Source organism: Actinomadura rubteroloni (assembly GCF_002911665.1).
In the GTDB taxonomy this organism is placed as follows: domain Bacteria; phylum Actinomycetota; class Actinomycetes; order Streptosporangiales; family Streptosporangiaceae; genus Spirillospora; species Spirillospora rubteroloni.
Map to the genome: position 1 here is coordinate 168,239 of NZ_MTBP01000003.1, position 230,686 is coordinate 398,924.

A 230,686-nucleotide genomic window follows, 5' to 3' on the forward strand; every position below is an offset into this window, starting at 1 on the left:
CCAGCGGTTCGACCGGACGTCCCGCCGGGGGCGAGGCTGAGCGCATGACGAACGACACCTGGACCCTCGGCGACCGGACGATCCGGCGCCTCGGCTTCGGCGCGATGCGGCTCCCGCTCGCGCCGGACCGCGACGCGGCGGCCGGCGTGCTGCGCCGCGCCGTCGAACTCGGCGCCGACCACATCGACACCGCCGCGTTCTACTTCATGAACGGCCTGGCCGCCAACGACCTCATCCGCGACGCCGCGCTCGGACCGGAGATCACGGTCGCCACGAAGGTCGGCCCGGCCCGGGCGCCGGACGATCCGTTCCCGTCCGGACAGGTCCCGACGGGTGCGCTGCGCGGCGAGGTGGAGCGCAACCTGCGCGAACTCGGCCGGGACCGGCTCGATCTCGTCTACCTGCGTCCGGGCGGCATCGACGCGCCGACCGAGGACTCCATCGCCGAGCGGTTCGAGGTCCTCGCGGCGCTGCGCGAGGAAGGGCTGATCCGGCACCTCGGCGTCAGCCACGTGACGTTGCCGCAGCTCGACGAGGCGCGCCGGATCGCGCCGGTCGTCGCCGTCCAGAACCGGTTCGACGTGTCCCAGCCCGCCGACACCGCGATGCTGGCCGTCTGCGAGCGCGACGGCATCGCCTACGTGCCGTACTTCCCGCTCGGCGGGTTCGGGCTGCCCGACGACCCGCGCGTCGCGAAGGTCGCCGAACGGCTCGGCGCGACGGTCCCGCAGGTGCTGCTGGCCGGGCTGCTCGCCCTGTCCCCGGCGGCGCTCGCGATTCCCGGGACGTCGTCGCGGGCGCATCTGGAGGAGAACATGGGCGCGGCGGGCCTGCGGCTCACCGGCGCGGACGTCGCCGAACTCACCGGCTGAGTCACACCAGCACCACCATGGCCCGGCGCAGCGGTTCGGGCAGCGGATGGCCGGGCGGCAGGCGGCGCACCGTCGCCTCGGCGAACTCCTCGGGCGACAGGTCGGCGGACGCGCCGTCCAGCGACACCCGGTAGCCGCCCGGCTTGTCCTCGACGTCCACCGGGACGTCCGCTTCGTCCAGCGTGAACAACCCGAACCGTGCCCGCCACGCGGCGCGCCCCGCCTGCTCCTCCGGCCGGACGGGCGCGTCGATGTCGTCGGCGTGCGTGGCGTACTCGACGGCGAAGTGGAACGTCTGCAACCCGACCGGGTACGGGCCGACCACCGTGGGGAGCATCGCGTCCGGGCCGAGCGCCCGCATCCGCCGCCGCGTCTCGCCGTTCTTCTGCCGCCATTCGGCCACGACCTCATCGACCGGCAGGCCGCGTCGCGTCGCCACGGACCACTCGGTGAAGGCCTCCACGTCGTCGATGCGCTCGCGTCGCATGATGCCGTTGAAGTTGTCGAGATCGTCGTTGAGGCAGGCGTGGTTGTAGAGTTCCGAGCCCGCCAAGTGGGCGACGACGTCCCGCCGCGACCAGCCCTCGTCCCGGGTCGGACGGTCCCAGTCGGCGCCGTTCAGCAGGGTGAAGTAGGCGTCGAGCCGGGCGGCCTCGGTGTCGAGGATGTCGAACGGATTCAGGCCGTCGAGAATGCTCGTGTCCATGGCTGACGCCCTGCCCGTCCGGCCCCGGATGAATCACCCCAGGTCAGACGTCCACGAACGACTGCGGGACGAACACCTTCAGCGCGTTCCCGTGCAGGACGATCCGGACGGGCGTCCGCCCCCGGATCTCGCCGTCCACGTCCACCGGCAGCGGCGGCTCGGTGCTGACGCTGACCTCGCCCGCCGTGTGGAACGCCTCCTCGCCGAGCGACCGCCACTGCCCGGTCAGGACGTGCCGGACGGTCGCCGCCGCCAGCCGCAGCCGCCGCCCGTCCCCGAGCCGGTAGACGGCGAGCAGCCGGTCGTCGGGCCCGGCGTCGCGCGCGATCCGCTGCCCGCTGTGGTGCGCGCCGTTGGCGATGTTGAGCTGGTGCGTCGTCAGATCGAAGCTCTCGTCCCCGATCCGGACGGTCGCGCGGAACGGCCGGTGCCCCGGCAGCAGCCGCGCCGCCGTCAGCGCGTACGCCGGACGCCCGAGGACGCGCTTCAACCCGTGCGGCACGTGCTCGGCGACCCGCACCGACAGGCCCAGGCTGACCATGTTGGCGAAGATGTGGCCGCGCCCGTCCGGGTCGTCGGGGTCGTCGGTCCCGGCGAACCAGCCGACGTCCACGTCCGCGACCTTGCCGTCGAGCAGCACCCGCACGGCGCGGGCGGTGTCCATCGGGAGTTCGAGCGTGCGCGCGAAGTTGTTCGTCGTGCCGAGCGGGAGGACGCCGAGCGCCACGTCCCGGTGGGCGAGATGGCTGACGGCCGCGGCGATCGTCCCGTCCCCGCCGCCGACGACGACGAGGTCCGGCTTCAGCGCGAGGACCTCGGCGAACAGCGCGTCCAACTTCGCCGGATCGGTCACCGGGACGACGCGGGCGAAGTCCAGCCCGGCCTCGGCGAGCAGCCGGCGCACGACCGGCAGCCGGCGGCGTCCCCGGCGGGACCGGGTGTTCACCATCAGCACCGCGCGGCGGCGGTGCGGGTCGCGGACGGCTGCCTCCAGTTCGGACTTGCTGCGCATCTCGGCGGACGCTCCCTCCGTCCCGGTCACCCTATCCGGCGCGGAGGCGTCCCTCAGTGGTCGCAGCGGGCCGGTCCCGCGTGCTCGTGCCGGTCCCCGTCCGGCTCGGCGACGTGCCGGGGGCCGTGCGGGTCCTCGCAGTGGAACTCGTCGTCCACATGGTCGACTTCGAGGGTCGTGTGGGTGATGCCGTAGTCGTCGCGCAGCAGGGTCTGGAGGTCGCGGCGGACGCCGTGGCAGTCGCCCGCCGCGTCCACCAGCACGTGCGCCGACAGCGCCGGGTAGCCGGAGCTGACCTCCCAGACGTGCAGGTCGTGGACCTCCCGGACGCACGGCCGCGCCGCCAGCCGCTCGCCCAGCTCCGCCGGGTCCAGCCCGGACGGCGCCGCCTCCATCAGGACGCGTCCCGCGTCGCGCAGCAGCCCGTACCCCGCCTTGACCATCAGCGCCGCGACGACCAGGGACGCGACGGCGTCCGCCCGCGCGAAGCCCGTCCGCCATACGACGAGCCCGGCGACGGCCGTCGCGATGAACGCGTACAGGTCGTTGAGGATGTGCTGGAACGCTCCCTCGACGTTCAGGCTCGTCCGGTTCGCGCGGCTGATCAGCCAGGACGCGCCGACGTTCACGACGATCCCGACGAGCGAGGTGATCAGCACCGGCAGGCCGTCCACGCCCGGCGGATGGACGAGCCGCCACACGCCCTCATAGACGAAGTACACCGCGAGCAGGATCAGCGTCAGGCCGTTGAGCTGCGCGGACAGGATCTCGGCGCGGCGCAGGCCGTAGGTGTAGCCGCCGCGCGGGGGACGCGCCGCGATCCGCATCGCGACCAGCGCGAGGACGATCGCGAACGCGTCGGTGAGCATGTGCGCGGCGTCCGACAGCAGCGCCAGCGACCCGGCGGCCAGCCCGACGCCGACCTCCCCGGCCATGAACGCGAGGATCAGCGCCAGCGCCCCGGCCAGCGGACGGCGGTCCCCGCCCGCGGTGACCCCGTGGCCGTGGCCGTGCCCCGCGCTCATGCGTCCTCCCTCTCGTGGCCGACGTGGGCGAGCGCGAGTTCCAGCAGCAGCCGGACGTGCGTGTCGTCGAGCCGGTAGTAGCCGTGGCGTCCGTCCCGCCGCACCCGCACCACGCGGCTCGCGCGCAGCAGGCGGAGCGCGTGCGACACCGCCGACTCCGACTGGCCGGACGCGACCGCGAGGTCACGGACGCACATCTCGCCCCCTTCGAGCAGCGCCGTGAGGAGCCGCAGCCGGCCGGGGTCGGCGAGGAGGCCGAACACGTCCGCCAGCTCGGCGACCGTGTCCGCGCCGGGGAGCGCCGCGATCACCCGGGCGACCTTCGCCGGCTCGACCGGACGTGCCATGGCCCCCGGCAGGGCAACGTCTGAACCACTGCTCATATGAGCGAATGTAGTACATGGAGCGGTCCTCCGGCCAGTGGGGCGCCGTGCCTACCCGGCGGCCGGACGTGAAAACGGCGCCCGTCGGCATGGGCCGAGATCTGCCGGGATGCGGTTATTTCACACTGCCCGGACGGGCCGAGTGTAATGCCGCGCGGGTGGCGCGTCGATTGCCTTTCTTATGCGGGCTTCGTGTCGTCTCATCAGGGATTTCGTTGTGTATATCGGTAATTGTTGCAGAAAGGTCGGGCGCATTCGGTGGCCGTCGCGTCCGGACTTCTCGCCGCGGACGTCCTTTCCGTTATTCTTCGAGGCGCGGGGGCGGGCGCCCCCGGCGTACCTGTTTCCTTTCACCGGCCGCGGCCGGTCACCGCGGGGGATGGCGCATGGTCGAACCGGCCCCTCTCGGCCCCGGCGATCCCGTGCGGCTGGGCGATTTCCGGATCCTCGGCCGGCTCGGGGCGGGCGGTCAGGGCACCGTGTACCTCGGCCGGGCCGAGGGCGGCGGACCGCCCGTCGCCGTCAAGCTGCTGCACGCCGAACTGCTCGGCGACGCGACCGCCCGTGCCCGGTTCGTCCGGGAACTGGCGTTGCTGCAGCGCGTCGCGGGATTCTGCACGGCGCAGGTCCTCGACGCCGACCTCGCGGGGGACCGGCCCTACATCGTCAGCGAATACGTGCCGGGCCCGTCGCTGCGGGACCTCGTCCGGTCGGCCGGACCCCGGACCGGCGGGGACCTCGACCGGCTCGCCGTCGGCACCGCGACCGCGCTCGCCGCCATCCACCGCGCCGGGGTCGTCCACCGCGACCTGAAACCGCGCAACGTCCTGCTCGGCCCGGACGGTCCGCGCGTGATCGACTTCGGCGTCGCCCGCTTCCTGGACGCCGGATCGACCGTCACCGGCCCGCTCGTCGGCACCCTCGCCTACATGGCCCCCGAACAACTCGACGGCGGCACCGCCGGACCCGCCGCCGACATGTTCGCCTGGGCCGCGACGCTCCTGTTCGCCGCGTCCGGCCGGGACGCCTTCGCGGGCGGCCCACTGCCCGCCGTCATGTACCGGATCAAGCACGAGACACCGGACCTCGGCCCGCTGCCCGGCCCGGTCGCCGACTTCGCCGCCGCCTGCCTCGCCAAGGACCCGCGCGAGCGCCCCGACGCCGAAACCGTCCTGCTCGGCCTGCTCGGCGACCTGGGCCCGTCCCGCACAACCCCCGCAGCCCACGCCGCGCCGGGCACCGTCCCACCCGCCTTCGGCCGCTCCAACCCCGCCCGAACCCCCACCACCCCACCACCGCCCGCCGCCCAAAACCTCGGCCCCGCACCAACCGCACCACCCGCATCACACAGCGCGCCCGCACCCAACCAGCCCGCCGCACCCAACGCGCTGCCAGCACCGAATCCGGCCGCCGCACCCAACACGCCCGCCGCGCCGAGCGCGCCCGCCGCGCCCAACGCGCTTCCTGCTCCGAACGCGGCCCCGGCACCCAACGCCGCGCCCGCACCCAACGTTGTTCCCGCTCGGGACACGGAGGCTGCGCCCAACGCGGCTCCCGCTCCGAACGCGGCTCCCGCGCGCGACGCGGCTTCCGCTGCGAACGCCGTTTCCGCGCGGGACGCGGAGGTTGCCCCCAACGCGGCCTCCGCGCCGGACGCGCCGCCCGCGATGCCTGCACCGGCCGCGGTGGTTACGCCGGAGGCGGAGCTGCCTACGCGGGACGCGTCCTTCGAGTCCAACGCGGCGCCCGCGCCAGCCGTGCCGCCCGCGCGGGACGCGGTGCCCGCGCGGGACGGGGTGCCTGCACCGGGCGCGGCGCCTGTACCGGAGGCGCTGCCTACGGGCGACGCGTCCTCCGCGTCCAACGCGGTGCCTGCGCCCGACGCGGTGCCTGCGCGGGACGCGGTGCCTGCGCGGGACGCGGTGCCTGCGCGGGACGCGGTGCCTGCGCGGGACGCGGTGCCTGCGCCGTGCGGCGGGCCTGCGTGGGAGGGCGGTGCTGCGCCCGGCGCTGCGTCCGCGCGGGACGTAGAGCTTGCGCCGGACGGTGAGGCCGTGCCGGGCGCTTTTTCTGCGCCGAGCGATGCGCGTGCGCGTCGTGGCAATGTCGCGCGGAGCGGTGAGGGTGCGCCGCGCGCGGCATCTGCGCCGGATCACGGATACGGCCCGAACGGCGTGCCCGCGCCGCGCAGCGAGGCGGCGCCGGGCGGTGAGGCGGCGCCGGACGCGGGGTCCGCGCTCGATCCCGGGGCTGCGCGGGACGCCGTCCCGGCGCTCGAAACTGCGTCCGCGCCGGGTGCCGCGCCTGCTGCGCACGCCGCGTCGGCGCGCAGCGGGGCGCCTGCGCCGGGCGGTGGGGGTGTGCCCGCGCGCGAGGCGGCGTCCGCTGGTCCTGTGCCTGACTCTGTCCTTGAGCCCGCGTCGCCGTCAAGCGCCGCGGCCGCGCCGGGTGCGGCGCCTGCCGCGCACGCGCCTGCCGCGCACGCGGCGGACGGGCGCGGTGGGGCGCCCGCGTCGGGTGGCGAGGGCGCGCCGGGTTTTGCGCCGCAGGCGGCTGCTGGTTGTGCGCCTGACTCTGGTCCTGCGGGCGCGTCGCCGTCGGCCGAGCGGGGCGGCGCGTCGGCGCCCGTCTCCGCGTACGCGTCCGGCGCGCCGCCGCATGCCGCATCCGGCGGGGCTCCGGGCGCTGCGCCGACGCCGCACGACGCGGACGTGCCGGAGGGCGGGACTGTGCCGTACGCGACGGGTGCGCCGGACGGTCAGTCGGCGCCTCCGCATGAGGGCGGGGGCGCGTGGGACGGGATCTATCGCGGGCCGGAACGGCGGCGGGCTCGCGGCGGGCGGCTCGGCGCCCGGCCGCCGCTGCGGAGCGCGTCCGCGCCTCCGCCCGCGCCCGCGCCGACGCGTGGGCCTTCGTCCGCGCCTGCGCCTGCGCGTGGACCTGCGTTTGCGCCTGGGCGCGTGCCCGTGATCGCTCGGCCGCGGCATCGGCGGCCGGCGCGTGGGTTGCCGCGGTCGCGGGCGGCTGCCGCCGGGCTGGCGCTCGCCGCCGGGCTGGCCGTCGCGGATCTCGGCGCGGGGCTGATCGGCGGGCTCGTCGACGGGCCGGTGGCGCGTACGGCCGCCGATGTGACCGCGACCGGGCTCGGCACCACCGTGGTGATGATGCTCGCGTTCGTCACGCTGGTCGCGGTGCCGGTGGCGTGGCAGGGAATCCGCGCCGCCGCGTGGGCGGCTGCCGCCGCGCGTCTCGCGCGGCTCGTCCTGTGGGCGCTGTTCGGCGCAGCCGAGACGACCGCGACGACCGTCTACACCGCGCTGACCACCGTCGCCGTCATGCTGCTCGCACGTGCGCTCAACCGTCGCGCCCGGCGAACGCCGTGAGGCCGTGGGTTCAGGTGTTGTGGCTGGCGAACGGTGTGAGGTCGCGGCGTTCTACTGCCGCCGCCATCAGGTCGGGGAAGCGGTCCGGGGTGCAGGCGAAGGCGGGGACTCCCAGGGCCGCCAGGGCTGCCGCGTTTTCGGCGTCGTAGGCGGGGGCGCCGTCGTCGGAGAGGGCCAGGAGGGCGATCACCGTGACGCCGGACGCGGTCAGGCGGGCCACGCGTCGCAGCAGTTCGTCGCGGACGCCGCCCTCGTACAGGTCGCTGACCAGGACGAGAATCGTGTCGTCGGGGCGGTCGACCAGGGACGAGCAGTACGCGACGGCGCGGTTGATGTCGGTGCCCCCGCCCAGCCGCGCGCCGAACAGGACTTCTACCGGGTCGTGCAGGTCCGGGGTGAGGTCCACGACGGACGTGTCGAACACGACCAGCGACGTCCGCAGGGAACGCAGCGACGCCAGCACCGCGCCGAACACGGAGGCGTATACCAGGGACGCCGCCATCGAGCCGCTCTGGTCCACGGCGAGGATGACGTCCCGTTTGATCGCCTGCTGGCGCCGTCCGTAGGCGATCAGCCGTTCGGGGATCACGGTGTTGTGTTCGGGCAGGTAGTTGCGCAGGTTCGCGCGGATCGTCGCGCCCCAGTCGATCTCGGCGGGACGGCGCGGGCGGGGCGTGCGGGCCGTCCGGTCCAGCGCGCCGCCGAGCGCGGAGCGGGTGCGCTGCGCGAGCCGTCGTTCGAGGTCGGCGACGACCCGCGCCACCACGGCCCGCGCCGACTCGCGCGCCCGGTCGGGCAGGAGGCGGTGCAGGGACAGCAGCGTGCCGACGAGATGGACGTCGGGTTCGACGGCGTCCAGCATCTCCGGTTCGAGCAGCAGGCGGGTGAGGTCGAGGCGTTCGATCGCGTCCCGCTGCATCACCCGGACGACCGGCGTCGGGAAATAGGTCCGGACGTCCCCGAGCCATCGCGCGACCGACGGCGCCGAGTCGCCGAGGCCCGCGCCGCGCCGGCCGCCGCGCCCGCCGGGACGGGACCCGTAGAGCTTGTGCAGCGCGGCGTCCATCCGGGCGTCGTCGCCGGTCAGCGTCGCGCCGGTGCCGTCGTCGTCACCCCCGAGGACGAGCCGCCAGCGGCGCAGCCGTTCGGTGTCGGGAACGTCGGTCATGCGGGGGCCTCCCAGCCGAGGATGCGCAGGACGGTCGCGGCGGCGGGGTCGGCGCGCGACGGATCGGGGACGTCCCCGGAGCCCGGCCCCGCGGTCCGGCCCGGACGCCGCACCCGCTCGCCGATCGCCCGCCGCTCCGCCGACCCGTAGCCGCCGAACGTGCGGCGCAGCAGCGGCAGGACGGTCCCGAACGTCTCGGCGGGCAGCCCGGCGAGCCACTCGTCCAGCAGCCCGAGCAGCGCGTCGTCGTGGACGAGCACCACCCCGCCGTCTGCGAGGAACCCCTCGATCCACGCGGCGGCGCGGTCGGCGGGCGCGCCGGACGACACCGCGCGGGCCATGCGCCCCGATGCGTCCGGCAGCCGGCCCGTGTCGAGCAGCAGCCGCGTGACGCGCCCGTCGATCAGCCCGTGCAGGCCCGGCCGCCCGAGCAGGTCGGTGAGCGCGCCGAGCCAGGCGTCGCGGTGCCCGGCCGCGTCGTCGCCGAGCAGGGACAGCGCCTCGTGGACGGCCCCGATCCCGGCGAGCAGCGCGCGGGCCGCGTCGTCGTCCAGGCCGGTCGCGGCGCGCGGCAGGCCGACGCGGATCCGCACGGCGAGGCCGTCCACGACCGTGCGCAGCGGCGCGGGGTCGGTGCCGCGCACGTCGCCGTACCGCAGCGCCCGCACCAGCGCGGGCAGCGCCGCCATCAGGTGCGCGGTGCCCGGCTCGACGGCGGCGCGGTCGGCGAGGACGCGCATCACGTCCGGCAGCGCGGCGCCGAGGTCGGCGAGCAGGCACCGTTCGGCGAGCGCCGTCAGGTCGGCGAGGGAGTCGGCGTGGACGGCGAGGTCGCGGGCGCGGGCCGCCGCCGCGTCCGCCACGGTCGTGCCCCACACCCCGGCCTCGATCAGCCGGACGTCGAACTCGGGCCGCCAGCGGACCGTCCACGCCTCCCGGAACGTGCCGCGCGACCGGCTCGCGCCGGTGTCGGGGACGCCCCACTCCACGTCCAGCAGCCGCAGCCGGTGCAGCAGGCGGCTGCGCTCCAGGTCGTTCGGGACGCGCAGGTCCAGGTCGAGGTCCTTGTCCTCCGCCGACGGCTTCAGCCGCAGCCGCCGCTGCGCCGCCACCAGGTCGCGCTGGAGCGGGACCATCGGCGTCGCGTCCGGCACCGCGCCGAGCCGCTCCCCGACGACCAGCCGCTGCGCGACCAGGGCGACCGGCTCGTCCGCGCCCCCGCACAGCACCGCCCGGACGGCCTCGGTCACCTCGTCCAGCCCGGCCAGCGGACGGCCGCGCAGCGCCGCGAGGGCCTCTGCCAGCCGCACCGCCTCGATGACGTCCGCCGACGAGACGTGCAGGTCCTCCGCGCGCAGCACCCGCGCCGCCGCCGTCAGCCACCGCTCGACCGGACGGTCCGGCGCGGTGAACAGGTGGTGGTACCAGCCGGGGGAGCGGACGCCCGCGCCGTAGCCGGACCAGCCCGCGAGCCGCCCGTGCGTCCACGGCACCCAGGTCAGCGCGACCTTCGCGCGGGGCAGGCCGCGCAGCGTCCGGTCGTCGTGGGCGGCGGGGATCCCCGCCAGCAGCGCCGGGACGTGCCACGCCCCGCACACCACCGCGATCCGGCGGAACCCGTCGCGGCGGGCGCGGCGCAGCGTCCGCCGCATGAACGCCTCGCGGCACGCCTCCCGGCCGGACACGGCGCCCGGCGTGACGGGGCCGCGCAGCTCGGCCATCGCCTCGGCGATCGCCGGGAAGGGGGACGGGCCGTCCACGCGGTGCTCCACCACGTCGTCCCACCAGCGCTCGGCGTCGTCGTAGCCGGCGGCCTCGGCGAGCGTCGCCAGCGGGTCGACGCGCGGATCCGACGCGTCGCCTGGTTCTTCCTCGTGCGCGAGCCGGTGCGCGGCGGGCAGGTCGCAGAACCGGACCGGCACGCCCGCGCCGGCCGCGTACCGCAGGGCCTGCCATTCCGGGCTGAACTCGGCGAACGGCCAGAACAGCGCGCGGCGGCCCGGCTCGGCGCCCTCGGCGTAGGCCAGCAGCGCGACCGGCGGCGCCATGTCCGGATCGGCGGCGAGCGCGACGAGCGCGTCGGCCTCCGGCGGCCCCTCGATCAGCACCGCGTCCGGCGCGAACGCCGCCAGCGCCCGGCGCACCGCGCGCGCCGACCCCGGCCCGTGGTGCCGGACCCCGTACACCTCCACGACGGCCTGCGCGGCGTCCGGTTCGAGGACCGCCGGGCTGGTCACGCCAGTTCCCGGCAGGCCCGGTAGAAGTCGCTCCACTCCGGGCGCGTCCGCACGACCGTCTCCAGGTACTCCTGCCACGCGACCGCGTCGGCGGACGGGTCCTGCACGACCGCGCCGACGATCCCGGCCGCGACGTCGGACGGGCGCAGCGTCCCGTCCCCGAAGTGCGCCGCGAGCGCGAGCCCGCCCGTCACCACCGAGATCGCCTCGGCGGTGCTCAGCGTGCCGCTCGGGACCTTCAGCGTCGTCCGGCCGTCCGCCGAGTGGCCCGACCGCAGCTCGCGGAACACCGTGACGACGCGCCGGATCTCGGCCAGCCCGGCGGGCGCGGCGGGCAGCTCCAGCGCCGTCCCGAGCTGCTCGACGCGCCGCGCGACGATCGCGACCTCGTCCTCGACGGTCTCCGGCAGCGGCAGCACGACCGTGTTGAACCGGCGGCGCAGCGCGCTCGACAGCTCGTTCACGCCCCGGTCCCGGTCGTTGGCGGTCGCGATGACCGTGAAGCCCGGCCGCGCCTGCACCTCGGTGTTCAGTTCCGGGACGGGCAGCGTCTTCTCCGACAGCATGGTGATCAGCGCGTCCTGGACGTCGCCCGGCATCCGGGTCAGCTCCTCGACGCGCGCGACCGCGCCGCGCCGCATCGCGCGCAGCAGCGGGCTCTCCACCAGCGCCGCCGCCGACGGGCCCTCGGCGAGCAGCCGCGCGTAGTTCCACCCGTACCGGACGGCCTCCTCCGACGTCCCGGCCGTCCCCTGGACCAGCAGCGTCGAGTCGCCGCTGATCGCGGCGGCCAGATGCTCCGACACCCACGTCTTCGCGGTGCCCGGCACGCCGAGCAGCAGCAGCGCGCGGTCGGTCGCGAGCGTCGCGACGGCGACCTCCACCAGCCGGCGCGGCCCCACGTACTTCGGGCTGACCACCGCGCCGCCCGGCAGTTCGCCGCCGAGCAGGTAGGCGGTGACGGCCCACGGCGACAATTTCCAGCCGGGCGGGCGCGGCCGGTCGTCGTGCTCGGCGAGCAGGGCGAGTTCGGCGGCGAACTCCTGTTCGGCGTGCGGCCGCAGGACGTCGGTCACGGATGAAGCTCCTTCACCATGGCGTGGCGGTAGCGCAGGGTCGCGACGAGCGCGTCCCGGACGGTCACGGTCTCGGGGGTGCCGAGCCCGGCGAAACGGTCGGCGTAGCGGTCGGCCAGGGCCGGGTCCAGGCGGTGCCCGGCGTCGCGGGCGAGGGCGCGCAGGGCGGTGTTCGCCGTCCCGGCCGGACGGTCCAGCAGGGTCGCGATCGTGCCCGCCACCGTCGCGGCGAGGTCGCCCGTCCAGGGGGACGGCAGCCGCGCGAGGACCTGCTCGGCCAGCACCTTCGGGTCGGCGATCCAGCGGACGAGCCCGGCCGCGGCCCCGGCCCGTTCGGCGGGCGGCAGCACCCCGGCCAGGTCGGCGAGGACGGCGGGGGCGTCCAGCAGCACGCCGCCGTCCAGCAGGGCCCGCGCCCACACCGCGTCGCGCTGCCACAGCGCCGCGCGGGCCAGCCCGAGATGGACGTCGCGGGCGCCCCGGCCGGGCTCGGCGCCGCTGGTGACGGGCAGCGCGAGGATCTCGGCGGGCGGCAGGGCGAACACGTCCGGCCAGGTCGCGAGCGGGGTGCGGGCCAGGATCTCGCGCAGCCACGCCTGCTGGGGCGCCGGCGTGCGGCCCGGCGCGAACGACCCCTCGGGGTGGAACGGGACGCCGTCGCGGGCCATGCCCTCGTCGTGCTCGGCGGGCGGCGTGACCGCGATCCACGTCTGGGCGCGTCCGCGCAGGGTGCGGCGTTCGGGCCGGACGCATCCGCGCGCCCGCACCGCCATCCGCGCGCCGAGCGCCGAGCCGGGCAACTGCGCCAGCAGCGCCGCCGCCGTCGCGCGGACCTCGCCCGCCCGGTCGTCCAGCGCGGCCTCCAGGAACTCCTCGTCGGCCGCCGACAGCCCGGTCGCGAGCGCGGCGGCGAACTCGGCGCGGTCGGGGGCGCGCTCGCCGCGCCACACCGCCGCGAGTTCCGCGCGCGCCCGGTCCGGATCGGCGCGGCGCGACCGGGCGAGGTGGGCGACGCGCTGCTCGCGCGTGCCGGTGGACCAGACGCCCGGGTCGTCGGTGCCGGGATCGGCGGCGAGCGCGATGACGTACGCCCAGCGCGGGTTCTGGAGCGCCAGCCACACGCCGCGCCGCCCGACGACGGCCGCGAGGTCGCCGCGCAGGTCCCGGTGGGCGCGCTCGCGGCCGAGGTCGAGCAGGTGCGGGACGGCCCGCGCGGGCGCCCGCAGCCCCCGCGCCGCCGCCAGCCGCAGCCACTCCGGCAGCAACGCGGTGCGGCGCCCCGCGAGCAGGTCGTCCAGCCGGTCCGCCGCGTCCGCCGGCACGACCGGCAACTCCTCGGCCGGCGCGGGCGCGACCGGATCGACGCCGCCGCGCCCCGGCCGGACCCCGGCCCGCCGCCGCACCGCGAGCACGGCCGCCTGGTCGAGCAGCCGCCCCGCCGGATCCCCGCCCGCGGGCGCCCCCGCCAGGACGGGCGGAACACGCCGCGCCGTCCCGAGCAGCGCCGCCCCGACATGCTCGTCCCACACGCGTGTTTCCCGCTCGCCTGCGGCGCGCTCTGAGCCGCGCGCTTCCCTCGTCACGTGCTCGCTCGTTCCTCGCTGCGCGCGTTCCTCAGTCCAGCGCGCGGCGCGCGCCTCCGGCTCGCTCACTGTGCTTCCCGCGAGCCTGCGGCGCGCTCGGTGCCGCGCGCTTCCCTCGTCGCGTGCTCGCTCGTTCCTCGCTGCGCGCGCTCCTCAGTCCAGCGCGCGGCGCGCGCCTGCGGCTCGCTCACTGTGTCTCCCGCTCGCCTGCGGCGCGCTTTGAGCCGCGCGCTTCCGGCGTGCTCACAGGATCACCGGGCCTTCGGTCGGGTGCCAGGCCGCGAGGGGGTGCAGGCCGCGCGGGGTCCATTCGCCGGCGAGGGTGACGGGTTCGCCGCCCGAGACCGCGAGGAGCGGCCAGGGGTCGGGTGTGCGCAGGGGGAGCACGTCGCCTGCGGCGTCCATCGCCGCCAGCCCGTCGTCGGCGGGGCGGGCCAGGCGGACGTCGGCGAGGACGGCGGGCCAGCGGTCGGTCCACGGGTCGGCGGCCAGGGCGGCGGCGTGCTCGGTGAGGAAGCCCGCGATCGTCGTGCCGTCCGGGACGGCCGGGACGGGCTCGCCGTGCCGTTCGGCGACCAGGGCGCGGAGGGGGGCGGCGCCGGGGAAGAACGCGAGTTCGGCGTCCAGTTCGGTGCCCGCCGTCAGGGAGTCGTCCAGCGGACGGCCCGGCGGGGCGAAGGAGAGCACCAGCGCCGACCGTCCGCCGCGTCCCCGCAGCCAGGCGCGGCGGGTGGTGAGCTGTTCCTGCGCGCTGTCGCGGACGCCCACGACGCACCACCGGTCGCGGACGCGTTCGCCGTCCGACAGCACGTCCTCGCGCGGCACCGTGAAACCGATCCGGGAGCGGACGGTCGCGCGCAGCGGCGCGGGCAGGTCCGGCCGCCGGTGGGCGTGGACGAGCAGCCGCAGCAGCGCGTACTCGGCGAGCAGCGCGCCCGGCCGTTCCGGGCCGTGCGGGACGGAGGAGAGCCCGCGCACCTGCCCGGCCAGCGCGCCCGCCTGCGCGTCCACCAGCCGCCGCGCGGGCTCGTCGAACTGCCCGGCGTCCTCGGCCGCGAGGCCCCGGGCCACGCGGTCGCGCAGCCAGCGGTCCAGATCGTCCAGCCCGGCGGCCACGCGCCGCTCGCGGCGCTCCCGTCGCTCGTCCACGGTCCGACGCTAGCGCCGGGGTCCGACAATCAGCCGAACGGCAGGTCGGCGGGGACGAGCAGCAGCGCGCCGACCCCGAGCGACCCGAGCGCGACGACGAAGAACAGCGACACCCACGTGAGCCCCGGGACGCCGGTGAGGTGGGCGAGCTGGTCGGCGTCCGACGACGGCGCCATGCGCCGCGCGCGCATCCGCTGGAGTTCGACGACCGGACGCGTCCCGGCGAGCAGCAGGAACCACGCGGCGAGGTAGGCGAACGCGGCCTGCACCTGCGGCCCGGTCTGCCACGACACCAGGAAGATCACCGCGCCCGTGACCAGCACGGACACCGCGCCGTAGACGTTGCGGATCATCACGAGCATCCCGCCGAGCAGCGCCAGCGAGAACCACAGCATGAGCGTGACGCGCCCGCCCGCGAGCAGGGCGGCGAACAGCAGGCCGAGCAGCGGCGGCGTCAGGTACCCGGCCATCGCGGTGAACACCATGCCGGGGCCGTGCGGCTTCCCGCGCGACACGGTGACGCCCGACGTGTCGGAGTGCAGTTTGATGCCGTCCAGCTTCCGGCCCGTGACCAGGGCGATCAGCGCGTGGCCGCCCTCGTGCGCGATCGTCACGACGTTGCGGGCGACGCGCCAGGACCGGCCGTGCAGGACGGCGGCGAGCGCCACCAGGCCGACCAGCGCGACGAGCCACCACGACGGCGCGTCCTGGGTCCCGGTCAACCGGTCCCACAGGCCTCCGTCGTTCCCGTCGCCCAAGCTGAGATGCGCGCCCACGTCCACCCCGGTTTCCTTCGCTGCGATGACACAGAGTAGGACGTCCGGGATAAGGCGTGCGTTCGTTTCCTCTCAGGAGAAGCCGTCCGGACCGTGAACCCGAAATTTCCCTCTAGAGTGGGCGCGCTGTGGAGAAAACGCCCCCTGTGCCCCGGTTGGCGTGGCTGGACGTCCTGCGGGGGGTCGCCGCGCTCACCGTTGCCTTCCATCACGGGTCGTACCACTTCGTGCCCGCGTTCCGGGCGCACCTGATCGGTTACGTGAACCCCGGCGCATGGGGCGTGCTGGTGTTCTTCCTGGTCAGCGGCTACATCATCCCGGCGTCGTTGGAGCGGACGGGTTCGGTGCGCCGGTTCTGGATCGGCCGCGCCTTCCGGATCCACCCGATGCTGCTGGTCGCGATCGGCGCGATGGTCGTGCTGTCCCTGACGGGCCTGAAACCCCTGGGAGACCATCCCGAACCGGTCACGGAAGTCCTCGCGCATCTCACGATGCTGCAAGACCTGCTGGCCGTGCCGAGCCTCATCAACGTCTTCTGGACGCTGTCGTACGAGATGGTGTTCTACCTGCTCACGGTCGCGCTGTTCGCGGTCGGCCTGCACCGGCGGTCGGCGGGCGTCGCGCTGGCGCTGGCCGGGTCGGCGGCGGCGCTGGCGGCGGTGCTGCCCGTCGCGGCGCTGTCGGGACGGGCCGGGACCGCGCCCGTCACGGCGGCCGTCGCCGCGCTGGTCGCGACCGCGATCGTCCTCGCGTGCTCGCGCCGCGCCGCGCTCGCCCGCGCGGGGGCGCTGCTGGGCGGCGCGACGGGCCTGGTCCTCGTGCTCGCCAACAGCCGGATCGCCGCGTGGCAGGGCCTGGTGCTGCTCGCGATGATGTTCCTCGGCACGGCCGTCCACCGCTCCGAGCAGGGCCGCCTCGCCTGGCGCTGGACGGTCCTCGCGGGCGCCGGGGTCGTCGGGACGGCCCTGCTCCTGCCGCACTGGCACGTCCCGGACATGGTGGACGGCGGCGTCGTCCGCGCGTGGGACACCTCGCTCCCGCTCGCGGTGGCCGCGTTCGCGGCGGCGATGGCGCTGCGCGGCCGGCGGATGCCGCGCGCCCTCGCGGGCCTCGGCGTCGTCAGCTACTCGGTGTACGTGCTGCACCCGGTGGTGCTCGCCGCCGCCGACGGGACGGTCGGCCGTCCGGGCGAGGACCGTCCGCTGTGGCTCGCGGCCTACCTCGTGCTGGTGGTGGCGGTGTCGGCCGCGACGTACCGGCTGGTGGAGGTCCCGGCGCGGCGCGCGGGCCGGCGGGTCGCACGGCGCCTGGACCCGCGGCCCGCTCCGGACCGTCCGTCCGCGCCGGTGACTGTGAGGTGACTCACAGGAGCGAACGCCGGATCTGGTCAGTCTCACCGATAGCCGGAACAGCGGTGTAACCGGTCCGTTAGGGTTTTCCCGCTTTTCGTGACGGTAACGGGTGCGCCGCGGGTGGACGGCGGCCGATGCGAGCGGGTCCCTGACGGAGGGGTGAACGGACTGTGGGTTCAGGGGGCGGGGTGCTGCGCGGGCTGCTGCGCAGGGACCGGCTGTCCGGGCAGGTCGCCGTGGGCGCCGTCGGGCTGCTGCTGGTCGCGGCGCTCGTCTACGGCGTCGGACGGGCCGGCGCGACCTACCGGGTGTCCGACGTCGGCGCCTGGCTCGGCGCGACCGCCAAGGGCCTCGTGGTCCACGCCAACGGCCTCGCCGGGCGGATCGACGGCAAGGCCGCCCTGCCCGCCGCGCGCGGCCACGCGATCACCGTCGTGCAGGACGGCCGGACGGTCCTGCTGGTGGACGAGACCACCGGTGTCGTCAGCCGCGTCGACCCGTCCCAGCTCAAGGTGGAACAGGGACGCGACCTCGGCGCGGCCGGGATCCAGGTCGTCATCGGCGGCGGGCGCGCGTACACCGTCGACGCCGTCCACGGCACCGTGCAGCGGATCGACCCGGTGACGCTGGCCGCGTCCGGGCCGGTCACGAACCTGACGCCGCCGCTCGGCCGCGCGGGCGTGGACGCCACCGGACGCCTGTGGGTGCCGGTGCCGCAGTCCGGCCATCTCGTCCCGTTCACCGACGGGAAGCCGGGGACGCCGGTCACGGCCGGACGGCCCGGCGGCGGCCTCGGGCTGACGATCGCGGCGGGCACCCCGGTCGCGGTCGACTCGGAGAACGCCACCGCGACGATCGTCCGTCCCGAGGGGCCGCGCACGATCAAGCTGCCGTCGGCGGTGCGGGCGGCGGGCGCGGGCGGCGTGCGGCTGCCCGCGACGGCCGAGAGCCTGACCGTCCCGCTGCTGGCGGCGCGGGGCGAGCTGACGCTGCTGGACACCGGCACCGGCACGGTCGCCTCGGTCGGCCTCGCCGTGCCCCGGCACCGGCTCGGTGAGCCGCAGGTGCTCGGTCCGCGCGTCTACATTCCGGACGAGTCCGCTGGGGCGCTGCTCGTCTACGACTACGCGGCGCGGCACGCGGAGAAGCCGATCCCGGTGTCGGGACGGTCCGGCCCGCTGGAGGTCTTCGTCAAGGACGGGATGCTCTGGGCCAACGACCCGGACGGCTCCACCGCCGTCTCCCTCGACCAGGACGGCTCCATCAAGCACATCAGCAAATATGACGACAAGGTCGCGGGCGGCGCCCGCAAGCCGCTGCCCGCGCCCGGCGGCGGAGGCGGCAACGGCGACCCGCGCCCCGGCGACCGGCCGGTGCGCCCGCTGCGGCCCGGCGACCCGCCGTCCGCGCCGCGCGCCGTCGACCCGCAGGGCGACGCCGGGACGATCACCGTGACGTTCCAGTCGTCGGACTTCGGCCGCGTCCGCCCGGACGGCTACGTGCTGCGCGGCCCGGCGGGCGGCCCGGTGCCCGGCGCGTCGCCCGCGCAGGTCCCGCAGGGCGGCGACTACCGGTTCACGGTCGGCGGCCTCCAGTGCGGACGTCCGTACAGCTTCCAGATCACCGTCCGGTACACCGACCCGCGCACGCACCGGCAGCGCAACGGCGCGTCCGCGCGGTTCACCTCGGGGGCGTGCAAGGAGCCCGCCGCGCCGCAGAACGTCCAGGCCGACCCGGGGAACGGGACGGTCGCCGTCGCGTTCGACCCGGGCGCGGACGCGGCGGCCGTCACCGGCTACGTCCTCACCGACGACGCGGGCACGCCGTTCCCCGGTGTGAAGCCGCTCGGAACGAACGCGGCGCACCGGTTCCAGGTGACGGGCCTGTCGTGCTCGCGGGACTACACGTTCCGCGTCGCGGCCAAGTACACGAGCGGCGGACGTTCCGCGCAGGCACTGTCGGAGACGTCCGCGACCGCACGGCCGTGCACCGCGCCGGGCCAGGTCACCGGGTTCCGGGCGACGGGCGTCAACCACGGCGCGTCGTTGAGCTGGAACCCGGCGCCGGGCTACGACGTCGGCTACCGGATCACCGCGAACGGTGCGACGTACACCACCACGGGGACGAGCTACAGCCTCACCGGGCTCACCAACGACCGGCAGTACGACGTCACGATCGTCGCGCTGAACGGCGCGGGCGAGGCCACGCCCGCCCATGCCACGGCGGACCTCGCCGTCGCGCCGCACGCCCGGACGTACAACGGCCACAACAACGAGTACACGAGCACGATCCTGCACACCGGCCCGAGCACGGGCGACCCGCGCGCCGGGACGTTCCCGAAGAACTTCACCGGCCCGGTGACCGTCCTGTGCCAGGCGAGCGGGACGTCGGTGACCGACGACAACGACCCGAACCTGAAGAGCAGCGTGTGGGACAAGATCGACTACAACGGCGTCAAGTGGGTCAGTGACCTCTACGTCAACACGCCGGGATCCAACGCCGGCCAGTTCTCCTCGACCCTGTGGAGCTGTTCCTGAGATGACCGAGCCCCCCGCCGCTCCCGAGGCCGACGCCGTCGCCGCCCGGTTCGCGCAGATGTTCGCCGCGCTCGCGCAGAACATCGAGCACGTCGTGCGCGGCAAGCGCGACAAGATCGAGCTGGCGCTGGTCTGCCTGCTCGCCGAGGGCCACCTGCTGGTCGAGGACGTGCCCGGCGTCGGCAAGACCACGCTGGCCCGCGCTGTCGCCGCCTCTGTGGACGCCCGCTGGACCCGCGTCCAGTTCACGCCCGACCTGCTCCCCAGCGACATCACCGGCGTGTCGATCTTCAACCAGGCCGGCAACGCGTTCGAGTTCCACCCCGGCCCGATCTTCGCCAACCTCGTCGTCGCCGACGAGATCAACCGGGGGTCGCCGAAGACGCAGTCGGCGCTGCTGGAGGTCATGGAGGAGCGGCGCGTCACCGTCGAGGGCACGCCGCACCCGGTGCCGCGCCCGTTCCTCGTCCTCGCCACGCAGAACCCCGTCGACATGGACGGCACCTACCCGCTGCCCGAGGCCCAGCTCGACCGGTTCCTCATGCGGATCTCGATGGGCTACCCCGACCACCGCGCGGAGGTGGAGGTCCTCGCGGGACGGCCGTCCGGCGCGCTGCTGGACCGGCTGCCCGCCGTCGCGACCCGCGACGACGTCGCCGCGATGATCGACTTCGCGTCCCGGCTGCACGTCGCCGCGCCGCTCTACGACTACGTGGTCCGGGTCGTCGCCGCCACGCGCGGCCATGAGGACCTGCGGCTCGGCGCGAGCCCCCGCGCCAGCCTGGCGCTGCTGCGCGCCGGACGGGTCCGGGCGGCGGCGGCCGGACGGTCCTATCTCGTCCCCGAGGACGTCAAGGCGCTCGCCGTCCCGGTGATCGCGCACCGGCTCATCGTCACGCCCGAGGCGGAGCTGCGCGGCCGGACGGGCGCGGACGTCGTCGCGGACGTGCTGGCGACCGTCGCGGCCCCGCAGGCGGCAGGGGTCTGACGATGCTCACGCCGCTCGGCCTGGCGACGGCCGCGGGATCGGCGGCGCTGTACGCGGCGGGCTGGTGGCTCGGCTACCCCGAGCCCGCCGCGCTCGGCGCCGCCGGGCTCGCCGCGTCCGCCGGGGCGCTGCTGTGGACGCTGCCGCGCCCGCGCCTGGAGGTCCGCCGGGAGATCGCGCCGGAGAAGGTCGCGCGCGGCGAGCCCGCCGTCGGCGTCCTGCACGTGACGAACGCGGGCCGCGCGGTCCGGGGCGGGCTGGCGGCGCGGGACGCGGCCGGGTCCGAGCCCGTCGCGGTCGACCTGCCCCGCATGCGGCGCGGCGGGCGGCGGACCGTCACCTACCGGCTGCCGACCGCGCGGCGCGGCGAGATCCCCGTCGGGCCGCTGCGGCTGGTGCGCGCCGACCCGCTCGGCCTCGCGCGCCGCGTCCGCTCCTACGGGACGCCCCGCACGCTGCTGGTGCGGCCCCGGACCGTTCCGCTCGGGCTGCTGCCGTCCGGACGCGCGCACCACCTCGAAGGCCCGACGAGCGAGAAATCCCCGGCGGGCACCGCGACGTTCCACGCGCTGCGCGAGTACGTCGTCGGGGACGAGCTGCGGCACGTCCACTGGAAGTCGTCGGCGCGCACCGGGACGCTCATGGTGCGGCGCCTGGTGGACGCGAGCCTGCCCACCACGACCGTCCTCGTGGACGACCGCGCCGCCGCCTGGCGCGACCCCGACGACTTCGAGCTGGCCGTGGACGTCGCGGCGTCCGTCGCCGTCGGCGCGGCGCGGGCGAGCTTCCCGGTGCGGGTGCTGGCCGCGTCCGGGCCGGTCGCGGCGACGCGCGGCGGGCCCGGCGACGCCGAGACGGTCCTGGACCGCCTGACCCGGCTCGCGCTCGACCCCGGCGGCGACCGGTCCGTCACCGACGCGCTGCGCGGGGTGCCGGGCGGCGGGTCGCTCGTGGTGGTCGTCCAGGACGGTTCGGCGCTGGCCCGGCTCGCGGCCGTCCGCGCCCGCTACGACCGCGTCGTCGCGCTGCGGGTGCGGCCCGGGGACGGCGCGCCCGTGCCGCCGGGCGTCCAGGCCGCCGACGTGGAGGGCCTCGACGCGCTCACCGCCGCCTGGCCGCTGCTCGGGAGGGGCCGGTGACGCGGCGGTACGTCGCGCTGCCCGTCACCGCCGCGCTCGCGTGCGCGGCCGGGCTCGCGTTCCACCGGGTGTTCGGGTACGGGCCGGTGCTGCCGGTCGTCGCGGTCGCGGCCGTCGTCCCGACCCTGCTCGCGGCGCTGCTGGCGGGCCGCGCGGACCGGCCGTGGCCGCTGTGGACGTCGCTCGTCCTGTCCGTCGCGGCGTGGGCGGGGACGGCCGCCGTCACGGTGCTGCGGCCCGTCGCGGGCGCGTTCCCGGACGCGGTCGCCGACGCCCTGCTCAGCGCGTGGAAGTCGATCCTCACGACGCTGCCGCCCGTCCCGGCCGATCCGCGCTCGCTGGCCTTCGTCAGCGCGCTGACCTGGCTCGGCGCCGCCGGGGCGGCGGAACTGGCGCTGCGGACGCCGTGGCGGATCGCGCCGGGGCTGCCGCCGCTCGCGGTGTTCGCGGTCGCGCTGCTGCTCGGCGTCGGCGGGCCGGGGTCCAACGCGGTGCTCGTCGCCTCGGTCGCGGTGCTGCTGGCGGCGCTCGTGCTCGTCCGGTCGCCGGACGCCGGGGTCCGCCGTGCGCTGACGGGCGTGCCGGTGGCGGCGGCGCTCGGCGGGGCGGCGTTCCTGCTCGTCCCGCACGTGCCGGTCGGCGCCGAGCCCTACGACCCGCGCGAGCAGGTCCAGGCGCCGCCCCCGCAGACCCGCGACGGCGTCAGCCCGCTGGACCGCGTCGGCGGCTGGCTGCTGTCGGACGAGGTCCTGTTCACCGTCCGCGCGTCCCGGGCCGCCGACCAGCGGCTCGTCGCGCTCGACCGGTTCGACGGCGTGACCTGGACGTCCACCGCCCGGTTCGTCCCGACCGGCGGACGCGTGCCCGGCACCGGCGGCGACGTCGCGCGCCGCCCGCTGGACCAGACGGTCACGATCGCCGGGCTGCCCGGGATCTGGGCGCCCGCCGCCGACCGTCCGCGCCGCCTGGACGGCCTGGACGCCGTCGTGGACCCGGGCGCCGGGGTCCTCGCCGCCGCGCGCCCGCTGCGGCGCGGCCTGACCTACCGGGTCGAGTCCGCGACGCCGCGCTGGGATCCCGACGAACTGCTGTACGCCGACACCGCCGACGACCCCGAGGCCCGCGCCGCCCGCGCGCTGCCGTGGGGGCCGGGGGAGACGCGCGAACCCGTCCAGCTCGTCGACTTCCGCAAGTTCGCCGAGGCCGCGACCGACGGCTCGTCCGGGCCGTTCCAGCAGGCCGCGCGGCTCGCCGAACGGCTCGCGGCCACCGCCCGCTACGACGTGTCCGCGCCGCCCGGCCACGGCTACCGGCAGCTCGACTACTTCCTCGGGACGTCGCGGCGCGGGACGTCCGAGCAGTTCGCCACGCTGTTCGCCGTGCTCGGCCGGACGATCGGGCTGCCCACCCGCGTCGTCGTCGGGTTCCGCCCGGCGGCGCCGCTCGGCGGGATCACCGAGGTCCGGTCGCGGGACGTCCTGGTCTGGCCCGAGGTGAAGTTCGCGGGCGCCGGCTGGGTGCCGTTCGACCCGACGCCCGCCAAGCGCGGGAAGTCCAAGCGGGCCGACGTCGCGGCGGGCGAGTCGAAGAAGCTGGAGCAGGCGCAGAAGGACGCGGCGGCGCGGCCGGGCGACGGCGCGGGGACGCCGCCGAGCGCGGCGCCCGTCCCACGGCCCGCCGCGCGCTCCGGGCACGGCGCGCCGCCCTGGCCCGTCCTCGCGGGGGCGCTCGCCGCGGCGCTCGTCGTCGGCTACCTCGCGGCCGTGCTCGCCGCGCCCGTCCTGCGCCGCCGTCGCCGCCGCGCCGGGACGCCCGCCGAACGCGTCGCCGGGGCCTGGCGGCAGGCGCTGGACGCCGTCGCCGCGCTCGGCCTGCGCTCCGCCCGGACGCTCACCGCGCACGAGGTCGCCGCGTTCGGCGCCGAGCGGGCCGGGGACGCCGCGTCCGGCGACCTGCGCCCGCTCGCCGACCTCGCCAACCGCGCCCGGTTCGCGGCGTCGCCGGTCACCGCCGCCGACGCCGACCGCGCCTGGACGCACGCCGACCGGATCGCCCGCCTCGCCGCCGCCCGGACGCGGTTCGCCCGGCGGCTGCACCCGCGCGAGCTGCGCCGGGACCGTCAGCGCGCCGTCCGGGCGCCCCGGACGCACACCGGCGACGACCAGGACACGTCCGCCGCCTTCCCCTGGTTGACGCGCAGGAGGGCGCCCACCCGGAAGCAGTAGCCGCGCTTGGCGTTCAGTCCCGTGACGGTCACCGCCTGCGCGCCGTTGCCCGCCGACACGACGGCCTGCCCGTCCGCCGGCTTCTTCAGGACGAGGATCGCGAGCTGCCGGGACGCCGCCGGGAGCTTCCAGCTCAGCGCGGCCGTCGTCCCGTACGGGCGGACGACCACGCCGCGCGGGCGCGTCGCCGTGTACCGGGAGCGCGGGATCGGGCCGGTGTCCGCGCTCGGCGCGGCGCTCGCGACCGGCGTCGCGGCCTTCGGCGCCGGGGGAGGAGACGGCTTGTCCCCGCCGCCCCACACCAGCGCGCCCACCCCGGCCGCCAGGCCGCCGACGAGCGCGACGGACGCCGCGATGATCAGCCCCGGGCGCGGCCCGTCCCGCCGCGCGGGCGGCTGGGGGAGCGTCCCGGGATGCGTGCCGGACGGCGCAGGGACGGCCCCGGGATGCGTGCCGAGCGACCCGACATGCGAGCTGAACGTGCCGGGGACGGTCCCGGGATGCGTGCCCGACGGCTCAGGCACGATCCCGGGCTGCGTGCCGGGCGGCTGGGGGACGGTCCGGGGCCGCGTGTCGGGCGGCGCGGTGTCCTGCGGGACGGGCGCCTGCCACGGGCTCTGCTGTGCCGGGGCGGCGGGCGCGACCATCGCGGTCGACGCCCAGTCCGGGATCGGCGGCGGGGGCGGCACGTCGCTCCCCACCGGAACCGTGCCCGCCGTGCTGTCCGCCGTGCCGTACGCCAGGTCCGTGACCGGCAGTCCGAGTTCGGCCTGCATGCCGCGCAGCGCCTGCGCGAACGCGACCGCGTCCGGATACCGGTCGGCGGGCGCCTTGGCCATCGCCCGCGCGATCACCGCGTGGACGCCCGGCGGTACGTGCGGCCCGAACGGCGGCGGCGCGTCGTTCAGGATCCGCAGCATGAGCTGCGCCATGCCCTCGCCCTTCGGCCCCTTGAACGCGGGCCGTCCCGCGAGGAGCTGGTAGAGCGTCGAGCCGAGCGAGTACAGGTCCGAGCCGACCCCGGCGGGCCGTCCCTCCAGCACTTCGGGCGCGGCGTGGTGCGGGGTGAACGCCTGCGTGTGCTGGGCGTCCAGGGAGTCCACGAGCCGGGCGATCCCGAAGTCGGCGAGCGCGGGCTCCCCGTACCGCGACACGAGGATGTTCTGCGGCTTGATGTCGCGGTGCAGCACGTCGATCTCGTGGACGGCCGCCAGCGCGCCCGCGATCTTCACCCCGACCCGCAGCGCGTCCGCGACCGGCAGCGGCCCGTCCCGGTCCAGCCGGTCGGCGAGCGCGCCGTGCTCGAAGTACTCCATCGCGATGTACGGCGAGCCCGCCCGCGTCGTCCCGGTGTCGAGGACGGTCACGACGTTCGGATGCCCCGACAGTCGCGCGGTGATCGTGCACTCGCGCTGGAACCGGCGCAGCGCCGCGTCGTCCACGGCGTGGACCGACAGCACCTTCAGCGCGACGAGACGGTCGAGCCGCTCCTGCCGGGCGCGGTAGACGACGCTGAACCCGCCCTCCCCGGCCCTGTCCAGCACGCGGTAGCCGGGCACGTCCTCGGTCATCGGGAGCGGGATCCTCTGCTCGGGGGGCGGGCGTTCCAGCGTAGTACGCGGACGATTCGGACGCCGCATCCGCGCCGCGCCGCACGCGTGAACGGCCTCACATCGCGGAAAGGCGGAATTGCCCTTTATCGCGGGTCCGGGTTCCGTCAATTCGGCTGTCCACCGCGTCCGCGATCTCTAGCCTTTCCGCATCACGACGCGAAGAGGAGGGGGCGCGATGCCGGAGACGACCGGAGAGAAGCCCGCCACGGGAACGCTTTACCGCGATCTCGTCTGGCTCGCCTATCTCGTCCTGCCCGACCGGGGCACCCGCACCCGGCGGATCGCGCTCGCGCGGCGCATCGCCGACGCGGCCGTCGCCGGGCGCCCGCGCGACCCGCGCCGCCGCCGGACCCGCGTGCTGCGCCGCGCCGCCCGGCCGCCGCGCCGGCTCGCGCTCGGCCTCGGGCCGTGGACGCGGGCGCTGCCCGTCCCGCTGCCCGCCCCGGCGCTCACCGACCTGCTCGGGACGCTCGACCCGCCCGTCCGGATCGCCTACGTGCTGCGGCGGCTCGCCGGGATCCCCGGCTACGAGGTCCGCGACCAGCTCACGATGCTGCGCGTCGCCGACCCGGCCGCCGTGCTCGCCGCCGCCGAGGCCGCGCCCGAGCCACCCGAGGTGCCCGCGCCGTTCCCTGCCGCGCAGGTACGCCCGGTGCGGCGCCGCTCGCTCGTCCCGGTGACGGCCGGGGCCGCGCTCACCGCGACGCTCGTCGGCGCGCTCGCCGCCGGGGAGGCCGGACGGCTCGGCGTGGACGGCACCGCCGCCGCCCGCGACCTGCGCGTCGTCGCCGCCCCGCCGGACGCCTGGCGCACCGGCCCGCACCGCCTCGACACCTGGCCCGCGCGCGGCGACCTGGCGTCCGACCGGGACTTCGCCGGCCGTGCCGCGCGGGCCTTCGCCACCGCCGACCGCACCGGCCCGGACCGGGCGCAACTGCTGTTCGCGGGCCGCGTCGGCGGCCGTCCCGTCGCGCTGCTGCGCCGGGCGGGCCGCGTCGCGCGGTTCGCGGGCGGGTCCGTCGAGGTCGTCTCGGCGGGCGAGGACGCCGAGACCCCGCTCGCGCTCGGCGACGGCCGCTACCTGCTGCCGCCGTGGATCGCGTCGGTGACCACGCCCGCCGGACGGGCCGTCCCGGTGCGGTCCGGCGTGACCGACCCCGTCGCGCCCACGACCCGCTGCGGTCGCGGCCCGCTGTTCGACCAGCACGGGCCGGGGACGGCCGTCCGGACCGTCGGCCACCTCGGCGGCCCGCGTCCGCTCGCCCTGTCCTACCGGATGCCGGGCACGCCGCCCGTCACCCGCCTGACCGGCGGCGGCCTGCACCTGTGGGAGCGGCTGGGCTGCGCGCTCCCGCAGCCCGCCCGCCCCCTCGGCGAGGCCCGCGCGTACGACTTCTGGTCCGGGCAGCTCCCCTTCGACGGCGGGCGCGGCGACTGGACGTGCACCCGCCTCACCTTCGCGGGCGGCGGCACGACCTCCCGCGCCGTCCTGCTCACGCCCCGCGCCGAGCAGGCCACCGGCTGGTGCGACGAGGCGCGCCCGGTGGCGGGCGCCTGGTGGCGGGCGCCGTCCGGCCGCTGGGCCTACATCGCCGCCGCCCGCCGGGACCTGACGCCGTCGGTGGACGGCCGTCCGCGCAGCATTTCCCGGCGCGGCGGGCTATTGATCGTCCCCGGCCCGGATTCCCCGCATTCGCCGTCCGCGACTTTCACCGCGTCCGCCCACTGACCTTTTCCGGTGATCAACTGAAGAATCGGGCATTACCCTTGAGCCCCGCCGGGGCCGCCGCATCCGCATTGTTCGCGCCAGGGCGGGTCAGCGCGTGCTTACGGGGATGCGGCAGACTGGACGCCGACCGAACGACGTTCTGGGGAAGAGGGGTGGCCGGATGGGTGCGGGGCCGCTGGACGGGGTGCGCGTGATCGAGCTGGCCGGGATCGGCCCCGGGCCGTTCGCCGCGATGCTGCTGGCCGATCTCGGAGCCGACGTGATCCGGGTGGACCGGGCGTCGGCCGTGGCGGGCGCGGGGGCGACCGGCGGCACGGACTTCACCAACCGGGGCAAGCGGTCCATCGCGATCGACCTCAAGAGCGACGCCGGACGGGACGTCGTCCTGCGGATGGTCGAGAAGGCCGACGTGCTGGTGGAAGGCTTCCGTCCCGGCGTCACCGAGCGGCTGGGCCTCGGCCCGGACGACTGCCTCGCCCGCAACCGGAGTCTCGTCTACGGGCGCATGACCGGCTGGGGCCAGGACGGGCCGCTCGCGCAGAGCGCCGGGCACGACATCGGCTACATCGCCGTCACCGGCGCGCTGCACGCGATCGGCCGGGCGGGCGGTCCGCCGCAGGTCCCGATGAACCTGCTCGGCGACTTCGCGGGCGGCAGCATGTACCTCGTCGTCGGCGTGCTCGCCGCGCTGCTGGAGTCCAGGATCAGCGGACGCGGCCAGGTCGTGGACGCCGCGATCGTGGACGGCGTCGCGCACCTGTCCACGTTCATCCACGGCTTCATGGCGGGTGGATTGTGGACGGACGAGCGCGGCGTCAACATGCTCGACACCGGCGCCCCCTGGTACGACGTCTACGAGACGGCCGACGGGAAGCACGTCGCGGTCGGCGCGATCGAGCCGCAGTTCTACGCCGAACTGCTCGCCAAGCTGGGCCTGGACGCCGCCGGTCTCCCCGGCCAGCACGACCGCGCCGGATGGGACGAGCTGCGCGAGACCTTCGCCGCCCGCTTCAAGGAGCGCACCCGCGACGAGTGGGCCGAGATCTTCCTGCCCGGGGACGCGTGCGTCGCGCCCGTCCTGTCGCTGACCGAGGCCGCCGAACACCCGTACAACACGGCCCGCGACGTCTTCCCCGAGCACGCCGGACACCGGCAGCCCGCCCCCGCGCCGCGCTTCTCCCGGACGCCGGGGGAGACCGCCGGGCTCCCCGTCCTGCCGGGCGGCCAGACCCGCGACGTCCTCGCCGACCTCGGGTTCGCCGACGCCGACGACCTGCTGGCCTCGGGCGCCGTCGTCCAGGGCTAGCGCCGCGACGCCGAGCAGGACGGCGGTGACCGCGAGTCCGCCCGAACGCCCTCGTCCGGCGGGCGTGACGCCCTTATAGTCCGCTCTCATGGACGTCACGGCCGAGGGAACGATCGCGGCGCGGCTGGAGCGGGCGCGGGCGCGCCGGTTCGTCGGACGGTCGGCGGAGTCCGCGCTGCTGCGCGACGCCCTGCGCGCGGCCGAGCCCGGTTTCGCGGTCCTGTACGTCCACGGGCCGGGAGGCGTCGGCAAGACCGCGCTGCTCGGCGAGCTGGCCCGGGTCGCGCGGGACGCGGGCGCGGTGCCGGTGCGGGTCGACGGCCGCGCCACCGGGCCGTCCCCGGAGGCGTTCGCCGCGTCCGCGCGTCCCGCCGGCCAGGGCCGGACGGTGCTGTTCATCGACACCTACGAGGCGATCCTCCCGCTGGACGGCTGGATCCGGGAGACGCTGATCCCCGGCCTGCCCGCCGACGCCCTGGTCGTCATCGCCGGCCGCACTCCGCCGCCGCCGGGCTGGTCGGTGAACCCGGGCTGGCGCGACCTGCTCCGCGTCGTCCGCCTGGACAATCTGGACGCCGAGGAGATCAGGGACTACGCCGCCGCCGCGGGAGCGCCGCCCGGCGTCCACGAACGGCTCGCCGCCGTCACCCACGGCCACCCGCTGGCACTGACGCTGCTCACCGACATCCTGCGGCGCGACCCCGGCGCGGGCTGCGACCTGGCCGGGTCCCCGGACGTGGTGGACCGGCTGACCGAGTGCTTCCTCGCCGACGCCCCGAGCCCCCGGCACCGCCGCGCGCTCCAGGCCGCCGCGCACGCCCGGTTCACGACCGAGCCGCTCCTGCGGGCCGCCCTGGACGGCGAGGCCGGCGACCTCTACACCTGGCTGAGCGGCCTGGCGTTCGTCGAGCACGGGCCGCACGGCCTGTTCCCGCACGATCTCGTCCGCGACGTCGTGGCGGCCGACCTGCGCCGCCGCGATCCGCAGGCCCACGCCGACCTCCACCACCGCGTCCGCCGCCACCTGATGGACCAGGTCGGGACCAGTTCCGGCCGGCAGCAGGCCCGCTGGATCACCGACGTCAGCTTCCTCGCCCGGACCCACCCGGTCATCAGCCGGTTCTGGGACTGGGACGCCCTCGACGCCGCCTACCCCGACCCGCCCGCCCCGTCCGAGCACGCGGAGCTGATCGCGCTGGCCGCCCGGCACCAGGGGCCGCGCTCGGCGGACCTGCTGCGCCGCTACCTCGTCCATCCCGCCGCGACGGTCGCGGTGTTCCGGTCCGCCGAGCCCGGCCCGCGCGGGTTCGCCGTGCTGCTGCGGCTCGACCGGATGAGCGACGCGGACCTGGCGGCCGATCCGGCGACCGCCCCGGCCTGGGCGCACGTCCGGGCGCACGGCCCGCTGGCGGCGGGGGAGCAGGTGACGTTCAGCCGCTTCCTGATCGACCGCGACCACTTCCAGGACGCCTCGCCCACCCGCAACGCCGCGTCCGCCAGCCACTCGCAGCGCATCCTCGGCAGCCCCGACCTGGCCTTCGACTTCCTCGGCGCGTTCCGGGAGGGCGCCGTCCAGCCGCAGGTCATGGCGCACGTCGGCTACGACCACCTCCCCGGCGCGGCCTACGAGATCGACGGCGCCCGCCACGGGGTGTTCGTCCGGGACTGGCGCGGACGCACCCCGGAGAGCTGGATCGCGATGCTCGCCGACCGCGACATCGGCCGCACCGCGCCCGCCGACGACCGGCCGTTCATCACCGCGCTCACCCACGCGGCCTTCACCGCCGCCGTCCGGACCGCGCTGCGCGACCTGCACGCCCCCGACCGCCTCGCCGTCAACCCGCTGCTCGGCTCCCGCGTCGTCGGCGGCGGCGGTCCGCCCGCGCTGCGCGCCGCCGTGCGCGCCGCGATCGACCACGTCCGCGACGACCCGCAGGAGCACAAGCTCTACCTCGTCCTGGACCGGACGTACCTGCGTCCCGCGCCGACGCAGGAGATCGCCGCCGAACTCCTCAGCCTCTCGCTCAGCACCTACCGCCGCCACCACACCGCCGCCCTCGCCCGCGTCACCGCGCTGCTGTGGACGCGGGAACGCGACGCCACGCTCAACCACCCCTGAAGATGACGTGCGATTGACCGCCGTCCGGCCTGGCGGATGACCGGTGTTCTGCCCGACCTTTCGCTCCCGACAGTCGTGAAGGGAGTGTCATGGTTCGATTGTTGAGCTGGCTGGGAATGGTGGCCGTCCTGCTCGTGGCGCCGGCGGGGCGGGCGGTCGCGGCGGGGCACCGCGACGTCGTCCGGACGGACGCCGGGAACGTGCGGGGCGTCGTGGACGGCGTCCGCCGGGCGTTCCTCGGCATCCCCTACGCCGCGCCGCCCGTGGGGGACCTGCGGTGGCGGGCGCCGCAGCCCGTCCGGCCGTGGGCGGGCGTGCGCGACGCGACGCGCTACGGGTCGTCCTGCCCGCAGATCGCGACGCCCGGCGCCCCCGGGCAGGTCCCCTCGACCGATGAGGACTGCCTTTTCGTGAACGTCCACACCCCGGTGCGGCCCCGCCGGGGCATGCCCGTGCTGGTGTTCGTGCACGGCGGGTCCGGCGTCGGCGGCGCCGGGTCGCTGTATCCGGGCGACGCGCTGGCCAACCGCACCGGCACGGTCGTCGTGACGCTCAACTACCGCCTGTCCGCGCTGGGCTACCTCGCCCTGCCGGCGCTGCGGGCGGAGGCGCCGGCGCTGAACTACGCCATCCAGGACCAGCAGGCCGCGCTGCGCTGGGTCCGGCGGAACATCGCGGCGTTCGGCGGCGACCCGCACCGGGTGACGCTCGCCGGACAGTCCGCCGGCGCGCTCAGCACGTGCGTCAACATGGTCTCGCCCCGCGCGGCCGGGCTGTTCCAGCGCGCGATCATCCAGAGCGGCGCCTGCGACCTGTCCTACCAGCCCGGCGAGCCGGACAAGGCGTTCGCCGTCAGCCGGAAGTACGCCGGCCAGGTCGGCTGCCCGGACGGCCCCGGCCAGCTCGCCTGCCTGCGCAAGACGCCCGTCGCCGAACTGCTGAAGGTGACGCCCCCGGCGGGCGGCGGCGCCGCGGCGGCCATCCCCGGCTGGACGCTCGTCTACGACGGCGAGACGCTGCCCGGCAACCCGATCGATCTGCTGAAGGACGGCAAGGGCGCCAAGGTCCCGGTCATGCTCGGCATCACCCGGGACGAGGGCCGCATGCTCACCGCGTTCCAGTTCGAGGCCGTCCTCGGCCGCGCCGTCACCGAGCAGGAGTACCAGCAACTCCTCACCGGCGCGTTCGGCCCGCTCGCGCCCGTGCTCGGCGGCGTCTACTCCTCCGGCGCGTACGGCTCGCCGGAGAACGCCCTGGCCGCCCTCTACACCGACACGATGTTCGCCTGCTCCGCCGACAAGATCGCCCGCACCCTCGCCCCGCGGACGCCGACGTACGCCTACCAGTTCAGCGACCCCGACGCGCCCAACTTCTACATCCCCGTCCACGACGTCGACCTCGGAGCCTTCCACGCCGGTGAGCTTCCGTACCTGTTCGACACCGTCACCGAACGGCCTCTGACGCCGTCGCAGAAAGCCCTGTCCCGCCAGATGATGGACTACTGGGCGGCCTTCGCGGCGACCGGGAACCCCGCCGCCGCGGGCCAGCCCGTCTGGCCCCGCTACAACACCGTGACGACCGCCTACCGCGACCTGCTGCCCGGCGGCGCGCCGGCCGTCCTGCGCCGAGGCGCCTTCCAGGACCAGCACCACTGCTCACTGTGGGACTCGCTCACCACGCAGTCCCGCCCCGGCGCCTGACCCTCCCAGCGGCCCCGGCCCCACACGGGGCCGGGGCTTCAGGGCGTCGGCAGGCGGCGGCGGACCAATCGGCCGCGCGTGGTCGGCCACCTCGGCCGCACGGCGAGGACGGCGCCGATCGGGCGCGTCAGCGCAGGTCCGCGAGGAGCGTGGCGAGTTCGGCTTCCTGTTTCGCCGGTGCCATCGGCGGGTTGGAGTGGTCGATGCCGAAGGTCTTGAGGACCTGGTCCATCTGCGCGTCGATGAACGTCCAGCCGGTGCCGTCCAGCGGCTGCAACGAGTTCTGGTCGGCGTCCCAGAGGTCGCGCAGCGCCTTGGCGGCGGCGTGGGCTCCCTTCGCGTTCCCCGACCGCGCGTCGGTGAGCGCGGTGGACGCGAGCGCCCTCAACTCGCCGACCTCGGCGGGCGGGAACCTCTTGACGGCCTGGCCGGGCGCGAGCTGGACGGTCGGGGTGGCGTCGGTCTCCGGCGCCGGCGCGACGTGCGGCCGGTTGTGCGCCACCGTCAGCAGGACCACCGTGGCGACGGCGAGAGCGCCGAAGCCGGCCAGCGCGACGCGTTCCCTGCGCGGGTCGCCGGAAATATGCGGGTTCCGCGCGGCCCGGTGAGTCTCGGTGACGTCGGAGCGCGTCGCGGTCAGGTAGAGGACGGTCGCCAGGATCAGCCCGAGGAAGATCAGGCTGGTGGTGAAGGTGCCGAGGGCGAGGCCCGTCGGGTCGCCCGGGGACGCGGCGACCTCGGGCGAGGCGAGCCAGTCGCCGATGTTGGCGCCCAGCGGGCGGGTCAGGATGTAGGCGAGCCAGAAGGACAGCACGGGGTTCGCGCCGAACCTCCACAGCAGCGTGATCGACGCGATCAGGCCGAGCGGCAGCAGGACCGAGGCTCCCGGGCTCCAGCCGGTGAGGTCGAGGGTCCAGTCGCCGGTGGCGGTGCCGAGCGCGAAGGTGACGAGGACGGTGAGCCAGTAGAACGACTCACGCGACCGCGTCGTGACCGCGTGGATCGACAGGGTCCGCTCGCGCAGCCACCACACGCCGAAGATCGCCGCGAGCAGGACCGAGAACACCGTGGAACTGATCCACAGCGGCACGTTGAGCTGGTCGGTCAGGATGTCGGTGTACAGCGTGCCCGTGACGCTGACGACGACCACGGTGAGCCAGTACGGGAACGGGACGTACCGCGTCAGCCGCAACTGGACGGCCAGGACCGCCACGAAGACCGCGGTGAAGATCAGGGCCGTGTTCACCAGCCCGACCCCGAGCTGGTTGTTGATCCAGTCGGCGAAGCTCTCGCCGACGGTCGTGCAGAGGATCTTGATCACCCAGAACCAGACGGTGACCTCGGGAACCTTGTTCAGCAGAAGCCGCCCGCGCCGCGGGCGCACCGCGCTCGTCGTTGTCATGCCGAGAGGCTGGACCGCCGCACCTGTCCGTAACCTGACTACGCGGGGAGCGTCACCGCGACGCGGCCGTGGCCGTCGGCGATCGCGCGGACCTCCACGCCGGCGGACGCGGCGAGACGCCGGACCACGGCCAGCCCCAGTCCGTGCCCGCCGCCGCCGGTGACGCCCGCCTCGAAGGCCCGGCCGACCTCAGCCGGACCGAATCCCGGGCCGTCGTCGAGGACCTCGGTCACCACGCTCCGGGCCTGGACGCGCGCCGTGATCCGGACGCGCGAGGCCGCGTGCCGAAGGCCGTTGTCGAGCAGGGGCGACAGTACGGCCACGACCAGGTCGGCCGACACGGCGACCTCGATGCCGGCCGGAACGGCGAGGTCGACCCGGCGTCCCGCGATGGCCCGCCGTGCCGCCGTCCTGAGATCGCAACGGGTGCCGCCGCCGCTCCCCGGCCGGGCGGTGCCGAGGATCGTGGTCACCGCCGTGTCCACGCGCTCGACCTCCCGCAGGACCGTCTCCGGCGCCAGCTCGCAGCCCGACAGCCGGGCGAGCTGGGCCTCACCGCGCAGGACGGTCAGGGGCGTCCGCAGCTCGTGGGCGATCTCGTCGGTGAGCCGCCGTTCGTCGGCGAGCGCGGTGTCGACGCGTTCCAGGAGGCGGTCGAGCGTGCGTCCGAGCTCCCCGAACTCGTCGCGGGGGACGCCGAGGTCGAAGCGGCGCCCGGGTTCGTGATCGCCCCAGTCGTCGGCGAGGGCGGCCATGTCGTGGACCACCCGCAGTGCCCGGCGCACCGCGAGGTGGGCGACGGCGCCCGCGAGCATGATCGACAGGACCCCGAGGACGAGCGACATCGCCAGGCCGCGCCGCACCGACGCCTCGTAGGGCGTCAGATCCACGCCCGCGACCACCACGACCCGGTGGCCTTCGATCGAGACCGGCCGGGAACGCAGGAGGTGGCCGTCGGCCGTGGTGGTCCGGGACCGTCCGGAGCCCGCCAGCTCCTCGACGTGGTCGAGGACGCCGTCCGGTGCGATCCCGTCGATGAGGCGCCCGTCGGCGTACACCCACGAGACCGTGTCCAGGGCCTCGTTGCCGTTCTCGGTCATCACGACGCGGCCACCGCGCACGGTGACGTTCGCCGCGACCGCCTCCGCGCGCGTGCGCGCCAGCCCCAGCGAGTCGGCGTCGGTCACCCGGCTCAGCAGCACGTGCGAGACCACCACCAGGACCGCCACGACCGCCGTCGCGATCATCACCGTCAACGCGACGGCCCGTCCTCGGAAGCCCGTCATTCCCATCGGTATCCCACCCCGCGGACCGTCACCAGATGATCGGCCGCGCCCAGCCCGCCGAGCTTGGCGCGCAGGCGGCGGACGAAAGAGTCGAGAGTGTTGTCGCTGACCTGCGCGCCGTGCGGCCAGCCGGCGGCGACCAGGGCGTTGCGGCGCACCGCGTCACCGTGCGAAGAGATGAGGCGGCCCAGCAGCCGGAACTCGGTCGGTGTCAGGCTCGCGCTGCCGGAACCGTGGGTCACGACGTGTTTCGCCGGATCGAGGACGACGCCGCTCGGAGTGGGGCGCACGGTCGTTCTGCGCAGCAGGGCGCGCACCCGCACCAGCAGCTCCGGGACGTCGAACGGCTTGGTCATGTAGTCGTCGGCGCCGGCCTCGAAGCCGCTCACCTTGTGGTGCATGCCGTCCAGGGCGGTGAGCATCAGGACGGGCGCGTCGATACCGCGCGCCCGCAGCGCCGGACAGACGTCGCGGCCGTCGGCGTCCGGCAGCCCGAGATCCAGGACGACCAGATCAGGGATCGGCTCAAGCCTCCGCAACAGGTGGTCCGCTGTGGCGGTGACCGAGACCTTGTGGCCGTCGTGTTCGAGCACGCGCTTGAGGACGTCGCGAACCGCCGCGTCGTCCTCGCACACCGCGATGAGAGCCATGCGCCCGGCGTCAGGAGGAGAGGCCGCCGCTCGCGAGGAGGCCGATGAGCATTCCGGCGACGGCGAGGCGGTAGAGGACGAAGGCGTTGAAGGTGTGGCGGGCGACGAAGCGCAGCAGCCAGGCGATGGAGGCGTAGGCGACGGCGAACGACACCAGGGTGCCCACCAGGAGCGGGCCCGTCGCGGTGCCCGTGCCGAGCGCGTCTTTGAGTTCGTAGAGGCCGGCGCCGGTGAGGGCGGGGATGCCGAGGAAGAACGACAGCCGGGTGGCGGCGACGCGGTCCAGGCCGCGCAGCAGCCCGGTGGACATGGTGGCGCCGGAGCGGGAGAAGCCGGGGAACAGCAGGGCGAGGATCTGGGACGAGCCCACCAGCAGCGCGTCGGTGCGGGTGGCGTCCTCCTCGCCGCGCCTGTGGCGGCCGTACCGGTCGGCGGCCCACATGAACCCGCTGCCGATGATCAGTGACCCGGCGACCACCCACAAGGAGGCCAGCGGCCCGTCGATGAGCGGTTTGGCGGCCAGGCCGACCAGGACCACGGGGACGGTGGCGTAGATGACCCACCAGGCGAACTTGTAGTCGTGGCCCTGGCGCTGCTCCTTGTCCGCGACACCGCGCAGCCAGGCTCCGGCGATGCGGGCGATGTCGGAGAAGAAGTAGAGCAGGACGGCGGCGATCGCGCCGACCTGGATGACCGCGGTGAACCCGACCACGGAGTCGTCGTCGACGGGGATGTTCATCAGCCCTTCGACGATCTTCAGATGGCCGGTGGAGGAGACGGGCAGGAACTCCGTCAGCCCCTCGACGACCCCGAGGACGACGGCCTGGCCGATGGTGATGGCGGTCATGCGGATCTGCTTTCTGGACGGCCGCCGGAGCGGCGGTGGTGGTTGCTGAAGAGCGGGGACGAGCCGGGCGCCGCCCCGGCGCCGGGCCTCACGAAGAGCCGCCGTCCCGGCGGCGCCGGTTCCGGCGCAGTTCGAGCAGCACGGGAACGGCCGACACGACCACGATCACCGCGATGATCGGCAGCAGGTAGGCGTCGACGCCGGGGATCGTGGAGCCGAGGGCGTACCCGGCCACGGTCACCCCGACCGCCCAGACCGACCCGCCGACCACCTGCCAGAGCGTGAACACCTTCGCCGGAACGTCCAGCGCACCGGCCATCGGGTTGAGGACCGTGCGCACGACCGGGATGAACCGGGCCAGCACGATCGCCTTGCCGTGTCCGTAGGAGCGCAGGAGTTCCTCCGCCCGCGCGGCGCCCCGCCGCAGATGTTCGCTGCGGGAGCGCGCCAGCAGCGGCCGGCCGCCCCGCCGTCCGATCAAGAATCCGGTCTGCGCGCCGACCAGCGCGCCCGCGACCGCCGCGAGCAGCACCAGCGGCAACGACAGATGGACCTTCCCTGTCGCCGAGGTCGTGCACAACAGGCCGGCGGTGAACAGCAGCGAGTCACCCGGCAGGAAGAACCCGATCAACAGGCCGGTCTCGGCGAACAGGACCAGGAACACCCCGAACGCGCCGAGACTCGACAGCAGGGACGTCGCGTCCAGCGGGTTGAGCGCCGCCGCCATGGCTCCTCGTTTCCCGGGGTCGCCCGATCGAATACAGTGACATCTACACCATGTAGAAGTTCTACACCATGTAGATGCTCGAAGACGCCCGGAGGTTCGCTTGGACGAGGGCACGGGCGCGCGCCGTCCCGCCGGCGCGCTGGAAGCCGAGCTGCTGGCCGTGCTCCAGAGCGCGGAGGCGGCGCTGACCCCGGGCGACGTGGCCGGGAGGATGGGCGGCGAACTGAGCTATTCGACGGTCGTCACCGTCCTGTCCCGCATGCACGCCAAAGGCACCCTGAACCGCGAGCGTTCGGGCCGCGCCTACGCCTACAGCCCGGTCCTGGACGCGGCCGGGATGGCGGCCCGCCGGATGCGGGAGGTCCTGGAGAACGAGCGCGACCGCGACGCGGTCCTCACCCGGTTCGTCGGCGAGCTGTCGCCCCGGGACGAGGCCCTGTTCCGCCGCCTGCTGTCCTCCGACGACGGACAGGAGTGACCGGGCGTGCATCTGGCCGTCTACCTTCCGCTGCTGCCGTCCCTGGCCGCCGCGCTGTCGGCCCGCTGGCTGGCGGCCAGGCTCGACCCCCGGCTGGCGACCTGGCTCCTCACCGCCGCCGCGCTGGTGCTCGCCACGGCCAGCACCATCACGCTCGGCCTGCTCGTCATCGCGGGGCTCGTCCGCATTCCCCTGGTCACGGAGGCCGGCAGGCTGTCGCGTACCGTCCTGGCCAGCACCGACACGACCTCCCAGTTCGTGTCCCTGGCCGCCGGACTCCTCCTCGCCGCGGCGGCGTTCGCCACCGTCCGCGCGCTCCGGCACCGCGCCCGCGCCCTGCTCGCCGCCGCCCGCCAGGCCCGCCGCCTGCCCGGCACCGGTGACCTCGTCGTCATCGACGACCCCGCGGCCGACGCCTTCACCCTCCCCGGGCTCCCCGGGCGCATCGTCGTCTCCACCCGCATGCTCGACGGCCTCACCGAAGCCGAACGCGTCGCGCTCATCGCCCACGAACGCGCCCACCTGCGCCACCGGCACCACTGGTTCACGACCGCCGGCCACCTCGCCGCGACCCTCAACCCCCTCCTGAAGCCCGTGAGCCGAGCCGTCTCCTACACCGTCGAGCGCTGGGCCGACGAGCATGCCGCCCGCGCCGGCGGCGACCGCCGCCTGGTCGCCCGGACCGTCGCCAAGGCGGCCCTCCTCAAGGCCGACCATCCTCCCCGGGCCGCCATGACGCTCGGGATCACCGGCACCGAACTCGCCACCGGCGGCCCGCTGCCCCGCCGCGTCGCCGCGCTGATGGCCGCGCCCCCGCGCCGCCGGCTCCTGCTCGTCGCCGCCGTCGCCGCGACGCTCGTCCTCACCGGCCTGTGCACCCTCGAAGCCGTCCACGACCTCGAAGACCTCCTCGAAGCCGCCGGCGCCTGACCCGCGCGGCCGGCGGCGACCGCGCGGTCATGTCCCGGTTTCGCCGCGAACCCTGGAGGCGGACGGGGATCGGCCGCTAGATTCGGACCGACCGTGCTGCGGGGCGAGGGCGAGCGACGGACGGGTGGGCGGCTGGTGGGCGACGCTGGGCTTGAGCCGCTGGCGGTGCGGAATGAGTTCGCCGGCGCGCGGGTCGTCGGTTCGGTCCTTCAGGCCGGCTCGATGCGCGACCTGCATCAGCACTTCGCGCCGCCCGCGCCGGTCATCGTGCCGCGGCAGCTTCCGTCCGGGCCCGCCTGGTTCGTCAACCGGGTCGCCGAGCTGGCCGAACTGGACGCCGTCCTCGCCGACGCGTCGCAGCGCGTCCGCCTCGTCGTGGTGAGCGGCCTCGGCGGCGTGGGCAAGACGGGCCTCGGGCTGTACTGGGCGCACCGGGTGGCCGCCGCGTTCCCCGACGGGCAGCTCTACGCGGACCTCGCCGCGTTCGCGCGCGGCGGCGGCACCGACATCGACGATGTGCTCAGCGGCTTCCTGCGGGCCTTCAGCGTGCGCGACGAGTGGATTCCTGACGCGTTCGCCGAGAAGCGCGCGCTGTTCCGCAGCCTCGTGGCCGACCGGCGTGTGCTCATCGTGCTGGACGACGTCGCCGATGCCGCGCAGGTGCGCGCCCTGCTGCCCGGTTCGTCCGACTGCGTGGTGCTCGTGACCAGCCGGCACCGCCTGACCGGCCTGGTCGTGGACGGCGCGGTTCCGCTCCGGCTGGAGCCGCTGGAGGCGGCCCGGGGCGTGGAACTCCTCGGCCGGATGCTCAGCGACGCGCGGGTGGACGAAGAGCGGGAGGCCGCCGCCGAGATCGTCCGGCAGGTCGGCGGGCTGCCCCTCGCACTCCGCGTCTGCGGCGCGCGGCTGGCGCAGCGCCGGCGCGGCCTCGGCCGGCTGGCCGCCGCGCTGACCGACGAGCGACGCCGGCTGTCCCAGCTCTCCGCCGAAGGGAAGCCCGTCGTGGAGGCCGTCTTCGACGCCGCGTACGCCGGCCTGGACCCCCGTGCCGCCGCCCTCTACCGGGGGCTCGGCGCCCATCCCGGGCCGGAGTTCCCGCTCGACGTCCTGACCGTCGTCACCGGCGGCACGCCCGACGACGCGGCCGACGTCGCCGACGTGCTCGTGGAGGCGAACCTGCTGGAAGTGCTGGGCGAGGACCGCTACCGCTTCCACGCCCTGGTCCGTCTGCACGCCGAGGCGCTGGCCGACGCCGGGCGGGCCCGGCCGATCATCGCCTGGTACCTGGGCCGCGCCCGCGCCGCCGACCACGCCGTTCTCGGCCGCCGCCTCCGCCTCTTCGAGGAACCGGTCGAGCAGGTCTTCGCGTCCCGCCGGGACGCCCTGGCCTGGCTGGAGCGGGAGCGGGCCAACCTGGTCGCGGCGGTCCGCGCGGCGGCTCTGCTGAGCTGGGATTCCACCGTCTGCCAGTTCGTCGAGGCGCTCTGGGCGTTCTACAACGACCGTTTCCACCACGCCGACGAGATCGAGGTGGCGCGGCTGGGCGTGCAGGCCGCCGTCCGGCTCGGCGACCTCCCGTTCGAGGCGCGCGCCCGCAACCAGCTCATCCGCGCGCGCCTGCGCGCCGGGGAGGACGTCGCCGCGGCCGATGTGCGCGCCGCCTACGACGTCGCGCGGCGCAGCGGGCACCGGCGCGTCGAGTCCGCCGTGCTGGAGACGGTCGGCCTCGCCCACCGCGCCCGCGGCGACCATGACGCGGCGCTCGGCGCGTTCGAGGAGGCGCGGGAGATCAACGCCGAGCAGGACAATCCGCGCGGCATCGGCCTGCAACTCCTGCACGCGGGCATCGAACTGCGTCTCGCCGGCCGGGCCGGCGCGTCGGCCGAGCGGCTGGGCGAGGCGCTGCGCGTCATGACGGAGATCGGCGACGAGCTGAGCCAGGGCAAGGTCCGGATGGAGCTGGGGGAGGCCCTGATCGTGCTCGGCCGGCTGCCGGAGGCCCGCGCCGAACTCGCCCGCGCGCTGGACGTCATGACCGACGGCGGGCTGCCCGACCGTCAGGTCCGCGCGCTGGAACTGCTCGCCCGCGCGTCGACCGATCCGGCGGAGGCCGAGCGGTTCCGCCGGGCCGCCGAGGTGGCCCGCGCCTGACCGCGCTTCACGGCGGAGCGTCCGCGGCGCACTCGACGCCGATGTCGCGTCCGCCGACTCGGACGTGCAGGACCGGATCGGCCGGGCGGTCGAACAGCGTCGCGACGTAGACGGCCGAGGCGCACAGCGCGGGGTCGGCGCCCCGTGCGCGCAGGACGCGGCCGTCGCGGAAGTGCAGCCGCACGTGCCCGCCGGCGAGCGCGGCGGCGGCGAGCGCCGCGCCCGGACGGGCCGCGAGCGTCGCGGCGGTCCAGTCCGCCGGGTCGGCGAGGACGTCCTCCCGGACGAGGACGGCCGCGCTGTTGAGCAGTCTGCGGTCCGTCTCGTGGGCGGTCACCACGAGGTGCGGTTCCTCCAGTTCGTCGCGGCGCACGGCGGCGGGGTAGCGGACCAGTTCGACGCCGGGTCCGGCGGCGCGTCCCTCGACCGTCAGCGCCGTGACGCGGCGCTTCTCCGCGACGGGCGCCGGCACGGACGGCACGGCGGGCGGGTCGGCCGGAGGCGTCAGGCGCAGCGTCCGGTAGAGCGCCGAGGCCAGGTTCGCCATGGCCTCGCCGTGGTGGGTGAGGATGTCCCCGGGCAGGCGGGGCGGGTGCAGCGCGCCGAGCTGGGCGTGCAGTGGCCGCGTCCGTTCCAGGCGGGGGCAGGCCGCTCGCAGCGCCATGAGCGGGGAGGCGGGATCGAGTTCGGCGTCGCCGAAGGCGGCCAGGAGCACCGGACGGCCGAGCGCCGCGCCGTAGTAGGTGACCGAGCCGTGGTCTCCGATCAGGTCGTCCGCGGCGACCAGGGCCGCGCGCCAGCCCTCTTCCGGCGGGATCAGCGCGAGCCCGGCCTCCAGCGCGTCCCGCAGCCACGTGCGGATCTGCGGCGCGCCGTAACGGCCCCAGATGTTCGGATGCAGGACGAGCGCGACCCGGTGCGCGTCGACCGGCAGGTCCGCGACCCAGCGGCCGAGCGACCCGACGTGCGCGGCGAACAGCGAATGCGGTCCCCACGTCGAGCTGACGACTGTGAGCCGCTGGCCCGGCGCGACGCCGAGCGCGCTCCGGTAGACCTCCCGCAACGGCAGGCTTCCCACGATCCGGTCGAAACAGGGATCGCCGACGACCGCCGCCCGTCCCACCGCCGCCGGACACGACCGCCGCAGCCGCTCCAACTGCTCGGGATGCGACAGCGCGATCAACGCCGGCACGGGCCTGCCCCAGCGCGTGAGCTGACGCGGCGCCAGTCCGGACGCGACGTCGCGGCGCCCGGTCGCCGAGGGCACGATCCGGTTGTGCCCGGCCCCGTGCGGCATGATCACCAACGGGGCGCGGAGCCGGTGCAGGGCGCCGTTGGACGTCGCGGCCACCGCCAGGTCGAACCGCTCGCGCGCGGCGTCCCGCCAGGGGATCACCGGCGCCCCGTACTCGCTCAGGAACCGTCCGGCCCCGGGGGAGAACGCCGAGCCCTCGTGCAGGGTGAAGGCGACCTCGACGCGCCGGTCGCCGTCGAACACCGTGAGGGCGTCCAGCACCCGCGTCGCCGAGGTCAGCGTCCGCGCGACCGCGAGGACCCGCCGCTCAGTGCCCACGGTGTCCCACGGGGACCGGCCCCGTCCCGCACGCGACTTCCCTCTGAACACGACCGTCCCGCGCTCGACGCCTGGCGCATCACCCTACCGCGCAAGATCGCCGCAGACCCCTCGGCTTCGCCCCTTCCGGACGCCCCCGGCGGGCGGGCCGCGTCCGTCCGGGGTGAGCCGGCGCCGCCGCCGGCTCTTCGCGCTGCGGTCGGGCCGCTGGGACGCGGATGTCGGGCGCGAGGTGTTCGTGCATGATTTCGAATGTTTTCCAATAATTCGAATCATGTGCCACTATGTGACGTGTGTTACTGCCGCGTGCCCAGGTCGCGCGGCCCGTGGTCGGAGGTTTCACCATGCAGAAGTCGCCCGAGTTCGACGTCGTCCAGATCGGGTTCGGTCCGGTGGGGCAGGTCAGCGCCGCGCTGCTGGGGCAGGGCGGGCACAGCGTCGGCGTGTTCGAGCGGTGGCCGTCGGTGTATCCGCTGCCGCGCGCCGGCCACGTGGACCACGAGATCATGCGGATCTTCCAGGGCATGGGCGTGGCCGGGGACGTGGAACGGCACGCGATCCCGATCCCCGACTACGACTGGTTCAACGGGGACGGCAAGCTGCTGCTGCACATGGACTGGGACGTGCCGACGCCTTCGGGCTGGAAGTCGGACTACCTGATGTACCAGCCGTACATGGAGGACGCTCTCATGGGCGCCGTCGCCCGGCACCCGAACGTGGCGGTCCACCACGGCTGGCAGGCGGTGGAGATCGTCCAGCACCCCGGGCACGTCGAGGTGGTGCTGCGCGAGGGCGAGCGGCGGGACGAGGGCTGGACGCCGACCGGGCGGACGCGGACCGTCACCGCCCGCTACGTGATCGGCGCGGACGGCGCGGCCTCGTTCACCCGTTCCACGACCGGCATCGTCTGGGAGGACTTCGGGTTCGAGGAGGACTGGCTGGTGCTGGACGTCCGTCCGCACGACCCGGACCTGCGGATCGACATGCCGGACGCGGGGCAGATCTGCGACCCGGCCCGTCCGGTGTCGCCGTTCCGCTGGCTGGGACGTGAGCACGCCCGGTGGGAGTTCATGCTGCTGCCGGGCGAGACGGCCGAGGAGATGACCCGTCCGGACAAGGCGTGGGAGCTGCTCGCGCGCTGGGACGTGACGCCGGAGAACGCCGACCTGATCCGCCGGACCGTCTACACGTTCCGTTCGCTGCTGGCGGCGTCGTTCCGCGACCGCCGCGTCCTGCTGGTGGGCGACGCGGCGCACCTGATGCCGCCGTTCCTCGGGCAGGGCATGTGCTCGGGCGTGCGGGACGCCGCGAACCTGGCCTGGAAGCTCGACCTGGTGCTGCGCGGCCGGGCGCCGGAGACGCTGCTGGACTCCTACACCGAGGAGCGCCGCCCGCACGTCGAGCGCATCATCCGCACCGCGATCGAGCTGGGCAAGGTCGTCTGCATCACCGACCCGGACGCGGCGGCGGCCCGCGACGCGGCGTTCCTGTCCGGGCAGGTCCCGCCGCCTCCGCCGTTCCCGTGGCTGGAGCGCGGCGTCCTGCAGGGCGGCGAGAGCAGCGGCCCGGTCGGACGGCTCGGCGTGCAGGGCCGGGTGGCGCGCGGCACGGCGGTGGGCCGCGCCGACGACGTCATCGGCGGCGGCTGGACGCTGCTGGTGCGCACGGCGGGCGCGCTGGACGCCCTCGGCGCCGCGCGGCGCGCGTTCCTCGCCGGGCTCGGCGCGCACGTCGTCCACGTCAGCCCCGCCCCGCTGGCGGCCGGCTCGGCCGTGGACGTGGACCTGGTCTACCGCCGCTGGTTCGACGCGCTCGGCGCGGACGCGGTGCTGGTCCGTCCGGACTTCTACGTCTTCGGCACGGCGACCGGCGTCGCGGCGCTGCCCGCGCTGGTGGACGAGCTGCGCGCCCGGCTCGAGGGGACGGCGGCGTGACCGAGCCTCCTTGGCGCAAGGAGGCCGCGGCGCACCAGCGGGCGATGCCGATGCAGCGGCTGCTCGGCAACGGCATGGACTACGCCGACGCCGTCGCCCTGTACGCGGCCGTGGACGGCGGCGAGCCCTGGCCGGACGCCGCGGCCCGGCTCGGCGCGGCCGGCGCCGCCCGCGCACGCCGGGCGCTGGCGGCCGGGCACCGGCACTCGGCGCTCGGCTGGTTCCGCCGCGCGTCGGCCTGCCACCGCTTCGGCCAGGTGCCGTTGCCGGACGCCGATCCGCGCAAACGGGCGATGTACCGGGACCTGATCGACACCTACGGGGCCGCCGGGGAACTGCTCGACCCGCCGCTGGAGCACGTCCGCGTCCCGCACCGGGACGGGACGCTGGCCGCGTGGCTGCACCGCCCGGCCGGGGTCGTCCGTCCGCCGGTGGTCCTGCTGTTCGGCGGCTTCGACGGCTGGCGCGAGGAGTACGACACCGCCGCCCGCGCACTGGTACGGCGCGGCCTGGCCGTCCTGCTCGCGGACGGTCCGGGGCAGGGCGAGTCGCGCCTGTTCGGCGGCGTCCACATGGACCTCGACGATCCCGACGACGTGTGCGCGGCGCTCGGCGCGTTCGTGACCGTCGCCGAGAAGCATCCGCTGCTCGGCGGGCCGACGGGGGTGTGGGGCAACAGCATGGGCGGCTACCTGGCCGCCCGCTTCGCCGCCCGCGACGCCCGGGTCGCCGCCGTCTGCGTGAACGGCGGCACGGACCGTCCGGCCGAGATCCTGGACCGCTTCCCCCGGTTCGCCGCCAAGGTCCAGCTCCTCTACGGCACCCCGGAACCCGAACCGGCCGTCGCGGCGCTCCGCCGCTGCGTCCTGACGCCCGACCTGCTGGCGTCGGTGACGTGCCCGTTGCTCGTCCTGCACGGCACGCCCGACCGGATCTTCCTCATCGAGAGCGCCCACCGCGTCTACGACGGCGTCCGCTCCACCGACCGCACCTTCCTGGAGTGGGAGGACGGCGACCACTGCATCTACAACCACACCTACGAGAAGCACACCGCCGTCGGCGACTGGTTCGCCGAACGCCTCGGCGCCCTGTGATTTTCGAAAGTACGGTTCTGTTTCGCTGCCTGCTAGGTTGGCGGGCATGGCGAAGCGCGAGAACGGCGAGACCCGCGCCGAGGAGGTCCACCGGCGGCTGCGGGACGACATTCTCGGCGGCCGGCTCGCCCCGGGCGAGCGCCTGAAGTTCTCCGACCTGTGCGCGCGGTACGGGACGAGCGTCGGAGCGGCGCGCGAGGCCCTGGCCCGGCTCGCCATCGAGGGCTTCGTCCGCAACCAGTCGCACTACGGGTTCATGGTCGTCCCGCTGTCGCACGAGGACCTCGCCGACCTGACGACGGCGCGCATCGAGATCGAGCCGCTGGTGTTCCGGCTGTCGATCCGCGACGGCGACATGGCATGGGAGTCGAGCGCGGTCGCGGCCCACCACGTCCTGGAACGGACGCCGTTCTTCGGCCCCGACAGCGTCGACCATCCGTCCGACGCGTGGACGACGGCGCACGCGGCGTTCCACCTCGCCCTGCTGGACGGCTGCGGCAACCGGCGCCTGCTGAACACCGCCCGCAGCCTGCGCGAGGAGGCCGAACTGTACCGGCAGTGGTCGGTGTCGTTCGGCCAGGAACGCGACCGCGACATTCCGGGCGAGCACCGGGCCCTTCTGGACGCGGCCATCGCGCGCGAAACCGATCTCGGCGCCGAACGCCTGCGCGACCACATCGCCCACACCGCGCGCCTGCTCATCCGCGGCGCCACCGACGCGCACCTCGGCGAGCCGGTCCGCTGATCAACGCCGCCTTGCCCGTCCGTTGCCTTCAGCATGACGCGCGCGGGGCAGGACCGGTGCGCAGCGTCCCAGGCGGCCGGAGGAAATGCCTTGACGGAAACCACCGACTCCGACGAGATCCGCGGCCTCGTGGCTGCTTACGAAAAGGCGCTGCGCGAGTCGGACGCAGGAGCGCTCGCCCGCATGTTCGCTCCGGACGGGACGTTCTTCCCCTACGACCTGCCCCCGTCGACCGGCGGCCAGATCGAGGGCACTTTCGGGACGGTCTTCGACACGATCGCCGTCGACGTCGTCTTCCATATCGAGCAGATGGCGATCGACGGTGACCTGGCGTACGTGATCTGCACGTCCGACGGCACCGTGACGCTGCTGGCCGAAGACCTGACCACCCCCGAGGTCGATCGCGGGGTCTTCGCCCTGCGCCGCGTCGCCGGACGATGGCGGATCGCCGCCTACATCTTCAACCGGACCCCCACCTATGGAGCAGTGGCCGGCCCGATGGAGGACGGCTGATCGAGCCGACGCGATGGCCTGGCCCCCGGCCGGGTGTTCCCGGCGTACCGCCCCGCCCGGGGACCCGCATGGACGGCACCTCGACTCGGAATCGTCACCCGAGGTAAGCAAGATATGTCTTTCGGGTAAGGAGCTTCGCCCTACCGCCGTGGCCTGGGAGGGGAGGTGATCATTTCATGCGGGCGGCATCGGATTCGAGCAGTCGGCCGGTCGTGATGTTTGCGCCCCGGGCTCAGCGGCATGGGGTTCGGGGCAACTTGAAAAGAGAGAGCAGAGAAGGTGCGCCGTGGCCGGCGGAAAGACGAGTGGACCCGAACTCGACACGATCATCGCCTCGCTGCCCAGATTTCATCGGGCCGATCGGCCGGCGACGAACCCGCATGCCGCATACGCCGAACAACAGGTGCAGCAGTGGGCTCGGCACTGGAAAGTCGTCGGCCCCGAGCCGGAGTTCTTCCACCGCATTCAATACGGACACTGCGCGGCATTGACGTATCCCAACGCATCACCGGAGACACTGGCCCTGTGCGCCCAGTGGATCGCCTGGGGGTTCATCATCGATGATCAGCACACGCGCGTTCTGAAGCCGACCGCGAGCCAGTGGACGGCCATGATGGGGCGGTTCGAGGCCGTTTTCGCCGGAACGATGAGTCCCGGGACCGGCGACGGCGGGGCGTTCGAGGCCGCCACGGATGATCTGTGTCGCAGAACCCGGGCTGCTCTGACCCCCGGACAGTGGGAACGGTTCGTCGACGGTGTCTGGCTCTTCCTGGAAGGAATGCGGTCGGAGAGTGAATTCCAGAGTGCGGCCCGTCCGTCGATGGGCGAGTACGTCGAGATCCGTCGTAAAACCATCGGCGTGTCCTTCTATGCAGTGCTCGTGGAACTGGAGGAGGGGGTCGAATTACCCGCCCGGGTTCACGGCACCGAGGTGTACCGGGAAATACTGGAGACCATCTCCTGGGTCTTCGCTCTGATCAACGACATCGTCTCCTATCCCGCGGAGAACGCCGCAGGGGAGATCAACAATTTCATCGTGATCGCCGAGAAGTCCTATCGCCTGCCCACGGAGGCGGCGCTGCGCCGGGCGCACGCGGACCTCGTGCGGTCGATGGACAGATTCGAGGAGCTCCGGCGCGACATGCCGCAGGTCCTGGAAAAGGCCCGCGTACCCTCCGGCGATCGAGAGGCGGCCGCCCGCTGCGTCGTCGGCATGACCCATTTCATCGACGGCATCCTCGCATGGTATCCGGAAACGTACCGGTACTCGCATCAGCTCGAGTGCACCGACGGTCAGGCCCTCGAGGACGAGAATCTTCTCGATGGCGCCGGCCGGGAAGACGTGGCGAACGTGCCCGCAGGGGGCTCACCCGGGCCGTCGGCGGCTCCCGCGGCGGAGCCCGCCGTCGGCACCGCACGGACCGCCGCGCGAATACTGGCGGAAGCCAGCGCCTCCGTCGAGCCGGCCCTCCGCGCGGCGATCGACGAGTTGCCCGGCCCGCTGCGGCTCATCGCCGGATATCACGCCGGCTGGTGGGACGCCGAAGGACGGCCATGCGACGCCGTGGGCAAGCGGATCCGCTCCGCCCTCGCTCTGACGTGCGCCGCCGCGACCAGTTCGACGCCGGTAGCGCGGATGGTCTCGGACCCGGCCGCCTCCGTCTTCCCGGCCGCCCTTTCCGCCGGGGTCGCCGTGGAGCTGGTGCATGATTTCTCGCTCCTGCACGACGACGTGATAGATGGGGACCGCATGCGGCGGCATCATGCCACGGCGTGGGTGTCGTTCGGAACCGGCAACGCGATCGTGACCGGCGATGCTTTGCTGATCACCGCCGTCCGGCAGCTTGACTCCGGGCAGGCGATAAAAGTGCTGTCTCAAGCGGTCGCGGATCTCTGCGAGGGCGAACTCGCGGACCTCACTTTCGAGACCCGCGCCGACCCGACCGTGCCGGAGTGCATGGCGACGGCCGAGGCGAAGACCGGCGCGTTGCTCGGCGCCGCCTGCCAGCTCGGGGCGCTGGCCGCGGGCGCCCCCGGAGCGGTGGCCGACGCGTACCGCCGGTTCGGCCGGTGCCTCGGGCTCGCGTTCCAACTGACCGACGACCTGCTGGGGATCGCGGGCGACCCGCAGGTCACCGGCAAGCCCGTCGGCGCCGACCTCGTCGCCCGCAAGAAGTCCCTGCCCGTCGTGGCCGCGTTGACCTCGGGGACACCGGCGGGGAGCCTGCTGACCCGGCTCTACGACCGTCCGGATCGGCTGGAGGGGCCGGAGCTCGCGCGGGCCGTCGCGCTGGTCGAGGAGGCCGGCGGCATGCGGTGGGCGCGGCAGGAGGCCGGGCGGCAGATGGAAGCGGCATTCCAGGCACTCCGACCGGTCGATCCCGAGCCGTCGGCGGCCGAAGACCTCCGCACGCTCGCCGAAATGATCACAAGCCGGGACCGGTGACGACGGGCCGGCGCCATTCCCGCCGTCGGCTCGGTCGTTCACGACATACGCCGCTAACCGCTCAGTTCTACGCTCATCATTCCCATGGTTCAACTATGTCCCTCAAAATACGCATACGGGGGCTGTCGAAAAAGTGTAGTACCTGCGAAATCGGTGGAGTGGGATGATCGGGGGAGCGTCCACGTGGTCCAGTCGGATTGACTGACGGGCACTTCTTGGGCAAACTCAGCCCGTGGTTGACCAGGGCGACCGTGCTTTCGGGCTACGGTCCCGAGGAGGTAGTCGCAGAATAAACGCCTACCGCCCCTAAGGTCTTCAGCCAATACTTGTCCGCCATGGGAATGGTGTTGTGTCAGTCTCATGATCGCTGCCGTCATTATGAGTTTCCTTGCGGGTGTTTGGCTGGGCAATGGAATTCCCCATTTCGTGAGGGGAGTCACCAAAAAGCCCTATCCGTCGGCGCTCGGTAACTCGCCGGTACCCAACTTGATCGCCGGCTGGTTGGCGATTGCGACGACGCCCTTGTTCTTGCTGTTGGTCCACCCGGCCGAACACCCCATCGCCAGTTGGATCAGTGCCATGCTCGGCATGCTCGCGATTGGGATCTTTCATGCAGGGCCAGGCGCTTTCGGCAAAAAATCCTGGTGAACCTGCAGCGAACACGAACGCCCGCCGACCAAGTCGCCGTGTGGGGCGGCTGACGCGCGGTTTCGCGGTGGGTAGGGCGGGTGCCGGGGGGTTGTGCCCATGGGGAAGGCGCTGGTCCTTGGTGCGGGTTCGCCGCCGGGTGCGTTCTGGGAAGCCGGGCTGATCGAAGGGTTCCGCGAGGCCGGCACTGATCTGCGCACCGCCGACCTGATCGTGGGGACGTCGGCGGGTGCGGTCGTGGGCGCGCTGATCGCGCACGGCGCGGACGTGATCGCCGTCATCGAGGACATCATCGGAGCGAGCCGCAAGCTGGCCGAGTCCGGGACGCAGGACATGTCCGAACGGCTGCTGCGCGCGTACGACGTGATGTCCGTCACGTCGCTTCCGGTTCCAGAGCGCCGCAAGCACCTGGGCCGGCTGGCGCGGGGGATCGACACCGGACGGAACGCCGAGCGGCTGGACCTTTTCATCGACCGCCTGCCGTCCGCGCGGTGGCCCGAGCGCGACCTGCTGATCCCCTGCCTGGATGCCGAGACCGGGGAACGCGTGGTGTGGCGGCGCGGCGGCGCGGCGACCCTGCCCGAGGCGGTCCGGGCCGCGTGCTCGATGCCGATGGTCTACCCGCCGGTCGAGATCGCCGGACGGGCGTACATGAGTGCTCCCGTCTACTCCACCACCAACGCCGACCTGGCCGCGGGCTCCCGGCGCGTCGTGGTCCTCGCACCGAGAGGGAACGTGCTGTCGGCGACGGCGATCGACGACGAGCTGGCGTCCGCCGGCCCCGACAGAGCCGCCGTGATCGGCCCGAACACCGAAACCGAAGAAGTCTTCGCCTTCGGAGTGTTCGACCCGAGCACCGGGACGGCCGCGCTCCACGCCGGACACCAGCAGGCCGTCATGGAGACCGGGCAGGCGGAGCAGGTCGCCGAGGTGTGGGGCGACTGACCGCGCGACCCGGATCGTCGATCGGGCGTTAGCGGTGATCGCTGTCTGGAGGCTCCACCGCACCGGCATGCCGTCGTGTCTCGTGGGACCTGAACCACTACCGCCGCGGATCGCATGCCGCCGAGATCATCCTCAATTAATTTCTGGAAGTATCAGCGACGCGGCAGACCGGCTGCAAAAAGGTAAGTGGATTGTGTCCGCGTGGTGATCTTGACGAGACGGGGCAAACAGCAAAGCGGATTTTCCGGCCGCTGTCGATATCGCGGCCGGGAAATTTCGTGGCCGAAGGCAGACAACCCGCGTGTATTGACGGATGGATTCGCGTCGCACGATCGTGAGGCTGATCCGCAGATGGAAGGGGCGGGCTTGACGCTGAACGATGCGCTGGTCAAGGTTTACGGCGACCGGGCTTATACGCACGTAACGATGGTGCGGCATCAGGGAACGACCGTCGCGTTCGCGATGGACGCTTCCCGGCGCGTTTTCTATTCGGTGCTGGACCTGGCCGGAGACCAGAAGAAGGGAACGGCGGACTCGGCGTACTGGAGCGAGAACCCGGTCGAGCTGGCCTTCCCCAGGGAGCTGGCCGAAGTCGGGTACGCCATCGCGGGGGCCACGGCCATGCCGACGGTCAAGCGCGGCGGCGCGGAGGCCGCCGCCGGCGAGCAGCCGTCGCCCGCCGAGATCGACGGGTTCCTGTCCACGACCGCGCGGCTGACGGCGGCGGCCCCGTTCCAGGTCGTCTCCGACGGGACGTACGTGGTGGTGCTGCGGCAGGCGATCGGCGAAGCGCACCCCGCCGCGGTGTTCAAGCTGACCGGGGGCGGCTGCTCGGGCGACACGTCCCGGGCCGACCTCGTCCGCGACGGGACCGGGCGGGTGCCGCTCGTCCGCGACACGCTGCTGTGCGACCGGTTCCTGCTGGTGGACGGCAGGCTCAAGCCCGTCATGGAGGTGCGGTACCGGCGGAGCCGGCACGCCACCCGCCCCGAGTCGGCCAAGGACACGCTCGGCACCGAGGACATGGAGGGCCGCCCGTTCTACGAGCCGACGCAGGAGCTGTCGTTCGTCCGGAACCTCAGCGCGGGGCGGTTCGCGGCCGTGCTGGTGCCGACCGCCGTCCACGGGACGCAGCGCTGGCAGTTGTTCGCGCACAACGACGCCACCGGCCGCATCGACGGGTTCAACGTCGAGCAGGGCGTCCAGGGCCTGTTCAACACGCGGGGCACGCAGTTCTACACGAGCCCGGACCCGCTCTACCGCGACGCCGTGTTCGAGCGGAGTCCGGGCAAGTGCCCGTTCACCGGCAAGGACCTGGTGCCGGTGCGGCGCGCGGACGGGCACGCCGGGACGGCCGTCCGCCTGACCGGCAAGGACACTTACGTCGAGCTGAACGACGTGAAGGACGTCCTCGGGTTCGACGGCGACCCGTACACGATCGAGGCGTGGATCAAACCGGCCGCCCACGACGGCCCCGTGGTGTCGCGGGGGACGTCCTACCAGCTTGAGGTGGACGTCGACGGGCACGTGTGCCTGTCCCACGACGGCGCCACGCAGCCGGTGAAGTCGAGCGTGACCGTCCCCGCGGACGCCTACTCCCACATCGCCGCCGTCTACGACGGCACGACCGCGTCACTGTACGTCGACGGCAGGCCCGTCGGCAGCGGTGCGATGCCCTACGCCGAGGAGGCGGGCGCGACGACGGTGGTCGGCGGGACGACGGCCGCGGGCACCACGTCCGGCGCCTTCACCGGGGACGTGGACGAGGTCCGCATGTGGAACCGGGCGCGCGGCGCCGCCGAGATCCGCGAGACCATGAACCACCGGCTGGTCGGCAACGAGCCGGGGCTGGCGGCCTACTACCGGTTCGACGAGGGCTCGGGCGCCCGGGTGTACGACCAGACCGACCACGCGGGGCACGGCACGCTGAAGGGCGCTCCCCGGTGGACGAGCTCGGACGCCCCGGTCGGCGACCATCCGGGGATCCGGCGCGACAGCTTCACCGTGTCCGGCCGCAAGGTCGTCTCCGGCATGTCGGCCCTGCTCTACCACCAGCAGGAGACCGTTCCCGCCGGGTACGGCGCCGCGTCCAAGCCCGCCAAGCGGCAGGCGCGGGTCATGCTGGTCTGGTCGACGGAGAAGAAGTCCGGTTCGAGCAAGGACGCGTGCGTGGCGAGCGTGGACTTCGGCGTCGGCCGCGACGGCCGGCTGGGCCTGGTGCCGGAGGTGCTGGACCCGGCCCTGGTCAAGCGGCCCGCCAAGGGCGCGGACTCCGAGCGGATCGCCGAACTCCAGCAGCAGATCAAGCGGCTGGAGGCGGAGATCGCCGCGCTACGCCCCCGGATCGCCGAGCTGACCGGCATGGCCGGGAAGGTCCCCGAGTACCAGGCGGTCCACGATCAGCTCAAGCGCGAACTGGACGACCTCCAGCGGCGCTACGACGCCGAGAAGGACCTGCTCACGTCCTACCGGTACCGGCTGTACGCGAAGAACACGCGCCTCTATGACGGCAAGACCTGGCCGCAGGTCGTCGTCGTCGCAGGCTCTTCGGCCCAGCCCTCCAGCCTGCTGGCCTACCCGACGGACCAGGAGTCGCCGTCCCACTGCTGGACCGTCGAGAAGGCGGGCTGGTACCAGAACGGGCCGACGTACTACCGGCTCCGCTACCAGCTCTTCAACAAGTGCCTGTGCGCCGCGAACGGCTCGACGTCCGAGCGGGCGCAGCTCACCGTCCGGGCCGCCCCGGACTCCCTCGACTGGGAGTGGGAGCTGCGGCAGGAGGGCGAGTACTTCCGCATCGTCAACCAGGTGACCGGGCTCGCCGTCACCGTGGGCGACAGCGCCCAGATGTTCCAGTCCAGCGACGGCCTGAAGACCGACGCGGGCCTGTGGCGGCTGCAACGCGTGGAGATGCTGTCGAACCTGGACAAGCTCACGCAGGAGGCCAGGAACAAGTGGTCCGTGGCCGCCGCCGACCTCCAGCGGGCGCAGTCGGCCCTGCAGCGCCTCACCGAGCTGCAGCGCGAACTGGCCGCCAAGGAAGCTGAGCTGACGGCGGCGCAGGACGAGCTGACCCGCCTGTCCGGCGGCCTCCAGGGCAACGACGACCTGACCGTCGCCATGCCGATGCACGGGATGGACCGCACCGGCCTGAGCCACTACGCCGGCCTGCTCGACTTCGCCCGCGGTTCCGACACCCCCGCGCTGCTCGACAGCGGCACCGGCGACGTCGTGCTGTACTTCCGCGGGGAGAACGAGCAGTTCTTCGCCGCCTACTACGACACGTTCGTGGTCCGCGGTTCGCAGGAACTCACGGCGGACGGCGGACGGCTCACCTTCACCGCCCGGGACGCGGGCTTGGCGCTGGAGTCCGGGACGATCGAGGTGGCCGACGGCGACGTCCCCGGCCGCTGCGACGTGACCATCACCGTCGGCGGCGAGACCGAGACCTGGACGTCGCTGCCCCGCAAGGCGAGCACGATGGCCGCCGCGCTGGCCGGGAGCGCCGGTGAGCCGGTGGCGGTCGGGACGGCCGTGTCGGTGAGCGGTTCGGACGTCCAGCTCACCGAGGGGACGACCGTCAAGTTCCCGAAGGGGGCCCATCTGCTGATCGGCGGGCGCGGGTTCGCCGCCGCCGCCGACACCGCCGCCGGTGCCAAGACGATCACCTTGACGGCGTTCGACGCGGCGGTCTCGGCGATCTCGGCGGGCGACGGCGTGAGCCTGGTCGGCTACGACTTCGGACGCGCGTCCTCCAGCCGTCCCGGAGTGCCGATGTCGGCCGGCTCGCGTCTGGTCGGGCTCGTCCCCGGCGACGTGGAATCCGTCCCCAACGGCAAGGCCAAGCCGTTCGTCACCGGCAACGGCTGCCGCTGGCGGGCCAAGATGCCCGGACGCGCCTACTTCTTCGACGGCAAGGAGCAGCAGCACCTGCGGTTGCCCGCCGACAAACTCGCCCAGGCGTCCACGACGGGCGACCTGTCGCTGGAGGCGTGGGTCTACCCCGAGGAGGGGCAGGGCAGGCTCGTTCACGGCAACACGGGCGAGTCGTCCTACTCGCTGGCGCTGGCCCAGGCGCCGCTACCGGTGCAGTCCTTCGACGGCACCAACCAGGTCGTCCTGACCGAGACGCTCGACCTGTCCGGCCGCGACTTCACCATCGAGCTGTGGGCCAAGCGCAACAACGTCCGCGGCCGCCGGGAGGCGCTGCTCACGCACGGCGTCATGTCCGGGCGGGCGGACCAGAGCCTGCACCTGTTCTTCGAGACGAACAACACCTTCGGCTTCGGCCTGTTCGCCGACGACCTCTACACCAAGGACCCCTACCCCGACCTGGACTGGCACCACTGGGCCGCGACGTACAAGCACGCCACCCGCGAGCAGATCCTCTACCGGGACGGCGTCGAGGTCGCCCGCCGCACCGCCACCGGCTCCTACGCCGGGAACGGGCCGCTGGTCCTCGGCGTCCAGCCCTTCACCGGCGACCGCCTGGACGGCCATATCGACGAGGTCCGCGTCTTCGGCCGGGTGCGCACCCCCGAGGAGATCAACGCCGAGCGGTGGCAGCGGATCTCCCCCCGCACGCCCGGACTGCTCGGCCACTGGACGTTCACCGGGACGGCCGCCGCCTCCCCGATCAAGGGCTACCAGGTCGTCGCGCGGGCCGGCAGCCGCGTCCTGCGCTCGGCCGAGCGGTTCGCCTGCAACGAGTGGGCGCACGTCGCCGCGACGTACAAGCAGGCGTGGGCGCTCCAGATGCTCGGCGCGGGAAGCGCGGTGGTGACCGCGCAGCCCGCCTTGGACGTCCTGGACGACCTCACCATCGAGGTGTTCGTCCGGTTCGCGCAGATCGGCCACGCCATCACCCTGGTCGCCAAGGGCAAGGCCGTCGACGGCGGGCCGGGCGGGGTGCCCTACCACCTCGCCGTCCGCCCGGACGGGATGCTGGAGTTCGCCTTCGCCGAGGCGGACGGCAAGGTGGTGCGCTACGCGTCCGCCCAGCCCGTCAGGGCGGGGACGTTCCACCGCGTGTCCCTGATCCGGCGGCGGCAGCGACCGGCCGGATCGGCGACCACTCCGCCTTCCGCCGAGGCGCCGCCGACCGAGATCCGCTTCTACCTCGACGGCAACCTCGTGGGCGACCACCGCTACACCGGCCCCGGAGCGCAGGCCAACGGGAACGACGTCGAACTCGGCTACGGGCTGTCCGGCGAGCTGTGCGAGGTACGGCTGTGGAGCACCGCCCGGGACCCCCAGCAGCTCGGCCTGCCCACCACCGAACGCGACAAGGGCCTGCTGGCGCGCTGGGCGTTCGACGAGAACGCGGGGAACGTCGCCTTCGACAACCGGGGCTCCTACCCGGCCCGGCTGCGCAACACGACCTGGACGCGCGACCCCGACCCCAAGGCCAGCCCGCTGCGGCTGTTCCGCAACGGGCGCCCGCTGTCCGAAGGCCCGCTGAACGCGGCCGAGGACGGCGTCCCCTACGGCGACCGGCAGCTCACCCTCGGCGCGCGCCTGCACTCGGGCCGGGCGCTGGAGCCGCTGACCGGAACGCTGGAAGAGGTGCGGATCTGGCGCGTCACGCGCACCCCCGAGCAGATCCTCGACAACCTGTTCACCCGCCTGCGCGGCGGAAAGCAGGACCTCATCGCCTACTGGAGCTTCGACCGCGACTCCACCACGGCGACCGCCACGTCCGTCTACGACGACGGGCTGCGCGGCAACGACCTGACCTTCCCGGCCAAGCGGCCCCGCATCCTGCTGTCCACGGCGCCGGTCTCCACCGACACCGCCGAGGTGCGCTCGGCGCTGGCCGCCGTCCGCACCCCCTTCCACGACGTCATCGGCTCCGCCCCGGTCGTCTCCGAGTACGCCGACATGCAGTTCACGTCCGCCGGCGACATGGCCGGTGTGCTCAAACGCTGTTACGGCTACCTGCGCCAGGGCCGCTGGCACCTGGTCACCGGCTACAAGGTCGGCGACCTGGTCACCGAGTGGGTGGGCCAGGTGCAGTTCGACCCGCAGCTCATCGGCTACATCGAGGGCGCGCCGCCGGTGCCGTCGGAGAACCTCACCGAGGACGGCGGCCACGCGGGGGCGTCATCGGTGGAGTTCACCGAGGCCGACCAGGTCACCTACAACCTGTCCGCCAGCAGGACCCGCAGCGTCAACACGGCCTTCTCCGGCTCGCTGGGCCTGGAGACCGACGCCAGCGTCCTGTCGATCACCGCGCCGATGGGGATCGGGACGGCGCAGCCGGCGGTGGACGGCCAGTTGAAGATCAGGGCGAACCTCGCGCTGGAGTTCTCGAACTCCTGGAGCGAGGACACCCAGGTCTCCCAGGGGCTGAACACCACCCGCAACGCCCGGATGGCGCTGGCCGGGCACGTGGAGGACCCGTCCCGCACGCTCAACCCCGTCCTCGGCCGCCGGTACGTGCCCGCCAACACGGGCATGGCGCTGGTGCAGTCGGAGACCGCCGACGTGTTCGCGCTGCGCCTGGCCCACACCGGGGTGCTGGTCGCCTACCGGATGACGCCCAATCCCGACATCCCCAAGGACTGGAACATCATCCACTTCCCGATCAACCCCCGCTACGTGAAGCAGGGCACCCTGGACGGCGCGGTCGGCTTCAGCGACCAGGGCAAGGTCACCGACCCCGACTACCCGACCGCGGTCGGGTACGGGGAGAACAGCTACTTCAAGCCCCGCGACGCCTACGCGCTCAAGAACCGCATCAACCGCGACCAGCAGCGCCTCCACGCCTACTACGAGTCGATCTCGACCGACACCCATGCGCCGGACCCGACCCAGCAGCAGGCCCAGTCCGTCCTGCGGGGGATGGGCGTGGACGCCCCGAAAACCGCCCCCGGCGGCGGGACCGCGGGGAGCGCCGCGGCCAACGGCCACTCGCACCGCGACCTGGTCAACACCTACGTCTGGACGGCCCAGGGCGGCTTCTTCTCCGAGAGCACCGAGGCCACGGACGCCGTCACCCAGACGACGTCCGGCTCCTACTCCTTCACCGGGAAGATCGGCTACAGCGAGGAGTTCTCCATCGGGTTCTTCGGCCTGGGGCTGAGCGGCGGCTTCGACGCCTCCTTCGGCGGCGGCATGAGCACCACCCGCACCCGCGCCAAGAACGCCTCCCGCTCGTTCGGCCTCAGCGTCGCGTGCGCCCCGTCCGGCAACCTGCAGAAGCGGGACAAGGACGGCAAAGCGGTGTTCGACGCCGCCGGGAAGCCGGTCCTGGTGCCGGGCAAGGTGGACGCCTACCGCTTCTTCACCTTCTACCTCGGCGAGAGCGGCGCCAACTTCGACGACTTCTACAACAAGGTCATCGACCCGGTCTGGCTCGCCAACAGCGGGGCCGCCGACGCCGCCGCCCTGCGCCAGACCCGCCAGTCCTCGGCCAAGCCGCCGTGCTGGCGCATCCTGCACCGCGTCACCTTCATCAGCCGGGTCCTGCCGCCCGTCCCGGCCCCCGGCGCGCCGCCCCTGGAGAAGGCGATCCGCGCCGAGAACATCGACAGCAACTACGAACTGATCAAGCGCCTCGAACCCTACGTCCGCACCGCGACCAAGGGCACCGGCGAACTGGCCACGGCCACCCGCGCCGCGCTCGCCGCCCACCTGCCCGAACTCCTGCCCCACGCCCCCGAGATCATCGAATACCTGACCCTCTACTACAACGTCCGCGACTGATCCGTCGGCCTCCGGTGCCGCGCCGCCCGTCCGACGGTGCGGCACCGGACCGCCGAGAGTTCGTGTGGGTGTCGGCTGCGGATTGGGGTGGGCGGAGGTGGGTGCGGGCGAGCAGGATCAGCGTGCGGGCGTGGTCGTAGTGGTCGCCGATGTGGTCGAACAGGACGCGGGCTTGGTCGAGTGGGTTGTGCGCGCGTCCTGGCTGCCGTGACCCCGTTCGGCTCGAAGCGATCGGGACACTTCGGGAGTGGAAGCCAGATGGCGCGTGGCGAGTCTCGCCCTCGCCCGGCTGGAGGACCGGCACGATGCCCGGCGGCCCGTGCCGACAGCCGCTGGCCCGGTCGCTGAGTCAGGCTCGGGCTCCGACGCGCTCGCCATGGCCGTGCGGTGGGAGCATTACGCTTCCGCGGTCCCGCCCTAGTTCGGTTCCTATCTCAATCTGAAGTCGGCGGCCTCGGCCGCAAGCTACAACTCATCCACCAATGAGATGATGTTTTAGGGTATACTACGGATTGAATCTTCGAAGTCGGTCGAGGCCCCATGTCTTGGTGATGAGTTCCATTCGCGAACGCCACCCGCTGCTCGGTTTTGTTCACCGAACGAAAATGGTGCCCACAACTTCGCCGGCGACCTGGCCGACTGCCGGAACCGCATCCCTGTACGAATTCAAGCTCGACATCTCATTCACCAGCGTGCTCGCGACTCCCGGGAGCCACAATGACCACGATGAGGGCTTTGGCAATACGCGCTATGGTGCGCATCGGCTTCAAGCATGTGATCGGTGCTCCGATACCGCTGGCATGGAGACGCGCCTACCTCGAAGCCCTGGCGCGGCAGCTTCCCCTGCCGGACGGTGTCACCACCGAACGTCTGCCGATTGGTGGCATTCCCTCGGTCCGGTTACGACCGTCGACCGGAGTCTCACCCTTGCACGTCCTGCACTTTCACGGCGGGGGCTTCGTGGCGGGGTCGCCGCGTCTGTCGCTGTCGTTCGCAGGGCACCTTGCGGAGGCTTGCGGCTGCACGGTCGACCTGCCCGACTACCGCAGGGCCCCGGAACACCCCTACCCCGCCGCCCCTCAAGATGCTTGGAGGGCGTACCAGTCACTGATCGAGTCGGGAGTCGACTCCCGGAATCTGATCGTGGCGGGCGAATCCGCCGGCGCGGCCTTGGCTTTGAGCGCGGCGCTCAAGGCCCGCGACGAAGGAGCGCCGCCACCGGCAGCCGTGGTGATGTTGTCGCCGTGGATCGAATTGGACACTCTGAGCGTCGGCCGAAGACTGAAGGCAGCGGACCCGGCCCTGACGGAGGGTGCGGCCAAGCGCACCGCACGGCTCTACGCGCCACCATATTGCTTGAAAGAGGCCTCTCCCGCTCTATCGTCGCTGGCCGGCCTGCCGTGCCTCATCGTCCACTGCGGAGAGTACGAGATCCTTCGTCCCCAAGCGGAGGCTTTCGTGACGCGCGCGAAGAGCGCGGGGGTCCCGGTCGTGTATCGGGTACTGCCGAAGATGTGGCACGCCGTCCACGTCTTGGCCGCCGTCGTCCCCGAGGGCCGCCACGCCGTCGAACAACTGGCAGACGAGTTGGTCGACGTGACTACGCGACAGGACCCAGGAACCTAAACCATCCCAGCCCGCTGTCTCGGGCCTCGGCCATTGCCCGATGTAGCGGTGGCAGAGCGCAAGTTGAGCTGGGGCAGAGCGGTAGCCGTCGCGGCGGTTGACCCGCTCGTCCGAGCGCTGGCGGTAGCCCGCGCCGCAGACCGCGTAGGCCTTGGCCATCGACCGCAACACGTCGGGCTCACACCCCCGATCTGTTCGGCCAACCAGCCCGCAGGGTCTATAGCGTTATCCGGCAGACCCGCTGCGGGCGCACGGCAGGCGGGTGATGCTGTGGATGAGACCTGAATAGGTGTGCACCGGTGGTTCGGTCGCGTGGATATCGGGGGCGTGGGTGAGAAGTTCCCGGTAGAAGACGCCGACTTCGTGCTTGGCGAGGTGGGCGCCGAGGCAGTAGTGCGGGCCGGCGGCGCCAAAGCCGACGTGGGGATTGGGGTTGCGGGTGATGTCGAACGCGTAGGGACGGTCGAAGACCTCTTCGTCGCGGTTGGCGGAGATGTAGTAGAGGATGAGCCGGTCTCCGGTACGGAAGGCGTGACCGGCCACAGTGGTGTCCTGGGTGGCGTTGCGGCGCATCCACGTACCGGGGGTGGCATGGCGGATGGCCTCTTCGACGGCTCCGGGCATTCGTTCGTCCAAGTCGGCCAACAGAAGGCGTTTCTGCTCGGGGTTTTCCGTCAAAAGCGTGAGCATATGCGCGAGGGTGCTGCGGACGGTGTCGTTTCCTCCCACCAGAAGGATGCGCAGGAACGCCCCGAGCTCGGCGTCGGTGAGGTGCCTGCCGTTGATGGTGGCCTGGACGAGGGTGGTCACTACGTCGTCAGCGGGGTGGACGCGGCGATGGCGGGCGAGGTCGCCCATGAGCGTGTTGAAGTAGGTGACCGCTTCGCTCACGGCGGCAAGACTGTGCCGATTGGTGCTGTCGCCGATCTCGGTGACGACCTCGGTCGCCTTCACCACCTCGTCGTGGGCGGAGACCGGGACACCGACGATGGCGGCGATGACGCGCAGTGGCAGCTGCACGGCGGCCTCGGTGACGAAGTCGCAGGGTGTCTTGTCCAGGAGTTCACGGGTGACGGCCTTCACGACACCGGTGATCAGCTCGTCATAGCGGCGGACGGCGCGGGGGGTGAAGGCTTGGGAGACCACGCGCCGCATGTCGGTGTGGCGCGGTGGGTCCATGTGCAGGAGGGAACCTTCAGCGTCGCCCTGGAGAGCGGGCGAAAGGTCTTCGAGGGTGCTGGCGGGGCTTGAGCTGAAGATCTCGGGATGCCGCGAGACTTCGGTGATCTCCGCGTGCCGGGCGAGAGCGTAGAAGCCGTAGGGGGCGGCGTCGGCGCGAGGCGGCTGGTAGGGGAAGAAGATGGGCTCCCTGGCCGCCCGCAGCCGGGAGAAGAACGCGTCACGCTCCTCGGCGGTCCGCTTCCAGAACGCCGGGTACAGGGGGTTGTCGAACGTGTTTTCGGCATCGGTCCGGAATGGTGTGGTCATTTGTCTCACCTCGCGTTCGGTGGCCACATATAGGAGGGAGTGTCGGCCGGCATGGGACCGCCGACCGTGCCTGCGGCGATGAACCACCCCAGGTAGACGAGAGTTGCGATGTTCGCTACTCCGATCGCGGACAGGGCGCGGGTGAGGTTCGCGGTCGTGGGGGTGGAGGCGAGTTCGGCGCCGCGGTAGATCCAGGGAGTGGTGCCGCGGGTGCGTTCCAGGTACCACATCAGCGCGAAGGGGGTGGTGAAGACGGAGGCGCTGAAGACCTTGGACAAGGGGAGGTTGTACCAGTGGCCGGCGAAGAGGGCGGCCGGCCGCCAGGCGTGCGCGTGTGAGTAGATGCCGGTGCTGATCCAGGCGAATTCGAAGACCGCGTCGGCGATCATTCCGGCGAGGAAGATCGCGGTCACCAGACGGATCCAGCTCCAGCGGGGGAACCGGTCGGCGATTTTGAGGGCCATCCAGCACTGGGCCCACACCCACAAGATGAGGATGCCGAAGCCGACACCGGTGATGGCGACGGGGGCTTCGAACAAGAGCTCTCGATGGGGAGGATCCCAGCCGGGGATATAGGGGCCCCAGGAGTTGACGCGCAGGACGTACCGGTTCACCACGAAGGTGATCTCGCGATAGTTGAACAGTGGGCTCTGCCAGGAGGCGAGGATGAAACCCAGGAACATGCCCGCATTGAGGGTGAAGTGTCCACGGCTCCGACAGTCGCGGACCACGTACACGGCGCAGATGATCGCGATGGTGACCGTGGCCGCCTGAACAGCCCAGGTGATGGCGGTGCGGACCGGCGAGATGCTGCCACCGGCGTTATCGGGGGAGTGCACGCCGGCGGCGGCCCAGCGGGCCATGACCCATGCCCCCATCACCAGCGAGGCGACGCCGACAAGGGCGCACCAGAAGGCCGGGGTCGTGACGAGGCGGCGGGCGGGGGCGTCGTCGGCCGCGTCAGAGGGGACCTTTTTCATCGTGGGATGTCCGTTGTTTCGCTATCGGGTTTGCCGTGCAGGAGGCCGATGAAGCTTCCGGCGGCCTGCGGGGGAGTCCACTTGTTGGCGATGCGCAGCAGTTCGGCCAAGTGGGCGGCGAGCGGGAGCGGAGTACCGGTGGCGCGGGACTGGGTCAGCGCGGCATCGAGGTCTTTGACCAGGTCTTCCAGTGAGCCGATGGCCTGGTCATGTGGGGGGGACATCAGCGGCAGGTAGTGCTGGAAGAGGGCGCTGTCAGCGAAGCCGCCGGCCAGTCCTTGAAGGAGGCTTTCGGGTGGAATGCCGGATGCTCGGGCGAAAGTGGCGGCCTCGGCGATGCCCCAGGTGGTGGCGGCGACGATGATCTGGTTGCACAGCTTCGTGGCCTGCCCGCTGCCGACCGGGCCCATGAGGGTGTGCCGGCGTGCGTAGCACCGCAGTACAGGAAGGGCACGGTCGAAGTCCGCGGTGCTGCCGCCGGCCATGACGGTGAGGGTGCCGCGTTCGGCGGCGGGGGTGCCGCCGGACACGGGCGCGTCGAGCCAGGAGATGCCATTGGCGGCGAACAGCCGGTCGGCGATGCTGCGGGTGGCGTCGGGAGCGATGCTCGAGTGGTCGATGACGAGTTGCTTGCGCGCGGGGACGGTGTGCAGACCGTCCGGTCCGAAGGCGATGGCGGTGACCGCTTCGCGGTCAGTGACGCACATCGCGAGGATGTCGCAGGTGCGGGCGACGTCCGCCGGAGTTGTGGCGACCCGGGCGCCGGCGGCGTGCAGCGGCTCGGCCTTGCGCTGGGTTCGGTTCCACACGGTGAGCGGGAAACCCGCGTCCAGGACGCGGCGGGCCATTCTGCTGCCCAGCACGCCCAGCCCGATGAAGCCGACTGTGGGGTTCATGGCAGGGCTCCTCCGATCGGGGGCCATGGGGCGGGCCGTGAATGAGTCTGTTCCCGGCGCCCTTCGATCAGGTGATCTGCCGGATGATGGTGTTGAGGCTCCAGTACGAGGTTTCGCGTTGGAAGAGACCGTCGGGAGAGAAGGTGAACACGCTCAGGCCCCGCTTGGTGAAACGTCGGCCCATCACGGCGTTCTCGGTCAGTCTGGGGAAGTGCCCGACCACCGTCGCCGACAGAGTCCATTTCGTGCCGATCTCACCGTCGGAGCCCTCCAGATAGCCCTCCAGGGTGAGTTCTTCGTCGTGGAAGGCGTCGAACCATTTCACGACGTCCGTGCGGAGCTGTTCTTTGCTCTGGACGACACTCTCGAGCGCGAGGTCTTCCAGGTAGATGTCCTCGGCGAAGCACGACAGGTAGCCGTCGAGGTCGTTGGTGCAGAGCGAGTGCGCCCAGGCGCGGAACACTTTCTCACGATCGGACGGAATGGCCATGGCGGCTTTCATCCTCTCCTTCTGGGGTCAGTGCGAAGTGGTGCGGATGCCGGTCAGCAGGCGGGCTATGTCGGTCAGGTCGGATGTGGCGGCGGCGACGGCGACATAGCCGTCGGGGCGGATGAGGACGCACTCCTCTTTGGGGCCGATGACGTGCTGGTGGGTGGCGATGGGGTGGGCGCGGGCGAGCTCTTCGGCCCGCGCAGTGATCTCGGAGTTCTCGGTGGGTCCTTTACTGACCACCCGGAAGAGGCTGGTTCGTTCTTCAGGCCGTGCCCAGGTGGGTGATGGGCGGCCTACGACCGAGGCTGAGGACAGGCGGCCCAGGCGGTGGGGACGGACGGGCACCGGGGCGCCCAGAGGCGTGTTGGGATAGCTCGTCTTTTGTCCGGCGAGTTTCGCCACGTACCAGGCTTGGACGGCAGGCGAGCCCTGAATGCTCCGCAGTAGGACGTTCCGGGCAGAGTTCCATGGGGGACGGAGCAGCGCGACGCGGGCGACAATGCCTGTCATACGCAGGATCTGCTCGGCTGCGGAGCGGCGCTCGACGCTATAGGTGTCGAGGATGTCGGGATTGAGTTGTCCGTTGATGACGCCGACGAGTTTCCAGGCGAGGTTCCGGGCGTCTTGCATGCCGAGGTTCGCGCCCTGGCCGCCGACAGGGTAGTGGATGTGGGCCGCGTCCCCCAGGAGGAAGACCCGGCCGACCCTCATGTCCCGGACGAGGGCTTCTTCCGAGGTGAAGTGGGTGAGCAAGGTCAGGTCACTGATCTTCGCATCGTGGTTCCGGCGGCGAAGAAGGGCCTGCGCCGCCTCGGCGGTGGGGTCGGCGGTGTCGGTGACGTCGCCGGCGATCCGGTAGAGGTCACCGGGCAGCGGCGCGACGAGAAGTGCCCCCTTGTCGGTGAGAACGTATTCGATCTCGGTGCGGGCCGGGGCGGGGGCGAGATTCCCTTCGGCGAGCAGGAACCGGGACGTGGCCCGGGCGCGGACGGCGGCGACGTTGAGGACGGTGCGGACGGTGGAGTGGGCCCCGTCCGCTGCGATCAGCCATGGCGCGTCCAGCGTGCCGGTCTCTCCGTTGCCGCGAGTGACCTGCGCTCTGACCCCGCCGGGCGTCTGGGTGACGTCGGTGACCCGGACCGGGCGTTCGACCGTCACGCCCATGGTGTTGAGGGCCTTTTCCAGCAGCCGGTCGGTGTGGTGCTGGGGCAGGATCAGTGGCGCGGTGTCGTCCGCGAATCGGAACCTGGCCAGTCGCCTCTTGTCGGTGCTGTAAGTGAACGATTCGGGCCGGATCCCGAGGTCGAGGGCTTCGTCCAGAAGTCCGTGGTCGCGGAGGATCGCCAGCTGCGGGGGCCACAGCAGGATGGACCGGGAGCCGGCCGCCGGCTGCGGGTGAGCGTCCACGATGCGCACGGTGGTGCCATGCCGCAGCAGCTCGCAGGCGGCCGCCAGTCCGCAGGGGCCGGCGCCGATGACCAGGACCTGAGCGGGATCCATCGATCAGTTCTCCTTCGAGACCGCGGGCAGGCGATCGGCCAGGAGCTCGGCGAGGGCGGCCGGCGTGGGGTGTGTCCACAGGGCCGTGGTGGGGAGCTCGACGTGCGTCTCGTAGGAGATGCGGTTGCGGAGCTGGATCGCCAGAAGCGAGTCCAGCCCCAGCGCCGCGAACGGGGTCCGGACGTCCACGGCCTCCTGGGAGCAGCGCAGGACGGCGGTCGCGTGGTGCACGATCCGTTCGTGGAGGATCTGGGCGCGGCGGGCGGGATCGGTGCAGGCGTTCCAGCTCGTGAGAAACTCGCCGGCTTCCTCGATGACGCCGCGAGCGCGGGGTAGCGCCGAATAGTAGGTGAGCTGAGCCGCGTCCGGATGCCGGTCGATGCGCAGTTCGAGATCGGCGGGCGAATGGACGATCCGGGCGCGGGAGGAGCGGGTGAGGATCTTGTCCAACGCGTCCATGCCCTCGGACGGGGTGATCATGGTGTAGCCGAGGGATTCGAGTTCGACTCCGCGGCCGTGTTCGGCCCACGGCCCCCACACGATGCTGGTGGCGGGAAGCTTCTGGGCACGCCGCCAGGAAGTGAACTCGTCCAGCCAGGAGTTGGCGGCGGCGTAGCAGGTCTGTCCGGGCTGGCCGATGACGGCGGCGACGGAGGTGAAGGAGATCCACCAGTTCAGGGGAGCGGTCTTCGTCGCCTGGTGAAGGTTCCACGCGGCCAGAGCCTTGGAGTCCCACACCCGCTGGATCTGGGCGGCGTCGACGTTGTCAAGGGTGGCGTCCTCGACGACGGCGGCGGCGTGGACGATGCCGCGCAGCGGGTGGCCTGTGGACTCGGCGGCCGTCACCAGGCTCTCGGCGGTTCGTGGGTCGGCGAGGTCGCCGAGGGCGACGACGACACCGACCCCGCGTGCGGTGAGTTCGTTGATGACGCCTCTGGCGCGTTCGTTCGGTTCGGACCGGCCGCCGAGGACGACGGCAGCGGCCCCGCGATCGGCGAGCCAGGTGGCCACGTGCAGGCCGAGACCTCCCAGTCCGCCGGTGACGAGGTAGGAGCCGTGGGGCTCGACGGGCCGCACGTCCTTCGGCTCGACCGACAGAACGGTGCCTCCTTCGGTGGGCCAGGTCAGCCCGAGCTTGCCGATGTGCTGGGCGGAGGCCATGGTGCGGAACACCTCGGACGCTTCGGAGACGGGGGCCAGGGTCATGGGCAGGGAAGGAAGCCGCCCGGAGGTGTACTCCTGGGTGATCTCCTGGGTGAGAGCGCCGATGAGGGCCGGGGCCTTCTGCATGAGCAATGCGATGTCGACGCTGCTGAAAGTGATGTTCCGCCGGAACGGCAGCAGTCCCAGGCGGGTGTTCTCGTAGATGTCGCGCTTGCCGATCTCTATGAACCTTCCCTGGCGGGCGAGCAGTTCGAGACCGGCGGCCTGCGCGGGGCCCGCGAGGGCGTTGAGGACGACGTCCAGGCCACGACCTCCGGTGATCTGCTGGACCTGCTCGGCGTAGTCGAGGCTGCGGGAGTCCATGACATGCCGGATGCCGAGAGAGCGCAGGTACTCGCGCTTGGTCTCTGTGCCGGCGGTGGCCAGGATCTGGGCGCCGAGGCGGCGGGCGACGTTGACCGCGGCGAGTCCGACGCCGCCGGTCGCGGAGTGGATCAGCACCCGGTCGCCTTCGCCGAGGCGGCCGAGATGGCGCAGCCCGTACCAGGCGGTGAGGTAGGCGATCGGCAGGCCGGCCGCATGGCCGAGGTCCTCTTCCCCGGCGAGGGGGATCGCCCAGTCGGCGCGGACGGTGGCTTGCGAGCACATCAGGGCGTCCTCATCGTCCGCCCAGCACACCGGCACCGCCACTAAGTCTCCTACGGAGGGGTGCCGAACGTCAGGGCCGACGGCGGTGACGGTGCCGGCGCCATCAAAGACCGCCGGCTGGGTGATGTCGGTGCCGGCGTGGAGCCGGTCCAAGGTGCCTATCGCCTTGAGGGCATTGACGAAGTTCAGGCTCGTGGAGTGCAAGCGAACTTGAATCTCTCCAGGGCCGGGCAGCCGAGGGGACAGCGCGGTCAGGGTCATGTCATCGAAGGTCTTGGCCTGCCCGCGCAGTAGCGTCGCACCTTGTGAGGACCATTGAACGCCGCGCTGGATCCTGTCCTCGGGGCCGAGCGGGGCGTGCTTGAGGCGGGCGATGTAGCGGACGTGGGCACGGTAGGCGATGTCGTCGTCGGGCGCGGGGCACGTGAGGAGCTCCCGTGCGAGTTCTTGCGGGGTCGTCGCCCGGTCGATGTCGAGGTGGGCGGGACGCAGCGCGGACTGTTCCAGGGCCAGGACACGCAGTGCTCCGCGCAGGCCGGATCCGGCGAGATCAGGGATGTCGCCGGACAGAATCTGCTGGGCGTCGCGGGTGACGACCCATAGGCGCGGCACCGGCCGGTCGCCCTGGCCGGTACTGCCCGAGGGGGAGGCGCCCCCGGCGGTGGAGACCTGGGCGGTGATGCTCTGGGCGAGGCGAGTCAGGTGCAGCAGGTTGGTGCGTGCACAGACCGCGGCGCCATGGGCGTCGTCAAGGGACGGCAGATAGACCACGCCGCGTGGGGATTCGTGCAGGTCCGGGCTGGTGCCCGAGGTCACGGCGTGCAGGACCGCTTCGGCTCCGTGCGCTTCGAGGGCGACCTTCAGATCCCGTGCGTCGGCGGTGCGGTCGGCTTCGTGGCACAGGTTCCAGCGTCCTGTGGTGGTCACTTCGCCGGGAGCGTGAGTCGCTTCCCAGGCCACATCGAGGGTGCGGTGGTTGAAGAGTTCCTCGGCGGCCTGGAGAGGTGTGCTGACGCACTCGACGGTGTCGGCTTCGGCGAGGACGGTACCGGCGGCATCGGTCAGGACGCAGCGTGCGGTGCACGAGCGGTCGCAGACGTCGAAGAGCTGCACGTGACAGTGGGCTGCCACGGTGGTATCGCCCAGGACCCTGACCGTTCCGAGGCGGCGCGGGAGCATTCCGCCCGGCGGAACGGCGTGGGAGGCCAGCCAGGTGCTCCCCACGGCCTGGAGGCAGATGTCGAGAAGGACGGGGTGGAGATTGAGGGCACGGGTGCCGGCCCGGCCGGTCGGGGGCAGCTCGATATCCGCCAGGGCGGCGGGTGTGGGCTGGTCGTGGAGCAGGCGAAGGCGCTTGATGCCGGCGAACGCCGGTCCATGGGTGATGCCGCGGTCTTCCCTCATCCGACGGTACAGCTCGGTCGGTTCGACGTCGGTCGCCGGCATGGCCAGGATCTTCGCGATGTCCACGGCTCGGGGCGGGGCGGAGGCGGTGGTGTGGTGCAGTTCGGCGCTCGCGTACGGCGTGTGGGTGCCGTCGGGGTCGAGCGCGGTCAGCTCCCAGGCGGCGACCGCGGGACCGACGGTGGTCGCGACCGCGCTGACCGCGCGTCCCTCGCCGAGGGGCAACATGCGCTTGAGGTCGAGATCGCGGACCTCGACCTGGTGGGAATCGGTGGCGAACACGTCTGTGGCGCAGGCGATGGCCATCTCGGTGTAGGCGGCGCCCGGGAGAACGGGGACGCCGTTGACACGATGCTCGTCCAGCCACGGCAGGGTGGTGCTGGTGAGGGTCTTCTGCCAGAGGTGACGGCCGGCGCTGTCGGGGTCGGTCAGATGCGCGCCGGTCAGGGGATGGCCCCCGCCGGCGGCGAGGGGCGCGGGTCCGCGCAGCGGTGAGGGGGCGATGGTCAGCCGGGTGCGTTCCCAGCTCGTCCCGGGCACGTCGGCGAGTTCGCCCGACCCGTAGGGGGCGCGCCAGTCGACTTGGTGACCGGCGCAGTGAAGGGACGCCACTTGGGTGAGGAAGTCGACGCGTTCGTCCGTGTCGCTGTGCAGTGAGGCGAAGACGTCGGCGGGGCCCTCGCCGAGGGCGTCAACGGTGGCATGCACGGCGTGGGCGAGGACTGGATGCGGGCTGATCTCCACGAAGCGGCGATGGCCGTCCTCGGCGGCGGCTTGGATCGCGGCGGCGAGGAGAACGGGCCGGCGCTGATTGGCGGCCCAGTAGTCCGCATCGAGCAGCACGTCGCGGCGGGCGTCGTCGAAGACGGTCGTGTAGAAGCGGGTGGTCGGTGGCTGAGGGGCCAGGCCGGAAAGGGTGGCGCGCAGGTCGTCCAGGATGGGGTCCATGTGAGCGGTGTGGGAGGCGATGTCGACGTTGATGAGCGTCGCCGCGATGCCGTCCTTCTGGCATGAGCGGACCATCCGTTCGACGGCGGCCGCCGGCCCTCCGACCACGGTCGCTCGTGGTGAGGTGACGACGGCGACGCTCACGCCGGAGGCATCGCTCTGCTCGATCCTCTTTTCGACGTCGGCGCGGGACAGCGCGATGGAGGCCATGCGGCCCATCCCGGCCGCGCGCATGTTCAGTCGGGAGCGACGGCAGATGACCTGAATGCCCTCCTCCAGGGTCAGGGCGCCGGAGCTCACCGCCGCGGCCGCCTCCCCCATGGAGTGGCCGATCACCGCGTCCGGCCGTACGCCGTAGTCGGCCCACATGGCGCACAGCGCGACCTGGACGGCGAAGATGGTGGGCTGCACCCGGTCCATGCCGTGGACCAGATCGGTGCCGGCCAGAGTCTGACGGAGGGAGAACCCGGACTCGGCGGCGATGATCGGCTCAAGCTGGTCGATGACGCGGGTGAACCTCTGGTCGCGGTCCAGCAAATTCCGGCACATCCCGGCCCACTGGGAGCCATGTCCGGAGAACAGGAAGACGGTGTCGGTACTGGGCTTGACGGTGCCGATCGTCGTCCCGGTGCCGGCGCCGCCGGCGGATCCACCTGCGGCCTCGGTGAGCCGGTCGATGAGTTCCTGCCGGGTGGAGGCGACGACGGCGAGGCGTTCACGCAGGTGGGTACGTCGCAGAGCGAGGGTGTGAGCGACATCCGACAAGGGGGTGTCGGCTCCGTCGCCGGTAAGCCAGTGCGCGAGACGGCGGGCGGCGATGTTGACGGCCGGGCGGTTGGCGCCCGAGAGCAGGATCACGAACGGCTCAGTGGCACTGGTCGTCTCCCGCGGCTTCCTGGAACCGCATGATCCGGGAGTGCCGCGGTGGCGGCCCAGGCCGGTCGGGGGCTGTTCGATGACCACGTGGACGTTGGAACCGGTGACGCTGAAGGAGGATACGACGGCGAGGCGCGACTTCTTCGTCTCCGGCCAGGGAGTGACCTCGGTGGGGACGAAGAGCCGGGTGCCTTCGGGGCGCATCTTGGGGTTCCACTCGTGGAAGTGCAGATTCGGCGGTATTTGCCCCCGGCTGACAGCGAGCAGCGCCTTGAGGAGCCCTGCGAGCCCGGCCACCGGTTCGGTGTGCCCGATGTTCGTCTTGATCGATCCGAGGGCGCAGGCGCCGTCGCCGGCGCCGTAGACCTCGGCGACGGCGCGGAATTCCAGTGGGTCACCGACTTCGGTTCCGGTGCCGTGGGCTTCCACCAGGCCGATGTCGCCGGGGGCGACGTCTGCGGCGCGCAGAGCGCGACGGTACACATCGATCTGCGCGGTAGCGGAAGGAGCGGTCAGGCGGGACGATCGGCGGCCGTTCTGGTTGGCCGCGGAGCCACGGATCACGCCGAGGATGCGGTCATTGTCGCGTACCGCGTCCGAAAGGCGCTTGAGGACGAGGACGATGCAACCTTCACCGCGTACGTATCCGTCGGCGGCGCTGTCGAAGGCGCTGCAGCGGCCGGTGGGCGAGTAGAACGACCAGCGGGCGGGGGGCACGGACTCCTCGGGGCCGAGGATGAGAGAGGAGGCACCGGCGAAAGCGATGTCGGCCTCACCGTCCCGCAGACCCTGGCATGCGGCGTGCATGGCGGCGAGTCCAGAGGCGCAACCGGCTTCCACGGTCATCTGGGGACCTTGCAGATCGAGAAGGAACGCGATGCGACCGGCGGCCATGGAGTGGATGCTGGCGTTCATCGCGTAGGCGTCGAGTTCCTCAAGCGGACGCTGGGCACGCAGGAGGTATTCCTTGTTGTAGACGCCGAAGTAGATCCCGACCTGCTTGCCCGACAGGGACCGGGGCGGAATTCCCGCGTGTTCGGCGGCATTCCAGAACGTCTCGGCCAGAAGCCGGTGGTGGGGGTCCACCCAGGCGGCTTCATGGGCGTTGATGCCGAAGAACGCCGGGTCGTAGGCGTACACGTCCTCGTCGAGAACCGCTCCCCGCCTCATGCGGCCGGCGACATCGGCGGGAAGCCCGGAGAGTTCCTCTTGTGTCCACCGATCGTCGGGGATGTCGCGGACGGTGTCGCGCTTGTCGGCGAGGAGCCTCCAGAGAGAGGACGGGGAATCGACGCCTCCCGGAAGCCGGCATCCGGCTCCGATCACCGCCACCTGCCGTTCACTGTGCTGCTTCACCTTGATACTCCTCGAACCGGTTTACTCGGCAATGCTGGTGCTGTGCGTCCACGTGTAGATCGACGCCGGTTCGCCCTCGACAAATCTGGTGCTTCCGGTGGAAACGAAGTGCTCATTGCATCCGCAGCGGGTGACGCCGGCTCACTGGCCGTCCGGGGAAACACAGACCGCCTCGTGCAGGCGCGCCAGGGCCTTCTGCCACAGGTCGTCCAGGAGATCGAGGCCGGGTACGGCGGTGTCGGCCAGGACGGAGCAGATGATCTCTCCCTGGTGTTGCAGTAGCGCGATCATCATGGGTTGGCGGGGTGTCAGCGGTGGGATGGCGAACGTCCTGTGCACCGGGGTGCCGTTGATCAGCATCTGGCGCAGCCGCACCGTGGTCACTGGCATCGCCACATAACGGGGGTCGCCAAAGCGCAGGTACATCGCCCGGGTGAGGGCGAGGGGGGTGCGGGGCGCCAGCACCCGGTACAGAGCGCGGTGGCGCAGCAGCCGCTGGGGGCGGGTCTGGGCGACGACATACTGGAGCATCTGGCGAGGGGAAGTCAGGTGGCAGGGCAGGTCCACGCTCAGCACCACCAACTGGTTGCCCAGGCAGCCACCGCCGCCTTCAGCGCGCAGGTCCACCGGCATGGCCACGCGCAGACCCTTGCGGCCGCGGCGATCCGGCGGCCCGACCCAGTCGGCCGGTGTCCACTCACGAAGCGTCGCCGCCAAGATCGCCAGGCACACCTGGTTGCGACTGACGCCGGCGGTACGGGCGATGGAACGCAGCGCCGCCTGGTCCATGTCGAACGACAGCAACCGGCGTCGGCCGGTCAAGGAGTGCCCGGCCGGCGTCCAGTGGGCGGTGGGCCGCACTGGTAAGGCCAGGTCGGAGGGCGCAGGCCACTGCCATGGCCGCACTGCGGCCCGGGTCTCCGTACGGTCGGGCGGCGGCAGAACCCGGGACCCGAACAAGGCTTCCAAGGTCGCGGCGATGGCCATGCCGTCCTGAAAGGCATGATGCGCGCAGTAGCACACCGCGTACTGACCGGTCGCCTCGCTCTCGCCGCGCCCGCCGCCGTTCTCGTCGTCGGACGTGCTTCCAGCGTCGGCGAGGGTGAAGCTGTGCAGCAGTACCAAGCGCCACAGAGGGCGATCGGGTGGCAACGGCTCGTCGATCACCGCCAGCGCCTCGGCCAGCAGATCGGCGTCCGAACTCAGCCGACGCTGGGAAACGTGATCCTCTGGGCGAAAGCCGGCATCGGGCTCCCACCGCCGTTGGTCGGCGCTGAGGCGATAGCCGAGCACCGGCGCTCGGTGCACCCGCGCGGCGACCGAGCGTCGCAGCTCACCCAGGCTCGGCGGGGTGCCCTTGACCAGCATCACGCCGCCGATGTGCAGGTAAGACCGCTGCGCAGCCCGCTCCGCCAGCTCCAGGACGACCCGGTCCACCGCCCCGGTGGGGATCACCGGGTTGATGCGGCCTGGCAGTGTGCGGTCCGGTGATGGAGGGTTGACCATGGCATACCTCCGGTACTGGTCGCTGGGATGCGTGCCGAGTGCCGTGCGGAAGCGCAGACACCTGCTTTGGACCACCTGCCGCTAGGCCGCCGGAAGGTGATCGGCGGGCGAGGACGGGCGGATTGCCGAGGAGAAGAGCGGTCGGGCGGATGCGGAGGTCACGTCGAGGTCTTATCGGTCGAGGACTCCTGGGCCGCCGAGGAGCCTTCCGCCGGACCGGGCTGCGAGCCGGGCCGCCCAGTGAGCCGGCCGAGCTCGACGGCCAGCGCCTCGGTTTCTTCCTGAAGCTTTCTCAACCGGGCGATGGTCTCTTCCGGCTCGCCCGGCTGGACCCGGTCCTCGTGATACCGGTCCCGTCCGTACCCGCCCCGGTCATGCTCCTGGCGCTGCCGTGCGCCAGGACGGCGCGACCAGCCGTACCGCCCTTCCACGGCCCGGTCGACGACATCCCAGAGGTCATCGGAGATATCACGTGCGGTGTCGATCACTTCATCGAGATACTGCCGTGTGTCATCCATGACGTTCTGAAGGTATGCGGTAACGCTGCTCTGTCCGGCAGAGCGATCCGAGTTACGGGCATAGTCATCGCGATGGGATCTCATGACCGTCTCCAAAATGCGCGGCGGAAGCTCAATGCATCGCTTTTCGCGGGGCGGGTCTCGACGCGCTGTTGCTGCGTCCACCGAACCCCCTTTGGGGTAGTTCGTGTAGCCGTGACGGTATTTCACGGCTCGCCGCCTTGTAAACCCCCGGTAGTGCGGATCAAGCACCGCCGCAAGCTTGTGCCGCCGAAACGATCACGCATCGATCCAGGTGGCAAAGGAGAGACCGATCCAGTTCTTACTGCCGGGTAAGATGGCTGTTACTGAGATTTTGGTCAACAGAAAACTTTCCGGTAATGATAAGGATGCTCGTCATTGTTGCGGTCCATCACGGATCATCGCGGGCGTGACCAGCAACTACGGCATCCAAAAGATCGTCGCCGTAAATACCGGCTGCATGCCGATAAGGATTGCGGACACTGAGCCACGCTCATCGCCCCCTCGAAGATCGTGCATGGAAAGGAGAAGGCGGTGTTGCCAAGGGTTCCGATCGTGTGCAATAGTCCGATTGCAGACGACGGATGCTCATCGTCGAAGATGAGATGCCCGGCACATTTTCGAGAGATTGACACAGGTCGACAGGTCAGGAGGTCGAAAATGCTGCCTTCGTCGACGGCCACGGGCAGGTCAGTGGCGCTGTCCAGCTTTGAGCGTCCCCGGATCCCGAAGGGGGCGCTGCCGCTACCAAATGGTGCATTCCATGTTCCTGAAGCCGGGCCGGAGCGCTCATGAACACTAAGGGCCGTCTTGGCCTTCTGGTGGGTGTGCTGAAGCAGCTGGCTCGCGAGGAAATCAGACATCGACGTGATGCCCGCGGCGAACCCGGTGCTGAGACCGAGCCGCGCGAGCAGTGGCGACCAGCGGCGATCAGGCAGGCGTTCGAGGATCTGGGGCCGTTCTACACGAAGGTCGGGCAGCTGCTGTCAACCCGGCCTGATCTGGTGCCCGAACCAGTCCGCCTGGAACTGGGGAAACTGCACGATCAGGTCTCCCCGACACCGTTCGAGGTGTTCGAGCCGGTCCTGGCCGCCGAACTGGGGTCAGGCTGGCGGCACCGTTTTCACGATGTCGACACCAGCCGTCCGCTGGGCGCCGCGTCACTGGCCCAGGTCTACCGTGTCACATTGCGTGATCGCACCCCGGCAGTGATCAAGGTGCAGCGACCAGGTATCCAGGACCTGGTCGTCACCGACATGAAAATCCTGCGGCGGGCGGTACGGATCGCGAGCCGCCTGGCACCCAAGTACGCCGAGGTCCTGGATTTCGACACCATGCTGAGGATGCTGTTCGAGGCCATGAAGCCCGAACTGGACTTCACCCTGGAGGCCGCCAACATGGACCGCGCCCGCCCCCTGGCGCGCCGGTTCCCCACTCTGGAGGTTCCCGAGGTCATCCACGCCACCCCCCGGTTGCTGGTGCAGTCCCTGGCACCCGGCCAGTCCATCCGGGACGTCAAACACGGCGACTTCACCGCGGAGGATCGGCTGGCCATCGGCAGGGATCTGCTGGCGTGGGCGATGCGGGGCTACTTCGTCGACCGGACCTTTCACGGCGACCCTCACCCCGGCAACATCTTCGTTCATCCAGGCGGGCCCGCCACCATCATCGACTGGGGCATGGTCGGCCACTTCGACCGCCACCTGAGCCTTGCGCTGCTGCAGACCATCATGGGCGTGGTCTGCAACGACGCCCCCGCCGCCGCCCGCGGCTGGCAAGAGATGGGCCGCTGCACCGACTGGGCCAATCCCCGCGCCTTCGCCGGCGACCTGGCCGACCTCATTCCCCGCGTCCGCAACGCCTCCCTGGCCGAACTCAACTTCGGGGTCACGCTCACCAGCGTGCTGTCGCAGGCCACCAAACACGGCATCGCCACCAGCCCGATGTTGCCCGTGCTGGCCAAGTCCTTCGCGAATATCGAAGGCTCGGTCCGCTATCTGGCCCCTGAGCTGACCATGTTGGATGTCTTCAGCGATCAGATGGGCACCATCATGGCCGAACTGATCAAAGAGTCATTCTCTTTCGCCAATCTGTCTCAGTCCATTGTGGACACCATGCTCTGCACGCCGGTCATGGACGAGGCCAGGACCATCGTGCGTGACCTGGCCAGCCACAACCTGGGCGTGCACGTGAACACGACCCCGTTGGGCGGTACCGGCTCGCAACGCGCCACCCAGATCATGTCCGTGGCCGCCGTCGCCGCGCTATGGGCCAACGCCCGCCAGCTAAAGCGCGCTGCCGAACGCTGACCACTACCAGCGGGCGACGATGCGCAGGATGGGGCTCGGGGGAAAGGCGCGGGATATGCCAGACCCGCCGGAGCCCGTCATCCGGTATCGGAGGCGACGATGAATAGCCGTAATCCGCGCAGTCGTGCACCGAACCTGCGCTTGCGCCGTGTGCTGACCGAGGCCCGATGGACGGGGCAGCAACTGGCCAACGCCATCAACGAGGTCGGCTCGGAGAACGGCGTGGCGACCCATTTCGATCGCACTTCGGTTGCGCACTGGCTCGCGGGCACCCGGCCACGGCCGCCGACCCCCGATCTGCTCGTCGAAGCGTTGGCGCGCCGTCTGGGCCGCCCGCTGACTCGGGCCGACTGTGGTTTGGCCGACCCGGCCGAGCCCTCCGCGGACCGCGGCCATCCATCGGGAGGCGCAGTCGCTCATAGCTTCGCCGACCTGCTGACAGAACTGAGGGTGTTGACCACCGCGCAAACGGCCTCCGGACCCACCCCGCCGGGACGTCCCGTCGGCGGCCAGGGGGCCGGCATCGACGGCGTGGCGGTCGGAGGCGTGGGCCCCTACCGCCTGGACGCGCTGGCGGTGCCAGAGTTCGAGCAGGCCGTGGCCTCGGTACTCCAGCCCGTTCCGCACGGACCAGGCCGGATCACCGTGGGGTCGGCTGATGTGTACGGCGCACGCGAGATGGCGCGGGTGTTCGCCGCCGCTGACGATGTGTTCGGCGGAGGCGTGGTCCGACGGACACTCGCCTGCTACCTGTCGTCCTGTCTTGCGCCGCGGTTGCATGGCGTGGCGTCTCCAGGTCTACGAAGCTCCTTGCTGACCGCTGCAACCCAGTTGGCGTACTTATGCGGGTTCATGTGTTTCGACGATCAGGAGCACGGGCTGGCCGAGCGTTACTACCTGGCCGCGTTGCGGCTGGCGGCCTACAACGCCGACCCGACCGCCTACGCGATCACACTGCGTGGAATGTCGGTGCAGGCGCGCTCATTAGGCCACCACACCCAGGCGCTGCAGCTCGCCGAATCCGCCGTCGCCACCACCACGAAACACTCTCCAGTTCGCCGGGCCTTCCTCTACGGGCAACTGGCAGTCGCCCATGCCGCGCACGGTGACCGCACTCGGGCTTTGACCCACTTGACCGCCGCCGAACGTCACCTGGACAGAGCCACTTCTCAGCACATCGGCTCACCGCCTGGGGCCGACGCCATTATCGGCGGCTACCATCCTGCCGCACTGTTCCATCAACAAGCCGCGGTACGTGCCCTGCTGGGAGACAGTGGCGCGATCGACGCGCTGCGCGACTCCATACGTCATCGCCCGCCGCACGAACGCCGATCCCGAACGGTCCTGCTTGCCCGCCTTGCCGAACTTCAACTCGCCCACGGCCATCTGGAGCAGGCCGTCGCGACGTGGCACCAGTTCCTGGACGGCCTTCCCGGTCTGGCCTGCGGGCGCGTGTCCACCGCCATGGCCACGATGCGGTCCCGGCTGCGCCCGCACGCCAACGCCATTGCCGCTCGCCCCCTGCTGAGGCGCGCCGCCGCCATGACCTCTCCCTGACTAGCCTGGACGCCCGGCTTCCGGGCGCTATGACCGTCCACGTTCTGGGCCTGGGAAGCGCCACGCCGGAAACCAGAGCCACGAGACCGCGGACAGTCTCACATGATGAAAGAGGACGCCTCAGCGACCGTTGAAATCATCGCAGGTCTGGCCAGCTCTGACAGAGATCCTTTGCAACGGACCGCCCGATTTCAACACTTACGGGCCTTGCCGGGTGTCCGCCCGAGACGAACAACGGGCACCATTGACATAGTGCGTCGAGCCCCGGCCGCCACTGCCGGAGGGGGTGTGGCTCGGGTCCTGGCGCGCTGTCGAGTACAGGAAGCCGGTCGAATGACCGGCCATCTTCGGATGGTGAAACCCATCAGCGACAAGGAGAGGTAATGCGACAGTACGACAGAAGTGGGCGCCGCAACATCTTCGATGATGTCAGAGGCCTGTTCGACGACGCGATAGACCGCCTGTGGGACATCGAGCGTGACCTGGTCGGCACCGCGCGTACCGCAGTCGGTTATCGCGACGACAAAGCGTCCGCACGAACGTATGAGAGAACACGGGAAGGGGGGCTGCGTGAAGTGGAGGATCTTCTGGGGGAAGTGCGGCGCAAGCTTGCCCGGTACGGCCAGGGTGGCCGCGATCAATACAGCCGCGCGTCGCGGGAAAGCGAAGTGTCCGCCGATCTAGAAGGACGGCGGGACTCTGAAGAAAACACCCGGCTGCTGGAGGCCATCGAGTCACTCACTCAGGAGATCCGCGGACTGAAAGACCAGCAGGCTGCCGGACCGGGTGAATAGGGGAGAATGCCGCGTCCCGGCGCACACGGTATGCAGGACGACGGTCGCCTGGAGTCACTTCGCAGTTCCAGGCGCACTACTATCGAGGTCGGGCGCCGAGCGGCCCTGGTGGTTCGGACTACCGTTCCGCGATCAGTTCCCCGTGTTTGACGGCGTTGCGCAGCGTGGCGGCGAATTCTTCTGGAAGTAGGAATCGACGTTCGAGCGGCGTTCGCCGCAGAATGTAAGCACTGCCGCTGCATCGGCCGAAACCTGTCATCCTTTAGGTTCGCCCCGTTCCCGATTTATTTCCCAAAAAGTTGTAGGTACGACCCGGTCATGTCGCTGACCCACTCGACTCCATATCGAGCCACTGTGCGACACGTTCAGTGCTGTGGAACTTGATCACTAACATTCTGACTAACAACGTGTTCGTCGTAGGTAGCACGAAGATGATGAAGTCGCAGGTCAGGGCTAGAGGCCGAGTTGTTTGGCGATGATCTCGTTCATGATCTCGGTGGTGCCGCCGCCGATCCCGAGGATGCGGGCGTCGCGGTAGTGGCGTTCGACCTCGGACTCGCGCATGTAGCCCATGCCGCCGTGGAGCTGGACGGCCTCGTGGACGACCTGTTCGCACACGTGGACGGCGGTGTTCTTGGCGTAGGCGGTCTCGGTGAGGACGTCCTCGCCGGCGATGTAGCGTTCGGCGACGGTGCGGGTGTAGACGCGGGCGACGTCCACCTGGCGGGCCATCTCGGCGATCTTGTGGCGGACGAGCTGCCGCGAGGACAGCGGGCGGCCGAACGTTTCGCGGGAGCGGACGTAGGCGAGCGTCAGGTCCAGGCAGCGTTGCGCCGTCGCGTACGCCTGGACGGCGAGGGAGAGCCGCTCGGCGACGAAGTTCTGCACGATCTGGAGGAAGCCGGTGTTCTCCGCGCCGACCAGGTTGGCGACCGGCACCCGGACGTCGGAGAAGGACAGCTCGGCCGTGTCCGAGCAGAGCCAGCCCATCTTGTCCAGCGCCCGCGACACCGTGAACCCGGGCGTGCCCTTCTCGATGACGAGCAGGGACACGCCGCCGTAGCCGGGGCCGCCGGTGCGGACGGCCGTCGTCACGAAGTCGGCCCGCACCCCGGACGTGATGAAGATCTTCGCGCCGTTGACCACGTAGGCGTCGCCGTCGCGGACGGCCGTGGTGCGCAGCCCGGCGACGTCCGACCCGGCGTCCGGCTCGGTGATCCCGAGCGACCCGATCATCTCCCCGGCCAGGACGGGACGGGCGAACCGGTCGATGAGCGCCGTGTCCCCGGACGCGATCAGGTGCGGCAGCGCGATCCCGTGCGTGAACAGCGACGCCACGACGCCCCCGGACCCGCCCGACTGGATGATCTCCTCGGCGACGAGCAGCGCGTCGATCGGGTCGCCGCCCTGGCCGCCCGCGTCCTCGGGGAAGCCCGCGCCGAGCAGCCCGGCCGCCGCCGCGCGCCGGTGCAGGTCGCGGGGGAGCGCGCCGGCGCGCTCCCACTCGTCCAGGTGGGGGACGATCTCGCGCGTCGTGAAGTCGCGGACGAGGTCGCGCAGGGCACGGCGTTCGGGGGTGTTCCAGGGGCTCACGGCGGCCTCCGACTCAGTAGAATGAGATTCGGAATCTAACAAAGACATGGCCGCCCGGTCACCCCCGGGCTCACCCCGCGTCCGCGACCGCCTTGGCGAACAGCGCGAGACCTTCGTCCACCTGCTCTCCCGTCACGACCAGCGGCGGGATCATCCGGACGACGTTCCCGTACCCGCCGCACGTCAGCAGCAGCAGCCCGCGCTCGGCGGCGGCGGCCTGCGCCCGCGCCGCCGTCGCCCCGTCCGGTTCGCCGGACGGCGCCGTGAACTCGCACGCCTGCATCAGCCCGAGCCCCCGCACGTCCCCGATCACCGGGTGGCCGGCGGCGATCGCGCGCAGCCCGGCGTGCAGCCGGTCGCCCTGGACGGCCGCGTTCCCGACCAGGTCCTCGTCGCGGACGACGTCCAGCGTCGCGAGCGCGGCGGCGCACGCCACCGCGTTGCCGCCGTACGTGCCGCCCTGCGAGCCGGGCCAGGCCCGTTCCATCAGCGCGGCGGGCGCCGCGATGGCCGACAGCGGGAACCCGCTGGCCAGGCCCTTGGCGGTGATGAGGACGTCCGGCCGGACATCGGCGTGGTCGTGCCCCCAGAACCGTCCCGTGCGGCCGATGCCGGTCTGCACCTCGTCCACGACGAGCAGCGCGCCGTGCCGGTCCGCGCGCTCGCGCAGCCCCGCCAGGAACGCGGGCGGGGCGGGGATGTAGCCGCCCTCGCCGAGCACCGGCTCCACGATGAACGCGGCGGTGTCGGCGGGCGCGCACGCCGTCGCGAACAGGTGGTCCAGCTCGCGCAGCGCGAACCGGACGGCCTCCGCCTCGTCCCACCCGTACCGGTACGCCTGCGGGAACGGCGCGACCGCGACGCCCGGCATCAGCGGCCCGATGCCCGCGCGGAACTTGGTGCCCGCCGTGGTCAGCGCGGCGGCGCCCATCGTGCGGCCGTGGAACGAGCCCTGGAACGCGACGATGTTCTGCCGTCCGGTCGCGTGCCGCGCGAGCCGCACCGCCGCCTCGACGGCCTCGCTGCCGCTGTTGAGGTAGAACACCGAGTCCAGCCCGGCGGGCAGGACGTCGCCGAGCCGTTCGGTGAGCCTCAGCAGGCCCGGGTGCAGGACGGTCGTGTACTGCCCGTGGATCAGCGTCCCGGTCTGCTCGCGCGCCGCCGCGACCACCCGGGGATGGCAGTGCCCGGTGCTCGTGACGCCGATGCCCGCCGTGAAGTCCAGATAGCGCCGCCCGTCGGCGTCGTAGAGATGGACGCCCTCGCCGCGCTCGGCCAGCACGGGCGTCGCCTGCTTGAGCACCGGTGACAGCTTCGCCATCGACCCTCTCCCCGGAATTGTCGACAATCTACGGTGCTCATGGCATCACGAAGCCGGGTCGCTGTCCAGGGGCCGGGCGGACGGACGCAGCCGCTCGATCGACCCGGTCATGTGCTCCTCGATCAGCCGCAGCAGCCGTTCCTCGGCGCCGTCGGCGATGGCGTCCACGATCCGGCGGTGCTCGTGGACCAGCTCGTCCGGCTCGGGATAGGTGTCCTGCAGCTCGTTCAGGCACATCCGCGTCTCGACCAGCAGCGTCTGCGCCATCCGCTCCAGCCGGGGGCTGCCCGACGCGCTCACCAGCACCGCGTGGAACGCCTGGTCGGCGTCGCTCATCGCGACCCGGTCGCGGTCGCGCGCCGCCGCGACGAGGGCGTCCAGCGCCTCGGTCAGCCGCGCGACCGCCTCGCCCCGGTTGCGCGCCATGACGAGCGCGCACGCGGCGCGCTCGATCGCGAGCCGGGACAGGTAGACGTCCTCGACGTCCGCGTGGTCCAGCGTGATCACGAACAGCCCGCGGTGCGGCTCGCTGTGCAGCAGGCCCTCCTGGACGAGCCGCTGCATCGCCTCGCGCAGCGGCCCCCGGCTGATCCCGAGCCGGGTCGCCAGTTCGGCCTCGCCGAGCTGGGAGCCGGGCGGCAGCGCCCCGTACATGATCGCCGAACGCAGCTCGGCCGCGACGATCTCGACCGTCGATCGGCGGGGAACCGGTTCCAGCTCGCCCGGTCGGCGCATCGGAGTCCCTTCGGTCGTCACCCGGCGGAGAAAAGGCGGCCGAGCCCGGTGCGGGGCCGGTCGCCGCCGGTCAGTCGCAGACCCTCCCACACGCTCACCTGGTTCGCGGTCAGGACGGGCTTGCCGACGCGGGCCTCCAGGTCGTCCAGCCAGGCCGCGGTGTGCAGCGCGGTGTCGGGGACGAGCACCGCGTCGGCGTCCGGGCGGTCGTGCGCCGCGACGAAGTCCAGCACGTCGTCGCGGCCGAGCGCGCCGACCTCGGCGGCCGTGACGATGCCCCGGCTCGCCAGCGCGACGACCTCCAGCCCCGCGTGCTCCAGGAACGCCCGGAAATGTCCGGCGACGTCGGCGGGATAGGTCGCCGCGACCGCGACGCGCCGCAGCCCGAGCCGCCGCGCGGCGTGGACGAACGCGAACGACGTGCTGGACGCCGGGACGCCCGCCGTCCGGCCGACCCCGGCGGCCTGCGCGGCGGCGCCGTCCCAGCCGAACACGAAGCTCCCGCTCGTGCAGGCCCACACCGCCGCGTCCACGCCGAGGCCGCGCAGCGCGCGGGCGCCCGCTGCGAGGACGCCGTCGCCGCCGATGTCCAGCAGGGCGTCGACGCGGTGGGCGTCCTCGCGCATCTCGGTGTGGACGACCCGCAGCGCGACGTCGCCGAGCAGCCCTTCCAGCACGGGGTAGTCGTCCTCGGCGCTGAACCCGGGGTAGAGGAAGCCGATGCTCCGTCCCATCGTCAGGCCGCCGTCGCGTCGGGATGCCGGACGAGCCGCTGGTCCTCGCCCGCCGCGCGCCACCCCATCCGGCGCAGCGCCATGCACATGGTCACCTGGTTGGCGGTGAGCACCGGTTTTCCGATCATCCGTTCCAGCGGGGCGATGATGTCGTAGGTCGGGACGTTCGTGCAGGAGATGAACACCGCGTCGGCGTCCGGACGGTCCACCGCGCTCACGGCTCGTACGACCTCCTCATAACCGACCTTCCATATATGGCTGAGCAGACCGAGCCCCACCGACGCGACGACTCCCACGCCGTGCTCGGCGAGGAACGTCAGCAGCCGTTGCGTCACCGCGTCGATGTAGGGCGTCACGACGGCGAGCCGCCGCACGCCGAGCAGCGCGAGCGCGTCCACGAGCGCGCCGGACGTCGTGGTGGCGGCGGGCGCGCCCGCGTCCTCCATCGCCCCGACCAGCGCGCGTTCACCGGCCGCGCCGTGCACGAAGCTGCCGGACGCGCACGCGAACACCACGCCGAGCGGTTCGGGGGCGAGGACGTCGCGGGTGGCGCGGCCGACGACCGCGTGGTCCGACAGCGCAGCGGCCATCTCGACCGTCACCGGGACCGGGACGTAGGGGAGCCGGGTGAGGAACAGCGACACGTCGTCGGGCGTCCAGCGCCACAGCTCGCGATCGAGCGCGAAGTCGAACGGCGCGACGACGCCGACGCCGTGCTGGGCGAGGAGGGCGGGCCGGACCACCGCGGCCGGGTCGAACGCCATCGCCGGTCAGCTCTCGTGCCGGCGGTAGACGAGCCGTTCGCCGACGGCGCCCGAGCGCCACACGTCGTTGCACGCCTCGGCCATGCGCGCCAGGCCGTCCACGACGGTCGCGTACACGTTGCCGGGCACCCAGCCGACGTCGCCGTTGAGCAGCAGGTTGTTGCGGCCGTAGAACAGCGCGAGGTCGATGACGCCGGGCAGGTGGTCGATGCTCTTCTCCTCTTTGAAGGCGCGGTCGAGCATGCCTCCGGCGAAGGAGAAGTAGACGACGTCGCCCGGGATGGGCGTGACGGTCGGGTTCTCCAGCCCGACCTCCCGCGGAGCGAACCGCTCCACCATCGTGTAGACCTCGTTGCGCGCGTACTTGGCGTGGTAGACGTCGCCGCCCTGGGGGAGCGCGTCCCATACGGCCGCGCAGGTGCGCGGCGCGTCCTTGTCGAGCAGCTCGGCGGTGCAGGACACGCCCCGGCGCTCCAACGTGATGGTGATGAACCTCGGCAAGCCGGACCTCCCCGGGAACGAGGGCGGGGCGGCGACGGGCGTCGCACCCGACGGGACGCTCAGCGCCTTGGGATCCGCCTGCCCGCACCGGGCGGGGCCGGTGGCGGAACGGTCTTGCAGCCTGATCGCGTTCGATTGTTGACAATCCTACGAGCCGTTCCTAGCGTGTCAATGCCCCCGTGTTAAAGGCGCGTCAACACTCGCCGGCCCGCGGAGGAAGGGGGAATGCCGATGCGCGTGACGGTCCTGTGCGCAGGCGACCGGCCGCCCGGCCTAGACGCGCTCGGACACCGTGCCGACCTGCGCTACGTGGACGCGGCGGGCCTCGCCGCGGCACTCCCGGACGCCGACGTGCTGTTCGTCTGGGACTTCCTGTCCGACGCCGTCCCGGCGGCCTGGCCCGCGACCGGCGGCCCCGGCTGGGTCCACATCGCGAGCGCCGGGGTCGACCGGCTCCTGTTCCCCGCGCTCGCCGACCGCGCCGTCGTCACCAACTCGCGGGGCGTGTTCGACGGGCCGATCGCCGAGTACGTGCTCGGGCTCGTCCTGGCGTTCGCGAAAGACCTGCCCGGCACGCTCCGCCACCAGGACGCGCGCGTCTGGCGGCACCGCGAGACCGAGCGGATCGCCGGACGGTCCGCGCTCGTCGTCGGCACCGGCCCGATCGGCCGCGCCGTCGCCCGGCTGCTGCGCGCGGCGGGCCTGGACGTCACCGGCGCGGGCCGCGCGGCGCGCACCGGCGACCCCGACTTCGGGACCGTCCTGGCCCCGGCGGCGCTGCACGACGGCCTCGCCGCCGCCGACTACCTCGTGCTCGCCGCGCCGCTCACCCCCGCCACTCGCGGCATGATCGACGCCGCCGCGCTCGCCCGGATGCGGCCGTCCGCGCGGCTGGTCAACGTCGGCCGGGGCGCGCTCGTCGTGGAGGACGCCCTGGTCGCGGCGCTGCGCGCGGGCACGATCGCCGGTGCCGCGCTGGACGTGTTCGCCGCCGAGCCGCTCGCGCCGGACTCGCCGCTGTGGACGCTGCCGAACGTGATCGTCTCGCCGCACATGTCCGGCGACGCGGCGGGCTGGCGGGACGAACTCGTCGCGCTGTTCGCCGACAACCTCGACCGCCGCCTGACCGGCCGCCCGCTGCGCAACGTCGTGGACCAGCGGCTCGGCTACGTCCGCGAGCACGTCCGCGAGGGAGCGCCATGACCGACCCGGCCGACCTGTCCGCCGCCGAACTCCTCGCCGCCTACCGCGCCCGGACGCTGTCGCCGGTCGAGGCGGTCGCGGCCGTCCTGCACCGGATCGAGCGCGAGAACCCGGTGCTCAACGCGTTCTGCCTGGTCACCGCCGACGAGGCGCTGACCGCCGCCCGCGCCTCGGCGGACCGGTGGGCGCGCGGCCGGCCGCTGCCCCTGGACGGCGTCCCGGTCTCGATCAAGGACGTGTTCCTCACCGCCGGACGGCCCACGCTGCGGGGCAGCCGCGCGGTCGACCCCGCCGGGCCGTGGCGCGAGGACGCGCCCGCCGTGGCCCGCCTGCGGGAGGCGGGCGCCGTGGCCGTGGGGAAGACCACGACGCCGGAGTTCGCGTGGAAGGGCGTCACCGACGGCCCGCTGACCGGCGTCACCCGCAACCCGTGGGACCCGGCGCTGACGCCGGGCGGGTCCAGCGGCGGCGCGGCGGCGGCCGTCGCGGCGGGCCTGGCGCCGCTCGCCCTCGGCACCGACGGCGGCGGATCGGTGCGCATCCCGGCCGCGTTCACCGGCACGTTCACGCTGAAGCCGACGTACGGGCGGGTGCCGCACTACCCGGCGAGCCCGTTCGGGACGCTCGCGCACGCCGGCCCGATGACCCGGACGGTCCAGGACGCCGTCCTGCTGCTCGACGTCATCACCGCGCCCGACCCGCGCGACTGGGCCGCGCTGCCGCCGCCGGCCGGGCCGTTCGCCGCGACCGTCCCGGACGTGACGGGCCTGCGCGTCGCGTTCAGCCCCGACCTCGGCCACGCCCGCGTCGATCCGGAGGTGGCCGCGCTCGTCGCGTCCGCCGCCGAGACGTTCGCCGCGCTCGGCGCGACGGTGGAGCGCGCCGACCCGGGGTTCGCCGACCCCGTCGCCGCGTTCTGGACGCTGTGGTCCGCCGGGGCCGCCAAGGTCGTCGAGCCCCTGGACCCCGAGCGGCGGGCCGGCCTGGACCCCGGCCTGCGCGAAATCTGCGAGCAGGGCGCCGCCGTCACCGCCGCCGCGTACCTGGACGCCACCGCCGTCCGCATGGACCTCGGCCGCCGCATGGGCGAGTTCCACGAGCGCTACGACCTGCTGCTCACCCCGACGCTGCCGATCGCCGCGTTCCCGGCGGGCCGGGAGACGCCGGACGGGCGGCCGGGGGAGCGCTGGACGTCCTGGACGCCCTTCACCTACCCGTTCAACATGACGCAGCAGCCCGCCGCGAGCGTCCCGTGCGGGTTCACCGCCGCCGGGCTCCCGGCCGGGCTCCAGATCGTCGGCCCCCGGCACGCCGACGCCCGCGTCCTCGCCGCGTGCCGCGCGTTCGAGGCGGCCCGCCCGTGGGCCGGCCGCCGTCCGCCGTCAGCGGCGGGACCGCCGTGAGCGCCGCTCGGCCCGCCGCGCCTGCCGGTCGGCCCGCCGCTCGCGCCGCTTCACCGACACGCTGCCCCACATCGCCAGGCCGCTGACGATCACGAGCGGCGACCCGGCGGCGCCCGGCCCGGACGCCCCCTGCCCGAACCCGCCCATCATCCCGACGCCCTCGACCTGCACGTTGAGGTCGGGCGGCACGATGATCTCCACGCCGCCCATGAACGCGAACGCGGTGATCTTGGTCTCGCCCGCGGGGAACACGGCCTCGCGCAGGTCGATGCTGCTCGACCCCCAGAACGAGAACGCCGTGAACCGCTTGGGCGCCGACCACGGCCCGCGCCGCTTGCACCCGCTCATCACCGCGTACGCCGAACTCCACGACGGCAGCCCGCTCGCCGCGGCGGTCGACCCCGCGTACACGTCCGCCGTCAGGTCGGCGACGAGCTGTTCCAGTTGGCCGAGCGTCCGCGACGCGAACACCCAGCCGAGCCGTTCCTCGGTCTCCGCGAGCGTCAGGCGGCCGTCTCCGGCGGCCTGGCGGAGGACGTGCGCGAAGCGCTCGCGGTCGGCGTCCGAGGCCCGGACGTCAGGCTCACGTTGCGGGATATTCGTCATGAACGGAGCTTAATCGGGCGGCGGTGTCCAGGCCGCGATCTCCGTCCGGGCCGTGAATCCGAGCTTGGTGAGGATGTGCTCGACATGTGAGTCCACGGTGCGCTTGGCGAGGACGAGCCGGTCCGCGATCTGTCGGTTGGTGAGCCCTTCCGCCACCAGCGCCGCCACTTCGCGCTCCCGTGTGGTGAGCGTCTCACGTGCGGGCGCCGGGCCGGGCGCGGCCACCGGCTCGCCGCGCGCCAGCGCGATCGCCTCGGTGATCGTCAGCTCGCCGCCGCGCCGCTTGGCGGACTGGAACCGGTCGGCGGGCAGACGGCGCTGGAGGGCCTTCTCCGACAGCGCCCGCCGCTCCATGTAGTGCGGGCCGTACTGGAGCTGCGCGCCCAGCTCGCGCCACATGCGCTCGGTCGCGCCGAGCAGCATCGCCGCCTCCTCGTAGCGGCCCCGCACCAGCGTGGCGGGGGTCAGCAGGTCGAGGGCGAGCGTGATGCCGAGCTGGTCGCCGAGGTCCTCCTTGATCTGGAGGCAGGCCATGAGGTCGTCCACGGCCTCGTCCTTGCGGCCCGTCCACCAGCGCGCCGCCGCCCGCGCGTACAGCGCGAACGACCGGTTCCAGACCTCGCCGCTGGCCTCGCCCGCCCGGACGCTCTCCTCGGCGACCGCGAGCGCCGCGTCCCAGTCGCTCTCCAGCGCCAGCACCGACGACAGGTGCGGCCCGGCCAGCAGCGCGGCCGGTTCCTCGTGGCCGAGCCGCGCGAACTCCTCGCGCGCCTGCGCGATGCGGGTCCGGGCGCCCTCCAGCTCGCCCTCGAACAGCGCGACCAGGCCCGTCCCGTGCAGGATGTGGGCGCGCAGCACCGGGTCGTCGGCGGCGTCGGCGCGCTCGAACAGCGCCCGGCCGCGCTCGGCCTCGCCGCGCTGGACGGCGACCAGGCCCGTCCCGAACGCCACCCACGCCCGCTCGCGGTGGGCGGGCGGCAGCGCCTCGGTCGCGGTGAGCACCCGGTCCTGCCAGCTCAGCGCCTCGCCGAACTTCCCGAGGCACAGCCAGTAGTGCTGCAGGACGGCCGCCAGGTGCAGCGCCGTCTCCTCGTCGCCCGGCGTGGACAGCGAGTGCTCCAGCGCGACCCGCAGGTTCGCGTTCTCCTCCCGCAGCCGGATCAGCGCGGGGAGCTGCCCGGCGCCGAGCGCGTCCCGCCGCGCCTCCTCGGCCAGCGCGAGGTAGTGGTCGCGGTGGCGGCGCAGGACGTCCGGGCGCTCGCCCAGCTCGGTCAGCCGCTCCGCGCCGTACTCGCGCAGCGTGTCCAGCATCCGGTAGCGGCGGCCGTCGCGCTCGCACAGCACGATCGACTTCTCCACCAGCCGGGCGAGGACGTCCAGCAGGGCGTCGGCGGCCAGCGCGCCGCCCGCCCCGACGCGCTCGGCGGCGGCCAGGTCGAAGTCGCCGGGGAACACCGACAGCCGCGCCCACAGCAGCCGCTCCTGCGCGGTGCACAGGTCGTGGCTCCACTCGATCGTCGCGCGGAGCGTCCGGTGCCGTCCGCCCGCCGCGCGCGGGGTGCCGAGCAGCCGGAACCGGTCGTCGATGCGGTCCACGAGCTGTTCCACCGACATGCTCCGCAGCCGGACGGCGGCCAGTTCGATCGCGAGCGGGATGCCGTCCAGGTGGCGGCACAGCCGGGCGACCGTCGCGTGGTTGTCCCGCGTCAGCGCGAACCCCGGGACCATCGCCTCGGCGCGGTCGGCGAACAGCGTCACCGCGTCGTCGCCGGTCGCGCTGTCCTGGTCGGCGACCGGCAGCGGCGGGATGACGAGCGTGTGCTCGCCCATGACGTCCAGCGGCTCGCGGCTGGTCGCGAGGATCCGCAGCCGGGGCGCGGCGCGCAGCAGCACCTCGGTGAGCGTCGCGCAGCCGTCCACCAGGTGCTCGCAGGTGTCCAGGACGAGCAGCAGGTGCTTGTCGGACAGATGGTCGGCGAGCCGGTCGGTCTGGTCGCCGGACGCCTGGCCGGGCAGCCGCAGCGCGTCGGCGACCGTCCGGGCGAGCAGCGCGGGCTCGCGCAGCGCCGACAGCTCCACCAGCCACGCCCCGTCGGGGAACGACCGGCGCAGGTCGGCGGCGACCCGCACCGCCAGCCGCGTCTTGCCGACGCCGCCGACGCCGGTCAGCGTGACGAGCCGGGACCGGGCCAGCACCTGGCGGGCCTCGCCGAGCTCACGCTGCCGCCCGATGAACCGCGTCATCTCGGCGGGCAGATTCCCGGCCCGCGACATCTCCGCCAGCACCGTGACGATCACCTCGGGTGAAGGGCTCCGGGGGTGAGCCGGTCGTCACCCATCGTACCCGGACGTCACGACGCGCCGCCGACCGATCACCCAGAGTGCGACACGGGTTCCAGCCGTACGATGACCGACTTCGACGTCGGAGTGTTGCTGATCTCGGCGGTGCTGTCGAGGGGCACGAGGACGTTCGTCTCCGGGAAGTAGGCGGCGGCGCAGCCGCGCGCGGTCGGGTAGGCGACGGCGCGGAACGCGGGGGCGCGGCGCTCGGAGCCGTCCGTCCACTCCGAGACGAGGTCGACGGTCGCGCCGTCCGCGACGCCGAGGTCCGCCAGGTCCCCGGGGTGGACGAACACGACGCGCCGTCCGGCCTTCACGCCCCGGTAGCGGTCGTCCATGCCGTAGATCGTGGTGTTGTACTGGTCGTGGCTGCGCAGGGTCTGGAGCAGCAGCCGCCCCGCCGGGACGTGCACGACCTCCAGCCGGTTCGCGGTGAAGTTCGCCTTGCCCGTCGCGGTGGGGAAGCGGCGCTCGTCGCGCGGCGCGTGCGGCAGGGCGAACCCGTCCGGCTCGCGGACGCGCGCGTTGTAGTCGGCGAACCCCGGGACGACCCGGGACACGTGGTCGCGGATGACGTCGTAGTCGTCCTGGAGCGCCGACCAGTCGACGGACGAGCCGGGCAGCGTCGCGCGCGCCAGCCCGCACACGATCGCGACCTCCGAGCGCAGGTCGGGACCTGCGGGCGCGAGCCGTCCGCGCGAGGCGTGGACCAGGCCCATCGAGTCCTCGACGGACACGAACTGCGGCCCGGTCCGCTGCTCGTCGCGCTCGGTGCGGCCGAGCGCCGGGAGGATCAGCGCCGTCTCGCCGGTCACCGCGTGGGACCGGTTCAGCTTGGTGGACACCTGGACGGTCAACCGGCACCCGCGCAGCGCGGCCTCGGTGACGGCCGAGTCGGGCGTCGCGCGGGCGAAGTTGCCGCCCATCCCGACGAACACGCGCGCCCGGCCGTCGCGCATCGCCCGGACGGCCCCGACCGTGTCGAACCCGTGGGCGCGCGGCGGCGCGAACCCGAACTCGGCGCCGAGCGCGTCCAGGAACGCGGGCGCGGGCCGCTCGACGATGCCCATCGTCCGGTCGCCCTGGACGTTGGAGTGGCCGCGCACCGGGCACACGCCCGCGCCCGGACGGCCCACGTTCCCGCGCAGCAGCAGGAAGTTGACGACCTCCCGGATCGTCGCGACGGAGTTGCGGTGCTGCGTGAGGCCCATCGCCCAGCACACGACGATCCGGCGGGCGGCGCGGACGTCCCCGGCCGTCGCCTCGATCTCGTCCCGCGTCAGGCCGGTCGCGGCGAGCACCTCGGCCCAGTCCAGCGCCCGGACGTGCTCCTCGAACGCCGCGAACCCGTGCGTGTGCTCGGCGATGAAGGCGCGGTCGACGGCGTCCGCCTCCAGCAGCAGCCGGTTCAGCGCCTGGAACAGCGCGAGGTCGCCGTTCAGCCGGATCTGGAGGAACCGGTCGGCGAGCGCGGTGCCGCGTCCGGCCAGCCCGCCCGGACGCTGCGGGTTCTTGAACCGCAGCAGCCCGGCCTCGGGCAGCGGGTTGACGGCCACGATCCGCGCGCCGTTCCGCTTGGCCCTCTCCAGCGCCGTGAGCATCCGGGGGTGGTTGGTGCCGGGGTTCTGCCCGACGACGAACAGCAGGTCGGCACGGTGCAGGTCGTGCAGCGACACCGAGCCCTTCCCGACGCCGAGCGTCTCGGTGAGCGCCGACCCCGACGACTCGTGGCACATGTTGCTGCAGTCGGGGAGGTTGTTGGTCCCGAACGCGCGGACGAACAACTGGTAGGCGAACGCCGCTTCGTTGCTCGTCCGCCCGGACGTGTAGAAGACGGCCTCGTCGGGGGAGTCCAGCGCGTTCAGCGCGGCGGCGGCGAGGCCGAACGCCTCGTCCCAGGAGACGGGCTCGTAGTGCCGCGAGCCCGGCCGCTTCACCATCGGCTCGGTGAGCCGTCCCCGCTGCCCGAGCCAGTGGTCGGAGCGCGCGGCGAGGTCGTCCACGTCGTGCGCGGCGAAGAACGCGCGGGTGACGCGGCGGGTCGTGGCCTCCTCGGCGACGGCCTTGGCGCCGTTCTCGCAGAACTCCGCGACATGGCGGTCGGCGCCCTCGGGCCACGCGCAGCCGGGGCAGTCGAAGCCCTGCTTCTGGTTGACGCGCAGCAGGGTCAGGGCCGTCCGGCGCACGCCCATCTGCGCGTGGGAATGCCGCAGGGCCGCCGTCACGCCCGGCACGCCCCCCGCCCAGTCTTTGGGCCGGCCGACGCTCAGGTCCGCGTCGCCGCCGTCGTTCTCCGGAGCGTCCATGCTCGTCCTTCCGCCGCACAGGACGTTACTGCGGCGGCCCTTCCACCAGGCGGACGTCGGCGGAATGACGGCGCCCGTCGCGGGTCGTCCACTCCAGTTTCACCACGTCGCCCGGGTGGTGCGTCAGCATCAGGCCCGTGAGCCGCGACGGCGTGTCCACCGCCTCGCCCGCCAGCGCGACGACGACCCCGCCCGCCTTGACGCCCGCCTTGTCCGCCGGGGTGTCGGGGACGACCGTGTCGACCAGCGCGCCGAACGCCGTGCCGTTGGACCGGACCTGGACGCCGAGCAGCGCGGTCTTGCCGATGTGGATCGTCCCGGTCGCCCGGCCCGCGCGGATCTGCCGGGCGATCTCCAGCGCGCCCGCCGCCGGGATCGCATACCCCCGGTGCTCGGGGGTCGCCGTAGCCGTGCCGGACGGCGTCGCGTGCTTGTGCGTCGTCCCGTCGTCGTCCGGGCCCGCCGACGCGGCCGTGTTGATGCCGATCACCTTGCCGTCGGTGTCCAGCAGCGGGCCGCCCGAGTCGCCCGGCTTGATCGGCGCGTCGGTCTCGATGAGGCCGCTCAGCCGCTCCGAGCCGCCGTCGGCCTGGTTGCGCGCGGTGATCGTCTGCTCCAGCGACGTGACGACGCCGGTCACCACCGCCGGCGCGCCGCCCTTGCCGCCCGCGTTGCCCACGGCCGTCACCGGGTCGCCGACGCGGACGTCGGAGGAGTCGCCGAACACCGCCGGCCGCAGCCCGGCCGCATCGTCCATCTTGATCACCGCGAGGTCGTTCGCCGGGTCGTAGCCGACGACGCGGGCCCGGTAGGCGCGGCGGTTGTCGGTGTCGGTCGCGGTGATCGACGTCGCGCCCGCGATGACGTGGTTGTTGGTCAGGACGAAGCCCGAGGAGGTCATGAGGATGCCCGTGCCCGCGGACCGCATGCTGCTCAGCCCTTGGTCCGCCTCGATGTTGATCACGCCGGGCCGGCGGCCGGACGGCCGGTCCCCTGCGCGGGTGCTGGTCGGCGCCGGGGCGGGCGCGGCCATCTCGCCGCCGTTGGCGTACTCCGCGAGCAGCGGGCGCCCGAGCACCACGGCCGCGGCCGTGACCAGGACCAGCAGGACCAGGAGGGTCACCGGTCCCGATCCCTCGCGTCCGGGGGCCTCGTTCACCGGCGCGCCTCCTTCTCCCCAAGTCTCGTCCGTCCCGCCCGGTCGGTCGTCCGCGCCCGGCGACCGGCCCGGACCGGACGGCCCGTAGGGAGAATGATCCACGGTCCGGCCGATAACCGGAATCCCCCCAGGGAAACGGGCATAGCGTAAGGATGCCGCACGATCGGCGGTGGCGCGTCCGCCGGGTGTCTCCGCGTACCGACCGGTCGGTATCCTGCGGGCCGGGACCCGGGGGGAGGGACGATGGCGCGCGGGCCGAGCACCGTCAGGCGGCGCATCCTCGACGCGGCCGTCCGGCTGTTCGCCGCGCACGGCTTCGACGGCGCGTCCGTCCAGGGGATCGTGGCCGAGGCCGACGTCACCAAGGGCGCCCTCTACCACTACTTCGGCTCCAAGGAAGACCTGCTCTACGAGATCTACCGCGCGCTGATCGCCCGGCAGCTCGCCGACCTGGACCGGGCGCTCGCGGCCGGGGCGCCGCCGGGGGAGACCGTCCGGACGGTGCTCACCGAGCTGATCCTCAGCACCGCCGCGCACATCGACGAGGCCAAGGTGTTCACGCGCGAGATGCACCGCCTCGACACCGCCCGGATGCACGCGGTGCGCGCCGACCGCCGCCGCTACCACCGGACGTTCCGGGGCCTCGTCGAGTCGGGCCAGCGGACGGGCGAGTTCTCCGCCGCGACGCCCGCCGAGACCGTCACGATCGTCGCGCTCGGCATGGTGAACCAGATGACGTCCTGGTACCGCGCGGACGGCCCGAAGACCGCCGCCGAACTGGCCGCCGAGGTCACCGGGTTCGTCCTCGCCGCCCTGCGGCCCGGGGCCGGCGCGCCGTAGACTGCCGCGGTCGCGGCATGAGCGAGGTGGGATCCGGGAATGGGCAAGCACAGCGCGCCCCCGTCGAGGACGTGCCCGTTCTGCGGCGGCAGCGGCAGGAGCGACGACGGCACGCGCAAGTGCGGCGTCTGCCACGGAGAGGGGCGAATTTGACCTACCCGCCGGACGGCTGCGGTTACGAGGTCGCCTACAGCCTCGGCCGGCGCGGCTTCTCCTCCGAGCGCTTCACCGACGAGTTCGAGCTGATGCGCTGGTTCGGGGAGATGGTGCGGCGCGGCCTGTTCGCGCCCGCCGAGTTCGAGGAGCCCGACGAGGACGGCCGCAACGGCTACCGCATCTTCTGCGTCACCGCCGAACAGCGCGTCGGCATCAGCTACTTCCACCCCCGCCTCGTCCGCGCGCGAATAGAAGGTCGTATCTAACGCGATTTCGGGCGCTCAGGCGACGCGCTCGCGCGGCGGGCGGGTGAGCAGGGCCGGGGGGATCGCGGCGAAGGCCAGGACGGCGATGGTGACGGCCATCGGGACGGCGGTGTCGGTTCCGGCGATGCCCGCCAGGGGCGCGGCGGCGCCGCCCAGGGCGAACTGGGTCAGGCCCATCAGCGCGGACGCGCTGCCCGCCGTGCCCGCGGGGCGGCCGGCGAGCGCCAGCGCGGTCGCGTTCGGCAGGATCAGGCCCTGCCCGGCGACGACGAGGAACAGGGCGGGCAGGAGCAGGGTCGTCCCGGCGTCCGCGAGCACGGCGGCCAGGAGCGCCGCGCCGCCCGTCGCGACGAGCGCGAGCCCGGTTGCGAGCAGCCGGCCGAGCGGGACGCGCCCGGCGAGCCGTCCGCCGATCTGCCCGGCCGCGACGATGCCGACGGAGTTCACCCCGAACACCACGCTGAACTCCTGCGGCGACAGCCCGTAAATGTCCTGGAGGACGAACGGCGACCCGGAGATGTAGGTGAACATCGCCGCGAACGCCAGCGCCAGCGTCAGCGTGTGGCCGACGAAGACGCGGTCGCGGCACAGCGTCCCGAACGTCCGGACGGTCGCGGCGGCGCCGCCCGGCGACCGGCGCTCGGGCGGCAGCGTCTCGGGCAGCCCGGCCAGCGAGCCGAGCAGCACCGCGATCCCGATCCCGGCGAGCACCACGAACACGCCGGGCCACGGGACGACGCGCAGGAGCTGCCCGCCGAGGACCGGCGCGAGGATCGGCGCGAGCCCGCTGACGATCATCAGCGTGGCGTAGAAGCGGGCGGCGGCCGTCCCGTCGAACAGGTCGCGGACGACGGCGCGGCCGATGACGATCCCGGCGGCGCCCGCCGCGCCCTGCACGAGCCGCGCGGCGGTCAGCGTCTCGACGGTCGGCGCGACCGCGCACAGCAGCGACGCCAGCGCGTAGCCGCCGAGCCCGTACAGCAGCGGGCGGCGGCGGCCGAGGCGGTCGCTGAGCGGCCCGGCGACGACCTGCCCGACGGCGAGCCCGACGACGCAGGCGGTCAGCGTGAGCTGCGCGCGCGACGCGACCGTCCCGAGGTCCTCGGTGAGGCGCGGCAGCGCGGGCAGGTACATGTCGATGGACAGCGGCGCGGTCGCGGCGAGCGCGCCGAGGATGACGATGAGCGCGACACGGCGGGCGGCGGTCGCGCCGGGAACGGTCCACTGCGGGGTGGACTCGGCGGTGCTGGGGGGCATGAGGCTCCGGACGGCACGGCCGCGCCGCCGCGCGGGGGCGCGGCGGCGCGAGCGGGGACGGGTCAGACGGTCGTGACGACCTGGTCGTGCTCCAGCCGGGGCAGGCGGTCGTGCCAGGCGTCCGGTCCGGGCCGTCCGATGTTGACGACCGCGATCGCCTCCTGGTCGGTGCCCGCGAGGAAGTCGCGCTTGACGCCCGCGGCGTCGAACCCGCCCATCGGCCCCGCCGCCAGCCCGGCCGCGCGGATCCCGACGATGAGGTAGCCGAGCTGGATCGCGGTGTTGAGCCGGGCCATCGCCGGACGTCCCGGGCTCGCCTCCAGCGCGTCGCGCGCCCCCTCCTTGATCGGGAAGACGACCGGCAGGTGCTCGTGGAACGCGGCGTCGGCCGCGACGATCAGCGTCAGCGGCGCGGCGGCCGTCTTCGCCTTGTTGCCCTCGGCCATGTTCGCGACGAGCCGCTCCCGCGCCTCCGGGCTCCGGACCGCGATGATCCGCAGCGGCTGGGAGTTCATCGCGGTCGGCCCCCACTTCACGAGCTCCAGGATCGCGCGGAGCTGCTCGTCGGTGACGGGCTCGTCGGTGAAGGCGTTCGCGGTGCGGGCCGTGCGGAACAGCAGGTCCTGCGCGGCGGCGTCCAGCGCGAGGAGGTCGGTGGCGGTCGTCATGAACGGGCCTTCCTGTCGGCGGTCGAAGAGGCTCCGGCAGGTGCAACCGTAGGACGCTCCGTTATCTGCCACGTCAGGAAGTGGCGTGCGTCACATGGCCGGTCAGGGCCAGTGCGCCAGCCGGGCCGTCACCTCCGCCGCCGAGACGGCGATGGCGAGGACGGTCAGCGCCGACATGCCCGCCAGCACCGTCCACCGGCCGACCTGGTAGCCCGCCGGGACGAGCGCCGCGTCCCGGCCCCGCACCGGCCACGGCGCGCGCAGCGGAGCGGTCCCGGGGATCTCGTCGGACGGGTCCGGGGACGCCGGGGCGTCCGACGGCTCGGCGGGGGACAGGCCCGCCGCCCAGCCGAGCAGGTCCGCGATGTAGGACGGGTCGGTCGCCAGGCCCGACCCGAAGTACCGGACGTCCGCCGCCACGTGGTCCAGCGCCCGCACGATGTTCCCGAGCCCGACCGCGCGCAGCCAGCCGCGCAGGTCCGGGTCCTCGTACAGTTTCTTGCCGATCTCGGTGGTGAGCAGCAGGTCGGTCTTGGTGACGACGACCGCGACGCGCTTCTGCCGTCCCCGGTCCGGACGCGACCGCAGCTCGTTCAGCACCCGCTGGAGCGTGTCGGCCGGGTCCTCGCCCGACGGTCCCGCCGCCGCCTCCACCCGCGCCCGCTCCACGGCCGTCAGCGACCGGTTCACTTGCGGCAGCGCGAACGGGTCCACGATGAACAGCAGCGTCTCGCCGTGGTCGAGGTAGCGCAGCGACTCGACCTCCGTCGACCCGGCGAAGTGCTCGCCCGCCGGGTCGAACAGGTAGAGGATGCGGCGGGCGGGCGTGCCGCGCCGTCCGGCGGGCAGCTCGACGTCCAGCATCGTCGCGAGCGGCAGGTCCGGGCCGGTCTTGGGCGGACGGCCCCCGGAGCGGAACGCGCGGACCGCCGCCGCGTAGGCCTCGGCGTGCCGGCCCTCGACGAACGCGACCCGTCCGTCGACGGCCCGCGCCCGCGCGTGCAGGGCGCGGATGCCGAGCATCATGAACGTGGTCTTGCCCGCGCCGGGGCCGCCGACGAACGGCAGCGGCTCCACCCGGACGCGGCCGATGCGCGGCGGGAGCCGTCCCGAGCAGTGCGGGCAGTACGCGGCGAGCCGGAACCGGCCGAGCAGGACGGTCGTCGGCAGCCGCGTCCCGCACCGGCAGACGTGCCGGAACGCGCCCGCCGGGCCCGGGACGAGCCGCGCGTGCCGCGCCCCGCACCCCGGGCACGCGTACACCGGCAGGCCGATGCGCTCGTAGCAGAACGGGTGCGGGCACGTCTGGAGGATGCGGCCGTAGGCGGTGAACACGCGCTCCACGGCGGCGAGCACCACCGCGCACGCCAGCCACCCCGCGAGCCCGACCGCCGCGACGACCCCGTACAGCGCGGTCAGCGCGAGCGCGAGGACGGCGGCGGGCACGGCCGCGACGACGATCCCCGCGCACAGCGCCAGCCACACCGGGAACGCGAACCATCCCCACGGGCCGCCGAGCAGCACTTCGGTCAGCCGGAGGACGACGTCCCGGGCGAGCGTCCACACGCGCGGCCCGACCTCGCGCGCGATGGCCCACCAGTCCCGCCAGACCTGGCCGAGCAGGTAGTGCCGGTAGGAGACCTCCGGCGCGGGCACCGGCGACGGCCCCGACCGCGACGACGGAGTCAGCGCCCGGCACGCCTGCAGGTACGACAGCGCCGCCGCGCCGAGGCCCGCGACGACGAGCGTCAGCGGGAACAGCACCGGGAAGACCACCCCGAACCCGACCAGCATCGCGCCGACCCACGCCGCCGCCAGCACCGCGACCATCACCGGATTCATGCGCCCTGCCGTCCTCGGTTCCCGGTGCGCGCCTCGGCGGCGAGGTCGCGCAGGGCGGAGCGCAGGGCCGGGTCGCCGCCGAAGTGGGCCTCCAGCCTGCGGCCCGCGAACCAGCGCGTCACCGCCGTCCGCGCCCAGGTCTCCAGCGCCGGGTCGGCCGCGCCGAGCACCCGCATCCGCAGGACCGTCTCGATGAGTTCGTGCCGGGCGGCCGGGTCGCCGCCCCGGCCGGGCAGGGCGCCGGTCCAGCGGGCGCCGAGCCGGGCGCGCAGCCGGGCGGGCGCCGCCGCGAGCAGCGCCGCGCGCGCCACCGGGTCGCGGCGGGCGAGCCGGCCGGCGGCGACGCCGAACGCGGGCTCGGCGAGCGGTCCGGCGGCGCGGTCGGCGAGCGCGGCCAGGGCCTCGGCGGCGGCGTCCGGACGGTCCGCGCCGATCGCCGTCGCGCACGCCTGGACGGCCGCCGCGTCCCGCCCGGCGTCCGGGGCGGGCGGCGCGGACCGGATCCGCGCGGCGAGCCGCAGCACCTCCACGCCGATGTCGGCGTCGCCGAGGGCGCGGGCGAACGTCCGGGACGGCAGCTCCGCGAGCACCGGACGTTCGGCGAACGCGGCGGCGTGCGCCTCCAGCAGCTCCAGGCACTCGCCGGGCTGCGGCGCCGCCGCCCACAGCCGCTCCAGCACCGCGTCGATCTCGACGTCGGCCAGGGAGAGCAGGTCGGCGGTGACGGCCACGCGGTGCAGCGGGCGGCTGCGGCCCACCGAGTCCAGGACCGCGAGTGCCACCGCCGGAGCGGACGGCCACAGATCGGGGTCGTCGCGCGCCGCGTCGTGCAGCAGGTCGCACGTCCGGTCGCCGAGGACGGCGTCGCGGGTCGGCGCGTCCGCCGCCGCGAGGCCCGTGACGACCCCGGCCAGCAGCGCGCCGCGCGCGTCGTCCGGGCAGGCCGCCAGGGCCGCCGGGACGTCCGCCGCGCCGACCCGCGCCCGGCCCTGCGCCGCCGCCCGGATCTCGCCCGGCCGCGCGGGCGCGCCCGCCGCCGCCGCGATCCCGGCGATGCGCGCGACGTCCGTCAGCTCCTCGGCCGCCGCCAGCGCGTCCGTCACGGCGGGCTCCAGCGCGGGGCGCAGCTCGGCCGGCAGCGCGCGGCGCGGCAGCCGGTCCCGCGCGGACGGGTCGTCCAGCGCCGCCGTCACCGCCCGCAGCGCGGCCCGCCGTGCCGCCTCCACCGCGCCCGCCGCACGCGCCCGGTCCTCGACCGCGACGGCGAGGTCCACGCCCATCGACGGGACGCCCGGCACCAGGTCCCGCCAGACCCACTCGGGCAGGTCGCGGCCGGACCGGGCCAGCAGCGCCGCCGCCCCGGCCTCCTCGTCCGGCGTCACCCGCGCCTCGCCCCGGCACAGCGCGAGCAGCGCCGCCGCGCGCTCCAGCGCACGCGGGCCGGGCGGGCCCGCGCCGTCCAGCAGCGCCAGCTCGCCGAGCGCGTCCAGGGCCGCGAAGTCGCCCGCGCGCCAGCACGCCGCGACCGTCCGCGCGAACCGGCTCACCGGCCGGCGCGGCGGGGGCGCGTCGCCGAGCGCGAACGCCGGGCCGCCCTGGTACTGCGCGGCGGCCCACGCGTCCGGGGTCGTCCCGACGACCCGCTGGCCCGCGCCGTCGGGGTCGGCGCTGTAGGTGACGAACGTCAGCCGCTCGGCCGCCGAGACCGGCAGCGAGTACGACACGACCGCGATCCACCGGGCGATCAACTCGACGTCCGCCGCGACCAGCACCACCCGGCCGTGGCCGCGCCCGAGGACGGCCACCACCGCGTCCACCAGCGGCGCGAGCAGGTCCGGCTGGCCGCGCAGCCACTCGGCGAGCGCGTCCGGCGCGAACGCCGCGTCCGGCGCCAGGTCGGGAACCTCGGGCAGCGCGCCGAGCGCGGTCGGGCCGGCCCGCCACAGCGGCGCGTCCCACAGCTCGGCGGGCCGCAGCCCCTCCAGCTCGTCCGGCTCGGCGACGACCGCGTGCGCGAAGAAATTGCCGTACCGGCCCGAATAGTCCTGGCCGAGATAACGGGAGCGGGCCAGCAGCGGACGGCCGTCCACCCGGTCGTACAGCAGCGCCACCGGGAACGCCGCCAGCTCGCCCGGCCCCGGCGACAGCGGCGCGGTGGGCGGCGGACGGTAGGCCAGGAACGGCGCCACCGCCGCGCGCACCCGGTCGGGGAGGCCCGGCGTCTCCGCGGTGAACTGGAACCCCGACCGGCCGGTCGGCCCGTTCCGCGCGGACGTGTAGTGCATCTGCCAGGCCACTCAGGTCACGCTCCCCGACCTCGAACCCCGTCCAGCATCCCGAACCGGTACAGCAGCCACAGCAGCGGATCCTCGGCGCGGTGCGGCCGGACGCCGCCCGGCCCGACCCGCCCGTTCTCCGGCACGCCGCCGAGCGCCGACAGCCCGAACAGCGCGAAGTCGGCGTACTGCTGCCCGAGGAAGGTCTCCAGCCGTCCGGCCTGCCACTCGTGCAGCAGCGACCGGACCTGCTCGTGGACGGCGTCGCGGTCGTCCAGGTCCAGCACGCCCGTGCCCGACCGCGTCCGGTGCAGCGCCGACTGCCGCGCCATCTCCGGCACCAGCACGTCGATCTTGGTGAGCGCCACCGCGACCGGCACCGGCAGCCGCTCGCCCGGCTTCATCCCGCGCCGCAGCCGCAGCGCCTCGGTCACCCGCGCGATGATGTTCACCGGCTCGGCGTCGGGATCGGCGTCGGGCGGCGGCGGCGACCCGGCCAGGGCCGAGCCCGCGCCGGGCAGCTCCAGCGGGTCGACCAGGAAGATGATCGCGTCCGCCGCCTCCAGGTACCGCAGGTGCAGGTCGCGGACCTCCCGGCTGCGCAGGTCCTCCCCGGCCGTGTCGAACAGCACCAGCGCCAGCGAGTCGGTGCGCTCGCGCGCGAACCGGCCGCGCCGCGTCCGCGTCAGCAGGTAGACGAGCGGTTCGCGCGGCGACGTCGCGGCGGACGCCGTCGTCGGCAGCAGCCGCCGCTCCTCCAGCAGCGGACGCGCGAAGTCCCGCTTGTAGCGTTCGATCGTCCGGTCGTCGCAGGCCACCAGGGACGCGTCCAGCTCCGTCCCGACCCGGTTCATCAGCTCGTGCAGCAGCACCGCGATGTAGGTGCTCTTGCCCGCGTTCTTCGCGCCGACCAGCGCCACGATCCGGCCCGGCGCCTCGCAGTACGCCGACGGCAGCGGATTGTGGCACTCGCCGCACACCCGGCTGCCCGTCGGCTGCCCGCACGCCGGGCAGTCCGCCCGGCCGCCCCGGCCCGGCGCGGCGAACACCGGCGGCAGCGACGCGCCCGCCGCCGACCCGGTGTAGGCCGCCAGCTTCTCGTCCAGCACGGGCGCGCAGCCCGCCCGGCGGCCCGCCTGCCCCCGGCACCGGAACGGGATCCGGTGCGCGGACGTCGCGGCGAAGCAGTACGGGCAGGTGACGGCCTGCCGGGACGGGACCTTCGGCAGGCTCACCCGGGGCGCGAGCGGCGAACGGGACACGGGGACCTCCTACTTGGCGACCCGGAGGGAGCGGACGGGGGGGTCGCCGAGTTCGATCACATCATCATCGGCGAAGCACCGCAGCCAGTAGGGCCCCGCGACACGCGGGAGATCGACCGTCACCTCGCCCGGCACCGGCACCGACTCCCACACCTGGACCGTCTCCCCGTCGCCCGCGCGGTGCGGCATCACCCGTCCCTCGCGCAGCACCAGCTCCAGCCGGCCGATCCGCGCGGCCCGTCCCGCGCTGAGCCGCACCGTCAGCGACCGCCGCCACGGCGGGCCGCCGCGCACCAGCTCGTAGGCGACGACCGTCCGCGCCGCCACCCGCGCCGACACCGCCGGACCCGTCAGCCGCCCGTCGCCGGCCGTCCCGACCGCCGCGACCGTCACCTCCACCGGCTCGTCCTCGGGCACCGGCAGCCGCAGCCCGCCCTGCGTGTCGTAGGCCGCGCGCGTCACCGCCCGCCGCACCACCGGACGTCCGGCGCCGCTGCGCCCCACCCGGAACGCCACCTCGACCTCGGCGGCGTCGCCCGGCCAGTCGAACCCGAGATGGACGTGCGCGCCGCGCCGGTCGGCGACCACCCGGCCCGGCGGGGGCAGGTGGACGTGCCGGTGGTGCGCGCCGACGGCCGCGAACCCGCCCGCCACCGTCACCGCCACGATCCAGCCCGCCGACCCCGGCCGCACCCGCAGCCCGCCCGGCGCCGGATCCGACGGCAGCCGCCGCACGACGCCGCGCAGCTCCGCCACCGGGACCAGCGCGCTGCGCGGCCACGGCGGCGGCTCGTGCGTCAGGACCAGCTCGACCGTCCCGTGCCCCGGCGGGTCGAACCGGACGAACAGGGCGTCGGGGTCGGCCGGGTCCGGCGCGGCGGCCAGCTCGAACACCGGGTCGGGCGGCGCGCTCGGCGCGGCGGACCGCCGGACGCCCGGCGTCACGACCTCCCGGCCGTCGGCGTCCACGTAGACGGCCGCGACCAGGTAATGGTGCGTCGCCTCGTTCGGGACGATCTCGGAGAACCCGTCGCGCGTCGCGGGCACGGCGCGGCCGTCGCGCGTCACCCGCGCCCCGGCGGCCTCGGCGGGCAGCCGCCACCGGCCCGTCACGACGCCGTCGCCCGCCGCCACCGCCACGTCCGCCGGCTCCGGACGCACGACCACCGGGCCCGTCACCACCGGCGCCGACGCCGCCTCGCCGCGCACCGCCGTCACCGCGTAGTACAGCGGCGCGTTCACCGGCGGACGCTCGTCCCGGCCGCCGACCAGCGGCTCCCCGTCGGCCGCGCCGCGCGGCGGCCGGTCCCGCCGCCGCACCACGTGGTACCGGACGTCGCCCGCCGTGGACGGCGACGGCTCGAAGAACAGCCGCACCGTCGCGCCGCCCGCCGTCACGTCCACGTCCGCGCGCACGGCCGGGACCGGCTCGGGCGGCAGGCGCCGCTGGAGCTCGGCCGCGCCCGGCAGGTCGCCGACCAGGCGCAGCGCGTCGGCCAGCAGCCGCCACGCGCGGTCCGGATCGTCCTCGGCCGCCGCCTGCTCGCGCAGCCGCACCGCCGCCTCCACGCGGCGCCGCGCCTCGGCCGCCAGCACCGCCGCCTCGTCCGGCGCGTCGGCGTCCAGGCCGCCGTCGGCCATCTCCGCCGCCGCGTAGACGTCGCCCGCGTCCAACAGCGCCCGCAGCCGCGCCGCGACGCCGCCGCCCCCGCCCGACTCCCGGACGATCGCGAACACCAGCCGCCGCGCGTCGCTCGGGTCGATCCCGAGGTCCTCCATCGCGAACCGCAGCAGCGCCCGCTCCGACGCCCGCTGCCGCGCCCGCTCCCGCAACCGCTCCACGATGTCGTAGCGGACGAGCTCGGACGGGTCGGCGTCCGAGCGCAGGCCCGCCAGGATCGTCCCGGCGTGCGTCGTGCTCGTGTCCCGGCTGCGCCGCGCCCACGCCGCGACCGCCGCCTCCACCGCCGCCGCGTCCAGCGCCACGCCCGCCGCCGCGAACCCGTCCAGCACGCGCATCGGGCCGGTGAGCCGCTCGCCGAACAGGAAGTCGGGCAGATGACGGCGGCCGAGGACGTCCAGCGACTCCCGGACCTTCGGATACGCCGCGTACGGCGCCATCGGCGGCAGCGGATCCGGCTCGCGGACGTCGATCCGCTCCGCGGCGGCCAGCGCGCGCCCCTCGTCCGCCGCGACGCCCGCCGCCCGCGCGATCGCCTCCACCTCGCCCGGCGTCGCCATCCGCAGCGCGCCCGCCGCGTCCGCCAGCCGCGCCCGCACCGCCTCGCGCCGCCGCTCGTCCCGCTCCCGGCCGCCGCGCAGCCGCTCCGCCAGCGGCCGGACGTCGCCGCGCTCGGCCGCCGCGAACACCGCCGCCAGCTCCCGGTGCTCGGCCTCCAGCCGGTCCACCAGCCGCCGGTACTTGAGCTGCCCCCGCGCCCGCCGCCAGCACTGCCGGACCTGCTTCACCGCCGCCGCGACCGCCGCGGGCTCCAACGGCTCCCGCAACATGTACCGGACGCGCAGATCCCCAGGGGGCTGATCCCCGGCAGCCCGCGCGGGCTCAAGAACAGCCCGCCGATACTCCTCGTCAGCGTTCATTTGCCTCGCTCCGCTCGGCGGGCGGGCGCGCTTCGAGCCGCGCGCTTCCCTCGTCGCGTGCTCGCTCGTTCCTCGCTCCGCGCGCTCCTCAGTCCAGCGCGCGGCGCGCGCCCGCCGACCATCACGTCGCCCCCCTCGGCGGCGTGCGGCGACGGGGTGCGCGGGGGGTGGCGCGGGGCGGGGGCGGCTTGTGGGCGGGGGACACAGGGGGTCAGCTCACCTGGACGCGGGACAGGGCGGTCCGGGAGCGTTCGACCTCCTCCTCCGACATGCCGCCGACGTCGATCTTGAGGTCGAGGCGCTCGCCCTTTTCTTTCTCGATCGCCGCCACGTTCAGGAGGCCGGACGCGTCGAGCTGGAACGTCACCTCGATCGGCCAGCCCGCGCGCTTGCCCGACGGGATGCGGATGTCGCCGGCCGCGATCTCGTTGTTGTCGAGCAGGTCGGGGGACTCGACGCTGCCGGCCTGTTCCATCACGCGGACGTCCGCCGAGTCCTGGTCGTCGAAGACGGTGAAGAAGTCCTCCGAGCGCGCGGCGGGCAGCTCGTCGTTGGCGTGGACGAGATGGGCGACGCTCTCCTCGCCCGTCTCCCGGTCCACCACGACGATGCCGAAGGCGTGCGAGGCGACGGTGCGGATCGTGCGGCCCGCGATCTGGCGCTGCTGCTCGGCCGACAGGCCCGCCCGGGTCGCCATCTCCTCGGCGCGCTCGGCCGCGCCCTCGCGGACCAGGCGGCGGTAGGTCTCCTCGAACGCGTACAGCGCCGCGCCCTTGGCCACCGCGAGGTCGGGGTCCTGGAGGCGGGCGCGCAGGCCGAGTTCGGTCTCCAGCCGCGCCGCCACCACCGGCATCTTCGTGGACCCGCCGACGAGCACCAGGTCGTCGTAGTCGTGGACGCCCTTCTCCGCCGCCGTCGTGAGCGTCCGCCCGGTGATCTCGATCGTCCGGTCCAGCAGGTCGCGGGTCAGCTCCTCCAGCCGCTCGCGCGTCAGCTCGACCGCCGCGACCCGGCCGTCGTGCATGACCCGGACGGTGTGGACGGTCCGCGTCGTCAGCGACTTCTTGGCGTCCTCGGCGTCCCGGCGGAGCTGCTGCTCGGTCTGCGGGTCGTCCAGCGGGTCGGACGCGCCGGGGTGCTCGGCGAGGAACCGCTCGGCGAGGAACTCCACGATCCGCGCGTCCCAGTCCGCGCCGCCCAGCTCGTGGTCGCCGTCGGTGCAGACGACCTCGATGTGCCCGCCGCGCAGCGCGATCACCGTCGTGTCGAACGTGCCGCCGCCGAGGTCGTAGACGAGGATCGTCCGGTCGGCGTCGGGGTTCAGCACGCCGTAGGTGATCGCCGCCGCGATCGGCTCGGACACGATGTCGATGACGTTCAGCCCGGCGATCCGTCCCGCCTTGTGCGTGGCGTCCCGCTCGGCCGCGCCGAAGTACGCCGGGACGGTGATCACGACGTCGCGCGCCTCCTCGCCCGCGCTGGTCCGCGCGTCGGTGGCGAGCTTCAGCAGGATGAACGCCGACAGTTCCTCGGGCTTGAAGTCGATGCCGTGGATGCTGCGCGTGACGTCCCGGCCCATGTCGCGCTTGATGAGGCTCACGACGTTGCCGGGGTCCAGCACCGCGGTGTCCTTGGCGGTCGCGCCCACCACGACGTTGTCGCCGCTCTCGAAGTACACCACCGACGGGGTCGTGTCGGTGCCCTCCAGGTTCCGCAGGACCGCGGGGCGTCCCACATCGTCGATGGAGGCAATGCAGGAGTACGTGGTTCCCAGGTCGATCCCGTAGACAGCCATGTCCCTCTTCACCTATCGGTACCGCGTTCGGTGCTCATCGTCTCGCTCGGTCCGGCTCGGCGCAGCCGTTCTCGGCGGCGGGGGCGTCCCGGGCCGACGGCACGGTCCGCGCGACGCTCACCTCGGCCTTGCGGACGACCCGGCCGTCGCGCTCGAACCCGTCGCCGGCCACAGCGGTGATCATGCCGTCCAGCTCGGCGTCCGCGACGGTCTCCACGGCCACCGGACGGTGCCGGGACGCGTCGTAGGGCTCGCCCGGCGCGGCGGTGAACCGCTCCACGCCCGAACGGGCGAGCGCGTCGGCGATGTCGTCGGCGAGGGCGGCGAGCACGGCGGCGGCGCCGGCCGGTTCGGGCGGCTCGGGCGACGCCCAGCGGCGGGCCTCGCGGCGGGCCAGGTCGTGGCAGCGGAACAGCGCGGCGCGCAGCGGCTCCAGCGCGCCCTCCAGCTCGCCGCGGCGCAGCCGCTGGTTCTCCTCGTGCAGCCGGTCGATGACGGCCTCCCGGTGCGCGGCCCGCTCGTGCTCGCGGTCGAGCCGGGATCCGAGGGCCGTCAGCGCCGCGAGGATCTCCCCGTGCACGGGCTCCGGCGGAGGCTCGTGCGGAGGGACGACGCCCTCGTCCGGAGGGTCCGACGGGGGGTCGGCGCTGACAGCGGGATCCGGGTCGCTCGACACGTGCAGTCACCCTAACGCTCCGGGCGGGCACCGGGTAGGCCCACCGATGTCGTGAGTATGTGGCGAGTATCGCGTGCTCACGGCTCCGACCGCCGGTTTCTCACCCCGGACACATCGGGGTAACACCATGGAAACGGGCTTCGACCAGGGTGAACGCCGGTGCCGATTCGTCCGGTGCCGGAAGCGGGAGGTGACGATGTTGCTGCGGGTACGGGTGCGGCTGCCCGATCGTCCGGGCGCGCTCGGGCAGGTCGCGCGGACGCTCGGCGCGGCGGGGGCCGACGTGGCCCAGATGGCCGTCCTGGAGCGGGACGGCGGACGGGCGCTGGACGACTTCACCGTCGCCTGGCCCGCCGGCGCGGGCATCGACCCGCTCTGCGACGGGCTGGCGGCGATCGCGGGCGTGGACATCGTGGGGATCTGGCCGACCGTCGAGCCGCAGGGCGCGTTCCCCGACGCCGAACTGCTCGGCCATCTCGCCGCCGACCCCTCGCGCGGGCCGCTGACGCTCGCCGACGCGGTCCCGGCGCTGCTCAGCGCCGACTGGGCGGCCCTGGCCGAGACGGGCCCGGACGGCCCGGTCGCGCTGCACGTCAGCCTCGGCGGGACGGCCGGAGTGGAGCTGCCCGCGCTGGAGCCGCTGCGCCCGCGCGCGTTCACCGCGCCGGACGGCACGCAGTTCGCCGTCGCGCCGATGCCCGAGGACATCGTGCTGGTCGTGGCCCGGACGGGCGCTCCGCCGTTCCACCGCTCGGAGGTGTTCCGGCTGGAGCAGCTCGTCCGCGCGGCGGCGGCGGTGTTCGCGGCGCGGGGGACGCTCGGGGAACTCGTCCAGAATTCCTCCTGACGATGAAACCGGGACGAACGTAGCGGCGTCCATGTTCTCAGGACACGGTCTCCGGACGCGGGCGGCGCGGCTCGCGACCGGGGGCCGTTCCCCTTCTCAGGCGAGCATCGCCTTGAGGGACGGCAGGCGGAGCGTCGCGCCCCGCACGACGGCCGCCGCGGCGGCGACGCCCCAGCGCGCCGCCTCCGCCGGGCCGAGGCCGCGCAGCAGCGCCGTGAGGAACCCGGCGCTGAACGCGTCGCCGCGTCCGGCGGCCCCGACGACCTCGGACGCGGGCGCGGGCAGCCGCTCGACGCCGGCGGCCGACGCCAGCAGCCCGCCGTGCTCGCCGAGCGTCACGACCACCGCCGCGGGCCCCTCGGCGAGGATCGCCCGCGCCGCCGCGACCGGGTCGGACGCGCCGGTCAGCGCGAGCGCCTGCTCCTCGTCGGGCAGCACGTAGTCGGCGTGCCGCAGGAACGGCGCCGCGTTCTGGAGCAGTTCGGGGACGGTCGAGGACAGGTCCATCGTGACGGCCGTCCCGGTGGCGCGGGCGGCCTCCAGCGCGGTGAAGAACGCGGGGTCGTTGAGGCCGAACGCGACGTCCGGGCCGCCGAGGTGGACGGCGTCGGCGGCGGCGAGCAGCCCCGGGTCCACCGCGCCCGGGGTGAGCGTGACGTTCGCGCCGGGGACGTGCAGCGCCGACCGCTCGCCGTCCGCGCGGACCGCGAGGACCGCCGCGCCGGTCCGCTCGCCGGTGCGCCGGACGAGCCCGCTCACGTCCACGCCCTCCCGCGTCATGACGCGGGTCAGCAGGTCGCCGAGGTCGTCGTCGCCGATCGCGCCGACCGAGACGACGTCGTTGCCGAGCCGGGCGAGGGCGACCGCCGTCCCGGCCGCCGCGCCGGCGGCGGCCACGTCGATCCGCTCGACCGGGACCTCCGCGCCGCCCGCCGGGAGCCGGTCCACCGGACGCGCCAGGACCTCGACGGAGTGCACCCCGAGCGTGACGACGGCCATGCGCTTCCCCCCTGCGTTCTCGCCCGTCAGCGTACGCGCGGCCAGATCATGGGCCGGCCCGCTAACCGGATCCGGACGCGGCCGGTTCAGTCCCAGGCGGCGCCCGCGCGGGCGAGGCGCGGCGCGTACTCGATCCGGTCGGCCCAGGCGCGCGGCCAGGCGTGCAGGCCGTGCCGGGCGCCCGCGAACGCGCCCGCGAGGCACGCGATCGAGTCGGAGTCGCCGGAGCTGACCGCGCCGCGCCGGATCGCGCGCACCGGGTCGCCGGGGAACAGCAGGAAGCACAGCAGCGCGGTCGCCAGCGCCTCCTCGGCGACCCAGCCCGCTCCGGTCGCCGCGCACGGGTCGGCGGACGGGTCGGGCGCGGCGAGCGCGGCGTCGAGCCGGTCCAGGACGGCCAGGCACTCGTCCCAGCCGCGCGCCGCGAACGCCTCGGGGGAGTCGACGCCCGGCTGCCGCCACAAACCGCCGAGCCAGCGCTCGTGGTAGGTCGTCCGCTGGGCGTGCGCGCGGTCGCGCAGGGCGCCGGGCAGCGCGGACGGCTCCAGCCCCTCGCGCAGCCACCGCACCGTGAACGCGGTCAGCTCGCTCGCGGCCAGCCCGGTCGGGTGGCCGTGGGTCAGCGCGGCCTGGAGCTGCGCGGCCCCGGCGCGGTCGGCGTCGCTCCACCCCGGGACGAGCCCGACGGGCGTGACCCGCATGTTCGCCCCGCACCCCTTCGAACCCGCCTGCGTCGCCTCAGCCCAGGGACGCCCTTCAGCGAGGCCGGCGCAGGCGCGCAGGCACGTCATCCCGGGCGCGCGGTCGTTCTCGGGGCTCTCGGCCCACGCGACGAACCGGCGGCTCCAGATCGCCGCCAGCCGCTCCGGCGACGGGTCGCCGCCCGCCTCGATCAGCCCCTCGGCGACCGCGAGGCCCATCTGGGTGTCGTCGGTGACGCGCCACGGGTCGCCCTCGGGGCCGTCCGGGCCGCCGTCCCCGTACCGGTGGCGGATCTCGTCCAGGCCGAGGAACTCGGTGGGAGCGCCGAGCGCGTCCCCGTACGCCAGCCCGAACATCGACCCGCTCGCCCGTGTCATGCCGGGCATTCTCCCCGATTCCCGTCGCGGAAGGCCCCGGGCGTCACCCCGTAGCACCGGACGAACCAGCGCGTCAGATGGCTCTGGTCGGCGAACCCGCTCGCCGCCGCCGCGTCGGCGAGCGGCCGGCCCGCCGCGATCAGCCGCCGCGCCGCGCGCAGCCGCAGCAGCCGCTGGTACTCGCTCGGCGCCATCCCGTAAGCCGTCCGGAACGCCCGGTAGAGCGCGAACCGGCTCACGCCCGCGGCGGCGGCCAGCTCGTCGGCGGGGACGTCGGCGAGCGGCGCGGCGCGCAGCCGCTCCCGCGCGATCCGCGCCGCGCGCGGCCCCGCCGCCGGGCAGGCGCCGCGCAGGCGGCGGGTCGCGGCGCGCCCGACCATCGCGGCGACCGCGCCCGCCAGCAGCTCGTCGCGGCGCAGCGCGGACGCGCCGCCGAGCAGCCCGGCGTGCAGCGAGCGCAGCCGGGACGCCAGCAGCGGGTCGGTCACGACGGGCGCGGCGAACAGCGGCGGCGCGGCCCGCCGTCCGGTCAGGTCCGACAGCACCGCGCCGATCAGCTCCGGGCCGATGTGGACGATCCGGTAGGTGAAGCCGAGGGCGTCGGCCGCGTGGCCGTCGTGGGGGTCGTCGGGGTTGAACGCGAGGACCATCCCGGCGGCGCTGGTGTGCTCGCCGCCCCGGCACGAGAACGCCTGCGCGCCGGACTCGGTGACGCCGAACGAGTACGTCTCGTGGCTGTGCCGGTGGTAGGCGTGCCGCTCGAAGTGGGCGTGCATCGCCTCCAGCGGCCGGTCCGCCGCCCGCCAGTACCGGGACCACTCGCGCGCCATGCCGCCATTCTCGCGCACGAGCGTCCAAGACCGCCGGGTCCGCGCCGGGCCAGGCTGGCGGCCATGCGCTTCGACACCAAGATCGGGATCGTGGTCCGCGACGACCTGGCGGCCTGGCAGCGGCTGAACGTCACGGCGTTCCTCGCCGGGGCGGTCGCCGCGGCCCGGCCGGAGATCATCGGCGAGCCCTACGCGGACGCCGCCGGGCACGATTACCTCGCGATGTTCCGCCAGCCCGTCCTCGTCTACGCCGGGGACGCGGACGTGCTCGCCGCCGCGTTCGTCCGCGCCCGCGACCGCGGCCTCGACCTGGCCGTCTACATCGACGACATGTTCAAGACGGGCCACGACGAGGCCAACCGCGCCGCCGTCCGCGCGGTCGCGGCCGACGCGGCGCCGCTCGCGGGCTTCGCCGTCCACGGGCCGCGCAACGGCGTCGACAAGGCGCTCAAGGGCCTCGCGCTCCACCCCTGACGGGTTATTGCCAGACGGACCAGTCGTGGGGGCCGAGCGTGTAGCCGTGGTCGGTCGCGTGGACGTGGTTGGCCTGGACGAGATGGTTCAGGGCCTGCCACACGTCCTCTTCGGGCAGGTCCGTCATGGTCTGGAGGCGGTCGGCCTCGGCGGCGGAACCGTCCTGGCCGAGCGTCGCCACCGCCTCGTACACGATGAGATCGACGTCCGAGAGGCCCTGGACGTCGGCGCGCTGCTCGCTCATGCCCGACGCCTGCCCGTCCCGGACGGGCCTATGCATCAGCCGTAGCGCTTCATCTCGTGGAAGAAGCCCGGGACCTCCCGCAGCTCGCCGGATTCCGTCACCCGGTCGTAGACGTGGCGGGCGACGGCGAGGTCCAGGACGCCGAGCCCGAACGGCGAGAAGACCACCGGCCGGTCGGCGGGCGGCGTCGTCGCGCCGGTGAGGACGTCGTAGAGCGTCCCGGCGACGAAGTCCCGGTTGCCCACGCGCTGCTCGGCCAGGTGCGGCGAGGTGTTGGCCTTCAGGCAGTGGTCGACGTCGTCCACGACGTTGTACGACGCCAGGATGATCTCGGGGGAGAGGTCCCGCAGCGACACGTGCAGCACGAGCGGGTTGTGCTCGAACCACTTGGGGTCGGTGACGTGCGGCTCGCCCGCGACGGTCGCGAAGACGATCAGGTCGGACGAGCGCACCAGGTCCTCGGCCGCGTCGTGGATCGTCACCGATCCGGACCCGGTGCGCGCCAGGTAGTCGTGGAAGCCCTCGGCGTGCTCGCGCGACAGGTCGTGGACGTGCAGCTCGTCGAACGCGAACCCGTTCGCGGCCAGATAGGTGTGGACGTACCGGGCGATCAGCCCGACGCCGAAGAACCCGGCGCGGCGCGGCCGGGCGCCGCGCGCGTCGGCGAGCCGGGCGGCGGCGAGGGCGGCGGACGCGGCGGTGCGCGCCGCGCTGATGATCGAACTCTCCAGGCACGCGAACGGGTACCCGGTCGCGGTGTCGTTGAGGATCAGGACGGCCGACGCGCGCGGGATCCCGGCCGCGACGTTGCCGGGGAAGCTGGAGATCCACTTGATGCCGTGGACGTCCACCTCGCCGCCCACCGAGGCGGGCAGCGCGATGATCCGGTTCGCGGGCTCGTCGGGGAACCGCAGGAAGTAGGAGTCGGGGTTGACGGTCCGTCCTTCGCCGTGCAGCCGGTAGGCGGCCTCGATCATGGCGGTGACCTCGCGCTCGCGCCCGCTGACGGCCGCGTGGACCTGGGCGCCGGAGATCACCGCGAAGGACGGGGGCTGCGTCATAACCGAAACTCCGTGAAAGGTGTGGCCGGGTATCAAACGCCGAGGATATCGGCGCCGGGAAGGTGCAGTTCGTGCGCGAGATCGGCGAAGTTCTCCCGCAGCCAGCTCTCCTCATAGATCGAGTCGAGATAGCGTTCGCCGAGGTCAGGGGCGATGGCGACGGCGACCGGTTCCTCGCCGGGGTACTTGGCGGCGAGCCAGCGCGCCGCGCCGGACACGACGGTGCCGGTGGAGCCGCCGAACAGGAACCCGCGCGACGACAGCGCGTGGACGCTCCGGATCGTGTCGGTCTCGGGGACGTGGACGACGTCGTCGACGTAGGACTCGTCCACCAGCGCGGGCCGGCTGCTCGTGCCGAGCCCGGGGACCATGCGCCGCTCGGGGATGCCGCCGAACGTGACCGACCCGACCGCGTCCACGGCGACGATCGTGACGGGCCGGTCGTGCTCGCGGAAGTACCGGGCGCAGCCCATCAGTGTCCCGGTGGTGCCCGCGCCGACGAACAGGACCTCCAGGTCGGGGAACTGGCGGTCGATCGCGGGCGCGGTGCCGGAGTAGTGCGCCCGCCAGTTGTTGCTGTTGGCGTACTGGTTGAGCCAGACGTAGCCGCCGCCGGACTCGGTCAGCCCCCGGACGTAGTCGATCCGGCTCTGGAGGTAGCCGCCGTTCTCGTCCTTGGCGGAGATGACGCGGACCTCGGCGCCGAGGGCGCGCATCAGCCGCATCGAGGCGGGGTTGCAGCGCGGGTCGGTGACGCAGACGAAGCGATGGCCGCGGTCGGCGGCGATGAGGCTGAGCGCGATGCCGAGGTTGCCCGAGGACGACTCCACGATCGTGCTGCCGGGGGGCAGCAGGCCGTCGCGCTCGGCCGCGGCGACCATCGCGGCGGCGGCCTTGAGTTTCACCGAGCCGGCGAAATTGAATCCCTCGCACTTGAGGTACAGCGGGCAGTCGAGTACCGGGCGCAGATCCACGTAGAGGTCGTCGACATTGAATTCCTGCGGCGAGGTGATGATGGGCACGCTGCCACCCTTGAGAGAAATACCGTGGAGGAGCCGGCGGAAGTGGAGTGACCGGTTCTCGCGAGAATCCGGATATTCGCCGCGGCAATGGTTCCGAGGGTCGAGTTCCGGAAATTCACGGTGACCGGCCGTTCCCCCATCTTCCCCCGATGTCCGTCCCAGTTCTGGCCGGACTGGGGCGAAGTATCACGGTACCTTCGGCCATGTCCGGTGGCAAGCCCCGAGTTACCGGTGGGTACTATCGAAAGCGCCGATTCGGTGAAGGCATGGACGACCGGGACATAAGCTATCGCCGCGGTCATCGCAGGCCGTGCGGCCGGTCCATTAGTGATGACGGTGGAGACGTCCTAGATCACGGAGAGTCAAGATGAATGCTGGCGTGCGCGTCGCCGAACGGCTCCTGGATCACGGGGAGTTGCCCGTCCTTCCCGTCCCGGCCGCCGAGGTGGAGCGCGCGCGCGTCCTCGCCGCCCGGCACGGCATGACCGCCGAGCGCGCGATCGACCTCGCCGACCCCGTGATCGCGCGCGTCGAGCGATTCGCCGCCGACCCCTCCCGCGTCGCGGTGGCGGACGGCGACGTCCGCCTCACCTACGCCGAGCTGGCCGTGCGCGCCCGGCGGACGGCCGCGTTCCTGCTCGCGCGCGGCGTCGAGCCCGGGACGGTCGTCGGCGTCGGCGGCGAGCGCGGCTGGGAGATCGTCGCGGCGTTCCTCGCGACCGAGCTGATCGGCGCGCTGTACGTGCCCGCCGACGAGACGTGGCCCGCCGCGCGCGTCCGCGACATCCTCGCCCAGGCGGGCGCGGCGGTGCTGGTCGTCGCGGGGGAGCCCGCCCCCGCGCTGCTGGCGGGCGCGGCCGAGGCCGGGTGCGCGGTGGAGCGCGCGGACGCCGCCGGCGCCTTCGACCCGTGGCCAGGCAAGCCCCGGCTGGACTCCCTCGACCAGCCCCGCTACGTGCTGTTCACCTCGGGATCGACCGGGAGGCCCAAGGGCGCGGTCGTCGAGCACCAGGGCATGATCAACCACCTCTACGCCAAGATCACCGACCTCGGCATGACCGGGACGGACGTCCTCGCGCAGACCGCGCCGCTCGGCTTCGACATCTCGGTGTGGCAGATGCTGTGCCCGCTCGTCCTCGGCGGCCGGGCCGAGATCGTCGGCGACGGCGTCGCGCACGACCCGGTGGCGTTCGCGCGGGCGGTGGACGAGCGCGGCATCACGATCGTGGAACTCGTCCCGACGATGGTCCGCCACCTGCTGGACGATCTCGCCGGCGCCCCGGTGGGCGCGCTCGGCGGCCTGCGCTGGATGATCGCGACCGGCGAGGAGCTGCCCGCCGAGCTGTCGCGCCGCTGGCTGACGGCCCTGCCGCACGCCGGGCTGCTCAACGCCTACGGCCCGACCGAGTGCTCCGACGACGTCACGCACCACCGCGTCACCGCGCCCGACCTGGAGCTGCTGCGGCTGCCGATCGGCGCACCGATCATCAACGCGCAGCTCTACGTGCTGCGCCGCGAGGACGACGGCTCCTGGGCCGCGTGCGGGACGGACGAGACCGGCGAGCTGTTCGTCGGCGGCGTGTGCGTCGGCCGGGGCTACCTCGGCGACCGCGACCGGACCCGCGAGGCGTTCTACCAGGACCCGTTCGCCGCGACGCCCACGCGCCGGCTCTACCGGACGGGCGACGCGGTGCGGCTGCTGCCGGCGGGCGCGGGCGGGGCGGACCGGTCGACGCTGCAGTACCTCGGCCGGGTCGACCGGCAGGTCAAGATCTCCGGCGTCCGGATGGAGCTGGGCGAGATCGAGGCGGTCCTCCAGCGGCACCCGGGGGTCGGCGCGGCGGCGGTCGTCGTGCACGAGTTTCCGGCCGGTTCCTGACCGGTCCGGAAGATCGTTCGTAACGCGCACGGAGCGTGACGACGGCCCGGACGTGGCCTCCGTCACTCATTGTCACAAGACGAGTGACCAGGGTGCTCCGGACGGGTGATCGACCCGCCTCCCTTGTCACTCCGGTGAGCAATATTCTCCGCTAAGTTCTGCATTGCGAGGCATTGCGAGGCATGTGACGGGCTGGTTAACTGTGGCTCCGCTACTCCTGGGTAGCGCACGTGGTCGCGGGCGGACCTCTGCCGGACGTGCGGAAAGAGGTGCGCCGGCGCGGGTCGGGCGCCCCTGTCGGAGCGCGTCGGGTCACCGCCGGACGAGGCGCGCGGGAGGGTTTCGGGGAAAGGGGACGAAAAGGTCCTGAGTGCTGTCGTCGCGTTTCTTGGATCGCTGCCCCGACGACCGTCTCCGGTCGCCTTCTCGGGCGTCCTGCACCACCCCTCCGACCGGGAAAGTACCGCTTGATGTCGTCCCTGGAGCACGTTCCTCTTTCGGCCGCTCAGCAGAGTGTGTGGTACGCGCAGCAGCTCAATCCCGAGGTGCCGATCTGCATCGCGCAGTACATCGAGATCGAAGGGCCGCTCGACCCCGCTCTGTTCGACGCGATCGGGCGGATGGCGGCACGCGAGTTCCCCAGTCTCCAGTTGCGGCTGGTCGAACGCGACGGCGTTCCCTATCAGGTTCTCCCGGACGACCCGCAGACACCGATCCTTCTCACGGATTTCTCCTCCGCGCCCGATCCCGAAGCGGCGGCACGGGAGTGGATGCGCGCGGACATGGCGCGTCCGATGGACCTTTTCGGGGAACGGCTGCACCATCTCGCCGTCCTGCGCCTCGGCCCGGAACGCCATTTCTGGTATCTGCGCGCCCACCACATCACGGTGGACGGCTTCGGCGGCGCGCTCGTCAACTCCCGCATGGCCGAGCTGTACACGCTGCTCGCGGGCGGCGGCGCGTACGCCCCGGAGGAGCGGGGCGACTACCGGGCGCTGCTGGCCGAGGACGCCGCCTACCGCGCGTCGGAGAAGTTCGACCGCGACCGCGCCTACTGGACCGAGCGGTTCGCGGACCTGCCCGAGATCACCGGCCTGTCGGACCGGACGGCCGCGCCCACGATGGACTTCGTCCGCAGCAGCACGACGCTCGGCCCGGCCGACAGCGGCGCGCTCGCCGCCGCCGCGCGCCGCCTGCGCACCGCGACGCCGGGCCTGGCCATCGCCGCGACCGCCGCCTACCTGGCGCGGACGACCGGGAACCCCGAGGTCGTCCTCGGCCTCGCGGTGACCGGCCGCACGACCGACCTCGCGCGCCGCACGCCGACGATGATGTCCAACATCGTCCCGCTGCGGGTGACCGTCGACCCGGACCTGACGGTGGCGGAGCTGACCCGCGCCGTCTCCCGCGCGACCGCCCGCGCGCTGCGCCACCAGCGGTACCGGCTGGAGGACCTGCTCCGCGACCTGAAGCTGCTCGGCGAGCGCCGCCGCCTCTACGCCGCGACGATCAACATCATGCCGTTCGACTACACGGCGGACTTCGCGGGCGCGACCGGCCGCGCGCACCCGCTGGCGCTCGGGCTCACCGAGGACATGGCGTTCAACGTCCACGACGGCCTGGACGGGCGCGGCACCCGCGTCGACCTGGACGGCCACCCCGAACTCCACACCGCCGGGGAGATCGCCGCGCACCACGCCCGGCACGTCCGGTTCCTGCGGGCGATGGCCGCCGCCGACCCGGCGTCGCGCGTCGGGGACCTCGACCCGCTGGACGGCGCCGAGCGCGCGAACGTCCTGACCGGCTGGAACGCGACCGCGACCCGGCGGCCCGCGCGGACCGTCCTTACGGCGTTCGCCGCGCGGGTCGCCGCGGCCCCGGACGCGCCCGCCGTCGCGACCGTCCCCGGCGAGGAGCCCGAACGCGTCCTCGGCTACGCGGACCTGGACCGCCGCGCCAACCGCCTCGCGCACCGGCTGCGCGGGCTCGGCGCGGGGCCGGAGACGCCCGTCGCGGTGCTGCTGGAGCGCTCGCCGGACGTCGTGACGGTGTCGCTCGCGGTACTGAAGACGGGCGGTTATTACGTCCCGGTCCACGCCACGTTCCCGGCCGAGCGCGTGGCGTGGCTGCTGCGCGACACCGGCGTCCGGGTGCTCGTCTGCGACCGCGCGACGCTCGCCGCCCGGCCGTGGCTCGCCGACGCCCGCCACGCCGGCGTCACCGTGCTCGTGCTGGACGACGACGCCTGGGCCGCCGACGAGCCCGACCACGAGCCCGACGTCGCGGTCCACCCCGACTCCCTCGCCTACGCGATCTTCACGTCCGGCTCGACCGGCACCCCGAAGGCGGTCGGCGCCCGGCACCGCGACGTCGTGGAGATCGCCACCGACGGGCGCCTCGCCGAAGGCCCCGGAGACCGGCACCTCCTGCAGTCCCCGCACGCGTTCGACGCGTCCACGCTGGAGATGTACGGGCCGCTGCTCGGCGGCGGCACCGTGGTCGTCCCGCCGGACGGCGCCCTGGACGCCGCCGAACTGGAACGCGTGATCGCGGCGGGCCGCGTCAGCCACCTGTTCCTCACGACCGCGCTGTTCAACCTGGTCGCGGCCGAGCGCCCGGCCGCGTTCGCCCCGGCGCGCGTCGTGCAGACCGGCGGCGAGGCCGCGTCCGCCGCCGCGCTCGCCCGGGTGGCCGCCGCGTGCCCGGACACCCGCGTCTCCAACGTCTACGGCCCGACCGAGACGACCACCTACGCGCTGGAGCAGCCGCTGGCGGGGCTGGACCTCGCCGCGCTGCGGACCGTCCCGATCGGTTCGCCGCTGGACGACACCCGCGCCTATGTCCTGGACGCGGCGCTGCGTCCCGTCCCGCCCGGCGTGACCGGCGAGCTGTACATCGCGGGCTCGGGCCTGGCGCGCGGCTACCTGAACCGGCCCGCGCTGACGGCGGGCGCGTTCGTCGCGTGCCCGTTCGGTGCGCCCGGCGAGCGCATGTACCGCACCGGGGACCTCGTCCGCTGGTCCGTCGCGGTGCCGGGCTCGCTGGAGTACGTCGGACGCGCCGACCAGCAGGTGAAGATCCGCGGGTTCCGGATCGAGCTGGGCGAGATCGAGGCGGCGCTCGTCCGGCGGCCGTCGGTGGCGCGGGCGGCCGTCGTGGCGCGCGAGGACGAGCCCGGCGTCAAGCGCCTCGTCGCCTATGTCGTCCCGGACGGCGAACCGGTCGATCCGGGCGAACTGCGCGCGGCGGTCGGCGCGTCCCTGCCGGAGTACATGGTCCCGGCCGCCGTGGTCGCGCTGGACGCGCTGCCGCTCACCCCGAACGGCAAACTCGACCGGCGGGCGCTGCCCGCCCCCGACTACGCGGCGGCGTCCGGCGCGGCCCGGCCCTACCGCGCGCCGCGCACGCCCGCCGAGACCGTCCTGTGCGACCTGTTCGCCGAGATCCTCGGACTGGACCGGGTCGGCCTGGACGACGGGTTCTTCGACCTCGGCGGCGACTCGATCATCGCGATGCGGCTGGTGTCGCGGGCGCGCCGCGCGGGCCTCGCGATCTCGCCCCGCGAGGTGTTCCAGCGGCCCACGGTGGACGAGCTGGCCGCCGTCGCCCGCCCGCTGGACGGCGCCGTCCCCGCCGCGCCGGACACCGGGCTCGGCGCCGTCCCCGCGACCCCGATCCTGCGCTGGTTCCGCGACCTCGGCGGCCCGGCGGACGGGTTCGCGCAGAGCGTCCTGCTGCGCGCCCCGGCCGGGCTCGGCGCCGAACCGCTGACGGACGCGCTGCGCGCCGTCCTGGACCACCACGACGCGCTGCGGCTCGTCGCGCGTCCCGACGGCACGCTGGAGGTCCCGCCGCCCGGCGCCGGGACCGCGTCCGTCCGCCGGGTGGACGTCGCCGGGCAGGACGCCGAAACGCTCGCCGCGACCGTCGCCGCCGAGCGCGCCGCCGCCCGCGCCGCGCTCGACCCGGCGGCGGGCGACAACGTGCGGCTCGTGTGGTTCGACGCCGGGGACGCGCCCGGACGGCTCCTGCTCGTCGTCCACCACTTCGCCGTGGACGGCGTCTCCTGGCGGATCCTCGTGCCCGACCTCGTCGCGGCGTGGGCGGCGCTCGCGTCCGGCGGCACGCCGGCCCTCGACCCGGTCGGGACGTCGCTGCGGGCCTGGGCGCGGCGCCTGGCCGACGAGGCCGCCGCCCGCACCGGCGAGCTGGACCTGTGGCGCGGCGTCCTCGCCGGGGACGCGCCCCCGCTCGGCGACCGCCCCCTCGACCCGGCGGTGGACACCCACGCCACCGCCGTCCGGTTCACCGCCGAGCTGGACGCCGAGACGACCGGCGCGCTGCTCACGGCCGTCCCCGCCGCGTTCCACGGCCGCGCCTCCGACGTGCTGCTCACCGGCTTCGCCCGCGCGCTCGCGGGCTGGCGGCGGGCGCGCGGCCAGGCCGCCGGGTCCGTTCTGCTCGACGTGGAGGGCCACGGCCGCGAGGACGTCTTCCCCGGCCTGGACCTGTCCCGGACGGTCGGCTGGTTCACCAGCAAGTACCCCGTCCGGCTGGACGCGGGCGACCCCGCCCCGGCGGCGTCGCTGAAGCGGATCAAGGAGACGCTGCGCGCGATCCCCGACAACGGGCTCGGCTTCGGCCTCCTGCGCCACCTGAACGCGGACACGGCGGCCGAGCTGGCCGCACTGCCCGCGCCCGAGATCGTCGTCAACTACCTCGGCCGCGTCGCCGAGGCCGACGGCGACTGGAGCGTCGCCGACGAGCCGGGCGCGCTCGGCGGCGGCGCCGACGGCGCGCTGCCGCTCGGCCACGCGCTCGCCGTGGACGCCGTCGCGCAGGACGGTCCGGGCGGCCCGCGCCTGGTCGCGACCTGGACGTTCGCGGGCGCCCTGCTCGCCGAGGCCGACGTCCGGGAACTCGCCGCGCGCTGGACCGCCGAGCTGCGCGCTCTGGCCGCCGTCGCGGGGGAGGGCGGGCACACGCCGTCGGACTTCCCGCTCGTCGCGCTGGACGCCGCCGCCGTCGCCGACCTCGAGCGCGCCCATCCCGCGCTGACCGACGTGTGGCCGCTCGCGCCGCTCCAGCAGGGCCTGTACTTCCACGCGCTGCTGGACGCCGCCGCGACCGACGTCTACACCGGCCAGCTCGTCCTGGACCTCGCGGGCGACCTGGACACCGCCGCGCTGCGCGCCGCCGCGCAGGCCCTGCCCGCCCGGCACGCGCCGCTGCGCACCGCGTTCACGCAGGCCGCCGACGGCGAGCCCGTCCAGGTCGTCCTGCGCGACGCAGCCGTGGACTGGCGCGAGGACGCCTGCGACGAAGCGGGCCTCGCCGCGCTCATGGACGCCGAGCGCACCCGCCGCTTCGACCTCGCCCGGCCGCCGTTCCTGCGGTTCGTGCTGGTCGCGCTCGGGCCCGGCCGGTACCGGCTCGTCCTGACGTTCCACCACATCGTGCTGGACGGCTGGTCGGTGCCGTCGCTCGCCGCCGAACTGCTCGCGCTCTACTGCGGCCAGGAGCCGCCGCGCGCCCCCGCCTACCGCGACCACCTGGTGTGGCTGGCCCGGCAGGACCCCGCCGAGGCGGGCGCGGCGTGGGCGCGGGCGCTGGACGGCCTGGAGCACGGCACGCTCGTCGCCCCGGCCGCTCCCGCGACCGCCCCCGGCCTGCCCGGCAAGGTGAAGACGCTGCTGCCCGCCGCGCTGTCGGACGGCCTCGCCGCCACCGCCCGCGCCCACGGCGTCACCGTCAACACGGTCGTCCAGGCCGCGTGGGGGCTGCTGCTCGGCCGCCTGCTCGGCCGCGACGACGTGGTGTTCGGCGCGACGGTGTCGGGCCGTCCGCCCGAGCTGCCCGGCGTGGAGCGGATGGTCGGGCTGTTCATCAACACGCTGCCGGTGCGGGTGCGGCCCCTGCCGGAAGAGACAGCCGGGGACCTCCTCGTCCGGCTCCAGGGCGAACAGGCCGACCTGTTCCCGTACCACCACCACGGGCTCGGCGACATCCAGCGCGCGGCCGGGACTGGCGCGCTGTTCGACACCATGACGGTGTTCGAGAACTACCCGCTGGACTCCTCGCTGCTGAACGCCGAGTTCGGCGGCGTCCGGCTCACCGGCGCGGACCTGCTCGACGCCACGCACTACCCGCTGACGCTGGACGCGGTGCCGGGGGAGCGGCTGCAACTGCGGCTCGGCTACCGCACCGACCTGTTCGACCGCGCGACCGCCGAGGCGCTCGTCGCGGAACTGCTCGCGCTCGTCACGGCGGTGGTCGAGGACCCGTCCCGTCCGGTGTCCGGCCTCGCGCTGACGGACACGGCCCTGGCCGCCCGGTTCGCCGCGCCCGAGCCCGCCGCGCGGACGGTCAAGAAGCTCGTCGCCTACGTCGTCGCCGCGCCCGGCGCGACCCTCGACCCCGAGGGGATCCGCGCGCACGCCCGCGCGCACCTGCCCGAGTCGATGGTCCCGGCGGCGGTCGTCGTGCTGCCGGAGATGCCGCTGACGCCGAACGGGAAGGTCGACACCAAGGCGCTGCCCCGGCCCGTCCTGACCGTCCCGCTGCGGCCCTACCGCGCGCCGCGCGACGAGCGGGAGGCCGCGATCGCGGCGGTGTTCGCCGACCTGCTCCGCGCCGACCGGGTCGGGATCGACGACGACTTCTTCGAGCTGGGCGGCGACTCGCTCGTCGCGATGCGGATCGTCGGACGCGTCCGGCGCGCTCTCGGCGTGGAGCTGCCGGTGCGGGCGCTGTTCGAGGCGCCGACCGTCGCGGGGCTCGCCGCGCTCGCGGGCACCGGCCCGGCCCGGCCCGCGCTGACGGCCCGGGAGCGCCCGGCCTCGGTGCCGCTGTCGTACGCGCAGCAGCGGTTGTGGTTCCTGCACCGGTTCGAGGGGCCGTCCGCGACGTACAACGTGCCGGTCGCGCTGCGGGTGCGCGGGGCGCTGGACCTCGACGCGCTGCGCGCCGCGCTCGGGGACGTCGTCGCGCGGCACGAGGCGCTGCGCACGATCCTGCCCGACGACGGCGGGGTGCCGCGCCAGGTCGTCCTGGACGCGGCGGCGGCGCGCCCTGCCCTGCGGATCGCCTCCGCCACCGAGCGGGACCTGCCGGTCAAGCTCGCGACGGCCGCCGGGTACACGTTCGACATCTCCGCCGAGCCGCCGCTGCGCGCCCACCTGTTCCGGCTTTCGGACACCGAACATGTCGTGTTGTTGCTGCTGCACCACGTCGCGGGGGACGGCTGGTCGATGGCGCCGCTGGCCCGTGACCTCATCGGCGCCTACGTCGAGCGGGCCGCCGGACGCGCGCCGCAGTGGGCGCCGCTGCCCGTCCAGTACGCGGACTACACGCTGTGGCAGCGGGAGCTGTTCGGTTCCGAGGACGACCCGGAGAGCCTGATCGCGCGGCAGATCGCCTACTGGCGGGACGCGCTGGCGGGCCTGCCGGAGGAGCTGCCGCTGCCCGCCGACCGGCCGCGTCCCGCCGAGGCGTCCTACCGGGGCGCGACCGCGCGGTTCACGCTCGGCGCCGACGCGCACCGCGCGCTGCTCGCGCTCGCCCGGGAGACCGGCGCGAGCCCGTTCATGGTCGCGCGGGCCGCCTACGCGGCGCTGCTGACGCGGCTCGGCGCGGGCACGGACGTCCCGGTCGGGTCGCCGATCGCGGGCCGCACCGACGAGGCCCTGGACGACCTGGTCGGCAACTTCGTCAACATGCTCGTGTTCCGGACCGACACGTCCGGCGACCCGTCGTTCCGCGAGCTGATCGCGCGGGCCCGCGAGACCGACCTCGCCGCGTACGCGCACCAGGACGTCCCGTTCGAGCGGCTGGTCGAGGTCCTGAACCCGCCGCGCCACCTCGGCCGCCACCCGCTGTTCCAGGTCGGGCTGACGTTCCAGAACAACCCCGAGGCGCGGCTTGACCTGCCCGGCTTCACCGCCGAGCCCGAGCCGCTGCACGCGGGCGTCGCGCGGTTCGACCTGCTCATGGTGCTCACCGAGCGGCCGGACGGCGCCGGGATCGACGGCGAGCTGGAGTACGCCCTCGACCGCTACGACGCCGCGACCGCCGCGACGATCGTGCGGCGGTTCGAGCGGTACCTCGCGGGACTGCTCGCCGACCCGTCCGCGCGGATCGGCGCCGTGGACGTCCTGGACCCGGCCGAGCGCGCGACGATCCTCACCGACTGGGCCGGCGGGACGGCCGCGCCGGACGCGGCGACGACGATCCCCGCGCTGTTCGAGGCGCGTGCGGCGGCCTGTCCGGACGCCCCGGCGGTGACGTTCGAGGGCGTCACGCTGACCTACGGCGAGGTCGAGGCGCGGGCGAACCGGCTCGCGCATCTGCTGGCGGGGCGCGGTGTCGGGCCGGAAGGGTTCGTGGCGCTGGCGCTGCCGCGTTCGGCGGATCTGGTCGTGGCGATCCTGGGTGTTCTGAAGGCCGGGGCGGCGTATGTTCCGGTCGATCCGGACTACCCGGCCGAGCGCATCGCGTACATGCTGGACGACGCCGCCCCGGCGCTCGCGGTCACCGTGTCCGGCGCGGACGCCGCGCTGCCGGCCGGCCTGCCGCGCGTCCTGCTCGACACGGTGGCGGCCGACGAGTTCCCCGCCGCGAAGCTGACGGACGCGGACCGAACGGCGCCGCTGCGTCCGGACCATCCGGCGTACGTCATCTACACGTCCGGTTCGACCGGACGTCCCAAGGGCGTGGTCGTCCCGCACCAGAACGTGGTGCGGCTGCTGTCGTCCACACGGGAGTGGTTCGACTTCGGCCCGGACGACGTGTGGACGCTGTTCCACTCCTACGCGTTCGACTTCTCGGTGTGGGAGCTGTGGGGCTCGCTGCTCAACGGCGGTCGCCTCGTGGTCGTGCCGTACCTGACGTCGCGGTCGCCGGACGACTTCCTGACGCTGCTGGTGTCGGAGCGGGTGACGGTGCTGAATCAGACGCCGTCGGCGTTCTACCAGCTCATGGCGGCCGACCGGGAGAATCCAGGGCTGGATCTGGCGCTGCGGTACGTGGTGTTCGGCGGTGAGGCTCTCGAACCGGGCCGTCTGGCCGACTGGTACTCCCGGCACGCCGACGACACGCCGCGCCTGGTCAACATGTACGGCATCACCGAGACCACGGTCCACGCGTCGTACGTGGAACTGGACCAGTTCTCGGCGGAGACCGCGTCCGGCAGCGTCATCGGCATCGGCATCCCCGACCTGCGGACCTATGTGCTGGACGACCGCCTTCAGCCGGTCGCGCCGGGCGTCGTCGGCGAGCTGTACGTGGCGGGCGCGGGGCTGGCGCGCGGGTATCTGAACCGTCCGGGGCTGTCGGCGGAGCGGTTCGCCGCCGATCCGTACGGCAAGCCCGGTACGCGGATGTACCGGACGGGCGACCTCGCGCGCTGGGACAGGTCCGGGACGCTCGAATATCTCGGCCGCGCCGACCAGCAGGTCCAGTTGCGCGGGTTCCGGATCGAGCCGGGCGAGATCGAAGCGGTCCTGGCCCGGCACGAGACCGTCACCGACGTCGCCGTGATCGTCCGCGACGACCGCCTGGTCGCGTACGCCGTCCCGGCGGACGGCGCCGTGATCGACGCCGCCGGGCTGCGCGCGTTCGCCGGACGGCACCTGCCCGTCCACATGGTCCCGGCGGGCGTGGTCGAGCTGCCCGTGCTGCCGCTGACCGTGAACGGCAAGCTGGACCGCCGCGCCCTGCCCGACCTCACGGTCGAAGTCTCGGCGCGCACGCCGGGCACGCCCGAGGAAGAGATCCTGGCGGGTCTGTTCGCCGAGGTGCTGGGCCTGGAGCGGGTCGGGGTGGACGACGGGTTCTTCGACCTGGGCGGCGACTCGATCATCGCGATCCAGCTCGTCTCCCGCGCCCGCCAATCGGGCTTGGTCATCTCGCCCCGCGACGTCTTCCAGCACCAGACGGTCGAAGCGCTCGCGGCCGTCGCGCGCCCCGCCGGCGTGGACGAGACGGTCGAGACCGAGCCGCCCGGCGCGGGCGAGGGACCCGTCCCCGTCACACCGATCGTCGCGTGGCTGCGCGACCGCGTCGGCGGCGACGCCGCGCGCGTCGCCGCGTACACCCAGGCCACGATGCTCGTCACCCCGCCCGGCCTGGACCACGACGCGCTGGTGGACGCCGTGCGGGCCGTCCTGGACCGCCACGACGTGCTGCGCCTGCGCCTGGATGTCGAGGACGGCGCGTGGCGCCCGTTCGTCCGGCCCGCCGGGGACGTCCCGGCCGCGCCGCTCGTCACCCGCGTGGACGCGCAGGGCCTCGACCCCGACAAGCGCGCCGCCGTGATCGCCGAGCAGGCCGCCGCCGCCCGCGACCGCATCGACCCGGTCGCCGGGACGACGCTCCAGATCGTCTGGTTCGACGCGGGCGAGGAGCGCGGACGGCTGCTCGTCGTCGCGCACCACCTCGTCGTGGACGGCGTGTCCTGGCGGATCCTGCTGCCCGACCTCGTCGCGGCGTGGACGGGCGCGCCGCTCGAACCCGTCCCGACGTCGTTCCGCCGCTGGGCGCAGAAGCTCACCGCGCAGGCGTCCGGCGCGGAGCTGACCGGCGAACTCGACACCTGGCTCGACCTGGTGGACGGCCCGCCGCAGCGCCTCGCCGACCGCGACGCGCGCACCGCGACGGCCGACCGCGCCGTGTCGCTGACCGTCGACCTGCCCGCCGACGTGACCGGTCCGCTGCTCACCGACGTGCCCGCCGCGTTCCACGGCCGCGTCAACGACGTCCTGCTCACCGGCCTCGCGCTCGCCGTCGCGCACTGGCGGCGCCGCCGGGGCGGACGCGGCACGAGCGTCCTGCTGGACCTGGAGGGCCACGGCCGCGAGGACGTCGTGCCCGGCGTGGACCTGTCCCGGACGGTCGGCTGGTTCACCTCGCTGTTCCCCGTCCGGCTCGACGCGGGCCCGGCGGACTGGGCCGACGTCACGGCGGGCGGCGCCGTCGCCGGCACGGCCGTGAAGCGGGTGAAGGAGCAGCTCCGCGCGGTGCCGCGCAACGGGATCGGTTACGGCCTGCTGCGGTACCTCGACGACGAGACCGCCGGGGAGCTGGCCGACCTGCCGTCCGCGCAGCTCGCCTTCAACTACCTCGGCCGCGTCGCGCCCGGCGCCGACGGCGCGGACTGGAGCCTCGCGCCCGAGGAACCGTCCGCCGGGGACGACCCGCGCATGCCGTTCGCGCACGCCGTCACGGTCAACGCGCTCGCCCGCGACCTGCCCGGCGGCCCCGAGCTGCGCGCGACCTGGACCTGGCCGGACGGCCTGCTCGCCGCCGCCGACGTCCGCGACCTCGCCGCCGCGTGGTTCGCCGCGCTGCGCGGCCTCGCCGCGCACGCCGGGGCGGGCGCCGCCGGGGGCTTCACCCCGTCCGACCTGCTGGTCGACCTGGACCAGAGCGAGATCGACACCTTGCAGGACGCGTGGAGGAGCCGAGAGTGAACCGGGGCGACCTGGAGGACATCCTGCCGCTGTCGCCGCTGCAGCAGGGCTTCTTCTTCCACGCGGTCTTCGACGCGGACGCGCCGGACGTCTACACGGCGCAGCTCGTCCTGGACCTCGCCGGGCCGCTGGACGCGGGCGCGCTCCGCACGGCCGCCGCGACGCTGCTGCGCCGGCACGCGAACCTGCGCGCCGCGTTCTGGCACGAGAACCTGTCCAAGCCCGTCCAGGTGATCCCGCGCGCGGTCGAACTGCCGTGGGAGGAGATCGACGCCGACCGCGCCGAGGCCGACGCGGTGGTGGCGCGCGAGCGGGCCCGGCCGTTCCCGGTGACCGAGCCGCCGCTGCTGCGGTTCGTGCTCGTCCGGCTCGGCGCCGAACGGCACCGGCTCGTCTTGACGCATCACCACATCCTGCTGGACGGCTGGTCCACGCCCGTCCTCGCCACTGAGCTGTTCGCGCTCTACCTCCAGGGCGGCCACGACGCCGGGATGCCGCGCGTCACGCCGTACAAGAACTACCTGGCCTGGCTCGCCGGGCAGGACCGGGACGCGGCGCGGGCGGCGTGGCGGCGGGCGCTGGACGGCCTGGACGAACCGAGCCTCGTCGCCCCCGAGGCGGCCGGGCTGCCGCCGGTCCCGCCGGAGCGGGCCGTCACCGCGCTGGACGAGCGGCTCGCCAAGAAGCTCACCCGCGTCGCCCGCCGCCACGGCGCGACGCTGTCCACGCTGCTCCAGGCGGCGTGGGGCGTCGTGCTCGGCCGGACGCTCGGCCGCGACGACGTCGTGTTCGGCGCGACGGTCTCGGGCCGTCCGCCCGAGCTGCCCGGCGTGGAGCAGATGATCGGGCTGTTCATCAACACGCTGCCGGTCCGGGTGCGGTTCCGTCCCGGTGACACGCTCGGCGACCTGCTCGAACGCCTCCAGGACGAGCAGACCGAGCTGCTGCCGCACCACCATCTCGGGCTCACCGACATCCAGCGCGCGGCCGGGCACGGCGGCCCGCTGTTCGACACGATGACGGTCCTGGAGAACTACCCGTTCGACCCGGATGCCATGGACGGGTCCCTGAACGGCGTTCGCATCACGGCCGCCGACGCCTACGACGCGACGCACTTCCCGCTGTCGTTCGTCGCCGCGCCCGGCCCGGAACTGCAACTGCGTCTGCACTACCGGCCCGACGTCTACGCGCGCGACACGGCCGAGGCGCTGCTCGCGCGCGTCCGGCGCGTGCTGGAGGCCGTCGCCGCCGATCCCGGCACGCCGATCGGCGCGCTCGCCCTCGCCGGGCCGGGCGACCTGGCCGCGCTCGCCGCCTGGAACGCCACCGGCACCGCCGGACGCCCCGGAACGCTCGCCGACCTGTTCGCCGAGCGCGCCGCCGCGACACCGGACGCGGTCGCGCTCGTCGCGGGGGACACCGCGCTCACCTACGCCGAGCTGGACGCCCGCGCGGCCCGGCTCGCGGGGGAGCTGGCCGCGCGCGGCGCGGGCCCGGAGGACCGGGTCGCGGTCGTGCTGCCGCGCGTCCCGGAGATCGTCGTCGCGATCCTGGCCGCGCACAAGGCCGGGGCCGCCTACGTGCCGATCGACCCGGCGTATCCGGCCGAGCGGATCGCGTACATGCTGGACGACGCGCGTCCCGTCCTGACCGTGACGGCCGGCGATCTCGTCCCGGACGCGCCCGGCCGCCTCGCGCTGGACGACCCGCGCGACGACGCGCCGCCCGCGCCCCCGAGCGGCGTCCGGCCGGGCAACACCGCGTACGTCATCTACACGTCGGGCTCGACGGGGCGTCCGAAGGGCGTCGCGGTGTCGCACGCGGCCGTCCTCGCGTACTACACGGCGCACCGGACGGCGTTCTTCGACCCGGCCGTCGCGGCGGCGGGCGGCCGGCGCCTCCGCTTCGCCCATCTCGCGTCGTTCTCGTTCGACACGTCGTGGATGGGCCTGCTGTGGATGTTCCACGGCCACGAACTGCATCTGATCGACGACCGGACGCGCCGGGACGTCGAGGCGTTCGCCCACTACGTCGCCGAGCACCGCGTCGACCTCATCAACACCACGCCCTCGCATCTGCAGTCGTTGCGCGAGTCCGGCCTGCTCGAACCCGACGGCCGTCATCTGCCCGCGCACCTGCTGCTCGGCGGCGAGGCGGTCGGCGCCGCGCTGTGGGACGAACTGCGCGCCCTGCCCGGCGTCGAGGCCCGCAACTTCTACGGCCCGACCGAGGCGACCGTGGACGTCCTCGACCACCGGTTCGCCGCCGCCGAGCGCCCGGCGATCGGCGCGCCGCACCCGGGCGTGCGCGCGTACGTGCTGGACGCGGCGCTGCAACCCGTCCCGCCCGGCGTCCCCGGCGAGCTGTACCTGGCGGGCGGCCAGCTCGCGCGCGGCTACCACGGGCGGCCCGGCGCGACCGCCGAGCGGTTCGTCGCCGACCCGTTCGGCGCGCCCGGCGACCGCATGTACCGGACGGGCGACCTCGTCCGCTGGACCGGCGACCCCCGGATCGCCGAATACCTCGGCCGCGCCGACGACCAGGTGAAGATCCGCGGCTACCGGGTCGAATTGGGCGAGGTCGAGAGCGTCTTCGCCGCGCATCCGGACGTCGCGCAGGCCGCCGTCGTGGTCCGCGACGACCGGCTCGCCGCCTACGTCGCGCCCGCCGGACTCGACCCGGCCGCGCTGCGCCGCCACGCCGCCGCGCGCCTGCCCGAGTACATGGTGCCCGCGTCGGTGACCGTCCTGGACGCGCTGCCGCTCACGGTCAGCGGCAAGGTGGACCGCCGCGCGCTGCCCGCGCCGGACGCCGCCGAGACCGCCGGGCGCGGCCCGCGCACCCCGCAGGAGGAGATCCTGTGCGGGCTGTTCGCCGACGTGCTCGGCGTCGCGCGGGTCGGCGCGAACGACTCGTTCTTCGACCTCGGCGGCGACTCGCTCACCGCGACCCGGCTGGTCAGCCGCGTCCGGTCGGCGTTCGGCGCGGAACTGCCGGTGCGGGCGCTGTTCGAGGCGCCGACCGTCGCGGGGCTGGCGGCCCGGCTCGCCGAGGCCGCCGGGACGGCCCGGCCGCCGCTCGTCCCGGCCGTCCGGCCCGACGCGGTGCCGCTGTCGCACGCGCAGCGGCGGCTGTGGTTCCTCGACCGGTTCGAGGGGCCGTCGGCGACGTTCGCGATGCCGGTCGCGCTGCGGCTGCGCGGCGCCCTGGACGCGGCGGCGCTGGACGCGGCGCTCGGCGACGTCGTGGCCCGGCACGAGCCGCTGCGGACGATCTTCCCGGACGCGGCGGGGACGCCGCGCCAGCTCGTCCTGGACGCGGCCACGGCCCGTCCGCCGCTGGTCGTGGCCGAGACGGACGCCGATCGGCTGCCCGGCGCGCTCGCCGCCGCCGTCGGGCAGGGCTTCGACCTGTCGGTGGAGCCGCCGCTGCGCGCCCGCCTGTTCCGGCTCGCCCCCGAGGAGCACGTGGTGCTGCTCGTGCTGCACCACATCGCGGGGGACGGCTGGTCGATGGCGCCGCTGGCGCGGGACCTGATCGTCGCCTACGCGGCCCGCGCGGACGGACGCGCGCCCGAGTGGACGCCGCTGCCCGTCCAGTACGCCGACTACACGCTGTGGCAGCGGGAGCTGTTCGGTTCCGAGGACGACCCGTCCAGCCTGATCGCGCGCCAGATCGCCTACTGGCGGGACGCGCTGGCGGGCCTGCCGGAGGAGCTGCCGCTGCCCGCCGACCGGCCGCGCCCCGCCCGCGCGTCCCACCGGGGCGGGACGATTCCGTTCACCCTCGACGCCGACCTGCACGCCGGGCTCCGCGCCCTCGCCCGCGAGACCGGCGCGAGCCTGTTCATGGTCATGCAGGCCGCCTACGCCGCGCTGCTGACGCGGCTCGGCGCGGGCACGGACATCCCGGTCGGATCGCCTATCGCCGGGCGCACCGACGAGGCGCTGGACGATCTCGTCGGCATGTTCGTCAACATGCTCGTGCTGCGGACCGACACGTCCGGCGACCCGTCCTTCCGCGCGCTGATCGCGCGGGTGAAGGACACCGACCTCGCCGCCTACGCCCACCAGGACCTGCCGTTCGAGAAGCTGGTGGACGTCCTGAACCCGGCGCGGTCGATGGCCCGGCACCCGCTGTTCCAGGTCGCGCTGTCGTTCCAGAACAACCCCGAGGCGACGCTGGAGCTGGACGGCCTGACCGCCGCCGCCGAGCCGATGCCGCTCGGCGCCGCCAAGTACGACCTGTCCCTCTACCTGGAGGAACGCCACGCCGACGGCGCGCCCGCCGGGATCGACGCGCACCTGGAGTACGCGCTCGACCTGTTCGACGCGGCCACGGCGGCGTCGATCGCCGAGCGGTTCGCCCGGTTCGTCGGCGAGCTGGTCGCCGAGCCGGACGCGCCCGTCGGGACCGCCGAGATCCTGGAGCGCGCCGAGCGCCGCACGCTGCTGCGCAGGTGGCCCGCCGGTCCGGGCCTGCCCGCCGGGTTCGCGCCCCGGCTCGGCGCGGACACGATCCCGGCCGCGTTCGCCGCCCGTGCGGCGGCCCGTCCGGACGCCCCGGCGGTGACGTTCGAGGGCGTCACGCTGACCTACGGCGAGGTGGAGGCGCGGGCGAACCGGCTCGCGCATCTCCTGGCGGCGCGCGGCGTCGGGCCGGAGCAATTCGTGGCGCTGGCGCTGCCGCGTTCGGCGGATCTGGTCGTGGCGATCCTGGCGGTGCTGAAGGCCGGTGCGGCGTACGTCCCGGTCGATCCGGACTACCCGGCCGAGCGCATCGCGTACATGCTGGACGACGCGCGTCCCGCGCTCGCGATCGCCACGGCGGAGTGCGCGCTGCCCGACGGCGTCGAACGCCTGATCCTGGACGAGAGCCCCGAGAGCGGATACCCGGCCACCGCACCGGACGTCGCGCTGTCCCCGGACAACCCCGCGTACGTCATCTACACGTCCGGTTCGACCGGGCGTCCCAAGGGCGTGGTCGTCCCGCACCGCAACGTGATGCGGCTGCTGCGTTCCACCGAGCCGTGGTTCGACTTCGGCCCCGACGACGTGTGGACGCTCTTCCACTCCTACGCTTTCGACTTCTCGGTGTGGGAGCTGTGGGGTCCGCTGTTGTACGGCGGCCGTCTGGTCGTGGTGCCGTATCTGACGTCGCGGTCGCCTGAGGACTTCCTGACGCTGCTGATGTCCGAGCGGGTGACGGTGCTGAATCAGACGCCGTCGGCGTTCTACCAGCTCATGGCCGCCGACCGGGAGAACCCCGGACTGGACTTGGCGCTGCGGTACGTGGTGTTCGGCGGTGAGGCTCTCGAACCGGGCCGTCTCGCCGACTGGTACTCCCGGCACGCCGACGACGCCCCGCGCCTGGTCAACATGTACGGGATCACGGAGACGACCGTCCACGTCTCCCACCTCGCGCTGGACCAGGTGCACGCGGCGACGGCGTCCGGCAGCGTGATCGGCGTCGGCATCCCCGACCTGCGCGTCTACGTGCTGGACGACCGTCTCCAGCCGGTCCCGGCGGGCGTGGCCGGTGAGCTGTACGTGGCGGGCGCGGGCCTGGCGCGCGGCTACCTGAACCGTCCCGGGCTCTCGGCGGAGCGGTTCGTCGCCGACCCCCATGGCAAGCCCGGCACCCGGATGTACCGGACGGGCGACCTCGCACGCTGGAACACGGCCGGAAGCCTCGAATATCTCGGCCGTTCGGACCAGCAGGTCCAGTTGCGCGGGTTCCGGATCGAGCCGGGCGAGATCGAAGCCGTCCTGGCCCGGCACGAGACCGTCACCGACGTCGCCGTCATCGTCCGCGACGACCGCCTCATCGCTTACGCCGTCCCCGCCGAGGGCGCCGAGATCGACGCGCGCGAGCTGCGGACGTTCGCGAACCGGACACTGGCCGACCACATGGTCCCGGCCACGGTCGTGTCCCTGGACGCGCTGCCGCTCACCCCCAACGGCAAACTCGACCGCCGCGCGCTGCCCGCCCCCGACTTCGCCGCCCCCGCGTCCTCCCGCGCCCCGGGCACGGCCGAGGAAGAGACGCTGGCGGGTCTGTTCGCCGAGGTGCTGGGCCTGGAGCGGGTCGGCGTGGACGACGGGTTCTTCGATCTGGGCGGCGACTCGATCATCGCGATCCAGCTCGTCTCCCGCGCCCGCCAATCGGGCTTGGTGATCTCGCCGCGCGACGTCTTCCAGCACCAGACCGTCGAAGCGCTCGCCCGCATCGCGCGCCCCGCCGGCGAGACCGTCGAGACCGAACCGCCCGGCGCGGCCCTCGGCCCGGTCCCGCCGACGCCGATCCTGCGCTGGTTCACCGCCCTCGACGGCCCGACCGACGGCTACAGCCAGCGGATGCTGCTCCAGGTCCCGCCGGACCTGCGCGAGGACCGGCTCGCCGCCGCGCTGCAAACGCTGCTCGACCACCACGACGTCCTGCGGATGCGCGCCGACGGCGGCCGGTTCGAGATCCCCGGGCCCGGTGCCGTGACCGCCGCGACGCTCGTCCGCCGCGTGGACGTCACCGGCCTGGACGACGACGCGCTCGCGACCGTCCTGCACGACGAGTCCCTGGCCGCGCGCCGCGCCCTGGACCCGGCGAACGGGAGCAACGCCCGGCTCGTCTGGTTCGACGCGGGACCCGTCGCGTCCGGCCGCCTGCTGCTCACCCTGCACCACCTCGTCGTGGACGGCGTGTCCTGGCGGATCCTGCTGCCCGACCTCGTCGCCGCGTGGGCCGGGAGCGAGCTGGAACCCGTCCCGACGTCGTTCCGCCGCTGGGCGCAGCGGCTCACCGCCGCCGCCACCGACCCGGCCCGCGCCGCCGAACTGCCGCTGTGGGCCGAGATCGAGGCCGCGCCCGACCCGCTCCTGGCCGCCCGTCCGCTCGACCCCGCGCGCGACACGTTCGCGACGGCCCGGCACCTGACCGTGGAGCTGCCCGCCGACGTCACGGGCCCGCTGCTCACCGACGTGCCCGCCGCGTTCCACGGCCGCGCCAACGACGTCCTGCTCACCGCGCTCGCGCTCGCCGTCGCCGCGTGGCGGCGCGACCGGGGGACCGGCGACGACACGCCCGTCCTGCTGGACCTGGAGGGCCACGGCCGCGAGGAGATCGTCCCCGGCGCGGACCTGTCGCGCACGGCGGGCTGGTTCACCTCGATCTTCCCCGTCCGGGTGGACGCCGGGACGGTCGCCTGGGACGAGGTCGCCGCGGGCGGCCCGGCCGTCGGCACCGCGCTCAAGCGCGTCAAGGAGCAGCTCCGCGAGATTCCCGACAACGGGATCGGCCACGGCCTGCTCCGCCATCTCGGCCCGGCGGGCGCCGGGCTCGGCGCGCGGACGCCGCAGCTCGCGTTCAACTACCTCGGCCGCGCGGCGGCGGCCGACGGCGGCGACTGGAGCCCGGCCGCCGAGTCCGGCGCGCTCGCGGGCGGGCAGGACGACGCGCTCGCGCTCGTCCACGCGATCGAGGTCAACGCCCACACCCGCGACCTGCCCGGCGGCCCGGAGCTGACGGCCACCTGGACCTACGCGGGCGAGCTGTTCGCCGAGGCCGACGTCGCGGCGCTCGCCGCCCGCTGGACCGGCGCGCTGCGCGGCCTGGTCGCCCATGTCGCGGGTGCGGCGGACGGCCCCGTCGGCGGCTTCACCCCGTCCGACCTCGCGCTCGTCGAGGTCGACCAGGACGAGATCGACGCGCTCGCCGCCGAACTGGACGACGAATGGGAGCTGGACTGATGCCCGAGCCGAAGAAGGAATCGCAGCTCCAGGACATCTGGCCGCTCTCGCCGCTCCAGCAGGGCCTGTTCTTCCACGCCCGCTACGACGACGGCGACTCCTACACGGCGCAGCTCGTCCTCGAACTGCGCGGCGACCTCGACACGGGCCGGCTGCGCGCCGCCGCCGGGACCGTCCTCGCGCGGCACGCGAACCTGCGGGCCGGGTTCCGGCAGCGCAAGGACGGCACGCCCGTCCAGGTGATCCAGCGCCGGGTGCGCGTGCCGTGGGAGGAGATCGACCTTTCCGGCCGTCCGGACGCCGAGGCGGAGGCCGACGCCATCGCCGACCGGGAACGGGCGCGCGGCTTCTCCATGGCCAAGCCGCCGCTGCTGCGCTACACGCTCGTCCGGCTCGCCCCCCGGCGGCACCGGATGATCTTCACGAACCACCACATCCTGCTGGACGGCTGGTCGACGCCCGTCCTCCAGACCGAGCTGTTCGCGCTCTACCTCACCGGCGGCGACGACACCGGCATGCCGCGCGTCGCCCCCTACAAGGACTACCTGGCCTGGCTCGCGCGGCAGGACCGCCCCGCCGCCGAGGACGCCTGGCGCGCCGCCCTCGCCGGGGTGGACGAGCCGACGCTCGTCGCGCCGGGCGCGCCCGATCCGCCGGACGGCGCCGAGCCCGGCCGCGTCCGGCACCTGCTGGACCCGTCCGCCACCGCCGCGCTGACGGCCCGCGCCCGCGCGCACGGCGTCACGCTGAGCACGCTGCTCCAGCTCGCGTGGGGGACCGTCCTGTCGCGGCTCACCGGACGCGCCGACGTCGTGTTCGGCGCGGCCGTGTCGGGCCGTCCCGGCGAGCTGCCCGGCGTCGAGCAGATGATCGGGCTGTTCATCAACACGCTGCCGATCCGCGTCCGCGCGGACCCGTCCGCGACCGTCGCCGACGCCCTCACCCGGCTCCAGCGCGAGCAGGCCGACCTGCTCCCGCACCACCACCTGGGCCTCACCGACATCCAGCGGCTCACCGGCGCGGGCCGGCTGTTCGACACGATGACCGTCCTGGAGAACTACCCGTTCGACCCGGACCTGGAGGACGGCGGCGCGGGCACCGACCTCGGCGGCCTCACGCTGCACGGCGTCGGCGGCTACGACGCCTCGCACTACCCGCTCGCGCTCGCGGCCGTCCCGGGCGAGCGGCTGTCGCTGCGCGTCGACCACCGCACCGACCTGTACGACACGGCCGCCGCCGAACGGGTGATGCGGCGGCTGCTGCGCGTCCTCGACGCGATCGCCCACCGGCCCGACCTGCCGCTCGGCCGCGTCGACGTCCTCGACGCCGAGGAGCGCGGCCTGCTGCTGGACGCCTGGCAGGGCCGCCGCACCGAGGTCGCCGCGCCCCGCACGATCACCGGCCGGTTCAGCGCGCTGGTCGCCGAGCGGCCGGACGCCGTCGCGGTCCGCGTCCACGGCGGCGCGACCCTCACCTACGCCGAGCTGGACGCGCGCGCCAACCGCCTCGCGCACCGGCTGATCGGCCTCGGCGTCCGCCGCGACGGACGGGTCGCGATGCTCGTGGAGCGCTCGGCCGACGTCATCGTCGCGACCCTGGCGATCCTCAAGGCCGGCGCCGCCTACGCACCGATCCATGAGAGTTATCCCGACGACCGCGTGCAGTGGGCCGTGAACGAAGTGGACGCGCCCGTCCTCATCGTGGACGCCGCCACACGCGACCGGGTGCGCGACGTGTCCGCGCACGTGCTGGTCCTGGACGATTCCGCCGACCACCCGGCCACCGACCCCGGCGTCCCCGCCCACCCGGAACAGCTCGCCTACGTCATGTTCACGTCCGGGTCGACCGGGCTGCCCAAGGGCGCGATGCTCAACCACGGCGACGTCGTGGACCTGGCGATGGACGCCTGGATGCGGACCGGCGCGCACGACCGGGTGCTCGTCCACTCCCCGCACGCCTTCGACGCGTCCACGTACGAACTGTGGGCGCCGCTGCTCGCGGGCGGCACGGCCGTCGTCGCCCCGCCCGGACGGGTGGACACCGCGACCCTCGAACGCGTCATCGCCGCCGAGGACGTCACCGGCCTGTTCATCACGACCACGCTGTTCAACCTCGTCGCCGAGGAACGGCCGGAAGCCTTCGCGCGGCTGCGCGAGGTGCTGACCGGCGGCGAGGCCGGGTCGGTCGCCGCGATGCGCAAGGTCCTCGCCGCGTGCCCGGACACGGCCGTCGGGAACGTCTACGGGCCGACCGAGGCCACCACCTACAGCACGATCGTCGCGATGCGCGCCGCGCTCGCCGACCCCGCCGAGCAGGCGCCCGTCCTCGGGTTCCCGATCGACGGCGTGCGCGTGCACGTGCTGGACGCGGCGCTGCGGCCCGTCCCGCCCGGCGTGACCGGCGAGGCGTACGTGGCGGGCGCGGGCCTCGGCCGCGGGTACCTGCACCGTCCCGGGTTCACCGCCGAGCGGTTCGTCGCCGACCCGTTCGGCGCGCCCGGCGACCGCATGTACCGGACCGGCGACCTGATGCGCCGCCGTCCGGACGGAACCCTGGAGTACGTCGAGCGCGTCGACTTCCAGGTCAAGATCCGCGGCTTCCGCATCGAGCCGGGCGAGGTCGAGGCGGCGCTCGCCGCGCACCCGGGCGTCGCGCACGCCGCCGCGCTCGTCCGCGGCGACGGCGGCGTCAAGCGGCTGGTGGCCTACGTCGTCCCGGCCGGCGACCCCGTCGACCCGGTCGAGCTGCGCGCCCACGTCGCCGCCCGGCTCCCCGAGTACATGGTGCCCGCCGCGTTCGTCGCCCTGCCGACGCTGCCCACCGGACCCAACGGCAAGCTCGACCGCCGCGCCCTGCCCGCCCCCGAGTTCGGCGCCGCCGGCCGCGAGCCCCGCACCGAGCGCGAGGAGGCGCTGTGCCGGGCCGTCGCCGACGCGCTCGGCCTGGACCGGGCCGGCGCGGACGTCAGCTTCTTCGAACTCGGCGGCGACAGCGTCACCGCGCTCAAGCTCGTCACCCGCGCCAAGCAGGCCGGGATCGAGCTGACGCCGCGCGACGTGTTCACCCACCAGACCGTCGAGGCGCTGGCCCGCCTGGACGAGCTGGACGACGCCGCGCGCGGCCTCGGCTTCGAGGTCCTGCTGCCGATCCGGGCCGGCGGCTCCCGGCCGCCGCTGTTCTTCGTCCATCCGGCGGGCGGCCTGGCCTGGGGCTACTTCCGGTTCCAGCGCCACCTCGGCCCCGACCAGCCCGTCTACGGCCTCCAGGCCCGCGCGTTCACGCAGGACGAGCTGCCCGAGTCCGTCGAGGAGATGGCCGCCGACTACATCGAGCAGATCCGGGCCGTCCAGCCGCACGGCCCCTACCATCTCGCGGGCTGGTCGCTCGGCGGGCTCGTCGCCTACGAGCTGGCGCTGCGCTTCCGGACGGCGGGGGAGGACGTCGCGCTCCTCGCCATGATCGACTCCTTCCACGGCCTGGACCTGAACTCCGAGCGCCGCGAGGTGCTGCCCGAACTGCTCGGCGGGATCGGCGTCGACGCGTCCATGACCGACGAGAACGGCGAACCGGACGTCCCGCGCATCATGGCCGCGCTCGCCGAACGCGGCGACGCCCTCGCCACCCTGGACGAACGCAGCCTCCGCAACGTCTACCGCAACTACGCGGGCGGCATCCGGCACGCGGAGAAGTACGTCCCCGGCCGCTACCGGGGCGATGTGCTCTTCTTCACGGCCACGCGCGGACGCAAGGGCGGCGACCCCACCGGCGCCGAGAACTGGGGGCCGCTCGTGGACGGCGACATCGAGGACTACCCGGTGGACGCCGAGCACCACGCCCTCATGGAACCCGGCCCCGTCCGCGAGATGGGCGCCGTCCTCGCCGCGAAACTGGACAAACTTCACTCGGCGCGGCCCTGACCGGCCGCTACGCTGACACCGTCCGACCCCACCGGAAGAAGGAGCCCCCCGATGACGAACCCGTTCGAGGACCCCGAGGGCACGTACCTGGTGCTCGTCAACGACGAGGGCCAGCACTCGCTGTGGCCGTCCTTCGCCGAGGTCCCCGCCGGGTGGACCGTCGCCAAGTCCGAGGACACCCGCGACGCGTGCCTGGCCTACGTCGAGGAGAACTGGACCGACATGCGTCCGAAGAGCCTCGCCGAGGCGATGGGTGCCTGATCCCGCCCCCGTGGTGATCCCCGGCGTCACCGAGTGGGCGCTGGAGATGCTCGGCCCCGGCGACCTGCGGCCCGCGCCGCCGCCGGGGACCCCGATCGCGCTCAGCCGGGCGCGGCGGCCGTCCGCCGACGTCAGCCGCGCCCTCTACGCGGTCGTCGGCGCCCGCGTCTGCTGGACCGACCGGTTCGGCTGGACGCACGACGACTGGCGCGCCTGGGTCGACCGTCCCGAACTCGGCGTGTGGCTCGCCCTCGCCGACGGGACGCTCGCCGGGTTCTTCGAGATCGAGGCGCAGCCCGGCGGGGACACCGAGATCCACCTCGTCGGGCTCACGCCCGAGTTCGTCGGCGCCGGCAACGGCGGCCACCTGGTGACCGAGTGCGTCCGCCGCGCCTGGGAGCGCGGCCGGACCTGGGCCGAGCACACCGGCCCGGCCGCCCGCGTGTGGCTGCGCACGAGCACGCTCGACCACCCGAACGCGCTCGCCAACTACCGCCGGCGCGGCTTCCGCGTCGCGGGCGAGACGACGTTCGCCAAGACCGTCCCCGACCCCCGGTACGCGCCCTGGCCGCTGCCGCACGACCCGCGCGCGGCCCGCGTCCCGGCGGACCGTTCCGAACAGGAGCTCATCCCGTGACGTGGTTCCGCTGCACCGAACCCCGCCCGTTCGCCGCCGTCCGGCTGTTCTGCCTCCCGCACGCGGGCGGCTCGGCCGTCGCGTTCCGGTCCTGGCCGAAGGAGATCAGCCCGGCCGTCGAGGTCCACGCCGTCCAGTACCCGGGCCGCGCCGACCGCCTGCGGGACCCGCTCGTCCCCGACGCCGGACGCCTCGCGCGGCTCGTCGCGGGCGCCATGGCGCCGCTGCTGGACCGTCCGGCCGCGCTGTTCGGGCACAGCATGGGCGCGCTCGTCGCGTTCGAGGTGGCGCGGCTGCTGCAGGAGCGCGGGACGCCCGTCGCGCACCTGTTCGTCTCGGGCACGCGCCCGCCGCACGACCGCGACGACGAGAGCATCTCCGGCCTGGACGACGACGGGCTCATCACCGCCATGACCCGGCTCGGCGGGACGGACGCCGAGATCCTGCGGGACCCGGAGATGCGCGAACTCGTCCTGCCGTACGTCCGCAACGACTTCCGGCTCGTCGAGGAGTACCGGTACGCGCCCGAGCCCGCGCTGACCGCGCCCGTCACCGCGATCATCGGCGACGCCGACCACCGCGTGGACGAGCGCTCCGCCGCCCGCTGGGGCGAGCTGACCCCGGCGCCGTTCGCGCTGCGGGTCCTGCCCGGCGACCACTTCTACCTCGTCCCGCAGCAGTCCGCCGTGCTCGCCGAGATCCACCGGGGCCTCCACATCGACCCGTGACCCGACGGCCCGGACATCGCGGAGTCTTTACGGATACAGGGGTTTCCTGCGCAGGCCCTGACCGCTGTTTGGGCGGTGGGGTCGCGGTTAGGGGACGGTGTGCAGCCCCTTCGGGAGACCCCATCGTCAGCGCGAGGTGCTTTTCGCTATGACCGACGTACCGGACATCACTCTGAACAACGGCGTCACGATCCCGCAGCTCGGCTTCGGGACGTTCCAGATCGACCCGGACGCCACGCGCGACGCCGTCCTCGCCGCCTTCGAGGCGGGCTACCGCCACATCGACACGGCCGAGATGTACGGCAACGAACGGGCGGTCGGGGAGGCGGTCGCGGCGTCCGGCCTGGACCGGTCGGAGATCTTCGTGACCAGCAAGCTGAACAACGGCGCGCACGCCCGCGACGACGCCCTCGCCGCGTTCGACCAGACGATGGACGAGCTGGGATTCGAGCAGCTCGACCTGTTCCTCGTCCACTGGCCACTGCCCGGCGTCGGCGACTTCGTGGAGACCTGGCACGCGATGGAGGAGATCTACGCGTCCGGGCGGTGCCGCGCGATCGGCGTGTCCAACTTCCAGCCGCCCCATCTGCGGCGCGTCATGGAGACGTCCGAGACCGTCCCGGCGGTCAACCAGATCGAGGCGCACCCGTACCTGACGCAGGACACCGTCCGCGCCTACGACCGCGAGCACGGCATCGCGACCGAGGCGTGGTCGCCGATCGCGCAGGGCAAGGTGCTCTCCGACCCGGCCATCACCGAGATCGCCGCCCGCCTCGGCCGCACGCCCGCGCAGGTCGTCCTGCGCTGGCACCTCCAGCGCGGCGACATCGTGTTCCCCAAGTCCACGACGCCCGCGCGGGTGACGGAGAACTTCGACGTGTTCGGGTTCGAGCTGACCCCGGCCGACATGGCGGCGATCTCCGCCCTGAACCGCGACGAGCGCACCGGGCCGGATCCGGACACGTTCGACCACACCGGATGATCAACTTTCCGGCACGATGGCGGAATGGGTTCCGTGGTCGCCGTACGGCGCTATCCGGTGAAGTCGATGCTGGGCGAGGACGTCGAAGCGGTGCCGGTCGGGTCGTCCGGCCTCTCCGGTGACCGGGCGTTCGCGCTCGTGGACGTCGCCTCGGGCCGCGTCGCGTCCGCGAAGAACCCGCGGCTGTGGCGCGGCCTGCTCGGCGTGGACGTCGCGACGGCCGGCGACGGCGTCCGGCTCACCTTCGCCGACGGCCGGTCGCTCTGCAGCGCGGACCCGGACGCGGACGCGCTCCTGTCCGAACGGCTGGGCCGCGCCGTCCGCCTGACCGCGACGCCGCCCGCCGCCGCGTCCCTGGACCGCGCCGTCCCCGACGAGGTCCTGACGCAGGGTGAGACCGCCGACGTCCCCGTCGAGGAGACGCCGCTGCCGCCGGGCTCCTTCCACGACTTCGCGCCCGTCCACCTGATCACGACGTCCACGCTGGACGCGATCGGGGCGGCGACCGGGGACGCGGTCTGCGCCATCCGCTACCGCCCCAATCTGATCGTCCGCACCCCCGGCATCGGCTACACCGAGAACGCCTGGGTCGGCCGCGACGTGTCCGTCGGCGACACCGTCCTGCGGATCATCGCCCCGACCCCGCGCTGCGCCGTCCCGACCCTGGAACACGGCGTACTCTCGCGCTCCCGCGAGGCACTACGCGTCCCGGCCCGCGACAACCGCCTGGAACCCCTCCCCGGCATGGGCCTGCACGCATGCGCGGGCGTATACGCGACGGTGACCCGTCCCGGCCACGTCTCCCCGGGCGACACCGTGACCGTTCTCTGACGGTCGGAGGTGGTGGGACTTCTGCTCTGGGCGGATGTGGGGTGGTTCGGGGGGTGCGGCGAGGCAGGTTGGAGGTGCGGGCCGCGCTGGGCGGCGGCGTGAAGGGGGGGCTTTGGGGCATGCGGGCTATCGAACTGGCGCCGAACGTGTACCGGCTCGATCTCGGGCGGTACCAGGCGTATGTGTGGCGTGAGGGTGAGCGGGCGACGCTGATCGACACGGGCGAGCCGGGGTCGGGGCCGCTGATCGAGGCGGCGCTCGGGGAGATCGGGCTGACGCGGGCGGCGCTCGATCGGGTCGTGCTCACGCACTTCCATGACGACCACGCCGGGTCGGCGGCCGAGGTCGCGTCGTGGGGTGCGCCCGTCGTCGCGGGCGCGGCGGACGCGCCGGTCATCGCGGGCGCGGCCGAGGGGCCGGAGCCGAACTTCACCGAGTTCGAGCGGGAACTGCACGCGCAAGTGGCGGCGGGCCTCGAACCTGCGCCGCCCGTGGCCGTGGACGTCGCGGTGCGGGACGGGGACGTCCTCGCCTTCGGGGCCGAGGGGGCGCGGGTCGTCGCGACGCCCGGCCACACCGACGGCAGCGTCGCGCTGTACCTTCCGGCCGAGGAGGTGCTGTTCACCGGGGACATCGCGGCTCACTTCAACGGCGACGTCATCCTCGGCGTCTTCAACCTGGACGCCGGGGTCGCGGCGGAGTCGTTCCGCCGCCTCGCCGCGCTGGACACGCGCCTCGCCTGCTTCGGCCACGGCGATCCGGTCACCGACGCCGGCGGCCGCCTTCGCGCGACCGCCGACGGGCTCGCCTAGGCCGTCCGGGCGGGCTCAGTCGCCGGCGCGTGGGGCGGTGTCGATGAAGGTGACGGCGGCGGTGCGGGCCGCGGCGGCGGCGGTCGGGTCGCCGTCCAGGCCCGCCGCCACCGACGCGCCGTCGTAGAGGAGGTGCAGCTGACGGGCCAGGGCGGACGGGTCCGCCACCCCGGCCTCGGCCGCGAACCCGGTGAACAGGTCCCGCAGCCAGGTGCGGTAGTGCCGGGCGGCGCGCTCGGCGGAGCTGCCCTCCGGGGACTCGGCGCACGCGCTGATGAACGGGCAGCCGTTGTAGTCCGGATGGGCGAACCCCTCGGCCTGCGCGTCGAAGACGGCGAGCAGGCGGTCGCGCGGCGTCGCGCTGCCGGCGAGGTGCCGCTCGACGCGCCGCCGGACGCGGTCGTGCCGGAACTCCAGGTACGCGCGGACCAGCTCGTCCTTGCTGCCGAAGGTGTTGTAGAGCGACGCCTTCGCGACCCCGGCGTGCTCGATGATCCGGTCGATGCCGACCGTGTGGACGCCCTCGCGGTAGAACAGCTCGTTCGCGGCGGTCAGCAGGCGCTCGCGCGCGGACCTCCGGGGAGCGGACGTGCGCGTCATCTCCCTCATCCCTTCTCCGGCGGGTCGCACCATTATGCGGGAGCCTGGGCCTTCGGACGGTCCAGCAGCAGGCCCACGAGCGCGACCGCCGCGAGCAGGACCACGGCGGCCCCGTACTCGCGCGCCGTCACGAGCAGCCCGCCGCCGTGCACGACGAGCACTCCCGCGATCACGGCCGGGACGCCCATCCCCAGGTAGCAGACGACGTACGCCGCCGACAGCACCCCCGCGCGCTCGTGCGGCTCGGCGAGCGGCGCGACCATCCGGATGCCGCCCTGGAAGCCGGACCCGAAGCCGAGCCCGGCGACGGCCGTGCCGGCGAAGAACCCGGCCGTCGACCCGGCGTCGACGGCGAGGAGCGTGCCGATGACCCCGGCGATGAGCGCGCCGGTCCCGATGTACATGACGGGGCGCACGCGCAGGTCCCGCATGAGCAGGACCGACACCGCCGCGACCCCGGCGAGCGTGAACAGCCCGAGCCCGCCGTACAGCGCCGACCGCGAGTGGACGAGCCCCGCCGTCAGCGCGGGGCTGAGCGACCCGTAGAACCCGGCGAGCGCCCACACCGCGAACATGACCGGCGCCGCGATCGCCATCGGCCGCCGCACCCGGCGCGGGATCCGGACCTCGGGCACCATCGCGGCGAACGCGCCGGGCTTGGCCGTGACGGTCTCGCGCAGCGCCGCCACGCCGGCGATCTGGAGCAGGAACACCGCCATCAGCATGAGGTAGATCAGGTGGGTCGGCGCGGGCAGGAACCGCACGACGAGCGCGGACGCCAGCGCCCCGGCGGCCGTCCCGAACCCGGGCGCGACCGAGTTGACGACGGTGCCGCGCGTCCGGTCGACGTCCAGCATCGCGGCCCCGATCGCGCCGACGGCGGCGCCGGTGGCGAGGCCCTGGACGATCCGGGCGCCGATCAGCACGCCGACGTCCCCCGCGTAGGCGAAGACGACCATGGTCACGGCCTGGACGGCGAGGGCCGCGAACAGCACCGGCCGCCGCCCGACGTGGTCGGAGACGCGTCCGAAGATCAGCAGCGCGACCAGCACGGCGACCGCGTAGGCGCCGAACACGACGGTGGTCGTGATGGGGGAGAAGCCCCAGCGGGCCTGGTAGGTGGCGTAGAGCGGCGTCGGCGCGCTGGAGGACGCCAGCAGCGACACGATGATCGACGCGAGGAGCGCGAGGGCGAGCCCGGGCCGCGAACGCGTGTGCCGTGCCGGGGCGGCGGGGGACTGGACGGTTGTTTCCACGGACGATCCTCTGCTCGGGAGCGAGTGAGTAGACCTGTCTGTCTATAGGCGGTCCGGCGAATATAGACAGACAGGTCTAATGCCGTCAATGCCCGGAATGTTCCGCAGGACCCGGTGTAAGGACCGTCACAGCCCCGCCCGGTGCGCCAGCGCGGCGGCCTGCGTCCGGCTCGACGCCCCGAGTTTCGCCAGGATGTTGGACACGTGGACGCTCGCGGTCTTCGGCGAGATGAACAGCGCCGCCGCGATCTCCCGGTTCCCGAGGCCGTCCGCGACGAGCTTCAGCACCTCGCGCTCCCGCGCCGTCAGCCCGCCCAGCCCGTCGGGCTCGTCGGCGGGCGCGGCGAGCCGGGCCCGCGTCCCGAGGTCGTGCAGCGCGGCGACGAGCGGGGCCGCGCCGAGGCGTTCGGCGAGCGCGAGCGCGTCCGTCCGGGCGACGCCCGCCGCGTCCCGCTCCCCGCGCGCCGCGAGCGCGCCCGCCAGCCGCCACCGCGACCGCGCCACCTCGTAGACGAACCCGTCCGGCCCGTAGCCGAAGGCCTCCGCCGACGCCCGCCACAGGTCCGGGTCGTCGTTCCCGGCGGCGCGGGCGTGCTCGGCCTCCGCGCGGGCGAGGAACGCGTCGCCCTCCACGCCCAGCCAGGCCCGCGCGGACCCGTCGAGCGTGGTCGTCGCGGCCGTCCGGGCGCGGGCGAGCAGCGCGTCCGCCGCCTCGACCGCCGCAGCGGCGGCGGCCGTGTCGCCGGACGCCCGCGCCGCCGACGCCAGCTCCGCCTGCGCCCACAGGCCCGTCGCCGCGATCCGGATCATCGCCGGGTCGCGCGGGTGGCCGCCGTCCAGCAGGACGCGGACGTGCGCGAGCGCGCCCTCCGGATCGCCGTTCCACAGGGCGTGCTCGGCGGCCAGCCCGCGCGAGATGTAGGCGATGAGCCAGTCGTGCTCCCAGATCGGCTCCAGCCGGGCCAGCCGCTCGGCGACGGCGGGCGTGCCCCGCGCGACGTCCAGGAACAGCGCGTACGCCGACACCTGCGCCTCGAACGGCCGCGTGAACCGGATGCCGAACCCGTCCGCCGTCCGGGCGGCCGACGTCCAGTCGCCCGAGGTGTAGTGGACGAGGAACCGCAGGCACCGCAGCGTGACCCCGTAAATGCTCCAGTCCAGGCCGTGCTCCCCGGCGAACCGCAGGTCCTCGTCGGCGGACGCGGCGGCGCCCGCCAGGTCGCCCCGGTCGAACCGCGCCCGCGCCCGGTGGAACGCGGCCCGCAGCGCCACCTGGAAGTCGTCCGCCCCGACGGCGAGGTCGCGGGCGCGGTGGAACAGCGGCTCGACGTCGGCGCCGGGGTCGCGCGGCTCGCGGTACAGGGCGAGCGAGACGAGCGCGCCCGCCTCGGCGTCGGCCGTCCCGGTCGCCCGCGCCGCCGCGATCGTCTCCTCCGCCAGCGCGGTGAGGTCCTCCTGGTCGTCGTCCCCGAGCAGGGTCCGCAGGTAGGTGGTGAGGGCCTTGGCGCGCTCGGACGTCGGCGGGTCCGGCGGCAGCAGGTCCAGCGCGGCGCGCACCTCGCGCAGCGACTCCTCATGCTGGTCCAGGTCGTCGAGATGGTAGGCCAGCCGCGTCCGGACGACCGCGACGAGCCGCCGGTCGGCCGGGTCCAGCCGCGCCAGCAGCCGCCGCAGCCGTGTCACCGACCGGCGGACGTCGCCCGCCCGCGCCGACGCCCGGACGGCCGCCAGCTCCAGTTCCGGTCGCTCCATCCCCGCCGCCGGGACCGGGTCGGGCACCGCGTCCCACAGCGACAGAGCCCGGTCGTAGTGGTCGTGGGCCTCGTCCGGCGCCCCCATCCGCTCCGCCTCCCGGCCCGCCGCGACCGACGCCGCGAACGCCGTCGGCAGGTCGTGGGACGCGAGGCTGTGATGCGCCAGCTCGGCCTTCGCGCGCGGCCGGTCCTCACCCGCCAGCAGCGCCGCGAACGCCGCGTGCAGCCGGGCGGCCTCGCCGGGCAGCAGGTCGGCGGCGACGGCCTCGCGCAGCAGCGCGTGCCGGAACCGGTAGCCGTCGCCGTCGGGGACGAGCAGGTGGTGCGACACGATCTCGCGCAGCGCCGCGCCGACCGACGGCTCGTCCAGCCCCGACACCCGGCGCAGCAGCTCGTCGTTCACCCGCCGCTCGACCACGGCCGCGACGCGCAGGACGCGCTGCGCCTCGTCCGACAGCCGCTCCACCCGGGCCAGCAGCAGGTCGGCGAGCGCGGCGGGCAGCGTGTCGCCGTCGCGGGCCGCCGCGTGCAGCTCGGCCGCGTAGAAGGCGTTGCCCTCCGAGCGCTCGTGGATGCGGCGGGAGGCCTCGGGGTCGGCCCCGCCGAGCGAGCCGAGGAACGCGGCGGTCTCGTCCGGGCCGAACGGCCGCAGCTCGACCGACGTGACGTTCGGCAGCCGCAGCAGCTCGGCGACGACCGGGCGCAGCGGGTGCCGCCGGTGCAGGTCGTCGGTGCGGTAGGTGCCGACCAGGCACACGCGCTCGCGGTCCAGGACGCGGCTGAGGAACGTCAGCAGGTAGCGGGTGGAACGGTCCGCCCAGTGCAGGTCCTCCAGCACGAGCAGCACCGGGCCGCGCTCGTCGCCCAGCTCGCCGAGCAGGCCGAGCGCGGCGCCGAGGAGCTGCTGGCGGCCGAGGTCGCGGGCGGCGTCCGGCGCGCCCGCCCCGTCGGGCAGCAGGCCGCGCAGGACCGGACGGTCGTCCACCGCCGCGCGCACCTGGGGATCGGCGCGGGCGGCCGTCCACAGCGCGTCCGCCAGCGGCAGGTACGGCATGGACTCGCCCAGCTCGGCGCACTGCCCGACCAGCACGGTCGCGCCGCGCTCGCGCGCCCGCCGGGCCAGCGCCCCGACGAGATGGGACTTGCCGATCCCGGCGTCGCCGCCGACCAGGGCGATCCCGGCCGAGCCGTCGGCGGCCCGGTCCAGCGCGGACGTCAGCACGCCGAACTCCGCGGCCCTCCCGATGAGCGTCATACCACCAGTATCAACGCAAAGGGGCGAGGTCACGCTTCCGCGCGACCCCGCCCCCACGGCGCGGGAAGATCAGCTCGCGAGCGCCTCGACCAGCTCCGGCTCGGCCTCGGGCTCGGGCTCCGGCTCGGGCAGGACGCGGTCGTAGGCGCGGGCGGTCTCGGCGGCGATCCGGCCCCAGCCGTAGCGCGAGCGCGCCCGGTCCACGGCGGCGATCGACCAGCCGTGCAGGGTCGTCTCGTCGGCCAGCAGCCGCCGCAGCGTCCGGCCGACCGCCGCCGGGCGGCTCGCCGGGACGTGCAGCCCGGTGATCCCGGACAGGACGCTGTCGGCGTTCGCACCCGCGGGCGTCGTCACGACCGGCACGCCGCACGCCATCGCCGCGACCGCCGTCTCCGGGACGGGCAGCGTCGGGGAGAGGTTGAGCAGCAGCCGCGCCGAGCGCAGCAGCTTGGGCAGCGCGCGGGGCGCGACCGCGCCGGCGAACTCGACGCGGTCCGCGACGTGCAGCTCCTTGGCCAGCAGGGTCAGGTGGTGGACGGCCGGGTCGGTGCCCAGTTCCTCGGCCTCCGGCCCGCCCGCGATGACCAGTTCGGCGTCCGGGAGGTGGACGAGCGCGCGGATCGCGTCCTCGGCGCCGCCGTCGTCCAGGCGGCGGGGCAGGACGAGCAGGCGCGGCCGGCCGCGGCGGGGGGCGGCGGGGCCCTCGGGGGTGAAGCGCTCGTCGTCCACGCCGAGCGGCAGGACGCGCAGCGCGGTCCGGGGGACGCCCATCCGCGCCAGCGCCTCGGCCTCGGCGGCGTGCGCGGCGAGCACGAGCGCGGCGCTCTTGCCGAGCGTGGCCTCCATCCGCATCCGCGCCGGGTGCACCGGACGTCCGGCGCGGCGCTCCCCGGCGGCCAGCCCGTGGTAGCTGAGGACGAACGGGATCTCCAGCTCGCGGGCGACGGCGCAGGCGGCCATGCCCGCGATCCAGCCGTGGGCGTGGACGACGTCGGGCCGCGCGGCGCCGGTCCAGGCGCGGCGCAGGGCGTCGGCGAGGTCGCCGACGTGGTCCAGCTCGGCGTTCTCCTCCAGCGGCGCGGCGGGGCCCGCGTCCAGCAGCCGCAGCGCGGCGCCGGACGTCAGCCGGGAGCGGGAGCGGGCCGCGGGGTCCTGGCGGCGGGTGTAGACGGTCACGCGGTGGCCGGGGCCGCCCTCGGCGGCGGGGCGGGCGAGAGAACGGGCCAGTTCCCGGACGCGGACGGCGGGCGTGGTGACGCCGGCGAGGTCGGCGAGGGTGACGAGCGCAACGGTGTGACGACGCATGAAGACCTCCGGGAATTCAGCACAGGGCGGAACCTGGAGGTATCTGCGTCTTAGACACCTGCTCGACCACCGTTTTAACCGCGCGGGCCGCCCTTGAAACATCCGGGGCGAGGAAATTCCGGAACCGGGACGCGGCGCGGGCCGTCGGACGCGCATGGGAAGAGCGCGCACGACCCTGGCCGCCGCCTGCGCGGCGCTGCTCCCGCTCGCCGCGTGCGGCGTCGCGCAGGGGCAGGAACCACGCGTCCGGAAGGGGCGGGTCCAGGCCGTCCCCGCCGTCGACCCGAAGCCGTACGCGCGGGCGGACGCGGCGTTCGGCCTCGGCCTGCTGACGGCCTGGTGCCGCGAGGACCCGCACGCGAACCTCGTCCTGTCGCCGAGCAGCCTCGCGGCGGGCCTCGGCATGGCGGCGCTCGGGGCGCGCGGCACGACCGCGCCGGCGATGGCGAGGGCGCTGCGCCTTCCGCCCGGCGACCCCGTGCCGGGCCTGGCCGCCCGCACCCGCGCCCTGCGCGGCCTGAACCGCAGCGGCGTCGCGCTCCGCGTCACCGACCAGGTCTGGGCCGACCGGCGGCTCCCGCCGTCGCCGGGCTACCTGGACCGGGTCGCGACCGCCTACGACGCCGCGCTGAAGACCCTCGACGTCCACGGCGACCCCGACGGCGCCCGCGCCGCGATCAACGACGCCGTGGCCAAGGCCACCTCGGGCCGCATCACCGGTCTGCTCGGCCCCGGGACGGTCACCCGCGACACCGGCTGGGTCCTCACCGACGCCGTCTACCTGAAAGCGGACTGGGCCGATCGGTTCACGGCGGCAGAGACGAGCGGGGAACCGTTCACCACCGCCGCCGGCGGCACCGCGCAGGTCCGGATGATGAGCGCGCACCGCGAGATCGCCACCGCCCGGACGGGCGGCTGGACGGCCGTCGACCTGCCCTACCGGGGCGGACGCCTCAGCATGACCGCCCTGCTGCCCGACGGCCGCTCCGGCGGCTGCCCCGGCCTGGACGCCGCCCGCCTCGACCGGATCACCGCCGCGCTCGCCCCGCGCCGCGTCGACCTCGGCCTCCCGAAGACCGACCTGAAGGACCGCATCGACGCCGTCCCGCTGCTGCGCGCCGCCGGGATGGGCGAGGCGTTCGGGCCGCGCGCCGACTTCACCGGTTTGTCGCCCCGAGCGGAGGGCATCACCTTCGTCCGGCACGCCGCGACGATGCGGGTGGACGAGAAGGGCACCGAGGCCGCCGCCGCGACCGGCGCGGGGATCGGGGCCACCGCCGCCGCGCCCGTCCCTGCGCTCCGGGTAACCTTCGACCGGCCCTACGTCCTGCTCGTCCGCGACCAGGCGACGGGCGAGCCGCTGTTCCTCGCCCGCGTCGCCGACCCTTCACGCTCATGAAGATCTGGTACGCCGCCTACGGAAGCAACCTCTACCGCCGCCGCTTCGGCTGCTACATCGCCGGGGGCCGCCCGCCCGGCGGCGCGGTCACCTACTCCGGGTGCCGCGACCCGCGCCCGGCCGCCGCCGACCGCGCCCTCACGCTGCCCGGCGGGATCTACTTCGCGCACACCTCGCCGACCTGGGGCGGCGGGATCGCGTTCTACGACCCCGAACTGCCCGGACGCGCCGCCGCCCGCGCCTACCTGCTCACTCCCGGGCAGTTCAGCGACGTCGTCGCGCAGGAGATGCACCGTCCGGCGGGCGCCGACCTGGACCTCACCGAGGTGCTCGCCACCGGCCGCCAGACGCTCGGGCCCGGCCACTACGAGACGGTCCTGCTCGTCGGCGAGCACGAGGGCGACCCGGTGCTGACGTTCACCGCCCCGCACCCGCTGGACGGCGCAGAGGTCAGGACGCCCACCGGCGCCTACCTGGCGATGCTCGGCCACGGCCTGCGCGAGGCGCACGCCTGGGACGCCGCCCGCGCGGGCGCCTACCTCGCGACCCGTCCGGGCGCCGCCGGGACGTGGACGGCCCGCGACGTCGCGGCGCTGCTGAGCGTCCCGGTGCCGACGGACGAGGATGGGGTACCGTCGGCACCATGAAGATCGGCGACATCGTCGAGGACTTCGCGCTCCCCGACCAGGACGGCACGCCCCGGACCCTGTCCGGCCTGCTCGAAGACGGGCCGGTGGTGCTGTTCTTCTACCCGGCCGCGATGACGCCCGGCTGCACCGCCGAGGCCTGCCGGTTCCGCGACCTGGTCGCCGAGCTGGCCGAACTCGGTGCGCACCCGGTCGGGATCAGCGCCGACGAGGTGAACCGGCAGAAGGAGTTCGACGACAAGCACCGGCTCGGCTATCCGCTGCTGTCGGACCCGTCCGGCGAGGTCCGCGCCCGGTTCGGCGTCAAGCGCGGCCTCGCGCTCGCCCCGACCAAGCGGCAGACGTTCGTCCTCGACACCGACCGGCGCGTCGTGGAGATCGTCAAGAGCGAGATCCGGATGAACGTCCACGCCGACCGCGCGCTCGCCGCGCTGCGCGCCCTGGCCTGACCGCTACGACGCGGGACGCACGCGCGGCAGCAGCACCGCCGACGCGCGGCACGGGTCGTGGAAGACCTCCTGGTCGGCGGTCAGCCACCGGTCCGCCGTGCCGACCGGCTCGCCCGTGCCCGGATTGCGCGCGACGCGCGGGTACGCGCCGCTGCACACCTGGAGCCGGATCCGGTGCCCCGCCCGGAACCGGTGCCCGACCGGCCACAGCTCCACCCGGACGCGCCGCACGCCGTCGCCGTCCGGCTCGGGCGTGCCGGGCAGCAGCCGCCGCATCCCCTCGCACAGGTTGAGCGACGTGCCGTCCGGCGCGACGTCGCACAGGCGCGCGACGAGGTCGGTGTGCTCCAGGCTGGACCGCAGGAACAGGTCGGCGAGGACGGGCCCGACGAACTCGGCGTCCTCGTCCAGCTCTGCGGAGGTGAAGGTCAGGACGTCCCGGCGGCTCTCCAGCTTGCGCTGGTCGGTGACCGGACGGCTGTCGCCGAGCAGCGTCGGGCCGCCGAGGAACGGCGTCGGGTGCGCCGGGTCGTAGCGGTACCGGTCCGGCTCGGACGGCGGCGGCGCGTCGGTGCCGAGGCCGCCGTCGGCCTGGAGGTACCAGGTCTCCTCGCGCATCCCCGGGACGGGCCAGGACGGGTAGCCGCGCCATTCGTCGACGCCCGTCACGAAGAGCCGGACGGGGTCGTCGCGCAGCCCGGACGGGTCGTCCAGCAGATGCGCGCGGAACCAGGTCAGCGCCTCGTCGATCGACGCCCGCATCATCCGCTGGTCGGCGTGGAACCACGGCCCGATCGTCAGGTACGGGTCGCGGCCCGCCGCGCGCAGCGCCGCGTAGTCCTTGAGCTGCCAGGGCAGGAAGATGTCGTACCAGCCGCCGGTCATGTTCACCGGGGCCGTGACCTCCGCCACGGTCGGCGAGAAGTCGCGCTTGTCCCAGAACGGGGTGTCGGGGCCGTTGCTGAGCAAGTCCTGGAAGAATTTCTGGGACGTGCCGGTCGTCAGCGCGTCCAGCTCGCCGATCGGACGGCCCGACAGCGCCGCCTTCCGCGCCCGGCGCGGCGAGAAGAACCCGGTCGTCAGGCCGGACAGCGGCGTCCGCATCCGGGCCGTCAGGTCCACCCAGATCAGCGTGGACTCCAGCGCGAACGTCCCGCCGACGTTGATCGCCTCGCGGAACTGCGACGCGGTGACCTGCATCGACAGCGCCTGGAGCTCCGGTCCGGCGTCGGCCGCGACCGCCCACTGGACGTAGCCGAGATAGCTCGGGCCGTGCATCGCGAACGTCCCGCCGAACCACGGCTGCCGCTTCAGCCACGCGATCGTGGCGAGGCCGTCCTCGCGCTCGTCCAGCGCCTCGAACTCGCCGCCGGAGCCGAACCCGCCGCGCACGCTCTGCACGACCGCCTGGAACCCGTGCGACGCGAACGTCTGCCCGCACATCAGCCCGAACGGCCCGCGCCGCCCGTACGGCGAGCGCACGAGGACGGTCGGCGGACGCTCCACGTCCACCGGCGCGTAGTGGTCGGCGAGCAGCACGACCCCGTCATGGGACGGCACGCGCAGATCGCGGTTCACCGCCACGCGATGGGGGCCGTTGCGCAGTCCGAGCGCCGTGACCCCCAACCGGCGCATCACTCCCACCCCTGCCATTCCATCGATCGTAATCGCGGCGCCCGGCGGGGGAGCCGTCGCCCCGCGGTCAGGCGACGATGGCGGTCCCGGTACCGCCCGGCTTCACTACGATCAAGACCAAGACGGACGAAATCGGCGCGCTAGGACGGTGTTCTCCCCATGCCCGTGGACTGGAGCCGAGTGATCGTCGCGGCGGCGGTCGTGCTGGCGGCCCTGCCCCTCGCGGTCCTGCTGCGCGTGCTGGCCGGGCGCCTCACCCGCCGCGCGGGCGACACGCGGTGGGCCTGGGACGACCTGCTGGCCCGCCTCCTGCGCGACCTCGCGCTGCCGCTGGCCGTGCTCGGCGGAGTGCGGATCGCGGCGGAGATCGTCGAACCGTCCGCGCGGGCGCTCGGCCTCACCAACAAGATCCTCACTGCGGCGACCGTGCTGGTCGTGTCGCTGGCGCTGGCGCGGCTGATCGCGGGGACGTTCGCGTCCGTCGCGCACGCCCGGCAGGGCCCGGCCGCGAACGTGACGATCTTCGCCAACATCACGCGGGTGCTGGTCACCGGCATCGGCATCCTGATCATGCTCCAGAGCCTCGGCGTGTCGATCACGCCGCTGCTCGGCGCCCTCGGCGTCGGCGGCCTGGCCGTCGCGCTCGCCCTCCAGGACACGCTCGCCAACCTCTTCGCCGGCGTCCACGTGCTCGCGTCCAAGACGATCGAGCCCGGCGACTACATCCGCCTGGCCACCGGCCAGGAGGGCTACGTCGTGGACATCAACTGGCGCAACACGACGATCCGGACGCTCAGCGACAACGTCGAGGTGATCCCGAACCAGCGGTTCTCCGACACGATCCTCACCAACTTCCACCGTCCCGCGCAGGACATGGCGCTGTTGCTGCAGGCCCAGGTGCCCTACGACAGCGACCTGGAGCGCGTCGAGGAGATCGTCACCGAGGTCGGCACGGCGGTGATGGCCGAGGTCGAGGGCGGTGTGAAGGACGCGGAGGTGCTCGTCCGCTTCCACACCTTCGGCGACTCCAGCATCAAGTTCACGGTCATCCTGCGCACCGACGAGTTCGGCGACCAGTTCCGCGTGAAGCACGAGTTCGTCAAGCGGCTGCACCGCCGGTTCCGCGACGAGGGGATCGGCACGCCGTACCCGGTGCTGCGCCTGGACGCGAGCGGCGACGCGGTCACGGTGGCGGGCTGACGGCCCGCAGGACGATCTCGTCCACGATGTAGTCGATCGTCTCGTCCGGCGTGACCTCGCGGCGCGTCATGTACCGGTAGGTGATCATCGCGGGGCCGAGTTCGGCCAGCTCCCGGGTCGCGGCGCGCGGACGCACCTCGCCGCGCTCCACGCCCGCCCGCAGCGCCTCGCCGAGGTAGCGCCGGATCGGCTCGACGAGCCGCTCCTTGACGAGTTCGCGGATGAGCACCGCGCCCGCGTCCTCCTCCTTGAGGGCCTGCCAGGGCGCGCCGTGGCAGCTCGCGATCGTGTCCCGGAAGGCGACGAGCAGCGCCCGGACGTCGCCGCGGACGGTCCCGGTCGCGGGCGGTTCGACGGGCGGCGGCAGTTCGCGGAGCAGGGCGTCGCGCAGCAGCTCGTCCTTGGAGTTCCAGCGCCGGTAGAGGGCGGCCTTGCCGGTGCGCGCGGCGGTCGCGACGCCCTCCATCGTCAGCCGCCGGTAGCCCGCCGCGCCGAGCTGGTCGAGTGCGGCGGCGAAGATGGCGGCCTCCAGGTCGGCGCCGCGCCGCCGGGTCGCGCCGGTCATCGCCGGGCCTCCTCGATAGTGAACGCCTGCGTTCCCTTTTGTCGCCGCCGGTGGTACGTTGCCCTCATAGTGAACGCATCCGTTCCTTAATTCGTTCCCGCATGGAGGACCGTTGTCGACTGTTCCTACCGGGCGGGCTCCCGCCGCGCCCCCGTCCGCCGCTCCCGCACCCCTCCATCATCCCGGACTCGCGCTCGCCGCGATCGTCGGCTGCCAGCTCATGATCGGCATCGACACCTCGATCGTCACCATCGCGCTCCCCGACATCGGGTCCGCCGTCGGCCTGTCCACCGGCGGCCTCGCCTGGGTGTTCAACGCCTACATGATCGCCTTCGGCGGCCTGCTGCTGCTCGGCGGGCGCGCGGGCGACATCTTCGGCCGCCGCCGCGTCTTCGTCGGCGGCGTCGCCCTGTTCACCGTCGCGTCCCTGCTCGGCGGGTTCGCGCCGAACGGACCGCTGCTCATCGCCGCCCGCGCCCTCCAGGGCCTCGCCGCCGCGTTCGGCGCGCCGAGCGCGATGGCGCTCATCGCCGCGCTGTTCACCGGGCCCGCGCGGGTGCGGGCGCTCAGCATCTTCTCGGCCGTCAGCGGCGGGGGAGCGGCGCTCGGCATGATCCTCGGCGGCGTGCTCACCGAGGCCGCGTCGTGGCGCTGGGTGTTCTTCGTCAACGTGCCGGTCGGCGTGGCGCTCGTCCTGCTCGCCCCGCGCGTGCTGGCCGAGACGCCGCGCCGTCCCGGCCGCTTCGACCTGCCCGGCGCGCTCACCTCGACCGTCGGCATGGCCGCGCTCGTCTACGTGTTCATCCGGGCGGGCACCGACGGGTGGGGGGACGGCCGCGTCCTCGCCGCCGCCCTCGTCGCGGTCGCCGCGCTCGGCGCGTTCGTGCTGTGCGAGCGGCGCGCGGCCCAGCCGATCGTCCCGCTGCGGATGTTCGCCCACCGCGTCCGGACGGGCGCCTACCTGACGATGTTCCTGCTGGTCGGCGGAATGTTCGGCGGCTACTTCTACCTGACCGGGTTCCTCCAGGACGGCCTCGGCTACGGGCCGCTGCGCACCGGCGCGGCGTTCCTGCCGATCGTCGGGGTTCAGTTCGCCGCCGTCCGGACGGTGCCGCGCGTGCTGCCGCGCCTCGGCGCCCGGACGCTCATCGCCGCCGGCGCGTCCCTGCTCGCCATCGCGTTCCTGTGGCTGACCGCGCTGCCCGGCGACGGCGGGTACGCGGCCTGGATGCTCGGCCCCTTCCTGCTCATGGGCCTCGGCGTCGGGATCGCGACGCTGCCGCTGAACGCGACCGTCCTCGGGACCGTCGCGCAGGAGGAGGCGGGCGCCGCGTCCGGCATCGCGCAGGCCATGATGTGGTCGGGCGGGGCGGTCGGCGCGGCGGTCATGGTGACCGTGCAGTCCGGGGGCGGCGGCACCGGCGGAGTCTTCGCGCTCGCGGCGGCGTTCGAGGTCGCGGCGCTCGTGGCGGCGGCGGTGACGATCGGCCGCCGCTAGCGCAGTCAGGCGGGCCAGTCGCCCCGGTCCACCAGCTCCAGGACCAGCGCCGCGATGTTCCAGGCGTCGTCCACGCCGCTGTGGTGGCGTCCCTCCAGCGGGAGGCCGCCGTGCTCCAGCGCCGCCGCCATCCCCATCCGGCGGGACAGGCCGTGGCTCGCGGCGTGGACGGCCTTGGCGTTCACGTGCCGCGACCCGAACGGGTACCGGACGCCCGTCTCGGCGCACTGCCGCTCGAACTGCTTGCGGTCGTAGTCGCCCCAGCTCGCCCACACCCGCGTCCCGGCGGCGTGCTCGCGCTCCAGCAGCGCGCACGCGTCGGCGAACGCGAGCCCGGTCGCGACCTCCTCGGCGGTGAGGCCGGTCAGGCCGGTGCAGAACGCGCTCACCCGCGACCGTTCGGGACGGACGAGGATCCGGTGCTTGCCCGTCCGCTCGCGCCGGTCCAGATCGACCGTGCACAGCCCGATCTCGATGACCTCGTTGTGCATGCCCTTCGGCACCGGGCCGTTCCAGCAGGTGGCCTCGATGTCGATCACGTTGAGCGTCCCGCCGTCCATGACCGCGCACGCTAGCGGGACGGGCCGTCCTCCCGCGAGCGGATTATCCGGGGCGCGTAGGAGTCCACGTACTCCTGGCCCGACAGCTCCCGGATCGCCCGCATGATCTCGTCGGTGACCTCCCGGGCGTCGGCGCGTCCGGCGAAGTCCAGCGGCGCCCCGATCCGGACCCCGACCCGGCCGGGGCGCGGGACGGCCCGCCCCGGCGGCTGCACCCGGTCGGTCCCCGCCAGCGCCACCGGGACGACCGGCGCGCCCGTCCGCAGCGCCAGCCGCGCCACGCCCGTGTGGCCCCGGTACAGGCGTCCGTCGGGGGAGCGGGTTCCCTCGGGGTGCAGCGCGAACACGCCGTCCGCGTCCAGCACCCCGGCGCCCGCGTCCAGCGCGGCCTGCGCCGCCGCGCCGCCCGACCGGTCCACCGCGATCGCGCCGACGCCCCGGAAGAACGCGGCCATCGCCCGTCCCGCCGGGCCCGGACGCGTGAAGTACTCGTGCTTGCCGAGGAAGAAAACCTGGCGGCGCACGACGAGCGGCAGCACGAACGAGTCGCAGAACGCCAGGTGGTTCGCCGCGAGGATCACCGGGCCGGTGCGCGGCACGTGCTCGCCGCCGCGCACGTCCGGCCGGAACGCGACCCGCAGCGCGGGCCCGAGGACGACGTGCTTCATCAGCGGATAGATCACGCGTTCGGCGGTCATGGCCGCAGCGTAGGCGGCCGGGCGCGGCGGACGCGGGGCGAGCCCGCGACAAGGCGCGGCCCGCAGATCTTGTCGGGCCGCGCTCTTGCGCCCGCTCAGGCCGCCGCCCGGAGCTGCGCGATCACCTTCGCGACGGCCGACGCCGCCGGGCCCGACCGGGCCGTCAGCTCCGCGATGCGCCGCCGGTGCCGCCGCCGGTCGCGCCGGGGGAGCACGGTGCCGAGTTCACCGGCCGCCGCCAGCGCCACCGCCGCCGCGTCGTAGCTGTTCACGTGCGCGGCCGGACGGCCCCGCAGCGCCGCCGACGCCCCGCCCCACAGCGTCTTCACCACGCGCGGGTCGCGGACGGTCACCCGCGTGCCGGGGAAGACGCCGAGCACGCGGTGCGGGCGCGTCCGGATCCAGCCGCCGCGCTCCAGCTCGTCCCGGACGGTCCGGATCATCGCGCGGCCGTCCTTGCGCACCCAGTGCTGCCACGTCCGGGGCCGCGACGCCGAGAGCTGCGCGAGCAGGCCGTAGGGGTCGTCGCCCGGCGTCCCCGGGACGGGCCGGCCCTTCTCCTCCACGACCCGGCCGTCGAGGTACAGCTCGGTCAGCGCGGCGGCCCGCAGGATGTAGCCGAGCCTGCCGCCGTGCACGAGCCGCTGCTTGCGCAGGTCGTAGGCCAGCAGGTACATGCGGGACGGAAGGCCGTCCGGCGTCTCCACCATGTCAGTTCTCCTCCCCGTCGTCCCCGTCGTCGGTCTCATCCTTGCGCGGGCGCCCGGGGCCCCGGATCCGGCCCGCCGACCCGGGCATCCGCCCGGCGTCGGCGAGCGCGCGCCGCAGCAGGAACTCGATCTGCGCGTTGGTGCTCCGCAGCTCGTCGCCCGCCCACCGCGCGAGCGCGTCGTGCACCGCCGGATCGAGACGCAGCAGGATCTTCTTGCGTTCGGTCGCCACGGGTCACTGGTAGAGCGAGCCGGCGTTGACGACCGGCTGGGCGTCCCGGTCGGCGCACAGCACCACGAGCAGGTTGCTGACCATCGCCGCGCGCCGCTCCTCGTCCAGCTCCACGACCTGCTCGGCGTCCAGTCGTTCCAGCGCGAGCTGCACCATCCCGACCGCGCCCTCCACGATCCGCTGCCGCGCCGCGACCACCGCGCCCGCCTGCTGGCGGCGCAGCATCGCCTGCGCGATCTCCGGCGCGTAGGCCAGCCGGGTGATCCGGGACTCCACGATCCGGACGCCCGCCGACGCCACCCGCAGCGACAGCTCGGCCGACAGTTGCGCGGTGATCTCGTCGGCGTTCTCGCGCAGCGACGTGCGGTCGGCGGCGTCGTAGGGGAAGCTGCCCGCGATGTGCCGGACGGCGGCCTCGGTCTGGAACGCCACGAACTCCACGAAGTCGTCCACCTCGAAGACGGCGCGGGCGGTGTCCTCGACCTGCCAGACGACGACGGCGGAGATCTGGATGGGGTTGCCGTCCAGGTCGTTGACCTTGGCGAGCCCGGTCTCGTGGTTGCGGATGCGGGTGGAGACGCGCTGCCGCGCCGCGACCGGGTTGACCCAGCGCAGGCCGCTGTCGCGGACCGTCCCGGTGTAGCGGCCGAGCAGCAGGACGACGCGCGCCTCACCCGGCGCGACGGGCGTCAGCCCGGCCAGCGCGACGAGCCCCGCGACGATCAGCACGGCTCCCGCGGCGAGCCCGACGACGATGAGCGCCCCGCCCGCCGCCGTCAGCCCCACCGCGAGGGCGATCCCGCCGACGACGGCCGCCAGCCCGGCCCACAGCGCCGCCCAGCCGTTGGCGTTGCGCGCGCGGCGTTCCTGGATCTTCGGTTCCGGCATCTCGACCTGCGTCTCCATGACCCCTCCTCGGTGTGCCATCACCACGTTAGCAAAGTGATATCACTTTTCCAAGGGCCGGACGCCGACGCGGAGCGCGGTCGTCCCCGCAGCCTCCCCGAGGGCGGCGTCCAGGTCCGTCAGGGGATGGACGGTCCCGAGGACGTCCGAGACGGGCAGGCGCGCCGACTCGGCCCAGGCCACGGCCCCGGCCAGGTCGGCGGGTGTGTAGTTGTGGACGCCCCGGACGGTCAGCAGCCCGCGCACCACGTCCTGCGCCGACCAGTCCAGCGCGACGCCCGGCGAGACCGTCCCGGCGAGCACGATCGTCCCGCCGGTCGCGGTGCGGGCCGGAGCGCGCCGGACCGCGTCGGCCGCGCCGGACAGTTCGAGGCAGGCGTCGGCGGGCGGCACCTCCTCGTCCGGGCCGGCGGCGTGCCGCGCGCCCGCCCGCAGGGCCGTCGCGCGGCGTCCCGGATCGGGGTCGAGGACGGTGACGGACGCGCCCCGGCCGGCGAGCATCGCGGTGGCGAGGACGCCGAGCAGGCCCGCCCCGCAGACGGTGACGTCCCGTCCGGCGACGTCCCCGGCGGCGCCGGCGACCGCGACGGCCGTCGCCGTCGCGCACCCGAGCGGCGCGGCGAGGGCGGCGGGCAGGTCCGGCGGCACCACGGCCAGCGGGGTCCCGGCGCGGACGAGCACGTGGCTCGCGTAGCCGCCCGACAGCGGCCCCGCGTCCGCGAGCGCCGCGTGGCCGTACTTGAACAGCCGCGCGCACTTGTGCGGCAGGCCCCGGCGGCACCGCGCGCACGTCCCGCACGCCGCGTAGATCCCGATCGCGACACGGTCGCCGGCCGCGACGCGCCGCCCCCGGACGTCGGTGACGGCGTCCGGCCCGAGCCGGACGACCCGTCCCACCACCTCGTGACCGAGCACGCCCGGCGCCGGGCCCGGCCGCCGTCCGGCGACGGTGTGCAGGTCCGAGCCGCAGACCGTCGCCAGCTCGACCGCGACCAGCAGCTCGCCCGGCGCGGGGTCGGGGGGCGCGACCGCGAGCGGCCGGTGCCGTCCGCCGGGGCCCGGCCACACCAGCGCGATCACGCCGCGAGCCGCCGCCGGACGAGCGAGCTGAGCAGGTCCACCGCCACCACCAGGACGAGCACCATGAGGATGTAGGTGAGCATCTGGTCGAACCGGAACTCCTGGATCGACTGGTTGATGAGGAACCCGATCCCGCCCGCGCCGACGAGCCCGAGAACGAGCGACGCCCGCACGTTCACGTCCAGCCGGTAGAGCGCGAGCCCGACCAGTTGCGGCAGGCACGCGGGCAGCACCGCGTGCGCGACGAGCTGGGCGCGGCCCGCCCCGGCGATGCGCAGCGCCTGCGCCGGGCCGTCGTCGGCCTCCTCCATCGCCTCCGACCACAGCTTGCCCATCACGCCGGTGTTGTTGCAGACCAGCGCGAGGACCCCGGCGAACGGGCCGAGCCCGACGGCGGTGACGAAGACCAGCGCGAACACCACGTCCGGGACGGCCCGCAGGAACGACATGATCCCCCGCGCAGCCTGGTAGACGGTCGCGTCGCCGTTGACGGCCCGCGATCCGAGCGCGCACAGCACCGCCGTGAACGGGATCGACAGCGTGGTGCCGAGCAGGCCCGTCCACAGGGTCACCAGGCAGGCTTTCAGGCCGTCCCGGACGACCGGGTCCCACGTCAGGTCCGGCGGGACGGCCTCGGACACGAACCGCGCCATCCCGTGCCACCCGTCGGCGAGCATCCCGAGGTCCATCTCGGTGCCGCGCCACGCCGCGACGTGCAGTCCGACGACGACGGCCGCGACGACCGTCCCGGCGGCGAGCGTGCGCGGGCTGCGCGGCCGGGGCGGCACGGCCAGCCGTTCGGGCGCGCTCATGCGGCTACCTCCTCGTTCGCGGTGTAGAGGGCGGCGACCTGCTCGGCGGAGACGGCGTCGCCGCGCCCGGCGAACGCGATCCGCCCGCCGCGCAGCCCGACCAGCCGGTCGGCGTGCCGCCGGGCCAGGTCGGGCTGGTGCAGGACGGCCGCGACGGCGAGCGACTCCGACCGCGCGAGGCCCGCCATCACCGCCATGACGTTCTCGGCGGCGGACGGGTCCAGCGCCGAGACCGGCTCGTCCGCCAGCAGCACCTTCGCCCGCTGGCACAGCGCGCGGGCCAGCGCCACGCGCTGCCGCTGGCCGCCCGACAGCGCGGCGGCCCGCTCGTGCGCGCGGTCGGCGAGGCCGACCCGGTCCAGGCAGGCCATCGCCTCCTCGCGCAGGTCGCGGGGGAAGACCGCCGGCGCCCACGACCGGCGCAGCGGCAGCCGGCCGAGCGCCCCGGCGCAGACGTTGTCCAGCGCCGAACGCCGTCCGACCAGGTGGATCTGCTGGAACACCATCGCGACGCGGGCGCGGTCGGCCGGGCGCGGCGCGGCGAGCAGGTCGGCGCCGAGCGCGTGGACCGTTCCCGCGTCCGGCCGGACGAGCCCGACGACGCACTTCAGCGCCGTCGACTTGCCCGACCCGTTCGCGCCGAGCAGCGCGACGACCTCGCCGGGCGCCACGTCCAGGTCGAACTCCGACAGCACGGCGCGCCCGCCGAAGGACTTGCGCAGCCCGCGCACGCTGAGCGCCCCCATCTACAGGTTCTTCTCGGTCAGGCCGAGCGTCTTCGCCAGGTCGAACAGCGGCTGGTAGGTCTGCCGCGTGACCGGGACGAGCGGGCCCGGCTGGACGTCCAGGTAGGAGCCGACCTTGGCGACGTCCTGCGGCGTCAGCGAGGTCAGCGCCGCGACGAGTCTGCTCCGGAACGCCGGGTCCAGGCCCTTCGCGACGGTGATCGGGTCGTTCGGGATCGGGTCGGACGCCCAGATCTGGCGGTACTTCGCCGCGTCGAACTGGTGCTCGGCGGTCGACGTGGCCTGCTGCTGGGTGTTGATCTCGGCGGCGTCCACCTTGCCGTAGGTGAGCGCAATCAGGGACTGCGGGTGCCCGCCCGCGTACTGGAGCTTGACGTCGGAGTCGGCCAGGCCCGCCTTGCGGAGCGCGTAGCGGGGCAGCGCGTCGCCGGACGTCGAGCCGGTGTCGGACAGGGCGAGCGTGCGGCCCTTCAGCCCGGCGATCGAGGTGATCGGGCTGTCCTTCTTCACCCAGATGCCGGCCTTGTAGGTCGAGACCGTCCGGTCCGGGTTGCCGAATGAAACGACGGGCTCGGCGCCGGTGCGCCGCGCCGCGAACACGAACCCGAGCGGGCCGAACTGGGCCAGGTCGAGCTTGCCGTTCTGCATGGCCAGCACCTCGGCGGAGTAACCCTGGACGATCTGGACCTCGACCGGGCACCCGAGCTTCGCCCGCAGCGCGTCGCCGAGCGTCTTGTAGGCGGGGGTGAGCTTGGCGGCGTCCTCGAACGGCTCGACGCCGAAGCGCACCTTGCCGTGCGGGCACCCGCCCGTCGCGTCGGCGCCGGACGATCCGCAGCCGGTGAGCGCGAGCGCGGCCAGGGGAAGCGCGGTCAGGGCATGGAGGAATCTACGCATCTCGGGGCCTTTCAGAGGAGTGAGTCGAGGACGGCCCGCGCCAGTCCGTGCGCGGTGGTCATGCCGATGCCCGAGGTGACGGCGACGGCGCGGACCCCGTCGGCGACCTTGGCGTTCAGGAAGTCGGTCGTCGCGGACGAGGCGTACACGCCCCGCCAGCGCCGCAGCACGCGCAGGGACGGGACGCCGAGCAGCCGCGCGCCCTCGCGCAGCAGCAGCGCGGCCGTGTCCTCGTCGTCGAACGGCGGGTGCGCGGCGGCGTAGTGGTGCGTGTCGCCGAGGACGATCGCGCCGCCGGGCCGCTGGGTGAACATCAGGTTCACGTCGGCGTCCAGCAGGTCGGGCCGCTCGGCGGCGACGACCGCGCGCAGCGCGGCGGCCGACGGCTGCGCGGCGAACCCCCGGTAGCGCAGCAGCGACGTGCCGGTCAGGACGCCGGGGGCGACGCGCAGCCCGTCCGGCGGCGCCACCTCCAGCATCTGGAGCAGGCAGCGGGTCACCCCTTCGGCCGCGTCCGGCAGCAGCCGGTCCAGGTCGTGGCCCGCCGCGACGACCGTCCGCGCGGCCCGCACCTCGCCCCGCGACGTGCGGACGAGCCCGGGTTCCACCCCGAGGACGGTCGTGCGCCACGCGATCGGGACGCCCTGCCCGGCGAGCCACCCGGCCAGCGCCGGGATCACCGCCGGGGCGTCCAGTCGCAGGTCGAGGGGCAGGTGGGCGCCGCCGAGGACCGCCGGGTCGGCGCGCGGCAGGTGCCGGGCGACGCCCGCCGCGTCCAGCAGCCGGACCTGGCCGGCGCCGCGCTCGGCGGCGAACTCCTCCAGGACGGCCAGTTCCTCGGGGCGCCGCGCGACGACCAGCGTCCCGCACGCGTCCGCCGTGAAGCCCGCCTCGACCGCGAGCCGCAGCCAGGTCTCGCGCGCGGCCAGCGCGTAGCGGAGCGCATCACCCGTCTGCGCGGTGACGCAGATGTGGCCGAAGTTGCGGACGGACGCGCCCGTGGCGAACGCGTCGCGCTCCACGATCGCGACCGACAGGCCGCGCCGGCGCGCCTCGGCGGCGTGCGCGAGCCCGACGACGCCCGCGCCGACGACGAGCAGGTCGACGGGCGAACCGGGGAGCGGAGAGGTGGGAAGGCTGGTCATGGCCCCAGAGAGTCGCCGCGGCCGGCGTGGCGCGTCAACGGTCCGGACGCTCTTGTACAGACAAGTTAATCGCCTGTTCACCTGGTCAATGGCCATGTTGACAGCGCCGCGGACGGCACTTGTATGGTCACCTTCGTGACGTCCCTACATGCCCGGCTCGCCGACGCCCTCCGCGAGCGGATCGTGACCGGCGCGCTCGCCGTCGGCGAGGCGCTGCCGTCGGAGGCGCGGCTCGGCGAGGAGTTCGGAGCGTCCCGCGGGACGGTCCGGCAGGCGCTGTCGGCGCTGCGCCACGAAGGGCTGATCGAGGGCGGCCGGGGGCGGCAGCCGGTCGTCCGGCGCCGTCCGACGGCCCAGCCCTTCGAGACCTTCCTGTCGTTCTCCGCCTGGGCCGACCAGACCGGGCACCGGCCCGGCCAGCGCACCGTCGAGCTGGCCCGGCGCGGCGCCGACCCGGTCGCCGCCCGCGCGCTCGGCGTGCCGCCGGGGGAGCCGGTCATCGACGTTCTACGGCTGCGGCTGCTCGACGGCGAACCGGTCATGCTGGAGCGCAGCACGTTCGTCCTCGACGTCGGACGGCTGCTGTTCGACTTCGACCCCGACGGCGGCTCGCTCTACGCGGGCCTGCTCGCGCGCGGCGTGGACATCACCGCCGCCACCCACACCATCGACGCGATCGCCGCGCCGTCCGCCGACGCCGAACGCCTCGGTGTCGCCAAGGGCAGCCCGCTGCTGCGCGAGCGCCGCACGGCGTGCACGGCCGACGGACGCCCGGTCGAGTACGGCGACGACCGGTACCGGCCCGACCGCGTCGCGTTCACCATCGCCAACGCCCGCGCGCAGCGCCTCGCGTTCGTCCGCACCCTGCCCGACACCGGAGAGACACCGTGAACGCATCGTTCGACCTCGCCGCGCTGGACATGGCCGGCACCACCGTCCAGGAGGGCGGCGCCGTGTACGCCGCCCTGGAACAGGCCGTGGCGGGACACGCCGGCCGTCCCGTCCCCGCCGCCGCGCTGCGCCGCTGGACCGGCACCGACAAGCGCGAGGCCGCCGCCGGGCTGCTCACCGAACTGACCGGCGCCGCCCCCGCCGCCGACGTCGACGCGGTCTACGCCGACTTCGCGGGCCGTCTGGGCGAGGCGTACGCGACCGTCCCGCCGGTTCCCCTGCCGGGCGTCGCCGACGCGATCGCCGCGCTGCGCGCCGCCGGGGTGAAGGTCGTCCTGCAGACCGGCTACGCCCGCGACATCGCCGAATCCATCCTCGCCGCGATGGACTGGACGGTCGGCGGCACCGTGGACGGCCTGGTCACCAGCGACGAGGTCCCCGCCGGCCGCCCCGCCCCCTACCTCATCTTCCGGGCGATGGAACTGGCCGGCGTGACGTCCGTCGACCGCGTCCTTGTCGCCGGGGACACCCCCAACGACCTGGCCGCCGGCCGCAATGCCGGAGCGCGCTTCGTGGTCGGCGTCCTCTCCGGCGCCGGATCCGCCGCCGACCTCGGCGCCGAGCGCCACACGCACCTCTTGCCGTCGGCCGCCCGGCTCCCCGCCCTCCTCTGACCCCGCCCGGTCCGGAACGCCGAAGGACCGTGGGGCTCCGCGACTCGGTCGCGGAGCCCCACGGTCGGGGGCGGTGTGTCAGGCGACGGGGACGGGCTCCTCCGCCGCGTCCGGGATCACCTTCGGGACGGACCGGAGCGTCACCAGCGCCGCCCCCGCGACCAGCACCGCGAAGCCCGCGCTGAGCAGGAGCGCCGCGTGCATGCCGTCCACGAACGCGGTCCGCGCGGCATCGACGACCTGGGCGCCCGCCTGGGCCGGGAGGGCGGACGCGGCCTCGAACGCACCGGGCAGCGAGTCGCGGGCGTGCGCGGCGGGGCCGTGCGGGACGCCCGCCGGGAGGTCCAGCGCGTTCCGGTAGACGAGGTTCAGCACGCTGCCGAGGACGGCCAGCCCGAGCGCGCCGCCGAGTTCGGTCGCGGTCTCGGAGATCGCCGACGCCGCGCCCGTCCGCCGCCTCGGCACCGACGCGAGCACGGTGTCTCCGGTGACGGTCAGCGCCAGGCCCATGCCGACGCCCGACAGGACGGTCGGGATCGCGATGATCCAGTACGCGGTGCCCGTCCCGACGACCTGGAACGACGCGAACGCGGCGGCGGCGATGACCATGCCGAGCGCGACCGTCCGCGCCCGTCCGGCGGCGGCGATCAGCGGGGGCGCCAGCGCCGCGCCGCCCGCCATCGCGCCGAGCGCGCCGGGAAGTCCCGCCAGGCCCGCCCGCAGCGGCGACCAGCCGAGGACGAGCTGGAAGTACAGCGAGAAGATCAGCGACTGGGCGACCAGCGCGAACATCGCGAACAGGTTGGCGCTCACCGAACCGGTGAACGCGCGGTCGCGGAACAGCGAGACGTCGATCAGCGGCTCGTCCAACCGCGTCTGCCGCCACAGGAACGCGGCGATCCCGGCGACGCCGACCACGGCCGCGACGTACACGCGCGGCTCGCCGCCGTGCGCCGCCGCCTCCTTGACCGCGTAGACGAGCCCGAGCACGCCCGCCGCCGACAGCGGGACGCTCGCGAGGTCGAGCCGTCCGCTGACGGTCGCGGGCGCCTTCGGTAGAACCGCCAGCCCCGCCACCAGCACGAACAGCATCACCGGCACGTTGATCAGGAACACCGAGCCCCACCAGAAGTGCCCGAGCAGAGCCCCGGCGACCACCGGCCCGAGCCCGACCGCGAGCCCGCCGACCGCCATGAACCCGCCGACGGCGGCCGTCCGCTGCTTGGGGTCGGTGAACACGGCGCGGATGAGCGACAGCGCCGACGGCATCAGCGTCGCCCCCGCCACCCCGAGCAGCGCCCGCGCCCCGATCAGCAGCTCCGCCGACCCGGCGTACGCCGTCACGGCCGACGCCGCCGCGAAGAGCGCCGTCCCGATCAGCAGCAGCCGCCGGTGCCCGATCCGGTCACCGATCCCGCCCATCGTGACGAGCAGCGCCGCCAGCGCGAACCCGTACGCGTCCGAGATCCACAGGATCTGAGTGGCGGACGGCCCGAGATCGGCGCTGATCCGCGGAATCGCCTGGTTGAGAGCCGTGAGATCGACATTGGGGACGAGCGCCACCACCGCGCACAGCGCGAAGGTGCCCCACTTGCGAGCAGAAGAGATCGTTGCCATGCCGAGCACTCTGGATCCCGGCACTGACCACCGACGCACCAACCACTGACCACCCGGCCCCCGCCGGTGCGCGAGCCATCAGCCGAGGACAGCGCACACCACAAGTAAGGCCCCTCGCCTCAGCCCTCCCCTCCGCAACGCCCCGAGCCGACCTCGCCCACGGCGTCGGCCAGGCGTGCCGCCTCAGGGCCATCGCGCACGGAGAGCCCGCGAAGGTCGATGCCGCATGCAGCGGGAGGACGGCGTCGGCCGCCAAGCGGGCCGCTTCGGGGACGCCGCGCACGGGAAGCCCGTCAGGGCCGCCGTCGCGCGGGTCGAGTGCTGCGCCCCCGGCGTCCCTTCGCGGAGATTCCCGGTCCGGTTCGGCGGCGCCGTCGGCGGTCGTGCGGGCCGCTTGGGGGACATCGTCCACAGCGGCTCGCCGGGCCGACGCCGCGCCCAAAAGGTAGGCGACGTCGCCGGTGGGGTGGGGCGTCAGGTGAGGGCGGTGCGCATCACCTCTTCCGGGGTGAGGGCGGCGCCACGGGCGTGTTCCTTCGCGTACGTTTCCGGGCCGAGTTCGGCTGCGGCGTCGGCCGCCAGGCGGGCCGCTTCGGGGACGTCGTCCACGGGGGAACCCGCGAGGGCGGTGGCCGCGCCGAGGAGGTAGGCGGTCTGGGCGGCGTCGCCGGTGGCGAGGGCCGCGCCGGCCAGGCCCGCCACGGCGTGGGCGCGTGCCGCGAAGATCGGGTGGTCGGTCGCCAGGGCGAGGGCCGTCCGGAACAGTTCGGCCGCGTGCGGCCCGTCGCCCTCGGCCAGCGTCACCCAGCCGAGGCCGACCAGGCCCTCCATTTTCGTGGCCTCGGCGAGGTAGCGCTCGGACGTCCGCAGGCCCGGTTGCGCCTCCTCGTACCAGCGGCGAGCTTCGGCGACGTCGCCGCGTGCGCGGGCCAGCAGGCCCAGGCCGTGGTAGGCGGCGGACACCTTGTCCGGTGCGCCCGCCCGGCGGGCGAGCAGGGCCGCGCGGCGATAGTCCGCCGCGGCGGCGTCGGCGTTCTCGGCGCGTTGCAGCAGGCCCGCCCGGCGGCACAGCAGGTCGGCCGAGTCCTCCAGGGCGCCGAGCTGCTCGGCGAGGTCCAGGGCCTCGGCCAGCAGCGCGCGGGCGCGGTCCCGGTCGCCCCGGGCCTCGGTGAACGACGCCAGGGTGTCCAGCGTGTTGGCGATGCCCCATCGGTCGCCGACGCGCCGGAACCCCGCCAGCGCCGCCTCGCAGCAGCGCGCGCCCGTCTCGGCGTCGCCCCGGAACTGGGCGAGGAAGCCCTCGCTCATGACCAGCACGGCCTGCGACCAGTCGTCGTCGGCGCGGATCTGCCGGACGAACGCGTCCTTGTCCGTCCGGTCCGGCCCGGCCGTCAGCGCCCACAGCACCATCGCCGCCGGGTGCCGCGACGGACGGTCGATGCCCGCCAGCACCGCGTCGGCCCGGTCCAGCCACGCCACCGCCCGCTCGCCCGCGCCCCCGCCCGACGCGGCGTTGGCGGCGCACATCACGTACTCCTCCTCCAGCCCCTCGGGCACGTCGGGGCCGAGGACGTCCATCAGCTCGGCGGCCAGCGCCGCGCCCTCGATCCGCCCGCGCAGCCACCAGTACCAGGACAGCGCGGCGACGAGCCGCAGCGCGACCGGGGGATCGCCGAGCGAGCGCCGCAGCGCGGCGTGCAGGTCGCCGTGCTCGGCGACCAGCCGGTCCAGCCAGACGAGCTGGTCCGCGCCGCGCAGGTGGCCGTCGGCCCGTTGCGCCAGGGCGAGGAAGTGGGCGGCGTGCGCGCGTTCCAGCTCCGCCCGCTCGCCCGCCTCGTCCAGCCGCTCCGCGCAGAACACCCGGATCGTGTCGAGCATCCGGAACCGTGCTCCGTCCGTCTGGACGAGCGACTTGTCGGCCAGCTCCAGCACCAGCTCCTCCATGCCGGGCAGGCCGCACACCTCCTCCGCCATCGCGAGCGTGAACCCGCCGGTGAACACCGTCAGACGGCGTGCCGCCGCGCGCTCGTCCGCGCCCAGCAGGTCCCAGCTCCACTCCACGACCGACCGCAGCGTCCGGTGCCGTGCGGCGGCCGTCCGGTCGCCCCGCGACAGCAGCCGGAACCGGTCGCCCAGCCGTGCCGCGACCTCCTCCACCGGCAGCGAGCGCAGCCGCGCGGCGGCCAGCTCGATCGCCAGCGGCAGGCCGTCCAGCGCCGAGCAGATCCGCACGACCGCGTCCACCGTGCCCGCCTCGACGGCGAACCCGGGCCGGACGGCCGCCGCGCGGTCCGCGAAAAGCCGGACGGCCGGGTACGCGGCGGCGGCGTGCGCGTCCGCGCCCTCGGGCGGAAGCCCCAGCGGCGGCAGCGGACGCAGCGTCTCCCCGGTGATCCCGAGCGGCTCCCGGCTCGTCGCGAGGACGCGCAGCAGCGGGCAGGACGTCAGCAGCCGCCGGGCCAGGTCCGCCGCCGCCCCGATCACGTGCTCGCAGTTGTCCAGGACGAGCAGCAGCGGCCGTCCCGCCAGCGCCGCGACGAGCCGGTCCACGCCCGGCGCGCCGCCCCCGCCGCCGGGCAGGATCGCGCTCTCGCGCAGCCCGAGCGCCCCGAGCACCGCCTTCGGCACCTCCGCGCCGTCGCCGAGCGGCGCCAGGTCCACGAAGCAGGTCTCGCCGCGCTCGCGGCCCGCCGCCTCGATCGCCAGCCTGGTCTTGCCCGCGCCGCCCGGGCCGAGCAGCGTGACGAGCCGCCCGGCCGCCAGCGTCCGGCCGACCCGGTTCAGCTCGTCGTCGCGCCCGACGAAGCTGGTGAGCTGCGCGGGCAGCGGCGGCCCCGCCGGTCTTCGCTCCGGGGACGCGCCGCGCAGGAGGCCGACGTGGACCTCGGCCAGCGCGGGCGACGGGTCGGCGCCCAGCTCCTCGGCGAGCCGCGTCCGGACGTTTTCGAACGCGGCGAGCGCCTCCGCCTGCCGGCCCGCCGCCGCGAGCGCCCGCATCAGCAGGCCGACCGCGCGCTCCCGCAGCGGATGCCCGGCGAGCAGCCCGCGCAGGTCGTCGATCGCCTCGGCCGCCGCGCCGAGCGCGAGCCGCGCCGCCGCCAGGTCCTCCAGGGCGCGCAGCCGCGCCTCCTCCAGCCGTGCCGCCTGCCCGGCCGCGAACGGCGCCGCGACGCCCGCCAGCGCCGGGCCGCGCCACAGCCCGGCCGCCTCCGCCAGCAGGGCCGCCGCCTGCGGGAACGCGCCCCGCTCCAGCGCCCGTCCGCCGTCGCGGGCGAGCCGCTCGAAGCGCAGCGCGTCCACGTCGTCGGGGTCGGCGACGAGCCGGTACCCGTCCGCGCCGCCCGCCACGAGCCCCGCGTCCCCGAGGCCGCGCCGCAGCCGCGACACCTGCGACTGCAGCGCGTTGGACGCCCCGCCCGGCGGATCGTCCCCGTACAGCCCGTCGATCAGCCGGTCCACCGGGACGAGCCGCCCGGCGTCCAGCGCCAGCCGCGCCACGAGCGCCCTGACCATGGGACCGCCGACGGTGACGGCCCGCCCGCCGTCGTCCACCTCCACGGACCCGAGAACCCCGAAACGCATGGCCCGATTCTCGCCCATCCGTCCCGGCCTCCGCCGCCCCCGCCCGCGCCTGTGGAAAACCTCCCGCCGCCCGGGGAACAACCGCCCGTCCCCGCCCGTTGGAACAGATGCGCCCCAGAGGCGTCGTGCGGTGCGGGGACCACCGGGGGGATGGCTCCCCGCACCGCGCCTTAGCCGCTGCTCCGCCGGTACTCCTCCGCCTCCGGCACGTCCTTGTACTCCACGAGGTGGTTATCGGCGATGCGGGCCAGGACGTCGCGCACCTCGCCCGGAGTCGCGTAGAAGAACTCGCGCCGGTTGTTCACCCGGTTCACGCGCCGCTCGGCGAACTCCTGGTGCAGCCGGTTCTCCAGCTCCACCGCGTCCGCACTGAAGATCAGTGCATGGACGTCGAAGTGGAACGGCACCGACGCGTCGCCCAGCTCGCGGACCCGTTCCATCGGATCGAGCCGCCGCGTCATCCCGATCTTGACCATGCGCTCCCCGAACGCGCCGAGGTTGGAGATCACGTAGACGTGGCCCGTCCGCGTGTTGGCCTCCCGGCCCGCGACGCTCGTCAGCGCCGCGTCCACGTCGTCGAGCTTGGCCCGCAGCTCGTCCGCGCCGGACGCGTCGCCGCGCGCCTCCAGCCGGACGATCGCGGACTCGACGTGCGACCGCTCCTTCAGCAGCCGCGCCTTCTCCCGCTCGAACTCGCGGCGCGCCTTGTCCTCCTCGCGCTGCCGCTCGCGCTCGGCGCGGATCCGCTCCCTCTCCTCCTCGGCCTTGGCGAGGTGGTCGGCCGTCAGGCGCAGCTCACGGCGCCGGACGTTCCGGTACTTGGCGCTGACGCGGATGTCCATCGTCTTGCCGAGCCGTTCGATCGTCTGCGCGGTCTTGTCCAGCCGATCCAACGCCGACTGCAATTTGTACGGCCGCATCGTCCGCACCAGGTTGTCCGCCTCGGCGTTGTAGGCGCGCAGCATCAGCTTCGAGAAGTCGCGGACCATCGCGCGGCCCTGCGCCTGCGACCCGTTCACCGACCAGTTCGTCGCGCCGACGACCGCGCGTCCCTCCCGGGCGATCGAGCTGATCTCGTCCTTCACGGCGGCGAGCTTGGCCTTGTAGGCGACGACGTCGGCGAGCGGATGCAGGTACTCGTAGACGCCGACCTCCTGCAGCAACGCGACGTCCCGCGTCTCGACGATCGCGGTGCGCGCCTCCTCCAGCCGCGCGGTCTCCCGTCTCAGCTCGGTGCGCGTCTCGTCCAACCGCATCCGGAGCGCGTCGATCTCGGCGGCGAGCCGCATCGGCTCCAGCAGGCCGAGCCGCTCCGCCTCGGCGCGCAGCCGCGCGTTCTCCGCCTCCAACTCCTCGATCCGCTGCTTCCGCCCGCCGAACACCGGCCGCCGGTCCCCACCCGTCGCACCGAACGGCGACGGCTCCGGCGGCGGCGCCTGGACGGGTGCTGGGACGGGCGCTGGGACGTCCCGCACCCAGAACTGCCAGTCCGGCGGGGGCGCGGGCCAGGACGGGTCGGCACGCCACCCCGGCGGCGGCGTCCAGCCGGGCGGCGGGACGGGCCACCCGGGCGGACTGACATAACGCCAGCTCACAGGTGCCTGCGCCACCGGCGCGGCGGGAGCCGCAACCACGGGCGGGTGCGCCGCCGGCGCGGGCGTGACGGGAAGCGGCGTGGGCGCGTAGGCCGCAGGCGTGGCGGGCGTAGAAGCGACGGGCGGCGCGAAGGTCGAGGGCAGGGGCGGGAGGGCGCCCGGCGAGGGCATGCTCGACGCTGGCGCGGGAGGGGCGGTCGCGGGCGTCAGGGGCGCGGGCGCGGCAGAAAGGGGCATGGCCGGTCCGGGCGCGGTCGGTGTGGGCGCGGCAGGTTGGGGCGCGGCTGAGCCGGGCGCGGCAAGGCGGGGTGCGGCTGAGCCGGGCACAGCGGACGCGGGCGCGCCGGGCACGGCGGGCGCGGGTGCGGCAGGCGGGGACGTGGCGGGTGCGGGTGCTGCCGGGACGGGTGGCGGGAACGCGGGTGCGGCGGCCGGTGCGGGAGCCAGGCGCTCGCGCACGAGCCCGACGAGCATGCCGGCGTCCCGCTCCGCGAGGTCGCCGTAGGCGGTCCGCGTCCCGCCGGCGTCGACGATCAGAGACCGCCGCCCCGTCGCGGCCGCGGGCGCGTCCACCGAGGTCATGTCGGTGAGCGCGACCCGGACGGCGGGCCCGACCTTAGCGATGTCGGCGGCGACGAAGCCGAGGAGCCGCCGCCCGGTGACCGCGACGTGGGTCAGCCCGCCGGGCGAGCGGGAGACCGCGGCCAGGCCGAGCACGCTCTCACCGGGCGCGAGGAAGAGCCCGACCAGGCGCAGGAGCCGGGCGGAGTCGGCGGGGTCCACATCGCCGCCGATCAGGGGAGGGGCAGCGTCGCCCTGGGTGGTCATCGTTCGTCGGGTCCGTTCCGTGTCCGAGGTGCCACGGCCGCTACGGCCGTGCGCCTGTGGGACGCGTCACTCACCCGTCGGTTTACGCCTCCACCACAACCGGCCACGCTGCGTCACAGAGGCGGCGCCTTGCGAGCGGTCCCCCGGTAGGAGGCGGCGTCGTAACGACGCTCGACCTCATCGAACTTGGCGTTCGCAGCCTCCAGCAGGTCGATGCCGAGCCGGTCCGCCAGCCGCGTCAGATAGGCGAACACGTCGCCGATCTCCGCCCGGACGCGGGCGAAAGCCGCCGGATCCTCGGCGAGCCGCTCACTCTGCTCGGGCGTGAGCCACTGGAACTCGGCGACCAACTCGCCCGCCTCCCCGGCCAGCGCCATCGCCAGGTTCTTCGGCGTGTGGAACCGCTCCCAGTCCCGCTCCGCGCCGAACTCCCGCAGCCGGGCGGCGAACTCCTCGATCTCGCGCATCCGGCCAGCCTAGGACGGTCAGGCGGCGGGGGAGTGGTGGGCGGCGTGGTCGTGCCAGTCGGCGAGGAAGGCGCGGACGAGTTCCTCGGCGCGCGTCGTCGCGTCGAACGCGGTGGTAAGGCGGCGGCGGGCGATCGAGGCCAGGGAGTCGGCCGTCTCGTTGAGGGGGTGCCCGGCATGGCCCTTGACGTGGTGGAGGCCGAGGCGGGGGCGCGCCGCGACGGATTCGGCCAGTCGGACGAGCGCGGGCCCGCCCGAGCGGCGGTCGTGCGGGGCGTAGCCCTTCGGCATCGGTTCGACGTCGCCCGACCGCCACCGGCGCAGCAGGCGCAGCGCGGCGAGGCTGTCCACGAGGAGCGTCAGCGGGCCGTCGTCCTCCAGGCGGTCCAGGAGCAGCGCGACGGCCTTGAGCTCGCTGACGAGGACGTTCCCGGGCCCGGCCGGCTCGCCGGGACCCGACACGCAGCCGTGCATCCCCCAGCGGCCGTCGCTGACCACGTAGCCGAGCCCGCAGCGCCGGTTCTTGCAGGACGCGTCCGTCGCCGCGACCGTCGGTCCGGGCCGCCGCGCCCACTCGGCGAGGCTCCCGTGGTGGCCCGCGCGCGGCGCCGGACGGGCCGGAGGCCGTTCGGGCGACTGCGGGCAGCGCGGATGGTGCCGCCCGGAATCGACGTGGTGCTCGGCCTCCGCCAGCGCCGTCTCGACCCAGGCGGGGTCGTTGTACCGGGCGGCGATGAAGCACAGGTCCAGGGAGGTGCGCGCGGCCGCGCAGGTGGGGCACGCCTGCGCCCGGGTGGCGGCGGCGCGCATCCGCCGGGCGCGGTCGGCGGTCCGGGGCGGCAGCAGGAGGAGGCCCGACTCGAACCGATGGAGCGACATCGTCGTCGTAGTCATGGGACGCCTCCCAGGCATGACATCCGTTGATTTGACGGCTAAAATACAACATATTCGCAAGCCCGATCAAGCGAAAACGGCATTTCCGCAGCCGTCGGTCGGGCGATTCCGTATGGGAAAAGGAATTCGTCGCGTCCGGCGAGTTATCCCGGGGTTCCGGGCCGTCCGCCGGGAACGCCGCTGGTCAGGCGAGGACCGTCCGGCGGGCTCACACTTTCCTTGCCCGAAGGTGAGACGACGGGGGCGCGACGGTGCCGGTCGCGGACGGGCGAAACGCCGCCGATAAGCCCGCTGACCTGCGGATTCAAGGGATACGGATCATCGTCTCGTATCGCCTATTTGCCGATGTGTCCGGACGATACGTCCAAGGTCATCGGGGAGGCGCAGAAATGCATTCCGGTCTATAACCAAAGGTGACCCTGTTCGGCCCTGCCCTCGGAGCCCCGATGCGCCGTTCCCGCCTCTGCCAGGCCGCCGCCGGAACCGCCGCGGTCCTCGCCGCGTCCCTTGCAGCACCGGTCCAGGCCCGCGCCGCCGGGCCGGACTACGTCGCGCTCGGCGACTCCTACTCGTCCGGGACGGGGGCCGGTTCCTACGACCCCGCGTCCGGCGACTGCCAGCGCAGCGCCAACGCCTACCCGCGCCGCTGGGCCGCCGCCCACGCGCACTCGTCGTTCGCCTTCGCGGCCTGCTCGGGCGCGACGACCGCGACGGTCGCGAGCGGCCAGCTCGGCTCGCTGGCGGCGAAGACCGACCTGGTCAGCATCACCGTCGGCGGCAACGACGCGGGATTCGCCCGCGTCATGCAGACGTGCGTGCTGCAGTCCGCGACGAGCTGCCAGAACGCCGTCGCGGGCGCGCGGACGTTCGCCGAGCAGACGCTGCCGGGCAGGCTGGACGGCCTGTTCGCCGCGATCCGCCGCCGGTCGCCGTCCGCGCGGGTCGTCGTGCTCGGCTACCCGCACCTCTACACGATCGTCAGCGGCTGCGTCGGCATCGGCAACACCAAGCGGACGGCCCTCAACTCGGCGGCCGACACGCTCGACCAGGTCGCCGGGGCCGCCGCGCGCCGCGCCGGGTTCGTCTTCTCCGACGTCCGCGACGAGTTCGCCGGGCACGAGCTGTGCTCGGGCGACGGCTGGATCAACGGCGTGACCGTCCCGCTGGGCTCGTCCTACCACCCGACCGCCAAGGGTCACGCGAACGGGTACCTGCCCGCGTTCGCCGGGGCGGTCGCGCCCGCGCTCGCGCGCTGACGGGACGGCCCGTCAGCGGAACATCCCGCCGGACTCCTCCCCGTCGTGGTCGCTCTCGCGCCGGGGCTCGGCGTCGAGGTATTCGTCGTCGGGCCAGAGCTGGTCGGCGAGCCAGGCGAGGTACTCCTCGTCGCCGGGGTCCAACTCGGCGGTCATGGATTCGGGATAGCCGCCCGGTTCCTCTCGTGCGGGCGCGGTGCGCAGCAGTCGAGGCAGCCAGAGCGCGAGCGCGCCGGCGAGTGAGGCGAGAACGAGAGCCGTGATCACACCGCGCCGTCCTTCCGCGTTGGTATCCGGGGCGTGATCTTGCGTACGCGATCCTTGCGTAAGGAGCAAAACGCTTGAACGCTACTAGGCGGATCTATCGGATGGGAGCGCGACATGCCGCACGGGAGGGAGACTGATTCCGCGGACTTTCCCGGAAGTTGGGACATGTGCCCGGCGGCGGAGACGATCGGGAAGCGCCCCCTACGACCGCCGGGGACAGGGCCTCAGCGCGGCGGTGCGGCGGCGGGACGGTGCGGTGCCACGGACCGGCCGTCGGGGAGCAGCTCGCCGGTGTCCTCGAACAGGACGATGCCGTTGCAGAGCAGGCTCCAGCCCTGCTCGGGATGCGTCGCGATGACGCGCGCGGCCTCGCGGTCGCGGCCGTCGGCCTGCGGGCACGGCGGCTGGTGGGAGCACGGCTTGGTGAAGCGAGCGGGCATGAGGACCTCCGTGTCCCCGGGATGAGGACACCCATCAGCGTGCGGCCGAGTGTCCGAAAAAGGCAAGTTCATGGGTAATTCTTTACCTTTGGCATCCGACAAAAACGCGCACCCGGGCTTTCCGGCCCGCACGCGTCAATCGGCGGCGTCCTCGCCGTCGCGGGCGCGCCAGGACCGCTCCAGGTCGAGGTACTCGTCCTCGGGCCAGTGCTCGGCGGCGAGCCAGGCGAGGTACTCCTCGTCGCCGGGGCCGAGGACGGCCGTCAGCGACTCCGGATGCGGCGGGGTCCGGCGGGTCGGCCCGACCCGTGAGAGGGCCAGGCAGAGCAGTGTGAGCGCGGCGAGGGCGGTCGCGACGACCATCGTCGGTCCTCTCCTGACCTGTCGGGCGGCGGGACGATCATGAATGGCTTTCACAAAACCTTCGGCACGCTACAAGGAACGCAGGCGTTCCGAAAGTCGATCTCCGCCGCCGCGCGCCCGTGCCGTGTCCGAAATACGGCGCTTACGACGTCCCCAATCCCGTATGGGGTGCGGGCTGTCCGTTCGTGTCCGAAACGATGCGCGGCGTGACGGCTCGCGCCGCGTGCCACTTTCTCGCCGCGGACCGCCCGGCCGCCGCCGTCGGCTCGGCGCCCGGAGGGCCTGGTTCGCGTCCATGGACGATGCGACGGCTCTCGACGTCGTGTGACTTCTGTCACTTTTTGTCCGATAAGTTCAGTTTCTAGCGGTTCCAGGGCCGTGCTGGTCACAGAACAGCCTGGTCAGCACGCACATGCCGCGCGTCCGGCCGTCCGACCGGACCGTGACAACCCGCGCGATGCATGACCGCCCGCACGGTGCCGCGAAGGGTGTCCTTGGCGCGCTCCAACCACTCCACCGGAGGCCCTGGCGCGCCCTGCTTCCGGCCATTTGGACAACATCCATGCAGGTCACGGATTTCGGCCACCGCTAACCGTCGATTGGCTACCGGGGCAAAGTGCAACGCGGTCGGCCGCATGGGACCGTTCCGGACGGGTAATACCCCCGCGCCCCGGCGGACCGATGCAGGCGACCCCCGGCTGACCTCGCGCATCGTCCGGCAGGGGCAAAATGACCAGTGAGTCCCGGGACCGCGGTCCCGGACGGGTTGATCACCAGGGGTGCCTGGGAAAGGCGGGTCGTCGGTGTCGCGCGAGAGCGAGTTCGTGGTGGTGGCCAACCGGCTTCCGGTGGACAGGGTGGCGGGCGGCAACGGATGGCGGCGCAGCCCCGGGGGATTGGTCAGCGCGATCGCCCCGGTCATGCGCAGCCGTCAAGGGACGTGGGTCGGATGGTCGGGCGCGGCGGGCGAGGAACTCGACCCGTTCGTGGAGGACGGGATGCGCCTCGTCCCCGTCCAGCAGACGGCCGAGGACGTCGAGCTGTACTACGAGGGCTTCTCCAACGCGACGTTGTGGCCGCTGTACCACGACGTCATCGCGCCGCCCGTCTATGACCGGGCGATGTGGGACGCCTACGTCCGCGTCAACGAGCGGTTCGCGGCGGCGGCGGCCGAGGTGGCGTCCGAGGGCGCGGTCGTGTGGGTGCAGGACTACCAGCTCCAGCTCGTCCCGGCGATGCTGCGCGCGCTCCGGCCCGACCTGAAGATCGGCTTCTTCCTGCACATCCCGTTCCCGCCGCCCGAGCTGTTCTACCAGCTCCCGTGGCGGCGCAAGATCCTCGAAGGGCTGCTCGGCGCGGACCTGGTCGGCTTCCAGCTCCCCGGCGCGGCGGCGAACTTCGTCCGGCTGTGCCGCCGCCTGCTGGACGCCCGCACCGTCAAGCAGGACGTGGAGTGGGAGGGCCGCCGGGTCCGGGCGCGGGCGTTCCCGATCTCGGTGGACGTGGGGGAGCTGCGCGAGCTGATCTCCCGCCAGGAGGTCCGCTGGCGGGCCGATGAGATCCGCGCGGACCTCGGCGGCGGGATCGTCCTGCTCGGCGTGGACCGGCTCGACTACACCAAGGGCATCACCCAGCGCCTCCAGGCGTTCGGCGAGCTGTTCGCCGACCGGGAGCTGAAGCCGGGGGAGGCGGTGTTCGCGCAGATCGCCACGCCGAGCCGCGAGCGCGTCGAGCAGTACCAGCTCCTGCGCGACCAGATCGAGCAGCAGGTCGGCCGGATCAACGGCGAGTACGCGGAGCTGGGGTCGCCCGTCATCCACTATCTGCACACGTCCTACGACCGCGAGGAGCTGGCGGCGCTGTTCCTCGCCGCGGACGTGATGGTCGTGACCCCGTTGCGGGACGGCATGAACCTCGTCGCCAAGGAGTACGTCGCGTGCCGTGAGGACCTGCGGGGCGTGCTCGTGCTGAGCGAGTTCGCCGGGGCCGCGCCCGAACTGCGGCGCGGGGCGTTCCTGGTCAACCCCTACGACATCGACGGGCTGAAGGAGACGCTGCTGGCGGCCATCCGCTGCGAGCCCGCCGAGCAGGCGCGCCGGATGCGCGTCATGCGCAAGCGCGTGCTGGAGCACGACGTGGACCGCTGGGCCGCAGAGTTCCTCGACGAGCTGGAGGACCCGGCCGCGCAGCCCGCCGGGTGACGCGGAACCGGCCGGTGCCGCGCGGGCACCGGCCGGGACGGGTCAGGACGCGGCGGGCACGTCGAACGCGGCCCAGACCGCCTTGCCGCCGCTGCCGAGCGGCGCCCAGCCCCAGGCGGAGCTGACGGCGCCGACGACGAGCAGGCCGCGCCCGCTCTCGGCGAAGACGTCCTCGGCCGGCAGGACCGGCTCGGGCCGGCCGGACCCGGGATCGGTGACGACCGCGACGAGCCGCCGCGGGTGGCGCAGCAGGACGAGCTGCAGGCGCCGTCCGGCCCCCGGGGCGAGGTCGCGCAGGCCGTGCCGCAGCGCGTTGGTGACCAGCTCGGAGACGGCCGTGACGGCGTCGTCGGAGACCGCGGTGAGGTCCCACGCGGCCAGAGTCGTGGACGTGAACGCACGGGCTTCGTGCGGCGCCTCCGCCTCGCCCGCGAGGACGAGCCGGGCGGTCTCGGGCGTGCCGGTGTGCGGGGCGGGCCAGTAGCCGCGCAGGCCGGGCTCGGGTACGGGCGCGCTCCAGGAGACCGGGGTGCGGGGCGCGGCGGGCGCGGAGTGGTCGGCGTCGGGATGCCGGCGCCGCCGCGGACCGTCGGCTGCGGGGACGGCGACGGCGTGTGCCTGGTCAACGATCATTGTCAGAACCCCAAGGCGAACGGGTGAAGCGGGGGCGGGCGTTCGCTATCTTGCTCCCCAAGTCGTGCATATGCAAGACCGTATGCATGAACGAATGCACGTGCATCTCGTACCATGCCTGGTGGAGCGGGGGCGGGACCACGGACTCCCGGGTGCCGGGAGCCGGAACGCCGAAGGGGGCACGATGAAGGGGCAGGAGCTGCCGTCCACCAGGCCGGCCGACCTCGTGTGGCAGAAGAGCCGGCGGAGCGATCCCGGGGGCAACTGCGTGGAGCTGGCCGAACTCCCCGGCGGGGACATCGCGGTCCGCAACTCGCGCTATCCCGACGGCCCGTTCCTCGTCTACACGCGCGCGGAGGTCGAGGCCTTCGTCGGGGGCGCCAAGGACGGGGACTTCGACCACATGCTCGTCGGATCGGCGGGCTGAACCGAACCCGGTTCGCATCGGCGGCGTCCCGGGTACCGTGCCGGACATGGACCTGGGGCAGATCGCCGCGCGTACGCCCGGCCGGCCCGCCGTCGTCATGGCGGGCTCGGGACGGGTCGTGACCTACCGGGAACTGGACGAGGAGTCCAACCGGCTCGCGCGGCTGTTCCACGCCGCCGGCCTGCGCCCCGGCGACCACATCGCGCTGCTGCTGGAGAACCATCCGCTGTTCCTCGCGGTCACATGGGCGGCGCAGCGGTCCGGCCTGTACTACACGGCCGTCGGCACACGGCTCGGCGCCGACGAGGCCGCCTACATCGTCGACGACTGCGGGGCGCTGGCGTTCGTCACCAGCGCCGCGCTGGCCGGCGTCGCGGCGCCCGCCGCCGAGCGGGCGCCGCGCGTCCGGCTGCGGCTGATGCTCGACGGCACGGCGCCCGGGTTCGCGTCCTACGAGGAGAGCACGGCCGCCTTCCCCCCGCTTCCGCTCGACCGGGAGCTGGAGGGGGCGGACATGCTGTACTCGTCGGGCACCACGGGCCGTCCGAAGGGCGTGAAGCCGCCGCTGCCGGACGTCCCGTTCGGCACTCCGGGGCCGCTCTACCAACTCGTCTCGCTGCTGTTCCCGCCCGGCGAGGACGCGGTGTACCTGTCGCCCGCCCCGCTCTACCACGCCGCGCCGCTGCGCTACAGCATGGCGTTCCAGCGGTTCGGTGCGACGGTCGTCGTTCAGGAGAAGTTCGATCCGGAGGCATCGCTCGCCGCTGTCGAGCGGTACGGCGTCACGCACAGCCAGTGGGTGCCGACGATGTTCGTCCGGATGCTGAAGCTGCCCGAGGACGTCCGCACCCGCTACGACGTCTCGACGCTGCGGTACGCGATCCACGCCGCCGCGCCGTGCCCCGTCCCGGTCAAACGGCGGATGCTGGAGTGGTGGGGGCCGATCCTGCACGAGTACTACGCCGGTACCGAAGGAAACTGCTTCGTCTACGCGAGCCCCGAGGACTGGCTCGCGCACCCCGGCACGGTGGGACGCCCGCTGCTCGGCCAGGTCCACGTGTGCGACGACGACGGCCGTGAACTCCCGCCCGGCACGGACGGCACGCTCTACTTCGGCGACGGCCCCGCGTTCGCCTACCACGGCGACCCGGCCGGGACGGCGGCGGCGCGCGACCCCGGCGGCCGTGGCTGGACCACGCTCGGCGACATCGGCCACGTGGACGCCGACGGGTTCGTGTACCTCACCGACCGCCGCGCGTACACGATCATCAGCGGCGGGGTGAACGTGTACCCGCAGGAGGCGGAGAACGTCCTCGTCGTCCATCCGAAGGTCGCCGACGCGGCCGTGTTCGGGATCCCGGACGCCGAGATGGGGGAGGCGGTCCACGCCGTCGTCCAGCCCGCCGACCCGTCGGCCGCCGGACCGGAGCTCGCCGCCGAGCTGATCGCCCACTGCCGGGACCGGCTCGCCCACTACAAGTGCCCGCGCTCGGTCGACTTCCGCACCGAACTGCCGCGCCACCCGACCGGCAAGCTGCTCAAACGGCTGCTGCGCGACGAGTACCGGCCGTCCTGAAACGACGAACGCCCCGTCCCTGGAAGGTTCCCAGGGACGGGGCGTCCGGACGAGCCGAACCGTCAGTGCATCGGCACGTGCTGCTTCTCGACCGGGCCGGCGTCGGTCGCCGACGGGTCCACCCGGTGGCGCGGCATGAGCACCGCCGGGACGAACGCGACGACCAGCAGCACCAGCGACCACCAGTAGGTGTGCTGGAACGCGTCGGACATCTTCTTGAGGATGCCCTGCAGGACGTCCGCCGGGAGGTTGGTCGGCAGGGTCTGCCCGCCGCCCTCACCGCCGCCGCCCCCGCCGAGGCCCTCGCTCTTGAGCTGGTTCGTCAGCAGGACCGCGATGAACGCGGTGCCGATGGACGCGGCGACCTGCTGCAGGATGTTCAGTCCGGTGCTCGCCCGCGGGACCTCCGCGTGCGACAGCGTCTGCATCGCCGCGGACATCGTCGGCATCATGGTCATGCCCATGCCGAGGCCCATGACGAACAGAGCGGCGCCGATCAGCCAGTACGACGCGTCCGGCTTGATCTGGGTGGCGAAGCCCGCCGCGCCGAGGATGCTGAGCACGAGGCCCGCGATGACGACCTTGCGCGCGCCGATGCGGTCGGTGAGCTTGCCGCCGGCCGGCATCGTCACCATCGCGCCGAAGCCCTGCGGGGCCAGCAGCAGACCGGACGCCATCGCCGACTCGCCGCGCACCTGCTGGAAGTACAGCGGCAGGATCAGCATCGCGCCGAAGACCGAGCACGCGAACAGCACGAGCGTGCCGGACGCCGACGCGACCGCGCGGCGGCGGAACAGCCGCAGGTCGATCAGCGGGTTCTCGTTGCTCGGCCGCAGCGCGTGGGCGACGAACGCGATGACCAGCACGGCGCCGCCGATCGCGGTGATCAGGACGTCCGTGCGGCCGAAGTCGTTCTTGGCCGCGCCGGTCGCCAGCCCGTAGATCAGGGCCGCGAGGCCCGGGGACAGCAGCAGCAGCCCGATGAAGTCCAGCCGCTCGGCGGGCTGGGCCTGGTCGCGCTTGAGGATCCGCGCGGACAGCACGAGCGCCACCGCGCCGATCGGCACGTTGATGTAGAAGATCCAGCGCCAGGACACGTCGTCGACGAGCCAGCCGCCGAGGATCGGGCCGAGGATCGGGCCGAGCAGCATCGGGATGCCGACGATGCTCATGACCTGACCGACGCGCTTCGGACCCGCCGCCTGCGTCAGGATCGTCATGCCCGCCGGCATGATCATGCCGCCGCCCAGGCCCTGCAGGACGCGGAACAGGATCAGCGACTCGGCGTTCCAGGCCAGGCCCGCCAGTGCCGAACCGATCACGAACAGGCCGATCGAGATCATGTAGAGGCGCTTGGTGCCGAACCGGGCCGACGCCCAGCCGGTCACCGGGATGACGGTCGCGAGCGCGAGCGTGTACCCGGTGGCGACCCACTGGATCTTCTCCAGCGAGGCGTCGAGGTCCTCGGTGAGGTGCTTGAGGGCGACGTTGACGACCGTCACGTCGAGAATGGACATGATCGCGCCGAGCACGACCACCATCGCCACGGCGAGCACGCCGCGATCGAGTCCTCCGCCGCCGGCGGCCTCGGAGGGTGGGCCGTCCATCGCCGAGGGGGACGCGGGAGCGGTCAAGAAACTTTCCAATCGTCGGGCCGCGCGCAGGTGCGCGGGCGGGCAGGGTCGAGGGCGGTCGTATTACCGCAGCAAAATACTGCAGCGACTGACACTTTGCGACCTCTTAACGTTCGAGCTGGTCTGCAGTATTCCGGGTGGGTCCGACAGTCTCGTTCGCCTCCGCCCGGGAGCCTCCCGGTTCGTCGTCACCAGCGTCCTACCTCGGCCTTCGCGGAGGTCAAGCGACTGTGACGGACGAGACATCGCATCGTTAGCCTTTGGTATGGACTGTCCGGAACGTGCAAACTCATCGCTCCGGTGCCTAGGGGTGGGGGAGCCCCGAGCGGCCCCGGACGGCGGGGGTGGGGCCGTCCGAGGCCGCTGTGGGGGGTGGGGGGGTCATCCGAGGGGCTTGGGGGTGCCCTTCTTGCCCGGGCCGTGGCCCCACTTCAGGACCTCGTACTTCACGCCCTGGATGTGGCCGGCGTCGGTGCCGGTGACGTACTTGCTCGCCGGCTTCTTCCCATCGACCAGGTGGCGGAAGGTGTAGGTGTCCAGGTCCAGCATCACCCCGCGATGCGAGGGCTCACCCGGGCCGACGTCGCCGACGAAGCCGGTGACGCTACGGCCCTGGTAGGACACCTTGACCTTGGTGTTCATCGGCCACGACGGGCTGGCGAACATGCCCTTCTGCATCGGCTTGCCCGACGCGGGGGCGCCGGTGTCACCGTTCACACCCGAACCGTCGTCCCAGAAGTAGGACGCGGTCGTCTTACCGGTCAGCAGCGCCTTCTTCTTCGCCGGAGCCTTCTTCACCGTGTGCTGGGCGGCGGCGGTCGTGGTGGCGGCCTTGGTCGCCGGGGCCTCGTCCTGGGTGGACGCGGCGGCCACACCAGCCACCATCATCCCCGCCAGAGCAGAACCCGTCACCGTCGCCATCAGAACATTCGTCGCACGCTGATGCATCAAGAAATCCTTTGTTCGACGGACAGAACAACCGCCCCAGGCCCGGATCCGGGCATGCGTCACCCGCTATGGGTGCGCGTGGAGAGCGGCGGCCGAGAAAGACATCTCGGCGCGGGCGCCGTGCGAAGGAGGGAGAAGAAGGTCGCCGTCACAACGGCCGACCGGTCCCGCCCGTCAGAACAAGGCGGGGCACGACGCTTCAGGTTGGTGCCAGGTCATCACAACACCTGCACCACCCCAACGATTCCCCCGAAAGGTAAAGGATGGCCAGCTCGCAGCCACCCTGTCGTTGGGATCTGACCGTTACAACCCCTCGGGCACGCAAACCATGCCCCTCGAAAGGTAAAGAACGAGGCCCCGTCGCGCCGACTGGCCTTGAAGGCCCAAGGCACAAGGGATATCGGCCAATGTCAGGGGAAGACGCTTAGGCGGCGCCCCAGGGATTCGCCGCCGATGATCTCCTGGCCCGGCACGATCTGAACGACCACCCAGCGGGCGGCGGCGAAACCGGAGAGGTCGAGCGGCCGACGAATCCCACGCACGCTGACGAACTTCAACGCCGGTAGATCGAACAGGGGTTCGACACTGGAGATCTCGTCGCAGAAGTCGAGGCGAAGGGTCTCCAGCGCCGGCAGGTGGCGGAGTGCATCGACGTCGGGGATGGACGTCCTGGACACGTCGAGGTACTTGAGCCGACGCTGCTCGCGAAGCGGGCCGAGGTCCGTGACGTTCACGCAGTCGTCGATGATGAGGGTCTTCAATTCAGTAGCGGCGAGCGGGCCGAGATCTGAGAGCCAGGCGTTGTCTCGAATGACCAGATGCTCTACGGACGGGGCTCTGGCGATGAGGCTGGCGAGTCCGCCGTTCAGATTCATGCAGGGAAGATAGACGTCACGCGCCCGGCTCAGCCGGGGGAGCTGATCAACATCAATGGGAAGCGGGGAATCGAAAATGCTGAGGTTGATCAGCCTGTCCTGGCGCTGGAGCGGGCCGTAGTCGTCGATGTCCAGCGGTCCGGTCAAGGAGACGGAATCGAGTCGCGGCAGGGAGTCGAGGAACGACAGGTCGAAGGCCTTCGCGTCATCCGCGGCGAGCAGAGCGACGTCGATGCTCACCCTGGCGACGGACGCCCGGTGCGCTCCGAGTCCGTCGAGGTTCGCCACACAGCCTCCGCCGAGTCTTATGCGCGGGCCGACGGGAAGCGCGCGGAGGGCGCGCATTTTCGCGAGGGAGTCCACCATGAGTTCAAAGCCGTGGGCGGCGTGCGGGATGACGGTCCGCGCGAATTCTTCTGGATCGAAGTGGTTCCAGGCCGTGTCGATGCGGGTCTGCACTTCCCAGCGCTCGTCCGAGGCGTAGCGGGCGAGGAGGTCGAGCGCTTCCGGGCCGTTGATGAGCGTCACCAGATGCACGATCGCGGCGGCGGTCTCGACGGAGTAGCCGCGGAGTGTCGGAGGCAGCGCCATCAGGACGGTCTTGCCCGCCACAGCGAGCGCACCGGCCTGGTCGACCGAGCGCGGGGGCAGGAGCTTCGTCAGGCATTCGTTCAGGCGATCGTGGGCGTCCGCCGGGATGGCGGGGAGGGTTTCGAGGCAGGAGACCGCTGTCAGGCGCAGGGCGCGGGCGCGGCGGGACTCGGACGGGATGCGGTCGAGGATGCCCGTCAGGAGTTCGCGGCGCAGCGGTTCGTTCGCGTGGCCTGCGGCCATGACGACTGTCTGGCGCCACTGGTCTCGGTGCGCGTTGTGGATGAGGTGGTCCATGTCGCCGAGGTCGGCGGCGTGTTTGGCTGTTAGGTACTCCTGGACCGTCCGGTGGACGAAGTCGACGCGGCCGTCCACCGGTTCGCGGATCACGCCGCTGCGGTGCAGGAGCAGGTCGAACACCGCGTCGGCGGGCGCGTTGACCTGCGGCATAGCCGTGAGGCGGTCGGCGATCAGGGCGCGTACGGCCGACGTCGGTAGTTCTACGCGGTTCGTTGTGGAGAGGCGCCAGGCCAGTTCTTGAAGCAGGCGGATCTTGTGGTCGCGCTCGACTAGGACCGTGCGTGCGGACGGGACGTCGCGCTTCACGTCCCGCGATTCCAAAAGCAGGTCCAGGACGGCCGCGTAGAGGCTCATCCGGTTGCTCGGCAGGATTTCGCGATCCAGGTTGAGAGCGCAGAGCATGCTGGCCAACAACGGGCTGCTTGCCAGAGCCAGGAGGTGCGGCGTCGATTCGAGGCGTCCCATCAGGCGTGCCTGGTACGTCGGCAGCTTCTCCGGTTCGCAGGGGAGGCCGCTCGCGTCCCGCACCGCGTCGTGCCAGTGGGCGACGAGCGCGCGGATGTCGGCGGGGCCGAGCTTTTCCAAGAACAGAGTCGAGAAGCCTTCGTGGCGCAGCCAGTCGGGACCGGCCGCCGCCGGACGGGATGTCACCACCACCCGGATCCCGGGAAAGTCGTTGATCATCTGACACAGCCACTGCCGGACGTCCTGCCGCTGCGGCCCGGTGATCTCGTCCACGCCGTCCACCAACAGCAAAGAACGCCCGGACGCCAGCACCCGGTGCGCCCATCCGCGCGGCATCAGACCGGACAAAGTGCCCGCGACGTCGTCCAGGAACTCTTCCGGCCGAGGCAGAGGTCCGCCCGCGTGCCGCCGGAGTTTCACCAGGAACGGCACGTGCCCGTTCCACTCGGCCAGTTCGCCGGTGAAATGCCCGCGCGCGGCCGTCACCGCGATCCAGTGCAGCAGCGTCGTCTTCCCGCCGCCGGCCTCGCCACGCACGAGCGTGAGCCGGTCCCCGCTCAGCGCCTCCTCGACCCGCACCGACCCGCCGGGCCGCTCGCCGCTCCGCCAGTCGCTGATGCGCGGCGCCTCGCGGCGCCGGTCCAGGTTCCGCGCGACGTTGAGGCTGATGTAGGCGACGCTCAGCGTCGTCCGGGGCCGCGTGAACCGCTCGAACCGCACCCCGAGCAGGTCTAGGACGTCCAGGGACTCGCTGATCGACGCGAGATAACGGGTGGTGAACGCGACGTCGTCGTCCGTGCCTTCGGGAGCGTCCAGCGAGCGGGCGGGCAGACGCAGCAGCATCGCGTCCACCCGGTCGGCGAGCCCGCTCAGCCGGGACAGGGTCTCGGCGGCGGCGCGCGGCGTGAACTCCGGCAGATGGATCAGGATGCGGGCGAGGCAGTCGCAGCACTCGTCCAACGTCACCTCGTACAGCCGCGCCCCGGCCTCGCCGAGCTGCGCGGCGGCCGAACGGGGCGGCAGCGCGGCGCGCAGCCGGCGGGCGAGCCGCACCGGGTCGGCATCGTCGGCGAGGAACGCCTCGTCCGACAGGTCCGCGCGGTCCAGCGTCAGCGTGACCTGGAACAGCGCCGCCGCGCGGTCGCCGTCGGTGAGGCCGCGGAACTCGTGCGCCGCGAACGTCATGATCCGTCCGGTGACGGCGTCGGCGACGCCCTCGAACTGCCGGGTCGCGCGGCGGCGCCGGATCTCGTCGGGGAAGCCCGTCCGGATCAGGTCGACGAGGTCCTTCCCGGCCGCCGCGCGGGCGGCGCGGCCCGCGAGCCAGCGGCCCGCCGCGATCTGCACCACCGACCGGCCGACGTTGATCGCGGCGACTTCGACGGACACGCGCACCTCCGGGCGGGACGGCCTTCCGCCGTAGGACGCCCGGAGCCGCGCGCGGGTTCGCCTACGACGCGGGCAGTCCGAGGGCGCGGGCGATGAGCATCCGCTGGACCTCCGACGTCCCCTCGCCGACCTCCAGGATCTTCGCGTCCCGGTAGAACCGGCCGACGGGGTACTCGTTCATGAAGCCGTAGCCGCCGAAGATCTGCGTCGCCTCGCGGGCGTTGTCCATGGCCGCGTTGGACGCCACGAGCTTGGCGATCGCGGCCTCCTTCTTGAACGGCTTTCCGGCCAGGAGCAGCGCGGCGGCGGCGTAGTAGGCGAGCCGGGCCGTGTGCGCCCGCGCCTCCATGTCCGCGATCTTGAACTGGATGGCCTGGTAGCGGCCGATCTCGCGGCCGAACGCCGACCGCTCCCGGACGTAGCGCAGGCACTCGTCCACACAGCCCTGCGCGAGCCCGACCGACAGCGCGGCGATCGCGATCCGGCCCTCGTCAAGGATCCGCAGGAACTGTGCATAACCCCGGCCGCGCTCGCCGAGCAGGTTCGCGGCGGGGACGCGCACGCCGTCGAACGCCAGCTCGTGCGTGTCGGACGCCGACCAGCCGACCTTGGAGTACTTGCGCCCCACGGTGAACCCGGGCGTCCCGTTCGGCACGATGATCGTGGAGATCTCGTCGTCGCCGGTCAGCGCGGTGACGGTGACGAACGCGGTGACGTCGGTCCCGGAGTTGGTGATGAAGCACTTGGAGCCGTCGATGACCCACGCGTCGCCGTCGAGGCGCGCGGTCGTCCGCATCCCGCCGGGGACGTCGGTGCCGCCGCCCGGCTCGGTCAGCCCGAACGCCGCGATCCGCTCGCCCGACAGGAGAGAGGGCAGGAGTTCGGCGCGCTGCTCGTCCGTCCCGAACCGGTGGACGGGCATGGAGCCGAGCGACACCGCGGCCTCCAGCGTCACCGCGACGGACGAGTCCACGCGCGCCAGCTCCTCCAGCGCGAGGCACAGCGCGAAGTAGTCGCCGCCCATCCCGCCGTCCCGCTCGGGGAACGGCAGGCCGAACAGCCCCATCGCGCCCATGCCCTTGACGATCTCGTACGGGAACTCGCCGCGCTCGTAGAGGTCGCCGATCACCGGCGCGACCGTCTCGCGGGCGAACCGCTCGACCGTGCGGCGCAGTTCCTCCTGCTCGTCGGTCAGCGTGAAGTCGATCATCGGTCCCTCTCCTTCGCGAGCGCCCGGACGACCCGGGACGGGCTGGGCCGGCCGAGTTTCCCGGCGAGCCAGACGCTGGTCTCCACCAGCGCGGTCAGGTCCACGCCGGTCTCGACGCCGAGGCCGTCGAGCATCCAGACGAGATCCTCGGTGGCGAGGTTGCCGGTCGCGGACCGGGCGAACGGGCAGCCGCCGAGGCCGCCCGCCGACGCGTCCACGGTCGTCACCCCGGCGCGCAGCGCGGCGAGTGAGTTCGCGAGCGCCTGCCCGTAGGTGTCGTGGAAGTGGACGGCGATGCGCTCCACCTCGATCCCGGCCGCGACCGCCGCCCCGATGAGCGCGGTGACCTGGCCGGGCGTCCCGACGCCGATCGTGTCGCCGAGGCTCAGCTCCGAGCAGCCGAGGTCCACGAGCCGTCGCGCGACGGCCACCACCTGCTCGATCGGTACGTCGCCCTCCCAGGGGTCGCCGCACACCATCGACAGGTAGCCGCGCACCCACAGGCCCTCCGCGCGGGCCCTCTCGACGACGGGCGCGAACATGTCCAGGGACTCGTCCACCGTGCGGTTCAGGTTGCGGCGCGCGAACGTCTCGGTGGCGCTGGCGAAGATCGCGATCTCGGTGACGCCGCAGGCCAGCGCGCGGTCCAGCCCGCGCAGGTTCGGCACGAGCACCGGACGGCCCGGCTCGCGGGGCAGCGCGGCCAGCAGTTCCTCGGCGTCGGCGAGCTGCGGCACCAGGTCGGGACGGACGAGGCTCGTCGTCTCGATCACCCGAAGCCCCGCCGCCGCGAGCCGCCGCACGAACTCGGCCTTCACCGCGACCGGCACGGCCGTGCTCTCGTTCTGCAGCCCGTCGCGCGGCCCGACCTCGTAGATCGTGACCCGCTCCGGCAGGCCGTCCAGCGGAACCCGCATCATCCCTCCCCGATCTCGGCGAGCACGGCGTCCAGCGCGACCCGGTCCCCGGCGCGGACCGCGAGCCGCGTCACGACGCCGCCGGACGGCGCGGCGACCGTGTGCTCCATCTTCATCGCCTCGACCACGGCGACGGCCTGGCCCTCCTCCACCCGGTCTCCCTCGGCGACCTTCACGGCGAGGACGGTCCCCGGCATCGGGCTGCGCAGCACGCCGTCGCCGCCCGCCGCCGCGCCGCCGGGCTCCTCCGCCGCGACGTGCTCGGTCAGCGCCCACGCGCGCCCGTCCCGGCCGAGCCACAGGACGTCGCCGGCGCGGACGCGCGCGAACGCGACCGTCCGGCCGTCGTAGGCGAGCGTCGCGGGGGCGGTGAGCGCGGCGCGGACGGGCTCGGCGTCGCCCACGCGGACCAGCGCGTCCGCCGCCCGGCCCCGCACGCGGACCTCGACCGGAGCGCCGCCCGCCGGGACGATCGTCCAGCGCGTCCAGGCGGGGCCGCCGGGCCGCCAGCCGTCCGGGATGGCCCACGGGTCGGGGTCGCCGGTCTCCAGCGCGAGCATCCGGTCGAGCGCGGCGGCGGCCAGGACCTCCGGCGGGACGGGCTCGGCGTCCAGTCCGGCGGCGGCGCGCTCGGCGAGGCCGGTGTCCAGCCGTCCGGCCGCGACGTCGGGACGGGCCAGCAGCGTCCGCAGGAACGCGACGTTCGTCGGGACGCCCAGCAGCGTGTACGCGGCGAGCGCGCGGTCCAGCCGGCGCAGCGCGGCGGCCCGGTCGGGGCCGTGCGCGACGACCTTGGCGAGCATCGGGTCGTAGGCGCCGCCGACCTCGACGCCGGCGGCGAGGCCGGAGTCGACGCGGATCCCGGGGCCGCCCGGCTCGGCCAGCGCGAGCACCCGGCCGCCGGTCGGCAGGAACCCGCGCGCCGGGTCCTCTGCGTAGACGCGGGCCTCGACGGCGTGGCCCTCGAACGCGACGTCGTCCTGGCCGAACGGCAGCGGCTCGCCCGCCGCGACTTGGAGCTGGAGTTCCACGAGGTCCAGGCGCGGCCGGATCGCCATCTCGGTGACAGGATGCTCGACCTGGAGACGGGTGTTCATCTCCATGAAGAAATATTCGCCGGGGCGGTCGGCGGACACGATGTACTCGACCGTCCCCGCGCCCGTGTAGCCGACCGCCCGCGCGGCGGCGACCGCGCTCGCGCCCATCCGCGCCCGCGTCGCGGCGTCCAGCAGCGGCGACGGCGCCTCCTCGACGATCTTCTGGTGGCGGCGCTGGAGGCTGCACTCGCGCTCGCCGAGGTGGACGACGTTGCCGTGCGCGTCCGCGAACACCTGGATCTCGATGTGCCGGGGGCTGTCGACGTACCGTTCGGCGAGCAGCGTGTCGTCGCCGAACGCCGCGCGGGCCTCCCGCCGCGCCGCCGCGATCGCCTCGGGCAGTGCGGCGGGGTCGCGGACCAGCCGCATGCCCTTCCCGCCGCCGCCCGCCGACGGCTTGAGCAGCACCGGCAGGCCGACCTCCAGCGCGGCGGCGGCGAGCTGGTCGTCGTCCAGGCCCGGTTCGTTCCGGCCGGGGACGACCGGCACGCCCGCCGCCGCGACCGTCCGCTTCGCCCGGATCTTGTCGCCCATCGCGTCGATGGCGTCGGCGGGCGGCCCGACGAACACCACGCCCGCCTCGGCGCAGGCCCGCGCGAACGCGCCGTTCTCCGCCAGGAACCCGTAGCCGGGGTGGACGGCCTCCGCGCCGGTCGCGCGCGCCGCCGCGAGCACGGCGTCCGCGTCCAGGTAGGACGGGATCAGCACCGCCTCGTCCGCCGCCCGGACGTGCGGGGCGCCGGTGTCGGCGGCGGTGTGCACGGCGACCGACCGGACGCCGAGCCGCCGCAGCGTGCGGACCACGCGGACCGCGATCTCCCCGCGGTTCGCGACCAGGACACATCCGAACATCGCGGACCTCACATCCGGAAGACGCCGTAGCCGACCGGCTCCAGCGGTGCGTTCGCGGCGGCCGACAGGCCGAGGCCGAGGACCCGCCGCGTGTCGAGCGGGTCGATGACGCCGTCGTCCCACAGCCGCGCCGTGGAGTAGTAGGGGTTGCCCTGCCGCTCGTACTGGTCGCGGATCGGGGCCTTGAACGCCTCTTCGTCCCAGCCGTCGCCCGCCTGGTCGCGCCGGACGGTCGCGAGGACGCTCGCGGCCTGCTCCCCGCCCATCACAGAGATCCGCGCGTTCGGCCACATCCACAGGAAGCGCGGCGCGTACGCCCGGCCGCACATCGCGTAGTTGCCCGCGCCGAACGACCCGCCGATGACGACCGTGAACTTCGGGACCCGCGCGCACGCGACGGCCGTGACCATCTTCGCGCCGTGCTTGGCGATGCCGCCCGCCTCGTACTCGCGGCCGACCATGAACCCGGTGATGTTCTGGAGGAACACGAGCGGGACGCTGCGCCGGTCGCACAGCTCGACGAAGTGCGCGCCCTTCATCGCCGACTCGCCGAACAGGATTCCGTTGTTGGCGATGATGCCGACCGGATGGCCGTGGACGTGCGCGAACCCGGTGACGAGCGTCGGGCCGTACTCCTTCTTGAACTCCTGGAAGCGGCTGCCGTCCACGATCCGGGCGATGACCTCCCGGACGTCGTAGGGCGCGCGCGGGTCGGCCGGGACGAGCCCGTACAGCTCGCCGGGATCGGCGGCGGGCTCCTCCGGCGGGACGCTCTCCCACGGGCGCGGGGCGCGCGGACCGAACGTCCGGGCAATGTCGCGGACGATCCCGAGCGCATGCGCGTCGCTCTCGGCCAGATGGTCGGTGACGCCGGAGACCCGCGCGTGCAGCTCGCCGCCGCCAAGATCCTCGGCGCTGACGACCTCGCCGGTTGCGGCCTTCACCAGCGGCGGGCCGCCGAGGAAGATCGTCCCCTGGTTCCGGACGATCACCGCCTCGTCGCTCATCGCCGGGACGTAGGCGCCGCCCGCCGTGCAGGAGCCGAGCACGGCCGCGATCTGCGGGATGCCGCGCGCCGACATCGTCGCCTGGTTGAAGAAGATGCGGCCGAAGTGGTCGCGGTCGGGGAAGACCTCGTCCTGCTCGGGCAGGAACGCGCCGCCGGAGTCCACGAGGTAGACGCACGGCAGCCGGTTGTGCAGCGCGACCTCCTGGGCGCGCAGATGCTTCTTCACCGTGACCGGGTAGTACGTGCCGCCTTTCACGGTCGCGTCATTGGCGACGACGACGCATTCACGGCCCGCGATCCGGCCGATCCCGGTGATGATCCCGGCGCCCGGCGCGGCGTCGTCGTAGAGGCCCGTCGCGGCCAGTGGCGACAGTTCCAGGAACGGCGAGCCCGGGTCCAGCAGCGTGTCGACGCGGTCGCGGGGGAGCAGCTTGCCCCGCGCGACGTGCCGTTCGCGGGCGCGCTCGGGACCGCCGCGCCCGGCGCGGTCGAGACGTTCGCGCAGGTCGGCGACCAGGGCCTCATGATGCGCGGCGTTCTCCTTGAACGCGCCGGACCCCGGGTCGGCGCGCGTGCCCAGTACGGTCATCACCCGTCCCCCTGCAGTTAACGATCGTTAACAAGGTCGATGTTAACGCTCGCTAACATCGGCCGTCTACACTCGTCGGCATGGTGTCCGCTGTGAACCCCCGCCGCGCCGAGATCCTCGGCGCCGCCGCCGAGCTGTTCGCGCGGCGCGGGTTCCACGGCGTGTCCATCGGCGACCTCGGCCGGGCGGTCGGCCTGACCGGGCCCGCCCTCTACCGGCATTTCCGCGGGAAGGACGCCGTACTCGCCGAAATGCTGCTGGACATCAGCGCGCGGCTGCGGGCCGAGGGCGCCCGGCGCGCCGCCGGGCCCGATCCGGGCCGCGCGCTGGACGCGCTGCTGCGCTGGCACATCGCGTTCGCGCTGGACAATCCGGCGCTGATCACCGTCCACGAGCGCGAGCTGGACAACGTGCCCGAGCCGCAGCGGCACGAGATCCGTCGGCTCCAGCGCGCCTACGTGGAGGAATGGGTCGGGGTGCTGGTGCGGCTGCGGCCCGGCGCGTCTCCCGAGCGCGTCCGGGCGGCCGTCCACGCCTGCTTCGGGCTGCTGAACTCCACCCCGTACAGCGCGGCCGGGCTGTCGCGCGACGCGATGGCCGAGCTGCTGCACGGCATGGCGCGGGCCGCGCTCGACGCGTGATCTAGCGGAACGGGTAGTTCTCTGCGCCCGCGCGGACGGCGAAATGTACCGCCCGCGCGATCCGCGCGCCCCACGGCGAGCGCGGCCCGGCGAACGGCTCGGCGGCGCCGGACGGGACGGGCGCCGCGACGCAGAGCGCGTCCGACGCCGTGCCGGTGCAGGCATAGCCCGCCTCCAGCAGCGCCTGCGTCTTGGCCTCCGTCGCGGTCATCACGGCGTTCACCAGGGCGGCGTCCGACAGCGGGACCGGGACGGCGACCGTGATGTTGATCGTCCCCGGCGCGAGCTGCGGATCGGCGGCCCCGGCGGGCGCCGCCGCCCAGGTCGGGACGCGCAGGCCGACCGTCGCGGCGGCCGTCACGCCCGCGTCCGCGCCGTGGAACGTGCGGTCGACCGCCGCCGCCGTGAGCATCCCGACGCCGGGGCCGTCCAGGCCGAACCGGGCGGCCAGCTCCGCGAGGTGGACGTCCGGGTCCATGCGCGCGTACTGGCCTCTGACCTGCGCGTTCAGCACCCAGCCCGGCGTGGCGAAGCCGCCGCCGACCAGCGCGGACGACAGCGTCCGCAGACCCGGGCCGGGCCGCCAGACCGTCGCGGGGAGGCGTGCGCCGTCCTCCTCCCGCCACACCAGGTCGAGTCTCATCGCGGGCGCTCCGGGGCGAGGATCGGACGCCCGTCCGGGCCTTCGGTGACCTGCACGCGCGCGTCGAAGTGCTCGGCGATCATCTCGCGCGTCAGCACCTCGGCCGGACGCCCGGACGCCGCCACCCGCCCGTCGGACAGCAGGACGAGAGCGTCCGCGTACTGACCGGCGAGCGTGAGGTCGTGGATCGTCGTAACGACGGTCAAGCCATCGTCGCGCCGCAGTGCGTCCACCAGTTCCATCACCTGCTGCTGGTGGCCGATGTCCAGCGCGGTGGTCGGCTCGTCCAGGACCAGCACCGGTGCCTGCTGCGCCAGCGCGCGGGCCAGCACCGCACGCTGCCGCTCCCCGCCCGACAGCCGGCCGAGCGGACGCGCCGCGAACTCCGTCAGCCGCAGCCGCTCCAGCACGTCCGCCGCCACCGCCCGGTCGCGGGCGCTCTCCCGGCCGAGATACGGAATGTAGGACGCCCGGCCGAGCAGCGTGTAGTCGAACACCGTCATCCCGTCCGGCAGTTGCGGACGCTGCGGCGTGTACGCGACGAGCCGGGCGCGCTCGCGGGGCCGCAGCGCGCGGGGGTCCCGGCCGCCGATCGCCACCGCGCCGCGTCCCGGACGCAGCCCGAGCATCGCCAGCAGCAGCGTCGACTTGCCCGCGCCGTTCGGGCCGATCACGGCCGTCCAGGATCCCGCCGGGACGTCCAGGTCGACGCCGCGCAGCACCGGACGCCCGTCCAGCTCCACCCCGAGGCCGCGCAGCGCGATCGTCACGTGCGCACCGGGCCGCGCGTCGCCCGCAGCACCGCCACGAAGAACGGGCCGCCGACGAACGCCGTCACCACGCCGAGCGGCAGTTCGCCGGGCGCGACGACCGTCCGCGCGAGCAGGTCCACGAGCGTCAGGAACGCGGCGCCGCCGAGCAGCGACAACGGCAGGACGACCCGGTACGAGGAGCCCGCCAGCCGCCGCACGACGTGCGGGACGACCACCCCCACGAACCCGATCAGCCCGCTCAGCGCCACCGCCGACGCCGTCGCCAGCGACGCCGCGACCAGTACCGTCAGCCGCACCCGCACCGCCGACACGCCGAGCGCGGACGCCTCCTCCTCGCCGACCGCGAGGACGTCCAGCAGCCGTCCGTGCGGCAGCAGGACCAGCGTCGACACCGCCGCGTAGGGGACGACCAGGCCGAGGCCGCGCCAGTCCGCCGCGCCGACGCCGCCGAGGATCCAGGAGTAGACGCGCTGCAGTTCGTCCGTTTTGAGCTGTTGTAGAAACGTCTGGATGGCCGCGAGGAAACTGGACACCGCGACCCCCGCGAGGACGAGCGTCGCCGTCCCGGCACCGTCGCCCCGGCCCGCCACCGACCCGAGCGCGTACGCCAGCAGCACCCCGCCGATCGCGCCGACGAAGGCCGCGACCGGCACCGCGACCGCCGGGTCGCCCGGCACCGACACGATCACCAGCGTCGCGCCGACGCCCGCCCCGGCCGCCGCGCCGAGCAGGTACGGGTCGGCGAGCGGGTTGCGGAACACGCCCTGGTAGCCCGCGCCCGCCAGCGCGAGCATCCCGCCGACGAGCGCGGCCAGAAGGACGCGCGGCAGCCGCAGATCGAACAGCACGCTGCGCTGCACCTCGCTGAGCCCGGTGTGCAGGTGCACGCCCGGCACGGCGTCCGCGAGCGCCTTGAGGACGCCGCTCGCGGGCAGTCCGGCCGCGCCGACGAGCAGGCCCGCCAGCAGCGACGCCGCGAGCAGGGCGATCCCGGCCGCGAGCGGGAGGGGGCGGAGCCGCGTCGCCGCCGGAGGGGTCACTTGCCCGCCGCGACCTTGCCGACCGCCGCGCCGATCGTCGCCGCGAACTGCGGCAGGCGCGGGCCCCAGCGCGACGCGACGTCGTCGTCCAGCGCCACGACCCCGCCCGCGCGGACGGCCGTCAGCCGCGACCAGCCCGGACGCTTCGCCACCTGCGCGGCGCTCTGCGCGCAGCACTTGGTGTCGGCGAGGAACACGAGGTCCGGGTCGCTCGTCAGCAGCGCCTCGCGGGAGAGCTGCGGGTAGCCCGAGCGCGTCTTGTCGGCCGGATCGGCGATGTTGCGCAGGCCGAACAGCCCGTAGACCTGGCCGATGAACGTGCTGGACGTGACGGTGTGCAACTGGTCGTCCAGCTCGTGGTAGTACGTGAGGTTCTTCTTCGGCGCCGCCGCGACGGTCTTTTGGATCTCGGCCCGCATCGTGGCGGTGAGCTTGGCCGCCGCGCCGGACCGTCCGGTCGCCAGACCGAGGTCGCCGATCTCGTCGTAGACGTCGTCGATCTTCTTGGCGGCGGGCTCCAGCAGGACCGGGACCTTCACCTTCTCCAGCGCCTTGACGATGCCGTTGATGTCGTCCGACACGACGACCAGGTCGGGGTTGTACTTGGTGATCGCCTCGACGTTCGGCTTGAAGCCCGACAGCTTGGTGCGCGGGGCGTTCGCCGGGTAGTTCGAGTACTCGTCGGCGGCCACCACCTGCGGGCCCGCACCGATCGCGAACAGCGTCTCGGTGTGCGTGGGGGAGAGGGACACGATCCGCTTCGGCGCGGCCGGGACGCGCACGGCGCCGTTCGCGGCCGTGACGACGACGGACTGGCCCTTCGCGTCCGCCTTGCCGTCGTCACCGCCGCAGGCGGACGCCAGCGCGAGGACGCCGGTGAGGACGAGGGCGCCGAGGGCGCGGGCGGAAGACATGTGCAGCCTCCAGGACTTCAAGGGGGAGGCGCGGACCCGGGGACGGATCGCCCTTCCACGAGGTCGACGGTCGTCCGCGCGGCGGGGAGGCGACCTGGCTCGGCCCGTCCGGGGAGGGCACCACAGTTGCGGGACAGCGCCGGGATCACACCGGACTTCGCTCCGCGACGCGCGAGGAAAGCAACGGTATCAGCCCAGGTGAGTGGTTCTTCGCGGCGTTCGTCCGGGCCGCGGTGGGATGATGGGACGGTGAACGAACCGGAGCCCTTCACCCTGTTCACCAGCGACCACGTCCGGATCGACGCGGGGCACGCGCCCGGCGACCGCGCGCTGTGCTTCGTGCTCGTCCACGGCTTCACCTGCTCCTGGCGGCAGCCCGCGCTGCGCCGGATCTCAGGCGTTTTGAACCGGTACGGCGGCGTGGTCGCGTTCGACCTGCGCGGCCACGGACGGTCCGGCGGCTCGTCCACCGTGGGCGACCGCGAGGTCCTGGACCTGGCCGCCGCCGTCCGCGCGGCCCGGCGGCGCGGCTACCGGCGGATCGCCGTCGTCGGGTTCTCGCTCGGCGGCGCCGTCGCGGTGCGGCACGCCGCGCTGGTGGGCGGGGTCGACGCGGTCGCGACCGTCAGCGCGCCCGCGCGGTGGTACTACCGGGGCACCGCGCCGATGCGCCGCGTCCACTGGGTCATCGAGCGGCGCGCGGGACGGCTCGCGGTCCGGCTCGCCCGGGGCGTCCGCGTCGCCGCCGCCGGCTGGGACCCGCTGCCCGAGGCGCCGCACGAGGTCGCCGGACGGATCGCGCCGACGCCGCTGCTGGTCGTCCACGGCGACGCCGACGCGTTCTTCCCGCTGGAGCACGCCCACCAGCTCCACGACGCGGCGGACGAACCGCGCGAACTGTGGATCGAACCCGGGTTCGGCCACGCCGAGATCGCGGCGACGCCGCAGCTCGTCCACCGGATCGCCGCATGGGCGACCCGGGCGGCCACCGCCGAGGCCGCCGCCACATCCTGATCCGGTCCACCGGATCGCCGTGTGGGCGACCACCGCTGAGACGGCCGCCACGCCTTGATCTCGTCCGCCGGATGGCGGTGTGCGCGGGCCGCCACAGTCGCCGCGTCCTGATCTCGTCCGTTGGATCGCCGTGTGGGCGACCGGCGGTCGTGTCTCAGCCGGGGAGGTCGCCGTTCGCGACGTCGGTGTACGCCTCGTCCTCGTGGAAGCGGACGCGGGCCGAGCAGCGCGTCGCCCGCCGCTCCAGCCACCGCAGCAGCTCGCCGACGCGCAGGAACGAGTCCGGATGGACCTCCTGCCGGGCCAGCAGCGTGCTCGCGCCGTCGTCGCGGACGGTGAACGCGCCGGTCAGCGGCCCGCCGACGCGCAGCGCGGCGCCCCGTTCGGCGAGCAGCGGCTCGGGCAGCTCCACGATCGCGGGCTCACCGTCGTCGGTGAAGACGATCTCGGTGAAGTCGGTGACGATGGCCAGCGTGCGCGGTCGTGGCCCGAGCCCGAGATGCCAGCGGAGTTCGGCGCGTTCCGCCGCCGTCAGGTCCACGGGGAGATCGGCGTCCACGACGAGTTCGTAGAGGTCGGCCATGCGGGCAGCGTAGGGCCTGGAGCGAGTTTTCCACAGCTTTCGTCGCGACTTCCGGAGGCGTGGCGCGGCCGTCCATGCTCGTTGACATGGACGAGGAGACGATGGCCCGGACGGCGACGTCCGGCGATGCGGCGGCCGATTCCCTGCGTGCGCGGGCGGCGACGGTCACCCGGACGCACGGCCCTTCGGCGGCGGTCGCGCGCCGCACCGCCGCGCGGCTGTGGGGCCTGGACGTGCTGCCGCCGGGGACGGACGAGATGACCTGCCCGGTCGACGTGATCGTCGGCCCGGACCCGGACCGGCGGGTCCACGACCCCGAACGCGTCGAGCTGCCCGCCGCGCATGTCGCGGAACGGGGCGGCGTGCGGCTGACATCGCCCGCGCGGACCGCGCTGGACTGCGCCCGCTGGCTGCCGCGCGCCGAGGCCGTGGCGGCGCTGGACCAGTTCCTGCGCCGGGGGATGACCGTGGACGCGCTGCGGACGATGGCGCGGACGCTGCGCGGCTACCACGGCAACGACCGCCTGCGCGCTGTGCTGCGTGCGGGTGATCCCGGAGCGCAGTCGCCGGGTGAGAGCCGGACGCGGATGACGTTGATCGAGGCCGGGCTTCCCCCGCCCACGACGCAGATCCCGGTGCCGGGGCCACGCGGCGATCCGTTGTACATCGACCTCGGCTACGAACGATTCCAGGTGGGCGTGGAGTACGACGGCGAACGCCATCACACGGGCCGGCGAGCCCGGGAACGCGACGGGAACCGATGCAATTGGCTACGCAACACCTGTGGATGGGAGTTGATCATCGTCACCAAGGACATCCGCCGCACACCGGCACCTTATGTCGAAGCTGTCTTGACCGCCCTGCTCACACGAGGCTGGACACCGACGGACGCGGAGATGGCCCGGATAACCAGCCGCATCAACCATCTTCACCGCCTGTTCCGCTGATTACCGCACGCTGACCTGGCACGAGAGGAAAGGCGGCTGCCGCACGGGAAATGTCGCTCAAAAGCGGGCGGAAAACCGCTACCGAAGCACGGACGCCGCGCCGGGAGACGAGGGGAAACGCACGGAAGCGCGGGCTGGGGCGGAGGGCTGGCGGTCAGTCGAACTGGAAGGAGCGCTTGGAGAGTCCGTACCAGAAGCCGTCGATGACGGTGCGCCGGGCGGCGGGGGAGTCGGCGGAGTCGATCGCCGCGCCCATCGCCACGAAGAGGGGAGCGAAATGCTCGGTGCGCGGGTGCGCTACGCGTGCGGCGGGAGCCTTGTCGCGGAAGTTCAGGAGGGAGTCCAGATCGCCGCTCGCCACGGCCGCGCTCGCCCAGGCGTCGAATTCGGTGGACCACGCCGGGGGAGGAGCTGACGGGTAGGGGTGCAGTTCGCGCAGGTTGTGGGTCGTGAAGCCGCTGCCGACGATGAGCGTGCCCTGCTCGCGCAGCGGAGCCAGTTTGCGACCCAAGGCGAACAGGCGTGCGGGGTCGAGCGTCGGCATGGACATCTGGAGGACGGGGATGTCGGCGTCCGGATACATCTCGACCAGCGGGACGTAGGCGCCGTGGTCCAATCCGCGCGACTCGGCGCGGTGGACGTCGGGAAGAAGGCGGCTCACCTCGTCCGCCAGTTCGGGCGCGCCCGGCGCCGCGTACCGCACTGAGTAGTAGTGCTCCGGAAATCCCCAAAAGTCATAGACCAGCGGCACCGTACGGATCGCGCCGAGCGTGAGCGGCGCGTCCTCCCAATGCGCGGAGATCACCAGGATCGACTCGGGCCGGGGGAGGTCGGCGGCCCAGTCTGCGAGCTGCCCGGTCCAGAGCGCGTCGTCGGCGAGGGGCGGCGCGCCGTGGCTGAGGAAGAGGGCGGGCATCCGGCCCATGTCGGCCTCCCAAGAGTTGAGCGTTCAACCATCACGGTAGGCGATAGAATTTGAATGTTCAACTTCTTGGGAGGGTCCGTGGACGGCGTGCGGTGGCTGGACGAGGACGAGCAGCGGACCTGGCGTGCCTTCCTCTGGACGTCACGCCTGCTCAACGAGGCCCTGGACCGGCAACTCCAGCAGGACTCGGGGATGCCGCACGCCTATTACGTGATCCTGGTGACCTTGTCCGAGGCGCCCGGCCGGACGCTGACGATGTCCGAACTGGCGCGCACGGCGTGCTCGTCCCCGAGCCGGCTGTCGCACGCGGTGAAGCGCCTGGAGGAGCGCGGCTGGGTGCGCCGCGTCCGCCACCCGGACGACCGGCGCACGACGCTGGCCAAACTTACGAACGAGGGCTTCGCCGTCCTCGCCGCCGCCGCGCCCGGCCACGTCGAGGCGGTCCGCCGCCACCTGTTCGACCCGCTGACTCGCGACCAGGCGCACCAGCTACGCGATCTGCTGTTCTCCCTGCTGGCCGGTCTCGACGCGGAGGGGCTCGGTCCCGTTCAAGGCCCGTCCTGACCTCGGCGCTTGCCCGGCGTCCCGTCCCGTCCCGTCCGTCCCGGCAGGGCCCGTCCCGGCGGGGCCCGGCAAGGCGGGGCTGCGCGGTGGGGCTGCGCGGTGGGGCTGTGTGGTGGGGCTGTGTGGGTTGCTTAATGATCTACAACGTAAAGGTGGCGGGCTGGGGCTTGATCAGGCTGAGCATGTAGTCGAGAGCTGGGTCACATCATGAAGTGTTGTTCATCTGACAGTGACTCGCGTCACATTTCGTTGATGGCTTCATAGCCCGCCAGGTGGGGCCTCGGGTGCAATGGCGGCGCACCCCACTCTGCGGAGGGCCCATGCACGCGTCGCGCACCCCCGGAATCATCGGAGTCGTGGCCCTGGCCTTAACGGCGGCGCTGCTCGCCTGGTCGGCGTGGCCGTCGGTGGAGGGGCGCCGGTACACGGCCGTCTTCGACCGGGCGGGGGCCGGGCTGGACGCCGGCCGGTCGGAGGTCAAGGTGCGCGGCATCGCGGTCGGGAAGGTCGAGCAGGTCGCCCTGCGTCCGGACGGCTCGGTGCTGGTCCGGCTGCGCTCCACCGTCTCGATTCCCGCGTCCACGCGCGCGACGGTCGAGCCCGTCTCGTTCTTCGGCCCGAAGGACGTCGCCCTCGACCTCGGCAGCGGCCCGGCGCTGCCGGAGGGCGGGAGGATCACCGCGGCCGCGCCGGTCACGGACGCCACCGACCTCGCCGGTCCCGCCTACGCGCTCACCCGGGCGATCGACCCGGACGAGGTCACGTCGATTCTGCACACGTTCGGCGTCGGCCTGCGCGGCGAGGAGAGCGCTCTGCGCCGCACGCTGGTCAACGGCGCGACCGTCGTGGATGCCACGCACCGCAGGAGTGCCGATCTCAGGGCCATCGTGAACGACCTGGCCGGAATCGGCGGCGTGCTCGCCGACCGCGGCGACGCGCTCGTCGGCGCGGTGGACGACCTCAACGGCTTGGCCCCCGTCGTCTACGACCGTCCCGACCGGGTTGCGAAACTGCTGGACGAGGCGTCGCGCTTCGCCTCGACGACGGGCGCGGTCCTGGACCGCCAGGGCGCCCACCTCGGCAAGATCATCGACGGTGCGGCGCCGGCCGTCGGCGTCCTGGCCGCCCAGTCGCCTCGGATCGGCCAGCTCATCGACGTCCTCGAGGGCTTCTTCCATGGCCTGGCCAGCCTGATGAACACACCTGGCCCCCAGGGCACTCTGCTCGGCCAGGGCTTGAACACCCTGTCCCTGGACTTCTGCAAGATCTTTGTAGACGTCTGCTGACCACCCCGCCTGAGACCACCAGCGCTTGTCCGGCACTGTCTGTGCCAGCGGCCCCACCACCTGCCGAAACACCCGTAGTACGTGGCCGTCCGCGCTGTGCGCTCACGTGGCTCACGCCGCAACGCTCGTGGACGTGCGCGGTTGGCGTTGTGTGTCGCGCCGGATCGAGGGGCCGTGCGCCGACCGTCCGTGCGCGGCGTGCCTGTGCTGGCCGCACGCCGTGTCGTAGCCGGTTGTTCCGGCTCTGAGGTGTTTCGGCCAGGGGCGAGGGCTGGGCGATCGGCTGGTGTGTGGTGGGGCGCGGCGTGTTGGGCCGGTGCTTCGCAGACGACGGGTCGGGCGGGGTCAGTTCCCGGCGGGTTCCCGTGCGGTTCGGCGTTGGGCGGTCGGGCCGGTGGCGGCGTGGTGCGGTTCGGACGGGGTGCGCGGGGGCGTGGTGGGGGAGGCGGCGGACGTGGGCGGGGCCGTCGCCGCGCCGGGGCCGCCGGGGTCCGCGGGGTCGGCGAGACGGCCGCGCAGCCGGTCCACGTCGTCGCCGAGCCGGGCCAGGGTGGCTTGGAGTTCGCGCCAGAGGCCCGTGCGCTGCTCCAACTGGACGACCTTGTTGCGCACGTCGGCCAGGCGGCGGTCCAGGGATTCCAGGCGGGACTGCTGGCCGAAGTCGTCCTTGCCCGCGCGGATCAGGCCGGTGGCGAGGGCGGCGAGGTCGCGTTCGGTGTCGTCCATGCGCTCGTCGATGCGGGGCAGGAGGCGGCGGTTGAGGTCGGTCACCAGGGCGTCGAGGTCGGCGCGCAGGGCGCGCAGGCTGTCGTCCTGGCGGCCCAAAGCCTCTTCCAGGCGCGCCAGGCGGGCGTCCAGGGCGGGGAGCGTTCGCAGCGCGTCGGCGCCGGGGCCGTGTTCTCGGGCCAGCCGGGTGAGGAGGTCGAGGCCGCCGCGCACCTGGCGCTCGGCTTCGACGACGACCCTGCGGACCAGTCCCGAGATCACTGGCATGATGCTCCTTCACGGACGTGAGTGGGCCTCCTCCAACTTTAGGCGAACGGTACGCAAACGGGTCATGAACGACGCGCGTCGCGGGGCAGTTGTGGCGGCTTGCACACGCACAGCCCGTGCTGGGTGATGAGGCGCGCTCGTTCGGACGTGTAGTCGTCGCGGTTCAGCGCGGGACGGACCCGGCCGCAGCTCAGGCACAACATGATCGTCCTCCCGTCGGGGGTGCGGCCGCTTCGTACGCCTTCCCCTCCCGAGACGTGCGAAGCGGCTGCACTCGCACGGTAGGCACGCCGAGGTTGCACGCACGTTGCGGTCGATCGCTCACCGAATGTGGCAAAGGCCAGGTAGATCGGTTGGGGTGAACCGGTTGCGCGGACGGGTGCGGCGCTCGATGCTCGGACGGGACGACGATGTCCGGCGCGCCCGGGGGGAACGATGCGGCGAACGAGGAATCCGGGTGTGCCCCCGCCGCACGCGTGCGCGCGTCCGGAGGAGCTTCTCGCGCATCTGGACAGCGCGCACGCGCGCGTCCAGGACGGCGGCCGGGCGGCGGTGCGGCCCGCGATCGCCGAGTCGTGGCGCCGGTCGCGATGCGGCGGGGTCGACGCGGCGGCGTCGGCGGCCCCGGCGGCGCTGGACGACGCGCAGGTCGCGGGCGTGCGGGCGGGCCATCCGCTGGCCGCGCACGTCCCGATGCTGCGCGAGCTGCTGGGCGGCGCGCCGGGCGACGGCGCGCAGCTCATGGTCGTCACCGACGGCGAGGGAACGGTCCTGTGGGCCGAGGGGCCGCGCCGGCTGCGGCGGGCGGCGGACGCGATTGGGCTGGCCGAGGGCTTCCGCTGGTCGGAGTCGGCGATCGGGACGAACGGGATCGGCACCGCGCTGGCGGCCGGCGGCCCGCAGTACGTGTTCGCGGCCGAGCACGCCGTCCACGTCCTGCACCGCTGGTCGTGCGCGGGCGCGCCGGTCACCGATCCCGACAGCGGCGAGTTCGTCGGCTGCCTGGACGTCAGCGACACGGTGGAGCGGCTGCATCCGGCGTCGGTGCGCTTGGTGGACGCGGTCGCGCGGCTGGCCGAGACGGCCCTGGCCGCCGAGATGCGGGTGCGCGACGAACGGCTCCGCGACGCCTACGGACGGCATCTGCGGGCGTTGCGCGGCGAGCCCGGCCTGCTGGTGACGGCGACGGGCCGCGTGCTGGCGGACCGCCACGGCCGGTGGCGCGGACGGCGTCTGGCGGCCCCGGCGCCGGGCGCGTGGATCGTCCTGCCGGACGGGCGGCGCGCACAGGCCGAGCCGGTGGGGGAGGCGTTCCTGCTGCGTCCAGACGCGCCGGGCGCGCCGCCGCGGGACCGTCCGCTGCTGACGCTGGCGCTGCTCGGCACGGAGCGTCCGGCGGCGTGGCTGGACGGCCGGCGCGTCGCGCTGTCGGCCCGGCACGCCGAGATCCTGGCGCTGCTGGCGCTGCATCCGCGCGGGATGAGCGGGGAGCGGCTGGCGCTGTGCCTGTACGGGGAGGACGGCAGCCCGGTGACGGTCCGCGCCGAGATGCACCGGCTCCGGGCGCGGCTCGGCGGCGTCGTCGAGGGACGCCCGTACCGGCTGGAGTGCGCGGTGGACGCCGACGTGCTCGCGGTGCGCCGGTGCCTGGACGCGGGCGACGCGGCGGGCGCGGCGCGGCACTACGCCGGTGCGCTGCTGCCCGCGTCGGACGCGCCCGCGATCCGGGAGGAGCGCGACGAACTGGCCGTCCGGGTGCGGGGCCTGCTGCTGCGGCGCGGCACGGCCGAGGCGCTGTGGACGTACGCACGGACGGCCGAGGGCGCGCAGGACGCCGAGGTCGTGGAGCGGCTGGCGGCGGCGCTGCCGCCGGGGGACCCGCGCGGTCCGGCGGTCGCGGCGCGCGGCGAGCGGCTGCGCGAGGAGTTCTAGCAGACGCCGGACAGGTGGTCGCAGTCGTTGTAGCAGACGGGCCGCAGCTGTCCGCCGGCGTTGCGCCAGCGGCTGATGGAGGCGTTCTCGACGGGCGTGCGCTCGACGTCCAGCACTTCGGCCTCGGTGAGGTCCTCGGCGATGTACCGGGAGGTGACGATCACCGCGTCGTGCGCGACGACGAGCACGCGCCGCCCGGGGGCGTCCAGCGACAGGTCGCGGTAGAAGCTGCGTAGCCGCAGCACCAGGTCGGCCCAGCACTCGCCGCCCGGCGGACGGTAGTAGAACTTGCCGAGCTTGCGCAGCCGCGCCGCCTCCTCGGGGTGGCGGTGTTCGACGCCGTGCGCGGTGAGCCCCTCGAAGACGCCCTGGTCGCGGTCGCGGAGCCGTTCGTCCACGCGGGTGTCGAGGGCGAGCCCGGCCCGGTCGAGGGCGATCGCGAGCGTGTCGCGGGCGCGCAGGAACGGGGAGACGCGGGCGAGGTCGGGCCGCTCGTCCGAGGGGAGGGCGGCGAGCCGGTCGCCGAGCCGGGCGGCCTGGGCGCGGCCCGCGGGCGACAGCGGGATGTCCGCGTCGCGCTCGCCGATGCCGCTCTCGTCGGCCCCGGCGGCGTGCGCGGCGCGGTAGGCGACGTTCCCGGTGCTCTCGCCGTGCCGGGCGAGGATCAGCCACTCCAGCGCGTTCACGTCCCACATGCTGCCATGCCGGGCGGGTCGGCCGTCCTCTACAGCCGGTAGTAGTCTGGCCGTCCTATGTCGAACGCCCTTTCCACCGTGGTCATCGTGGTGGCGCTGCTGGCCGCCGCGTTCAGCGCGGTCACCGCGCTGCGGAACCGGCCGATGGGGTGGGGCGACCTCGCCGCGCTCGGCGTGCTGGAGATCGCACTCATCGTGCAGGCGGTCGTGGGGTTCGTGAAGCTGTCGGGCGACGGCGGCCCGTCCGGGACCGCCACGTTCGTCGGGTATCTGCTCGCGGCGCTGGTCATCCCGCCCGCGGGCGCGGGCTGGGGCGTGCTGGAGCGCAGCCGGTGGGGCCCGGGGGTGATCGTGGTCGCGGGCCTCGCGATCGCGGTGATGGTGGTGCGGATGCGGCAGATCTGGGACGGGACGGGTGTCTGACACGGTGCGGGAGACCGGCGGCGGTCCGGGACGGCTGCTGGTCGCGGTCTACGGGATCTTCGCGCTGGCGGCGGGCGCGCGGGCGGCGGTGCAGATCGCGACGAAGTTCGGCGAGGCGCCGCTGGCGTACGTGCTGTCGGCGTTCGCGGCCGTCGTGTACGTGCTGGCGACGGCGGCGCTGGCGATCGGCGGGCGCGCGTCCCGGCGCGTCGCCGTCGCGGCCTGCTCGGTGGAACTGGCCGGCGTGCTGGCCGTCGGGACGCTGAGCCTGGCCGACCCCGCCGCCTTCCCCGACGCGACCGTGTGGTCGGGCTACGGTCGCGGGTACGGGTTCGTGCCGCTGGTGCTGCCGGTCGCCGGCCTGGTGTGGCTGTGGCGCACCGCCCGGACGGACGGGGGCCGGGAAGTCCGGCCGGACGGGAACGGCTGACGGCGGCGGGGCCGGACCATCCGGAGGCGCCCGCTCGGGACGGCCGGGAACCTCCGGAGATCGCGGGGGCTCAGGTCGAGGTCATCGTGCGTCCTCCGATCGGGAGCACGTGGACGGCCGCCCGGACGATCGTCTCGACGTCCTCGGGCGACAGCTCGGCGGTCGGGTGGGACCGGATCCAGCGCAGCATCTTCAGCGGCGGCGCGAACGTGATGCCGTCGGCGACGAGCGGCGGGCGCTTGACCCGTCCGCCGTGGACGGCCAGCACCGGCGTGACCGTGACCTCGGTGCCGGTGCGCTCCGACAGCAGCCGCGCGGTCTGCTCGGCCGCGCCGTGCAGGCCGCCGACGAGCTTGGACGGCGTCCGCCCGTCGATGAACAGCTTCCCGCCGTAGGCGGTGATCTCGGTGCCGGGGTGCCAGGCGTCGTTCTGGACGAGCCAGACCCCGCCCGGCCCGACGACGATCTGGTCGGCGGTGCCGTGCCCGGGGACGACCCGGCCGTGCAGCACCCGGTGGCCGCGCCGCTCCAGCGTGTACTTGAAGATCGTGTTCATGCGCCGGTCGCCGCGCAGCCCGCGCCGCCAGACACTGGACGTCTGGTAGCCGTACCAGGCGAACCCGAAGTCGACGGCCGCAACCAGGACGCCCGCGGCGACGCCGATAAAGGGGTTCAGGAGGACCCAGCACAAAACGAGCGCCAGAACGCTGTAAATTACACGGCTGCGGATGCGGCGTTTCCGCCCCCGGTGCCAGAGCTCCGCGTACACGGCCTGCGGGGTGCCTCCGGCGAAGGCGGCCCTGTCCCTGAGATAGATGGAGCTTCCGAACATCGTCCGACCTCTCGTGTACCTGCTCCGACGGCGACGATTATGGCAATGCCCGCGGCTTTGCGTCCCTCTCTCGGATGGTGGGCCACGACGCGCGGAAAAGCAACAGCCATGGCCGGTATATCCCTCCTGCGGGACTTCTCATGCCTGGTCCGGCATGGTACGCAGGTGCGCTTCGCGAAGGTCGCCGGTGAATTTGAAAGGCACGGTGCAATTATCACCGCGCCTTTCGCGAGTGGTCTTTATCACACCGGGCGGCGGACGGGCGCGGACGCGGACCGGCGCCAGACTGGGACGATGCGCCCCGACACCCTGCCGGTGCGGGCGGCCGTCCCCGCGCTGCGCGCCGCCCTGGCCGGGCCGGGCGCGGCCGTGCTCGCCGCGCCGCCCGGCACCGGCAAGACGACCCACGTCCCGCTCGCGCTCGCCGGGCTGGCCGGGGACGCGCCCGCCGTGGACGGGACGGTCGTCGTCGCCGAGCCCCGCCGCCTCGCGGCCCGCGCCGCCGCGCGCCGGATGGCGTGGACGCTCGGGGAGCGCGTCGGCGGGCGGATCGGCGTGACCGTCCGGGGCGAGCACAGACCGGGCACGCACGTGCAGGTCGTGACGACGGGCGTGCTGCTGCGGCGGCTCCAGGACGAACCGGACCTGCCCGGCGTCGGCGCGGTGATCCTGGACGAGTGCCACGAACGCCATCTGGACGCCGACACCGCGCTGGCGTTCCTGCTGGACGTCCGCGCGACGCTGCGTCCCGGGCTGCGGCTCGTCGCGGCCTCGGCGACCGCCGACACCGGCCCGTGGGCGCGGCTGCTCGGCGCGGGCGGCGAACCGGCGCCCGTCGTGGAGACGCGGGCCGCCGCGCACCCGGTGGAGACGGTGTGGGCCCCGCCGGACCGCCCCGTCGCGCCCCCGCACGGCACCCGCACCGACCCCGCGCTGCTCGCGCACGTCGCCGCGACCGTGCGCCGCGCGCTCGCCGAACGCGACGGCGACGTGCTGTGCTTCCTGCCCGGCGCGGGGGAGATCGCGCGGGTCGCGGCACTGCTGGACGGGCCGTTCGACGTCCTGCGCGTCCACGGCCGGGCGCCCGCCGCCGTGCAGGACGCGGTGCTCGCGCCGGGGGAGCGGCGCCGGGTCGTCCTCGCCACGTCGGTCGCCGAGTCGAGCCTGACCGTGCCGGGCGTCCGGATCGTCGTGGACGCCGGGCTGGCCCGCGAGCCGCGCACCGACCACGCGCGGGGGCTCGGTGCGCTGACGACCGTCCGGGCGTCGCGCGCGGCGGCCGACCAGCGCGCCGGACGCGCCGGACGCGAGGCCCCCGGAGCCGTCTACCGCTGCTGGAGCGAGGCCGAGCACGCGCGGCTGCCCGCCCGGCCGCGCCCGGAGATCGCGCTCGCCGACCTCACCGGGTTCGCGCTGGAGGCCGCGTGCTGGGGCGACCCGGACGCGTCCGGGCTCGCGCTGCCCGACCCGCCGCCGCCCGCCGCGCTCACCGCCGCCCGCGCCGTCCTCGCCGCGCTCGGCGCGACCGGCCCGGACGGCCGCGTCACCCCGCGCGGCCGGGAGCTGGCGCGGCTCGGCGTCCCGCCCCGCCTGGCGCGCGCCGCGCTGGACGGCGCCGCGCTCGTCGGCGCCCGCACCGCCGCCGAGATCGTCGCGCTCCTGTCCGAGCCCCCGCAGGACGCGGGCGACGACCTGACCGCCGTGTGGCGGCGGCTGCGGCGCGGCGGCGACGGCCCGGCGGCCCGCTGGGCGGACGAAGCACGCCGCCTGGAGCGCTCCCTGCCGAAACCGTCGGGGCGGCTGGAGCGCTCGCGGCCGAGACCGTCGGCCCAGCCGCCGGCGGGTCCCATGGACAATGCGGGAAAGCTGGAGCGCTCGCGGTCGGGGTCGGCGGCCCAGCCGCCGCCCGGCGACGTGGCGGCGGGGTCCACGGACGTGGCGGGGCGGCCGGTGTCCGGGGACGTGGCGGCGGGGCTCGTCGTCGCGCTGGCGTTTCCCGAACGTGTCGCCCGGCTGCGGGGGCGCGACCACCTCATGGCGTCCGGGACCGGGGCGGCGTTCGGGCCCGGTTCCGCGCTCGCCGCCGCCAGGCCCGAGTGGCTGGCCGTCGCGGTCGCCGACCGGCCCGCCGGGTCGGCGGCGGCGCGGATCCGGCTGGCCGTCGCCATCGACGCCGCCACGGCCGAACGGGCCGCCGCGCCGCTGCGCGCCACCGAGGACGAAGTCGTCTGGCGGGACGGCGACGTCGTGGCGCGCCGGGTGGAACGGCTCGGGGCGATCGAACTCGCCGCGCGTCCGCTGCCCGACCCGCCCGCCGAGCGCGTCGCCGCCGCGCTGGCCGACGGGCTCGACGCCGAGGGACTCGCGCTCCTGGACTGGACGCCCGCCGCCACCGCGCTGCGCGAGCGCTTCGCCTTCCTGCGCGCCGCGCTCGGCGACCCCTGGCCCGCCGTGGACGACGCCGCGCTGCTCGCCCGCGCCCCCGGCTGGCTCGCCGCCGCCGGCGCCCGCCGCCGCGCGGACCTGCGGCGCGTCGACGTCGCGGCGGCGCTGCGCGGCCTCGTGCCGTGGGAGTGCGCGGCGCGGCTGGAGGAGTTCGCGCCCGAACGCGTGCAGGTCCCGTCGGGGTCCCGGGTCCGTGTGGACTACTCCGGCGACCGGCCCGTCCTCGCCGTCCGGCTCCAGGAGCTGTTCGGCTGGGACGCCGCGCCCGCGCTCGCCGGGGGCCGCGTCCCGCTCGTCGTGCACCTGCTGTCCCCGGCGGGCCGGCCCGCCGCCGTCACCGCCGACCTCGCGGCGTTCTGGCGGGAGGGGTACCGGGCCGTCCGCGCCGACCTGCGCGGACGCTACCCGCGCCACCCCTGGCCGGAGGACCCGGCGGCCGAGCCCCCGACGCGCCGCGCCAAGCCGCGCCGCTGATCAGGACCGGGCGGCGACGAGCGCGGCGATCCCGTCCAGGACGCGCGCGAGCCCGAACGCGAACGCGTGCTCGGGGTCGGACGCGGCCTGGTGCTCCTGCCCGGCGGCCGCCCCGACCCGCGTCGCCAGCGGGTACCGGTCCGGCTCGACCAGCTCGGCGAGGACCGGCGCCGTCGCCTCCCACCACTCCAGGTCGGTGCGCCCGGTGCGGCGCTCGGCCGCCCGCGCCTCCACCGACGCGCGGGCCGCGCTCGCCGCGAACCCCTCGACCAGCGCGACGACCGCGTCCATCTCGACGTCGGTGAGGCCGAGGCCGTCCACCGCCGCGAGCGCGATCTCGTACCGGTCCAGCGTGTGCGGCCCGAGACGCGGACGCGACGTCGCCGCCGCCAGCAGCCACGGATGCCGGTGGTAGAACCGCCAGTGCTCGCGCGCGATGTGCTCCAGCGCGTCCCGCCAGCCCACGGCGCCGGGCGGGACGAGCCCCGCCCACGCCCGGTCCCACATGAGGTCCAGCAGCTCGGCCTTGCCCGGGACGTAGGTGTAGAGCGTCATGGGGGAGACGCCGAGATCTTCGCCGACGCGCCGCATCGACAGGGCGTCCAGGCCGTCGGCGTCGGCGACCGCGACGGCCGCCGCGACGATCCGCTCGACGGTCAGCCGGGGCTTCGGGCCGCGCCGGGGCGGGGCGGGACGGCCCCACAGCAGGGCGAGCGCGCGGCGCGGATCCCCGGACTCGGTCACGCTCGGCTCAGCGCTCCGGGAGGGCGGCGGCGCGCTGCCGGGCGACGGCGAGCGCCCCGTAGGCGTCCTCGGGGAACGTCCCGTCCGGGTCCAGCGCGGCCCGCAGCCGCCGCCCCACCTCGGCGGCCGGGTACGGCTGCACGACGCACAATTCCGCCTGCATCGCCTGGCGCGCCGCGTTCATCAGCGCGGGCACGTCGCCGACGACCACGACCTCCGCCGGCGTGTCGCCGTGGCCGAGCCGGACGGCCAGCGCGTGCAGGTCCGCGCCGCCGGGGTAGCGGAACTCGCAGACCAGGCGGTCGCCGTCCAGCGGCCCCTCCTGGATCAGCCACACGGTGGCCGGCGTGACCTGCCCGAGGACGGCGGCCCAGGCCGGGACGTCCACGCCGGGCAGCGACGCGGCGGCCTTCGCGGCGGCCGACCGTCCCTCCACCGGGCCGATCGCGGCCAGCGCGAGCAGGAACACGCGCGCCCCGGACGTCCCGGCGGCGCGCAGGCTCGTGATCAGGTCGCCGAGCGCGGCCCGCCGGCCGGCCCGGTGCGGCGCCGCGGCCTCCAGCGCGCCGAGCCGTTCCGACACCGCGACCTCGGCCTGCAGCGCGCCGGGCAGCGCGGGCAGGCGCTCGGCGTCCCGCGCGTAGGCGGCGTAGACGTCGCGGAGCCCCGGCAGGAGCAGGGACGGTGTCGATCGGGCAGCGCTCACGCCCGAAGTTTACGGTCTCGTCCCCGGACCCGGCGCACGGCCGCGACGGACCGTTCCATCCCGTGCGCGGAGCAGAAATTCGGCTTACTCGTCTGCGATGTTCTGCTTACCTATGGGGCGGAACGTCGACCTGCTGCGTCTGAGGTTCAGCAGTGCGCAGCATGATGACGGAGGGAACGCACCGGGCTTCCGGCGACGGCCTTCCATCACGGGCAACACTCGTTCCGACGGTGGGGCGAATGAGGGCAACACGGCTCGTCTTGACCCCGAGATGGAGGCGATCGGCAGTGAACGGCATGCGACCGCAGACCGGTCATCCGCTGTCCTACCGTCTGCTGCTGGCGGTGGACATCCAGGCGTACAGCAGCCGCAGCACGAGCGAGCAGCTCCGCGCCCAGAGCGACCTGTGCGCTGCGCTGGACGCCGCCGCAGCGCGCACCGGGCTCGACCGCTCCCGCTGGGACGAGCAGGTCGGCGGCGACGGCGAGCTGGCGACGCTGCCCGAGGGCACCGACCCCGCGCCCGTCGCCGGGGACTTCGTCATCGCGTTCGGCCGGGCGCTCGCCGAGCTGAACAAGGGCCGGGGCGACCGGCGGGCGCTGCGCGTCCGGCTCGCGCTGCACCACGGCACGCTCACCGCGGGGCCGTTCGGCCCGGCGGGCGACGCGCCGATCGTCGTGCAGCGCCTGCTGGACTCCACGCCGCTGCGCCGCCTGCTGCGCGACGACGCCGCGCGCGACGTGGCGTACGCGGTGTCGGACTCGCTGTTCGAGGACGTCGTCCGCACCGGGTTCTGCGCCCTCCCGCCCCGCGACTTCGACCCGATCCGGGTCCGGGCGAAGGGGGCGGTGTTCCGCGGGCACGTCCTGACGGGTCCGCTGCGCGGTCCGCGCGGCGCGGACGGCGTGCCCGGCCCGCCCGTCCCGTCGGCGCGGATCCCCGGCTTCCCCGTCCTCGCCTGACCCCGGGAAAGCGACACCGCCGGGAGGGACGAGAGCACCCCGCAGTTCTCTCGTCCCGCCCGGCGGCGAGGGGCGTGGAGCCAGAGCACCCCGCAGTTCTCTGGCTCCACGCGTTCTTGGGGCCCCGGTTTCAGCAGAGGTCGGGGCCGTACACCTCCCACAGCTCGCCCGCGAAGAAGCGGCCGAACTCCACGAGCGCCTTCACGCCGCCCGGGCCCACCGTCCGGAAGGTGGTGAGCTGGCGGGCGAAGTCGCCCGGCCTGATGGTCAGGACGCCGGCGGCGGCGCAGGGCGCGTCGTCGCCGTCCTCGACGTGCCCGGACAGGATCCGGGTGTAGAGCGTCGAGGTGTCCGTCCAGATCCGCGTCGGCGGACCGGGCCGGACGTCCTTGCGGCCCACGAGCGTCAGCGGGCGCCCGTCGTCGCCGGTGAAGTGCAGCCGGTACCGCATCTCGCGGCGGTCCGGCGCGTCCCCGGGGACGAACAGGTTGAACACCCCCGACTCGACCGGCCGCCGGCCGCCCTCGCCGATCCGCACCCAGCCTTCGGCACGCGCCGTGTGGCCGGGCTCGGCGACGAACCGGTCCACGTCCGCGGCCGTGATCGTGAGCCGGAACGCCGCCGGGACCCGGTCGGCGGCCCCGTCGCCGGCGGCCGGATCCCGCGCACCGAACGCGACATGCCCCGTCATGTCCTCGGTGAACGAGAGCGACGTACGGCCGGTCCCGCCGGACTCGGGCCGCCCGGTCCCCTGGGACGGCCCCGTGACCGGGCCGTACGTCGCGTCCCCTGGTGCCCCGCCGTTCGGGCCGGTCGCATCGACCGGCCCGGCCCCCGCGGCCACCGGCGTGGCACTGCTCGCGGAAGAAGTCGTGGAAAGGCCCTCCAGGAGCCGTGTGCTCATCCGGTCGGCGAACGCCGCGATGGTGAGCGACGGGTTCGCGCCGACCGGGCCGGGCATCGCCGACCCGTCGGCCACGAACAGCCCCGGATGGCCGAACACCTCGCCGAAGGAGTCGCACACGCCGTCGCCGGCGTGCGCGCCCATCGGGGCCCCGCCGAGCGGATGCGCGGTGATCACCCGCTTGCGGAACCACATCGGGTTGTCGGCGTACTCGGCGCCGAGGACGTCGGCCATCCGGCGCATCGTCCGGCGCACCCGCTCGAAGTGCGCCTCGCTCGACGCGGTGGTCCAGTCCGCGACGAGACGTCCGTGGTCGAGCCGCAGCCGCCCGTCGGCGGTGTCGCGGCCCATGCCGAGCAGCGGCAGCGAGCTGATCGACAGCGCGCCGTTGCCGATCAGCTCGGCCAGCTCGGCGGACAGGTTCGTGTCGGGCGCCTTGGCGAAGAAGTCGGTGAAGCGGTCCCACAGGTACCGCATGGCCCGCTCGATCTCGCCGGGCACGTCGAACGGCTGCACCATCCAGTCCACGAACGACGGGTAGCCGCCGTCCTGGATGTAGGCGCCGCGCGCGCCGGGCGGGCCGCTCGGGGCCTCGTCCAGCTCGTCGGGCAGCCGGATCGCGCTGGTGATCACCGGGCCGTGGCTGGCGTCCAGCGGCCGGACCCGCTCGCGGTCCTTGGCGCGCAGCAGGAACGTCAGCAGGTCGCCGTTGCCGCAGAACCGCGTGCCGAGCGCATCGCTGAGGCCGCGCAGCGCCGCCCGCGACCGCAGCAGCAGGAACGTCGTCCCGTAGGCCCCGGCGGCCAGCACCAGCCGGTCGCAGGCGATCTTCCCGGGCACCGGGCGCGCCGCCGGGTCGTCGGGGTCGTGGCGGACGTAGTCCACCGCGTACCCGCCGCCGTCCAGCGGCCGGATGCCCTTGACCTCGTGCAGCGTCCGCAGGTCGGCGCCGTGGTGCCCGGCCGCCGACAGGTAGGTGTGGTCCAGGCTGTTCTTGGCGCCCTCGTTGCAGCCGATGTCGCACTCGCCGCACAGCGTGCAGCTCCGCCGCGTCGCGCCGTGGACGTTCCCGTACGGCGCCGCGGCGAGCGGCAGCCCGCGCGCCGGGGCCGCGCCCGGACGGTCGGCGAACCGCACCGCGAGCGGCGGCAGCGAGAAGTCCAGGCCGAGCGACGCCGCCGCGTCCTGCATCGCGTGCGTCTTCGGCGTGTCGGTGTAGCCCGGACGGTCGAACGGGTACGGCGCCGGGTCGAGCATCTTCTCGACCACGTCGTAGTGCGGATCCAGGTCGGCGCGGCTCACCGGCCACGATTCGTAGCCGCCGCCGTCGGCGAGGGGCTGGTCGTGGACGAACCACCGCTCGTCCTTGCGCAGCAGGACGTTCGCGTAGATCAGCGACCCGCCGCCGAGGCCGCTCGACACGACCGAGTCGCAGCCCTTGAACCGCCACACGTCGTACATGCCGTACAGCTTGGCGTCGGGGTCCCAGAACGCGCGGCCCATGTCGGAGGGGGACCGCGGGAAGCTGCCCGGCGGGTACGGACGGCCCCGCTCCAGCAGCACCACCGACCGTCCGGCCGCGGCGAGCCGGTACGCGGCGACCGAGCCACCGAACCCCGAGCCGATGACGACGGCGTCCACGCGCTCCATCAGACCGCCTGCCGTTCCCGGCCGTGCGCGCGAAGATGCTCCAGCATCACCGGGAACACGTCGCGGTCGGCGTGCCGTCCGACGATCGGGTCCACGTGCGAGTACCTCGGGAGGATCTTGAGCGTGTGCCGTCCCGGCGTCCGCCGGTCGAGGAGGCGGTGCGCGACGATGTTGGAGTCGGTGAAGACGCGGTTGTGGTCGCCGGTGAGGAACAGGCACGGCGGCAGCCGGTCGCCCGCGGCGGACAGGTAGTCGTCGGGCAGCGCCCGGTACGCCGCATCGCCGGGACGGTTCTTCACCGCGTGGCCCGCCTCGACCATCTTGTGGATGTGCCGGTAGTAGCTGAGGCCCGTCACCGGGAACAGGTCCGCCCAGCGCTCGTGCGTCTCGGGGGCGAGGCTGTCGTGGTCGTAGAACATCGCGGGCCGTCCGCTGCCCCACATGAAACTGACCATGTGGCAGTCGCGGTTGCGGCACTCGTGGTGGAACAGCGACACCAGCCGCGAGAGCGCCCAGTTGCGGTCCAGGAACCGGGCGGTGTTGGCGTAGGCGCTCAGGACGGACGTCCCGAGCCCGTACTCCACCACCGGCGGGCCGAACCGGAGCTTGAGCCGCGACCAGGACGGCACCCGCGTCACCAGCGACACGCTGTTGGACACGACGCTCGTCACGCCCTGCGCCAGCCCGGCGGCCATGCTCATGAAGAACGACACCGAGCCGAGGCACTGCCCGATGACGTGGACGCGGCGGTCCCCGACGTGGCGGCGCAGTTCCGCGAGCGCGGCCGGGTGGTCATACAGGGCGATGTCGTCGAGGCTGAACGCGTGGGACTCGCCGTTGTAGGGCAGCCGGTTGCTCATCCGGAAGTCGAGCGCCCAGACGTCGGTGTGCCCGTGGTCCAGCAGGAAGTTTACGAGGTTGCCGTGCTCGGGCATGTAGAACATGTCGCTGGAGGCCGGCAGGCCGTGCAGGAGGAGCACGACGTCGTCGCAGTCGGACCGGTGGAACCGGGTGAGGGTGAGACCGAGGCCGTCGTCCGTGGAGAACGGGTGCACCGCGATCTCGGCGTCCCGCACCCCTTCGTGGGTGTAGCGCGCGATCCGACGTCTCATCTCTCACCTCCGCGATGGCGGGACCAACGATGCCGTCCGGGGCGGCCGGCGCACCATCGTGGGAAACCCTGACTTGTGGGTGCGGGCCGCTACGTAGTCGCCCTACGAGCGCGGTGCGGGTCTCTGCGGAGACGGCCCCGAGAGTGAGACGCGCGCCGAAGCCGATCTGTTGCGCGTCATTCGGGTCGCGGAAGATCCGCGAGCGCCCGAACGAGCGTCACGCGGGACGTCACCCCGAGTTTGGTGAAGATGTTGGACAGGTGGGTCTCCACCGTCCGGATGCTGATGAACAGCTTGTCGGCGATCTGCTGGTTGGTGTGGCCGTCGGCGACGAGCGCCGCGACCTCCGACTCGCGCGGCGACAGCGGGCCCTTCCCGCCGCGCTCACGCCGTCCGGCCGGGCCGCTGCGGCGGCGCAGCTCCTGGTCGGCGAGCGCCTGGAGCGCCGGGACCGCGCACGCGCCGAACTCGTCCGCCGCCGCACGCAGGTCCGTTTGCGCGGCGTCGGCGTCGCCCGCGCGGCCCGCCGCGATCCCGGCCGCGAGCCGCGCCCGGCCCGCCGCCAGCCGCGCGCCGCAGCCGGTGAGCAGGTCCACGGCCCGCCGCGCCTGCGCCGCCGCGCCCGCCGGGTCGCGCGCCAGCAGCCCGTGCGACCGCGCCAGCGCCCGCAGGCCCTGGTGGTAGCCGAGGTCGGGGTGGGCGAGGTGGTCGGCGCGGTCGGCCCAGGTCCGGGCCTCGTCGGCGCGCTCGCGCTGCGCCGCGACGCCGGCCAGCATCTCGCAGCAGCCGAGCATCGTGCTCGGGTCCAGCAGGGCGGGCGGCTCGAAGCCGCCGCACGCCTCGACGGTCGCGCGCGTCCCCTCGTCGGTGCGGCCGAGGTCCAGCAGCGCCCGCGCCCGCGCGTACCGGGCGTGCGCGCCCTGCCACTCGCCGCTGCGCGCCGAGATCGCCCCGGCCTCCTCGGCCAGCTCCAGCGCCTCGCGCGGCGACCCGGTCAGGCCCGCGATGAGCGACTGCTGGCTGAGCGCCATCGTGAGCTGCTGGCCCGCGCCGAGCAGCCGCGCGTTCTCGGCGGCCTCCTCGGCGGCGGCGCCGGCCTCCCGCAGCAGGCCGAGGACGGTGTAGGTCTGCGCCAGCCCGGACAGCAGGCTGCTGAGGATGTAGGTCTGTCCCGTGGAACGCGCCACGTTCACCGCTCGCTCGAAGTGGCGGCGGGCGGTCTCGAACCGTCCCATCATCTGCTCCGCCCAGCACAGCCAGGCGATCGCGTCGAGCCACTCGGCGAGCAGCGCGTCGGACGCCTCGGCGACGAGCCGGTCCACGGCCTCCACCGCCGCCAGCGCCTCGGCGGTCTGCCCCGCGATGTGGGACGCCATCGGCCGCAGGACGCTGATCGCCAGCGTCGTCCCGTGGTTCCAGCCGTCGGCGGAGTTCTCCTCCATCGCCGACAGGACGGCCAGGCCCGCCTTGAAGTCGCCCCGGAACAGGCTCTCGGCGACGAGCCGCAGCCGCAGCGGGACCGCGACGGGCGAGCGCGGGTCGGGGAGGCGGCGCAGCTCGTCCAGCAGCAGCGCCCGCGCCTCGTCGGGACGGCCGAGCAGCCGTTCCATCAGCGCGCAGAACCGCGCCGCGCGGGCCCGCTGGTCGTGGGCGTCGGCGGGCAGCAGCCGCAGCAGCGTCCGGGCGGTCTCGCGGCCCGCCGTGAGGTGCCCGGCGACCGACTCGACCGTCGCCAGCTCCAGCAGCAGGTCCAGGCGGGACGGGACGTCCGGCCCGGCGGGTTCGGCGGCCGGGTCCTCGGGCATCAGCCGCAGCGCCGCCCGCAGCCAGCGCGCCGCCGTCGCGGGGGCCTGCGCGGTGAACGCCCGGGACGCCGCGACGAGCGTCCGGACCGCGTCCGCGTCGCCCATCCGCCCGGCCCGCTCGACGTGCCGGGCGCGCTGCGCGGCGGGCGCGCCGAGCGCGGCCAGGTGCGCCGCGATGCGGCGGTGCGCGGCCAGCCGCCAGCCCGCCGCCGCCGACGCGTACACCGCGTGCCGCACCAGCGGGTGCCGGAAGCGGAACCCGCCCGTCCCGGCGCGGACCAGGTCGCGGGCGGTCAGCTCGTCCAGCGCGGCGAGCGCCGCGTCCTCGGGCACGTCGGCCGCCGCCGCGGCGAGCTGCGCGGAGAACTCGTCGGACGCGACCGCCGCGCCCTGGGCGACCAGCAGCGCGCGGTCGGGCAGGCCGCTCAGCTCCAGCCGCAGCGCGGCGCCCACGGCGGGCGGCAGGTCGCCCTCGCGGCCCCCGATCGCCAGCGGCTCGCGGCTGCGCGCCAGCGCCTCCAGGTAGAACGGGTTGCCGCCGCTCAGCCGGTACAGCTCGGCGCAGCGCTGCGCGGGCACCCACGCGCCGAGCAGCCGCGTGACCTCGGCCTGGCTGAGCGGGCCGACGGTGATGGACCGTCCGGTCGCGCCGCCGACGGCCGCCTGCACGAGCCCCGCCAGGCGCGGCGACGCCTGCGCGGGCCGGTACGCCAGCGCGACGAGCACCCGGCCGCGCGGGGGGTGCCGGACGAGATGGTCGAGCAGTTCGATCGTGGCGTCGTCGGCCCAGTGGACGTCGTCGAGGATCAGCACGAGCCCGCGTCCGCCGGCGAGCTGCTCCAGCAGGTGCCGCACGGACCGGTACAGGTGGTAGCGGCCGACGGGCGTCGCGGGCGCGGCCTCGCCGAGGCCCGCGCCGGGGGCGGCGGCGAGCGCGGGGAACACGGTCGCGAGCAGGGCCGTGGCGGAGGCGGGCAGGGCGGGGGCGTGGTCTTCGAGGTGGTCGTCCAGGGCGTCCACGACGGCGCCGAACGGCATCTCCTGCTCGAACTCGGCGGACCGTCCGGCGAGGACGGTCATCTGCCGGGACGTTCCCGCCTCCGACAGTTCGATCAGCAGCCGCGACTTGCCCGCGCCGGGCTCCCCGGCGAGCGCGACGAACCGGGGCGCGCCGCCTCCGATCGCGTCCAGGGCCGCGTCGAGTTCCCGCACGGCGGCCTCGCGCCCGACAAGCGGGAGGTGACCGGGTAGCTCTCCCGGTGAGGGGTCCGTCCGACCCATCACGTCCACACTCCCACGCTGACAGGCGATCGACGCGCCGGGAACCGGCCGTGCGGCCGGTCCGCCCGAATCGCCGATCACCTTACCGATCCCGCGCCCGGCGGGACAGGGCCATGATGCTAACGCCCCGGTTCGGTCTTCGACTCGTCAGGGGACGGTCAGTGGACGGTCAAGCGGCCGGGAGGTTGTAGGAGAGCAGGCCGGTCGCGTCGCCGTCCACGCGGATCTCGGTCAGCGCGCAGTTGCGCAGCGCGGGGAAGACCGTCCGGTACCGTCCGGGCGCGATGCCGAGCAGTTCGCACAGGGCGAGCCGCAGCAGCGTGTTGTGCGCCACGACGAGCACGCGGCCGTCGTCGTGCTCGGCGGCGATCCGGCGCAGCGCCCGCGCGCCGCGCGCCGCCGCGTCCAGGGGGTTCTCGGCGCCGTCGAACGCGCCGGCGACCGGGTCGGCGCGGAACGCCGCGACGGCCGCGGGCGGGAGTTCGGCGAGCGTGCGGCCCTCGGCGACGCCGAAGTCGACCTCGGCCAGCTCGCCGTCCACGCGCGGGACGCAGCCGGCCGCGCGGGCGGCGGGCTCGGCGGTGACGCGCGTGCGGCTCATTGGGGAGCACCAGACGGCGTCGAGCTTGGCGCCGGCCGCCCACCCCCCGAGCCGTTCGGCCTGCTCGCGGCCGACGCCGGTCAGCGCGACGTCGCTCACTCCGGCGTAGCGGTTCTCGGCGTGCCAGATCGTCTGGCCGTGCCGGACCAGAAACAGTGCGGTGCTCATCGGCTCTCCCCGTCCCCGTCGGGCGGAGCGTTCCACGTCCGCCCGTCACCGAGCATCTTTCCAGGGGACGGCCCGGCGCGACCGCCGGTTCCGTCAATCCAGGCGGAGCCGGACACGGTAGGCGCCGGGGGCGATCCGGCCCCCGGACGGCTTGCCCGGCACGAGGCCGGTCAACCGCACCCGGTGCGCGCCGACCGTCGCGGCCGACGGCTCGGCGGCGGTGTGCAGCTCGAACGTCCGCGCGGCGCGTCCGCGCTCGGTCGCGGTGAGGACGACGGTGGCGTCGCCCTCCCAGACGCACTGGACGCCCTCCGGGCACCGGCTGTCGGCGCTGACCCGGTCGAACCGCAGCGTCGTCGCGCCGTCGGCGACGCGGACCGACCCGCCGGGCGCGAGCTGGAACTCCGCGCCGGACCGGACCGTCCCGTCGCCGCGCGCCGGGGACGTTCCGCAGGACAGCGGCACGAGGACCAGGGCCGCGACCGCCGCCCGTCGCAAGGTCACCATGGCGTCAGCCTAACCGTCCGGTCACGCAGCGTGCGGGACGCGGCGCCGGTGACGCGCGGCGGAGGCATAGGACGCGCGAGGCCGGGCACGCCCCGTGGGGCGGGAGGCGCGGCGATGGTTCCGCCGTCGCCCGAGCCGCGTCGAACCCGTCGCGCCTCCCCCCAGACGTTCAGACGATCGGGCGGCCGCGGCGGATGCGGCGGCGCGCGTCCCACAGGTAGAGGTTCCAGGGGAGGCGGCGGGCCGCGCGGGGCAGGGCGCGGTCGGTGACGGCGGCGGCGCGGGTGAGGGCGTTGAAGCGCCGCTGGTCGGACGCGGTCCAGTCGAGGTCCAGTTCGGCGCGGAACGCCGGCGGGAGGAAGCCGGTGGTCACGAAGCGGTGGAACGGGCCCGCCGCGCGGCGGACGGGCCGGGGGAGGCCGCGCAGGGCGATCAGGTCGCGCAGGTAGGCGCGGGTGACGGCGTCGGTCTCGATCTCGCGCACGGCGCCGTCCCAGTAGACGGCGAAGGCGGCGCGGTCGGCGGGCCACCGGTCGGCGGGCACCTGGAGGGTGGTGGCCAGCCGGGACGCGTGGGCGTAGACGGCGTCCAGATCGGTGTCGCGGCGCAGCGCGGCCAGGACGTCGACCGTCCCCTGGTACAGGCACGCCGCGACCCAGAGTTGAAGGTCGCGGTCGAAGGCGTTGTAGCGGACGGGGTCGCCGGGACGCGAGTGGACGTGCCGGTGCGAGCGGTCGACCTCGCGGCGCATCGCCTCCCGTTCGTCGGCGTCGCCCCACCACGCGATCGCCATGTAGCTGAGCGTCGTGCGCAGCCGCTTGACGGGGTGCAGGTCGGCGCGTCCGCTCGGGACGCGGCTCGCGGCGACGCCGTGCCCGACGGGCAGCCGGGCGAGCTGCATGACGACGTTCGCGGTCGCGGCGTTCAGCGCGAACCAGGTCAGCGCGTCGTCGACGGCACGGGACTCCCGCATGACGTCCCCATTCTGAACACGGTCGTTGTCAGAATTAAACGATCAGGAAACACCTGTGTCAAGATGGCTGCCGTGCGCACCTACGGCGGAGTCGGGGCCGCCGACCGCGAGGCCGAGCGGCGCGCCCGGCTCCTCGCGGCCGGGCTGGACCTGCTCGGCACCGGCGGCCTCCAGGCCGCGACCGTGCGCAAGGTGTGCGAGGCCGCCCGGCTGACGCCCCGCTACTTCTATGAGAGCTTCCCCGACATCGACGCGCTCACCGGGGCCGTGTTCGACGCCGTCGTGGACGAGATGGTCGCGCGCGGCCACGCCGCCCTCGCCGCCGCGCCGGCCGACCCGCGCGGCCGGGTGCGCGCCGCGCTCGGCAGCGTCATCGCCCTGCTCGGCGACGACCCGCGCAAGGGCCGCGTCGTGCTCGCCCTCGCGCTCGCGAGCCCGCCGCTCGCCGCGCGCCGGCTGGCGGCCGGACGGCGTATCGCGGGGCTCGTCGGCGAACGGCTCGGCGCGGGCGTGACGGCGCGGCAGCGCGAGTTCGCCGCCCGCTTCCTCGTCGGCGCGTTCGCCGAGACGCTCACCGCCTGGCTGGACGACCCCGCCCCCGACGACGCGCTCCTGGACGACTGCACGGAGCTGTTCCTGGCCGTCGCGGCGGCGGCGCGCGGCCTGACCCCGTGATCCCGGCGCAGGTCAGCGGGCGTAGTGTGATGATCATGAAGGCGGCACGGTGGTCCGGACCGCACGGCGTCCGGGTGGCGGCGGTGCGGCTGACGGGCGCGCACCGGATCTGGGCGTCGCACGCGGGCGTCCCGCCGGACGTCCGGGACGCGTTCCTCGTCACGGCGCGCGGCGCGCTCGTCGGCCGCGGCTACCACGCGACCGTGGCCGATCTGGCGACGGCCGTCGACCTCGCCGACCTGGTGCCCGAACCGGACGAAGGAGACGCGGGTGGCTGACGGGACGGGGCACGAGGTCGTCGTGGTCGGTTCCGCGAACGCCGACCTGGTGGTCCGGGTGGAGCGGCGGCCGGGGCCGGGGGAGACCGTGCTCGGCTCGGACTTCGACACCCACCCCGGCGGAAAGGGCGCGAACCAGGCGGTCGCGGCGGCGCTGCTCGGCGGACGCGTCGCGCTGCTCGGCCGCGTCGGCGACGACGGGTACGGCGAGCTGCTGCGCGACGCCCTCGCGCTCGTGGGCGTCGACACCCGCGCGCTGCTGACGACCCCGGCGCCGACCGGCGTCGCGTTCATCGCCGTCGGGCCGGACGGGGAGAACAGCATCATCGTCGCGCCCGGCGCCAACGCCCGGCTCACCCCCGCCGACGTCGACCCGGCGTTCCTGGCCGGGGCGCGGGTCGTGTCGCTGCAGACGGAGATCCCGGTCGAGACGGTGCTGGCCGCCGCCCGCGCGGCGACCGACGCGGGCGTCCGGACGGTCCTGAACCTGTCCCCGGTCCCGGCAGCGAGCACCGCGCTGCTCGGGCTGTGCGACGTGCTGGTCGTCAACGAGCACGAGGCCGGGCTGCTGCTGCCCGGCGCCGCCCGCACGCCCGCCGCGCTGCTCGCGCTCGGGCCCCGCGCGGTGGTCGTCACGCTCGGCGCGGACGGGGCGTGCGTCGCGGACGAGACCGGCGAGACGTTCGTCCCGGCGCCTCCCGTCGAGGCCGTGGACACCACCGGCGCGGGCGACGCGTTCACCGCCGCCCTCTGCCTGCGGCTCGCGCGGGGGGACGGCGTCGTGGACGCGGCGCGGTTCGCGGTGCGGGTGGGCGCGGCGGCGGTCCGGTCGCCGGGCGCGCAGGCGTCCTACCCGTCGGCGGAGGACGCGCTCCCCGGCTGAGCCGCCGCGCGCAGCCGGTCCAGTTCCCCGGCGACGTCGGCGACGTCCGCGCCGAGGTCGTAGGCGCTGAGCAGGTGCAGGTCGTCCTCGGTGCGGATCTCCAGCAGGCGGCTGCGGACGAGGGCGCGGCGCCGCTCGTCCACCTCGATGCCGGTGATCTCGGGCCAGGCGACGCGGCGGCGTCCGGCGAAGCCCGCGACGACCGTCACGCCGGCCGCGTCCGCGCGCAGCCGCTCGGGCGCGAGGACGTCGCGCAGCGCGAGCGCGGCGAGCCCGGCCGCCGCGACCCCGGCCAGCAGCGATCCCGCCGTGTCGTGGGCGAACACGGCGACCAGGGCGACGGCCGCCGCCCCGGCGAACTTCAGCACGGTGTGCGCGGGCGGCACGCGCCAGACAGCGGCGTCTCCTTCGATCACGCCCGCCACGGTAGCCGGGTCCGTGTGACGACCCGCACGTTACCGGTGAGTTGCGTTTCCCAACTCGGCGCGGCACAGTGGACGTAGTCAGTTGGATTTTCCAACCTAGGAGGAGCCATGCGGGACGCGGTGATCGTCGAGGCCGTGCGGACCCCCGTCGCCAAGGGCAAGCCGACCGGGGCGCTGCACGAGGAGCACCCGGTGGACCTGCTCGCGCGCACGCTCAACGTCCTGGTCGAGCGGACGGGCATCGACCCGGCGCTCGTGGACGACGTCATCGGCGGCTGCGTCACCCAGGCCGGGGACCAGTCGCTCAACATCACCCGCAACGCCGTCCTCGCGGCGGGCTGGCCGGAGAGCGTGCCCGCCACGACCGTGGACCGGCAGTGCGGCTCGTCCCAGCAGGCCGCGCACTTCGCCGCGCAGGGCGTCATCTCCGGGGCGTACGACATCGTGGTCGCGTGCGGCGTCGAGTCGATGTCGCGGGTGCCGATGGGCTCGTCCGTCCTGCCCGGCAGCGACCCGTTCGGCCCCGCGCTCAACGCCCGCTACCCCGGCGGCCTCATCGGGCAGGGCATCAGCGCCGAGCTGATCGCCGCGCGCTGGAAGCTGGAGCGCGAGGAACTGGACGCGTTCGCCGTCGAGTCCCACCGCAAGGCCGCCGCCGCGTGGGACGCCGGGGAGTTCGACCGCGAGGTCGCCTGGCCGGGGCAGCGCGACGAGACGATCCGTCCGGGCACCACCGCCGAGGTCCTGGCCGGGCTCAAGCCCGCCTACTACGACCCGGCGATGGAGGAGCGCTTCCCGCAGATCGGCTGGAACATCACGGCGGGCAACGCGTCCCCGATCAACGACGGCGCCGCCGCCCTGCTCATCATGGAGGCGGACACGGCGCGGCGCCTCGGGCTGCGGCCCCGCGCGCGGTTCCACTCCTTCGCCGTCGCCGGGGACGACCCGCTCTACATGCTCACCGCGATCATCCCCGCGACCCGCAAGGTGCTCGACCGCGCCGGGCTCGGCGTCGACGACGTCGACCTCTTCGAGGTGAACGAGGCGTTCTCGCCCGTCGTGCTGGCCTGGCAGCGCGAGACCGGCGTCCCGGACGCCAGGCTCAACGCGCGCGGCGGCGCCATCGCCATCGGCCACCCGCTCGGCGGCAGCGGCGCGCGGATCATGACGACGCTCGTCCACCTGCTGGAGGACCGGGGCGCCCGCTACGGCCTCCAGACGATGTGCGAGGCGGGCGGCCTCGCCAACGCGACGCTCCTCGAACGGCTCTGATCACGGGGCGGACGGCGGGACCCCCGCCGTCCGCCCGCCTAGGATGGACGGCATGGCGGAACGGCTTCCCCGGGAGTGCTCGGTCGCCGACGCACTGGACCTCGTCGGCGAGCGCTGGTCGCTGCTCGCCGTCCGGGAGATCAGTCACGGGTTCCACCGGTTCGACCAGATCGTCCGCAACACCGGGGCGTCCCGCGACATCCTCACCGCGCGGCTGCGCAAGCTGGAGGACGCGGGCATCCTGCGCCGCCGCCGTTACAGCGAGCACCCGCCGCGCTACGAGTACCACCTCACCGAGCCGGGGCACGAGCTGAACGACGTCCTGATCGCGCTGATGAAGTGGGGCGACAAGTACCTCAACCCGGACGATCCGCCCGTCCGGTTCGTCCATTCCTGTGGGGAGACGCTGACGGCCGAGGTCGTCTGCGCGCACTGCGGGCGCCCCGCCCGCGAGGGCCTGCACACCCCCACCGGACGCGGCGCCCTCGCGCACTAGCGGTCGCGCGGCGCGTACCGGGCCAGCACCGCCGCCTCCGCCACCCCGACCAGCGCGTACGCGGCCAGCGACGCCAGCGTCACCGCGACGACGCTCGCCCACAGCTCGTCGTAGCGGAACGAGCTGCCCGCCGTCAGCATCGCGTAGCCGAGGCCCTTCCCGGTCGCCAGCCACTCGGCCAGCAGCGCCCCGATCAGCGAGCCCGGCACCGAGATCCGCGCGGACGCGAAGAACGCGGGCAGCGCGCTCGGGACGAGCACCTTGCGCATCGTCGTCCACGACGAGCCCCCGTAGGCGCGCACCAGGTCGGCGGCCTCCGCGGACGCCGACCGCAGCCCGAACACCACGTTCACGAGCGCCGGGAAGAACACGACGATCCCGCTGATCACCGTGGTCGCGAGCAGGTCCCGCCCGAAGATCAGGGTGATCACCGGGGTCATCGCGACCAGCGGCACCGACCGGACGACCATCGCGATCGGCATGAACGACCGCTCGGCCGTCCGCCACAGCACGAACGCCACCGCGACCACCGCCGCGGCGGCCAGGCCCGCGACCAGGCCCGCGCCCGCGTCGCGCAGCGTCACCCACAGGCCCGACCAGACCGTGGAGCGGTGCGCGCCCGCGTCCGGGCCGCCGGCCAGGTAGGTCCACACGTCCGCCGGGCTCTTGGCGACGAGCGGGTTGACGTTCAGGATCTTCAGGAACAGCGTCCAGCCCGCCGCGACCAGGCCGAGCGACAGCACCAGCGACAGCAGGGTCGTCCCGAGCCGCCGAGCCGCCGCGCTCACCGGCCCTCCCCGCGCGGCGCCCACGGCGTGACGAGCCGTCCGGCCAGCGCGATGCCCGCGTACGCCACGCCCGCGAGCGCGCCGGACACGATCGCGACGCCCCACGTCCGCTCCACGTCGAGCTGCTGCTGCGCCACGATCATCGCCAGGCCCAGCCCGGCCGGGACGCGGCCCATGAACTCGCCGATGATCGCGCCGAGCACCGCCGCCGGGGCGGAGATCTTCAGCGCGGTGAACGCGGCCGGGAGCGCGGCGGCGAACCGGACGCGGCGCAGCATCGCCCACCGTCCGCCCCCGTAGGCGCGGACGAGGTCGAGCCCGGCCGGGTCGGCGGCGCGCAGCCCGGCCAGCATCCCGATCAGCGTCGTGAACACCACCGACAGCGCCGACAGCGCCACCATCGGGGTGTCGCCGTCGAACACGACCGTGAGGATCGGCCCGACCGCGATGATCGGCAGGCAGTAGCTGGCGACGGCGAGCTGCGTCACGACCCGCTCCAGCGGCGGGACGAGCACGACCAGCAGCGCCAGCGCCGTCGCGATCGCGTTGCCCCACAGGAAGCCGCGCAGCGCCTCGCCGCCCGTCCCGCGCAGGTGCGGCCCGTAGAACGACCAGCCGTCGTCGGCCAGCGTCCGCAGCACGCCCTGCGGGGTCGGGACGGCGTGGCCGCCCGCGAACACCGTCAGGGCGAGGACTTCCCAGCAGGCCAGGACCGCGGCGATTCCGGCGGCCGGTCCCGCCCAGCCCGGCACCGCGATGCGACGGGCGGACAGCGCGGTCACCGGCCCCCCTCCTCGCCGAACAGCATCTCCGACAGCCGGTCCTGGATCGCGTGGAACTCCGGCGTCCGGAGCATCGCGGGCGTGCGCGGACGCGGCAGCCCGACCTCCACCAGCGCGAGGACGCGGCCGGGCCGGGCGCTCATCACCGCGACGACGTCGGACAGGAACACCGCCTCGGCGATGCCGTGCGTGACCATCAGCGTCGTCGTCGCGCGCTCGGACCAGATCCGCTGGAGTTCCAGGTTGAGGCGCTGGCGGGTGAGGTCGTCCAGCGCGCCGAACGGCTCGTCCAGCAGCAGCACGCGCGGCTCGACGACCAGCGACCGCGCGATGGCGACGCGCTGGCGCATCCCGCCCGAGAGCTGCGCGGGCCGCGCCTTCTCGAACCCCTCCAGCCCGACGAGCCGGATCAGGTCCTGGATCTGGCCGGGGGACGGCTTGATCCCCGCGACCTCCAGCGGCAGCCGGATGTTCGCGGCGACCGTCCGCCACGGCAGCAGCGCCGCGTCCTGGAACGCGATGCCGAGGTGGTGGGCGCGGCGCGCGACCTCGGGCGACTCGCCGTGCAGCAGCGCCTCGCCGCCGGACGGGGACTCCAGCCCGGCGAGGATCCGCAGCACGGTCGACTTGCCGCAGCCCGACGGCCCGAGCACCGACAGGAACGAGCCGCGCGGGGTGCGCAGGTCCACGCCGTCGACCGCCGTGACCGTCCGGCGGCCGAGCCGGAACTCCTTGCGCAGGCCGGAGAGCCGGATGCCGTCGGCGGCCTCCGCCGGGGCCGTGCGCGGGGCGGGCGCGGAGGTGACGTCAGACAAGGGACGGGTCCTCCTTGTAGATCTCCTCGATGATCGAGAGGTCGAACAGCTTGTCGGCGGTGATGTCCACCCCGGCGTACTTCAGCGTCGTGATGTTGGCGGCGACGAGGCGCGGCGACATCGTGAAGAGGCCGTTCTTCTTCGTCTCGTCGGTGAGGATCAGGCCGTTCTGGGTCGCGGATTCGAGCGTCTGCTCCTTCACCTCCAGCCCGAGCCCCTTGCCGTACGTCGTGACGGCGAGCTTCGCCCCCGCCGCCGGGTCCTTGAGGCTGTCCTTCCAGCCCTTGACCTCGGCGCGGAGCAGCGCCTTGAGCTTGGCGCGGTCCTTCTTGATCGCCTCGGTCGTCGCGATGTAGGACTCGCCGACCAGGGGATAGGCGTGGTCGGCGAACATCATGGTCGCGGTCTTGAAGCCCTTGAGCTTGAGGACGTTCGGCTCGTTGGTCACGTAGCTCATCCAGCCGTCCACGGTCCCGGTGGTGAGCGGCAGCGGGTCGAACTGGACGGGGACCTTCGTGACCTGCTTCGGGTCGATCTTCGCGGCCTTGAGGAAGGCGGTCCAGACGGCCTCGTTGGTGGCCTGGACGCCGATCTTCTTGCCGATCAGGTCCTGCGGCGTCCGGATCGGGTTCTTCGCCATCGACGTGATCGCGAACGGGTTCTTCTGGTACTGGGTGGCGATGATCTTCAGGGGGGCGCCCTGGGCGATGGCCGCGCCGACCCGGTCGGGCGAGCTGAGCCCCACGAACGCCTTGCCGGTGACGACGTCGGTCTCGGCCGGGGTCGCGTTCGGGCCGCCGGTGATGAGGTCGACCTTCGAGAAGCCTTCGGCCTTGTAGTGGCCGTTGGCGTCGGCGAGGTACTCCCCGGCGAACTCCACGTTCTTGATCCACGCCAGGCGGATCCCGGCCGTCCCGTGGCCCGAGCCGCCCCCGGACGGCTCGTCGTCGCCGCACGCGGCGAGGAGCGGGCCGGCCAGCGCCAGCCCCCCGGCCTGGAGGCCGCGGACGAGGACGGTACGGCGGTCGAGGTGGCTCATGGGTCTCCGATCTTCGTTCCGCTGCCGGTCGTGGACGCGTTCCGCCCGTGACGAAGCGACCGGCCTGCGGCCGAAGGTAGGAAGGGGACGTTGCTGCCTGATGCCAGCTCTTTTGCGGGCTTGTTACCAAGGCCACGCCGTTGGTTCGTCCGGACAAAACCGGGTTCGCGCTGGTCGGAGCTTCGTGCGTTCCTCCAACGCAGTGAACCGGCGGTCTGTGGGTCACGTCACCTGATGTTCGGGCAGTGTTGTCCCAAGCGTTGCTTTTCGCAGGGTCGCGACAGGGTAAAGACCGTGCGTGGAACCGTCACAGTGTGTGATTCGGTAGCGTCCTCTCCATGCGACTCGGTGTGCTGGACGTGGGCTCGAACACGGTGCATCTCCTGGTGGTGGACGCCCACCGGGGCGCCCGTCCCCTTCCGGCCTTCTCCCACAAGGCGGAACTCAGCCTCACCGCCCATCTCGACGAGGGCGACCGGCTCACCGCCGAGGGCGAGGACCTGCTGTGCGCCTTCGTCGGCGAGGCGCTCCAGATCGCCGAGGACAAGGGCGTCGAGAACGTCGTCGCCTTCGCCACCTCGGCCGTCCGCGAGGCGGTGAACGGCGAGGAGGTGCTCGAACGCGTCCGCGCCGCCGCCGGGGTCGACATCCGCGTCCTGTCCGGGCCGGACGAGGCGCGGCGGACGTTCCTCGCCGTGCGCCGCTGGTTCGGCTGGTCGTCGGGACGGCTGCTCGTCGTGGACATCGGCGGCGGCTCGCTGGAGATCGCCACCGGGCTGGACGAGGAGCCCGACGTCGCGATCTCGCTGCCGCTCGGCGCGGGCCGCCTCACCCGCGACCGGCTGTCGGACGACCCGCCGCCGCCCGAGGAGATCCGCGCGCTGCGCAAGCACGTCCGCGCCGAGATCGCCCGGCGCGTCGGGGAGATCGTCCGGTTCGGGCGGCCCGACCACGCGGTCGCGACGTCCAAGACGT

At 74.1% G+C, this 230,686-nt stretch carries 172 protein-coding genes and 1 pseudogene (1 of these 173 only partly in view); 69 read left to right on the forward strand and 104 right to left on the reverse strand.

The features are described 5' to 3' along the window. Positions 1–44: 44 nt before the first annotated feature. Positions 45–872 (forward strand): aldo/keto reductase, encoded by an 828-nt coding sequence (locus BTM25_RS22170; protein WP_103564924.1) that lies wholly within the window; start codon positions 45–47, stop codon positions 870–872. 1 nt (position 873) lies between these two features. On the opposite strand, the gene BTM25_RS22175 is transcribed toward BTM25_RS22170, so the two are convergent. The 4 genes from BTM25_RS22175 to BTM25_RS22190 are packed head-to-tail and all read right to left on the reverse strand — an operon-like array spanning position 874 to position 3,998. Further along, positions 874–1,578, reverse strand: coding sequence for a maleylpyruvate isomerase family mycothiol-dependent enzyme (locus BTM25_RS22175; protein ID WP_103564925.1), 705 nt, complete (start codon positions 1,576–1,578; stop codon positions 874–876). Positions 1,579–1,621: 43 nt separating this feature from the next. Further along, the gene (locus BTM25_RS22180) at positions 1,622–2,590 is read right to left on the reverse strand and encodes a diacylglycerol/lipid kinase family protein (protein WP_103565293.1); all 969 of its coding nucleotides are present in this window, start codon (positions 2,588–2,590) and stop codon (positions 1,622–1,624) included. Positions 2,591–2,643: 53 nt separating this feature from the next. Then, on the reverse strand, positions 2,644–3,615 hold the full coding sequence (locus tag BTM25_RS22185; RefSeq protein ID WP_103564926.1) for a cation diffusion facilitator family transporter: 972 nt from the start codon (positions 3,613–3,615) through the stop codon (positions 2,644–2,646). Then, entirely contained in the window at positions 3,612–3,998 is a 387-nt protein-coding gene (locus BTM25_RS22190; protein WP_235828567.1) for an ArsR/SmtB family transcription factor, read from the reverse strand. The genes BTM25_RS22185 and BTM25_RS22190 overlap by 4 nt, the downstream gene beginning before the upstream one ends. A 386-nt stretch (positions 3,999–4,384) precedes the next feature. Here BTM25_RS22190 and BTM25_RS22195 point away from each other — a divergent pair, with 386 nt between their 5' ends. Beyond that, positions 4,385–7,381 (forward strand): serine/threonine-protein kinase, encoded by a 2,997-nt coding sequence (locus tag BTM25_RS22195; RefSeq protein WP_168212205.1) that lies wholly within the window; start codon positions 4,385–4,387, stop codon positions 7,379–7,381. Positions 7,382–7,391: 10 nt separating this feature from the next. Here the strand turns inward: BTM25_RS22195 and BTM25_RS22200 are convergent, their stop codons facing one another. From BTM25_RS22200 to BTM25_RS22225, 6 genes are all read right to left on the reverse strand, one after another. Beyond that, the gene (locus BTM25_RS22200) at positions 7,392–8,549 is read right to left on the reverse strand and encodes a VWA domain-containing protein (protein ID WP_103564929.1); all 1,158 of its coding nucleotides are present in this window, start codon (positions 8,547–8,549) and stop codon (positions 7,392–7,394) included. Next, a complete protein-coding gene (locus tag BTM25_RS22205; RefSeq protein ID WP_103564930.1) occupies positions 8,546–10,786 on the reverse strand; it encodes a DUF5682 family protein in 2,241 nt (746 codons plus the stop codon). Before BTM25_RS22205 ends, BTM25_RS22200 begins: the two co-directional genes overlap by 4 nt. Further along, entirely contained in the window at positions 10,783–11,862 is a 1,080-nt protein-coding gene (locus tag BTM25_RS22210) for an ATP-binding protein (protein ID WP_103564931.1), read from the reverse strand. The genes BTM25_RS22205 and BTM25_RS22210 overlap by 4 nt, the downstream gene beginning before the upstream one ends. Then, a complete protein-coding gene (locus tag BTM25_RS22215) occupies positions 11,859–13,391 on the reverse strand; it encodes a DUF5691 domain-containing protein (protein WP_103564932.1) in 1,533 nt (510 codons plus the stop codon). Before BTM25_RS22215 ends, BTM25_RS22210 begins: the two co-directional genes overlap by 4 nt. A gap of 297 nt (positions 13,392–13,688) precedes the next feature. Then, positions 13,689–14,594: an SWIM zinc finger family protein gene (locus tag BTM25_RS22220; RefSeq protein ID WP_205648217.1), complete on the reverse strand. Its 906-nt coding sequence runs from the start codon at positions 14,592–14,594 to the stop codon at positions 13,689–13,691. Positions 14,595–14,623: 29 nt separating this feature from the next. Continuing rightward, the gene (locus tag BTM25_RS22225) at positions 14,624–15,376 is read right to left on the reverse strand and encodes a M50 family metallopeptidase (protein ID WP_407923402.1); all 753 of its coding nucleotides are present in this window, start codon (positions 15,374–15,376) and stop codon (positions 14,624–14,626) included. Between the two features lie 122 nt (positions 15,377–15,498). Between BTM25_RS22225 and BTM25_RS22230 the strand changes: the two genes are divergently transcribed. From BTM25_RS22230 to BTM25_RS22250, 5 genes are all read left to right on the forward strand, one after another. Beyond that, entirely contained in the window at positions 15,499–16,731 is a 1,233-nt protein-coding gene (locus tag BTM25_RS22230) for an acyltransferase family protein (protein WP_235828568.1), read from the forward strand. 161 nt (positions 16,732–16,892) lie between these two features. After that, on the forward strand, positions 16,893–19,259 hold the full coding sequence (locus BTM25_RS22235; RefSeq protein ID WP_146059108.1) for a fibronectin type III domain-containing protein: 2,367 nt from the start codon (positions 16,893–16,895) through the stop codon (positions 19,257–19,259). A gap of 1 nt (position 19,260) precedes the next feature. Beyond that, a complete protein-coding gene (locus BTM25_RS22240; protein ID WP_168212206.1) occupies positions 19,261–20,247 on the forward strand; it encodes an AAA family ATPase in 987 nt (328 codons plus the stop codon). Positions 20,248–20,249: 2 nt separating this feature from the next. After that, positions 20,250–21,386: a DUF58 domain-containing protein gene (locus BTM25_RS22245; RefSeq protein ID WP_103564934.1), complete on the forward strand. Its 1,137-nt coding sequence runs from the start codon at positions 20,250–20,252 to the stop codon at positions 21,384–21,386. Beyond that, positions 21,383–23,611, forward strand: a complete 2,229-nt coding sequence (locus BTM25_RS22250; protein WP_146059109.1) for a DUF3488 and transglutaminase-like domain-containing protein — start codon at positions 21,383–21,385, stop codon at positions 23,609–23,611. The genes BTM25_RS22245 and BTM25_RS22250 overlap by 4 nt, the downstream gene beginning before the upstream one ends. Here the strand turns inward: BTM25_RS22250 and BTM25_RS22255 are convergent. Continuing rightward, positions 23,506–25,182: a serine/threonine-protein kinase gene (locus tag BTM25_RS22255; RefSeq protein ID WP_168212207.1), complete on the reverse strand. Its 1,677-nt coding sequence runs from the start codon at positions 25,180–25,182 to the stop codon at positions 23,506–23,508. The two genes, BTM25_RS22250 and BTM25_RS22255, sit on opposite strands and share 106 nt — an antisense overlap. Positions 25,183–25,399: 217 nt before the next feature. Between BTM25_RS22255 and BTM25_RS22260 the strand changes: the two genes are divergently transcribed. The 4 genes from BTM25_RS22260 (at position 25,400) to BTM25_RS22275 (ending at position 32,078) form a co-directional block, all read left to right on the forward strand. Continuing rightward, complete coding sequence (locus tag BTM25_RS22260) at positions 25,400–26,953, forward strand: hypothetical protein (RefSeq protein WP_103564936.1); 1,554 nt, start codon at positions 25,400–25,402, stop codon at positions 26,951–26,953. A gap of 160 nt (positions 26,954–27,113) precedes the next feature. Further along, entirely contained in the window at positions 27,114–28,259 is a 1,146-nt protein-coding gene (locus tag BTM25_RS22265) for a CaiB/BaiF CoA transferase family protein (protein WP_103564937.1), read from the forward strand. A gap of 88 nt (positions 28,260–28,347) precedes the next feature. Then, entirely contained in the window at positions 28,348–30,378 is a 2,031-nt protein-coding gene (locus tag BTM25_RS22270) for an ATP-binding protein (protein ID WP_103564938.1), read from the forward strand. A 101-nt stretch (positions 30,379–30,479) separates the two neighbouring features. Beyond that, positions 30,480–32,078 (forward strand): carboxylesterase/lipase family protein, encoded by a 1,599-nt coding sequence (locus tag BTM25_RS22275; protein ID WP_168212208.1) that lies wholly within the window; start codon positions 30,480–30,482, stop codon positions 32,076–32,078. Positions 32,079–32,205: 127 nt separating this feature from the next. Here BTM25_RS22275 and BTM25_RS22280 read toward each other — a convergent pair whose 3' ends face one another. From BTM25_RS22280 to BTM25_RS22300, 5 genes are all read right to left on the reverse strand, one after another. Continuing rightward, positions 32,206–33,480 carry a COG4705 family protein gene (locus BTM25_RS22280; protein WP_103564940.1) on the reverse strand — a complete coding sequence of 425 codons (1,275 nt, stop codon included), beginning with the start codon at positions 33,478–33,480 and terminating at the stop codon, positions 32,206–32,208. A gap of 38 nt (positions 33,481–33,518) precedes the next feature. After that, on the reverse strand, positions 33,519–34,766 hold the full coding sequence (locus tag BTM25_RS22285; protein WP_205648218.1) for a sensor histidine kinase: 1,248 nt from the start codon (positions 34,764–34,766) through the stop codon (positions 33,519–33,521). Beyond that, positions 34,763–35,401, reverse strand: a complete 639-nt coding sequence (locus tag BTM25_RS22290) for a response regulator transcription factor (RefSeq protein WP_205648219.1) — start codon at positions 35,399–35,401, stop codon at positions 34,763–34,765. The genes BTM25_RS22285 and BTM25_RS22290 overlap by 4 nt, the downstream gene beginning before the upstream one ends. Positions 35,402–35,426: 25 nt before the next feature. After that, positions 35,427–36,263 (reverse strand): undecaprenyl-diphosphate phosphatase, encoded by an 837-nt coding sequence (locus BTM25_RS22295; protein ID WP_103564943.1) that lies wholly within the window; start codon positions 36,261–36,263, stop codon positions 35,427–35,429. An 88-nt stretch (positions 36,264–36,351) separates the two neighbouring features. Then, on the reverse strand, positions 36,352–36,990 hold the full coding sequence (locus BTM25_RS22300; protein ID WP_103564944.1) for a DedA family protein: 639 nt from the start codon (positions 36,988–36,990) through the stop codon (positions 36,352–36,354). A gap of 100 nt (positions 36,991–37,090) precedes the next feature. Here BTM25_RS22300 and BTM25_RS22305 point away from each other — a divergent pair, with 100 nt between their 5' ends. The 3 genes from BTM25_RS22305 (at position 37,091) to BTM25_RS22315 (ending at position 40,549) form a co-directional block, all read left to right on the forward strand. Continuing rightward, positions 37,091–37,468, forward strand: coding sequence for a BlaI/MecI/CopY family transcriptional regulator (locus tag BTM25_RS22305; protein ID WP_205648220.1), 378 nt, complete (start codon positions 37,091–37,093; stop codon positions 37,466–37,468). 6 nt (positions 37,469–37,474) lie between these two features. Then, on the forward strand, positions 37,475–38,398 hold the full coding sequence (locus BTM25_RS22310; RefSeq protein ID WP_103564945.1) for a M56 family metallopeptidase: 924 nt from the start codon (positions 37,475–37,477) through the stop codon (positions 38,396–38,398). A gap of 222 nt (positions 38,399–38,620) precedes the next feature. Further along, entirely contained in the window at positions 38,621–40,549 is a 1,929-nt protein-coding gene (locus BTM25_RS22315) for an NB-ARC domain-containing protein (protein WP_146059110.1), read from the forward strand. Positions 40,550–40,556: 7 nt separating this feature from the next. On the opposite strand, the gene BTM25_RS22320 is transcribed toward BTM25_RS22315, so the two are convergent. Next, positions 40,557–42,122 carry a hypothetical protein gene (locus BTM25_RS22320; protein WP_103564947.1) on the reverse strand — a complete coding sequence of 522 codons (1,566 nt, stop codon included), beginning with the start codon at positions 42,120–42,122 and terminating at the stop codon, positions 40,557–40,559. Between the two features lie 344 nt (positions 42,123–42,466). On the opposite strand from BTM25_RS22320, the gene mhpA reads away from it, so the two are divergent. The 9 genes from mhpA (at position 42,467) to BTM25_RS22360 (ending at position 59,780) form a co-directional block, all read left to right on the forward strand. Next, on the forward strand, positions 42,467–44,056 hold the full coding sequence (gene mhpA / locus BTM25_RS22325; protein WP_103564948.1) for a bifunctional 3-(3-hydroxy-phenyl)propionate/3-hydroxycinnamic acid hydroxylase MhpA: 1,590 nt from the start codon (positions 42,467–42,469) through the stop codon (positions 44,054–44,056). Then, a complete protein-coding gene (locus BTM25_RS22330; RefSeq protein WP_146059111.1) occupies positions 44,053–45,150 on the forward strand; it encodes an alpha/beta hydrolase family protein in 1,098 nt (365 codons plus the stop codon). The genes mhpA and BTM25_RS22330 overlap by 4 nt, the downstream gene beginning before the upstream one ends. Before the next feature lie 46 nt (positions 45,151–45,196). Continuing rightward, positions 45,197–45,895 (forward strand): GntR family transcriptional regulator, encoded by a 699-nt coding sequence (locus tag BTM25_RS22335; RefSeq protein WP_103564950.1) that lies wholly within the window; start codon positions 45,197–45,199, stop codon positions 45,893–45,895. A 90-nt stretch (positions 45,896–45,985) separates the two neighbouring features. Next, positions 45,986–46,408, forward strand: a complete 423-nt coding sequence (locus BTM25_RS22340) for a YybH family protein (RefSeq protein ID WP_168212209.1) — start codon at positions 45,986–45,988, stop codon at positions 46,406–46,408. 286 nt (positions 46,409–46,694) lie between these two features. Then, entirely contained in the window at positions 46,695–48,854 is a 2,160-nt protein-coding gene (locus BTM25_RS30465; RefSeq protein WP_235828569.1) for a polyprenyl synthetase family protein, read from the forward strand. A 360-nt stretch (positions 48,855–49,214) separates the two neighbouring features. After that, entirely contained in the window at positions 49,215–49,502 is a 288-nt protein-coding gene (locus BTM25_RS29310; RefSeq protein ID WP_146059112.1) for a hypothetical protein, read from the forward strand. 99 nt (positions 49,503–49,601) lie between these two features. Next, positions 49,602–50,447 (forward strand): patatin-like phospholipase family protein, encoded by an 846-nt coding sequence (locus BTM25_RS22350; RefSeq protein ID WP_103564952.1) that lies wholly within the window; start codon positions 49,602–49,604, stop codon positions 50,445–50,447. Positions 50,448–50,813: 366 nt separating this feature from the next. After that, positions 50,814–58,154: a LamG-like jellyroll fold domain-containing protein gene (locus BTM25_RS22355; RefSeq protein ID WP_205648221.1), complete on the forward strand. Its 7,341-nt coding sequence runs from the start codon at positions 50,814–50,816 to the stop codon at positions 58,152–58,154. Positions 58,155–58,904: 750 nt separating this feature from the next. After that, complete coding sequence (locus BTM25_RS22360) at positions 58,905–59,780, forward strand: alpha/beta hydrolase (RefSeq protein ID WP_168212210.1); 876 nt, start codon at positions 58,905–58,907, stop codon at positions 59,778–59,780. Between the two features lie 225 nt (positions 59,781–60,005). Here BTM25_RS22360 and BTM25_RS22365 read toward each other — a convergent pair whose 3' ends face one another. The 9 genes and pseudogenes from BTM25_RS22365 to BTM25_RS22400 form a co-directional block, all read right to left on the reverse strand. Further along, entirely contained in the window at positions 60,006–61,268 is a 1,263-nt protein-coding gene (locus tag BTM25_RS22365) for a cytochrome P450 (protein WP_103564955.1), read from the reverse strand. 5 nt (positions 61,269–61,273) lie between these two features. Continuing rightward, positions 61,274–62,248 carry a spirocyclase AveC family protein gene (locus BTM25_RS22370; RefSeq protein ID WP_103564956.1) on the reverse strand — a complete coding sequence of 325 codons (975 nt, stop codon included), beginning with the start codon at positions 62,246–62,248 and terminating at the stop codon, positions 61,274–61,276. Next, a complete protein-coding gene (locus tag BTM25_RS22375) occupies positions 62,245–63,144 on the reverse strand; it encodes an NAD(P)-dependent oxidoreductase (protein WP_168212211.1) in 900 nt (299 codons plus the stop codon). The genes BTM25_RS22370 and BTM25_RS22375 overlap by 4 nt, the downstream gene beginning before the upstream one ends. 67 nt (positions 63,145–63,211) lie before the next feature. Next, positions 63,212–63,646: a nuclear transport factor 2 family protein gene (locus BTM25_RS22380; protein ID WP_146059113.1), complete on the reverse strand. Its 435-nt coding sequence runs from the start codon at positions 63,644–63,646 to the stop codon at positions 63,212–63,214. Between the two features lie 15 nt (positions 63,647–63,661). Beyond that, complete coding sequence (locus BTM25_RS22385; protein ID WP_103564959.1) at positions 63,662–65,137, reverse strand: FAD-dependent oxidoreductase; 1,476 nt, start codon at positions 65,135–65,137, stop codon at positions 63,662–63,664. A 3-nt stretch (positions 65,138–65,140) separates the two neighbouring features. After that, positions 65,141–71,533 (reverse strand): type I polyketide synthase, encoded by a 6,393-nt coding sequence (locus BTM25_RS22390; protein WP_103564960.1) that lies wholly within the window; start codon positions 71,531–71,533, stop codon positions 65,141–65,143. Positions 71,534–71,554: 21 nt separating this feature from the next. Continuing rightward, a pseudogene (locus tag BTM25_RS30985) lies at positions 71,555–71,656 on the reverse strand (DUF5988 family protein); the annotation flags it as partial. A gap of 18 nt (positions 71,657–71,674) precedes the next feature. Then, entirely contained in the window at positions 71,675–73,039 is a 1,365-nt protein-coding gene (locus tag BTM25_RS22395) for a WS/DGAT domain-containing protein (protein WP_146059114.1), read from the reverse strand. Between the two features lie 158 nt (positions 73,040–73,197). Continuing rightward, positions 73,198–73,557 carry a hypothetical protein gene (locus BTM25_RS22400; protein ID WP_103564962.1) on the reverse strand — a complete coding sequence of 120 codons (360 nt, stop codon included), beginning with the start codon at positions 73,555–73,557 and terminating at the stop codon, positions 73,198–73,200. 812 nt (positions 73,558–74,369) lie between these two features. Between BTM25_RS22400 and BTM25_RS22405 the strand changes: the two genes are divergently transcribed. The 3 genes from BTM25_RS22405 (at position 74,370) to BTM25_RS22415 (ending at position 78,238) form a co-directional block, all read left to right on the forward strand. Then, positions 74,370–75,887, forward strand: coding sequence for an ABC1 kinase family protein (locus BTM25_RS22405; RefSeq protein WP_205648222.1), 1,518 nt, complete (start codon positions 74,370–74,372; stop codon positions 75,885–75,887). Between the two features lie 150 nt (positions 75,888–76,037). Continuing rightward, positions 76,038–77,444, forward strand: a complete 1,407-nt coding sequence (locus tag BTM25_RS22410; protein WP_205648223.1) for a hypothetical protein — start codon at positions 76,038–76,040, stop codon at positions 77,442–77,444. Between the two features lie 383 nt (positions 77,445–77,827). Beyond that, a complete protein-coding gene (locus BTM25_RS22415; RefSeq protein WP_103564964.1) occupies positions 77,828–78,238 on the forward strand; it encodes a hypothetical protein in 411 nt (136 codons plus the stop codon). 453 nt (positions 78,239–78,691) lie between these two features. Here the strand turns inward: BTM25_RS22415 and BTM25_RS22420 are convergent, their stop codons facing one another. The 6 genes from BTM25_RS22420 to BTM25_RS22445 all read right to left on the reverse strand — a co-directional run bounded on the left by BTM25_RS22420 (position 78,692) and on the right by BTM25_RS22445 (position 83,874). After that, entirely contained in the window at positions 78,692–79,831 is a 1,140-nt protein-coding gene (locus BTM25_RS22420; RefSeq protein WP_235828570.1) for an acyl-CoA dehydrogenase family protein, read from the reverse strand. Between the two features lie 70 nt (positions 79,832–79,901). Next, positions 79,902–81,152 (reverse strand): aspartate aminotransferase family protein, encoded by a 1,251-nt coding sequence (locus tag BTM25_RS22425; RefSeq protein WP_103564966.1) that lies wholly within the window; start codon positions 81,150–81,152, stop codon positions 79,902–79,904. A gap of 45 nt (positions 81,153–81,197) precedes the next feature. After that, positions 81,198–81,887, reverse strand: coding sequence for a GntR family transcriptional regulator (locus BTM25_RS22430; RefSeq protein WP_103564967.1), 690 nt, complete (start codon positions 81,885–81,887; stop codon positions 81,198–81,200). 17 nt (positions 81,888–81,904) lie between these two features. After that, complete coding sequence (locus BTM25_RS22435) at positions 81,905–82,621, reverse strand: maleate cis-trans isomerase family protein (protein ID WP_103564968.1); 717 nt, start codon at positions 82,619–82,621, stop codon at positions 81,905–81,907. A gap of 2 nt (positions 82,622–82,623) precedes the next feature. Next, entirely contained in the window at positions 82,624–83,385 is a 762-nt protein-coding gene (locus BTM25_RS22440) for a maleate cis-trans isomerase family protein (protein WP_103564969.1), read from the reverse strand. A 6-nt stretch (positions 83,386–83,391) separates the two neighbouring features. Continuing rightward, entirely contained in the window at positions 83,392–83,874 is a 483-nt protein-coding gene (locus BTM25_RS22445; protein ID WP_205648247.1) for a DUF3830 family protein, read from the reverse strand. A gap of 237 nt (positions 83,875–84,111) precedes the next feature. Between BTM25_RS22445 and BTM25_RS22450 the strand changes: the two genes are divergently transcribed. Both BTM25_RS22450 and BTM25_RS22455 read left to right on the forward strand, forming a co-directional pair. After that, on the forward strand, positions 84,112–85,089 hold the full coding sequence (locus BTM25_RS22450) for a D-2-hydroxyacid dehydrogenase (RefSeq protein WP_103564971.1): 978 nt from the start codon (positions 84,112–84,114) through the stop codon (positions 85,087–85,089). Next, entirely contained in the window at positions 85,086–86,492 is a 1,407-nt protein-coding gene (locus BTM25_RS22455) for an amidase (protein WP_103564972.1), read from the forward strand. The genes BTM25_RS22450 and BTM25_RS22455 overlap by 4 nt, the downstream gene beginning before the upstream one ends. On the opposite strand, the gene BTM25_RS22460 is transcribed toward BTM25_RS22455, so the two are convergent. The 4 genes from BTM25_RS22460 to BTM25_RS22475 all read right to left on the reverse strand — a co-directional run bounded on the left by BTM25_RS22460 (position 86,472) and on the right by BTM25_RS22475 (position 92,903). Continuing rightward, the gene (locus BTM25_RS22460) at positions 86,472–87,098 is read right to left on the reverse strand and encodes a DUF1707 SHOCT-like domain-containing protein (protein ID WP_103564973.1); all 627 of its coding nucleotides are present in this window, start codon (positions 87,096–87,098) and stop codon (positions 86,472–86,474) included. The two genes, BTM25_RS22455 and BTM25_RS22460, sit on opposite strands and share 21 nt — an antisense overlap. A gap of 9 nt (positions 87,099–87,107) precedes the next feature. After that, positions 87,108–89,396, reverse strand: a complete 2,289-nt coding sequence (locus tag BTM25_RS22465; protein ID WP_103564974.1) for an ATP-binding protein — start codon at positions 89,394–89,396, stop codon at positions 87,108–87,110. A 74-nt stretch (positions 89,397–89,470) separates the two neighbouring features. Then, positions 89,471–91,744: an FdhF/YdeP family oxidoreductase gene (locus tag BTM25_RS22470; protein ID WP_103564975.1), complete on the reverse strand. Its 2,274-nt coding sequence runs from the start codon at positions 91,742–91,744 to the stop codon at positions 89,471–89,473. 25 nt (positions 91,745–91,769) lie between these two features. Then, entirely contained in the window at positions 91,770–92,903 is a 1,134-nt protein-coding gene (locus tag BTM25_RS22475) for a S1C family serine protease (protein ID WP_103564976.1), read from the reverse strand. A 243-nt stretch (positions 92,904–93,146) separates the two neighbouring features. On the opposite strand from BTM25_RS22475, the gene BTM25_RS22480 reads away from it, so the two are divergent. Continuing rightward, the gene (locus tag BTM25_RS22480) at positions 93,147–93,743 is read left to right on the forward strand and encodes a TetR/AcrR family transcriptional regulator (RefSeq protein WP_103564977.1); all 597 of its coding nucleotides are present in this window, start codon (positions 93,147–93,149) and stop codon (positions 93,741–93,743) included. 149 nt (positions 93,744–93,892) lie between these two features. Further along, entirely contained in the window at positions 93,893–94,165 is a 273-nt protein-coding gene (locus BTM25_RS22485; protein ID WP_103564978.1) for a hypothetical protein, read from the forward strand. A 15-nt stretch (positions 94,166–94,180) separates the two neighbouring features. Here BTM25_RS22485 and BTM25_RS22490 read toward each other — a convergent pair whose 3' ends face one another. The 8 genes from BTM25_RS22490 to grpE all read right to left on the reverse strand — a co-directional run bounded on the left by BTM25_RS22490 (position 94,181) and on the right by grpE (position 106,446). Then, the gene (locus tag BTM25_RS22490) at positions 94,181–95,422 is read right to left on the reverse strand and encodes a multidrug effflux MFS transporter (protein WP_103564979.1); all 1,242 of its coding nucleotides are present in this window, start codon (positions 95,420–95,422) and stop codon (positions 94,181–94,183) included. Between the two features lie 62 nt (positions 95,423–95,484). After that, the gene (locus BTM25_RS22495) at positions 95,485–96,090 is read right to left on the reverse strand and encodes a malonic semialdehyde reductase (RefSeq protein ID WP_103564980.1); all 606 of its coding nucleotides are present in this window, start codon (positions 96,088–96,090) and stop codon (positions 95,485–95,487) included. 102 nt (positions 96,091–96,192) lie between these two features. Further along, on the reverse strand, positions 96,193–97,932 hold the full coding sequence (locus tag BTM25_RS22500) for a TRAFAC clade GTPase domain-containing protein (protein WP_103564981.1): 1,740 nt from the start codon (positions 97,930–97,932) through the stop codon (positions 96,193–96,195). Then, positions 97,929–100,229 carry a GAP1-N2 domain-containing protein gene (locus BTM25_RS30740; RefSeq protein WP_103564982.1) on the reverse strand — a complete coding sequence of 767 codons (2,301 nt, stop codon included), beginning with the start codon at positions 100,227–100,229 and terminating at the stop codon, positions 97,929–97,931. Before BTM25_RS30740 ends, BTM25_RS22500 begins: the two co-directional genes overlap by 4 nt. A gap of 5 nt (positions 100,230–100,234) precedes the next feature. Beyond that, positions 100,235–101,470, reverse strand: coding sequence for a TRAFAC clade GTPase domain-containing protein (locus BTM25_RS22510; protein WP_235828571.1), 1,236 nt, complete (start codon positions 101,468–101,470; stop codon positions 100,235–100,237). Between the two features lie 9 nt (positions 101,471–101,479). Then, the gene (locus tag BTM25_RS22515; protein WP_235828572.1) at positions 101,480–103,981 is read right to left on the reverse strand and encodes a hypothetical protein; all 2,502 of its coding nucleotides are present in this window, start codon (positions 103,979–103,981) and stop codon (positions 101,480–101,482) included. A gap of 301 nt (positions 103,982–104,282) precedes the next feature. Further along, on the reverse strand, positions 104,283–105,866 hold the full coding sequence (locus tag BTM25_RS22520; RefSeq protein WP_103564984.1) for an Hsp70 family protein: 1,584 nt from the start codon (positions 105,864–105,866) through the stop codon (positions 104,283–104,285). A 34-nt stretch (positions 105,867–105,900) separates the two neighbouring features. Beyond that, a complete protein-coding gene (grpE, locus tag BTM25_RS22525) occupies positions 105,901–106,446 on the reverse strand; it encodes a nucleotide exchange factor GrpE (RefSeq protein ID WP_235828573.1) in 546 nt (181 codons plus the stop codon). Positions 106,447–106,738: 292 nt separating this feature from the next. Between grpE and BTM25_RS22530 the strand changes: the two genes are divergently transcribed. After that, entirely contained in the window at positions 106,739–107,389 is a 651-nt protein-coding gene (locus BTM25_RS22530) for an ACT domain-containing protein (protein ID WP_103565301.1), read from the forward strand. 96 nt (positions 107,390–107,485) lie between these two features. Here BTM25_RS22530 and BTM25_RS22535 read toward each other — a convergent pair whose 3' ends face one another. The 3 genes from BTM25_RS22535 to BTM25_RS22545 form a co-directional block, all read right to left on the reverse strand. After that, positions 107,486–108,388, reverse strand: coding sequence for a carbohydrate kinase family protein (locus BTM25_RS22535; RefSeq protein WP_103564986.1), 903 nt, complete (start codon positions 108,386–108,388; stop codon positions 107,486–107,488). 86 nt (positions 108,389–108,474) lie between these two features. Then, positions 108,475–109,467, reverse strand: a complete 993-nt coding sequence (locus BTM25_RS22540) for an ADP-ribosylglycohydrolase family protein (protein WP_103565302.1) — start codon at positions 109,465–109,467, stop codon at positions 108,475–108,477. Beyond that, positions 109,464–110,297, reverse strand: a complete 834-nt coding sequence (locus BTM25_RS22545) for an AraC family transcriptional regulator (protein ID WP_235828574.1) — start codon at positions 110,295–110,297, stop codon at positions 109,464–109,466. The genes BTM25_RS22540 and BTM25_RS22545 overlap by 4 nt, the downstream gene beginning before the upstream one ends. Positions 110,298–110,360: 63 nt before the next feature. Here BTM25_RS22545 and BTM25_RS22550 point away from each other — a divergent pair, with 63 nt between their 5' ends. Beyond that, entirely contained in the window at positions 110,361–110,771 is a 411-nt protein-coding gene (locus BTM25_RS22550; protein ID WP_103564987.1) for a DUF2000 family protein, read from the forward strand. 4 nt (positions 110,772–110,775) lie between these two features. Here the strand turns inward: BTM25_RS22550 and BTM25_RS22555 are convergent, their stop codons facing one another. The 3 genes from BTM25_RS22555 to sbnA are packed head-to-tail and all read right to left on the reverse strand — an operon-like array spanning position 110,776 to position 113,098. Then, entirely contained in the window at positions 110,776–111,015 is a 240-nt protein-coding gene (locus tag BTM25_RS22555; RefSeq protein WP_103565304.1) for a hypothetical protein, read from the reverse strand. A 35-nt stretch (positions 111,016–111,050) separates the two neighbouring features. Continuing rightward, the gene (gene sbnB / locus BTM25_RS22560) at positions 111,051–112,076 is read right to left on the reverse strand and encodes a 2,3-diaminopropionate biosynthesis protein SbnB (protein WP_103564988.1); all 1,026 of its coding nucleotides are present in this window, start codon (positions 112,074–112,076) and stop codon (positions 111,051–111,053) included. 32 nt (positions 112,077–112,108) lie between these two features. Then, positions 112,109–113,098 (reverse strand): 2,3-diaminopropionate biosynthesis protein SbnA, encoded by a 990-nt coding sequence (gene sbnA, locus BTM25_RS22565; protein WP_103564989.1) that lies wholly within the window; start codon positions 113,096–113,098, stop codon positions 112,109–112,111. Positions 113,099–113,465: 367 nt separating this feature from the next. Between sbnA and BTM25_RS22570 the strand changes: the two genes are divergently transcribed. The 10 genes from BTM25_RS22570 to BTM25_RS22615 all read left to right on the forward strand — a co-directional run bounded on the left by BTM25_RS22570 (position 113,466) and on the right by BTM25_RS22615 (position 142,355). Next, positions 113,466–114,977, forward strand: coding sequence for an amino acid adenylation domain-containing protein (locus BTM25_RS22570; RefSeq protein WP_103564990.1), 1,512 nt, complete (start codon positions 113,466–113,468; stop codon positions 114,975–114,977). A 470-nt stretch (positions 114,978–115,447) separates the two neighbouring features. Then, positions 115,448–126,445 (forward strand): non-ribosomal peptide synthetase, encoded by a 10,998-nt coding sequence (locus tag BTM25_RS22575; protein ID WP_103564991.1) that lies wholly within the window; start codon positions 115,448–115,450, stop codon positions 126,443–126,445. After that, a complete protein-coding gene (locus BTM25_RS22580; protein ID WP_103564992.1) occupies positions 126,442–134,187 on the forward strand; it encodes a non-ribosomal peptide synthetase in 7,746 nt (2,581 codons plus the stop codon). Before BTM25_RS22575 ends, BTM25_RS22580 begins: the two co-directional genes overlap by 4 nt. Then, positions 134,187–138,104: an amino acid adenylation domain-containing protein gene (locus BTM25_RS22585; RefSeq protein ID WP_103564993.1), complete on the forward strand. Its 3,918-nt coding sequence runs from the start codon at positions 134,187–134,189 to the stop codon at positions 138,102–138,104. Before BTM25_RS22580 ends, BTM25_RS22585 begins: the two co-directional genes overlap by 1 nt. Positions 138,105–138,155: 51 nt before the next feature. Next, positions 138,156–138,365: an MbtH family protein gene (locus tag BTM25_RS22590; protein WP_103564994.1), complete on the forward strand. Its 210-nt coding sequence runs from the start codon at positions 138,156–138,158 to the stop codon at positions 138,363–138,365. Beyond that, a complete protein-coding gene (locus tag BTM25_RS22595; protein ID WP_235828575.1) occupies positions 138,358–139,002 on the forward strand; it encodes a GNAT family N-acetyltransferase in 645 nt (214 codons plus the stop codon). The genes BTM25_RS22590 and BTM25_RS22595 overlap by 8 nt, the downstream gene beginning before the upstream one ends. Then, complete coding sequence (locus BTM25_RS22600; RefSeq protein ID WP_103564995.1) at positions 138,999–139,730, forward strand: thioesterase II family protein; 732 nt, start codon at positions 138,999–139,001, stop codon at positions 139,728–139,730. Before BTM25_RS22595 ends, BTM25_RS22600 begins: the two co-directional genes overlap by 4 nt. 148 nt (positions 139,731–139,878) lie before the next feature. Continuing rightward, positions 139,879–140,712, forward strand: a complete 834-nt coding sequence (locus tag BTM25_RS22605; protein WP_103564996.1) for an aldo/keto reductase — start codon at positions 139,879–139,881, stop codon at positions 140,710–140,712. 24 nt (positions 140,713–140,736) lie between these two features. Next, positions 140,737–141,543, forward strand: a complete 807-nt coding sequence (locus tag BTM25_RS22610; protein WP_103564997.1) for an MOSC domain-containing protein — start codon at positions 140,737–140,739, stop codon at positions 141,541–141,543. A 119-nt stretch (positions 141,544–141,662) separates the two neighbouring features. Continuing rightward, positions 141,663–142,355 (forward strand): MBL fold metallo-hydrolase, encoded by a 693-nt coding sequence (locus tag BTM25_RS22615; protein WP_103564998.1) that lies wholly within the window; start codon positions 141,663–141,665, stop codon positions 142,353–142,355. Between the two features lie 15 nt (positions 142,356–142,370). Here BTM25_RS22615 and BTM25_RS22620 read toward each other — a convergent pair whose 3' ends face one another. From BTM25_RS22620 to BTM25_RS22635, 4 genes are all read right to left on the reverse strand, one after another. Further along, a complete protein-coding gene (locus BTM25_RS22620) occupies positions 142,371–142,955 on the reverse strand; it encodes a TetR/AcrR family transcriptional regulator (RefSeq protein WP_103564999.1) in 585 nt (194 codons plus the stop codon). A gap of 32 nt (positions 142,956–142,987) precedes the next feature. Next, entirely contained in the window at positions 142,988–144,211 is a 1,224-nt protein-coding gene (locus BTM25_RS22625; protein ID WP_205648224.1) for an MFS transporter, read from the reverse strand. A 126-nt stretch (positions 144,212–144,337) separates the two neighbouring features. Then, complete coding sequence (locus tag BTM25_RS30820; protein ID WP_103565000.1) at positions 144,338–147,220, reverse strand: helix-turn-helix transcriptional regulator; 2,883 nt, start codon at positions 147,218–147,220, stop codon at positions 144,338–144,340. Positions 147,221–147,289: 69 nt separating this feature from the next. After that, entirely contained in the window at positions 147,290–148,525 is a 1,236-nt protein-coding gene (locus BTM25_RS22635) for a glycosyltransferase (RefSeq protein ID WP_103565001.1), read from the reverse strand. Positions 148,526–148,679: 154 nt separating this feature from the next. On the opposite strand from BTM25_RS22635, the gene BTM25_RS22640 reads away from it, so the two are divergent. Genes BTM25_RS22640 through BTM25_RS22650 form a run of 3 tightly spaced genes read left to right on the forward strand, consistent with a single transcriptional unit; the run spans position 148,680 to position 151,020 of the window. Continuing rightward, a complete protein-coding gene (locus tag BTM25_RS22640) occupies positions 148,680–149,924 on the forward strand; it encodes a serpin family protein (protein ID WP_103565002.1) in 1,245 nt (414 codons plus the stop codon). Beyond that, on the forward strand, positions 149,921–150,571 hold the full coding sequence (locus tag BTM25_RS22645) for a histone deacetylase (RefSeq protein ID WP_103565003.1): 651 nt from the start codon (positions 149,921–149,923) through the stop codon (positions 150,569–150,571). The genes BTM25_RS22640 and BTM25_RS22645 overlap by 4 nt, the downstream gene beginning before the upstream one ends. After that, positions 150,568–151,020 (forward strand): peroxiredoxin, encoded by a 453-nt coding sequence (locus BTM25_RS22650; RefSeq protein WP_103565004.1) that lies wholly within the window; start codon positions 150,568–150,570, stop codon positions 151,018–151,020. Before BTM25_RS22645 ends, BTM25_RS22650 begins: the two co-directional genes overlap by 4 nt. A gap of 3 nt (positions 151,021–151,023) precedes the next feature. Here the strand turns inward: BTM25_RS22650 and BTM25_RS22655 are convergent, their stop codons facing one another. After that, positions 151,024–152,673: a CocE/NonD family hydrolase gene (locus BTM25_RS22655; RefSeq protein WP_103565005.1), complete on the reverse strand. Its 1,650-nt coding sequence runs from the start codon at positions 152,671–152,673 to the stop codon at positions 151,024–151,026. Positions 152,674–152,814: 141 nt separating this feature from the next. Here BTM25_RS22655 and BTM25_RS22660 point away from each other — a divergent pair, with 141 nt between their 5' ends. Further along, positions 152,815–153,855 (forward strand): mechanosensitive ion channel family protein, encoded by a 1,041-nt coding sequence (locus tag BTM25_RS22660; protein ID WP_168212212.1) that lies wholly within the window; start codon positions 152,815–152,817, stop codon positions 153,853–153,855. On the opposite strand, the gene BTM25_RS22665 is transcribed toward BTM25_RS22660, so the two are convergent. Next, a complete protein-coding gene (locus tag BTM25_RS22665; protein WP_103565007.1) occupies positions 153,839–154,420 on the reverse strand; it encodes a TetR/AcrR family transcriptional regulator in 582 nt (193 codons plus the stop codon). The two genes, BTM25_RS22660 and BTM25_RS22665, sit on opposite strands and share 17 nt — an antisense overlap. Positions 154,421–154,532: 112 nt before the next feature. On the opposite strand from BTM25_RS22665, the gene BTM25_RS22670 reads away from it, so the two are divergent. Continuing rightward, the gene (locus tag BTM25_RS22670; protein WP_235828576.1) at positions 154,533–155,918 is read left to right on the forward strand and encodes an MFS transporter; all 1,386 of its coding nucleotides are present in this window, start codon (positions 154,533–154,535) and stop codon (positions 155,916–155,918) included. A 5-nt stretch (positions 155,919–155,923) separates the two neighbouring features. On the opposite strand, the gene BTM25_RS22675 is transcribed toward BTM25_RS22670, so the two are convergent. From BTM25_RS22675 to BTM25_RS22720, 10 genes are all read right to left on the reverse strand, one after another. Next, positions 155,924–156,478 (reverse strand): 3'-5' exonuclease, encoded by a 555-nt coding sequence (locus BTM25_RS22675; protein WP_103565009.1) that lies wholly within the window; start codon positions 156,476–156,478, stop codon positions 155,924–155,926. An 11-nt stretch (positions 156,479–156,489) separates the two neighbouring features. Then, positions 156,490–157,176, reverse strand: coding sequence for a lysophospholipid acyltransferase family protein (locus BTM25_RS22680; protein ID WP_103565010.1), 687 nt, complete (start codon positions 157,174–157,176; stop codon positions 156,490–156,492). Positions 157,177–157,271: 95 nt separating this feature from the next. Continuing rightward, positions 157,272–157,886, reverse strand: a complete 615-nt coding sequence (locus BTM25_RS22685; protein ID WP_103565011.1) for a GOLPH3/VPS74 family protein — start codon at positions 157,884–157,886, stop codon at positions 157,272–157,274. Between the two features lies 1 nt (position 157,887). Continuing rightward, complete coding sequence (locus tag BTM25_RS22690) at positions 157,888–158,118, reverse strand: hypothetical protein (protein ID WP_103565012.1); 231 nt, start codon at positions 158,116–158,118, stop codon at positions 157,888–157,890. 3 nt (positions 158,119–158,121) lie between these two features. Next, the gene (locus BTM25_RS22695; protein ID WP_103565013.1) at positions 158,122–159,024 is read right to left on the reverse strand and encodes an SPFH domain-containing protein; all 903 of its coding nucleotides are present in this window, start codon (positions 159,022–159,024) and stop codon (positions 158,122–158,124) included. Between the two features lie 42 nt (positions 159,025–159,066). Continuing rightward, positions 159,067–160,104 (reverse strand): alcohol dehydrogenase catalytic domain-containing protein, encoded by a 1,038-nt coding sequence (locus BTM25_RS22700; RefSeq protein ID WP_103565014.1) that lies wholly within the window; start codon positions 160,102–160,104, stop codon positions 159,067–159,069. Continuing rightward, positions 160,101–160,916, reverse strand: a complete 816-nt coding sequence (phnE, locus tag BTM25_RS22705; protein WP_103565015.1) for a phosphonate ABC transporter, permease protein PhnE — start codon at positions 160,914–160,916, stop codon at positions 160,101–160,103. Before phnE ends, BTM25_RS22700 begins: the two co-directional genes overlap by 4 nt. Continuing rightward, positions 160,913–161,662, reverse strand: coding sequence for a phosphonate ABC transporter ATP-binding protein (locus BTM25_RS22710; RefSeq protein ID WP_103565016.1), 750 nt, complete (start codon positions 161,660–161,662; stop codon positions 160,913–160,915). Before BTM25_RS22710 ends, phnE begins: the two co-directional genes overlap by 4 nt. Next, positions 161,663–162,559 carry a phosphate/phosphite/phosphonate ABC transporter substrate-binding protein gene (locus BTM25_RS22715; RefSeq protein WP_103565017.1) on the reverse strand — a complete coding sequence of 299 codons (897 nt, stop codon included), beginning with the start codon at positions 162,557–162,559 and terminating at the stop codon, positions 161,663–161,665. 11 nt (positions 162,560–162,570) lie between these two features. Continuing rightward, complete coding sequence (locus BTM25_RS22720) at positions 162,571–163,704, reverse strand: TIGR03364 family FAD-dependent oxidoreductase (protein ID WP_103565018.1); 1,134 nt, start codon at positions 163,702–163,704, stop codon at positions 162,571–162,573. 135 nt (positions 163,705–163,839) lie between these two features. On the opposite strand from BTM25_RS22720, the gene BTM25_RS22725 reads away from it, so the two are divergent. Next, positions 163,840–164,595 carry a GntR family transcriptional regulator gene (locus tag BTM25_RS22725; protein ID WP_205648225.1) on the forward strand — a complete coding sequence of 252 codons (756 nt, stop codon included), beginning with the start codon at positions 163,840–163,842 and terminating at the stop codon, positions 164,593–164,595. Continuing rightward, complete coding sequence (locus BTM25_RS22730; RefSeq protein WP_103565020.1) at positions 164,592–165,269, forward strand: phosphonatase-like hydrolase; 678 nt, start codon at positions 164,592–164,594, stop codon at positions 165,267–165,269. Before BTM25_RS22725 ends, BTM25_RS22730 begins: the two co-directional genes overlap by 4 nt. Before the next feature lie 78 nt (positions 165,270–165,347). On the opposite strand, the gene BTM25_RS22735 is transcribed toward BTM25_RS22730, so the two are convergent. The 5 genes from BTM25_RS22735 to BTM25_RS22755 form a co-directional block, all read right to left on the reverse strand. Further along, on the reverse strand, positions 165,348–166,886 hold the full coding sequence (locus BTM25_RS22735) for an MFS transporter (protein WP_103565307.1): 1,539 nt from the start codon (positions 166,884–166,886) through the stop codon (positions 165,348–165,350). 474 nt (positions 166,887–167,360) lie between these two features. Continuing rightward, positions 167,361–170,468, reverse strand: coding sequence for a BTAD domain-containing putative transcriptional regulator (locus BTM25_RS30745; protein ID WP_205648226.1), 3,108 nt, complete (start codon positions 170,466–170,468; stop codon positions 167,361–167,363). A 170-nt stretch (positions 170,469–170,638) separates the two neighbouring features. Continuing rightward, positions 170,639–172,891 (reverse strand): DUF4041 domain-containing protein, encoded by a 2,253-nt coding sequence (locus BTM25_RS22745; RefSeq protein WP_235828577.1) that lies wholly within the window; start codon positions 172,889–172,891, stop codon positions 170,639–170,641. Between the two features lie 113 nt (positions 172,892–173,004). Then, on the reverse strand, positions 173,005–173,358 hold the full coding sequence (locus BTM25_RS22750) for a nucleotide pyrophosphohydrolase (protein WP_103565022.1): 354 nt from the start codon (positions 173,356–173,358) through the stop codon (positions 173,005–173,007). A gap of 18 nt (positions 173,359–173,376) precedes the next feature. Further along, positions 173,377–174,252 (reverse strand): ribonuclease HI, encoded by an 876-nt coding sequence (locus tag BTM25_RS22755; RefSeq protein ID WP_146059115.1) that lies wholly within the window; start codon positions 174,250–174,252, stop codon positions 173,377–173,379. Positions 174,253–174,698: 446 nt separating this feature from the next. Between BTM25_RS22755 and BTM25_RS22760 the strand changes: the two genes are divergently transcribed. Beyond that, positions 174,699–175,508, forward strand: coding sequence for an SGNH/GDSL hydrolase family protein (locus BTM25_RS22760; RefSeq protein WP_103565024.1), 810 nt, complete (start codon positions 174,699–174,701; stop codon positions 175,506–175,508). A gap of 12 nt (positions 175,509–175,520) precedes the next feature. On the opposite strand, the gene BTM25_RS22765 is transcribed toward BTM25_RS22760, so the two are convergent. The 3 genes from BTM25_RS22765 to BTM25_RS22775 form a co-directional block, all read right to left on the reverse strand. Next, the gene (locus BTM25_RS22765) at positions 175,521–175,775 is read right to left on the reverse strand and encodes a hypothetical protein (RefSeq protein WP_103565025.1); all 255 of its coding nucleotides are present in this window, start codon (positions 175,773–175,775) and stop codon (positions 175,521–175,523) included. A 224-nt stretch (positions 175,776–175,999) separates the two neighbouring features. Beyond that, positions 176,000–176,215 (reverse strand): DUF5999 family protein, encoded by a 216-nt coding sequence (locus BTM25_RS22770; RefSeq protein WP_103565026.1) that lies wholly within the window; start codon positions 176,213–176,215, stop codon positions 176,000–176,002. Positions 176,216–176,350: 135 nt separating this feature from the next. Next, positions 176,351–176,578: a hypothetical protein gene (locus tag BTM25_RS22775; RefSeq protein WP_103565027.1), complete on the reverse strand. Its 228-nt coding sequence runs from the start codon at positions 176,576–176,578 to the stop codon at positions 176,351–176,353. Positions 176,579–177,381: 803 nt separating this feature from the next. Between BTM25_RS22775 and BTM25_RS22780 the strand changes: the two genes are divergently transcribed. Further along, positions 177,382–178,779: an alpha,alpha-trehalose-phosphate synthase (UDP-forming) gene (locus BTM25_RS22780; RefSeq protein WP_103565028.1), complete on the forward strand. Its 1,398-nt coding sequence runs from the start codon at positions 177,382–177,384 to the stop codon at positions 178,777–178,779. A gap of 42 nt (positions 178,780–178,821) precedes the next feature. Here BTM25_RS22780 and BTM25_RS22785 read toward each other — a convergent pair whose 3' ends face one another. Then, positions 178,822–179,412 carry an ATP-binding protein gene (locus BTM25_RS22785; RefSeq protein WP_103565029.1) on the reverse strand — a complete coding sequence of 197 codons (591 nt, stop codon included), beginning with the start codon at positions 179,410–179,412 and terminating at the stop codon, positions 178,822–178,824. Between the two features lie 184 nt (positions 179,413–179,596). Between BTM25_RS22785 and BTM25_RS22790 the strand changes: the two genes are divergently transcribed. Together BTM25_RS22790 and BTM25_RS22795 are read left to right on the forward strand one after the other, a co-directional pair. Further along, positions 179,597–179,839: a DUF397 domain-containing protein gene (locus BTM25_RS22790; protein ID WP_103565309.1), complete on the forward strand. Its 243-nt coding sequence runs from the start codon at positions 179,597–179,599 to the stop codon at positions 179,837–179,839. Positions 179,840–179,885: 46 nt separating this feature from the next. Beyond that, entirely contained in the window at positions 179,886–181,415 is a 1,530-nt protein-coding gene (locus tag BTM25_RS22795; RefSeq protein WP_103565310.1) for an acyl-CoA synthetase, read from the forward strand. 62 nt (positions 181,416–181,477) lie between these two features. Here the strand turns inward: BTM25_RS22795 and BTM25_RS22800 are convergent, their stop codons facing one another. From BTM25_RS22800 to BTM25_RS22830, 7 genes are all read right to left on the reverse strand, one after another. Continuing rightward, the gene (locus BTM25_RS22800) at positions 181,478–183,022 is read right to left on the reverse strand and encodes a DHA2 family efflux MFS transporter permease subunit (RefSeq protein ID WP_103565030.1); all 1,545 of its coding nucleotides are present in this window, start codon (positions 183,020–183,022) and stop codon (positions 181,478–181,480) included. 408 nt (positions 183,023–183,430) lie between these two features. After that, positions 183,431–183,997: a hypothetical protein gene (locus BTM25_RS22805; RefSeq protein WP_103565031.1), complete on the reverse strand. Its 567-nt coding sequence runs from the start codon at positions 183,995–183,997 to the stop codon at positions 183,431–183,433. Positions 183,998–184,407: 410 nt separating this feature from the next. Beyond that, positions 184,408–187,617: an NACHT domain-containing protein gene (locus BTM25_RS22810; protein WP_146059116.1), complete on the reverse strand. Its 3,210-nt coding sequence runs from the start codon at positions 187,615–187,617 to the stop codon at positions 184,408–184,410. A 61-nt stretch (positions 187,618–187,678) separates the two neighbouring features. Then, entirely contained in the window at positions 187,679–188,827 is a 1,149-nt protein-coding gene (locus BTM25_RS22815; protein WP_103565033.1) for an acyl-CoA dehydrogenase family protein, read from the reverse strand. Further along, positions 188,824–189,744 (reverse strand): hydroxymethylglutaryl-CoA lyase, encoded by a 921-nt coding sequence (locus BTM25_RS22820; RefSeq protein WP_103565034.1) that lies wholly within the window; start codon positions 189,742–189,744, stop codon positions 188,824–188,826. The genes BTM25_RS22815 and BTM25_RS22820 overlap by 4 nt, the downstream gene beginning before the upstream one ends. After that, positions 189,744–191,693 carry an ATP-binding protein gene (locus tag BTM25_RS22825; RefSeq protein WP_103565035.1) on the reverse strand — a complete coding sequence of 650 codons (1,950 nt, stop codon included), beginning with the start codon at positions 191,691–191,693 and terminating at the stop codon, positions 189,744–189,746. The genes BTM25_RS22820 and BTM25_RS22825 overlap by 1 nt, the downstream gene beginning before the upstream one ends. A gap of 8 nt (positions 191,694–191,701) precedes the next feature. Continuing rightward, positions 191,702–193,291, reverse strand: a complete 1,590-nt coding sequence (locus tag BTM25_RS22830) for a carboxyl transferase domain-containing protein (protein WP_103565036.1) — start codon at positions 193,289–193,291, stop codon at positions 191,702–191,704. 80 nt (positions 193,292–193,371) lie between these two features. On the opposite strand from BTM25_RS22830, the gene BTM25_RS22835 reads away from it, so the two are divergent. Continuing rightward, positions 193,372–193,932 carry an SACE_7040 family transcriptional regulator gene (locus BTM25_RS22835; RefSeq protein ID WP_103565037.1) on the forward strand — a complete coding sequence of 187 codons (561 nt, stop codon included), beginning with the start codon at positions 193,372–193,374 and terminating at the stop codon, positions 193,930–193,932. Position 193,933: 1 nt separating this feature from the next. Here BTM25_RS22835 and BTM25_RS22840 read toward each other — a convergent pair whose 3' ends face one another. From BTM25_RS22840 to BTM25_RS22855, 4 genes are read right to left on the reverse strand one after another with little or no spacing between them, the layout of a single operon-like run. Then, positions 193,934–194,575 (reverse strand): adenosylcobinamide amidohydrolase, encoded by a 642-nt coding sequence (locus BTM25_RS22840; protein WP_103565038.1) that lies wholly within the window; start codon positions 194,573–194,575, stop codon positions 193,934–193,936. Next, positions 194,572–195,345, reverse strand: a complete 774-nt coding sequence (locus tag BTM25_RS22845; RefSeq protein WP_205648227.1) for an ABC transporter ATP-binding protein — start codon at positions 195,343–195,345, stop codon at positions 194,572–194,574. Before BTM25_RS22845 ends, BTM25_RS22840 begins: the two co-directional genes overlap by 4 nt. Further along, positions 195,342–196,388: a FecCD family ABC transporter permease gene (locus BTM25_RS22850; RefSeq protein ID WP_103565039.1), complete on the reverse strand. Its 1,047-nt coding sequence runs from the start codon at positions 196,386–196,388 to the stop codon at positions 195,342–195,344. Before BTM25_RS22850 ends, BTM25_RS22845 begins: the two co-directional genes overlap by 4 nt. Next, positions 196,385–197,302 (reverse strand): ABC transporter substrate-binding protein, encoded by a 918-nt coding sequence (locus BTM25_RS22855; protein WP_103565040.1) that lies wholly within the window; start codon positions 197,300–197,302, stop codon positions 196,385–196,387. Before BTM25_RS22855 ends, BTM25_RS22850 begins: the two co-directional genes overlap by 4 nt. A gap of 249 nt (positions 197,303–197,551) precedes the next feature. Between BTM25_RS22855 and BTM25_RS22860 the strand changes: the two genes are divergently transcribed. Next, positions 197,552–198,316, forward strand: a complete 765-nt coding sequence (locus BTM25_RS22860) for an alpha/beta hydrolase (protein ID WP_103565041.1) — start codon at positions 197,552–197,554, stop codon at positions 198,314–198,316. 154 nt (positions 198,317–198,470) lie between these two features. On the opposite strand, the gene BTM25_RS22865 is transcribed toward BTM25_RS22860, so the two are convergent. Beyond that, complete coding sequence (locus BTM25_RS22865) at positions 198,471–198,899, reverse strand: hypothetical protein (protein WP_103565042.1); 429 nt, start codon at positions 198,897–198,899, stop codon at positions 198,471–198,473. A gap of 86 nt (positions 198,900–198,985) precedes the next feature. Here BTM25_RS22865 and BTM25_RS22870 point away from each other — a divergent pair, with 86 nt between their 5' ends. Beyond that, entirely contained in the window at positions 198,986–199,846 is an 861-nt protein-coding gene (locus BTM25_RS22870) for a hypothetical protein (protein ID WP_103565043.1), read from the forward strand. A gap of 154 nt (positions 199,847–200,000) precedes the next feature. Here BTM25_RS22870 and BTM25_RS22875 read toward each other — a convergent pair whose 3' ends face one another. Beyond that, positions 200,001–200,771 carry a dioxygenase family protein gene (locus BTM25_RS22875; protein WP_103565044.1) on the reverse strand — a complete coding sequence of 257 codons (771 nt, stop codon included), beginning with the start codon at positions 200,769–200,771 and terminating at the stop codon, positions 200,001–200,003. A gap of 78 nt (positions 200,772–200,849) precedes the next feature. On the opposite strand from BTM25_RS22875, the gene BTM25_RS22880 reads away from it, so the two are divergent. Both BTM25_RS22880 and BTM25_RS22885 read left to right on the forward strand, forming a co-directional pair. After that, positions 200,850–201,335, forward strand: coding sequence for a MarR family winged helix-turn-helix transcriptional regulator (locus BTM25_RS22880; protein ID WP_205648228.1), 486 nt, complete (start codon positions 200,850–200,852; stop codon positions 201,333–201,335). Between the two features lie 356 nt (positions 201,336–201,691). Further along, the gene (locus tag BTM25_RS22885) at positions 201,692–202,621 is read left to right on the forward strand and encodes an MCE family protein (protein WP_235828578.1); all 930 of its coding nucleotides are present in this window, start codon (positions 201,692–201,694) and stop codon (positions 202,619–202,621) included. A 345-nt stretch (positions 202,622–202,966) separates the two neighbouring features. On the opposite strand, the gene BTM25_RS29785 is transcribed toward BTM25_RS22885, so the two are convergent. Continuing rightward, a complete protein-coding gene (locus BTM25_RS29785) occupies positions 202,967–203,614 on the reverse strand; it encodes a hypothetical protein (protein WP_168212214.1) in 648 nt (215 codons plus the stop codon). A gap of 459 nt (positions 203,615–204,073) precedes the next feature. On the opposite strand from BTM25_RS29785, the gene BTM25_RS22895 reads away from it, so the two are divergent. Continuing rightward, the gene (locus BTM25_RS22895) at positions 204,074–205,546 is read left to right on the forward strand and encodes a helix-turn-helix domain-containing protein (protein ID WP_235828579.1); all 1,473 of its coding nucleotides are present in this window, start codon (positions 204,074–204,076) and stop codon (positions 205,544–205,546) included. On the opposite strand, the gene BTM25_RS22900 is transcribed toward BTM25_RS22895, so the two are convergent. Further along, entirely contained in the window at positions 205,543–206,241 is a 699-nt protein-coding gene (locus BTM25_RS22900) for a histidine phosphatase family protein (protein WP_103565048.1), read from the reverse strand. The genes BTM25_RS22895 and BTM25_RS22900 overlap by 4 nt on opposite strands. A gap of 57 nt (positions 206,242–206,298) precedes the next feature. On the opposite strand from BTM25_RS22900, the gene BTM25_RS22905 reads away from it, so the two are divergent. Together BTM25_RS22905 and BTM25_RS22910 are read left to right on the forward strand one after the other, a co-directional pair. Then, on the forward strand, positions 206,299–206,664 hold the full coding sequence (locus BTM25_RS22905) for a hypothetical protein (protein WP_103565049.1): 366 nt from the start codon (positions 206,299–206,301) through the stop codon (positions 206,662–206,664). Then, positions 206,657–207,094, forward strand: a complete 438-nt coding sequence (locus tag BTM25_RS22910) for a hypothetical protein (RefSeq protein WP_103565050.1) — start codon at positions 206,657–206,659, stop codon at positions 207,092–207,094. The genes BTM25_RS22905 and BTM25_RS22910 overlap by 8 nt, the downstream gene beginning before the upstream one ends. A gap of 70 nt (positions 207,095–207,164) precedes the next feature. Here the strand turns inward: BTM25_RS22910 and BTM25_RS22915 are convergent, their stop codons facing one another. Continuing rightward, positions 207,165–207,926, reverse strand: coding sequence for an NERD domain-containing protein (locus BTM25_RS22915; protein WP_235828580.1), 762 nt, complete (start codon positions 207,924–207,926; stop codon positions 207,165–207,167). 294 nt (positions 207,927–208,220) lie between these two features. On the opposite strand from BTM25_RS22915, the gene BTM25_RS22920 reads away from it, so the two are divergent. Beyond that, positions 208,221–210,845, forward strand: a complete 2,625-nt coding sequence (locus tag BTM25_RS22920) for an ATP-dependent RNA helicase (protein WP_103565051.1) — start codon at positions 208,221–208,223, stop codon at positions 210,843–210,845. Here the strand turns inward: BTM25_RS22920 and BTM25_RS22925 are convergent, their stop codons facing one another. Beyond that, positions 210,846–211,589: a TetR/AcrR family transcriptional regulator gene (locus BTM25_RS22925; protein ID WP_103565052.1), complete on the reverse strand. Its 744-nt coding sequence runs from the start codon at positions 211,587–211,589 to the stop codon at positions 210,846–210,848. A gap of 7 nt (positions 211,590–211,596) precedes the next feature. Continuing rightward, a complete protein-coding gene (locus tag BTM25_RS22930) occupies positions 211,597–212,295 on the reverse strand; it encodes a hypothetical protein (protein WP_103565053.1) in 699 nt (232 codons plus the stop codon). A 296-nt stretch (positions 212,296–212,591) separates the two neighbouring features. On the opposite strand from BTM25_RS22930, the gene BTM25_RS22935 reads away from it, so the two are divergent. After that, a complete protein-coding gene (locus BTM25_RS22935) occupies positions 212,592–213,257 on the forward strand; it encodes a nucleotidyl cyclase domain-containing protein (RefSeq protein ID WP_103565313.1) in 666 nt (221 codons plus the stop codon). A 130-nt stretch (positions 213,258–213,387) separates the two neighbouring features. Here BTM25_RS22935 and BTM25_RS22940 read toward each other — a convergent pair whose 3' ends face one another. The 6 genes from BTM25_RS22940 to BTM25_RS22965 form a co-directional block, all read right to left on the reverse strand. Continuing rightward, positions 213,388–215,811 (reverse strand): GMC oxidoreductase, encoded by a 2,424-nt coding sequence (locus BTM25_RS22940; protein ID WP_103565054.1) that lies wholly within the window; start codon positions 215,809–215,811, stop codon positions 213,388–213,390. Further along, the gene (locus tag BTM25_RS22945; RefSeq protein WP_103565055.1) at positions 215,811–216,923 is read right to left on the reverse strand and encodes an alpha/beta fold hydrolase; all 1,113 of its coding nucleotides are present in this window, start codon (positions 216,921–216,923) and stop codon (positions 215,811–215,813) included. Before BTM25_RS22945 ends, BTM25_RS22940 begins: the two co-directional genes overlap by 1 nt. A 176-nt stretch (positions 216,924–217,099) precedes the next feature. Continuing rightward, positions 217,100–220,009, reverse strand: a complete 2,910-nt coding sequence (locus tag BTM25_RS22950) for a helix-turn-helix transcriptional regulator (RefSeq protein WP_268877686.1) — start codon at positions 220,007–220,009, stop codon at positions 217,100–217,102. A gap of 169 nt (positions 220,010–220,178) precedes the next feature. After that, positions 220,179–220,778, reverse strand: a complete 600-nt coding sequence (locus BTM25_RS22955; RefSeq protein WP_103565056.1) for a histidine phosphatase family protein — start codon at positions 220,776–220,778, stop codon at positions 220,179–220,181. Between the two features lie 93 nt (positions 220,779–220,871). Continuing rightward, on the reverse strand, positions 220,872–221,285 hold the full coding sequence (locus tag BTM25_RS22960; RefSeq protein WP_103565057.1) for a hypothetical protein: 414 nt from the start codon (positions 221,283–221,285) through the stop codon (positions 220,872–220,874). A gap of 169 nt (positions 221,286–221,454) precedes the next feature. Then, positions 221,455–222,258 carry an oxygenase MpaB family protein gene (locus tag BTM25_RS22965; RefSeq protein WP_103565058.1) on the reverse strand — a complete coding sequence of 268 codons (804 nt, stop codon included), beginning with the start codon at positions 222,256–222,258 and terminating at the stop codon, positions 221,455–221,457. 72 nt (positions 222,259–222,330) lie between these two features. Here BTM25_RS22965 and BTM25_RS22970 point away from each other — a divergent pair, with 72 nt between their 5' ends. The 3 genes from BTM25_RS22970 to BTM25_RS22980 are packed head-to-tail and all read left to right on the forward strand — an operon-like array spanning position 222,331 to position 224,094. Beyond that, the gene (locus BTM25_RS22970; protein ID WP_168212215.1) at positions 222,331–222,933 is read left to right on the forward strand and encodes a TetR/AcrR family transcriptional regulator; all 603 of its coding nucleotides are present in this window, start codon (positions 222,331–222,333) and stop codon (positions 222,931–222,933) included. Between the two features lie 35 nt (positions 222,934–222,968). Next, positions 222,969–223,211 (forward strand): hypothetical protein, encoded by a 243-nt coding sequence (locus BTM25_RS22975; protein ID WP_146059117.1) that lies wholly within the window; start codon positions 222,969–222,971, stop codon positions 223,209–223,211. After that, positions 223,204–224,094 carry a ribokinase gene (locus BTM25_RS22980; protein WP_103565061.1) on the forward strand — a complete coding sequence of 297 codons (891 nt, stop codon included), beginning with the start codon at positions 223,204–223,206 and terminating at the stop codon, positions 224,092–224,094. The genes BTM25_RS22975 and BTM25_RS22980 overlap by 8 nt, the downstream gene beginning before the upstream one ends. Here the strand turns inward: BTM25_RS22980 and BTM25_RS22985 are convergent. Then, the gene (locus BTM25_RS22985) at positions 224,061–224,510 is read right to left on the reverse strand and encodes a PH domain-containing protein (RefSeq protein ID WP_235828582.1); all 450 of its coding nucleotides are present in this window, start codon (positions 224,508–224,510) and stop codon (positions 224,061–224,063) included. The genes BTM25_RS22980 and BTM25_RS22985 overlap by 34 nt on opposite strands. A 117-nt stretch (positions 224,511–224,627) precedes the next feature. Here BTM25_RS22985 and BTM25_RS22990 point away from each other — a divergent pair, with 117 nt between their 5' ends. After that, complete coding sequence (locus tag BTM25_RS22990; RefSeq protein WP_103565062.1) at positions 224,628–225,791, forward strand: thiolase family protein; 1,164 nt, start codon at positions 224,628–224,630, stop codon at positions 225,789–225,791. Positions 225,792–225,843: 52 nt separating this feature from the next. Next, positions 225,844–226,287 carry a winged helix-turn-helix transcriptional regulator gene (locus BTM25_RS22995; protein WP_103565063.1) on the forward strand — a complete coding sequence of 148 codons (444 nt, stop codon included), beginning with the start codon at positions 225,844–225,846 and terminating at the stop codon, positions 226,285–226,287. Here the strand turns inward: BTM25_RS22995 and BTM25_RS23000 are convergent. The 4 genes from BTM25_RS23000 to BTM25_RS23015 are packed head-to-tail and all read right to left on the reverse strand — an operon-like array spanning position 226,284 to position 229,711. Then, the gene (locus BTM25_RS23000) at positions 226,284–227,075 is read right to left on the reverse strand and encodes an ABC transporter permease (RefSeq protein ID WP_235828583.1); all 792 of its coding nucleotides are present in this window, start codon (positions 227,073–227,075) and stop codon (positions 226,284–226,286) included. The two genes, BTM25_RS22995 and BTM25_RS23000, sit on opposite strands and share 4 nt — an antisense overlap. Next, positions 227,072–227,857 (reverse strand): ABC transporter permease, encoded by a 786-nt coding sequence (locus tag BTM25_RS23005; protein ID WP_103565065.1) that lies wholly within the window; start codon positions 227,855–227,857, stop codon positions 227,072–227,074. Before BTM25_RS23005 ends, BTM25_RS23000 begins: the two co-directional genes overlap by 4 nt. Further along, positions 227,854–228,672 carry an ABC transporter ATP-binding protein gene (locus BTM25_RS23010; protein ID WP_103565066.1) on the reverse strand — a complete coding sequence of 273 codons (819 nt, stop codon included), beginning with the start codon at positions 228,670–228,672 and terminating at the stop codon, positions 227,854–227,856. The genes BTM25_RS23005 and BTM25_RS23010 overlap by 4 nt, the downstream gene beginning before the upstream one ends. Further along, complete coding sequence (locus tag BTM25_RS23015; protein WP_103565067.1) at positions 228,665–229,711, reverse strand: ABC transporter substrate-binding protein; 1,047 nt, start codon at positions 229,709–229,711, stop codon at positions 228,665–228,667. The genes BTM25_RS23010 and BTM25_RS23015 overlap by 8 nt, the downstream gene beginning before the upstream one ends. Before the next feature lie 338 nt (positions 229,712–230,049). Here BTM25_RS23015 and BTM25_RS23020 point away from each other — a divergent pair, with 338 nt between their 5' ends. Then, on the forward strand, positions 230,050–230,686 hold the 5' portion of the coding sequence (locus BTM25_RS23020) for a Ppx/GppA phosphatase family protein (RefSeq protein WP_103565068.1). Its footprint extends 302 nt past the window's final position; only the first 637 of its 939 coding nucleotides appear in the window; its start codon is at positions 230,050–230,052; the stop codon falls past the right edge of the window.

Bases quoted from the DNA above. Each gene is read 5' to 3' on its own strand.
- BTM25_RS22170 (WP_103564924.1), top strand. From the start codon at position 45: ATGACGAACGACACCTGGACCCTCGGCGACCGGACGATCCGGCGCCTC.
- BTM25_RS22175 (WP_103564925.1), bottom strand. From the start codon at position 1,578: ATGGACACGAGCATTCTCGACGGCCTGAATCCGTTCGACATCCTCGAC.
- BTM25_RS22180 (WP_103565293.1), bottom strand. From the start codon at position 2,590: ATGCGCAGCAAGTCCGAACTGGAGGCAGCCGTCCGCGACCCGCACCGC.
- BTM25_RS22185 (WP_103564926.1), bottom strand. From the start codon at position 3,615: ATGAGCGCGGGGCACGGCCACGGCCACGGGGTCACCGCGGGCGGGGAC.
- BTM25_RS22190 (WP_235828567.1), bottom strand. From the start codon at position 3,998: ATGAGCAGTGGTTCAGACGTTGCCCTGCCGGGGGCCATGGCACGTCCG.
- BTM25_RS22195 (WP_168212205.1), top strand. From the start codon at position 4,385: ATGGTCGAACCGGCCCCTCTCGGCCCCGGCGATCCCGTGCGGCTGGGC.
- BTM25_RS22200 (WP_103564929.1), bottom strand. From the start codon at position 8,549: ATGACCGACGTTCCCGACACCGAACGGCTGCGCCGCTGGCGGCTCGTC.
- BTM25_RS22240 (WP_168212206.1), top strand. From the start codon at position 19,261: ATGACCGAGCCCCCCGCCGCTCCCGAGGCCGACGCCGTCGCCGCCCGG.
- BTM25_RS22245 (WP_103564934.1), top strand. From the start codon at position 20,250: ATGCTCACGCCGCTCGGCCTGGCGACGGCCGCGGGATCGGCGGCGCTG.
- BTM25_RS22255 (WP_168212207.1), bottom strand. From the start codon at position 25,182: ATGACCGAGGACGTGCCCGGCTACCGCGTGCTGGACAGGGCCGGGGAG.
- BTM25_RS22260 (WP_103564936.1), top strand. From the start codon at position 25,400: ATGCCGGAGACGACCGGAGAGAAGCCCGCCACGGGAACGCTTTACCGC.
- BTM25_RS22265 (WP_103564937.1), top strand. From the start codon at position 27,114: ATGGGTGCGGGGCCGCTGGACGGGGTGCGCGTGATCGAGCTGGCCGGG.
- BTM25_RS22270 (WP_103564938.1), top strand. From the start codon at position 28,348: ATGGACGTCACGGCCGAGGGAACGATCGCGGCGCGGCTGGAGCGGGCG.
- BTM25_RS22280 (WP_103564940.1), bottom strand. From the start codon at position 33,480: ATGACAACGACGAGCGCGGTGCGCCCGCGGCGCGGGCGGCTTCTGCTG.
- BTM25_RS22285 (WP_205648218.1), bottom strand. From the start codon at position 34,766: ATGACGGGCTTCCGAGGACGGGCCGTCGCGTTGACGGTGATGATCGCG.
- BTM25_RS22295 (WP_103564943.1), bottom strand. From the start codon at position 36,263: ATGACCGCCATCACCATCGGCCAGGCCGTCGTCCTCGGGGTCGTCGAG.
- BTM25_RS22300 (WP_103564944.1), bottom strand. From the start codon at position 36,990: ATGGCGGCGGCGCTCAACCCGCTGGACGCGACGTCCCTGCTGTCGAGT.
- BTM25_RS22315 (WP_146059110.1), top strand. From the start codon at position 38,621: ATGCGCGACCTGCATCAGCACTTCGCGCCGCCCGCGCCGGTCATCGTG.
- mhpA (WP_103564948.1), top strand. From the start codon at position 42,467: ATGCAGAAGTCGCCCGAGTTCGACGTCGTCCAGATCGGGTTCGGTCCG.
- BTM25_RS22335 (WP_103564950.1), top strand. From the start codon at position 45,197: ATGGCGAAGCGCGAGAACGGCGAGACCCGCGCCGAGGAGGTCCACCGG.
- BTM25_RS29310 (WP_146059112.1), top strand. From the start codon at position 49,215: ATGATCGCTGCCGTCATTATGAGTTTCCTTGCGGGTGTTTGGCTGGGC.
- BTM25_RS22350 (WP_103564952.1), top strand. From the start codon at position 49,602: ATGGGGAAGGCGCTGGTCCTTGGTGCGGGTTCGCCGCCGGGTGCGTTC.
- BTM25_RS22360 (WP_168212210.1), top strand. From the start codon at position 58,905: ATGGTGCGCATCGGCTTCAAGCATGTGATCGGTGCTCCGATACCGCTG.
- BTM25_RS22365 (WP_103564955.1), bottom strand. From the start codon at position 61,268: ATGACCACACCATTCCGGACCGATGCCGAAAACACGTTCGACAACCCC.
- BTM25_RS22370 (WP_103564956.1), bottom strand. From the start codon at position 62,248: ATGAAAAAGGTCCCCTCTGACGCGGCCGACGACGCCCCCGCCCGCCGC.
- BTM25_RS22375 (WP_168212211.1), bottom strand. From the start codon at position 63,144: ATGAACCCCACAGTCGGCTTCATCGGGCTGGGCGTGCTGGGCAGCAGA.
- BTM25_RS22380 (WP_146059113.1), bottom strand. From the start codon at position 63,646: ATGAAAGCCGCCATGGCCATTCCGTCCGATCGTGAGAAAGTGTTCCGC.
- BTM25_RS22385 (WP_103564959.1), bottom strand. From the start codon at position 65,137: ATGGATCCCGCTCAGGTCCTGGTCATCGGCGCCGGCCCCTGCGGACTG.
- BTM25_RS22395 (WP_146059114.1), bottom strand. From the start codon at position 73,039: ATGGTCAACCCTCCATCACCGGACCGCACACTGCCAGGCCGCATCAAC.
- BTM25_RS22400 (WP_103564962.1), bottom strand. From the start codon at position 73,557: ATGGATGACACACGGCAGTATCTCGATGAAGTGATCGACACCGCACGT.
- BTM25_RS22405 (WP_205648222.1), top strand. From the start codon at position 74,370: ATGAACACTAAGGGCCGTCTTGGCCTTCTGGTGGGTGTGCTGAAGCAG.
- BTM25_RS22415 (WP_103564964.1), top strand. From the start codon at position 77,828: ATGCGACAGTACGACAGAAGTGGGCGCCGCAACATCTTCGATGATGTC.
- BTM25_RS22425 (WP_103564966.1), bottom strand. From the start codon at position 81,152: ATGGCGAAGCTGTCACCGGTGCTCAAGCAGGCGACGCCCGTGCTGGCC.
- BTM25_RS22430 (WP_103564967.1), bottom strand. From the start codon at position 81,887: ATGCGCCGACCGGGCGAGCTGGAACCGGTTCCCCGCCGATCGACGGTC.
- BTM25_RS22435 (WP_103564968.1), bottom strand. From the start codon at position 82,621: ATGGGACGGAGCATCGGCTTCCTCTACCCCGGGTTCAGCGCCGAGGAC.
- BTM25_RS22440 (WP_103564969.1), bottom strand. From the start codon at position 83,385: ATGGCGTTCGACCCGGCCGCGGTGGTCCGGCCCGCCCTCCTCGCCCAG.
- BTM25_RS22450 (WP_103564971.1), top strand. From the start codon at position 84,112: ATGCCGATGCGCGTGACGGTCCTGTGCGCAGGCGACCGGCCGCCCGGC.
- BTM25_RS22455 (WP_103564972.1), top strand. From the start codon at position 85,086: ATGACCGACCCGGCCGACCTGTCCGCCGCCGAACTCCTCGCCGCCTAC.
- BTM25_RS22460 (WP_103564973.1), bottom strand. From the start codon at position 87,098: ATGACGAATATCCCGCAACGTGAGCCTGACGTCCGGGCCTCGGACGCC.
- BTM25_RS22470 (WP_103564975.1), bottom strand. From the start codon at position 91,744: ATGGACGCTCCGGAGAACGACGGCGGCGACGCGGACCTGAGCGTCGGC.
- BTM25_RS22480 (WP_103564977.1), top strand. From the start codon at position 93,147: ATGGCGCGCGGGCCGAGCACCGTCAGGCGGCGCATCCTCGACGCGGCC.
- BTM25_RS22490 (WP_103564979.1), bottom strand. From the start codon at position 95,422: ATGCCCCCCAGCACCGCCGAGTCCACCCCGCAGTGGACCGTTCCCGGC.
- BTM25_RS22495 (WP_103564980.1), bottom strand. From the start codon at position 96,090: ATGACGACCGCCACCGACCTCCTCGCGCTGGACGCCGCCGCGCAGGAC.
- BTM25_RS22500 (WP_103564981.1), bottom strand. From the start codon at position 97,932: ATGAATCCGGTGATGGTCGCGGTGCTGGCGGCGGCGTGGGTCGGCGCG.
- BTM25_RS22515 (WP_235828572.1), bottom strand. From the start codon at position 103,981: ATGTTGCGGGAGCCGTTGGAGCCCGCGGCGGTCGCGGCGGCGGTGAAG.
- BTM25_RS22520 (WP_103564984.1), bottom strand. From the start codon at position 105,866: ATGGCTGTCTACGGGATCGACCTGGGAACCACGTACTCCTGCATTGCC.
- BTM25_RS22530 (WP_103565301.1), top strand. From the start codon at position 106,739: ATGTTGCTGCGGGTACGGGTGCGGCTGCCCGATCGTCCGGGCGCGCTC.
- BTM25_RS22535 (WP_103564986.1), bottom strand. From the start codon at position 108,388: ATGGCCGTCGTCACGCTCGGGGTGCACTCCGTCGAGGTCCTGGCGCGT.
- BTM25_RS22540 (WP_103565302.1), bottom strand. From the start codon at position 109,467: ATGACACGGGCGAGCGGGTCGATGTTCGGGCTGGCGTACGGGGACGCG.
- BTM25_RS22545 (WP_235828574.1), bottom strand. From the start codon at position 110,297: ATGGCGCGCGAGTGGTCCCGGTACTGGCGGGCGGCGGACCGGCCGCTG.
- BTM25_RS22550 (WP_103564987.1), top strand. From the start codon at position 110,361: ATGCGCTTCGACACCAAGATCGGGATCGTGGTCCGCGACGACCTGGCG.
- BTM25_RS22555 (WP_103565304.1), bottom strand. From the start codon at position 111,015: ATGAGCGAGCAGCGCGCCGACGTCCAGGGCCTCTCGGACGTCGATCTC.
- sbnB (WP_103564988.1), bottom strand. From the start codon at position 112,076: ATGACGCAGCCCCCGTCCTTCGCGGTGATCTCCGGCGCCCAGGTCCAC.
- BTM25_RS22570 (WP_103564990.1), top strand. From the start codon at position 113,466: ATGAATGCTGGCGTGCGCGTCGCCGAACGGCTCCTGGATCACGGGGAG.
- BTM25_RS22575 (WP_103564991.1), top strand. From the start codon at position 115,448: ATGTCGTCCCTGGAGCACGTTCCTCTTTCGGCCGCTCAGCAGAGTGTG.
- BTM25_RS22585 (WP_103564993.1), top strand. From the start codon at position 134,187: ATGCCCGAGCCGAAGAAGGAATCGCAGCTCCAGGACATCTGGCCGCTC.
- BTM25_RS22590 (WP_103564994.1), top strand. From the start codon at position 138,156: ATGACGAACCCGTTCGAGGACCCCGAGGGCACGTACCTGGTGCTCGTC.
- BTM25_RS22605 (WP_103564996.1), top strand. From the start codon at position 139,879: ATGACCGACGTACCGGACATCACTCTGAACAACGGCGTCACGATCCCG.
- BTM25_RS22610 (WP_103564997.1), top strand. From the start codon at position 140,737: ATGGGTTCCGTGGTCGCCGTACGGCGCTATCCGGTGAAGTCGATGCTG.
- BTM25_RS22615 (WP_103564998.1), top strand. From the start codon at position 141,663: ATGCGGGCTATCGAACTGGCGCCGAACGTGTACCGGCTCGATCTCGGG.
- BTM25_RS22620 (WP_103564999.1), bottom strand. From the start codon at position 142,955: ATGACGCGCACGTCCGCTCCCCGGAGGTCCGCGCGCGAGCGCCTGCTG.
- BTM25_RS30820 (WP_103565000.1), bottom strand. From the start codon at position 147,220: ATGACGCTCATCGGGAGGGCCGCGGAGTTCGGCGTGCTGACGTCCGCG.
- BTM25_RS22635 (WP_103565001.1), bottom strand. From the start codon at position 148,525: ATGCGTCGTCACACCGTTGCGCTCGTCACCCTCGCCGACCTCGCCGGC.
- BTM25_RS22640 (WP_103565002.1), top strand. From the start codon at position 148,680: ATGGGAAGAGCGCGCACGACCCTGGCCGCCGCCTGCGCGGCGCTGCTC.
- BTM25_RS22645 (WP_103565003.1), top strand. From the start codon at position 149,921: ATGAAGATCTGGTACGCCGCCTACGGAAGCAACCTCTACCGCCGCCGC.
- BTM25_RS22650 (WP_103565004.1), top strand. From the start codon at position 150,568: ATGAAGATCGGCGACATCGTCGAGGACTTCGCGCTCCCCGACCAGGAC.
- BTM25_RS22655 (WP_103565005.1), bottom strand. From the start codon at position 152,673: ATGGCAGGGGTGGGAGTGATGCGCCGGTTGGGGGTCACGGCGCTCGGA.
- BTM25_RS22660 (WP_168212212.1), top strand. From the start codon at position 152,815: ATGCCCGTGGACTGGAGCCGAGTGATCGTCGCGGCGGCGGTCGTGCTG.
- BTM25_RS22665 (WP_103565007.1), bottom strand. From the start codon at position 154,420: ATGACCGGCGCGACCCGGCGGCGCGGCGCCGACCTGGAGGCCGCCATC.
- BTM25_RS22675 (WP_103565009.1), bottom strand. From the start codon at position 156,478: ATGGACGGCGGGACGCTCAACGTGATCGACATCGAGGCCACCTGCTGG.
- BTM25_RS22680 (WP_103565010.1), bottom strand. From the start codon at position 157,176: ATGACCGCCGAACGCGTGATCTATCCGCTGATGAAGCACGTCGTCCTC.
- BTM25_RS22685 (WP_103565011.1), bottom strand. From the start codon at position 157,886: ATGGTGGAGACGCCGGACGGCCTTCCGTCCCGCATGTACCTGCTGGCC.
- BTM25_RS22695 (WP_103565013.1), bottom strand. From the start codon at position 159,024: ATGGAGACGCAGGTCGAGATGCCGGAACCGAAGATCCAGGAACGCCGC.
- phnE (WP_103565015.1), bottom strand. From the start codon at position 160,916: ATGAGCGCGCCCGAACGGCTGGCCGTGCCGCCCCGGCCGCGCAGCCCG.
- BTM25_RS22710 (WP_103565016.1), bottom strand. From the start codon at position 161,662: ATGGGGGCGCTCAGCGTGCGCGGGCTGCGCAAGTCCTTCGGCGGGCGC.
- BTM25_RS22715 (WP_103565017.1), bottom strand. From the start codon at position 162,559: ATGCGTAGATTCCTCCATGCCCTGACCGCGCTTCCCCTGGCCGCGCTC.
- BTM25_RS22720 (WP_103565018.1), bottom strand. From the start codon at position 163,704: ATGACCAGCCTTCCCACCTCTCCGCTCCCCGGTTCGCCCGTCGACCTG.
- BTM25_RS22735 (WP_103565307.1), bottom strand. From the start codon at position 166,886: ATGGCAACGATCTCTTCTGCTCGCAAGTGGGGCACCTTCGCGCTGTGC.
- BTM25_RS30745 (WP_205648226.1), bottom strand. From the start codon at position 170,468: ATGCGTTTCGGGGTTCTCGGGTCCGTGGAGGTGGACGACGGCGGGCGG.
- BTM25_RS22745 (WP_235828577.1), bottom strand. From the start codon at position 172,891: ATGACCACCCAGGGCGACGCTGCCCCTCCCCTGATCGGCGGCGATGTG.
- BTM25_RS22750 (WP_103565022.1), bottom strand. From the start codon at position 173,358: ATGCGCGAGATCGAGGAGTTCGCCGCCCGGCTGCGGGAGTTCGGCGCG.
- BTM25_RS22755 (WP_146059115.1), bottom strand. From the start codon at position 174,252: ATGACTACGACGACGATGTCGCTCCATCGGTTCGAGTCGGGCCTCCTC.
- BTM25_RS22760 (WP_103565024.1), top strand. From the start codon at position 174,699: ATGCGCCGTTCCCGCCTCTGCCAGGCCGCCGCCGGAACCGCCGCGGTC.
- BTM25_RS22770 (WP_103565026.1), bottom strand. From the start codon at position 176,215: ATGCCCGCTCGCTTCACCAAGCCGTGCTCCCACCAGCCGCCGTGCCCG.
- BTM25_RS22775 (WP_103565027.1), bottom strand. From the start codon at position 176,578: ATGGTCGTCGCGACCGCCCTCGCCGCGCTCACACTGCTCTGCCTGGCC.
- BTM25_RS22785 (WP_103565029.1), bottom strand. From the start codon at position 179,412: ATGATCGTTGACCAGGCACACGCCGTCGCCGTCCCCGCAGCCGACGGT.
- BTM25_RS22790 (WP_103565309.1), top strand. From the start codon at position 179,597: ATGAAGGGGCAGGAGCTGCCGTCCACCAGGCCGGCCGACCTCGTGTGG.
- BTM25_RS22795 (WP_103565310.1), top strand. From the start codon at position 179,886: ATGGACCTGGGGCAGATCGCCGCGCGTACGCCCGGCCGGCCCGCCGTC.
- BTM25_RS22800 (WP_103565030.1), bottom strand. From the start codon at position 183,022: ATGGACGGCCCACCCTCCGAGGCCGCCGGCGGCGGAGGACTCGATCGC.
- BTM25_RS22805 (WP_103565031.1), bottom strand. From the start codon at position 183,997: ATGCATCAGCGTGCGACGAATGTTCTGATGGCGACGGTGACGGGTTCT.
- BTM25_RS22815 (WP_103565033.1), bottom strand. From the start codon at position 188,827: ATGATCGACTTCACGCTGACCGACGAGCAGGAGGAACTGCGCCGCACG.
- BTM25_RS22820 (WP_103565034.1), bottom strand. From the start codon at position 189,744: ATGCGGGTTCCGCTGGACGGCCTGCCGGAGCGGGTCACGATCTACGAG.
- BTM25_RS22825 (WP_103565035.1), bottom strand. From the start codon at position 191,693: ATGTTCGGATGTGTCCTGGTCGCGAACCGCGGGGAGATCGCGGTCCGC.
- BTM25_RS22830 (WP_103565036.1), bottom strand. From the start codon at position 193,291: ATGACCGTACTGGGCACGCGCGCCGACCCGGGGTCCGGCGCGTTCAAG.
- BTM25_RS22835 (WP_103565037.1), top strand. From the start codon at position 193,372: ATGGTGTCCGCTGTGAACCCCCGCCGCGCCGAGATCCTCGGCGCCGCC.
- BTM25_RS22840 (WP_103565038.1), bottom strand. From the start codon at position 194,575: ATGAGACTCGACCTGGTGTGGCGGGAGGAGGACGGCGCACGCCTCCCC.
- BTM25_RS22855 (WP_103565040.1), bottom strand. From the start codon at position 197,302: ATGTCTTCCGCCCGCGCCCTCGGCGCCCTCGTCCTCACCGGCGTCCTC.
- BTM25_RS22865 (WP_103565042.1), bottom strand. From the start codon at position 198,899: ATGGCCGACCTCTACGAACTCGTCGTGGACGCCGATCTCCCCGTGGAC.
- BTM25_RS22870 (WP_103565043.1), top strand. From the start codon at position 198,986: ATGGACGAGGAGACGATGGCCCGGACGGCGACGTCCGGCGATGCGGCG.
- BTM25_RS22875 (WP_103565044.1), bottom strand. From the start codon at position 200,771: ATGGGCCGGATGCCCGCCCTCTTCCTCAGCCACGGCGCGCCGCCCCTC.
- BTM25_RS29785 (WP_168212214.1), bottom strand. From the start codon at position 203,614: ATGCCAGTGATCTCGGGACTGGTCCGCAGGGTCGTCGTCGAAGCCGAG.
- BTM25_RS22900 (WP_103565048.1), bottom strand. From the start codon at position 206,241: ATGTGGGACGTGAACGCGCTGGAGTGGCTGATCCTCGCCCGGCACGGC.
- BTM25_RS22905 (WP_103565049.1), top strand. From the start codon at position 206,299: ATGTCGAACGCCCTTTCCACCGTGGTCATCGTGGTGGCGCTGCTGGCC.
- BTM25_RS22915 (WP_235828580.1), bottom strand. From the start codon at position 207,926: ATGTTCGGAAGCTCCATCTATCTCAGGGACAGGGCCGCCTTCGCCGGA.
- BTM25_RS22920 (WP_103565051.1), top strand. From the start codon at position 208,221: ATGCGCCCCGACACCCTGCCGGTGCGGGCGGCCGTCCCCGCGCTGCGC.
- BTM25_RS22935 (WP_103565313.1), top strand. From the start codon at position 212,592: ATGCGACCGCAGACCGGTCATCCGCTGTCCTACCGTCTGCTGCTGGCG.
- BTM25_RS22940 (WP_103565054.1), bottom strand. From the start codon at position 215,811: ATGGAGCGCGTGGACGCCGTCGTCATCGGCTCGGGGTTCGGTGGCTCG.
- BTM25_RS22945 (WP_103565055.1), bottom strand. From the start codon at position 216,923: ATGAGACGTCGGATCGCGCGCTACACCCACGAAGGGGTGCGGGACGCC.
- BTM25_RS22950 (WP_268877686.1), bottom strand. From the start codon at position 220,009: ATGGGTCGGACGGACCCCTCACCGGGAGAGCTACCCGGTCACCTCCCG.
- BTM25_RS22955 (WP_103565056.1), bottom strand. From the start codon at position 220,778: ATGAGCACCGCACTGTTTCTGGTCCGGCACGGCCAGACGATCTGGCAC.
- BTM25_RS22960 (WP_103565057.1), bottom strand. From the start codon at position 221,285: ATGGTGACCTTGCGACGGGCGGCGGTCGCGGCCCTGGTCCTCGTGCCG.
- BTM25_RS22965 (WP_103565058.1), bottom strand. From the start codon at position 222,258: ATGCGGGAGTCCCGTGCCGTCGACGACGCGCTGACCTGGTTCGCGCTG.
- BTM25_RS22975 (WP_146059117.1), top strand. From the start codon at position 222,969: ATGAAGGCGGCACGGTGGTCCGGACCGCACGGCGTCCGGGTGGCGGCG.
- BTM25_RS22990 (WP_103565062.1), top strand. From the start codon at position 224,628: ATGCGGGACGCGGTGATCGTCGAGGCCGTGCGGACCCCCGTCGCCAAG.
- BTM25_RS22995 (WP_103565063.1), top strand. From the start codon at position 225,844: ATGGCGGAACGGCTTCCCCGGGAGTGCTCGGTCGCCGACGCACTGGAC.
- BTM25_RS23015 (WP_103565067.1), bottom strand. From the start codon at position 229,711: ATGAGCCACCTCGACCGCCGTACCGTCCTCGTCCGCGGCCTCCAGGCC.